The 198263-nt window shown below is 73.9% G+C and carries 189 protein-coding genes (1 of these 189 running past the window's edge); 116 read left to right on the top strand and 73 right to left on the bottom strand.

Annotated elements, in window-relative coordinates:
- On the bottom strand, positions 1-1246 hold the 5' portion of the coding sequence (locus ACIA6B_RS17140) for a glycosyltransferase (RefSeq protein ID WP_396774315.1). The gene continues 443 nt to the left of window position 1, outside the view; the window shows 1246 of its 1689 coding nt (coding positions 1-1246); its start codon is at positions 1244-1246; its stop codon lies off the left edge, out of view.
- A gap of 170 nt (positions 1247-1416) precedes the next feature.
- Positions 1417-2073 carry a C39 family peptidase gene (locus ACIA6B_RS17145; protein WP_396774316.1) on the bottom strand — a complete coding sequence of 219 codons (657 nt, stop codon included), beginning with the start codon at positions 2071-2073 and terminating at the stop codon, positions 1417-1419.
- Positions 2074-2422: 349 nt separating this feature from the next.
- Here ACIA6B_RS17145 and ACIA6B_RS17150 point away from each other — a divergent pair, with 349 nt between their 5' ends.
- Entirely contained in the window at positions 2423-2950 is a 528-nt protein-coding gene (locus ACIA6B_RS17150; protein WP_396774318.1) for a GNAT family N-acetyltransferase, read from the top strand.
- A gap of 13 nt (positions 2951-2963) precedes the next feature.
- Here ACIA6B_RS17150 and ACIA6B_RS17155 read toward each other — a convergent pair whose 3' ends face one another.
- Positions 2964-4409: a M20/M25/M40 family metallo-hydrolase gene (locus ACIA6B_RS17155; RefSeq protein WP_396774320.1), complete on the bottom strand. Its 1446-nt coding sequence runs from the start codon at positions 4407-4409 to the stop codon at positions 2964-2966.
- Between the two features lie 100 nt (positions 4410-4509).
- Here ACIA6B_RS17155 and ACIA6B_RS17160 point away from each other — a divergent pair, with 100 nt between their 5' ends.
- Entirely contained in the window at positions 4510-5808 is a 1299-nt protein-coding gene (locus tag ACIA6B_RS17160) for an NAD(P)/FAD-dependent oxidoreductase (protein ID WP_396774321.1), read from the top strand.
- A 39-nt stretch (positions 5809-5847) separates the two neighbouring features.
- Here the strand turns inward: ACIA6B_RS17160 and ACIA6B_RS17165 are convergent, their stop codons facing one another.
- The 3 genes from ACIA6B_RS17165 to ACIA6B_RS17175 form a co-directional block, all read right to left on the bottom strand.
- Positions 5848-7074: an AI-2E family transporter gene (locus tag ACIA6B_RS17165; RefSeq protein ID WP_396774323.1), complete on the bottom strand. Its 1227-nt coding sequence runs from the start codon at positions 7072-7074 to the stop codon at positions 5848-5850.
- A 102-nt stretch (positions 7075-7176) separates the two neighbouring features.
- Positions 7177-7962, bottom strand: a complete 786-nt coding sequence (locus ACIA6B_RS17170) for a spermidine synthase (protein ID WP_396774324.1) — start codon at positions 7960-7962, stop codon at positions 7177-7179.
- An 86-nt stretch (positions 7963-8048) separates the two neighbouring features.
- On the bottom strand, positions 8049-9020 hold the full coding sequence (locus ACIA6B_RS17175; RefSeq protein ID WP_396774325.1) for a DUF2267 domain-containing protein: 972 nt from the start codon (positions 9018-9020) through the stop codon (positions 8049-8051).
- 184 nt (positions 9021-9204) lie between these two features.
- On the opposite strand from ACIA6B_RS17175, the gene ACIA6B_RS17180 reads away from it, so the two are divergent.
- Positions 9205-9519, top strand: a complete 315-nt coding sequence (locus ACIA6B_RS17180) for a hypothetical protein (RefSeq protein WP_396774326.1) — start codon at positions 9205-9207, stop codon at positions 9517-9519.
- Between the two features lie 74 nt (positions 9520-9593).
- Here the strand turns inward: ACIA6B_RS17180 and ACIA6B_RS17185 are convergent, their stop codons facing one another.
- Entirely contained in the window at positions 9594-9941 is a 348-nt protein-coding gene (locus ACIA6B_RS17185; RefSeq protein WP_396774328.1) for an STAS domain-containing protein, read from the bottom strand.
- Positions 9942-9984: 43 nt separating this feature from the next.
- Complete coding sequence (locus tag ACIA6B_RS17190) at positions 9985-10317, bottom strand: STAS domain-containing protein (protein ID WP_396774329.1); 333 nt, start codon at positions 10315-10317, stop codon at positions 9985-9987.
- A gap of 257 nt (positions 10318-10574) precedes the next feature.
- On the opposite strand from ACIA6B_RS17190, the gene ACIA6B_RS17195 reads away from it, so the two are divergent.
- From ACIA6B_RS17195 to ACIA6B_RS17215, 5 genes are all read left to right on the top strand, one after another.
- The gene (locus ACIA6B_RS17195) at positions 10575-12338 is read left to right on the top strand and encodes a PP2C family protein-serine/threonine phosphatase (protein WP_396774331.1); all 1764 of its coding nucleotides are present in this window, start codon (positions 10575-10577) and stop codon (positions 12336-12338) included.
- Complete coding sequence (locus tag ACIA6B_RS17200; protein WP_396774333.1) at positions 12335-13387, top strand: B12-binding domain-containing protein; 1053 nt, start codon at positions 12335-12337, stop codon at positions 13385-13387. Before ACIA6B_RS17195 ends, ACIA6B_RS17200 begins: the two co-directional genes overlap by 4 nt.
- A gap of 76 nt (positions 13388-13463) precedes the next feature.
- Complete coding sequence (locus ACIA6B_RS17205; protein WP_396774334.1) at positions 13464-13811, top strand: STAS domain-containing protein; 348 nt, start codon at positions 13464-13466, stop codon at positions 13809-13811.
- Positions 13812-13881: 70 nt separating this feature from the next.
- Entirely contained in the window at positions 13882-14328 is a 447-nt protein-coding gene (locus ACIA6B_RS17210; protein WP_396774336.1) for a response regulator, read from the top strand.
- 121 nt (positions 14329-14449) lie between these two features.
- On the top strand, positions 14450-14923 hold the full coding sequence (locus tag ACIA6B_RS17215) for an ATPase (protein ID WP_396774338.1): 474 nt from the start codon (positions 14450-14452) through the stop codon (positions 14921-14923).
- Positions 14924-14939: 16 nt separating this feature from the next.
- Here the strand turns inward: ACIA6B_RS17215 and ACIA6B_RS17220 are convergent, their stop codons facing one another.
- Positions 14940-15776 carry a hypothetical protein gene (locus tag ACIA6B_RS17220; protein WP_396774340.1) on the bottom strand — a complete coding sequence of 279 codons (837 nt, stop codon included), beginning with the start codon at positions 15774-15776 and terminating at the stop codon, positions 14940-14942.
- 351 nt (positions 15777-16127) lie between these two features.
- On the opposite strand from ACIA6B_RS17220, the gene ACIA6B_RS17225 reads away from it, so the two are divergent.
- Entirely contained in the window at positions 16128-17078 is a 951-nt protein-coding gene (locus ACIA6B_RS17225) for an endonuclease/exonuclease/phosphatase family protein (protein WP_396774342.1), read from the top strand.
- 9 nt (positions 17079-17087) lie between these two features.
- Here ACIA6B_RS17225 and ACIA6B_RS17230 read toward each other — a convergent pair whose 3' ends face one another.
- Entirely contained in the window at positions 17088-17516 is a 429-nt protein-coding gene (locus ACIA6B_RS17230) for an OsmC family protein (protein ID WP_107155495.1), read from the bottom strand.
- 64 nt (positions 17517-17580) lie between these two features.
- Entirely contained in the window at positions 17581-18528 is a 948-nt protein-coding gene (locus ACIA6B_RS17235) for a serine/threonine-protein kinase (RefSeq protein WP_396774344.1), read from the bottom strand.
- Between the two features lie 134 nt (positions 18529-18662).
- On the opposite strand from ACIA6B_RS17235, the gene ACIA6B_RS17240 reads away from it, so the two are divergent.
- Positions 18663-18887 carry a hypothetical protein gene (locus ACIA6B_RS17240; protein WP_396774346.1) on the top strand — a complete coding sequence of 75 codons (225 nt, stop codon included), beginning with the start codon at positions 18663-18665 and terminating at the stop codon, positions 18885-18887.
- Positions 18888-18946: 59 nt separating this feature from the next.
- Here ACIA6B_RS17240 and ACIA6B_RS17245 read toward each other — a convergent pair whose 3' ends face one another.
- Positions 18947-19759 (bottom strand): alpha/beta fold hydrolase, encoded by an 813-nt coding sequence (locus ACIA6B_RS17245; protein WP_396774348.1) that lies wholly within the window; start codon positions 19757-19759, stop codon positions 18947-18949.
- 225 nt (positions 19760-19984) lie between these two features.
- On the opposite strand from ACIA6B_RS17245, the gene ACIA6B_RS17250 reads away from it, so the two are divergent.
- The 5 genes from ACIA6B_RS17250 to ACIA6B_RS17270 all read left to right on the top strand — a co-directional run bounded on the left by ACIA6B_RS17250 (position 19985) and on the right by ACIA6B_RS17270 (position 26670).
- Positions 19985-20731, top strand: coding sequence for a response regulator transcription factor (locus ACIA6B_RS17250; RefSeq protein ID WP_396774600.1), 747 nt, complete (start codon positions 19985-19987; stop codon positions 20729-20731).
- On the top strand, positions 20709-22202 hold the full coding sequence (locus ACIA6B_RS17255) for a sensor histidine kinase (protein WP_396774350.1): 1494 nt from the start codon (positions 20709-20711) through the stop codon (positions 22200-22202). Before ACIA6B_RS17250 ends, ACIA6B_RS17255 begins: the two co-directional genes overlap by 23 nt.
- 45 nt (positions 22203-22247) lie before the next feature.
- A complete protein-coding gene (locus tag ACIA6B_RS17260) occupies positions 22248-24614 on the top strand; it encodes an ArnT family glycosyltransferase (protein WP_396774352.1) in 2367 nt (788 codons plus the stop codon).
- A gap of 3 nt (positions 24615-24617) precedes the next feature.
- A complete protein-coding gene (locus ACIA6B_RS17265; protein WP_396774354.1) occupies positions 24618-25841 on the top strand; it encodes a dolichyl-phosphate beta-glucosyltransferase in 1224 nt (407 codons plus the stop codon).
- A gap of 91 nt (positions 25842-25932) precedes the next feature.
- On the top strand, positions 25933-26670 hold the full coding sequence (locus ACIA6B_RS17270) for a helix-turn-helix domain-containing protein (RefSeq protein WP_396774356.1): 738 nt from the start codon (positions 25933-25935) through the stop codon (positions 26668-26670).
- A 48-nt stretch (positions 26671-26718) separates the two neighbouring features.
- On the opposite strand, the gene ACIA6B_RS17275 is transcribed toward ACIA6B_RS17270, so the two are convergent.
- Positions 26719-27117, bottom strand: coding sequence for a VOC family protein (locus ACIA6B_RS17275; protein ID WP_396774358.1), 399 nt, complete (start codon positions 27115-27117; stop codon positions 26719-26721).
- A gap of 180 nt (positions 27118-27297) precedes the next feature.
- Here ACIA6B_RS17275 and ACIA6B_RS17280 point away from each other — a divergent pair, with 180 nt between their 5' ends.
- From ACIA6B_RS17280 to ACIA6B_RS17295, 4 genes are all read left to right on the top strand, one after another.
- Positions 27298-27447, top strand: a complete 150-nt coding sequence (locus ACIA6B_RS17280) for a hypothetical protein (RefSeq protein ID WP_343441732.1) — start codon at positions 27298-27300, stop codon at positions 27445-27447.
- A gap of 4 nt (positions 27448-27451) precedes the next feature.
- On the top strand, positions 27452-28867 hold the full coding sequence (locus ACIA6B_RS17285) for a class I SAM-dependent methyltransferase (protein WP_396774360.1): 1416 nt from the start codon (positions 27452-27454) through the stop codon (positions 28865-28867).
- Positions 28860-30902 (top strand): sulfatase-like hydrolase/transferase, encoded by a 2043-nt coding sequence (locus ACIA6B_RS17290; RefSeq protein ID WP_396774362.1) that lies wholly within the window; start codon positions 28860-28862, stop codon positions 30900-30902. Before ACIA6B_RS17285 ends, ACIA6B_RS17290 begins: the two co-directional genes overlap by 8 nt.
- Positions 30903-31055: 153 nt before the next feature.
- Positions 31056-32339: a citrate synthase gene (locus ACIA6B_RS17295; RefSeq protein WP_281940622.1), complete on the top strand. Its 1284-nt coding sequence runs from the start codon at positions 31056-31058 to the stop codon at positions 32337-32339.
- A gap of 178 nt (positions 32340-32517) precedes the next feature.
- Here the strand turns inward: ACIA6B_RS17295 and ACIA6B_RS17300 are convergent, their stop codons facing one another.
- Positions 32518-33915, bottom strand: a complete 1398-nt coding sequence (locus ACIA6B_RS17300; RefSeq protein ID WP_396774364.1) for a glycosyltransferase family 4 protein — start codon at positions 33913-33915, stop codon at positions 32518-32520.
- Between the two features lie 294 nt (positions 33916-34209).
- On the opposite strand from ACIA6B_RS17300, the gene glgX reads away from it, so the two are divergent.
- The 8 genes from glgX (at position 34210) to ACIA6B_RS17340 (ending at position 46271) form a co-directional block, all read left to right on the top strand.
- Positions 34210-36330, top strand: coding sequence for a glycogen debranching protein GlgX (gene glgX / locus ACIA6B_RS17305; protein WP_396774602.1), 2121 nt, complete (start codon positions 34210-34212; stop codon positions 36328-36330).
- A gap of 2 nt (positions 36331-36332) precedes the next feature.
- Complete coding sequence (treY, locus tag ACIA6B_RS17310) at positions 36333-38633, top strand: malto-oligosyltrehalose synthase (protein ID WP_396774366.1); 2301 nt, start codon at positions 36333-36335, stop codon at positions 38631-38633.
- Positions 38630-40363 carry a malto-oligosyltrehalose trehalohydrolase gene (gene treZ, locus ACIA6B_RS17315; RefSeq protein WP_396774368.1) on the top strand — a complete coding sequence of 578 codons (1734 nt, stop codon included), beginning with the start codon at positions 38630-38632 and terminating at the stop codon, positions 40361-40363. Before treY ends, treZ begins: the two co-directional genes overlap by 4 nt.
- Before the next feature lie 248 nt (positions 40364-40611).
- Positions 40612-41934 carry a helix-turn-helix domain-containing protein gene (locus tag ACIA6B_RS17320; RefSeq protein WP_396774370.1) on the top strand — a complete coding sequence of 441 codons (1323 nt, stop codon included), beginning with the start codon at positions 40612-40614 and terminating at the stop codon, positions 41932-41934.
- Positions 41935-42252: 318 nt separating this feature from the next.
- Positions 42253-43371, top strand: a complete 1119-nt coding sequence (locus tag ACIA6B_RS17325) for a helix-turn-helix domain-containing protein (protein ID WP_396774372.1) — start codon at positions 42253-42255, stop codon at positions 43369-43371.
- A 170-nt stretch (positions 43372-43541) separates the two neighbouring features.
- Entirely contained in the window at positions 43542-44189 is a 648-nt protein-coding gene (locus ACIA6B_RS17330; RefSeq protein ID WP_396774373.1) for a maleylpyruvate isomerase family mycothiol-dependent enzyme, read from the top strand.
- A gap of 284 nt (positions 44190-44473) precedes the next feature.
- Positions 44474-45085: a DUF6518 family protein gene (locus tag ACIA6B_RS17335; protein WP_396774375.1), complete on the top strand. Its 612-nt coding sequence runs from the start codon at positions 44474-44476 to the stop codon at positions 45083-45085.
- 76 nt (positions 45086-45161) lie between these two features.
- Complete coding sequence (locus ACIA6B_RS17340; RefSeq protein WP_396774377.1) at positions 45162-46271, top strand: FAD-dependent oxidoreductase; 1110 nt, start codon at positions 45162-45164, stop codon at positions 46269-46271.
- A 119-nt stretch (positions 46272-46390) separates the two neighbouring features.
- Here ACIA6B_RS17340 and ACIA6B_RS17345 read toward each other — a convergent pair whose 3' ends face one another.
- Positions 46391-47869 carry a glutamate--cysteine ligase gene (locus ACIA6B_RS17345; RefSeq protein ID WP_396774378.1) on the bottom strand — a complete coding sequence of 493 codons (1479 nt, stop codon included), beginning with the start codon at positions 47867-47869 and terminating at the stop codon, positions 46391-46393.
- A 222-nt stretch (positions 47870-48091) separates the two neighbouring features.
- On the opposite strand from ACIA6B_RS17345, the gene ACIA6B_RS17350 reads away from it, so the two are divergent.
- On the top strand, positions 48092-48439 hold the full coding sequence (locus ACIA6B_RS17350; protein ID WP_396774380.1) for a DUF3817 domain-containing protein: 348 nt from the start codon (positions 48092-48094) through the stop codon (positions 48437-48439).
- A 47-nt stretch (positions 48440-48486) separates the two neighbouring features.
- Here the strand turns inward: ACIA6B_RS17350 and ACIA6B_RS17355 are convergent, their stop codons facing one another.
- Positions 48487-49035, bottom strand: coding sequence for a hypothetical protein (locus tag ACIA6B_RS17355; protein WP_396774382.1), 549 nt, complete (start codon positions 49033-49035; stop codon positions 48487-48489).
- Positions 49036-49178: 143 nt separating this feature from the next.
- Between ACIA6B_RS17355 and ACIA6B_RS17360 the strand changes: the two genes are divergently transcribed.
- Genes ACIA6B_RS17360 through ACIA6B_RS17370 form a run of 3 tightly spaced genes read left to right on the top strand, consistent with a single transcriptional unit; the run spans position 49179 to position 53145 of the window.
- Positions 49179-50303: a Vms1/Ankzf1 family peptidyl-tRNA hydrolase gene (locus ACIA6B_RS17360; RefSeq protein ID WP_396774384.1), complete on the top strand. Its 1125-nt coding sequence runs from the start codon at positions 49179-49181 to the stop codon at positions 50301-50303.
- Positions 50296-52044 carry a thiamine pyrophosphate-binding protein gene (locus ACIA6B_RS17365; protein WP_396774386.1) on the top strand — a complete coding sequence of 583 codons (1749 nt, stop codon included), beginning with the start codon at positions 50296-50298 and terminating at the stop codon, positions 52042-52044. The genes ACIA6B_RS17360 and ACIA6B_RS17365 overlap by 8 nt, the downstream gene beginning before the upstream one ends.
- A gap of 54 nt (positions 52045-52098) precedes the next feature.
- Positions 52099-53145, top strand: a complete 1047-nt coding sequence (locus tag ACIA6B_RS17370; protein ID WP_396774388.1) for an iron-containing redox enzyme family protein — start codon at positions 52099-52101, stop codon at positions 53143-53145.
- Between the two features lie 29 nt (positions 53146-53174).
- Here ACIA6B_RS17370 and ACIA6B_RS17375 read toward each other — a convergent pair whose 3' ends face one another.
- The gene (locus tag ACIA6B_RS17375; RefSeq protein WP_107155522.1) at positions 53175-53384 is read right to left on the bottom strand and encodes a CDGSH iron-sulfur domain-containing protein; all 210 of its coding nucleotides are present in this window, start codon (positions 53382-53384) and stop codon (positions 53175-53177) included.
- 161 nt (positions 53385-53545) lie between these two features.
- Between ACIA6B_RS17375 and ACIA6B_RS17380 the strand changes: the two genes are divergently transcribed.
- Both ACIA6B_RS17380 and ACIA6B_RS17385 read left to right on the top strand, forming a co-directional pair.
- Positions 53546-54961, top strand: a complete 1416-nt coding sequence (locus tag ACIA6B_RS17380) for a hypothetical protein (protein WP_396774390.1) — start codon at positions 53546-53548, stop codon at positions 54959-54961.
- Between the two features lie 255 nt (positions 54962-55216).
- Positions 55217-56350: a SigB/SigF/SigG family RNA polymerase sigma factor gene (locus ACIA6B_RS17385; RefSeq protein WP_281940650.1), complete on the top strand. Its 1134-nt coding sequence runs from the start codon at positions 55217-55219 to the stop codon at positions 56348-56350.
- 263 nt (positions 56351-56613) lie between these two features.
- On the opposite strand, the gene ctaD is transcribed toward ACIA6B_RS17385, so the two are convergent.
- The 5 genes from ctaD to ACIA6B_RS17410 form a co-directional block, all read right to left on the bottom strand.
- Positions 56614-58617, bottom strand: a complete 2004-nt coding sequence (gene ctaD, locus ACIA6B_RS17390) for a cytochrome c oxidase subunit I (RefSeq protein WP_396774392.1) — start codon at positions 58615-58617, stop codon at positions 56614-56616.
- A gap of 88 nt (positions 58618-58705) precedes the next feature.
- Positions 58706-59437 (bottom strand): ATP-binding protein, encoded by a 732-nt coding sequence (locus ACIA6B_RS17395; protein ID WP_396774394.1) that lies wholly within the window; start codon positions 59435-59437, stop codon positions 58706-58708.
- Between the two features lie 239 nt (positions 59438-59676).
- Positions 59677-60135, bottom strand: a complete 459-nt coding sequence (locus tag ACIA6B_RS17400; protein ID WP_396774604.1) for a DUF4383 domain-containing protein — start codon at positions 60133-60135, stop codon at positions 59677-59679.
- A 248-nt stretch (positions 60136-60383) separates the two neighbouring features.
- Positions 60384-61538 (bottom strand): glycosyltransferase, encoded by a 1155-nt coding sequence (locus tag ACIA6B_RS17405; protein WP_396774396.1) that lies wholly within the window; start codon positions 61536-61538, stop codon positions 60384-60386.
- Positions 61539-61566: 28 nt separating this feature from the next.
- Positions 61567-62547 (bottom strand): glucosyl-3-phosphoglycerate synthase, encoded by a 981-nt coding sequence (locus ACIA6B_RS17410; protein WP_396774606.1) that lies wholly within the window; start codon positions 62545-62547, stop codon positions 61567-61569.
- 220 nt (positions 62548-62767) lie between these two features.
- On the opposite strand from ACIA6B_RS17410, the gene ACIA6B_RS17415 reads away from it, so the two are divergent.
- From ACIA6B_RS17415 to ACIA6B_RS17445, 7 genes are all read left to right on the top strand, one after another.
- Entirely contained in the window at positions 62768-63781 is a 1014-nt protein-coding gene (locus ACIA6B_RS17415) for a Gfo/Idh/MocA family protein (protein WP_396774398.1), read from the top strand.
- Positions 63774-64862, top strand: a complete 1089-nt coding sequence (locus tag ACIA6B_RS17420; protein ID WP_396774400.1) for a zinc-binding dehydrogenase — start codon at positions 63774-63776, stop codon at positions 64860-64862. The genes ACIA6B_RS17415 and ACIA6B_RS17420 overlap by 8 nt, the downstream gene beginning before the upstream one ends.
- A gap of 52 nt (positions 64863-64914) precedes the next feature.
- On the top strand, positions 64915-66660 hold the full coding sequence (locus ACIA6B_RS17425) for an ABC transporter ATP-binding protein (protein ID WP_396774403.1): 1746 nt from the start codon (positions 64915-64917) through the stop codon (positions 66658-66660).
- Between the two features lie 109 nt (positions 66661-66769).
- On the top strand, positions 66770-69064 hold the full coding sequence (secA2, locus tag ACIA6B_RS17430; RefSeq protein ID WP_396774405.1) for an accessory Sec system translocase SecA2: 2295 nt from the start codon (positions 66770-66772) through the stop codon (positions 69062-69064).
- 184 nt (positions 69065-69248) lie between these two features.
- The gene (locus ACIA6B_RS17435) at positions 69249-69989 is read left to right on the top strand and encodes a GAF and ANTAR domain-containing protein (RefSeq protein ID WP_396774406.1); all 741 of its coding nucleotides are present in this window, start codon (positions 69249-69251) and stop codon (positions 69987-69989) included.
- Positions 69990-70065: 76 nt separating this feature from the next.
- Positions 70066-70563: a DUF2231 domain-containing protein gene (locus ACIA6B_RS17440; protein WP_396774407.1), complete on the top strand. Its 498-nt coding sequence runs from the start codon at positions 70066-70068 to the stop codon at positions 70561-70563.
- 339 nt (positions 70564-70902) lie between these two features.
- Positions 70903-71664 (top strand): class I SAM-dependent methyltransferase, encoded by a 762-nt coding sequence (locus tag ACIA6B_RS17445; protein WP_396774408.1) that lies wholly within the window; start codon positions 70903-70905, stop codon positions 71662-71664.
- On the opposite strand, the gene ACIA6B_RS17450 is transcribed toward ACIA6B_RS17445, so the two are convergent.
- Together ACIA6B_RS17450 and ACIA6B_RS17455 are read right to left on the bottom strand one after the other, a co-directional pair.
- On the bottom strand, positions 71642-72616 hold the full coding sequence (locus tag ACIA6B_RS17450; RefSeq protein WP_396774410.1) for a DUF3500 domain-containing protein: 975 nt from the start codon (positions 72614-72616) through the stop codon (positions 71642-71644). The genes ACIA6B_RS17445 and ACIA6B_RS17450 overlap by 23 nt on opposite strands.
- 37 nt (positions 72617-72653) lie before the next feature.
- Positions 72654-73046, bottom strand: coding sequence for an ankyrin repeat domain-containing protein (locus ACIA6B_RS17455; RefSeq protein ID WP_107155535.1), 393 nt, complete (start codon positions 73044-73046; stop codon positions 72654-72656).
- A 209-nt stretch (positions 73047-73255) separates the two neighbouring features.
- On the opposite strand from ACIA6B_RS17455, the gene ACIA6B_RS17460 reads away from it, so the two are divergent.
- From ACIA6B_RS17460 to ACIA6B_RS17495, 8 genes are all read left to right on the top strand, one after another.
- The gene (locus ACIA6B_RS17460) at positions 73256-73708 is read left to right on the top strand and encodes a cysteine dioxygenase (protein ID WP_396774412.1); all 453 of its coding nucleotides are present in this window, start codon (positions 73256-73258) and stop codon (positions 73706-73708) included.
- A 47-nt stretch (positions 73709-73755) separates the two neighbouring features.
- The gene (locus tag ACIA6B_RS17465) at positions 73756-74247 is read left to right on the top strand and encodes a rhodanese-like domain-containing protein (protein WP_396774414.1); all 492 of its coding nucleotides are present in this window, start codon (positions 73756-73758) and stop codon (positions 74245-74247) included.
- Between the two features lie 52 nt (positions 74248-74299).
- Positions 74300-74890 carry a winged helix-turn-helix domain-containing protein gene (locus tag ACIA6B_RS17470; protein WP_396774416.1) on the top strand — a complete coding sequence of 197 codons (591 nt, stop codon included), beginning with the start codon at positions 74300-74302 and terminating at the stop codon, positions 74888-74890.
- Between the two features lie 290 nt (positions 74891-75180).
- Positions 75181-75786, top strand: a complete 606-nt coding sequence (locus tag ACIA6B_RS17475) for a winged helix-turn-helix domain-containing protein (protein WP_396774418.1) — start codon at positions 75181-75183, stop codon at positions 75784-75786.
- A 101-nt stretch (positions 75787-75887) separates the two neighbouring features.
- Positions 75888-76517, top strand: coding sequence for a uridine kinase (locus ACIA6B_RS17480; RefSeq protein ID WP_396774420.1), 630 nt, complete (start codon positions 75888-75890; stop codon positions 76515-76517).
- A gap of 176 nt (positions 76518-76693) precedes the next feature.
- Positions 76694-77092, top strand: a complete 399-nt coding sequence (locus ACIA6B_RS17485) for a TraR/DksA family transcriptional regulator (RefSeq protein WP_396774422.1) — start codon at positions 76694-76696, stop codon at positions 77090-77092.
- 110 nt (positions 77093-77202) lie between these two features.
- Entirely contained in the window at positions 77203-77388 is a 186-nt protein-coding gene (locus tag ACIA6B_RS17490; RefSeq protein ID WP_396774424.1) for a hypothetical protein, read from the top strand.
- Between the two features lie 5 nt (positions 77389-77393).
- Positions 77394-77822: a DUF2267 domain-containing protein gene (locus ACIA6B_RS17495; protein ID WP_396774426.1), complete on the top strand. Its 429-nt coding sequence runs from the start codon at positions 77394-77396 to the stop codon at positions 77820-77822.
- On the opposite strand, the gene ACIA6B_RS17500 is transcribed toward ACIA6B_RS17495, so the two are convergent.
- On the bottom strand, positions 77807-78661 hold the full coding sequence (locus ACIA6B_RS17500) for a DUF72 domain-containing protein (protein WP_396774428.1): 855 nt from the start codon (positions 78659-78661) through the stop codon (positions 77807-77809). The genes ACIA6B_RS17495 and ACIA6B_RS17500 overlap by 16 nt on opposite strands.
- Positions 78662-78809: 148 nt before the next feature.
- On the opposite strand from ACIA6B_RS17500, the gene ACIA6B_RS17505 reads away from it, so the two are divergent.
- Entirely contained in the window at positions 78810-79112 is a 303-nt protein-coding gene (locus ACIA6B_RS17505; RefSeq protein WP_396774430.1) for a hypothetical protein, read from the top strand.
- A 3-nt stretch (positions 79113-79115) separates the two neighbouring features.
- Positions 79116-80393, top strand: coding sequence for a cupin domain-containing protein (locus ACIA6B_RS17510; RefSeq protein WP_396774432.1), 1278 nt, complete (start codon positions 79116-79118; stop codon positions 80391-80393).
- A gap of 9 nt (positions 80394-80402) precedes the next feature.
- Here the strand turns inward: ACIA6B_RS17510 and ACIA6B_RS17515 are convergent, their stop codons facing one another.
- The 5 genes from ACIA6B_RS17515 to ACIA6B_RS17535 form a co-directional block, all read right to left on the bottom strand.
- Positions 80403-81074 (bottom strand): hypothetical protein, encoded by a 672-nt coding sequence (locus tag ACIA6B_RS17515; protein WP_396774434.1) that lies wholly within the window; start codon positions 81072-81074, stop codon positions 80403-80405.
- On the bottom strand, positions 81071-83743 hold the full coding sequence (locus ACIA6B_RS17520) for an FtsK/SpoIIIE domain-containing protein (RefSeq protein WP_396774436.1): 2673 nt from the start codon (positions 83741-83743) through the stop codon (positions 81071-81073). The genes ACIA6B_RS17515 and ACIA6B_RS17520 overlap by 4 nt, the downstream gene beginning before the upstream one ends.
- Positions 83736-84614, bottom strand: coding sequence for a hypothetical protein (locus tag ACIA6B_RS17525; RefSeq protein WP_396774437.1), 879 nt, complete (start codon positions 84612-84614; stop codon positions 83736-83738). The genes ACIA6B_RS17520 and ACIA6B_RS17525 overlap by 8 nt, the downstream gene beginning before the upstream one ends.
- 10 nt (positions 84615-84624) lie before the next feature.
- A complete protein-coding gene (locus tag ACIA6B_RS17530) occupies positions 84625-84885 on the bottom strand; it encodes a hypothetical protein (RefSeq protein WP_030504016.1) in 261 nt (86 codons plus the stop codon).
- Positions 84886-85071: 186 nt separating this feature from the next.
- On the bottom strand, positions 85072-85449 hold the full coding sequence (locus ACIA6B_RS17535; protein ID WP_396774438.1) for a hypothetical protein: 378 nt from the start codon (positions 85447-85449) through the stop codon (positions 85072-85074).
- A gap of 113 nt (positions 85450-85562) precedes the next feature.
- Between ACIA6B_RS17535 and ACIA6B_RS17540 the strand changes: the two genes are divergently transcribed.
- Genes ACIA6B_RS17540 through ACIA6B_RS17550 form a run of 3 tightly spaced genes read left to right on the top strand, consistent with a single transcriptional unit; the run spans position 85563 to position 88669 of the window.
- Complete coding sequence (locus ACIA6B_RS17540; RefSeq protein WP_281940695.1) at positions 85563-88115, top strand: ATP-dependent Clp protease ATP-binding subunit; 2553 nt, start codon at positions 85563-85565, stop codon at positions 88113-88115.
- A 30-nt stretch (positions 88116-88145) separates the two neighbouring features.
- Positions 88146-88319 carry a hypothetical protein gene (locus ACIA6B_RS17545; protein ID WP_396774439.1) on the top strand — a complete coding sequence of 58 codons (174 nt, stop codon included), beginning with the start codon at positions 88146-88148 and terminating at the stop codon, positions 88317-88319.
- Positions 88319-88669: a DUF3140 domain-containing protein gene (locus tag ACIA6B_RS17550; protein ID WP_396774440.1), complete on the top strand. Its 351-nt coding sequence runs from the start codon at positions 88319-88321 to the stop codon at positions 88667-88669. Before ACIA6B_RS17545 ends, ACIA6B_RS17550 begins: the two co-directional genes overlap by 1 nt.
- Positions 88670-88882: 213 nt before the next feature.
- Here the strand turns inward: ACIA6B_RS17550 and ACIA6B_RS17555 are convergent, their stop codons facing one another.
- The 3 genes from ACIA6B_RS17555 to ACIA6B_RS17565 are packed head-to-tail and all read right to left on the bottom strand — an operon-like array spanning position 88883 to position 90793.
- Positions 88883-89119, bottom strand: coding sequence for a hypothetical protein (locus ACIA6B_RS17555; protein ID WP_396774441.1), 237 nt, complete (start codon positions 89117-89119; stop codon positions 88883-88885).
- A gap of 20 nt (positions 89120-89139) precedes the next feature.
- Positions 89140-90126 (bottom strand): LysR family transcriptional regulator, encoded by a 987-nt coding sequence (locus tag ACIA6B_RS17560; protein WP_107155552.1) that lies wholly within the window; start codon positions 90124-90126, stop codon positions 89140-89142.
- 49 nt (positions 90127-90175) lie between these two features.
- Entirely contained in the window at positions 90176-90793 is a 618-nt protein-coding gene (locus ACIA6B_RS17565; RefSeq protein ID WP_396774443.1) for a hemerythrin domain-containing protein, read from the bottom strand.
- A gap of 132 nt (positions 90794-90925) precedes the next feature.
- Here ACIA6B_RS17565 and ACIA6B_RS17570 point away from each other — a divergent pair, with 132 nt between their 5' ends.
- Positions 90926-92245 carry a M20/M25/M40 family metallo-hydrolase gene (locus ACIA6B_RS17570; protein ID WP_396774445.1) on the top strand — a complete coding sequence of 440 codons (1320 nt, stop codon included), beginning with the start codon at positions 90926-90928 and terminating at the stop codon, positions 92243-92245.
- A gap of 61 nt (positions 92246-92306) precedes the next feature.
- The gene (locus ACIA6B_RS17575) at positions 92307-92960 is read left to right on the top strand and encodes a hypothetical protein (protein WP_107155555.1); all 654 of its coding nucleotides are present in this window, start codon (positions 92307-92309) and stop codon (positions 92958-92960) included.
- Between the two features lie 54 nt (positions 92961-93014).
- Here ACIA6B_RS17575 and ACIA6B_RS17580 read toward each other — a convergent pair whose 3' ends face one another.
- Together ACIA6B_RS17580 and ACIA6B_RS17585 are read right to left on the bottom strand one after the other, a co-directional pair.
- A complete protein-coding gene (locus tag ACIA6B_RS17580; RefSeq protein WP_107155556.1) occupies positions 93015-93206 on the bottom strand; it encodes a DUF5703 family protein in 192 nt (63 codons plus the stop codon).
- Between the two features lie 81 nt (positions 93207-93287).
- Positions 93288-94259, bottom strand: coding sequence for an aldo/keto reductase (locus ACIA6B_RS17585; RefSeq protein WP_107155557.1), 972 nt, complete (start codon positions 94257-94259; stop codon positions 93288-93290).
- Between the two features lie 162 nt (positions 94260-94421).
- Here ACIA6B_RS17585 and ACIA6B_RS17590 point away from each other — a divergent pair, with 162 nt between their 5' ends.
- Together ACIA6B_RS17590 and ACIA6B_RS17595 are read left to right on the top strand one after the other, a co-directional pair.
- The gene (locus tag ACIA6B_RS17590) at positions 94422-95474 is read left to right on the top strand and encodes an LLM class F420-dependent oxidoreductase (protein ID WP_396774447.1); all 1053 of its coding nucleotides are present in this window, start codon (positions 94422-94424) and stop codon (positions 95472-95474) included.
- On the top strand, positions 95471-96307 hold the full coding sequence (locus ACIA6B_RS17595; protein WP_396774448.1) for an undecaprenyl-diphosphate phosphatase: 837 nt from the start codon (positions 95471-95473) through the stop codon (positions 96305-96307). Before ACIA6B_RS17590 ends, ACIA6B_RS17595 begins: the two co-directional genes overlap by 4 nt.
- 53 nt (positions 96308-96360) lie before the next feature.
- Here the strand turns inward: ACIA6B_RS17595 and ACIA6B_RS17600 are convergent, their stop codons facing one another.
- Positions 96361-96942, bottom strand: a complete 582-nt coding sequence (locus ACIA6B_RS17600; protein WP_396774450.1) for a hypothetical protein — start codon at positions 96940-96942, stop codon at positions 96361-96363.
- Positions 96943-97422: 480 nt separating this feature from the next.
- Here ACIA6B_RS17600 and ACIA6B_RS17605 point away from each other — a divergent pair, with 480 nt between their 5' ends.
- The 4 genes from ACIA6B_RS17605 (at position 97423) to mshC (ending at position 100944) form a co-directional block, all read left to right on the top strand.
- A complete protein-coding gene (locus tag ACIA6B_RS17605; RefSeq protein WP_396774607.1) occupies positions 97423-98136 on the top strand; it encodes a histidine phosphatase family protein in 714 nt (237 codons plus the stop codon).
- A gap of 96 nt (positions 98137-98232) precedes the next feature.
- Positions 98233-98823, top strand: a complete 591-nt coding sequence (locus tag ACIA6B_RS17610) for a DUF3090 domain-containing protein (protein ID WP_281940717.1) — start codon at positions 98233-98235, stop codon at positions 98821-98823.
- Positions 98820-99638: an SCO1664 family protein gene (locus ACIA6B_RS17615; RefSeq protein WP_396774452.1), complete on the top strand. Its 819-nt coding sequence runs from the start codon at positions 98820-98822 to the stop codon at positions 99636-99638. Before ACIA6B_RS17610 ends, ACIA6B_RS17615 begins: the two co-directional genes overlap by 4 nt.
- A gap of 67 nt (positions 99639-99705) precedes the next feature.
- Positions 99706-100944 carry a cysteine--1-D-myo-inosityl 2-amino-2-deoxy-alpha-D-glucopyranoside ligase gene (gene mshC, locus ACIA6B_RS17620; RefSeq protein ID WP_396774453.1) on the top strand — a complete coding sequence of 413 codons (1239 nt, stop codon included), beginning with the start codon at positions 99706-99708 and terminating at the stop codon, positions 100942-100944.
- A 64-nt stretch (positions 100945-101008) separates the two neighbouring features.
- On the opposite strand, the gene ACIA6B_RS17625 is transcribed toward mshC, so the two are convergent.
- Positions 101009-101800: a GntR family transcriptional regulator gene (locus ACIA6B_RS17625; protein ID WP_396774455.1), complete on the bottom strand. Its 792-nt coding sequence runs from the start codon at positions 101798-101800 to the stop codon at positions 101009-101011.
- A 114-nt stretch (positions 101801-101914) separates the two neighbouring features.
- A complete protein-coding gene (locus ACIA6B_RS17630; protein WP_030504102.1) occupies positions 101915-102784 on the bottom strand; it encodes a PAC2 family protein in 870 nt (289 codons plus the stop codon).
- Between the two features lie 252 nt (positions 102785-103036).
- Here ACIA6B_RS17630 and metH point away from each other — a divergent pair, with 252 nt between their 5' ends.
- The 3 genes from metH to ACIA6B_RS17645 all read left to right on the top strand — a co-directional run bounded on the left by metH (position 103037) and on the right by ACIA6B_RS17645 (position 108739).
- A complete protein-coding gene (metH, locus tag ACIA6B_RS17635; protein WP_396774609.1) occupies positions 103037-106540 on the top strand; it encodes a methionine synthase in 3504 nt (1167 codons plus the stop codon).
- Between the two features lie 104 nt (positions 106541-106644).
- Positions 106645-107115: a hypothetical protein gene (locus tag ACIA6B_RS17640; protein ID WP_396774457.1), complete on the top strand. Its 471-nt coding sequence runs from the start codon at positions 106645-106647 to the stop codon at positions 107113-107115.
- 121 nt (positions 107116-107236) lie between these two features.
- A complete protein-coding gene (locus tag ACIA6B_RS17645) occupies positions 107237-108739 on the top strand; it encodes an FAD-binding oxidoreductase (RefSeq protein ID WP_396774459.1) in 1503 nt (500 codons plus the stop codon).
- Positions 108740-108830: 91 nt separating this feature from the next.
- On the opposite strand, the gene ACIA6B_RS17650 is transcribed toward ACIA6B_RS17645, so the two are convergent.
- The 3 genes from ACIA6B_RS17650 to ACIA6B_RS17660 all read right to left on the bottom strand — a co-directional run bounded on the left by ACIA6B_RS17650 (position 108831) and on the right by ACIA6B_RS17660 (position 110578).
- On the bottom strand, positions 108831-109463 hold the full coding sequence (locus ACIA6B_RS17650) for an alpha/beta hydrolase family protein (RefSeq protein WP_396774461.1): 633 nt from the start codon (positions 109461-109463) through the stop codon (positions 108831-108833).
- Between the two features lie 2 nt (positions 109464-109465).
- On the bottom strand, positions 109466-109801 hold the full coding sequence (locus ACIA6B_RS17655) for a YnfA family protein (protein WP_396774463.1): 336 nt from the start codon (positions 109799-109801) through the stop codon (positions 109466-109468).
- Positions 109802-109918: 117 nt separating this feature from the next.
- Complete coding sequence (locus ACIA6B_RS17660) at positions 109919-110578, bottom strand: HNH endonuclease family protein (protein ID WP_396774464.1); 660 nt, start codon at positions 110576-110578, stop codon at positions 109919-109921.
- A 52-nt stretch (positions 110579-110630) separates the two neighbouring features.
- On the opposite strand from ACIA6B_RS17660, the gene ACIA6B_RS17665 reads away from it, so the two are divergent.
- The 3 genes from ACIA6B_RS17665 to ACIA6B_RS17675 are packed head-to-tail and all read left to right on the top strand — an operon-like array spanning position 110631 to position 111283.
- On the top strand, positions 110631-110786 hold the full coding sequence (locus ACIA6B_RS17665; protein ID WP_396774465.1) for a hypothetical protein: 156 nt from the start codon (positions 110631-110633) through the stop codon (positions 110784-110786).
- A 52-nt stretch (positions 110787-110838) separates the two neighbouring features.
- Positions 110839-111018, top strand: coding sequence for a hypothetical protein (locus ACIA6B_RS17670; RefSeq protein ID WP_396774467.1), 180 nt, complete (start codon positions 110839-110841; stop codon positions 111016-111018).
- Between the two features lie 58 nt (positions 111019-111076).
- Positions 111077-111283, top strand: coding sequence for a hypothetical protein (locus ACIA6B_RS17675; RefSeq protein ID WP_396774469.1), 207 nt, complete (start codon positions 111077-111079; stop codon positions 111281-111283).
- Between the two features lie 39 nt (positions 111284-111322).
- Here the strand turns inward: ACIA6B_RS17675 and ACIA6B_RS17680 are convergent, their stop codons facing one another.
- The gene (locus ACIA6B_RS17680; RefSeq protein ID WP_396774470.1) at positions 111323-111739 is read right to left on the bottom strand and encodes a hypothetical protein; all 417 of its coding nucleotides are present in this window, start codon (positions 111737-111739) and stop codon (positions 111323-111325) included.
- A 56-nt stretch (positions 111740-111795) separates the two neighbouring features.
- Between ACIA6B_RS17680 and ACIA6B_RS17685 the strand changes: the two genes are divergently transcribed.
- From ACIA6B_RS17685 to ACIA6B_RS17695, 3 genes are all read left to right on the top strand, one after another.
- Positions 111796-112293: a hypothetical protein gene (locus ACIA6B_RS17685; protein ID WP_396774472.1), complete on the top strand. Its 498-nt coding sequence runs from the start codon at positions 111796-111798 to the stop codon at positions 112291-112293.
- 85 nt (positions 112294-112378) lie between these two features.
- Positions 112379-113128, top strand: coding sequence for a neutral zinc metallopeptidase (locus tag ACIA6B_RS17690; RefSeq protein ID WP_396774474.1), 750 nt, complete (start codon positions 112379-112381; stop codon positions 113126-113128).
- Positions 113129-113243: 115 nt separating this feature from the next.
- Positions 113244-113882, top strand: coding sequence for an HAD family hydrolase (locus tag ACIA6B_RS17695; protein WP_396774476.1), 639 nt, complete (start codon positions 113244-113246; stop codon positions 113880-113882).
- Positions 113883-113924: 42 nt separating this feature from the next.
- Here the strand turns inward: ACIA6B_RS17695 and ACIA6B_RS17700 are convergent, their stop codons facing one another.
- From ACIA6B_RS17700 to ACIA6B_RS17715, 4 genes are all read right to left on the bottom strand, one after another.
- Positions 113925-116471, bottom strand: coding sequence for an ABC transporter permease (locus ACIA6B_RS17700; RefSeq protein ID WP_396774478.1), 2547 nt, complete (start codon positions 116469-116471; stop codon positions 113925-113927).
- The gene (locus tag ACIA6B_RS17705) at positions 116471-117238 is read right to left on the bottom strand and encodes an ABC transporter ATP-binding protein (RefSeq protein ID WP_107155580.1); all 768 of its coding nucleotides are present in this window, start codon (positions 117236-117238) and stop codon (positions 116471-116473) included. Before ACIA6B_RS17705 ends, ACIA6B_RS17700 begins: the two co-directional genes overlap by 1 nt.
- A gap of 257 nt (positions 117239-117495) precedes the next feature.
- Positions 117496-118179 (bottom strand): response regulator, encoded by a 684-nt coding sequence (locus ACIA6B_RS17710; protein WP_396774481.1) that lies wholly within the window; start codon positions 118177-118179, stop codon positions 117496-117498.
- Between the two features lie 1047 nt (positions 118180-119226).
- On the bottom strand, positions 119227-120144 hold the full coding sequence (locus ACIA6B_RS17715) for a RecB family exonuclease (RefSeq protein ID WP_396774483.1): 918 nt from the start codon (positions 120142-120144) through the stop codon (positions 119227-119229).
- A gap of 82 nt (positions 120145-120226) precedes the next feature.
- Here ACIA6B_RS17715 and ACIA6B_RS17720 point away from each other — a divergent pair, with 82 nt between their 5' ends.
- From ACIA6B_RS17720 to ACIA6B_RS17730, 3 genes are all read left to right on the top strand, one after another.
- On the top strand, positions 120227-121369 hold the full coding sequence (locus tag ACIA6B_RS17720; protein WP_396774484.1) for a M50 family metallopeptidase: 1143 nt from the start codon (positions 120227-120229) through the stop codon (positions 121367-121369).
- Positions 121366-122310: a tRNA (adenine-N1)-methyltransferase gene (locus ACIA6B_RS17725; protein ID WP_396774486.1), complete on the top strand. Its 945-nt coding sequence runs from the start codon at positions 121366-121368 to the stop codon at positions 122308-122310. The genes ACIA6B_RS17720 and ACIA6B_RS17725 overlap by 4 nt, the downstream gene beginning before the upstream one ends.
- 149 nt (positions 122311-122459) lie before the next feature.
- A complete protein-coding gene (locus tag ACIA6B_RS17730; protein ID WP_281940757.1) occupies positions 122460-123032 on the top strand; it encodes a hypothetical protein in 573 nt (190 codons plus the stop codon).
- 94 nt (positions 123033-123126) lie between these two features.
- Here the strand turns inward: ACIA6B_RS17730 and ACIA6B_RS17735 are convergent, their stop codons facing one another.
- Positions 123127-123420 (bottom strand): ferredoxin, encoded by a 294-nt coding sequence (locus ACIA6B_RS17735; protein ID WP_107155586.1) that lies wholly within the window; start codon positions 123418-123420, stop codon positions 123127-123129.
- Between the two features lie 176 nt (positions 123421-123596).
- Between ACIA6B_RS17735 and arc the strand changes: the two genes are divergently transcribed.
- The 8 genes from arc (at position 123597) to ACIA6B_RS17775 (ending at position 131446) form a co-directional block, all read left to right on the top strand.
- Positions 123597-125378 (top strand): proteasome ATPase, encoded by a 1782-nt coding sequence (arc, locus tag ACIA6B_RS17740; RefSeq protein WP_396774489.1) that lies wholly within the window; start codon positions 123597-123599, stop codon positions 125376-125378.
- Between the two features lie 141 nt (positions 125379-125519).
- Complete coding sequence (dop, locus tag ACIA6B_RS17745) at positions 125520-127037, top strand: depupylase/deamidase Dop (protein ID WP_396774491.1); 1518 nt, start codon at positions 125520-125522, stop codon at positions 127035-127037.
- A gap of 106 nt (positions 127038-127143) precedes the next feature.
- On the top strand, positions 127144-127350 hold the full coding sequence (locus ACIA6B_RS17750) for a ubiquitin-like protein Pup (RefSeq protein ID WP_073836803.1): 207 nt from the start codon (positions 127144-127146) through the stop codon (positions 127348-127350).
- 5 nt (positions 127351-127355) lie between these two features.
- The gene (locus ACIA6B_RS17755; protein ID WP_396774493.1) at positions 127356-128024 is read left to right on the top strand and encodes an endonuclease VII domain-containing protein; all 669 of its coding nucleotides are present in this window, start codon (positions 127356-127358) and stop codon (positions 128022-128024) included.
- Complete coding sequence (gene prcB, locus ACIA6B_RS17760) at positions 127943-128782, top strand: proteasome subunit beta (protein ID WP_396774495.1); 840 nt, start codon at positions 127943-127945, stop codon at positions 128780-128782. Before ACIA6B_RS17755 ends, prcB begins: the two co-directional genes overlap by 82 nt.
- A 63-nt stretch (positions 128783-128845) precedes the next feature.
- Entirely contained in the window at positions 128846-129679 is an 834-nt protein-coding gene (prcA, locus tag ACIA6B_RS17765; RefSeq protein ID WP_396774497.1) for a proteasome subunit alpha, read from the top strand.
- A 123-nt stretch (positions 129680-129802) separates the two neighbouring features.
- A complete protein-coding gene (gene pafA / locus ACIA6B_RS17770) occupies positions 129803-131161 on the top strand; it encodes a Pup--protein ligase (protein ID WP_107155591.1) in 1359 nt (452 codons plus the stop codon).
- 60 nt (positions 131162-131221) lie between these two features.
- A complete protein-coding gene (locus ACIA6B_RS17775; protein WP_107155592.1) occupies positions 131222-131446 on the top strand; it encodes a hypothetical protein in 225 nt (74 codons plus the stop codon).
- 21 nt (positions 131447-131467) lie between these two features.
- Here ACIA6B_RS17775 and ACIA6B_RS17780 read toward each other — a convergent pair whose 3' ends face one another.
- Entirely contained in the window at positions 131468-132553 is a 1086-nt protein-coding gene (locus ACIA6B_RS17780) for a DUF3866 family protein (protein WP_396774500.1), read from the bottom strand.
- A 44-nt stretch (positions 132554-132597) separates the two neighbouring features.
- On the bottom strand, positions 132598-133587 hold the full coding sequence (locus tag ACIA6B_RS17785; protein WP_396774502.1) for a cation diffusion facilitator family transporter: 990 nt from the start codon (positions 133585-133587) through the stop codon (positions 132598-132600).
- A 126-nt stretch (positions 133588-133713) separates the two neighbouring features.
- Here ACIA6B_RS17785 and ACIA6B_RS17790 point away from each other — a divergent pair, with 126 nt between their 5' ends.
- The 5 genes from ACIA6B_RS17790 to tatC all read left to right on the top strand — a co-directional run bounded on the left by ACIA6B_RS17790 (position 133714) and on the right by tatC (position 137484).
- Positions 133714-134712, top strand: coding sequence for a YafY family protein (locus tag ACIA6B_RS17790; protein ID WP_281940772.1), 999 nt, complete (start codon positions 133714-133716; stop codon positions 134710-134712).
- Entirely contained in the window at positions 134709-135719 is a 1011-nt protein-coding gene (locus tag ACIA6B_RS17795; RefSeq protein ID WP_396774504.1) for a helix-turn-helix transcriptional regulator, read from the top strand. Before ACIA6B_RS17790 ends, ACIA6B_RS17795 begins: the two co-directional genes overlap by 4 nt.
- Before the next feature lie 9 nt (positions 135720-135728).
- The gene (locus ACIA6B_RS17800; RefSeq protein ID WP_396774506.1) at positions 135729-135977 is read left to right on the top strand and encodes a hypothetical protein; all 249 of its coding nucleotides are present in this window, start codon (positions 135729-135731) and stop codon (positions 135975-135977) included.
- 188 nt (positions 135978-136165) lie between these two features.
- Positions 136166-136510 (top strand): Sec-independent protein translocase subunit TatA, encoded by a 345-nt coding sequence (gene tatA, locus ACIA6B_RS17805; protein ID WP_396774507.1) that lies wholly within the window; start codon positions 136166-136168, stop codon positions 136508-136510.
- Positions 136511-136530: 20 nt separating this feature from the next.
- Positions 136531-137484, top strand: a complete 954-nt coding sequence (gene tatC, locus ACIA6B_RS17810; protein WP_396774509.1) for a twin-arginine translocase subunit TatC — start codon at positions 136531-136533, stop codon at positions 137482-137484.
- 77 nt (positions 137485-137561) lie between these two features.
- Here tatC and ACIA6B_RS17815 read toward each other — a convergent pair whose 3' ends face one another.
- Complete coding sequence (locus ACIA6B_RS17815; RefSeq protein WP_396774510.1) at positions 137562-138446, bottom strand: ABC transporter substrate-binding protein; 885 nt, start codon at positions 138444-138446, stop codon at positions 137562-137564.
- Between the two features lie 151 nt (positions 138447-138597).
- On the opposite strand from ACIA6B_RS17815, the gene ACIA6B_RS17820 reads away from it, so the two are divergent.
- Together ACIA6B_RS17820 and ACIA6B_RS17825 are read left to right on the top strand one after the other, a co-directional pair.
- Entirely contained in the window at positions 138598-139296 is a 699-nt protein-coding gene (locus ACIA6B_RS17820) for a hypothetical protein (RefSeq protein WP_396774512.1), read from the top strand.
- A gap of 103 nt (positions 139297-139399) precedes the next feature.
- Entirely contained in the window at positions 139400-140050 is a 651-nt protein-coding gene (locus ACIA6B_RS17825; RefSeq protein WP_396774611.1) for a fasciclin domain-containing protein, read from the top strand.
- 58 nt (positions 140051-140108) lie between these two features.
- On the opposite strand, the gene ACIA6B_RS17830 is transcribed toward ACIA6B_RS17825, so the two are convergent.
- Positions 140109-140855, bottom strand: coding sequence for a hypothetical protein (locus ACIA6B_RS17830; protein WP_396774513.1), 747 nt, complete (start codon positions 140853-140855; stop codon positions 140109-140111).
- 95 nt (positions 140856-140950) lie between these two features.
- On the opposite strand from ACIA6B_RS17830, the gene ACIA6B_RS17835 reads away from it, so the two are divergent.
- Positions 140951-141877, top strand: a complete 927-nt coding sequence (locus tag ACIA6B_RS17835) for a diacylglycerol kinase (RefSeq protein WP_396774515.1) — start codon at positions 140951-140953, stop codon at positions 141875-141877.
- On the opposite strand, the gene ACIA6B_RS17840 is transcribed toward ACIA6B_RS17835, so the two are convergent.
- On the bottom strand, positions 141840-142766 hold the full coding sequence (locus ACIA6B_RS17840; RefSeq protein ID WP_396774517.1) for an EamA family transporter: 927 nt from the start codon (positions 142764-142766) through the stop codon (positions 141840-141842). The two genes, ACIA6B_RS17835 and ACIA6B_RS17840, sit on opposite strands and share 38 nt — an antisense overlap.
- 123 nt (positions 142767-142889) lie before the next feature.
- The gene (locus ACIA6B_RS17845; protein ID WP_396774519.1) at positions 142890-143654 is read right to left on the bottom strand and encodes an HAD family hydrolase; all 765 of its coding nucleotides are present in this window, start codon (positions 143652-143654) and stop codon (positions 142890-142892) included.
- Between the two features lie 86 nt (positions 143655-143740).
- Here ACIA6B_RS17845 and ACIA6B_RS17850 point away from each other — a divergent pair, with 86 nt between their 5' ends.
- Together ACIA6B_RS17850 and ACIA6B_RS17855 are read left to right on the top strand one after the other, a co-directional pair.
- A complete protein-coding gene (locus ACIA6B_RS17850) occupies positions 143741-146521 on the top strand; it encodes a DEAD/DEAH box helicase (RefSeq protein WP_396774521.1) in 2781 nt (926 codons plus the stop codon).
- 166 nt (positions 146522-146687) lie between these two features.
- Positions 146688-147641 (top strand): MHYT domain-containing protein, encoded by a 954-nt coding sequence (locus ACIA6B_RS17855; RefSeq protein WP_396774522.1) that lies wholly within the window; start codon positions 146688-146690, stop codon positions 147639-147641.
- Between the two features lie 454 nt (positions 147642-148095).
- Here the strand turns inward: ACIA6B_RS17855 and ACIA6B_RS17860 are convergent, their stop codons facing one another.
- A complete protein-coding gene (locus tag ACIA6B_RS17860; RefSeq protein ID WP_396774523.1) occupies positions 148096-149019 on the bottom strand; it encodes a 5'-3' exonuclease H3TH domain-containing protein in 924 nt (307 codons plus the stop codon).
- Between the two features lie 99 nt (positions 149020-149118).
- Here ACIA6B_RS17860 and ACIA6B_RS17865 point away from each other — a divergent pair, with 99 nt between their 5' ends.
- Together ACIA6B_RS17865 and ACIA6B_RS17870 are read left to right on the top strand one after the other, a co-directional pair.
- Positions 149119-150195, top strand: coding sequence for a DUF4037 domain-containing protein (locus ACIA6B_RS17865; RefSeq protein WP_396774525.1), 1077 nt, complete (start codon positions 149119-149121; stop codon positions 150193-150195).
- A gap of 171 nt (positions 150196-150366) precedes the next feature.
- Positions 150367-152943 (top strand): discoidin domain-containing protein, encoded by a 2577-nt coding sequence (locus ACIA6B_RS17870; RefSeq protein ID WP_396774527.1) that lies wholly within the window; start codon positions 150367-150369, stop codon positions 152941-152943.
- Positions 152944-153009: 66 nt separating this feature from the next.
- On the opposite strand, the gene ACIA6B_RS17875 is transcribed toward ACIA6B_RS17870, so the two are convergent.
- The 7 genes from ACIA6B_RS17875 to ACIA6B_RS17905 all read right to left on the bottom strand — a co-directional run bounded on the left by ACIA6B_RS17875 (position 153010) and on the right by ACIA6B_RS17905 (position 157713).
- Positions 153010-153771: a glycosyltransferase family 2 protein gene (locus ACIA6B_RS17875; RefSeq protein WP_396774529.1), complete on the bottom strand. Its 762-nt coding sequence runs from the start codon at positions 153769-153771 to the stop codon at positions 153010-153012.
- Positions 153772-153833: 62 nt separating this feature from the next.
- A complete protein-coding gene (locus ACIA6B_RS17880; protein ID WP_396774531.1) occupies positions 153834-154496 on the bottom strand; it encodes a YdcF family protein in 663 nt (220 codons plus the stop codon).
- 102 nt (positions 154497-154598) lie between these two features.
- Positions 154599-156035: a cellulase family glycosylhydrolase gene (locus ACIA6B_RS17885; protein WP_396774613.1), complete on the bottom strand. Its 1437-nt coding sequence runs from the start codon at positions 156033-156035 to the stop codon at positions 154599-154601.
- 135 nt (positions 156036-156170) lie between these two features.
- On the bottom strand, positions 156171-156461 hold the full coding sequence (locus tag ACIA6B_RS17890) for a BON domain-containing protein (RefSeq protein WP_281942650.1): 291 nt from the start codon (positions 156459-156461) through the stop codon (positions 156171-156173).
- A 23-nt stretch (positions 156462-156484) separates the two neighbouring features.
- Positions 156485-157021 (bottom strand): STAS domain-containing protein, encoded by a 537-nt coding sequence (locus ACIA6B_RS17895; RefSeq protein ID WP_396774532.1) that lies wholly within the window; start codon positions 157019-157021, stop codon positions 156485-156487.
- Positions 157018-157332, bottom strand: coding sequence for a hypothetical protein (locus tag ACIA6B_RS17900; RefSeq protein WP_396774533.1), 315 nt, complete (start codon positions 157330-157332; stop codon positions 157018-157020). Before ACIA6B_RS17900 ends, ACIA6B_RS17895 begins: the two co-directional genes overlap by 4 nt.
- A gap of 9 nt (positions 157333-157341) precedes the next feature.
- Entirely contained in the window at positions 157342-157713 is a 372-nt protein-coding gene (locus ACIA6B_RS17905; RefSeq protein ID WP_396774534.1) for an STAS domain-containing protein, read from the bottom strand.
- 149 nt (positions 157714-157862) lie between these two features.
- On the opposite strand from ACIA6B_RS17905, the gene ACIA6B_RS17910 reads away from it, so the two are divergent.
- The 4 genes from ACIA6B_RS17910 to ACIA6B_RS17925 all read left to right on the top strand — a co-directional run bounded on the left by ACIA6B_RS17910 (position 157863) and on the right by ACIA6B_RS17925 (position 161423).
- Positions 157863-158537, top strand: a complete 675-nt coding sequence (locus ACIA6B_RS17910) for a response regulator transcription factor (protein ID WP_396774536.1) — start codon at positions 157863-157865, stop codon at positions 158535-158537.
- On the top strand, positions 158534-159883 hold the full coding sequence (locus ACIA6B_RS17915) for an ATP-binding protein (protein ID WP_396774538.1): 1350 nt from the start codon (positions 158534-158536) through the stop codon (positions 159881-159883). Before ACIA6B_RS17910 ends, ACIA6B_RS17915 begins: the two co-directional genes overlap by 4 nt.
- On the top strand, positions 159880-160485 hold the full coding sequence (locus ACIA6B_RS17920) for a GerMN domain-containing protein (RefSeq protein ID WP_396774540.1): 606 nt from the start codon (positions 159880-159882) through the stop codon (positions 160483-160485). Before ACIA6B_RS17915 ends, ACIA6B_RS17920 begins: the two co-directional genes overlap by 4 nt.
- A 128-nt stretch (positions 160486-160613) precedes the next feature.
- Positions 160614-161423, top strand: coding sequence for a SigB/SigF/SigG family RNA polymerase sigma factor (locus ACIA6B_RS17925; protein ID WP_107155617.1), 810 nt, complete (start codon positions 160614-160616; stop codon positions 161421-161423).
- A gap of 60 nt (positions 161424-161483) precedes the next feature.
- Here the strand turns inward: ACIA6B_RS17925 and ACIA6B_RS17930 are convergent, their stop codons facing one another.
- Positions 161484-163511 (bottom strand): glycosyl hydrolase family 28-related protein, encoded by a 2028-nt coding sequence (locus ACIA6B_RS17930; RefSeq protein WP_396774542.1) that lies wholly within the window; start codon positions 163509-163511, stop codon positions 161484-161486.
- A gap of 206 nt (positions 163512-163717) precedes the next feature.
- Between ACIA6B_RS17930 and ACIA6B_RS17935 the strand changes: the two genes are divergently transcribed.
- Positions 163718-164737 (top strand): LacI family DNA-binding transcriptional regulator, encoded by a 1020-nt coding sequence (locus tag ACIA6B_RS17935; RefSeq protein WP_396774544.1) that lies wholly within the window; start codon positions 163718-163720, stop codon positions 164735-164737.
- 6 nt (positions 164738-164743) lie between these two features.
- On the opposite strand, the gene ACIA6B_RS17940 is transcribed toward ACIA6B_RS17935, so the two are convergent.
- Both ACIA6B_RS17940 and ACIA6B_RS17945 read right to left on the bottom strand, forming a co-directional pair.
- Complete coding sequence (locus ACIA6B_RS17940) at positions 164744-165052, bottom strand: winged helix-turn-helix transcriptional regulator (protein ID WP_396774546.1); 309 nt, start codon at positions 165050-165052, stop codon at positions 164744-164746.
- On the bottom strand, positions 165049-165453 hold the full coding sequence (locus ACIA6B_RS17945) for a VOC family protein (protein WP_396774548.1): 405 nt from the start codon (positions 165451-165453) through the stop codon (positions 165049-165051). The genes ACIA6B_RS17940 and ACIA6B_RS17945 overlap by 4 nt, the downstream gene beginning before the upstream one ends.
- 229 nt (positions 165454-165682) lie before the next feature.
- Here ACIA6B_RS17945 and ACIA6B_RS17950 point away from each other — a divergent pair, with 229 nt between their 5' ends.
- The 7 genes from ACIA6B_RS17950 (at position 165683) to ACIA6B_RS17980 (ending at position 178683) form a co-directional block, all read left to right on the top strand.
- On the top strand, positions 165683-167059 hold the full coding sequence (locus ACIA6B_RS17950; RefSeq protein ID WP_396763122.1) for an ABC transporter substrate-binding protein: 1377 nt from the start codon (positions 165683-165685) through the stop codon (positions 167057-167059).
- 57 nt (positions 167060-167116) lie between these two features.
- Positions 167117-168076, top strand: coding sequence for a carbohydrate ABC transporter permease (locus tag ACIA6B_RS17955; RefSeq protein WP_396774549.1), 960 nt, complete (start codon positions 167117-167119; stop codon positions 168074-168076).
- Between the two features lie 3 nt (positions 168077-168079).
- Positions 168080-168967 (top strand): carbohydrate ABC transporter permease, encoded by an 888-nt coding sequence (locus ACIA6B_RS17960; protein WP_396774551.1) that lies wholly within the window; start codon positions 168080-168082, stop codon positions 168965-168967.
- A 58-nt stretch (positions 168968-169025) separates the two neighbouring features.
- On the top strand, positions 169026-170651 hold the full coding sequence (locus tag ACIA6B_RS17965) for an alpha-amylase family glycosyl hydrolase (RefSeq protein ID WP_396774553.1): 1626 nt from the start codon (positions 169026-169028) through the stop codon (positions 170649-170651).
- A gap of 155 nt (positions 170652-170806) precedes the next feature.
- Entirely contained in the window at positions 170807-173692 is a 2886-nt protein-coding gene (locus tag ACIA6B_RS17970; protein ID WP_396774555.1) for a discoidin domain-containing protein, read from the top strand.
- A gap of 191 nt (positions 173693-173883) precedes the next feature.
- On the top strand, positions 173884-178170 hold the full coding sequence (locus ACIA6B_RS17975) for a discoidin domain-containing protein (protein WP_396774557.1): 4287 nt from the start codon (positions 173884-173886) through the stop codon (positions 178168-178170).
- Positions 178171-178245: 75 nt separating this feature from the next.
- A complete protein-coding gene (locus ACIA6B_RS17980) occupies positions 178246-178683 on the top strand; it encodes a VOC family protein (RefSeq protein ID WP_396774559.1) in 438 nt (145 codons plus the stop codon).
- A gap of 33 nt (positions 178684-178716) precedes the next feature.
- On the opposite strand, the gene ACIA6B_RS17985 is transcribed toward ACIA6B_RS17980, so the two are convergent.
- Positions 178717-179259: a hypothetical protein gene (locus tag ACIA6B_RS17985; RefSeq protein WP_396774561.1), complete on the bottom strand. Its 543-nt coding sequence runs from the start codon at positions 179257-179259 to the stop codon at positions 178717-178719.
- Between the two features lie 593 nt (positions 179260-179852).
- On the opposite strand from ACIA6B_RS17985, the gene ACIA6B_RS17990 reads away from it, so the two are divergent.
- From ACIA6B_RS17990 to ACIA6B_RS18000, 3 genes are all read left to right on the top strand, one after another.
- The gene (locus ACIA6B_RS17990) at positions 179853-181001 is read left to right on the top strand and encodes a helix-turn-helix domain-containing protein (protein WP_396774614.1); all 1149 of its coding nucleotides are present in this window, start codon (positions 179853-179855) and stop codon (positions 180999-181001) included.
- A 135-nt stretch (positions 181002-181136) separates the two neighbouring features.
- On the top strand, positions 181137-181301 hold the full coding sequence (locus tag ACIA6B_RS17995; RefSeq protein WP_396774563.1) for a hypothetical protein: 165 nt from the start codon (positions 181137-181139) through the stop codon (positions 181299-181301).
- Positions 181291-182442, top strand: coding sequence for a helix-turn-helix domain-containing protein (locus ACIA6B_RS18000; RefSeq protein WP_396774565.1), 1152 nt, complete (start codon positions 181291-181293; stop codon positions 182440-182442). Before ACIA6B_RS17995 ends, ACIA6B_RS18000 begins: the two co-directional genes overlap by 11 nt.
- Before the next feature lie 64 nt (positions 182443-182506).
- Here ACIA6B_RS18000 and ACIA6B_RS18005 read toward each other — a convergent pair whose 3' ends face one another.
- A complete protein-coding gene (locus ACIA6B_RS18005) occupies positions 182507-182944 on the bottom strand; it encodes a DUF6069 family protein (protein ID WP_396774567.1) in 438 nt (145 codons plus the stop codon).
- A complete protein-coding gene (locus ACIA6B_RS18010) occupies positions 182941-183933 on the bottom strand; it encodes an RNA polymerase subunit sigma-70 (RefSeq protein ID WP_396774569.1) in 993 nt (330 codons plus the stop codon). The genes ACIA6B_RS18005 and ACIA6B_RS18010 overlap by 4 nt, the downstream gene beginning before the upstream one ends.
- A gap of 234 nt (positions 183934-184167) precedes the next feature.
- On the opposite strand from ACIA6B_RS18010, the gene lanKC reads away from it, so the two are divergent.
- The 5 genes from lanKC to ACIA6B_RS18035 all read left to right on the top strand — a co-directional run bounded on the left by lanKC (position 184168) and on the right by ACIA6B_RS18035 (position 190624).
- On the top strand, positions 184168-186729 hold the full coding sequence (gene lanKC, locus ACIA6B_RS18015) for a class III lanthionine synthetase LanKC (protein WP_396774571.1): 2562 nt from the start codon (positions 184168-184170) through the stop codon (positions 186727-186729).
- 63 nt (positions 186730-186792) lie between these two features.
- Positions 186793-186918, top strand: coding sequence for a SapB/AmfS family lanthipeptide (locus ACIA6B_RS18020; RefSeq protein ID WP_233219502.1), 126 nt, complete (start codon positions 186793-186795; stop codon positions 186916-186918).
- A gap of 46 nt (positions 186919-186964) precedes the next feature.
- Positions 186965-187084, top strand: a complete 120-nt coding sequence (locus tag ACIA6B_RS18025; protein ID WP_107155631.1) for a SapB/AmfS family lanthipeptide — start codon at positions 186965-186967, stop codon at positions 187082-187084.
- Between the two features lie 64 nt (positions 187085-187148).
- Positions 187149-188816 carry an ABC transporter ATP-binding protein gene (locus ACIA6B_RS18030; RefSeq protein ID WP_396774574.1) on the top strand — a complete coding sequence of 556 codons (1668 nt, stop codon included), beginning with the start codon at positions 187149-187151 and terminating at the stop codon, positions 188814-188816.
- Positions 188813-190624, top strand: a complete 1812-nt coding sequence (locus ACIA6B_RS18035; RefSeq protein WP_396774576.1) for an ATP-binding cassette domain-containing protein — start codon at positions 188813-188815, stop codon at positions 190622-190624. Before ACIA6B_RS18030 ends, ACIA6B_RS18035 begins: the two co-directional genes overlap by 4 nt.
- Here the strand turns inward: ACIA6B_RS18035 and ACIA6B_RS18040 are convergent.
- The 3 genes from ACIA6B_RS18040 to ACIA6B_RS18050 form a co-directional block, all read right to left on the bottom strand.
- A complete protein-coding gene (locus tag ACIA6B_RS18040; protein ID WP_396774578.1) occupies positions 190520-191131 on the bottom strand; it encodes a LuxR C-terminal-related transcriptional regulator in 612 nt (203 codons plus the stop codon). The genes ACIA6B_RS18035 and ACIA6B_RS18040 overlap by 105 nt on opposite strands.
- A gap of 121 nt (positions 191132-191252) precedes the next feature.
- Positions 191253-191795: a LuxR C-terminal-related transcriptional regulator gene (locus ACIA6B_RS18045; RefSeq protein WP_396774580.1), complete on the bottom strand. Its 543-nt coding sequence runs from the start codon at positions 191793-191795 to the stop codon at positions 191253-191255.
- A 193-nt stretch (positions 191796-191988) separates the two neighbouring features.
- On the bottom strand, positions 191989-193380 hold the full coding sequence (locus tag ACIA6B_RS18050) for a PLP-dependent aminotransferase family protein (RefSeq protein WP_396774582.1): 1392 nt from the start codon (positions 193378-193380) through the stop codon (positions 191989-191991).
- A gap of 28 nt (positions 193381-193408) precedes the next feature.
- Here ACIA6B_RS18050 and ACIA6B_RS18055 point away from each other — a divergent pair, with 28 nt between their 5' ends.
- A complete protein-coding gene (locus ACIA6B_RS18055; RefSeq protein WP_396774584.1) occupies positions 193409-194341 on the top strand; it encodes a DMT family transporter in 933 nt (310 codons plus the stop codon).
- A 23-nt stretch (positions 194342-194364) separates the two neighbouring features.
- Here ACIA6B_RS18055 and ACIA6B_RS18060 read toward each other — a convergent pair whose 3' ends face one another.
- From ACIA6B_RS18060 to ACIA6B_RS18070, 3 genes are read right to left on the bottom strand one after another with little or no spacing between them, the layout of a single operon-like run.
- Positions 194365-194778, bottom strand: a complete 414-nt coding sequence (locus ACIA6B_RS18060; protein WP_396774586.1) for an arsenate reductase ArsC — start codon at positions 194776-194778, stop codon at positions 194365-194367.
- Entirely contained in the window at positions 194775-195512 is a 738-nt protein-coding gene (locus tag ACIA6B_RS18065) for an aquaporin (protein ID WP_396774588.1), read from the bottom strand. Before ACIA6B_RS18065 ends, ACIA6B_RS18060 begins: the two co-directional genes overlap by 4 nt.
- Positions 195509-195871 carry an ArsR/SmtB family transcription factor gene (locus tag ACIA6B_RS18070; RefSeq protein WP_396774590.1) on the bottom strand — a complete coding sequence of 121 codons (363 nt, stop codon included), beginning with the start codon at positions 195869-195871 and terminating at the stop codon, positions 195509-195511. Before ACIA6B_RS18070 ends, ACIA6B_RS18065 begins: the two co-directional genes overlap by 4 nt.
- 80 nt (positions 195872-195951) lie before the next feature.
- On the opposite strand from ACIA6B_RS18070, the gene ACIA6B_RS18075 reads away from it, so the two are divergent.
- Together ACIA6B_RS18075 and ACIA6B_RS18080 are read left to right on the top strand one after the other, a co-directional pair.
- Positions 195952-196368, top strand: coding sequence for an ArsI/CadI family heavy metal resistance metalloenzyme (locus tag ACIA6B_RS18075; protein ID WP_396774592.1), 417 nt, complete (start codon positions 195952-195954; stop codon positions 196366-196368).
- Positions 196369-196580: 212 nt separating this feature from the next.
- Positions 196581-198143 carry a polysaccharide lyase family 1 protein gene (locus ACIA6B_RS18080; protein WP_396774593.1) on the top strand — a complete coding sequence of 521 codons (1563 nt, stop codon included), beginning with the start codon at positions 196581-196583 and terminating at the stop codon, positions 198141-198143.
- Positions 198144-198263 lie beyond the last annotated feature (120 nt).

Here is a 198263-nt window from a genome sequence, read left to right on the forward strand (position 1 = left end):
TCCCGGCGACCGGGCCGGCCACCAGCCGGACCGGCCCGGCCTCCGCGGCGAAGCGGGGGTACGGGCTGCGCGCGGTCACCGTCACGGTTCGCCCGTCGACCCAGCTCACCTCGACGGTGTCCAGCCGGGCCAGCCAGTCGGCGCGGACGTCGGTGACGTCGGTCCACGCCGCCGGGGCGCCCGGGTAGCCGGCGTGCCACCGCCCGGCCGCCACCACCGTCGCCGGTACGCCCCGGTCGGCGTCCTGCGCGATGACGGCCAGCAACTCGTCGACGCCGCCGCCGGTCACCGCGCCCAGGCGCAGCCGGGCCTCGATGTCGAGCCGGTCGCGGACCCCGTCGGTGACATGCTGGTCGACCAGCCGACGGACCGTCGCGTGGACCCGTTCCTGGGTGGCCCGGTCCAGCCGGCGGAAGTCGTCGCCGACCAGGTTGGCCAGCTCCAGCCCGACGTGCCGGCTCAGCACGGCGTCCCGACGCTCGCCGGCCGGGATCAGGTCGGCGACGAACGCGAACAGCCGTTCCACGCTCACCAGCCGCTGGTCGACCCGGCTGTGGTAGGTGATGTTGCGGGCGTCCAGCCGGCGTACCGCGTGGTAGTAGTCGTAGTCGGCGAGCACCGAGATCCGGCGGGCGTGGTAGCAGGCCGCCAGCGTGAACGGCTGGTCGCTGAGGACCGGCATGTCCTCGGGGAACCGCAGCCCGAGCCGGTCGACGAGGTCGCGGCGGAACAGCTTGGTGTTCGCCAGCGACCAGGGCAGCGCCGAGTCGAACAGGCTCACGTCGACCGCGTTGCCGGCGGCGAACACGTCGGCGAAGACGTGCCGGCCGTTGACGCCGACGACCTTGCCGAGCACCACGTCGGAGCCGTACCGGTCGGCGGCGGCGACCAGTCGTTCCAGCGCCTCGGGGCCGAGCCGGTCGTCCGAGCCGAGGAAGAAGACGTACCGGCCGGTGGCCAGCTCCAGTCCTCGGTTGCAGGGCGCGGCCGGGCCGCCCGAGTTGGCCTGGTGGACCACCCGCAGCGTGCCGGGGTGCCGGGCGGCGAGCCGGTCCAGCAGGCGACCGCTGCCGTCGGTGGACCCGTCGTCCACCGCCACGATCTCCATCCGGTCGGGCCCGATGGTCTGCCGCAGCAGCGAGTCGAGGCAGGGCCGCAGGTAGCGGAGCGTGTTGTAGACCGGCACGACCACGCTCACGTCGGGTCGGGTGGTCGGTGGGCGGTCCGTCGCCTCCTCGGCTGCCACAGCTGATCCTCCGTTGGTCGCGCGGCTTGTCCGACGCGACCGAGCGTGGTGGAGCGACCGGTCCGGGTGACGACACCGACGTGACGGTCAGGTGACCGGCAGGCAGCCGTTGGATACGCGAAACGGGCCCGACCCCCGGTGCTGGGGGTCGGGCCCGTTTCGGGTGTTCCTCAGTTGGTGCTGTAGCCGCGGGTGGCGATCCAGTCGGCGAGGTTGTCGATGCTCATCCGGTAGGAGGCCATGTTCGGGTCGGCGCTGTCGGCGATGGTGACGGTCCTGCCGTCGTCGCGGTAGCCGATGACGCTGATGTAGTGGCCGCCCTCGAAGGAGTGGGTGTTGCCGTCGGTGTCGGTGGCGGTGCCGGCGATGTTCGCGACCACGGCCCGACCGGCGTCGACGGTGCGGACGACGTCGGCGCGCAGCTTGTCGGTCTGCTTGTCGTCGGCCCTGGGCGTGCTGATCTCGACCGACTTGTAGGCGTCCTTGGCGCCGGTCTCCTTGTTCAGCACGGGGGTGATGTCGTTGATGCTGTTGGTGCCGGCCTCGGTGGTGCCCATCTCCTTGGCCATGGTGTGCACGTCGATGTCCTTGCCCTGCACGGACAGCGCGTTGCGGGCGGCGGCGGGGCCGCAGAAGTAGAAGTTGGGCTGGGCTTCGTAGCGCACGTCCAGTTCCCGCTCGCCGTGACCCTTGCGGTCGGCCACCACGGCGCTGGTCGGGCCGGTGGGGGCGGCGTGGGCGGCGATGGCGGGGCCGGCGACGCCGCCGGCGGTCGCGGCGATGCCGGCAGCGGTCAGCACGGTCTTGCGCAGCAGGGTGGTAGCCATGATGGTTGCCTCCCAGGGGGAAGACGCGGCGGATACCGCGTGCGGGGGAAATTTCGGGACAGGCCCGGCCGGCGGACGAGGGTGCCTGCACGGGCCCGGATGCCGGCACGGGCGGGGCCACGGGGTGGCCGGGCTCGGCGGCTGGGGGGTGCAACGACGGCCGGTGGCCACACATTCCGGCCGGGGTTCGCCCCGGCCAGGGGTGGCCGGGTGGCCCGCGGTCTGCCCGGTACAACGCCCGCCTCCCGGCCCCGATTCCGCCGCACCGGTGACCCCCGTCACCCCATATACCCGCAAATCAGACATGGGGGTGGGGGCATGGGTGGCGGATGGGTGAGAGTGGTGCCTCGTGAGATACCTGCGTAGTGACGGCCGCGTCGCGATCCGCCGCCCCCGGGCCGACGACGAGGCGGAGTTCGTGGCCGCCGCCCGGCGCAGCCGCGACCTGCACCACCCGTGGCTGACCGCACCCGACGACGCCGAACGGTACGCGGTGTACCTGCGCCGGATCCGCCGGCAGGACACCTCCGGCTTCCTGTTCTGCGACCGGGCCAGCGGCGAGATCGCCGGGTACGCGAACATCGGCGGCATCGTGCTGGGCGCGCTGCGCGGCGGCTACCTCGGATACGCCGCGTTCCACCCGTACGCGGGCACCGGGCACGCCTCGGCCGGGGTGCGGCTGGTGATCGCGCACGCGTTCGGCACGCTCGGGCTGCACCGGTTGGAGGCGAACATCCAGCCCGGCAACGCGCCGTCGAAGCGACTGGCCCGCCGCCTCGGGTTCCGGCTGGAGGGGTTCTCCCCGGACTACCTGTTCGTGGACGGCGCGTGGCGGGACCACGAGCGCTGGGCGATCACCGCCCCGCCGGCGCCCTGACCGGTGGCCCGCCTCAGCTTCCCGGCTTCGGGAACGCGACCGGGCTGCGGTGCCCGGCCCGGTCCACCGCGCGCACCCCGAAGAACACGTTGTCCTTGGACAGGTCGATCGTCACCTCGGTGACGTCACCGACCGCCAGCACCTTCTGCCACTCGGCGGCCGTGGTGTCCCGCCACACCACCTCGTATCCGGTCAGGTCCGGCTCGGGGCCGCGCTGCCAGCGCAGCGTGGTGTCGTTGGTCAGGTTCGTGGTGACCACGGTGACGCCCTTCGGCGTGCCCGGGGCCTGGGCGAGCGACCACAGCGTCGCGCCGTTCACCCGGGCGACCCGGGTGATGTAGTCGAAGTCGCAGAACTCCGGCAGGTCGCCGTACTGCACGCCGTCGACCACCCGGACGTCCTGGTGCTGGTGGGCGAAGTCCTCGGCGGGCTCGGTGAACCGGCCGGCCGGCCAGCCCTCGCGCAGGAACGAGATGTGGTCGCTGCCGCGCAGGTAGCGGTCCCGCCGGTAGATCACCCGGACGTCCATTCCGGTCACGCCGTGGGCCGCCACGTCGGTGACGAACCGGGCGAGCTGCCGGGACGGGGAGTCGTTCTCGCCGCCCACGGACTGCCGCACGCTCGCCTCGGCCGGCGTCTCGGCGGTCGGCACGCCCTCGGCGAACAGCCGCACGGTCCGCGGGTCGCGGGCGCCGTCGTCGGCGGTGCTGCTGCCGACGATGTCGTTGCTGAACATGCCCTGCACGTCCACGCCGGCCGCCTTCAACCGGCCGGCCAGGTACGCCGAGCCGTACAGGCCCTGCTCCTCGCCGGCGACGGCGGCGAGCACGATCGTCGCCCCGGTGCGCCGGCTCGCCAGCACCCGGGCCAGCTCCAGCACCACGGCCACGCCGGACGCGTCGTCGTCGGCGCCCGGCGCGTCGCTGACCGCGTCCATCACGTCGGTGGCGCGGGAGTCGTAGTGGCCGGTGATCACGTACACCCGCTCGGGCGTGACGTCGCCGCGCAGCGTGGCCACCACGTTGGTGATGGTGGTGGCGGTCGGGATCCGGGAGGCGGGCTCCTGCACGTACGACTGGAGTTCCACGGTCATCCGGCCGCCGGAGGCGGCGGCGTACCCGGTCAGTTGGGCGTGGATCCAGTCGCGGGCGGCGCCGATGCCGCGTACCGGATCGGTCTGGCTGGAGAGCGTGTGCCGGGTGCCGAACGCGGCCAGGCGGCGGACGGTGGCCTCGATCCGGGCCCGGTCGATCTCGCGCAGCAGCACGGTCAGCTCGCGGTCCGGCGGCTGCGGCCGGGCCGGCCGCCCGGGACCGCGCGGCGCGTCGGTCGCCGCCGCCGCCGGGCCGGCGGCGAGCGGCGTCGCGACGGCGGCGGCGGTGGCCGCGGCCGAGGCGGTGAGGAAGGTACGCCGGCTCGACCTCGTGGGTCGGCCCTCGGCGGTCTCGTGGTTTCCCATCCCGGCATCCTCGCGTTGATCAGGAGGAATGTCCATATCGTTCAGCATGGATGGGTGGTCACGACGTTTGTCGGAGGTCTGCCCGGGAACGGCAGCAGACATGACGAAACCACGTGTGGTGATCGTGGGGGCCGGGTTCGCCGGGTACCACGCGGCCAAGACGTTGCGCCGGCTGGCCCGCGACCGGGCCGAGATCGTCCTGCTGAACACGACCGACTACTTCCTCTACCTGCCGCTGCTGCCCGAGGTCGCGGCCGGTGTGGTCGAGCCGACCCGGATCTCGGTGCCGCTCGCCGGCACGCTCGACGGCGTCCGGGTGGTGGTCGGCGAGGCCGACCGGGTGGATCTCCAGAACCGCTGGGTCGGCTACCGCTCCGCCGAGGGCGAGCACGGCCAGCTCGCGTACGACCGGCTGATCCTCTCCGTCGGCAGCGTCAACAAGCTGCTGCCCATCCCCGGGGTCACCGAGTACGCGCACGGCTTCCGCGGCCTGCCCGAGGCGCTCTACCTGCACGACCACGTGGTCCGGCAGGTCGAGCTGGCCGAGCTGACCGACGACCCGGCCGAGCAGCGGGCCCGCACCACGTTCGTGGTGGTCGGCGCCGGCTACACCGGCACCGAGGTCGCCGCGCACGGCCAGTTGTTCACCGACCGGCTGGTGGCCCAGCGCCCGCACCTGACCGTCCGGCCCCGCTGGATGCTGCTCGACGTCGCCCCACGCGTGCTGCCCGAACTGGACCGGCGGATGTCCGTCACCGCCGACCGGGTGCTGCGCCGCCGTGGCGTGGACGTGCGGATGGGCACCTCGGTCGGCGAGGCCACCCCGGACGGCGTGATGCTCACCGACGGCGAGTACGTGCCCACGTGCAGCCTCATCTGGTGCGTCGGGGTACGCCCCGACCCCTTCGTGGCCGAACTGGGCCTGCGCACCGAGAAGGGGCGGTTGGTGGTGGACGAGTTCCTCAACGTCCCCGGGTACCCGGAGGTGTTCGCCTGCGGCGACGCCGCCGCCGTCCCGGACCCGACCCGCCCGGGGCAGGTGTGCGCGATGACCGCGCAGCACGCCCAGCGGCAGGGCAAGCTGGCCGCGCACAACATCGCCGCCTCGTACGGGCAGGGCGCCCGCAAGTCCTACAAGCACCACGATCTGGGCTGGGTGGTGGACCTGGGCGGCCGGGACGCGGCGGCCAACCCGCTGCACGTGCCGCTGTCCGGCCTGCCGGCCAAGGCGGTCACCCGCGGCTACCACCTGCTGGCGATGCCCGGCAACCGGCCCCGCGTCGCCGCGGACTGGGCGCTCGACGCGGCCCTGCCCCGGCCGGCCGTGCAGCTCGGCCTCGTGCCGGCCAACGCGGTGCCGCTGGAGAGCGAGTCGCCGGAGCTGGTCCGCCGGCCCTGACGTCCGGAAGCTCATCCGCCGGCCCTGACGTCCGGAAGCTCATCCGCCGGCCGGCGGCCGGTCCCGCGCCACGGGATCCGGCCCGCCGGCCGGACCGTTGTCGTCGATCGGGCCCGTGCTGTCGGCCGGACCCGTGTCGTCGGTCCGACCCGTGTCGTCGGTCCGACCCGTGTCGTCGGCCGGCGCGGTGTGGGCCGGCGCGGTGTGGGCCGGCGTGTCGTCGGCCGGCGTGCCCAGCGCCAGCCGCCCGGCCGGGACGAACTCGCGCAGCAGCACCTGCACCACGCCGGCCGCCGGGATCGCCAGCAGCGCACCGACCAGACCGGCCAGCTCGGCCGCCAGCAGCACGCTGACCAGCACCGTCAACGGGTTCAGCCGGACCGCGCGGGCCATGATCACCGGTTGCAGGAGATGGTTCTCCACCTGCTGGTAGACCACGAAGAAGACCAGCACCACGAGGCCGGCGGTGGGGGAGTTCGCGAAGCCCGCGCCGGCCGCGACGATCGCGCCCAACGTGGCGCCGACCAGCGGGATCAGGTCGCACACGGCGACCACCAGCGCGATCACCGCGGCGTACGGCACCCCGAGCAGGAGCAGCACCACGAAGGTCAGGCCGCCGCAGATCAGGCTGATCACCAGGTTCCCGCTCAGGTAGCCGGTGACGATCCGGGAGGAGTCCCGCCCGATGCGTCGCAACCGCTCGGCCGGGCCGTCCCCGACCAGCCGCAGGGTCGTCGCCACGATCCGGGGCGCCTCCAGCACCATCAGGTACGCCAGCACCACCACCGTGACCAACGCGGCGACGGCCTGCGCCACGCCCCGGACCAGCCCGACGGTCGGCTCGCCGAGCCGTGAGCCGTAGCGGCGCAACTGTCCGGGTTCGGCGTACCGGAGCAGGTGCAGGCGGTCCAGCAGCCGGCCGACCGGTCCCCGTCCGGCCTGGGCGTCGTGCACCAGCTCCGGCACCCGGTCGGCGAGCCGGCCCAGCTCGTCCACAAGCGGCAGGACGATCATCGTGCCCAACGCCGCGAGCAGCACGAACGTGGCCAGGAAGACCAGCAGGGTGGCCAGCGCCCGCCGGCGCACCCGACGCTCCAGCCGGTCGACGAGCGGCTTGAGCGCGACCGCGAGGAACGCCGCGACCAGGCCCCAGACGAGCACCCGCCGGGTCGCCCAGACCAGCGCCAACCCGACCACGGTGGCCAGCACCAGTCCGATCACGATCACCGTCCGGCGCGCGGTGGACCGGTCGTCGGCGACGCTCATCCGGCGCGGCTACCCGCCCTGCCGGTGGAGAAACCCGGGCTCACCCCGGTCGGCGTCGGTCAGCCGGCGCGGCTTCGCCCCACCGGCGCGGAGGCCCGGGGCTCACCCCAGATCGGCGTCGGTGACCGGCCAGGCGTCCGCGGCGAACGTGTCGAGTGCCGCCCCGTGCAGCACGGTGCCGGGCACCGGGTCACCGGCGACCCGGGCGGCGAGCCGGCGTACCGGCAGTCGCCCCGGCCGGAGCACGCCGGCGAGCACCACGTTGCCGTAGCGCCGGCCGCGCAGCATCCGCCGGTCGGTGAGCAGGCACACCTCGGCGAAGACGGCACGCAGCGTGGCCACCTGCGCTCTGGTGTGCGCCAGCGGCGGCAGGTCGGTCAGGTTCACCAGGTAGACGCCGTCCGGGCGGAGCACCCGGGCCACCTCGGCGGCGAACTCGAGGGCCGCCACGTGCGCGGGCATCCGGGCCGCCCGGTAGACGTCGCCCACCACCACGTCGTACGCGGCGTCCGGCGCCCCGGCGACCGCGTCGCGGGCGTCGCCCAGCGTGACCACCACCTCGGGCGGCAGTGGCGGCAGCTTCCGGCGGACCAGCTCGACCACGCCGGGATCGCGTTCGACCACCCGCTGCGCCGAACCGGGCCGGGTGACGGCCAGCCAGCGGGGCACCGTGAGCGCGCCGCCGCCCAGGTGCAGGGCGGTTACCGGCTGCCCGGGCGGGGCGCTCAGGTCGATCACCGTGGCGATCCGCCGCACGTACTCGAAGTGCAGGTGACGGGCGTCGGCGACGTCCACGTAGGACTGCTCGACCCCGTCGGCGAGCAGCGTCCGCCCGGTGGGGCGGGCCGGGTCGACGACGATCTCCAACACCTCGGTGTCGCTCTCCACCTTCGGCACGCTACCGGCGCGCGTGCGGTGTCGGGCGGGGCCCCCGCCTCTGCCGGAGGCGTCGGGCGGGGGCCCCTCCGTGCGCGTCAGCCGGCGGCCATGCCGGCGCCGGCCTCGTCGATGGCGTCGTCGACCCGGTGGGCCAGGGCCACGTCCGCCGCGGTGACGCCGTCGGTCTGCTGGGTCCGGACGGTGAGCACCGCGTTGTCCGGGTCCGGCCGGCCGATCTGCGGGCCGCGCCCGCCCTCGGCCCGGAGCCGGTCCAGCCGGTCCAGCACCCGGTCCAGGTTGCCGCCGGGCAACTCGATGGTGCGCACCAGCGAGCGCCGGTCACTGGACCAGTACGGCAGCGTGGCGAGCGCGTCGCGCAGCTCCGAGTCGGTCAGCGGCGCGGTGGCGGAGCTGGCGCCCACCAGACCGCCGCCGTAGTCGGCCGGTCCGAGCAGGTCCCGCAGCCCGTCGGGTACGCGCAACGACCCGACCAGGTCGGCGTCCGCGTCCGCGAGCGCGGCCAGGGTCGCCTCCGCCTGGTAGCGCGCCTGTTCCGGGGTGAGCCGGCTGCGCCGCCCGACCTCGGCCAGGAAGCCCGGCAGGTCCTGCCGCCGGTCGACGCCGTCCACCGGGACCACGTCGTGCAGCTTCATCGGCACGGCCGCCAGCAGCCGTTCCCGCTCCGCCTCGTCGAGCGCCCAGGCCAGGGCCAGCACGGTGGCCTCCGCCGCGACCTTCGCCTCGGCGAAGTCGACGCCGGCGCGCCGGCTCACGTCGTCGACGAGGTCCCGGTAGCCCAGCGTGACACCCCGGCCGGGCGGCGGGTCCGGCAGCGGTCGCGGTCGCTCCGCGACCCCGACCGCGGGCGGCGCCGGCCCACCCCGCGTGCTGTCCGGCTTGTGTCGACCGGCCGGCGGCGGGCCGGACCGCTCGTGCTGGTCCAGCGAGGTGACCTGCTTGGACGCGCTCAGGCTGGCGCCGGTCTGGCTGGGCCGCCGCCCCTGTTCCCGGGCCTGGCGGGCGAGGGCCCGGCGGCGCTGGTTGTCGCCCTCCATCTGCTTGCGCATCGTCGCACCTCGTTCCTGGTCGGTTGCGCTTGCGCCGGTCGCCTTCCCGGCGCTGCCGGGAAGCTAACGACGTCCGGCGGGGCGAGAAGCTTCATTCGCTGCGGGTGAGGGGCGGTCACCCGATGGCGTCGCACGATCGGGGCGGACCGGACAACTTCCGACGCACGCGGAAGGGCAGGTCGTCATGAAACGGATCGTGGAGATCGTCCCCGCTCGTCCCGGTTGGTACGCTCGCTGGCGCGTCGGCCCGGAGGTCACCCGCTGCTATCCGGTGACCCTCTGGGCGCTGCTGGAGGGCGCGGACGGCGGCGGACGCGAGGTGGTCGGCGTCGACTGCGTCGGGCAGTGGCCCGGCGCGGACGACGACGGGGCCGGAGATTTCGTCCGTTACCTGTTCCAGACGCCTGATTCCGGTGTGCCGGAGGACGCCGACTCGTCGGCGGTGGGGGAGCCGCGCGACGGTGCTTCCCGCCGGCCGGCGGTGGCGCCCGTCGTCTGAGCCCTCCTCCAGGCCCCCGGCCCCTGGTCCCAGGGTCGGGGGCCGCCCCCTGCCCGGGGCGGGACGCGGGTCGGTCAGCCCACCTCGCGGGCGTCGCCGGTCGCCGTGCCCGGCGGGACGGTGAGCAGCTCGGCCAGCCCGGTGCGGTCCAGCAGTTGTCGGATCTGCGCGTTCACGCCGCGCAGGTGGATCGCGCCGGTCCCGGCGCGGTGGATCAGCACCAGGGCGCTCAGGCCGGAGGAGTCGCAGAGCGTCACGTCGGTGAAGTCGAGCCACAGCTCCTGGTGGCCGTCACGGCGCAGCCCGGCGGCGGCCTCGACGAGTTCCGGCGCGGTGTCGAAGTCCAGCTCGCCGGCCAGCCGGAGCCGGGCGGAGCCGGCGTCGGGCCGGTCCACCTCGATGGTCAACAGCGGGGAGAGCACAGCTCCATGTTCCCAGCCGCCGGTGGCGGGGAAACCTCCGGGGTCAGACGGACGCGGAGGAGCCGGATGCCCGGCCCTCGGCCGGCCGGCGGGCCAGCAGACCCGTCACGCCGGTCATGTCGAGGATGGTCTCCAGGAAGCGCGGGACCGCCCGGAGTTCGATGCCGGTGCCGGCCTGCTGCCCCTCGCGCCAGGCGTGCACGATCACCGACAGGCCGGTGCTGTCCAGGAAGATCAGGTCGCCGAAGTCCAGCACCAGCCGGGCGGGACGCGCGGCGAGCAGGCGGTCGATCTCGGCGCGCAGCGGCGTCGCGGTGGCGTAGGCCAGGTCACCGCCGACGCGGACGACCGGGGCGTCCGGATCGGAACGGTCCACGGAGATGCTCAGCGGCGTCGCTTCGGGCTTTCTCCGTTGAGGAACCACCATCACGCCTTTCCGCAGGCTGCCGGTCTGGCAGGGACGCCCGGATCGTAACAACCCCACCGCCGGGGCGCGCGGCGTGCGTACGCGGGCCGGGGACCGTCGTCGGGTGGCGCCTCGGGCATACCGGCGTAGGGTGGGGAGCGGAGAGATGACCACCCGCGCCACTTCCGGCGCTCCGCCGATTCGACGAGGAGAGTGGGGCTCAGCTGGTGACTGCTGCCGACGTCAGGGGTTCCGACCCGGGCGACGGACGGATCTCCACGCCGAGTGCCGACCGGGCTCGGGTGTGGTCCGCCGACGCTCCCACGACGTCTGCCCTCCCACCGCTGGCCCCCGACCACGACGCGTCGACCGTCCCCGACTGGTCCGAGGTCGTGGAGCACTTCCGCGAGGGTCTGATCGTCTGCGACGCCGACGGCGTGGTGCGGCACGTGAGCCCGGTCGCGGAGCGGCTCGTCCCCGAGGTCGTGCCGGGCGAGGTGCTCGCCGCCTCCGGCGTGGCGGCGCTGGGCGGCGACGGTCGGTTCGAGTTCACCCACCACGGCCGCCGGCTGCGGCTGCGCCCGGTGGCGCTCTCCCACGCCCGGCGCTGCTGGTACGTCGAGGACGTCACCGAGAGCGTCAGCCGGGCCGACGCCCTGCTCGCCGAGCGGGCCCGCTCGTTGTTCCTCGCCGTGGTCGGCGAGAAGCTCGGCAACCCGTTGCACCCCGACCGGGCCGCCGCCGCGGTGGCGCGGCTGGCGGTGCCCACGGCGGCCGACGTGGCGGTGCTGGTGCTGGCGCCGCGTTCCGGCCGGGCCCGCTGGTGGCGGGCGGTACGCGCCGAGGACGAGGTGCCCGCCGTGGACAGCGGTGTGCTGCCCGCCGCCGCGTTGCCCGCGGCCATCGAGGCCGGTCTCGCCGGGACCGAGCCGCACGCGCTGGACTGGCTCGTCGAGCAGGCCGTCGAGGCGGGCTGGCTGCCCGGCCTGGACGTGACCGGCGCCACCGCCCGGGTGGTGCCGCTGCCGGGCCGGGACGCCGCGGTCGGCGTGCTGCTGGTGGCCCGCCGGGCCGGCCGCTGGTACGACGAGGCCGACCTCGACCTGGTGCGCGCGTTCGCGGCCCGGGCCGGCGCCGCGCTGACCACCGCCATGCTCTACCGCGACCAGGCCGAGGTCGCCGACACGTTGCAGGCCAGTCTGGTGCCGGTCGAGCCGGCGCCGGCCTCGGGTGTGCAGTGGGGCACGGCGTACCGGCCGGCGCAGGCCGGGCTGCGCATCGGCGGTGACTTCTACGGCTCGCACCGGCTGCCCGACGGCGGCTCGGTCTTCTTCCTCGGCGACGTGTCGGGCAAGGGCGTGGAGGCGGCCGTCTTCACCGGCCAGCTCCGCCAGTGCCTGCACGCGTTGCACCGGGTGGAGACGCACCCGGGGCGGTTGCTGAAGCTGCTCAACGACGCGTTGCTGGAGACCACCCAGGCCCACGGGCAGGGCCGGTTCGCCACCATGGTGCTCGGGGTGGCCCGGCCGCACCGCGACGGCGGGCTGACGCTGACGCTGGCCGGGGGCGGTCACCTGCCACCGCTGGTGTTGCGCGCCTCCGGCGAGGTCGAGGTGGTGCCGTTGAGCGGCATGCTGATCGGCGTGGTGCCGGACCCGCGGATCGGCGAGGCCACCGTGCACCTGGCACCGGGCGAGACCTGCCTGCTCTACAGCGACGGCGTGACCGAGGCGCGGGGCGGGTGGCGCGGCGACGAGCAGTTCGGCGCGGACCGGCTGCTCACCGCCGTGACCGGCTGCCACCGGATGCCCGCCCCGGCGCTGGCCGAGCGGGTCGAGCAGGTGACCTGCGACTGGCTCGCCCACGGCGACCACGACGACATCGCGGTGCTGGCGTTGCGGGCGACCGGTACGGCCGGCCGCACGTCCCGCCACCTGCACGCGGTGCCCGGCCCGACGGGCGCCGAACCGACGAGGGAGCTGCCCGAGTGACCGCGACGACCTCCGCAGCCGGCCCGGCGCACGCGTTCGCCGGCTATCTGGAGTGCCTGGCCGAGGCCGACGAGCAGGGTGCGGTGGCGGTCGCCCGAGGGCTGCTGGAGGCGGGCGTGCCGGCCGAGCGGGTGCTGCTCGACCTGGTCGCCCCGGCGCAGGCCGAGGTGGGCGAGCGGTGGGCGCGCAACGAGTGGAGCGTGGCCCAGGAGCACGCCGCCACCCACATCAGCGAGCGGGTGGTGGCGGCCGTGGCCGCGTACGCCGATCCGCGGGTGACCCGGGGCCGGATCGTGATGGCCTGCATGGACGGTGAGTGGCACGCGTTGCCGGCCCGGCTGGTCGCCGAGGTGCTGCGACTGCGCGGCTGGCAGGTGGTCTTCCTCGGGGCCAGCGTGCCGGCCGCGCACCTGGTGTCCTACCTGCACCGGTACGACGCCGACGCGGTGGCCCTGGCCTGCGCGCTGCCGATGCGACTGCCGCACGCCCACCGGATGATCGAGGCGTGCCGCCGGTCCGACGTGCCGGTGGTGGTGGGCGGGCGCGGGTTCGGCGCGGACGGCCGCTGGGCGCGGGTGCTCGGTGTGGCGTGGGCGCCGGACGCGCCGGCCGCGGCCGACCTGGTCGCCGACGACCGGGCGCTGCGCGCGACGCCGCCCGCACGGCTGGACCACCTCGCCGACGACGAGTACGCCAGCCTGGTCAAGCGGCGGGGCGAGCTGATCGACAGCGCGCTCGCCGACCTGCGCGAGCGGGTGCCGGCGGTGGTCGACTACACGCCGGCGCAGCTCGACTCGACCGTGGGCGACCTGGGCTACATCGTCGACTTCCTGGCCGCCGCGCTCTACGTGGACGACGGGACGCTGTTCGCCGAGTTCGTCGAGTGGTTGGTGGAGATCCTGGTCAGCCGCGGTGTGCCGGCGGGCGCGGTCGGGCTCACGCTCGACCACTATGGACAGCAGCTACGGGACTTCCCCAGGGCGGCCGGGTTCCTGGAGCGGGGACGGGCCGTGGTGGGCGGCCGGGTGGCGGCGACGGCGGGCCGCTGATCCGGATCGGGCCGGACGCCCCCTATACTTGCTGCACTGCAAGGGTTCGCCTGCGGTGGGAGCGAGAGGGGCCACGGTGACGTTCACCGTCACGTCCGCCCGGCGGGACCAGGGCGTCACCTGCCTCCGACTCGCCGGTGAACTGGACCTGAGCACGGCCGGGGAGCTGACCGCCGAGATCGACCGGCTGGTCGCCGACGGCCGCCGCGAGTTGCTGCTCGACCTCACCGAGCTGACGTTCTGCGACTCGACGGGCATCGCCGCCTTCGTCCGGGGGGACAATCTCGTCGCCGCCGACGGTGGCTGGCTACGGCTCATCGGGGCGACCGGCCGGGTGGCCCGGGTGCTTCAGGTGACCGGGCTGGCCGAGGTGCTGCGTCACGACCGCGACACGGCCGACCCGACGAGGTCGGCCGGCTCCTGATCGGATAGATTTCCCGCCCAGCGTCCGGCCGCGCGGCCGGTGCCCTCCCCGAGACGAAGCAGGTAGCCCCATGGGTCAGACCACTCCGAGCCCCGTTCGCATCCTGGTGGTGGACGACGATCCGGGCGACGTCCTGATGATCGAGGAGGCGCTCGAGGAGTCGGACGTCGAGAAGGTCATCGACGTGGTCGCCGACGGCGAGGAGGCGATGGAGTTCCTCCGTCGCGAGGGCCGGCACACCGAGGCGCAGCGACCGGACGTCATCCTGCTCGACCTCAACATGCCGCGGATGGACGGGCGGCAGGTGCTCGGCGAGGTCAAGCGGGACGAGAACCTCCGGAGCATCCCGATCGTGGTGCTGACCACCTCCAACGCCGACACGGACGTGGTGAGCAGCTACACGCTCCAGGCCAACGCGTACGTGACCAAGCCGATCGACCTGGACGACTTCAACGACGTGGTGCGCCGAATCGACGAGTTCTTCGGCCGGGTGGTCGTGCTCCCCAAGCGCTCCTGACGACCCGCGCGTCCCGGTGTCCGGATGCTGAACATTTCCGGTGAACGGCCGCCGGCGGTCCGGCCCGCCCCGCAGGATCGTCAGGTGGGGGACGCACGCCGGCTGCCTGGGGGGCGACAGCATGAGGTTCTCGGTGGTGGAGGCCGGTTACGACCGGCGTCAGGTGGATGCCTGCCTGGACGAGCTGGATCTCCGGCTGCGCCGGCTGGCGGCGCGTGCGGAGGGCGTCGCGGGGACAGGGCGGGAGTGGGACCGGATCCGGCTGGACGCCGGGCACCTCTGCGACTACCTGCGCCGCCGCGCCGCGCCGGCCGACCCGTCGGACGCCGACGTCCCGGCCGGCCCGTCGACCGCTGAGCGGGAGGCCGCCGAACGGGAGGCCGCCGACCTGGTGGCCCGGGCGCGCGCCGAGCTGGACGCCGCGCGGGAGGAGGCCCGCCTGGTGCGGGAGGAGGCGTACGCGGAGGCGCTGCGGGCGCGCCGCGAGTTCGAGGCCGCGCTGCTGGCCCGCCGCCGCCGCGAGGCCCGGGTCGACGAGATCCTCTCCGGCGCCCGCGTGCCCGCCGACACCCCCACCGCCGCCGCCGGCCGGTGAGACGACGCTCCGGGCCTCAGGACAGCGCCGCCACCACCGTGGTGGCCCGCTTCTCGTGCTTCGCGTACGCGTCCGGGAACGCGGAGATCTGCACCGCCTGGGCCGCGCCGGTGACGCTCATGTCCGCCCAGCCCGGCACGTCGGCCAGCGCGGTGTAGAACGCCCGGGCCGCGTACGCCGGTCGCATGAGTTCGGCGACCGTGCCCCACCCACTGCTCGGGCGCTGCTGGAACAGCCCGACCGAGTCGTGGTCGGAGCCGCTGCCCTGGTGCGGCTGGTCGAACGACTCGGGCAGCACGTCGCTGGCCAGGTTGTACAGGTCGCTCTCCTGCATGGCGGTGGCCACCGCCACCACCATCGCCCGGCGCGGCAGGCGCATGTCCCGGCCGACGTCGACGATGGCCTTCGCGTTGTCCATCTGCCGCTGGTCCAGGCCGGCGACAGGGCGCGGGTGCTTCGGGCGGACCACCTTCCGCGGTGGCTTCGTGCGGGCCGGCGTCGGGCTCGGCGTGGCGACCGGGACGGGCGACGCCGGGGCGACGGTGGGCGGCGCCGCCCGGGTGAAGTCGCGGGAGGCGCGCTGCTCGACGACGGCCCGGTCGGCGAGCGCCTCGCGGACCTCGACGGTCGGCGGGGCGGCCTCGCCGACGCCGGCCACGCCGATCAGGCCCAGGCAGCAGGTGACGCCGGTGGCCACCGCGATCCGGCCGGGGACGGAGCGAGCCGGGCCGCGCCGGGGTGGCTCCGGGGCGCGGTGCCGTCCCACCCGCCGTTCGGCCGAGGCCGGGTCGATCGTTCGGCCAACCGGGCGGTTCGCGGGCGATGACTGGGGGAGGCGGTGGTCGGGATGCACCCGCCGAGGCTAGAGAGCTTCTTCGCGCTTGCCATCGGGGTGGTTGGTGGCATGCGTCACAGTTTGCCGGAATCCGCGCCGGCATAACCGTCAGTGAATCACCAAACTGTCGAACCTCTTGTCTCCGTCAAGTCGGTCGTGACGGATTCGCTGTGATGATCCGGGCGCGCTACCGTCAGCGCGTTGTGTCGAGGCGACCTCCTCCGATCGGGGGAGGAACCGCCGGTCGCCCGGCCACGTGATCCACTCCGACCCGCCGAGGCCGGCCGTCCCCACCCGCCGCCGTCCGGGACCGGTGCGGGTACCGGATCCGGCGCACCGGGCACCCGGGCGCTCGATACGATGCGGACGGTGACGGAGCAGATGGTCGACGACCGGGCCGCCGGTGAGCCCGCCGGTCGGCGGGGGCGGCGGGGCCTGCTCATCGTTTCCTGCGCCGTGCTGCTCACCGTGCTCCTCATCGGGCACCGGGCGGTGCCCAACGTGCACGGCCTGGGCAGCCTGGTGGACAGCGCCACCCCGCTGCTCGGTCTCGGCGTACCCCTGCTCGGGCTCGCCGCGCTGCTGCGCCGCTCCCGCCGCGCGCTGCTCGCCGTGCTGGTGCCGGCGCTGGTCTGGGCCGGGCTCTTCGGCCGGGCCTGGCTGCCCCCGGCGGCCGGCGCCGACGGGACCGCGGTGCGGGTGGCCAGCCAGAACCTGCGGGCCGGCAACCCCGACCCGGCCGCCACCGTCGGCGCGCTGGCCGCCGACGCCCCGGACCTGATCGGGTTGCAGGAGGTCGACGACGGGGAGCGGATCGCGCCCGCGCTGGCCGGCCGCTACCCGCACCGGACGGCCGTCTCCACGGTGGCGCTGTGGAGCCGCTGGCCGATCCGCGAGACGCGCGGCGTGGACACCGGCCTGGGCTGGGACCGCGCGCTGCGCGCCGTGGTGGCCGCCCCGCAGGGCGACCTGACCGTGTACGTCGTGCACCTCGGCTCCGCCCGCGCCGGCCACACCACCACCCGCGACGAGACGGTGGCGGCGCTGGCCCGCGCCGTTCGCGCCGACCCGGCCGACCGGCTGGTGGTGCTCGGCGACCTGAACACGGCCACCACCGACCGGGTCTTCGACCCGCTGACCCGACTGCTCGGCGACGCGCAGGCCGAGGCCGGGCAGGGCTTCGGCTTCACCTGGCCGGCGGAGGTGCCGGTGACCCGCCCGGACCACGTGCTCTACCGGGGGCTCACCCCGACCGCCGCCGGCGTGGTGCACACGCCGGACACCGACCACCGTGCGGTGACCGCCGGCTTCCGGTGGTGAGCCGGGCGCTCAGTGGCGGCCGTTCTCGGCCGGGGTGACCGTGAGCCGGTGCCGGCTCGGGTCCCCGCTGGAGAACGGCCAGAGCCGGTCGGCGTACGCGACCAACTCGGCGAGCTGGTCCCGGCTGAGCCCGGCCGAGGAGATCTCGGCGTGCACGTCGGCCCGGTAGCGGCCGTCGTCGTCTCGACCCAGCTTCGCCTCGGCGGTCACCTGCACGGTGTGCGCCTCGTCGGTGATCTCACCGGCCGCCTCCACCGCGGCGTGGTGCAGGCAGGAGGCGAACGCGGCGGCCAACAACTGCTCCGGCGTCAGGCCGGAGCAGTGCGGCGCCAGCGGGGACGCCAGGGCGGAGGAGAGACCGCCGTCGTCGGTGCGTACGTGACCGCCCGCCGCGGTCGCCGTGGCCGTCTCGGCCAGCCAGGAACTCGGATCCGGCATCGCGTTCCTCCCGTCACTCACCGGCCCGCGTTCCCGGCCGCCGACGGGCGAAACCGCAGTACGCTCAGCGGATCCGCCCGCTCGTGGCGGCGTCCACGGCCATCGCCTCGGTCGCCTCGGCGGCGGCCCGCCCGGTCCACGGCGAGGTCTCGCCGATCCGCTGCCGGGGCAGCACCACGGTCATCGGCACGTAGATGCGGGCGTCGACCGCCTCGGCCAGCAGCAGCGCGGCCATCGGGCTGGTCGGCCGCGCGGCGGGGTCGGAGTCCAGGCAGCGCTCGCACAGCTCGGCCACCTCGGCCGGCAGCCCGGGGACCTCCGGCAGCGGCCGGGGCGGCAGGCGGCGGCGCGCGCCGAGCAGTTGGGTGGTGCTGGCGGCGTCGTATGGCAGCCGGCCGCTCAGGCAGTAGTAGAGCAGCACGCCGAGCGCGTACATGTCGGCGGCCGGGGTGGCCGGCTGCCGGTCGAGCTGCTCCGGGGCGAGGTACGCCGGGGTGCCCACCACGATCCCCTCCGGGGTGTGGTCGGGAGCGCCGGCCGGGGTGGCGATGCCGAAGTCGAGCACCTTCACACCGGACGGGGTCAGGATCACGTTCGCCGGCTTCACGTCCCGGTGCACGATGCCGTGCCCGTGCGCGGCGGCCAGCGCGGCGCACACCTCGGCGCAGACCCGCACCGCGATGCGCCAGTCCAGCGGGCCGGCGCGCAGGTGGGCGGCGAGCGTCTCGCCCTCGGCCAACTCCATCACGATGTAGGGCACCGGCCGGCCGTCCGGCAGCGTGGCGGTGCCGAAGTCGTGCACGCTTGCCACGTTCGGGTGGACCAGTCGCGCCGCCGAGCGGGCCTCGGCCCGGATCCGTTCCACCGAACCGGCGTCGCCGTCCAGCCCCGGCGAGATCAGCTTGATCGCGACGGTCCGGTCCAGCACCCGGTCGTGTGCCCGCCACACCTCCGACATGCCGCCCACGGCCGCGCGCTGTTCGAGCTCGTACCGCCCGCCCAGCGTCCTCATCGACCACTCCCTGTCTCGTCCGGTCCCCCCGGACCCGCTACCCGGGCTCCGAGCTGTGCAAACCGCCGGGAGCGGGCCGGCCGGCGGGGTAGCTTCGCGAGCGGGAGTGTCGACGTCGGAACGGAGAGTGAGCGGTGGCGCTGGTGCGCGTACGGTTCGTCGGCGGTCCGGCCGACGACGTGGCCCGGGACCTGCCGGCGGATCCGGACGGCGCGCCGCCGCGCCGGTGGATCCTGCGCCACCCCGAGCAGCCGCCCACCGACGTGGCGGACCATCTCTACGAGCGGGGTGACCGGGCCGGCCCGGACGGCTGGACGATGCGCTACGTGCGCACCGACCCGTTCGGCGCCACCGAGTAGCCCCGGCCGCGCCCGGCGCGGGCGCGGCGTGGCCCCGGCGCGGGCGCGGCGTGGACGGCTCAGGCCGGCCGGGCACCGGTGGTGCCGAGGATGACGGCGGCGACCAGCTCCGGGTCGTCGTGCATCGGCACGTGCCCGCAGCCGGGCAGGTCGAGGTGCCGGGCGGTGGGCAGCCGGGCGCGGGCCAGCGCGGCCTGCCGGTAGGGGAGGATGCGGTCCCGGGTGCCCCAGGCGACCGTCACCGGGACGGTGGGCCGCCCGGCGAACGCGTACCCCCGGCCGGCCCGGGCGACGGCGCGGAACGCCCGCGCCCGGCGCAGCGCGCGGGCGTCCGCGAGCGCCACGTCCGGCGTCAACCGGTCCGGCCGGGCCAGGATCATGCCCATCGCCAGGGCCCGCAGCGCCGGCGCGGCGAACAGGTGACGCAGCACCGGCTCGGGCAGCCGAGCCGCGCTGCGGTGCAGGCTGAGCACGGTGAGCGCCCAGCGCAGCTCGCGGGCCGTGCAGAAGCCGGCCGGCGACAGCGCGGTGGCCGAGGCGACCGCGCCGGTGGCGGCCAGCTCCAGCGCGATCGCCCCACCGAGGCTGTTGCCGGCCACGTGCGGCCGGTCCAGCCCGAGCGCGGCGAAGAGTTCCACCATGCCGGCCACCAGCCCGGACATGTCGGCGGGCAGGCCGGCGGCGGGCACCGGGGAGCGGCCGAAGCCGGGCAGGTCGACGGCGATCACGTCGTGCGTCGCGGCGAGCCGGTCCAGCACCGGCAGCCAGGCGCCGCCGTGGTGACCGATGCCGTGCAGCAGCACCAGCGCCGGTCCGGCGCCGCGCCGCTCGAAGACCACCTCCACGTCGGGGCCGGGAGCCGGCGTGGTCACGGCCCGGCCGGCGACGTGCGGGCGCCGGAGCCCCGGGCCGCGCCGGTCGCCCGCGCCGGTCCGCCGGCGGGGCGGCCATCGATGGACATGCCCGGCAAGTTACCACCGGGTAGCCCGGCCGGGGAAGACCGGATCGCTCCCGCCGGATGGCCACGCGCCGCCGGCACAGCTGGTACACAGGAACGGGACAGCGCCGGTACAGTCGGCGCGCCCACGATGGGGAGCATGGTCATGAACGGGCAGGCCGCGCAGGGCCGGATCGAGCTGCGCCGACCGGACGGCGAGCCGGTGCGCGTGCTGGTGGTGGACGACGAGCCGACGCTCACCGACCTGCTCTCGATGGCCCTGCGCTACGAGGGCTGGCAGGTCACCACCGCCGGCAGCGGGATGGCGGCGATCAGCGCGGCCCGCCAGTTCCGGCCGGACGCCGTGGTGCTCGACGTGATGCTGCCCGACCTGGACGGCTTCCAGGTGCTGCGTCGCCTGCGCGAGCAGTCGCCGAGCGTGCCGGTGCTGTTCCTGACCGCCCGGGACGCGGTGGAGGAGCGCGTCGCCGGGCTCACCGTCGGTGGCGACGACTACGTCACCAAGCCGTTCAGCCTGGAGGAGGTGATCGCCCGGCTGCGCGCCCTGCTGCGCCGCTCCGGGTTCGCGGTCGCCGCCCGGGAGGAGGCGGTGCTGACCGTCGGCGACCTCAGCCTCGACGAGGACAGTCACGAGGTGCGCCGCGGCGACGCCCTGATCACGCTCACCGCCACCGAGTTCGAGCTGCTGCGCTACCTGATGCGCAACCCGCGCCGGGTGCTCAGCAAGGCGCAGATCCTCGACCGGGTCTGGAACTACGACTTCGGCGGCCAGGCCAACGTGGTCGAGCTGTACATCTCGTACCTGCGCAAGAAGATCGACGCGGGCCGCGCGCCCATGATCCACACGCTGCGCGGCGCCGGCTATGTCCTCAAGCCCGCCGAGTGAGCGCGGCGGGCGGCTGCGTCGCCGGCTGGCCGGCTGGTCGCTGCGCCGCCGCCTGGTGCTCTCCGTGGTGGCGCTGCTGGCGCTGGTCAGCGTCGGCATCGGCGGCCTGACCACGGTCGCGCTGCGGCACTTCCTGGTCGGGCGGATCGACGAGCAGCTCACCGGCGGCGAGTCCCGCCGGCACGTGCGGCAGCCCTCACCGTTCGAGCTGCCGCAGGACCGACCGAGCACCTTCCGTCCGGGGTTCCCACCCGGCTATCCGGCCGACTCCGTGGCGGCGCGGGTCGTCGACGGGAAGGTCGACCTGGCGTTCCGCCAGGCGGCCACGCAGCCGGCCGCGGTGCCGGTGGGGGAGGTGGCGCCCCTGGCCCGGCTCCGCCCCGACGACGCGCCGCGCACGGTCGCGCTCGCCGGGCGCGGTGACTACCGGGCGGTGGCCCGGCAGATGCCCGACGGCGACGTCCTCGTCTTCGCCATCCCGCTGTCCGAGGTCGACGAGACGGTCATGTGGATGGCCGTCGCCCAGGCCGGGGTGATCGGCGCCGGCCTGGTCATCGCCGGCGGCCTCGGCGCGCTGATCGTCCGGGGCACGTTGCGGCCACTGAACCGGGTCGCCGCCACCGCGGCCCGGGTCGCCGAGCTGCCGCTGGACCGGGGCGAGGTGGCGCTGTCGGTCCGGGTGCCGGCCGCCGACACCGACCCGCGCACCGAGGTCGGGCAGGTCGGGGGCGCGCTCAACCGGATGCTCGGCCACGTCGCCGCCGCGCTCGCCGCCCGGCAGGCCAGCGAGACCCGGGTACGCCAGTTCGTCGCCGACGCCAGCCACGAGCTGCGGACGCCGCTGGCCGCCATCCGGGGGTACGCGGAGGTGGCCCGGCGCGGCCGGCAGGAGGTGCCACCGGACGTGGCGCACGCGTTGCGCCGGGTCGAGTCGGAGAGCACCCGGATGACCAGCCTCGTGGACGACCTGCTGCTGCTCGCCCGGCTGGACTCCGGCCGACCGCTGGCCGCCGAGCCGGTCGACCTGACCGCCATGGCGGTGAACGCGGTCAGCGACGCGCACGTGGCCGGCCCGGAGCACCACTGGCAGCTCGACCTGCCGGACGAGCCGCTCACCGTCACCGGCGACGGCCACCGGCTGCACCAGGTGCTGACGAACCTGCTCGCCAACGCGCGGGTGCACACCCCGGCCGGCACCACCGTCACCACCCGGCTGTCCCCCGCCCCGGACGGCGTGGAGCTGCGCGTCACCGACGACGGGCCGGGCGTCCCCGCCGAGCTGCAACCGGAGGTGTTCGAGCGGTTCGCCCGCGGCGACAGCTCCCGCTCCCGCGCGCACGGCAGCACCGGCCTGGGGCTGGCCATCGTCGCCGCCGTGGTGGAGGCCCACCACGGCCGGGTGGAGGTGGCCAGCCGCCCCGGCCACACCGCGTTCACCGTCTGGCTGCCGGGATCCACAGCGGACGCATAGGTCGTTCACGGGGGTGGGTCAGCGGGCCCTCCGAGGCTTGCCGGCATGGACAGAACCGAGAGCCTGCTGACCGCGCCGACGGGTGGACCGTCCGCGACCGGGTCGGCCCCCACGCCCGTACCGGAGTCGGCCCCCACCACGGCGGAGCCGCCCGGCCGCGACCCGCGCTGGGCGCGTCCGGCCCTGGTCGGCCTGCTGGTCGCCACCGGCCTGCTCTACCTGTGGGGACTGGGCGCCTCCGGCTGGGGCAACGCGTTCTACTCGGCCGCCGCGCAGGCCGGCTCGGAGAGCTGGCAGGCGTTCTTCTACGGCTCCTCGGACGCGGCCAACTCGATCACCGTGGACAAGACGCCGGCCTCGCTCTGGCTGATGGCGCTGTCGATCCGCGTCTTCGGGCTGAGCAGCTGGTCGATCCTGGTGCCGCAGGCGCTGCTCGGCGTCGCCTCGGTCGCCGTGCTCCACGCCACCGTCCGCCGCTGGTACGGCCCGACGGCCGGCCTGCTCGCCGGCGCGGTGCTGGCGCTCACCCCGGTGGCCACGCTGATGTACCGGTTCAACAACCCCGACGCGTTGCTGGTGTTCCTGCTGCTGGCCGCCGCGTACGCCACGGTCCGGGCGGTCGAGACCGCGAGCACCAGGTGGCTCGCGCTGGCCGGCGTGCTGGTCGGCCTCGGCTTCCTCACCAAGATGCTCCAGGCGTTCCTGGTGATCCCGGTGTTCGCCGCCGTCTACCTGCTGGCCGCGCCGACCGGACTCGGCCGGCGGATCCGGCAACTGCTGCTGGCCGGGTTGGCGGTGCTGGTCTCCGCCGGCTGGTGGGTGGCGGTCGTGGAGCTGGTGCCGGCGAGCGCCCGCCCGTACATCGGCGGCTCGCAGCACAACAGCATCCTGGAGCTGACGCTCGGGTACAACGGCCTGGGCCGGATCACCGGCGACGAGGTGGGCAGCGTCGGCGGGGGCGGTCGGCCGGGCGGTGGCGGCGGCGGACCGTTCTCCGGCCGCACGGGTCTGCTGCGGATGTTCGACACCGAGGTCGGCGGGCAGATCTCCTGGCTGCTGCCGGCCGCGCTGATCCTGCTGGTGGCCGGCGTGTGGCTGGCCGGGCGGGCGGCGCGTACCGACCGGCGGCGGGCCGGCCTGCTGCTCTGGGGTGGCTGGTTGCTGGTCACCGGGTTGATCTTCAGCTTCATGTCCGGCATCTTCCACGCCTACTACACGGTCGCGCTGGCGCCCGCCGTCGGCGCCCTGGTCGGCATCGGGGTCACCCAGCTCTGGCGGGCCCGCACGGCGCCCACCCGACCCGCCGCCGGCCACCCCCCGGCGACCACGCCCGCCGGGCGCGTCCCGGCGCGGAACCGCTGGCGCGGATACGCCGCCACGCTGGTGCTGGCCGGCGTGCTGGCGGTCACCGCCTGGTGGTCCTGGCGCCTGCTCGGCCGCAGCCCCGACTGGCAGCCCTGGCTGCGCCCGGCCGTGCTGGCGACCGGCCTGACCGCCGCCGTCATCCTGGCGCTTCTCGACCTCCCGGTGGTCAAGGGCTTCGGGTCGGCCAGGGCGCCGCACGGTGACGCGAACTCCTCGGTCAGCTCGGGCCGGGCGGGCCGGTGGTGGACGCGCGGGGTGGTGACCGGGGTGGCGGCGCTGGGGATGGCGGCGGGAGTGGCCGGGCCGGCGGCGTACGCGGTGCAGACCGCGGCGACCCCGCACACCGGCTCGATCCCGAGCGCCGGTCCGGACGTGGTGGGTGGCTTCGGGCCGGGCGGCCGGGGCGGCTTCCCCGGTGGGCGGATGCCGGGCGGCGGGGAGTTCCCCGGCGGCGCGTTCCCCGGCTTCCCGGGCGGCGGGAACGGTCGGTTCCCGGGCTTCCCGGGCGGCCAGAACGGCGCGTTCCCGGGTTTCCCCGACGGCGGCCAGGCCCCCGGCACTCCCGGCGGTCAGGACGGCGGGACCGGTCAGGACGGCGGGACCGGTCAGGACGGCGGCACCGGACCGAACGGCGGGACCGGTCAGGACGGCGGGCGCGGGCAACGCGGCGGCGGCATGGGCGGACTGCTCGACGCGCGTGAGCCGAGCGCCGAGATGACGGCGCTGCTCAAGGCCGACGCCGAGGACTACACCTGGGTCGCGGCCACGATCGGCTCGAACAACGCCTCCGGCTACCAGCTCGCCACCGGCGAGCCGGTGATGCCGATCGGCGGCTTCAACGGCAGCGACCCGTCGCCGACGCTCGCCGAGTTCCAGCGGTACGTGGCCGACGGCCGGATCCACTGGTTCCTCGGCGGCGGCGGGTTCCGGGCCAACGGCGGCAGCAGCGCGTCGACCGAGATCGCCGCCTGGGTCGCCGAGAACTTCACCGCGACCACCGTCGACGGGGTGACCGTGTACGACCTGAGCAGCGGAAAGCAGGGCTGATCCATGATCCTCATGCCGGAGCCCCGGGCCGCCGTGCAGGCCCGGCCCACCGCCGAGGGCGCGGTGCTGGACGTGGTGGTCCCGGTCTACAACGAGGAGGTCGACCTCGGCCCCTGCGTCCGGCGGCTGCACGCGTACCTGACCGCCCAGTTCCCGTACCCGTTCCGGATCACGGTGGCCGACAACGCCAGCTCCGACGGCACCCTGGCGGTGGCCGAGGCGCTCGCCGCCGAGCTGCCCGAGGTCGGTGTGCTGCACCTGGCGGAGAAGGGCCGGGGCCGGGCGCTGCGGGCCGCCTGGTCGGTGTCACCGGCGCCGGTGCTGGCGTACCTGGACGTGGACCTCTCGACCGACCTGGCCGCGCTGCCGCCGCTCGTCGCGCCGCTGCTGTCCGGCCACTCCGACCTGGCCATCGGCACCCGGCTGGCCCGCACCAGCCGGGTGGTCCGGGGCGCCAAGCGGGAGGTGATCTCCCGCGGCTACAACCTGCTGCTGCGCGGCACGCTGGCGGTGCGTTTCTCCGACGCGCAGTGCGGGTTCAAGGCGATCCGCGCCGACGTGGCGGCCGAGCTGCTGCCGCTGGTCCAGGACACCGGCTGGTTCTTCGACACCGAGCTGCTGGTGCTCGCCCAGCGGGCCGGGCTGCGGATCCACGAGGTGCCGGTGGACTGGGTGGACGACCCGGACAGCCGGGTCGACATCGTCGCCACCGCCCTGGCCGACCTGCGCGGCATCGGGCGGCTGGTCCGGGCGCTGGTCACCGGCGCGTTGCCGCTGGCCCGGCTGCGCGCCCAACTCGGCCGGGCGCCGCTGCCGGCGCCCCCGGCGCAGGTGCCGGTCGGGCTGCCCGGCCAGCTCGTCCGCTTCGCCGCGGTGGGGGTGGCCAGCACGCTCGCGTACCTGCTGCTCTTCCTGCTGGCCCGCGGCCCGCTCGGCGCGCAACCGGCGAACCTGCTGGCGCTGCTGCTGACCGCGGTGGCGAACACGGCGGCCAACCGCCGGCTCACGTTCGGCGTCACCGGTCGCCGCCACGCCGGCCGGCACCACCTCCAGGGACTGCTCGCGTTCGCGCTCGGCCTGGCCCTGACCAGCGGCTCGCTGGCCGTGCTGCACGCCGTCACGACCCCGGCCCGCGCGGTCGAGCTGACCGTCCTGGTGGCGGCCAACCTGGCCGCCACCGCGCTGCGGTTCCTCCTGCTCCGCCTGGCCCTGCACCACCGCCCCTGACCTGCCTCGTCGATCATGAGGTTGGCGGTCGCGACACGCCGCGACGCCTGCCGCCAACCTCATGATCGACGGTGGGTGGCAGGGTGGACGGATGTACCGGGAACGGGCGGCGGTGGGGATTCCGGCGGCGGTGCGCTGGGCGAGCGTCTCGTCCGGCGCGGGGCCGGTCCGCGTGCTGCCGGACGGGTGCCTGGACCTGCTCTGGTCCAGTCGGGCCGGGCTGCTGGTGGCCGGGCCGGACCGGGTGGCCCAGGTGTCGTGGTCGGCGTCGGGGGAGCGGTGGATCGGGCTGCGCCTGCCGCCGGGCGTCGGCCCGGCCGTGTTCGGGGTGCCCGCCGAGGAGTTGCGGGACCGCCGCGTCCCGCTCGCCGACCTGTGGGGCCGCGCCGCCGTGGAGCCGGCCGACCGGATCCGGGCGGCCGTCGACCCGGGCGGCGCGCGGTGCGCGGCCGACTGGTGCGACGCCGGCGCCACGATCCTGGAGGAGGTGGCGCGGGCGCGGCTGCGGGCCGCCGGTGGGCCCGACCCGCTCGGCGCGCACGTGGCCGCCCGGCTGGCCGCCGGCGCCACGGTCGCGGCGACCGCCGCCGAGGTCGGCCTCGGCGCTCGGGCGCTGCACCGGCGCAGCCGGGCTCTCTTCGGGTACGGCCCGAAGACGCTGGCCCGTATCCTGCGCATGCGCCGCGCGCTGGACCTGGCGCGACGCGGCGTGCCGCTCGCCGAGGTCGCCGCGCGATCCGGGTACGCCGACCAGGCCCACCTCACCCGTGACGTGCGCGAGCTGGCCGGCGTCCCACCGACCCGCCTGCTCACCCCGCCCGCCGACTGACCGGCGAGCCGGAGCGCGCGGACTGACCGGCGGGCCGGAGCGTGCCGGTCAGCCGGCCGGCAGCGGCGCGAACAGGTCCACACCGTTGCCGTCCGGATCGTGCAGGACCGCGTACCGCTGGCCCCAGACCGCGTCCCACGGCGGCAGTTCCCCGTGGTGGCCGGCGGCGGTCAGCTCGGCGTACCAGCGGTCCACCTCGGCCGGGTCGGCGCAGCGGAAGGCCAGGCTCATCCGCGGGCTGCCGGCGGGCGGCGTGAAGCCGGGATGGAAGCCGCGGATGGTCTCGACGGTGTCCCAGGCCAGTCGTACCCCGTTGGGGAGGGCGACCTCCACGTGCGGTTCCGTCTCGGCGTCGGCCGGGATCGGCAGCCCCAGCCGGCGGTAGAAGTCGAGGGTGCGGGCCATGTCGGTGACGACGGTCCCGACGAGATCGAACTGCGGTGTCATGCCGCCACGGTAGGCGGCCCCGGGCCGGTGCGTCTTGAACGGATCGGACGGGGGAGGAGTGCCCGGTGTGGCCGCGCGTGTCCGGTCAGGCGCGTACCGTAGGGGACAAGCCCGGCGTTGAGGAGTAAAGCTCGCGTTCCGGGCGGTGCTCCGATGACCGGCGAGGGAAGGAAAGCAGCCGTGACGCACCTGGCCTACCTGGACGCGGGATCCGGCAGTCTCATCGTGCAGGCGGTGGTCGGCGGGGTGGCCGGAGTGGCCGTGGCCGCCAAGCTCTACTGGCGGCGCCTGGTGACCCGGTTCCGCCGCCAGCCCACCGACCAGGGCTGACGGCATGACGGTTCCCGACACCGGCGTCCGCGTCGAACCCGGCTCCTTCCGCGACCCCGGCAACCGGGTCTTCCACCGGGCCGGGGAGGTGCTGCGTGGCCTCGACGAGCGGTCCGCCCGGGACTGGCGGGCGCTGTCCGCCAGCGACCTCTTCCGCGACCTCACCGCCGCCGGCCACCTGGTCGGCACCGAGGAACTCGTCCCGACCCCGGTCGACCTGCCCTGGGCCGCGGTGCTGCGGCACGAGCGCATCCCGTTCGTCTCCCACCCCTACGAGTGGTCGTACGCGATGCTGCGCGACGCGGCGCTGCTGCACCTGGACGTGCTGCGCGCCGCGCTGGAGGCCGGCTTCACCACCAAGGACGGGTCGGCCTACAACGTGCAGTGGCGCGGCGCCCGGCCGGTGTTCATCGACGTCGGCTCGTTCGAGGCGCTGCGCGACGGCGAACCCTGGGCCGGCTACCGGCAGTTCTGCCAGACGCTGCTCTACCCGCTGCTCATCCAGGCCCACCTCGGGCTGGACTTCCAGCCGTTCCTGCGGGCCCGGATCGACGGCGTCGAGCCGGACCAGATGCGCCGCCTGTTCGCCGGCGCCCGCCGCTGGCGGGCCGGGGTGCCCACCCACGTGCACCTGCACGGCGCGATGCAGGCCCGCCACGCGGACGCCAGCAGCAGCGACGTCCGCGCCCAGCTCCGCGCCGCCGGGTTCTCCCGCGAGCTGGCCCTGTCCACCGTACGCGGGCTGACCCGGCTGGTCCGCCGGCTCGACCACCGGCCCGCCGACAGCCACTGGGCGGACTACCAGCGCACCTGCGCGTACTCGGTGCCGGACCGGCGGGCCAAGGAGGACTTCGTCGACCGGGCGGTGGCCGCCACCGCCCCGCACTCGGCGGTGGACCTGGGCGCCAACGACGGCCGGTACGCCCGCATCGCGGCCCGGCACGCCGCGTACGTGGTCGCCGTCGAGCAGGACCCGGGCGTGGTCGACGCGCTCTACCGCGCGCTGTGCGACGAGGGCGAGGGGCGGATCCTGCCGCTGGTGATGGACCTGGCCGACCCGTCGCCGGGCGGCGGCTGGCGCGGCGTCGAGCGGGCCGCGTTCGTCGACCGGGCGCGCGCCGACCTGGTGCTCGCCCTGGCCCTGGTGCACCACCTGGCGATCGGCCGGAACGTGCCGCTGCCCGACGTGCTCGACCAGCTCGCCGCGCTCACCGAGCCCGGCGGCAGCCTGGTGGTGGAGTTCGTCCACCCGGACGACCCGATGGCCCGCCGGCTGCTGGCCAACAAGCCGGACGGCCTCTTCCCCGACTACCGGCGGGACGCGTTCGAGGCGCTGCTGGCCCGGCGCGGGCGGGTGGTGGCGCGTGCCGAGCTGCCCTCCGGCACCCGCACGCTCTACCAGGTGGTGGTGGGTGGCTGAGGACACTCTCGCCCCACCGAGGGACCGGCCGGCCGGCACCGACGCGCCCCGCCGGCGGGGCCGGTGGCGGGCCGAGGCGGCGCGGCTGGCCGAGGTGTCGGCGCTGGTCGGCCTCGTGGTCACCCAGCCGCTGCTGGACGTGCTCGGTCGCAGCCCCGACTTCTTCCTGTTCCACCGCGCCTCCCGGGTCGACGTGCTGCTCCTGGTCGCGCTGGTCGCGTTGGCGCCCACGCTGCCGTTCGCGGCGCTCGGCGCACTGGCGCTGCTCGGCGGCCGGGTGACCCGGGCGGCGGTGCACACCGTGCTGGTCGGGTTGCTGCTCGCCGCGCTCGCGGTCCAGGTGGGCCGCCACCTGACGCCGCTCCGGGGCGTACCGCTGCTGGTGGTGGCCGGCGGGGCCGGCGCGCTCGCGGCGGTCGCGCACCGGCGGTGGCGGGCGCTGCGCCGGGTGCTGCGGGTGGCCGCGGCCGGCCCGGTGGTCTTCGTCGGGCTGTTCCTGTTCGCATCGCCGGCCTCGGCGGTGGTGCTGCCCCGCGGCGACGGCGGCGCCGCCGGCACGGCCGGCGCGGGCAGCCACCCGCCGGTGGTCATGATCGTGCTGGACGAGCTGCCGCTGGTGTCGCTGCTCGGCCCGGACGGGCGGATCGACGCCGCCCGCTACCCGAACTTCGCCGCGCTGGCCGCCGGCTCGACGTGGTACCGCAACGCGACCGGCGTCAGCGGTTGGACGCCCTACGCGCTGCCGGCCATGCTCACCGGCCGCTACCCGGAGCGGGCCGTGGCGCCGCACTACTCGCAGTACCCGGACAACCTGTTCACCGCGCTCGGCGGCCTCTACCGGATCAGGGCGCAGGAGAGCATCACCCGGCTCTGCCCGCCCAGCCGCTGCGAGCAGCCGGCCAGCCCGCAGCGGGGGATCGGCGTGCTGGCCCGGGAGAGCGGCAAGCTGCTGCGCCAGCTCACCGCGCCGGTGGACAGCCGGGTCGACCCGGAGGACTCGTACCGGGAGCAGACCGCGGCCGAGGCCGGGCTGGACGCCGCCGAACCGGTGCCGGACGACCCGAAGTTCCGCTGGGACACGCTCGACGACAACCAGCCGGCCCGGTTCACCTCGTTCCTCGCCGGGCTGCGCCCCGTCGACCGCCCGACGCTGCACTTCCTGCACCTGCTGATGCCGCACTCGCCGTGGGCGTACCTGCCGTCCGGGGCGCACTACGACGCGCCGGAAGACCTGCCCAACGACGGCGCCGGCTGGGTGGACCTGGCCCGTGCCCGGCACCTGGCGCAGCTCGGCTACACCGACCGGCTGATCGGCGAGACGCTGCGGACGCTGCGCGCCACCGGCCTCTACGACCAGGCGCTGGTGCTGGTCACCGCGGACCACGGGGTGAGCTTCCGCCGGGACTGGCAGGGCCGGGGGATGGACGCCATCAACCACGCCGCGAACGAGGTGGCCTGGGTGCCGATGTTCGTCAAGGAGCCCGGCCAGCGGGCCGGCCGGGTCGACGACCGCAACTGGGAACACGTGGACCTGCTGCCCACCATCGCCGACGAGACCCACGTGCGGGTGCCCTGGCGGATGGACGGCGTCCCGGCGAGGGCGGCCCCGCGCGGGCGGGCCGACAAACGCTTCTACGACCGGCCCGGCCAGCCGGTGACGATCACCGGCGGAGTGCCCGCGCCGGTGCCGCTGCCGGCCGTCGACCCGTTGGTCGGCACCCGGCTCTCCGACGTGCCCCCCGGCGGCACGGCCACGGTCGCGAACCGGGCCGCGTTCGCCGCGGTCGATCCGGCGCGGGGGCTGCCGGCGCTGGTCTGGGGCACCGTGCCCGACACCGTGCCGGACGGCACCCGGCTCGCGGTCGCGGTCAACGGCACGGTCGGCGCGGTGGTGCCGGTGGTGCCGCCGGACGCCGGCGGTCGGCGGTTCGCCGCGTTCCTCCCCGACGACCGGCTCTTCGCCGCCGGCGCCAACCGCCTCGACCTGTACCGCCTCGACGCCGGCGGGACGCCGCGGCGGCTCGATCTGTCCTGACCCGGCCCCGCGGCCGGTTTCCGTCCCGGCAACTCGGGAATCAGTGACGCATACCTCACCTGCGAAACCATGCCGAGCGTTGTCCCCCATACCGTGATTACGGTAGAAGCGAAGGCAATTCAACGAAGATCTTGCCGGCGAAGCGAGGAACAGATGACGGAAGTCAAGCTCGACCACCCCGGTGGGCAGCTGTCGATGCCGGTGCAGTCCGCGGTCGAGGGCCCCGCCGGGATCGGGGTGAGCAAGCTGCTCAAGGAAACCGGGATGACCACGTACGACCCCGGTTTCGTCAACACCGCGTCCTGCTCGTCCGCGATCACGTACATCGACGGTGACGCGGGCATCCTGCGGTACCGCGGCTACCCGATCGACCAGCTGGCCGAGAAGTCCTCCTTCCTGGAGGTCTCCTACCTGCTGATCTACGGCGAGCTGCCGTCCCAGACGGAGCTCACCGAGTTCAGCGAGCGGATCCGGCGGCACTCGCTGCTGCACGAGGAGATGCGTCGTTTCTTCGACGGCTTCCCCCGCGACGCGCACCCGATGGCGGTGCTCTCCTCGGCCGTCAGCGCCATCTCGACTTTCTACCAGGACAGCCTGGACCCGTTCGACTCCGAGCACGTCGAGATGTCCATGGTGCGGCTGATGGCGAAGGTCCCGACCATCGCCTCGTACGCCTACAAGAAGTCGATCGGCCAGCCGCTGCTGTACCCGGACAACTCGCTCGGCTACGTCGAGAACTTCCTCCGGATGACGTTCGGCGTGCCGGCCGAGCAGTACGAGGTCGACCCGGTCGTCGCCCGCGTGCTGGACATGCTGTTCGTCCTGCACGCCGACCACGAGCAGAACTGCTCCACCTCGACGGTGCGGCTGGTCGGCTCCAGCAACGCCAACCTGTTCGCCTCCGTCTCGGCCGGCGTGAACGCGCTGTTCGGCCCGCTGCACGGCGGCGCCAACCAGGCCGTGCTGGAGATGCTCCAGAAGATCCAGGCCGACGGCGGCGACGTCCGCACCTTCGTGCAGAAGGTGAAGGACAAGCAGGACGGCGTGAAGCTGATGGGCTTCGGCCACCGGGTCTACAAGAACTACGACCCGCGGGCCGCGATCGTGAAGAAGGCCGCCCAGGACGTGCTCGGCCGGATGGCCAAGCCGGACCCGCTGCTGGACCTCGCGATGCAGTTGGAGGAGATCGCGCTCGCCGACGACTTCTTCGTCTCCCGGCGCCTCTACCCGAACGTGGACTTCTACACCGGCCTGATCTACAAGGCCATGGGCTTCCCGACGAAGATGTTCACGGTGCTGTTCGCGCTGGGCCGGCTGCCCGGCTGGATCGCCCAGTGGCGCGAGATGATCAACGACCCGGAGACCAAGATCGGTCGCCCGCGGCAGATCTACACCGGCGCCCCGGAGCGGGACTACGTCCCCGCCGCCAACCGCTGACGTGCAAGGAGGGGCCCCTTTCAACGCCTGGGGTATGGGCGGGGCCCCTTCTTGAGACGGCCCGATGCGAAGGCCGCCGACCCGTGCGGGGTCGGCGGCCTTTCGCGTGCTCGGGTGGGTGCGGCTGTTGAGCGGGGCCCCCGCCTCCACCAAAAGCGTTAGGCGGGGCCCCCTCCTTTCACCGCAGGCCGGCGGCGGTGAGGAGGTTGCCGGTGGGGAGGGCGGGCAGGGCGCGGCCGGCGGCCATCCGCTGCTCGGTGCGGGCGGCGGTGAACGCCGGGTCGCCGGCGATCGCGGCGGCGTACGCGGCGGCCGTGCGCGACGCGATGGCCGACCAGCCGTACTGCTCGTGCACCATGGCGCGGGCCCGGCGGGCCAGCGCGCGGGCCCGGTCGGTGTCGGAGAGCAGCGCGTGCACCGCCTCGGCCAGCCCGTCGGGGTCCTGCGGGGCGAACGTCATCCCGGTGACGCCCGGCTCGACGATCTCGGCCAGCCCACCGGTACGCGACACCGCCAGCGGCGCGCCCGCGGCGGCGCCCTCCAGCGCGACCATGCCGAACGGCTCGTAGATGCTGGGCACCGCGAAGCAGTCCGAGGCGGCCATCACCGCGGGCAGGTCGGTGCCGCCGAGGAACCCGGGCATGCTGACCGTGTCGCCCAGCCCGAGCCGGTGCACCTCGGCCTCCAGCTCCGCCTTGTACGGCCCGTCGCCGACGATCACCGCGCGCAGCCCGGGGTGCCGGTCCCGCAGCCGGGGCAGCCCGGCCAGCAGGTGCTGCACGCCCTTCTCGTAGACCAGCCGGCCGGCGAACGTGACGAGCGGCCCGCCGGCGGCGAAGCGGGTCCGGGCGGCGGCGACCGCCGAGGCGGGCACCCGCCAGCGGTGCGGCTCGACGCCGTTGGGGACGACGTCGACCCGGGCCGCGTCCACGCCGAACAGCGCGCCGACCTCGTCGCGCATGTAGCCGGAGCAGACGATCACCCGGCCGGACTCGCTGGCCAGCCACTGCTCGACGCCGTGGATGGTGCGGTTCATCTCCTCGGGCAGCCAGCCCTGGTGCCGGCCCGCCTCGGTGGCGTGGATGGTGGTCACCAGCGGCACGTCCAGGTGCTCGCGCAGCGTCATGGCGGTGTGCGCGACGAGCCAGTCGTGGGCGTGGATCACGTCGTACGCGCCGGACTCGGTGGCGCGCAGCGCGGCCCGGGTGAGCGTGTGGTTGAACGCCATGGTCCAGGCCAGCAGCGACCCGGTGGCGAGCGGGAAGGTGACCGGGTCCTCGGCGGCGCGGACGACGCGCACGCCGTCGGCGTACTCCTCCAGGGGCGCGCCCTCGGCGTGCCGGGTGACCACGGTGACCTCGTGCCCGGCGGCGGCCAGGGCGACGGAGAGCGCGTGCACGTGGCGGCCGAGGCCACCGACGAGCACCGGCGGGTACTCCCACGACAGCATCAGGATGCGCCGCTTCCGGGACGCGGCGCCGGCCTGCGGCGGCACGGTCGGGCGGGAGGTGAGGGTGGGCCGGTGGAGCCGGTCCGTCGCGGTGGCGGTAGGCGCGCCGACCCGCAGAGTGGTCACGTGTCGTTCTCCGTCCATGCAGGGTGGGACACGCCGGCATCGGTGGCGGCGGTGGGGCGGATGGTGGGGATTGGCCGAGCGGCCGGGTGGACACGCGCGGGCGCGCGTCCGCGGTCCAGGAAAGTCCATCCGGCGCGAACCCGCACCTCGAAACGGTCGATCGTGACGGACGACACCCGAACGTTTCGGTTACCGTCCGAACGGGTGGATTGGCGGCGGGTACGGCGGGGCATCAACGGCGTGCGCGTCGGCCGCCCGTCCGGCGCGCTCACGATCATGGGCCGAAGGAGCGACATGCAGGTCTGGCCGGGCGACAGCTACCCCCTCGGCGCCACCTACGACGGGATGGGCACCAACTTCGCGATCTTCTCCGAGGTGGCGGAGCGGGTCGAGCTCTGTCTGTTCGACGAGTGGGACATCGGCACCGAACGCCGGGTCGAGCTGCGCGAGGTCGACGCGTACGTCTGGCACGCCTACATTCCCGGCGTCGAGCCCGGCCAGCGCTACGGTTTCCGGGTGCACGGCCGGTGGGACCCGGCCAACGGGGTGCGGTGCAACCCGCACAAGCTGCTGCTCGACCCGTACGCGAAGGCGGTCGACGGCGAGGTCTCCTGGGACCCGGCGGTCTACGACTACGAGGTGGGCGGCGACCCGGACCGGATGAACACCACCGACTCGGCGCCCTTCATGCCGAAGTCGGTGGTGGTGAACCCGTACTTCGACTGGGGCAACGACAAGCCGCCGCGCACCCCGTACCACCACTCGGTCATCTACGAGGCGCACGTGCGGGGGCTGACCATGCGCCACCCGGACATCCCGGAGGAGCTGCGCGGCACGTACGCGGCGATCGCCTCGCCGGTGATGATCGAGCACTTCCAGCGGCTCGGGGTGACCGCGGTCGAGCTGATGCCGGTGCACGAGTTCGTGCACGACCACCGCCTGGCCGACCTGGGGCTGCGCAACTACTGGGGTTACAACACCATCGGCTTCTTCGCCCCGCACCACGGCTACTCCGCGCTGGGCCGGCTCGGCCAGCAGGTGCAGGAGTTCCGCGGCATGGTCAAGGCGCTGCACGCCGCCGGCATCGAGGTCATCCTCGACGTGGTCTACAACCACACCGCCGAGGGCAACCACCTCGGGCCGTCGCTGAGCTTCAAGGGCATCGACACGCCGAGCTACTACCGGCTCTCCGAGGAGGACCGGCGCTACTTCGTCGACTACACCGGCACCGGCAACAGCCTGAACGTGCGCAGCCCGCACTCGCTCCAACTGATCATGGATTCGCTGCGCTACTGGGTCACCGAGATGCACGTCGACGGCTTCCGGTTCGACCTGGCCGCCACGCTGGCCCGCGAGTTCTACGAGGTGGACCGTCTCTCCACGTTCTTCGAGGTGGTGCAGCAGGACCCGGTGGTCGGCCGGGTCAAGCTGATCGCCGAGCCGTGGGACATCGGCCCCGGCGGCTACCAGGTGGGCAACTTCCCGCCGCAGTGGACCGAGTGGAACGGAAAGTACCGTGACACGGTCCGCGACTTCTGGCGCGGCGAGCCGGCCACGCTCGCCGAGTTCGCGTCCCGCATCTCCGGCTCCGCCGACCTCTACCAGGACGACGGCCGCCGCCCGTTCCACAGCATCAACTTCGTCACCTGCCACGACGGGTTCACGCTCACCGACCTGGTGTCGTACAACGACAAGCACAACGAGGCCAACGGCGAGGAGAACCGGGACGGGGAGAGCCACAACCGCTCCTGGAACTGCGGCGTCGAGGGCGACACCGACGACCCGGGCGTACGCGCGCTGCGGGAGCGGCAGCGGCGCAACTTCCTGGCCACGCTGATCCTGTCCCAGGGCGTGCCGATGCTCGGCCACGGCGACGAGCTGGGCCGCACCCAGCACGGCAACAACAACGCCTACTGCCAGGACAGCGAGCTGGCCTGGGTGGACTGGGACCGGGCCGACGAGGAGCTGCTCACGTTCGTGCGGCGGCTCACCGAGTTCCGCAACCGCCACCAGGTGTTCCGCCGTCGACGGTTCTTCACCGGGCTGCCGGTCGGCGGTCGGGCCGCCGGCTCCGGCCTGCCGGACCTGGCCTGGTACACCCCGGACGGCCGGGAGATGACCGGCGAGGACTGGGGCAACGACTTCGGCCGCTCGGTGGCCCTGTTCGTCAACGGCGACGGCATCCCGGAGCGCGGCCAGTACGGCCAGCGCCACCGGGACAGCTCCTTCCTGCTGCTGTTCAACGCGCACGACGCGGCGTTGGACTTCACGTTGCCCGGGGAGGAGTTCGGGCCCCGGTGGGAGCTGGTGATCAGCACCGCGGAACCGGATCCGGAGAAGACGACAGTGGTCGAGGCGGGTGGCACGGTGTGCGTGCCGGACCGCTCGCTGCTGGTCCTGGAGAGGACGCCCTGACCATGCCCGACACCCCTCGTTCGACCTACCGCGTCCAGGTGCGGCCCGGCTTCGACCTGGACGCCACCGCCGAGCTGACCGACTACCTGGCCGCGCTCGGCGTCACCCACCTCTACACCGCGCCGCTGCTCACCGCCACCCCCGGCTCGCAGCACGGCTACGACGTGGTCGACCACCGGGCGGTCAACCCGGAGCTGGGCGGCGAGGCCGGCCGGCAACGCCTGGTCCGGGCGCTGCGCGCGGCCGGGCTGGGCCTGGTCGTGGACATCGTGCCGAACCACGCCGGGGTGGCCCGGCCGGCGGCCAACCCGGCCTGGTGGGACGTGCTGCGGGCCGGGCGGGACTCGGCGTACGCGGACTGGTTCGACATCGACTGGGACCGCGGCCGGCTGCTGCTGCCGGTGCTCGCCGACGCCCCGGACGCGCTGGACGACCTGAAGCTGGTCGACGGGGAGCTGCGCTACCACGAGCACCGCTTCCCGGTCGCGGACGGCACCGGCGACGGCACGCCCCGCGAGGTGCACGACCGGCAGCACTACGAGCTGGTGGACTGGCGGCGTGGCGACACCGAGCTGACGTACCGCCGGTTCTTCGCCGTCTCCGACCTGGCCGGCCTGCGGGTGGAGGACCCGGCGGTCTTCGACGCCACCCACGCGGAGATCCTGCGCTGGTCCGACGCCGGGGACGTCGACGGCATCCGGGTGGACCACCCGGACGGGCTGCGCGACCCGGCCGGCTACCTGGCCCGGTTGCGCGCCGCCGCGCCGGACCGCTGGCTGGTGGTGGAGAAGATCCTGGAGTACGGCGAGGACCTGCCGGACTGGCCGGTCGACGGCACCACCGGCTACGACGCGCTGGCCGCCGTGTCCGGCCTCTTCGTCGACCCGGCAGCCGAGCCGGACTTCACCGCGCTCGACGGACGGCTCACCGGCCGGCACACCTCCTGGGAGGACCTGACCCACGGCACCAAGCTGGAGGCCGCCACCCGACTGCTCGCCGCCGAGCTGACCCGCCTCGCCGCGCTCGTGCCCGAGCTGCCCCGCGAGCAGGTCCGCGACGCCCTCGCGGAGCTGGCCGCCTGCTTCCCGGTCTACCGCGGCTATCCGCCCGAGGGGGCCCGGCACCTGGCCGCCGCCCGCAGCGAGGCCGGCCGCCGCCGGCCCGACCTGACCGCGGTGCTGGACCAGGTCACCGCCCGGCTCCGGGACCCCGGTCACGAGCTGGCCGCCCGGTTCCCGCAGTTGACCGGCGCGGTGATGGCCAAGGGTGTGGAGGACACCGCCTACTACCGGTGGAGCCGGTTCGTCGCGCTGAACGAGGTGGGCGGCAGCCCGGCCCACTTCGGGGTGCCGCCGGCCGAGCTGCACCGGTTCGCCGCCGCCCGCCAGGTGCGCTGGCCGGCGAGCATGACCGCGCTCTCCACCCACGACACCAAGCGCGGCGAGGACGTCCGCGCCCGGCTCGCGGTGCTGAGCGAGCTGCCCGGCCGGTGGGCCGACCGGGTCACCGACTGGATGTCCCGGGCGCCGCTGGCCGACCCGGCGCTGGCCCACCTGCTCTGGCAGACCGCCGTCGGGGCCTGGCCGCTCGACCGGGACCGGCTACACGGGTACGCGGAGAAGGCCGCCCGGGAGGCGTCGGTCAGCACGAGCTGGGCCGACCCCGACCCGGCCTTCGAGCACGAGATGCACGCCCTGGTCGACCGGATGTACGACGACCCGGAGCTGCACGCCCAGATCACCGCGTTCGTCGACGAGATCACGCCGGCCGGCTGGTCCAACGCGCTCGGCCAGAAGCTGGTGCAGCTCGCCATGCCCGGCGTGCCGGACACCTACCAGGGCACCGAGCTGTGGGAGAACTCCCTGGTCGACCCGGACAACCGCCGCCCGGTCGACTTCGCCGTACGCCGGGAGCTGCTGGCCCGGCTCGACGCCGGCTGGCAGCCGACGGTGGCCGCGGACGGCGGGGTCAAGCTGCTCGTGGTCTCCCGCACGCTGCGGTTGCGCCGCGACCGGCCGGAGCTGTTCACCGGCTACCGGCCGGTGCCGGCGCGCGGCCCGGCCGCCGCGCACGCGGTGGCGTTCGACCGGGGCGGCGCGATCGCGGTGGCCACCCGGCTGCCGGTGCGGCTGGCCCGCGACGGCGGCTGGCGGGGCACGACGTTGTCACTTCCCGTTCATCCGGTGACCGACGTGTTCACCGGTCGGGTCTACAGTGGTGGGGAGGTGCTCCTGGACGATCTGTTGAGCACCTGTCCCGTCGCCCTCCTCGCACCCACCGACCCAGCGGAGGCCGCCGCATGACCGAGTTCACGGTGTGGGCGCCCGAGGCCGCCCGGGTGCGGTTGCGCCTGCCCGGGGTGGCCGACCACGACATGCGGCCCGGTCCGGACGGCTGGTGGCGGGTCGAGGCGCCCGACGCCGGGCCGGGCGCCGACTACGCGTTCCTGCTCGACGACGACGAGCAGGCGCTGCCCGACCCCCGGTCGGCCTGGCAGCCGGCCGGCGTGCACGGCCCCAGCCGGGTGTACGACCACGCGGCGTTCGCCTGGACCGACACCGCGTGGACCGGCCGGCAGTTGCCCGGCAGCGTGCTGTACGAGCTGCACATCGGCACGTTCACGCCGGAGGGCACGTTCGACGGCGCCATCGCCCGGCTCGACCACCTGGTGGAGCTCGGCGTCGACCTGGTCGAGCTGCTGCCGGTCAACGCGTTCAACGGCGAGCACAACTGGGGTTACGACGGCGTCTGCTGGTACGCCCCGCACGAGCCCTACGGCGGGCCGGACGGCCTGAAACGCTTCGTCGACGCGGCGCACGCCCGAGGGCTGGGGGTGATCCTCGACGTCGTCTACAACCATTTCGGGCCCTCCGGGGCCTACGCGCCGCGCTTCGCGCCGTACCTCACCGAGCAGAGCAACACCTGGGGCCGCACGGTCAACCTGGACGGCCCGCACTCCGACGGGGTGCGCCGCTACATCGTCGACAGCGTGCTGATGTGGCTGCGCGACTACCACGTCGACGGGCTGCGGCTGGACGCCGTGCACGCGATGCCCGACGGTCGCGCCACCCACTGGCTGGCGGAGGTGGCGACCGAGGTCGAGTCGCTGTCGACAGCGCTGGGCCGGCCGCTGTCGTTGATCGCCGAGTCCGACCTGAACGACCCGACGCTGATCACGCCGCGCGAGGCTGGCGGCTACGGCCTGCACGCCCAGTGGAACGACGACGCCCACCACGCGCTGCACACGCTGCTCACCGGCGAGCGGCAGGGCTACTACGGCGACTTCGGCTCGCTGGAGTGCCTCACCGACGTGCTGACCGGCGCGTTCTTCCACGCCGGCACCTGGTCCAGCTTCCGTAACCGCAGCCACGGCCGCCCGGTCGACCGGCAGCGCACGCCCGGCCACCGGTTCGTCGCCTACCTGCAGAACCACGACCAGATCGGCAACCGGGCCACCGGCGACCGGATCTCCGCCACGCTCTCGGCCGGGATGCTGCGGGTCGGCGCCACGCTGCTGATGACCGCGCCGTTCACCCCGATGCTGTTCATGGGGGAGGAGTGGGCCGCGACCACGCCGTGGCAGTTCTTCACCAGCCATCCCGAGCCGGAGCTGGCGGTCGCGGTCGCCACCGGCCGCCGGCGCGAGTTCGCCGACCACGGGTGGGCCACCGAGGACGTGCCCGACCCGCAGGACCCGCAGACGTTCCTGCGGTCCCGGCTGGACTGGGCCGAGCTGGACAAGCCCGACCACCGCGAGATGTACGAGTTCCACCGGCGGCTGATCGCGCTGCGCAAGTCGTGCCCGGACCTGTCCGACCCGCGGCTGCACCGGGTCGAGGTGCGCCACGGCGACCAGTTCCTGGTGGTGCGACGCGGCGACACGCTGGTGGTGGCCAATCTGGCGGAGCGACCGCAGCGGGTGAACCTGCCCGGGGCGGTGCGCCGGGTGCTGCTCGCCTCCGCCGAGGGCGCCACGGTGATGCGCGGCGGCATCGAGCTGCCGGCGGAGAGCGCGGCGATCGTCGCGCTCTGAGTTCCGCGCGTCGGCGTCGTGCCCGTTATCGGTCGCGCGCCCGAGCGTGGTCCGGCCCGGCTCACGTCGGGGCTTGACGAGCAGAACCCGGTCAGCCGGGTCGGTGATGAGGGCGGCTGCGGTGGCATGGAACGCGGGCAGAGCGGCGTACCAGGTGGCGGGGTCCATCCAGGTCACATCGAGAACGCTAACGCTTCGGGTACTGTGCGTAGCGGCAACCTTCCGGTCGGTCCTCCCTGGGAGTCGCGATGCCCGCGAGCCTTTCGCCCTTCGCCGTTCGTCTCCGGGCCCTGCTGAAGGAACGCGGACTCAGCTACCGCACGCTCGCGACGCGCACCTACTACAGCAAGAGCTACCTGCACGACATCGCCTGCGGACGTAAGGCTCCGAGTCCGGAAGTGGCTCAACGGCTGGACGGCGCACTGGGTGCGGGCGGTGCCCTGGTGGCAGTCGCCGCCATCTCGGGCCCGGACGAACAGTGCCCGACGGTCGTCTCCGGTAGCTTTTGGCAGCGGTCCGACATCGAACGGCTGGCCGACCTGCTCGTTACGGAGACGCCCACCTCGGAGAACGCCGTCGAACTGGCACACCAATGGTTGATCGCCGACCCACCGCAGCGCCTCGAACTCGAAGCCGGCCGTCGCGTCGGTGACAGCACCGTGGAGCGGGTGCGACGACGGGTTCTTCAGCTCCGCCGGTTGGACGATCACCTTGGCGGAAGCGAGACGTACACGTTGGTCACCGACGAACTGGCCGAGACCCTAGCGTTGCTGCGGGAGAGCAGTCACTCCGAGTCGGTGGGCCGGGACCTGCTGGTCGTCATCGCGGACCTGTGCCAACTGGCGGGCTTCGTCGCCGAGGACTCGGGCCGGATGGCGGAAGCCCGTCGTTACCACCTGGCCGGGATGCGCGCGGCTCACGCCGGTGGTGACACCGCCTGTGCCGCGAACTGCCTCAGCAGCCTCTCCTACCTTGAGGCCAATGTCGGTGACCAGCATGCGGCCGTCACGCTGGCCCGGTCGGCGCATGCCGGTGGCCGGCACGCCGCCGAGGCCACCGGGCGTGCGCTGTTCCTGGAACGGGTCGCCTGGGCGTACGCCCGTGTCGGGGAGGTGGGCCTCGCCGAGCGGGCACTCGGATCGGTCGAGGACATCTATCCGGAACACGGACCCGTGCAGGCACCATCCTGGGCGTACTGGCTGACTCGGGACGAGGTCGAGATCATGGCGGGCCGGGTCTGGACGGAACTGGGCCGTCCGCTGCGGGCGGTACCGATCCTGGAACGGGTGATTGTCCGCTACGGGGACGATTCTCCGCGAGAGACGGCGCTGTACACGACGTGGCTGGCCAAGGCATTGCTTCAGGCCGGCGAGGCAGAGCAGGCGGCGATCACCGCCGGACGGGCACTGAGCTTTGCGCTCCGGGCGCGGTCGCAACGGGCCGCCGAGCGAGTGGCAGACCTGCGCGAGGCGCTGGTCTCGGTTGCCGGTGGTTCACGGGCGGTCGACGAGTTCCTGGAATTGTCCGCCCACCTGTCCGCCACGGCTGGCGGACAACCCGGCGGACAGTAATCGGGCCTGTCTGCGGGGACCACGTCGATCCTCCGTCACACGCTGTCACAGGAGCGTTCGCGACCGTGCTGCGGTCGCGGATGCCGTGAGCCGGGTGCGGACCCTGCCTTCCTCCAACTCATGCCGCACCCCGATCTCCGGAGGTGGCAATGGGCAGCAGGCAGTCGGGCAGTGGCAGAAAGCCGCAGCCGGGCAGGGGTGAGCAGATTCAGGCGGCCGAATGGGAGGCCGCAAAGCGGCGGCTGCTGGCACAGGCCGAGGCGGAGCGTGTATCCGTGGAGGACACCACGCGGGCAGTGCCGGACCGGCGGTGGCGGCGTGACCGGTGAGCCGATCGGTCGGCGGGTCGCCGGGTGGCGGACGCGCCGTCGGTTGACCCAGCAGATGCTCGCCGATCGACTCGGCAAGTCGAAGAGCTGGGTGGACAAGGTCGAGCGGGGGGTGCGCCGACTGGACCGGTACTCGGTGATCCAGGAGATCGCCGACGTGCTCCGGGTCGACCCGTCGGTTCTGCTCGGCACGCCGGGGCCGGCGCTGACGGGTGCGCCGGTCGGGGTGGACGCGGTCCGCGCGGCGCTCGCCAACTACCACGGCGGTCCGCCCGCACTGGCGCCTTCGGAGCTGCGGCGGCACGTGACGTACGCCTGGTTGACCTACCAGCATGCCCACTACGCACGGACGCTGCGGCTGCTGCCGGGACTGTTGGATGTCGCCCGCGGGCTGCACCGGGCCGCTCCGGAGCTGCTCGTGCAGGCGTACCGGATCGCCTCGTCCGTACTGGTCAAGCTGGGGGAGGCGGACCTGGCGTGGCTGGCCGCCGACCGGGCGGTGGCCGGGGCGGGTGATGATCCGGCGCTGTCAGTCCGGGCTGTCGCGTGCGTGGGGGAGGCGCTCCGGGCGTTGGGCCGGAACCAACTGGCCCTCACCGTGACGATCTCTGCCGAGCCGGTGAGCGACTTGCACGGGCCCTTGCTGATTCAGGCCGGCCTCGCCGCCGCCGGCTGCGGCGAGGTCCGCCGCTCGGACGAGTTGCTGGGCCGGGCCGCCGAGCTGGCCGCGCGACACCCGTCCGGGGACGAGTTGCAGCGGTGCGGGTTCGGGCCGGCTGCCGTCGAGGCGGCCCGGGTGGTGGCGGCGTTGGAGTCGGGTGACGCCGGGGAAGCGGTGTGCCGGCACGAGCGGGTGCATCGGCGGGAGGCGTGGCGATGTCTGCCGACCGAGTTCCGGGCCGCCTACCTGGTGGATGCCGCGCGGGCGTACGTCCGGGTGGGCGACATGCGCGGAGCCGGCCGGGCGCTGGTGGAGGCGGACGGCATCGCGCCGGCCGAGATTCGGCTGCGGCCGGTGGCGCGTACCGTCGTCGCGGAGATCGCCCGCGCCCACCCGGCGCCACCCGGCGTGGCCCGCCTGGCGACCCTGGTCGGCCTGACCCGGTGAACGGGTTCGCGCCCGATCTTGGAGTTGTGGTGGTTCGCAAAGCCGACATGCGACGCTTTTCCTGGCACCACAACTCCAAGATCGACGAGAGGGCGAGGCGGCGGAGCGATGAGTTCGCCGGACGGGGGCGGTCCGAGTGGGAGGACGGGGGCCGACACTGGAGGTTGCTCATGCCCGAGACGCTCACCCGAAGCGAGTTGTGGGCGCTCGCGCACGCGGAGCGGGCCGCCCTCGCCGACGACCTGGCCGGGCTCGACGCGGCGCGGTGGGCGCACCGTTCGCTGTGCGGCCGGTGGACGGTGGAGCAGGTGGTCGCGCACCTGACTGCGGCGGCGAGCGTCGGCCGGGCCCGCTGGGTGGTCAGCGTGGTGGGCGCGCGCTTCGACTTCGACAAGCACAACGACCGTCGCCTGGCCGAGCACCGGGGCGCCGACCCGGCGGAGACGCTCGACCGGTTCCGTCGGATCATCCACAGCACCACGTCCACGTTCGGCCCGACCGAGGCGTGGCTCGGTGAGGTGGTCCTGCACGCTCAGGACATCCGGCGACCGCTCGGGCTCGGCCGTACGCCGCCGGTCGAGGCCGTGACACCGGTCGCCCGCTTCTTCGCCGGTCGGGACTTCACCGTGAGCGGACGCAGCGCCATCCGAGGGCTGCGGGTGGCGGCCACCGACGGACCGTTCGCCGCCGGAGCCGGCCCCCTGGTCAGCGGCACCACGCTGGCACTGACCATGGCGATGGCCGGCCGGGCGGCATACTGCGACGACCTGACCGGGCCCGGGGTGCCCACGCTGCGTCAGCGGTGCGTCCCCGCCTGAGGACGGTCGACGCCGACCCGGACCCGGTGGTGCGCTACCGGCGTGGGCCTGGTCCGGACCGGCGGGCCGGCCGGCCGGCGAGTGGCGGACAAGAGCGGCACCGGCGGGTACGGCACCCGAAACGACATCGCCGTGGTGTGGCCGCCGGACGCCGCGCCGATCGTGCCGGCGGCGCTCACCACCCGGGCCGACCGGAACGCGACGCCGAGCGACGCTGGTGGCCGGTGCCGCGGCGGCGACCCTGGCAGCGACGCGGTGATTGCATACCGAGTATGCTCTCCGGCATGCCGCCCACCCGTCGCGTCCTGGCGCTCGTCGCCCCCCTCGCCGGTCTCCTGCTCGGCTTCCTCGACTTCGTCTGGATCACGCGGGTGCCGTACCCGCTGGCCGAACTCGGCAACTCCACCGCCACCTGGGCAATCGCCGCGTTCGCGCTCGGCTGGTGGGTCCGGGTGGGCGCGCTGCGGGCGGCGGTGGCGGGCGTGGTCCTGCTGGTCGTCGCCGTGCCCAGCTACTACCTGGCCGCGACACTGCTCCAGGGTGACGATCTGGCCGTGATCACCGCGCCCACCTCGTTGCTGTGGATGGCGTTTGGGGTGCTCGCGGGCGTGGTGTTCGGCGTCGCCGGGGTCTGGGCCCGGTCGTCCGGGTGGCGGCGGGTGGTGGCGACCGCGCTGCCGGCGGCCGTGTTCGTCGAGGAGGCGCTGCGCTTCGCGGAACGGGGGCGCACCGGCTACTACCCCGGCGCCTGGTGGAACGTGGCCATCGACCTCGGGCTCGCCGCGCTGGTGATCCTGCTCGTCGCCCGCGCCGCCCGGACCCGGTTGCTCGCGTCGGCGGTGGCGCTGCCGCTTGCCGCGCTCGGCGCGCTGGTCTTCGTCGCCGTCCCCGGTTGAGGCGGCCTCCATATGGACCGCTCAATCGATTGACATTCGATAGCTAGCTAGCGAAACTCGATCCATGGTTGATCGAGTGAGCGCGGACGTCCTGGTCGTCGGCGCCGGGCTGGCCGGGCTGCACACCGCCACGTTGCTCGCCGCAGGCGGGCACGACGTGCTGCTGATCGACCGCCGGCCCGCCCTGAGCGGCGCGATCCGGACGACCGGGATCTTCGTCCGGCGCACGCTCGACGACTTCCCGCTGCCCGCCGGGCGCCTGGGGCCGCCCATCCGGCGGGTGGTGCTCTACCCGCCCGGCCTGCGTCGCCCGGTGACCCTGGTCAGCGCGCGCGACGAATACCGGGTGGGCGACATGGCGGGCCTCTACACGGACGCCGCTCGCGCCGCCGGCGACGCCGGGGTGCGGATCGCGCTCGGCACCCGCTACGCCGGTCGCCGGGGGGACGCCTACGTGCTGACCGCTCCGGGTGGCCCGGTCGAGGTCCGGGCCCGGTTCGTCGTCGGCGCCGACGGCGCCCGGTCCCGGGTGGCCCGGGATCTGCGCCTGGACCGCAACCGGCACCTTCTGGTCGGCGCCGAGGAGGTCTTCTCCGTCGCCCCGGGCGACGGGCCGCCCACGTTCCACTGCGTGCTCGACCCGACGCTCGCGCCCGGCTACCTGGCCTGGGTGGTCAACGACGGCCGGCACGCCCACGTCGGCGTCGCCGGTTACGCCGACCGCTTCCCCGGCGGCCTGCGGCACGCGCTGCGGCGGTTCGCCGCCTCGGCTCCCGGGTTGCCCGCCGGGGACCGGCCCGACGAGGTGGAACGGCGGGGCGGGCCGATCCCGGTCGGCGGGGTGCTGCGCCGCATCGGCTGCCCGGACGGACTGTTGGTGGGCGATGCGGCGGGCGCGGTCAGCCCGCTCACCGCCGGCGGCCTCGATCCGTGCCTGCGGTTGTCGGCGTACGCGGCGGTCGTGCTCGACGAGGCGCTGCGCACGGGCCGCCGCGACGTGGTGAGCCGCTACGACGGCGCGAGCCTGCGGAGCCGGTTCCGGGGCAGGTTGACGCTGCGGCACGGGCTGGCCCAGGTGCGTACCCCGGCCGTCGCGTCGGCGGCGTTCACGCTCCTGCGTACGCCGTTCGGACGAGCGGCGGCCCGAGGTGTCCTCTTCGGCGACCGGTCGTTCCCCGCGCCGTGACCGGTGCCCGAGTTCCGGTGCCCGCGCCTGGCCGGTAGGGAACAGGCGTCACCGGAGGGCGTGGTGGACGACTTCCCGCCCGCGGGCCGCCCCCGGTGACCGGGGACGGTCCGGCCCGGTCAGGGAATCGGCCACTCGTGCACCGGGCGGTTGCTGTGCATCAGGTCGACGTAGTGGCGGACCACCTCGCGCAGCGCGGCCGGCCGGTCCAGGTGGTCGGCGGACTCCAACCGGTGCAGCGTCTCCACCTGCCAGGTCGCGCCGTTGCGGCCGGTCAGGCAGCGCTGCTCGACGATGCCGAGCAGCCGGTCCCGCTCGGCCGGGTCGAGACCCCACCGGTCCAGGCCCTGATGGGCCATCGGCAGCAGCCTCCGTAGCACCAGCTCGGTCACCGGCAGGTAGCCCAGGCCCGGCCAGAACACCTGGGCGTCGATGCCGTGCCGGGCGCACGCGTTGAAGTTCTCCTCGGCGGCGCTGAACGACATCTGCGACCAGAGCGGACGGTCCGACTCGGCCAGCGCCCGGACCAGTCCGAAGTAGAAGGCGCCGTTGGCAACCGTGTCCAGCACGGTCGGGCCGGCCGGCAGCACCCGGTTCTCCACCCGCAGGTGCGGACGCCCGCGCGACACGTCGTAGACCGGCCGGTTCCAGCGGTAGATGGTGCCGTTGTGCAGGCGCAACTCGGCGAGTTTCGGCACGCCGCCGCTGGCCAGCGTCGCCGCCGGGTCCTCCGGGTCGCACACCGGCAGCAGCGCCGGGAAGTAGCGGACGTTCTCCTCGAACAGGTCGAACACCGAGGTGATCCAGCGTTCTCCGAACCACACCCGCGGGCGTACCCCCTGGGCTTTGATCTCTTCCGCCCGGGTGTCGGTGGCCTGCTGGAACAGCGGGATGCGGGTCTCCCGCCACAGCTCCCGGCCGAAGAACAGCGGGGAGTTCGCGCCGAGCGCCACCTGGATGCCGGCGATCGCCTGGGCGGCGTTCCAGTAGTCGGCGAACTGCGCCGGGCTGACCTGGAGGTGGAACTGGGTGCTGGTGCAGGCCGCCTCCGGCGTGATGGTGTCGGCGGTGGTGGCCAGCCGCTCCACCCCGCTGATCGCGATCGGCAGGTCCTCCCCGCGGGCGGCGAAGATCTGCTCGTTGAGCAGCGCGTACCGGGGGTTGGCGGAGAGCGAGTCGGCGGTCAGGTGCTCCGGGCGCAGCGTCGGCAGGACCCCGATCATCACCATGTGCGCGCCGACCGTACGGGCCTTATCCTCGGCAGCGTTGAGGCTGGCCCGCACGTGCTCCTCGAACTGGGCGGTGCCGGTGCCGGTGAGCCGGCGCGGCGCCACGTTGATCTCCACGTTGAACTGGCCCAGCTCGGTCTGGAACGCCTCGTCGGCGATCGCCGCCAGCACGTCGGCGTTGCGCATCGCCGGGTCGAAGCGCTCGTCGACCAGGTTCAGCTCGATCTCCAGGCCGGTCATCGGCCGCTCCACGTCGAACCGGGACTCCCGCAGCATCTCGGCGAAGACGTCCAGACAGCGCCGGACCTTCTCCCGGTAGCGGGCCCGATCCTCCCGGCTGAAGGTGCGCGCGCCGACGTCTTCGCCCATGGTCACCACCTTGTCACCGTTGGTCTTCCCAACCTCGCACGCAGTGACGGGTCAGGAAAAGGTCTAAGGGATCTTTTCTGTACCCCGAACCGCCCCCACTCATCCGGGCCGCGTCAGGGAGGGCCCCCTCTTGACGCCTCCTGCATGGGCGGGGCCCCGCTTAACAGTTGGCCGCCAGGCGGGCCGGCTACCATGGCCGCCGCGACGGAGAAGGAGTGACTGATGCGCGACGGGTGGATCCGGGCGTTCGTGTGGGCGGCGATCGCCGAGGCGTGCTCCTGGGCGGCGCTGCTGGCCGGCATGGTTGTCAAGTACGGGCCGCCGCGCAACGAACTCGGCGTGCAGGTGTTCGGCCCGATCCACGGCGCGCTCTTCGTCGCGTACGGGCTGCTGGTCCTCGTGGTGGCCCGACGCCGCCGCTGGACGTTGACGCGGACGGGGCTGGCGCTGGCCAGCGCGGTGCCGCCGTTCGCCACCGTGCTGTTCGAGCGCTGGGCGCGCCGACGCGGGCTGCTCGACGCCCCCGCTCCCGCGCCCGCCGAGCGTCCGCTCGCGGGTGTCGGTGGCTAGGAGGGGGCCTCGCCTCTACCGCAGACGTTAGAAAGGGGGCCCTCCTTTCACGTCAGGGCGGAGCAGGCGGCCACGCCGAGCACCAGGACGAGGCCGAGCGTCGCCTGGAGCAGCAGCGCCGGGCCCAGGTGCGACCAGAGCGTCGCGGTACGCGGGGTGAGCAGCTGGCCGGTGGTCAGGTTGACGATCCGCTCGATCCGGGGCGGCAGGTCCGCGTCGCGCTGTGGGCGCAGCGTGAGCTGCACGTGGTCGCCGGGGTGCAGTGCGCTCTGCGGCAGGTGGCCGTGCAGTTCGACCTCGACCAGCCGGTCCGCGGCGTCGCGCACCCGGACCGGGGTGACCAGGAACTCGGGCCCCTTCTTCAGGTCCTTGAAGCTGCGCTTCGCGCCGCCACCGCCGCTGCTGAGCAACGCGCGGACCACCCGTAGCAGCAGCCCCACCACCCCCGCCGCGGTCAGGACCGTGACCAGCACCGGCTGGCCCACGCGCACCTCGCGGGCGTACCCCTCCATCAGCCGGACCAGCCGCCCCGTGACGATGCGCTCCGTCGGGCGGACGACGCGTCGGGTGTGTAGCTCCGTGTCCATGTTCACCACCGAGAGTTCCGTTGCGTGCACAGATGGTATCGGCCCTTCAGGTTGAACGACGTGAATGAACGAACGGTCACGCGCGACGGACCGGAAGGTGACATCGGCCGGGGCGCGGGTATGCGTGCGGCCGAGCTGGAAAGGGGTCGAGCATGCAGCTGTCCTTCCTGCGCCCGCTCTACGACCGTCCCGGGCCCTGGTGTTCGGTGTACCTGGACGCCTCCCGGGACACCCACGACTCGCGCCCGCAGGTCGACCTGCGCTGGCGGGCCCTGAAGGGGGACCTGCTGGCCCAGGGCGCCGATCAGGTCACCGTCGAGGCGGTGGAGGAGGTGGTTCGCCGGCACCAGCCGATGCCCGGCGACTACGGCATCGCGGTCTTCGCCAGCCGGGGCCGGGTGGTGCTCACCGAGTACCTCTCCGCGCCGCCGCTGCGGGACCTGGCCACCTGGGCCGCGCTGCCGCACACCATGCCGCTCGTCGCCCAGCGCGGCGAGCAGGTCGCCTGGGTGCGGGTGCTGGCCGACCGTACCGGCGCCGACGCGATGGCGGTCAGCGCCGGCGGGGTGCCCCGGCGGGCCCAGGTGACGGGCCGGCAGAGCCGCCAGGTACGCCGGGTGCAGCCCGGCGGCTGGTCGCAGTCCCGCTACCAGCGGGCCGCCATGGAGGCGTGGCACCACAACGCCGGTGACGCCGCCGCGGCCACCGCCGAGCTGGCCGACCGCGTCGGGGCCGACGTGGTCGTGGTGGCCGGCGACATCCGGGCCACCGGCATGCTCGCCGCCCAGCTCCCCGAACGCTGGCAGGACGTGCTGGTCCGCACCGACGCCGGCTCCCGGGCCGGCGGCGCCGAGGACACGCTGATGGACGACCTCACCGTGCAGACCGTCGCCGAGGTCGCCGACCGGCGGATCGCCGCCGCGCTGGACCGGTTCGGCGTGCAGGAGGACGTCGGCGCCGGGCTCGACGCGGTGGTCGCCGCGCTGCAACGCAACCAGGTCGACACCATGCTGATCGTCGACGACGCGTCCGCCGACGGCGAGCTGTGGGTCGGCCCCGAGCCGACCGAGATCGCCACCGACCCGGCGCAGCTGGCCGACATGTCGGTGGCCGACCCGCAGAAGGTACGCGCCGACGCCGCGCTGCTGCGCGCACTGATCGGCACCGACGCGGAGCTGACCGTGCTCGCGCCGGAGGAGGCGCCGGAGTTGACCGACGGGGTCGGCGCGGTGCTGCGGTACGTCGACGCCGGCACGCCCGGGCGCGACGATGGCTGACCGTACCGTCGCCGACCTGGTGGTCGAGCGGCTACGGGCCTGGCGGGTGCCGCGCGTCTTCGGCTATTCCGGCGCGGCGCTCGACCCGCTGCTGGCCGCGCTCGACGACGCCGGCGGCGATCCGGCGTTCGTGCCGGCCCGGCACGAGGAGACCGCCGCGTTCATGGCCACCGGCCACGCCAAGTTCACCGGCGGGATCGGCGTGTGCCTGGCCACCCAGGGGCCCAGCGCGGTGCACCTGCTCAACGGCCTCTACGACGCGAAGCTGGACAGTAAGCCGGTGGTGGCGATCATCGGCGAGGACGTCAGCGGCCCGCTCGGCGGGGCGCACGAGGAGATCGGGCTGAGCCGCCTCTTCGGCGACGTGTGCAACCAGTTCGTCCGCTACGGCCGCACGCCCGACCAGGTGCCGGCGCTGCTGGACCAGGCGTTCCGGACCGCGGCGGCGACCCGCAGCCCGACCTGCGTGGTGCTGCCCCGGGCGTTGCAGGTGACGCCCGTGCCGGAGCTGGTGCCACAGGCCGCCGGCGTCATCACCGCGACGCCCGGCGAGCCGCTGGCCCGGGTGCTGCCGCACGACGCCGACCTGGCCGCCGCCGCCTCGCTGCTCAGCACCGGCCAGCGGGTGGCCGTGCTGGTCGGCCAGGGGGCGCACGGCGCGGCCGGCGAGGTCGTCGCGCTCGCCGACCGGCTCGGCGCGGGCGTGGCCACGTCGCTGCTCGGCAAGCCGGTGCTGGACGAGCGGCTGCCGTTCCACACCGGCGTGCTCGGCGAGGTCGGCACCACCGCCGCCGCCCAGCTCATGGGCGGCTGCGACACGCTGCTGCTGATCGGCACGAACGATCCGTGGACCGACTGGTTCCCGCTGCCCGGCCAGGTGCGCACCATCCAGATCGACATCGACGGCCGGCGGATCGGCGCCCGCTACCCGGTCGACGTGCCCCTGGTCGGCGACGCCGCCGAGACGCTGCGGGCGCTGCTGGCCCGGGTGCCGGAACGGCGCCACACGCAGTGGCGCGGCGTGGTGGAGAGCGCGGTGGACCGCTGGCGGACAGTCGCCGCCGACCGCGCCGCCGCCCCGGCCGAGCCGCTCAACCCGCAGCTCGTGCTCCGGGAGCTGTCCGCCCGGCTGCCGCAGCGCGCGGCGGTCGCCGTCGACGTCGGCTCGGTCATCTACTGGTACGCCCGCCACCTGGACCTGCCGCCGGGGGTGCAGGCCCGGCTCTGCGGCACGCTCGGCTCGATGGGGTGCGGGCTGCCGTACGCGGTGGCGGCCAAGCTGGCCTGGCCGGACCAGCCGGTGCTGGCGCTGCTCGGCGACGGCGCGATGCAGCTCAACGGCCTGGCCGAGCTGATCACCGTGGCGCACCACTGGACGGAGTGGCCCGACCCCCGGCTGGTCGTGCTGGTGCTGAACAACCGCGACCAGTCCGGCGTGGGCGGCGGGCGTACGCCGGGCGACCGGCGACCCGACGTGCCGTACGCCGGCTGGGCCCGGCTGCTCGGCCTGCACGGCGTCCGGGTGGACCGGCCGGACCTGATCGGGCCGGCCTGGGACGAGGTGCTCGCCGCGGACCGGCCCAGCGTGCTGGAGGCGGTGGTGGACCCGGCCGTGCCGCTGGACGTGCCCGAACCGGCGCTGGCCGACCTGCGCGGCCTGATGACGGACGGCGACGCGGCCCGGCGGGTGCGGGACCGGGTGATCCAGACCGAGGCCATCGCCGCCGAGGACCTCGTTTAGCCGGACCCGGGTGGGGCACTGCGACCAGGCATTCGTCGGTCCCGGGAGGTCCGCTTGTCCACCACCACCGATCGTCGCTACGGTCCCGCCCCGCTGCCGACGGCCCGCGGGCCGGTCTCGGCCGCGCTGCTCACCGCGCTGCGCGCAGCGCCCGCCGCGCTGCCGGCCGGGTTGGGCGACCGGTTCGGCGAGGTGGCGGCGCCGCTGACCGACGAGGATCTCCAGCTCACCCTCTTCCTCTGCTACGAGCTGCACTACCGCGGGTGGCGGGACGTGACCGACGAGTGGGAGTGGGAGCCGTCCCTGCTGGCGCTGCGGGCCCGGGCCGAGCGGCCGTTCACCGCGGCGCTGCGGAAGCTGGCCGGGCCACTGCCGGCGGTGCTGCCGGCCGCCCTGCCGGCGACGCTGATCGACGTGGTGGCCGCGGACGACGGTCCCGCGCTCGCCGCCACCCTGCAACGCCGCGCCGACCTGACGCAGTTCCGCGAGTTCGTCACGCACCGCTCGATCTACCACCTCCGGGAGGCCGACCCGCACAGTTGGGCGCTGCCCCGGCTCGGCGGCCCGGCGAAGGCGGCGCTCGTCGAGATCCAGATGGACGAGTACGGCAACGGCCGGCTGGACCGGATGCACGCGGAGTTGTTCCGCGCCACCATGGACCGGCTCGGCCTGGACACCGGCTACGCCGCCCACCTGGACCGGGTGCCGGCGGTGACCCTGGCGCTGAACAACCTGATGTCGCTGTTCGGGCTGCACCGGCGGCTGCGCGGGGCGTTGCTCGGCCACCTGGCCGCGTACGAGATGACCTCGTCGCTGCCGAACCGCCGGTACGGCAACGGGTTGCGCCGGCTGGGCTTCGACGCGGTCGCCACCCGCTTCTACGACGAGCACGTCGAGGCGGACGCGGTGCACGAGCAGATCGCGGCGTACGACCTGTGCAGCGGGCTGGTCCGCGCGGAGCCGGCGCTCGCCGGGGACGTGCTGTTCGGGGCCGCCGCCGCGCTGGCGCTGGACCGTCTCTTCGCCACCCACCTGCTGTCCGCCTGGTCGGCGGGACGATCGTCGCTGCGGCCGGTCACCGGCGCCCTGGCCGCCGCCTGACGCCCCGCTGGCCCCGTCGGTCCGCGCGGTCAGGGCGCGCGGAAGCCGGCGACCTTGTGGGTGCCGTCGCAGAACGGCTTGATCGCGCTCTTGCCGCAGCGGCACAGCGCCACCGTGCCCCGACGCGTCTCGATCGGCTCGCCCTCCGGCGTGACAAGCGCGAAGTCGCCGCGCACCAGCAGCGGTCCGTCCCGGTACGGGGTGATGGTCGCCGCCGGGGCGCTCTGGTCGTCGGGCATGCGCGGTGCAGTGCCCGTCCCGCCGCGACCCAAACCCGCACCCGGCGTGCCGTTGCGCCCGTGGCGGCGGGGGAGCGGCGCGACGGCACCCGACCGGGGGTTGGTCCGGCGCGTGGGGAGATGACCCGTTTAGACCCCAGACGGACGGGAAGCCGGCCCGCGTGGTGAGCGAACGAGTCGAACGCGGCCCGGCGGCCGGCACCGCGTTGCCCGGTGACCGGGTGGTCGCGGTGGGCAGCGCGGCCCGGATCCTGGTCGCCGCGACGGCCCGGGCGCTGCGCGGCGACGACTGCGGCGACCTCGGTCACGCCGGCTCGCTGTCCCGGCTCGGCGGGGCCCCGGCGGCGGTGCGGCGCGTCGCCGCCGGCCGCGCGGCCGGTCGGGCGGCGCTCACCGCCGCCCAGATCGCCCGCGTCGACGCCGAGCGGGTGGCCGACTGGTTCGTCGCCCAGTACCCGGGCCGGCGCTGGCCCGGGGCGGTGCTCGGCTCGCCGCACGGTGCCGCGGCCCACCTCGCGGTGGCGCTCGGCCTGCCCTGGCTGCCCGCCGGCTTCGAACTCGCCGGGCAGTGGGGCCGGGGTGCGGTGGACCGCCCGGACGCAGCGCTCGACCACGGCGCCGCGCTGGCCGGCCGGCTGCTCGCCGGCAACCCCCGGGTGCACGTGCGGCAGGTGCACTGCCCGGCCAGCCGGGGCGTGGCGGTCGGTGCCGCGGTCACGCTGGCGGTCCGCTGGCGGACCCTGCCCGAGGCGTACGCGCGGTTCCTGGCCGACCGGCTGGAGCCGGCCGCGCCGGTGCTGCTGTTGCACGACGCGCGTACGTGGCCGGTGCGGGACGACGGCGGCGGCCACAGCTTCCAGGCCGGCTGCCCGGCCAGCGGCCTCGACCCGGTCGACTTCCACCCGGACGCCCCGGCGCTGCGCCACGTGCTGCGCGCGGCCGGCGGCGACGAGACGCGCTGGCGCGCCCCGGAGGTCACCGCGTCGGCGGCGTTCGCCGAACAGGGCGTGGAGTCCGGTTTCGAGCACGGCGCCCGGGAGTGGGGCGACACCCGGGGCCACCCGCTGCACCGGGTGGTCGTGCCGCAGCCGGACGCGCTGAGCGCGGCCACCGCGGACCTCTACCGACGCTGGCTGCGCCGGGCCGGCAAGACCGGGGACCGGCTGGTGGTGGAGTGCGGCCGGCTGCTCGACCCGGGACAGGTGCTGCGCGCCGGCCTGGTGCCCTACTGGTGCGAGAACGCCACCCGGCGCCGGGTGCAGGGCGCCGAGTGGTGGCTCGCCGGCAGTGAGCCGTTCAGCTCGGTGGACGTGCTGCCGGAGCCACCCGGCCTGCGGTCGCCGGCGTTCGCCGGCCTGTCCCAGTGGCTGGCGGTGGCCGGCTTCGGACGCCGGCGGCGCGCCCTGGACCGGGGCGCGGCCCGCGGATACCCGGTCACCTCGGTACCGACCCGACGTGCCACGGAGGTGTTGCGCAACCAGCCCGGCGACCTGCCCGCGCCGCCGCCGATGCCGATGGCGGAGGCGCTCGCCGCGCTCCGGGACGCGGGCGCCCACCAGGGCCTGCTGGTCTGCTGAGCGCGGGTCACCACGCCGACGGGCACGGCCCGCCGGCCAACCTGGCGAAACATCCTCGCGAACCGACGGTCCGTGATTGAGTACCTACGGAGCGGGAAGACCGCTCGCCGCGAACCGGCCCACGACGCCGCGCGGCGGGCAGCCACCGCTTCCGACGTATCCGTCACGTAACCAACGTCCTCACCCGGGGCGTGGCCCGACCACGCGCGCAACCGGTTCCGGCCGGGCGGGGGATCTTCGGCGAGGGAGGCGCGGATGTTCGGACAGACCACCACACCCACCCCACCGACCACCGAGCGGGGCCTGGAGGACCTCGACGCGGCGGCGCTCGCGTACGCGGCCCGGATCGAGGGGCTGCCACCCGAGCGGCGGCAGGAGGCACGGGACGACCTGGTCCGCTTCGCGTTGCCGTTCGCCGGGCGGCTGGCCCGCCGGTACCGGGGTCGCGGGGAGCCGTTGGAGGACCTGGAACAGGTCGCCCGCCTCGGCCTGGTCAACGCCGTCGACCGGTACGACCCGGAGCGCGGCTCGTTCACCGCGTACGCGGCGATCACCATCGTCGGTGAGATCAAGCGGCACTTCCGCGACCGCACCTGGGGCGTGCACGTGCCACGCCGGCTGCGCGACCTGATCCTCGAGGTGGGGCAGGCGACCGCGACGCTGACCAGCGAGTTGTCCCGGGCCCCGTCGGTCGCCGAGTTGGCCGAGCGGCTGGAGACGCCGGAGGAGGAGATCCTCGCCGCGCTGGAGTCGGCCGCCGGCTACAGCCCGGCCTCGCTCAATGCGCCGGTCGGCGGCGAGAGCTCGGCCGAGTTCGGCGACCTGGTCGGCGAGTCCGACAACGCGCTGGAGTCGGTCGACGACCGGGTCACGGTCAGCGGCCTGCTGCACCGCCTGCCCTGGCGGGAGCGGCGGATCCTGGCCATGCGCTTCTACGGCAACCAGACCCAGGCCGAGATCGCGGCCCGGTTCGGCATCTCCCAGATGCACGTGTCCCGGCTGCTGTCCCGGGCGCTGACCTGGCTGCGCCAGGCGATGCTCGCCGACGCCCCGCCGCCCTGGCAGAACGGCACGGCCGAGGCGGAGCCGGCCAGGTCCCGGATCTCGGTGCGGCAGAACGGCGACCGGGTGGTCGTCGAGGTCGGCGGCGAGGTGGACCGGGCCGGCGCGGACCAGTTGCGCCGGGCGGTGCTGGAGGCGGTCACCGGGCAGCCCCGCGAGGTGGTGGTCGACCTGGTGGGCGCGGGCGGCTTCGACGCCGGCGGGATCGCCGCGCTGATGGCCGGCCGGGACGCCGCCGCCCGGACCGGGGTGCCGTTGCGGCTGACCCGGGTGCAGCCCGCGGTACGCCGCTCGCTCACCGCCGCCGGCCTGCCCGCCGCCGACTGAGTCACGCCACGGCCGTGCGCCGGCCCGCCACCGCGGCGGGCCGGCACACGTGCCCGGCGTGCGCGTGCCCGGCGTGCGCGGCGTGCGCGTGCCCGGCGTGCACGGCCCGCGTGCACGCGCGCGGCGTGCACGTGCCCGCGTGCACGTGCGCGGCGTGCGGGTGCCCGGCGTGCCGGCGCGTGCGGCGTGCGGGTCCGCGGCGTGCCCGAGTGTTAACCGGGGCCCCCGCCTCTACCGGAGGCGTTGAGCGGGGGCCCCTCCTTTCAGTTGTCCGGGGTGTCGCCGTGGCCGCGCGGGTGCCGCCACCTGTCGTTCGGCTGGTCCTCGCGCTGGGCGCCGAGGATCGTCTCCTCCGGCTCGTCGGTCTCCTCGAAGCTGGGGCGGCGCACGTCCTCGGGCTCCGGCACGTCCACCGGCCGGGCGCCGGACTGCGGCGCGGGCTGGTACTCGACGGCCTCCCGGGCGCCGTGCGCGCCCTCGGCGGCCGGTGACTCCGGCGTCCGGGCGACGTGGTGCAGCTCCTCGGCCAGACTCTGCGGCGGCCTGGTCGTCCGCTGCGGCAGGTCGCGGCCCAGGTCGGAGACGAGCGGGCCGTACTTGGCGTCGAACGCCGGCCGCTCCGAGCGGATCCGGGGCATCCGGTCGAAGTTGCGCAGCGGCGGCGGGCAGGTGGTGGCCCACTCCAGCGAGTTGCCGAACCCCCACGGGTCGTCCACGGTGACCATCGCGCCGTACCGCCAGGACTTCCAGACGTTGTAGACGAAGAACAGCGTGGACGCGCCGAGCACGAACGACCCGACGGTGGAGATCTCGTTGAGCCCGGTGAAGCCGTCGCCGGGCAGGTAGTCGGCGTACCGGCGGGGCATGCCCTCGTTGCCGAGCCAGTGCTGCACCAGGAACGTGGCGTGGAAGCCGAGGAACATGGTCCAGAAGTGCATCTTGCCCAGCCGCTCGTCGAGCAGCCGGCCGGTCATCTTCGGGAACCAGAAGTAGATGCCGCCGAACGCGGCGAACACGATGGTGCCGAAGAGCACGTAGTGGAAGTGCGCCACCACGAAGTACGAGTCGGTGACGTGGAAGTCGACCGGCGGGCTGGCCAGCAGCACGCCGGTCAGGCCGCCGAGCAGGAACGTGACCAGGAAACCGACGGCGAACAGCATCGGTGTCTCGAACGTGAGCTGTCCCTTCCACATGGTGCCGATCCAGTTGAAGAACTTCACCCCGGTCGGCACCGCGATCAGGTAGCTCAGGATGCTGAAGAACGGCAGCAGCACCTGGCCGGTGGCGAACATGTGGTGCGCCCAGACCGTCATCGACAGCACCGTGATGGCGAGCGTGGCGAGCACCAGCCCGGTGTAGCCGAAGATCGGCTTGCGGGAGAAGACCGGGATGATCTCGGTGATGATGCCGAAGAACGGCAGCGCGATGATGTAGACCTCGGGGTGCCCGAAGAACCAGAACAGGTGCTGCCACAGCATCGGCCCGCCGGTGGTCGGATCGTAGACGTGCGAGTGCAGGATCCGGTCCGAGGCGAGCGCGAACAGCGCTGCCGCCAGCAGCGGGAACACGAAGATCACCAGGACGCTGGTGAGCAGCAGGTTCCAGGTGAAGATCGGCATCCGGAACATGGTCATGCCGGGCGCGCGCAGCGTCAGGATCGTGGTGATCATGTTGACCGCGCCGAGGATCGTGCCCAGACCGGAGACGGCCAGCCCGACCACCCACATGTTCGCGCCCACGCCCGGCGAGTGCTGCGCGGTGCTCAGCGGCGTGTACGCGGTCCAGCCGAAGTCCGCCGAGCCCTGCGGCGTGAAGAATCCGCCCACCGTGATGGCCGCGCCGAAGAAGTAGAGCCAGTAGGCGAACGCGTTGAGCCGGGGGAACGCCACGTCCGGCGCGCCGATCTGCAACGGCACCAGGTAGTTGCCGAACCCGAACACCATCGGCGTCGCGAACAGCAGCAGCATGATCGTGCCGTGCATGGTGAACATCTGGTTGTACTGCTCGGGGGAGAGCAGTTGCATCCCCGGCCGGGCCAGCTCCGCGCGGATCAGCATCGCCATGAAGCCGCCGATGATGAAGTACGCGAACGACGTGCCCAGGTAGAGCAGGCCGATCAACTTGGCGTCGGTGGAGCGCAGCAACCGCCACAGCGAGTTGCCCCTCACCGCCTCCCGGACCGGGCCGGGAAATCCGCCGAACCGGGCCGGCGCGAGGATCGCCGGCCCCCGGTCGTGTGCCGGATCCGTGACTACTCGCTTGGGCATGGCATCTCACCCCAGGTGACGACAGACAGGACGGGCGCGCGTACCCGTCCCCTCTGCCCATGAAACCAGGCGAGAGCGGAGAATTCGGTCAGTTCGCCGGGAGCATGGCCCAGACGACCTTGCCGGCGCCGACCGGCGTGCTGCCCCAACGCTGGGTCAGCTCCCGCACCAGCATCAGCCCCCGGCCGCCCTCCGCGCGGGGATCACGGTCGGCCGCCGCGTACGCCTCGGCGGGGCTGCCGTCCATCACCGCCACCCGCAGGTACGGTCGGCGCAGCGTCAGCGTGACGTGCATCGGCGTGCCGGCGTGCCGGACCACGTTGCCGACCAGCTCGCTGAGCACCAGCGAGGCCGGGCCGGCCAGCTCCGGCACGTTCCACCTGCCGCACGCCTCGGTGACCAGTTCCCGGGCCCGCCGGCAGGCCCCGGCGACCGGCTCCAGCCGGGCCCGCAGCCGGGGCGCCGCGGCGGTGCCGGCCAGCGCCGTCGCCTCCGCGCAGTCCCGGCGCACCGGCACCACCCGGCAGGCGGTGGTCTCGCTCAGCCAGGCGGCGGTCTCCCGGGGCGGGGCGGAGAGCACCATCGGCACCGCCGGCCAGTCGGCCGCCCGCCGGGCCGCCGCCGCAAACACGGACAGCGCCAGCGGGTCGGCGACGTCGATCTCCTCCAGGTCGACCACGAGCGCGTCCGGTTGCGCGGCGAGGCAGCGGTCCAGCACCTCGTGCACGGCACGCATCGTGCCCAGGTCGAGCAGCCCGGCCAGCCGTACGACGGTGACCGGGGACTGGTCGCGGACCTCGCACCTGATCCGGGTCGACATCGGGCCCTCGTTTCCAACTCGTCGGGAGGCTACCGACGTACCCGCCGTCCGAACCACCGAAACCGGCCATCCGGCGCGTCCCGTAGCAGGTCACACTGGCGGCCCGCCGTGTCAGCGAGCTGCAGATTCACGGAAGGAGTGCCTATCCGACGCCGGACAGCCACGCTTTCCGTGAATGTGCGTGGGGGCGTTGGGGTGGGGGTGGGTGGGGATCGCAGCCGCGCCGGGACGGGCGCGGGTCAGCGGCGGTGGTGGTGGTCGCGGCGGCGGGCGAGCAGGCCCAGCGTCAGCATGGCGGCCCCCAGCAGCAGGTGCAGCCAAGTGTCGGCGCCGTTCACCGCCAGCACGTTCGCCTCGGTCCGCCGGTCGACGGCCAGGCCGAACAGCCAGAGCACCAGGTAGACCGCGCCGCCGCCGAGCAGGAACGCGCGGGCGCCGGGGACCGTCCGGGACAGCAGCAGGCCGGCGACGCCGAACGCCAGGTGGACGACGTTCTGCACCACCGACACCTGGAACAGCCCGAGCAGCCGGGCGCCGGACCCCGGCCCGGCGAACCGCAGGTCGGCGAAGGAACTGGTGATCCCCGGCACGAAGCCCAGCACGCCGAGCAGCAGCAGGAGCACCGCGAAACCGGAGGCGGCACGGCGTACCGGCGCCCGGCCGTCGGCCGGGTTGCGCCGCGCCCGGGAGTGCGCCATCGAGTTCGTCACGCCGGCCTCCTCGCCACCGCGGGGAGCCGACGGTTTCCCCGGCCCACCGGCGGCAAACGCCGACCCACCCGCGCCGAACGCCGAGCCACACCGGGCCACGCGGCCCACCGCGGGCCGTAGTGACGGGCCCACGCGACCCACCCGCGCCGAACGCCGGGCCGGATCACGCCGGCCCGTCGGCGGCAGACGCCGGCCCGGCCACGGGAGGGCGGCCGGGCCGGTGGTGGTGCCGTGGATCAGGCGGGCTGCAACGGTCGTGCGGCGCCCTGGCGGACCCGGTCGTAGAGCGCGACGTAACGCTCCGCCATCCGGGCCGGGGTGAACCGGTCGGCCGCCTCGCGCCGGCACTCGTCGGCGTCCAGCCGGCCGGCGGCGAGCACCAGGCCGCCCAGCTCGTCCTCGTCGGCGGTGAGCAGACCGGTGCGACCGTGCTCGATCAGCTCCGGCAGGCAGCCCCGCGAGGTGGCCACCACCGGCGTGCCCAGCGCCAGGGACTCGACCACCGCCGTGCCGCCCGGCTCCTCCCAGCGCAGCGGGAACAACGACGCGCGCGCGGAGGCGACCAGGTCGTCGCGCTCCTGCCCGGCCACCGTGCCGACCCAGCGCACGCGGTCACCGTCGACGTACGGGGCGACGTGGTCGTGGAAGAACCGCACGTCCGGGTTCTGCCGCGCCTCGTCGCCGGCCGCGGCCAGGTCCTCCGGGCGGTGGTACGGCCCGACCGGGCCGGCCAGCACCAGCCGGAAGCCGGCCTCCCGGGCCAGTCGGGCGCCCAGGTCCTGCCCCTTCCCCGGGTTGATCCGACCGAGGATCACCACGTGGTCGCCCTTGGGCGTCGCCGGCCGGCGGTCCGCGTCGACCGCCAGCGGGGTGGACAGGTGCACGTGGCCGACCGAGTGCTCCCGCAGCGCGCGGGGAGCGCGGGCGAGCTGCGAGGCCGACACCCCGTTGACCCGCACCCGGTCGCCGCCGTCGAGGTTGCCGTACAGCTCCGGATGCTTGGCCAGGTCCCAGTGCAGGGTGTGCAGCACCGGCGGCGCGTCCGGGCCCATCGCGGCCAGCGTGGCCAGCCCGACCGCCTCCACGTGGTCGTGCACCAGGTCGATGTCGTCACGGGCGTGCACCGCCCGCACCACGTGCGCCAGGTGCGCCTGGGACACACCGCAGACCTGGTTGTACGGCCGTTGCAACGCGTGGAACTGCCCGTCCGGGAAGACCGCGATCTTCTCGTCGACCGGCAGCGTGCTGCTCTCCACCGAGGCGAGCACCACCCGTACGCCGAGGCGGCGCAGCTCCGGCACCAGCGTGGCCACCACGTTCTCGATCCCGCCGTACCCGGGCGGTGGCACGGACAGCCACGGCCCGGCGTTCATCAGCACGGTGAGCGTCATGCGCTGCCTCTTCTCTCGGCTGTCGGGTTCACGCGGCGACCCGGCGGCGCGGGACGCGGTGCCGCAACTGGGCCAGCGGCGGGCGTTCCTCGACCGAGACGTCGTTGACCACGATCTCCCGGTCCAGGTTGGGCAGGGCCTCCGAGCCGCCCCGGCGGAACTGGGTGAGCAGCGGGGTCGGCATCGTCCCCGGCGTCGCCCAGCCGCGTCGCTGGAGCCGGGACCAGGCGGTCAGCATGATCTGCGCCGACATCCGGCCCAGCGCGGCGGTGTCCTGGTGCCGGTGTTTGCGCTCGCCCAGGTCGACCTGGGCCAGCGCGTCCAGCCCGACCAGCTCCAGCAGGTCGATGAGCATGGCGGTCTCGACGCCGTAGCCGGTGACGAACGGCACCCGCTCCAGCACGGTGCGGCGACCCGCGTACTCGCCGGCCAACGGCTGCACGAAGCCGGCCAGTTCCGGCCAGAACAGGTTGAGCAGCGGCCGGGCCATCAGCTCCGTCACCCGGCCGCCGCCGTCGGGCTCGACGCCTGCCGCGCCGACCAGCGGCCGGTGGTAAAAACCCTTGACGAACTCCACGCTCGGGTCGGTGAGCAGCGGCCCGAGCAGCCCGGTGACGAAGTGCGGTCGGAACTCGCGCAGGTCGGCGTCGACGAACGCGACCACGTCCCCCTCGGCCGCGGCCAGCCCGGCCCACAGCGCGTCGCCCTTGCCGGTGAGCTGCGGCAGCCCGCGCGTCATCGCGTCCTGCCCCACCACCTCGGCGCCGGCCGCGCGGGCCACCTGGGCGGTCCGGTCGGTGGACCGGGAGTCCACCACGATCAGCTCGTCGACGAGCGGCACGCGGTCCATCAGGTGCTCGCGGACGGTCGACACGATCGCGCCGACCGTTGCCTCCTCGTTACGCGCCGGCAGCACCACGCTGACCCGGCTGGTTCCCTTGGCCCGCACCAGCCGGTCGGCCGGCCAGTCGTCGGCCGCACTGGTGCGGTACGTGGCCCACGCCTCCACCACAGGTGAGACGATCGAATCTGATTCCCGCACGGGCACCCCCCATTGATTGCGGAATCGCAAGTATGTGTTTCCCAGTTCCGGACCCGCGCTAACCGATCCTGCCCAACGCTGTGATCACGGGGATGAACGTCACGTTGCGCGCGAGGTCGCGTTTGCCGCGTCAGCACCGGGGGGAGTGCTGTCCGCAGTCTTTCAGTCACGTCGAGAGGGCGGCAGCATGCGGGTGGGACTGGTCGGGGCCGGCGGGGTGGCGCAACGCCACGCCCGGGTGCTCACGAGCTTCGAGGACGTGGAACTACTCGGCGTGACGGACGTCGCGCCGGAGGCGGCGCAGGCGCTCGCCGGCACGTACGGCGGCCGGGTCTTCGCCGACGTGGCCGAGCTGCTCGCCGCCGGCCCGGACGCGGTGTACGTCTGCGTGCCGCCGTTCGCGCACGGCCCGGCCGAGGAGGCGGTGATCGCCGCCGGCGTGCCGATGTTCGTGGAGAAGCCGGTCGCCGTCGACCTGGAGACGGCCGAGCGGGTCGCCGCGCTGGTGGAGCAGCGCGGGCTGCGTACCGGCGTCGGCCACCACTGGCGCTACCTGCGCGTGGTGGAGGAGGCCCGGCGGCTGCTCGCCGACCGTCCGGTGCGGATGGTCAACGGGGCCTGGCTGGACAAGGTGCCGCCGGTGGCCTGGTGGGCACGGCGGGACCGGTCCGGTGGTCCGGTGGTGGAGCAGGCCGCGCACGTGCTCGACCTGATCCGGGTGCTGGTCGGCGAGGTCACCGAGGTGACCGCGTACGGCGACGGCACCCCGCCGCCGGTCGACGGCGCCGACATCGACTCGGTGACCGCGGCCACGCTGCGGTTCGCCTCCGGAGCGGTCGGCACGCTCGCCGCGGCCTGCGTGCTCACCTGGAAGCACCGGGCCGGCCTGGAGATCCTCGCCGACGGGCTGGCGCTGTCGCTGGCCGAGGACGGCCTGACGATCGCCGACGCCGACGGCGAGCGGCACGTGCCCGCCGACCCGGACGACGCGCGGGTCGCCGTCGACCGGGCGTTCGTCGACGCGGTCCGCGGCGTCGGCGACGACGTGCGCGTCCCGTACGCCGAGGCGCTGCGCACCCAACGGCTGGCGCTCGCGGTGGCCGAGTCGGCGCGGACCGGCCGGCCGGTGGCGCTGCCGACCGGCCCGGCGGCGCGGCCCACCGCCGCGGTGGCCGACACGGGGGTGACCGTCGATGCGTGACCGGGTGGTGGTGGTCAGCGGCCCGGGCCGGGTCGAGCTGGTCGAGCAGGACGCGCCCGAGCTGCGCGAGGGCACGTTCCGGGTGGAGACGCTCTACAGCGGCGTCTCCGCCGGCACCGAGCTGAGCTACGTCAAGGGCACCAACCCGTACCTGCACGTCACCTGGAACGCTGGTCTCGGCCTGTTCCAGCCGGGCGAGGCGAGCACCCCGTACCCGGTGACCCGGCTCGGCTACATGCAGGTCGGCCGCGTGGTGGAGAGCCGCACCCCGGCGGTCGCGGTGGGCACGGTCGGCGCGATGACGTACGGGCACCGCAGCGGCTGGGTGGCCGACCCGGTCGCCGAACGGTTCGTGCCGCTGCCCGACGACCTCGATCCGCTGCTCGGCGTCTACGTGGCGCACATGGGACCGATCTGCGCCAACGGTCTGCTGCACGCCGCCGCCGACCTGTGCGGCGCCGACGTCCGGACGCTTGGCGACGGGGTCCGGGGCCGCCGGGTGGCGGTGGTCGGCAGCGGTGTGGTCGCGCTGCTCACCGCGCTGTTCGCGCGCCGCCACGGGGCCGCCTCGGTGGTCGTGGTGGACCCCACCCCGGCCCGTCGGCAGGTGGCCGAGGCGCTCGGCCTGGAGACGCTCGACCCGGAGGCGGACGACCCGGCCATGGTGCTCAAGACTCGGTGGAACCACGCCGCCGGGGACCGCGGCGCGGACGTGGTCTTCCAGTGCCGCGGCCAGGACTGGGCGTTGCAGCTCGCGCTGCGGCTGCTGCGGCCCCAGGGCACGGTGATCGACCTGGCGTTCTACCAGGGCGGCGCGGACGCGGTGCGGCTCGGCGAGGAGTTCCACCACAACGGACTGTCGCTGCGCTGCGCGCAGATCGGCCGGGTGCCGCGCGGGCTGGCCCCGACCTGGGACCGGGAGCGGCTCTCCGCGGAGACGGTGGAGCTGCTGCGCCAGTACGGCGACCAGATCCGCAAGCATCTCGTCTCCGCGGTGGTGCCGCTGGACGAGGCGCCGGCGCTGCTCACCGACCTGGCCGAACGTCGCCGCTCGGAACTCCAGGTGGTGCTGACCGGCTGACCGGGGCCCGACCCCGGCCGAACCCGGTGCGGTGCCCGGCTACCGTTCGGTCATGACCGCCGACGCCGGCCCGACGCCGGGACTCGCCGCTCTGCTGCCCTACCTGCGCGCCCACCGCGGCACCCTCGTCGTGGTGGGCGCGCTGTCGCTCACCGGGGCCGCCGCCGCGCTGGCCCAACCGCTGCTCACCCGCACCGTGCTGGACCGGATCACCGCCGACCGCCCGGCCGCCGCACTGGTGGTGGCGCTGGTCGCGTTGGTGCTGGTCGGCGCGCTGCTCGGTGGGCTCCGCGACTACCTGCTGCAACGCACCGCCGAAGGGCTGGTGCTGGGCCTCCGGCGGCGGCTCGCCGGCCACCTGCTGCGCCTGCCGATCGCCGAGTACGACCGGCGCCGCACCGGCGACCTGCTGTCACGGGTGGGCGCCGACACCACGTTGCTGCGGGCGGTGGTCACGTCCGGCCTCTTCGAGACCGTCACCGGGGCGGTGATGGTCCTCGGCGCCGGCACCGCCATGGTGCTGCTGGACCCGCTGCTGTTCGGTGTGACGCTGGCGTCGGTCGCGGTCGGCGTGGGCTTCGCCGTCACGGTCGCCCGCCGGGTGCGCGGGCTGTCCCGCCGCGCCCAGGAACGCGTCGGTGAGATGACCTCGGCCGTCGAGCGGGCCATCTCGGCGGCGCGGACCATCCGGGCCAGCCGCGCCGAGGAACGGGAGACCGGCACGGTGGTGGCCAGCGCGACGGCGGCGTACGACGCCGGGCAGCGGGTGGCCCGCGCCCAGGCGGTGGTGGGACCGGTGAGCGCGGTCACCGTGCAGGGCGCGTTCCTGCTGGTGCTGGCCGTGGGCGGGGCCCGGGTGGCGGCCGGGGCGATCAGCGTGGGTGACCTGGTCGCGTTCGTGATGTTCCTGTTCTTCCTGGTGCTGCCGCTGGGCCAGGCGGTGCACGCGTACACCCAGTTGCAGAGCGGGCTGGGCGCGCTGGCCCGGATCGAGGAGATCCTCACCGTGCCGGGCGAGAGCGCCGGCGACCGGCCCGGACGGGTGGACGTGCCGGCCGCCACCGCGCCGGCCCGGGTGGAGTTCGACCGGGTCGGCTTCGGTTATCCCGGTGGCCCGCCCGTGCTGCACGAGGTGAGCTTCACGGTGCCGGCCGGCACCCGCACCGCCCTGGTGGGCCCGTCCGGCGCCGGCAAGTCCACCCTGCTGGCGCTCGTCGAGCGCTTCTACGAGGCGGGCGAGGGCGCGGTCCGCCTGGACGGCGTGGACGTGCGGGAGCTGCCCCGGGACGCGCTGCGGGCCCGGCTCGGCTACGTGGAGCAGGAGGCGCCGGTGCTCGCCGGCACGCTGCGGGACAACCTGCTGATCTCCACGCCCGACGCCACCGACGACCGGCTGCGCGCGGTGCTCGACGAGGTCAACCTGGGTCACCTCGCCGACCGGACCGCGGACGGGCTGGACGTGCAGGTGGGGGAGGGTGGCGTGCTGCTCTCCGGCGGGGAGCGGCAGCGGCTGGCCATCGCCCGGGCGCTGCTGGCCGGGCCGCCGGTGCTGCTGCTCGACGAGCCGACCAGCAACCTCGACGCCCGCAACGAGGCGGCGCTGCGGCGGGCGATCGACGCGGTGGCGGTGCGCCGCACCCTGCTGATCGTGGCGCACCGGCTCTCCACGGTGGTGGACGCCGACCAGATCGTGGTGCTCGACGGCGGCCGGGTGGTGGCGGTCGGCACCCACGACGAGTTGACCACCACCAGCCCGCTCTACCGGGAGTTGGCCGCCCACCAACTGCTCGTGGCCTGATCCGCCCGGACGGTCGGGAACCGGTCGGACCGGTGATTTCCGGACACGGTCCGGCTCCGACGGTGGGCGGGGGTCACAATCGGCTGCGGTTCGCGTACCGTTGCGGCTCATGGGTGTGTCGCAACGGTTCAAGACCAGGTTCCGCCGGTTCCTCCAGCGCCCGGGGACGACGGTCGACCTGGCCCCGCTGGAGAAGCTGCTGCCGGCGATCGAGTCCCGCGAGGCCGAGCTGGAGCAGCTCTCCGACGCCGAGCTGACCGAGGCCGCCGGCCGGGCCGAGAAGTACGAGGAGATCTGCGCGATCGGCCGCGAGGCGGCCCGCCGCGGGCTCGACCAGCGCCCCTACGACGTGCAGTTGCTCGGCGCCATGGCCCTGCTCTCCGGCAAGGTCGCCGAGATGGCCACCGGTGAGGGCAAGACGCTCACCGCGACCGTCGCCGCGTACGGGCACGTCCGGCTCGGCAACGGCCCGGTGCACGTGCTCACCGTCAACGACTACCTGGCCCGCCGCGACGCCGAGTGGATGCAGCCGGTCTACACGCTGCTCGGGCTCACCGTCGGGTGGGTCAACGAGGCGTCCACCCCGGAGGAGCGCCGCGCCGCGTACCGCTGCGACGTCACCTACGTGTCGGTCAGCGAGGCCGGCTTCGACTACCTGCGCGACCAGCTCGTCACCGACGTGGCCGAGCGGGTGCAGCCGCCGCTGAAGACCGCGATCGTGGACGAGGCCGACTCGATCCTGATCGACGAGGCGCGGGTGCCGATGGTGCTCGCCGGCGCGGTCCCCGGCGAGCAGGACCCGGTGCACGCCGCCGCCGCGCTGGTGCGCGGCCTGCGCAAGGGCAAGCACTACACGGTGGCCGAGGACGGCCGCAGCGTCGCCTTCACCTCGGTCGGTCTGGCCACTGTCGAGGCGAAGCTCGGCGGCATCGACCTGTACGACGAGGAGCACGTCGGGCAGCTCTCCGCGGTGAACGTGGCGCTGCACGCGCACGCGCTGCTGCACCGCGACGTCGACTACATCGTGCGGGACGACTCGGTCGAGCTGATCGACGAGATGCGCGGCCGGGTCGCGCAGCGCCGCCGCTGGCCGGACGGGCTCCAGGCCGCGGTCGAGGCGAAGGAGGGGCTGGACGCCAGCGCCGAGGGCGAGGTGCTGGGCACCGTCACCGTGCAGGCGTACATCGCGCTCTACCCGACCGTCTGCGGGATGACCGCGACCGCGGTGCTCGTCGGCGACCAGCTCCGGGAGTTCTTCGGCCTCGAGGTGGCGGTGATCCCGCCGAACACCCCGTGCGTCCGGGAGGACGAGCCGGACCGGATCTACGCCACCCGCGCCGAGAAGGAGGAGGCGCTGGTCGACGAGATCACGCGCTGCCACCGGGCGGGACGCCCGGTGCTGGTCGGCACGCTCGACGTGAAGGAGTCCGAGGGGCTGGCCGCCGCGCTGCGCGCCGCCGACGTGCCGTGTGTGGTGCTCAACGCCAAGAACGACGACGAGGAGGCCGGCATCATCGCCGAGGCCGGCGCGCACGGCGCGGTGACGGTCTCCACCCAGATGGCCGGCCGGGGTGTCGACATCCGGCTCGGCGGCAGCGACCAGTCCGACCAGGAGCGGGTCGCCGAGCTGGGCGGCCTCTACGTGATCGGCAGCGGCCGGCACGACAGCCGCCGGGTCGACGACCAGCTCCGTGGCCGGGCCGGCCGGCAGGGCGACCCGGGCGGGTCGGTCTTCTTCGTCAGCCTGGAGGACGACCTGGTCGTCCGGCACGCCGGCGACACCGTGCCGGCGTCGCCCCGGATGAACGCCGACGGCCTGGTCACCGACCCGCAGGTGGACTACGCGGTCGAGCACGCCCAGCGGGTCGCCGAGGGCGTCAACCACGAGATCCACCGCAACACCTGGCGCTACAGCCACGTGATCGAGCAGCAGCGCAAGGCGCTCGCCGAGCGGCGGGAGCGGCTGCTGACCACCGACATCGCCGCGCTGATGCTGTTGGAGCGGGTGCCGGAGAAGGCCGGCGAGATGGACGAGGACCTGCTCGCCGAGGTGTCCCGTTCGATCGCGCTCTACCACCTGGACCGGCTCTGGGCCGAGCACCTGGCCGAGCTGTCCGAGGTGCGGGAGGGCGTGCACCTGCGGGCGCTGGGCCGGCTCGACCCGCTCGACGAGTTCCACCGCAGCGCGGTGCCGGCGTTCAACGCGTTGATGCCGGAGATCGAGACGCGCACCATCGCCACGTTCGAGGAGACCGAGTTCGACGAGGGATGGGAGCCGGACGCGTCGAAGCTGGTGCGGCCGAGCGCCACCTGGACGTACCTGGTGCACGACAACCCGTTCGGCTCGGAGCTGGACCGGCTGATCGCCTCGGTGGGCCGGCGGCTCATCTCCGGGTCCCGCTGACCCGGCGCGCAGGGCCCCTCCGGTCGAGTACGGCCGGAAGGGGCCCTTTTGCGCGGTTTCGAGGTCGGTCGGCGGGGGTAGTAGGCCGAGGCTCGGTCGAAGAGAGGACGAACATGGCACAGGCAACGGCGCCGGACGGGAACACCGCGCGGACGGACGCGGGGGCGGTGGGGGCCGTGGTGCGGTGAACCTCGACACCCGTCTACCCATGACCGACGACCTGGGCGTGCTGGAGACCGCCGCGCTGCTGCGCGAGCTGACCGCCGGCCTGATCGGTGTCGCGGAGTTCGACGAGGCGCTGGACCGCCTGGTCCGGATCGCCCGGGACGCGGTGCCCGGCGTGGACTGCTGCGGCTTCACCGCGCTGCGCGGCGGCGAGCCCGCCGGGGTGGCCGCCTCCGACCCGCGGTGCGCCGAGCTGGACGACCTGCGGCACGGCCCGGACACACCGGCCCTGACCGCGATCCGCCGCCGCGAGATGATCATCGCGGGCGGGCTGGCGGAGGAGTCGCGCTGGCCGGCCTGGAGCCTCCGCGCCCGCGCGCTCGGCGTGCACGGCGTGATCTCCGCGCCGGTCGACGTGGACGAGCAGGTCATCGGCGCGATCAACCTGTACGCGTCGGCGCCCGGCGCGCTCACGCCGAGTCACCAGCTCACCGCGATGCTGCTCGCCGAGCACGCCGGCCTGCTGCTCGCCGCGGTCCGCGACCGCGAGCGGGCGGCCGCCCGGGCCGGCCAGCTCGACGGCGCGTTGCTGGCCGAGGGCGTGATCGGGCAGGCCGTCGGCGTGATCATGACGCAGCGCGGCTGTCCCGCGGCGGAGGCGCTGGACGTGCTCCGCAGCGCCGCCTCCTCGTTGGACATCCCGCTGCGCGAGGTGGCGGAGCGGCTGGTGCTCACCGTCTCCCGTCCCCGGGACAACTGACCGACAGTCGTTTCGCCCCACCGGGGGTCGGGTAGCACCCTGGACTGGTGAGCCGCGCCGACGTGGGGAGGACGCGATGGAGAGTCGACTTCGGGTGCAGGGGCACCCCATCCAACCGATGCTGGTGACGTTCCCGTTCGGGCTCTTCGTCAGCGCCGCGGTGTTCGACCTGGCCGACGTGGCGGGCGGTCCGGCCTTCCTCGGCGAGGTGGGCTACTGGACGGCGGTCGCCGCGCTGGTCGCCGCCGGGCTCGCCACGGTCGCCGGGCTGGTCGACCTGTGGGACGTGCGGATCGGCCGCGCCAACCGGACCGCCGTCACGTTCAACCTGGTCAACGCCGTGATGGCGGCGATGTTCCTGCTCACCTGCCTGATTCGGGCGCACGCGCCGCAGCGCGGCGCGACCGGCGGCCAGCTCGCCACCGAGCTGGTGGCGCTGGCGGTGGGCGCGGTCGGGGTGGGCCTGGGCGCGCGGCTTATGCAGCAGTCCGACCGGGGCCGAGCCGTCGAGCCGACCGGCCTGGAGACGATCCCCGGCGCCACCGTCGAGATCGTCCGGCCGCGCCCCTTCTGACCACCGCCGAGCCCTCGTCTCCATGGTTTCGGTGGGGCGCGCCCGGGCGTGTCGCGGCGGGAAGAGTGGACGAGGCGAAACCGACATGCCTCCTGGTCATAATTATGACCAGGAGGCATACCGTGTTTGAGGTCACGCCTCTCCCAGGCTGTGACGCTGTGTAACCGCACCGCCGGCAGTGCCGTCACGATTGCGGGCGTCGGGCGTCGGGCGTCGGGCGTCGGGCGTCGGACGGCGGACGGCGGGCGGCGCGAGTCCGGAAAGGCGGGCCCTCGGAGATCGGAGCCGGCACGGAAATCGCGTTGCCGACCGTCGTCGACCGGCGGCAGGCTCGGGCTCATGGTCACCGAACGCGGGTTCGACGAACTGGTCGCCGAGGCCGACGCGGCACCGGTCGAGGGATGGGGCTTCTCCTGGCTGGCCGGGCGGGCCACCGAGGAGCGCCCGCCGTGGGGCTACGCCCGTCTCGTCGGGGCCCGGCTGGCGACCGTCGATGCCGCCCTGGACATCGACACCGGCGGCGGCGAGGTGCTGGCCGAGGCGGCGTCCGCGCCGCCACCGCTGCTGGTCGCCACCGAGGCCTGGCCGCCGAACGTGCCGGTGGCCCGGCGCACCCTGAGCCGCGTCGGTGGGCACGTCGTCCGGGTCGGCGACCGGTCGCCGCTGCCGTTCCGCGACGCGGCGTTCGACCTGGTGGTCAGCCGGCACCCGGTGGACACCCGGTGGGACGAGGTGGCCCGAGTGCTGCGCCCCGGCGGCAGCTTCCTCTCCCAACAGATCGGCCCCGGCACGGTCCGGGAACTCAGCGAGGCGATCCTCGGGCCGCTGCCACCACCGGAGCACCGTCACCCGGAGCACGCGGTCGCTGCCGCCGAAGCCGCCGGACTGACCGTGGTGGACCTGCGGGCCGCCACCCTGCGTACCGTCTTCCAGGACATCGGCGCGGTGGTCTGGTTCCTGCGCAAGGTGGTCTGGACCGTGCCCGGCTTCACCGTCGACCGGCACCGGGCCGCGCTGCGCCGGCTGGACGAGCGCATCCGGGCCGAGGGGCCGTTCGTGGCCCACGCCCGGCGGTTCCTCATCGAGGCGCGTCGCCGGTGACCGGGCGGTGCGCGGCGGCGTGGTGCGCGGCCAGCACGTCGGCGCCGAAGTCGCCGGCCGGGCGGCGCAGCACGGTGTGCGCGTGGTTGCCGTCGTCGGTGGTGTTGTCGTACTCGATCAGCAGGTCGTCGCCCTGCACCCGGTAGTAGTGCCGCCGGCCCGGCTCCACCGGCCCGGCCCAGGCGAAGTGCAGCTCGCCGCCGTCGAGCCGGGCCGCCTCGCGGGCGGCCAGGTCGGCCGGGAGCCGGTCGAGGTAGAGCGCGACCAGGCGGTCGAGCAGCGCGCGCCCGGTCGGCCCGAGCCGGCCCCGGGGCACGCCGAGCGGGTCGAGCCGGCCGGGCGCGGTGGCCCGGGTGGCGCTGATGATGTCGGCCGGAGCCTCCTCGGCGATCACCGCGGCGGCCCGCCCGCCGGGGCCGAGCGCGTCCAGCAGCTCGCGGGCCAGGTCCTCCTCCGGGCCCAGCGGCCGGGAGACCGGGCGGCCGGCGTGCCGCACGGTGGCCGGGTTCGCGCCGAGGAAGATCGGGGCGGGGGAGACCCGGTCGTCGGCGACCGTCATGCTCACCGACAGGTGGTGCCCCTCGAACCGCCACGCCCAGCGGTCGTCGCGGGCCGGGTCGCCGAAGATCGCCACCCAGTAGTCACCGCTGTGCCGGCCGCGCCGCCAGCCCTCCGCCCGGTCCAGCACCTCCTCGAGCGCCACCACGGCCATGGCCTGCGCGTACGCGGCGGGGCTGAGCGCGGTGGCGAGCAGCCGGTGGGCGGCCTTGCGGGCGGCGACGTCCAGGTCGGCGACCGGGATGCCGGGCCGTGGCCGGGGCCGGTACTCCAGCCAGCGGCGGGCCGGCTCGTCGTCGAACTCGTGCCGGGCGCGTCGGCGGGCCGGCTCGTCCAGCGCCGCCAGCAGCGCCGTGGCCGCGGTGCGCATCTGCTCGGGTACGGGATCCTCCACCGCACCTGTATACGCCCCGCGCGGCGGGCCCGGGTGCTCAGTCGCGCCCGAGCTGCGTCAGCATCTCCGGCAGCGTGAAGAACCGGGCGGTCTCCACCGCCGAGGGGGCGCCGTGGTCCGGGTCGGCGCCGGCGTCGAGCAGCGCCCGGACCGCTGCCGCGTTCTGCCGGAACACGGCCGCGGCCAGCGCGGTCTGCCCCCGGTCGTTGACCCGGTCCGGGTCGGCGCCACGGTCGAGCAACGCGGCCACGGTCTCCGGCCGGGCATGGTAGGCGGCCAGGATCAGCAGCGTGTCGCCCTTGGCGTTGGTCAGGTTGACCGGCAGTCCCGCGTCCACGTTGGCCGCCAGTTCGGCGGTCTCGCCGGCGCGGGCCAGGTCGAACATCCGGTGGGCGAAGGCGACGGTCTCGGCGTCCAGTTCGTCGGGCACCCGCCCAGGTTAGGGCGTCGCGGCCGGCGCCGCCTGGCAGCTTGCGCAGCCGGCACGGGAGGCGAGATGCGCGATCGGGTGTACGTGGGCAACGCGGCGGCGCTCCGCCGACCGCGTCCCGCCATGTGGTATTACCTACTAAACCTATAGGGTTTGCCGTCTAAAGTGTGTGGGCACGCTCCGCTTCGCACCGTGAGGACGCTCCGCCGATGACCAGCTCCGACCCGACCGATCTGCTCACCGTCGCCACCCGTTGGGTCGACCCGGCCGGCTGGCCGGTGCCGCTGTGCTTCGACCGGTCCGAACGGTGGTACGCGCGGCTGCACGCCGACGCCGCGTACGAGGTGTGGGCGCTGAGCTGGCTGCCCGGACAGGGCACCGACCTGCACGACCACGGTGGCTCGTCCGGCGCCTTCCTGGTCGTCGCCGGCGTGCTCGTCGAGGAGACGGTCAGCGGTGGCCGGCTGCGTCCGCACCGCCTCGCCGCCGGCGCCGGCCGGCGCTTCGGCGCCCGGCACGTGCACCAGGTCACCAACCGCTCCGCCGAGCCGGCGGTCAGCGTGCACGTCTACCGGCCGGCGCTGCGCCGGATGACCCGCTACCACCTCGACGCCGGCCGGCTCCGGGTCGCCGAGGTGGCCGAGGCCGGCGTCGCCTGGTGAGCCCGGTGACCCCGCCCCCGACTCCCGCCGCACGGAAGGACGCCACCATGGCGCAGAACCCCGCCCCCGCCGAGAGCTGTCCGGTACCGCCGTCCGGCTCGCGCGGCATCGACGAGATCCTCGCCGCCGCCCGCGCCCGGCTGCGTCGCCTCGACCCCGAACAGGCGCACCTCGCCCACCGGGGCGGCGCGCTGCTCGTCGACATCCGCCCGGCCGGCCAGCGGGCCGCGCACGGCACCGTGCCCGGCGCGCTCACCGTCGAGCGCAACGTCCTGGAGTGGCGCTTCGACCCGCGGTGCGCGGCCCGCCTGCCGCAGGCGGTCGACTACGACGTACCGGTGGTCGTCCTCTGCCAGGAGGGCTACACCTCGTCGTTGGCCGCCGCCGCCCTCCAGGACCTCGGCCTGCACCGCGCCACCGACGTGGCCGGTGGCTTCGCGGCCTGGCGCATCGCCGGCCTGCCCACCCTCGGCCCCACCCCGCCACCCCGACCCTCGTTCACCGCGCCCCCGGTCACCGCCGGCCGGGCGCTCCGCTGACCGTCCCGCCGCACCCGGCGGGGCGGGGCGACCGCCCGCACAGGAGGCTCCCATGTCCGTCGTCGCCCTCAACACCCGTCCGGCCCGCGCCGGCCGCCCCGACCGGGCGCCGGCGCCCCGGCCGCGTACCGCACCGACCCTGACCATCACGCTCGACCTGAGCGCCGGGCCGCTCACGCCCGGCCTGGCCCGGCTGGCCGACCTGCTGGACGAGCTGGCCGCCTCCGGGGAGGGGTTGGTCCGCCCGGACGAGCACCGGGCCGCCCGGGCCGTGCTCGACCTGCGCCGCGTCCCCACGCCACCGGCCGGGCCGGCGCCGGCGTCACCGGCCACCGGGTCGGGCGGGATACGCCTGCTCACCGGCACCCGGCGGGTCCGGCACGGCGGCGTCGAGGTCGGCCTGACCCGGATCGAGTTCGACCTGCTGCTCTTTCTCGCCGAGCACCCACGCCGGGTCTTCACCCGGCTGCAACTGCTCAGCAACGTCTGGGGCTACGAGCACGCGGTGGCCCGCACCGTGGACGTCCACATCCGGCGGCTGCGTGCCAAGTTCGGCCCGGACACGCCGCTGGTGACCACCGTCTACGGCGTCGGGTACCGGCTCGCCGACGACGCTCCGATCGAGGTGGACCGCGACGCCTGAGCCGGCCCGGACCGACCCGCGGCGCACCCGGATTCCGGGTGCGCCGCGTTCACGTCGCCGTCGCACCCGCCATTGTGAACGGGCCGGGGACCCCCCGTACCGGCGCGTGTCGTCGCTCTGCTGTAATCAACGGACCTCGTACGCAGAGCGAGCACTCGGCTCCGATGTGTTCGTCAATTGTCACATTCATGCAACGCAGTGGCCCCTTGACCCTCGCACAGGCGCCGGGAAGCATCGATGAAGCGGCGTCCCGGGCCGTGGGGAGATACCCGGACCAGCCAAGGAGGACCATGTCGGTCAGCCCCGCCTCGTCGCGCGCCGGATGGCATACGTCCCAACCCGCGGTCCCCGGCCGTCCGCCCGGCGGCCAGCGTCGCCCCGCCAACGCCGCCACCCCCGTGCTCACCGTCACCCTCAACATCCCGCTGGCCGCCGAGGAGTCGCTCACCCCGGCCGCCCGCCGGCTCCTCGACGCGGCCCGCGAGCTGCTCGAAGGTGGCGACGCGGTGGTCAGCACCGGCCCCGCCGGCGCGGACCGCCGACCCGACGTGCCGGCCGGGCGCAGTCCGGCCCGTCCGCTGGCCCCGACCATTCCGACGCTGCACATCCTGGCGTCCTCCCGGTCGGTGCTGCGCGACGGCGAGCCGCTGCCGCTGACCCGCCTGGAGTTCGACCTGCTGCTGCACCTGGTCGCCCATCCGCGCCGGGTCTTCACCCGGCTGCAACTGCTCAACGCGGTCTGGGGGTACGAGCACGCCGGCGTCCGCACCGTCGACGTGCACGTACGCCGGCTGCGCGGCAAGGTCGGGGTGGACGTCCCACTTGTCACCACCGTCTACGGCGTCGGCTACCGGCTCGCCGACGACGCCCGGGTGACCATCGACCGCACCGGCTGACCACCGCGGCCGCCACCGTCGACCGCGCACCGGACGGAGCCCCGACCGCCCGGACGCGAACCGGTGGTGGGCCGACGCCGCCGGCCGGGCAGGATGGACGGATGCGCGTCCGCCCGATCAGCCCCGACCGGCTCGTCGCCGAGCTGACCGGCCGCCTCGCCCGCACCGAGACGTCCGGCCGGTTACGGGTCGCCGTCGACGGGCCGCCCGCCGCCGGGCCGGACGCGCTCGCCGCCGCGCTCGTCGACCCGCTGCGCGCCGCCGGCCGGCCGGCCCTGCACGTCCGCGCCGCCGACTTCCTCCGTCCCGCCTCGGTCCGTCTGGAGCAGGGCCGCACCAACCCGGACGCGTACTACGAGGGGTGGCTCGACGAGCCGGGCCTGCGCCGCGAGGTGCTCGACCCGGCCGGCCCGGACGGCACCGGCCGGGTGCTGCCGTCGCTCTGGGACGCCGACGCGGACCGGGCCAGCCGGGCCGCGTACCAGGATCTGCCGGCCGGCGGGGTGGTCCTGGTCAGCGGCGCGTTGCTGCTCGGCGGCACGCTGGCGTTCGACGTCGCCGTGCACCTGGTGCTCTCCCCGGCGGCGCTGGCCCGGCGCACGGACCCGGCGTGGCGCTGGACGCTGCCGGCGTTCGCCCGCTACGCCGACGAGGTCGACCCGGCGTCCTTCGCCGACGTGGTGGTCCGGGCCGACGACCCGCGCCATCCGGCGCTCGTGGAACGGGCCTGACCAGGCGGTCCGAACTCACGGGAAAGTGGCAGGAAATCTCCGGTTTGGCCCGCCGGGGGCAGGGGTAATCGCCCGGCTCACAGAGCACGGGCGATCTCGCCCGTGCGTTCCCGTTCGGACCGGGCCGTCGCGCGTCGCCGCAGGGCCGGGTCGAGCCGCAGGAAAGGCAGGCAGCGATGCTCGTCCACGACACGACAGCCACGGGCCGCTCCCAGGCGGAGGTCGACCAGATCCGGCAGTCCCTGCGGTCCCGGTACGACGAGCTGACCGCGGAGTACGACCAGGCCGTGATGCAGAGTCAGGTGCTGCGGCTGGTCGAGGTCGGCGACACCGCCGGCGACGACCAGGCCGACAGCGGCACCAAGACCGCCGAGCGGGACACCGCCCAGTCCCTGCTGCGCACCATCCTGGACCGGCGGGCCCAGTTCGAGCGCGCGTTGACCCGACTCGACGAGGGCACGTACGGCTTCTGCGAGGGCTGCGCCGCGCCGATCCCGGTGGAGCGGCTGGAGATCTTCCCGTCGGCCACCTCCTGCGTGGCCTGCAAGCAGACCCGCGAGCGGCGCGCCGCCTGAGGTTCCGCGCGCTCACCCGCTCCGGGTGAGGCCGGCTCACCCGGCCGCCGCGCAGCATGGACGGTGCGCGCGGACGCACCGGCCCGCGCGCCCGACGAGGAGGTGGGGTCATGACGGTACGGGTGGTGGCGGATCGACGCCGTGGCGGCGTCCTGCACGTGGTCGGCAACGCCGACGTGCCGCCGGAGCGGGGCGGGCGGCCCGGCCGGTTCAGCCCGACCCGGCTGTGGCGGGGGCCCAGCGGCCCACCGCGACGCGCCGACGACCGACGCTGGGAGACCGACACCCGGGGGTGAGCCGGATGGCTGAACAGCTGATGTCCGCGTTCGAGTCCTCGCTGGACAAGACGAACGTGATCCTGAAGGAGATAGAGTCGGCGTACGGCTGGCCGCCGGAGCGCCGCAACCAGTCGTACGCGGCGCTGCGCACCGTGCTGCACCTGCTGCGCGACCGGTTGCCGGTGCCGGAGAGCGCCGAGTTCGCCCAGCAGTTGCCGGTGCTGCTGCGCGGCATCTACTTCGACGGTTGGCAGCCGGAGGACGTGCCGATCAAACTCAACCGCGACGACTTCCTCTACGAGGTCCGGCAGGGCTTCCCGTACGACGTCTCGGGCGGCCCGCAGCGGGTGGTGCAGGTGGTGCTGGACACGCTGCGCCGGCACGTCACGCAGGGCGAGTGGCAGGACGTGAAGTCCGCCATGCCGCGGGACCTGGCTCAGCTCATGCCCTGAGCCGGCGCCACCCCGGTCCGTCCCGCCCCCTCGGCGGGGCGGGCCGTCGGCGTCCGGGAGACCGGCAGCCCGGCCCGCCGGGCCGAGCCGGCGAACGCGACCGCGTCGACGATCGCCGCGCCGCCCGGGTCGTTGTTGAAGTAGACGTACGCCGGTTCGCCGTCGCCGAACGCGGCGGCCAGCCGGCCCACCCAGCCGGCCAGCGCGGCCCGGCCGTAGCGGGGCCAGGGCCGGGCCCGGCCCTCGTGCAGCCGCAGGTAGCCGAAGTCCGTGGTACGCCACAGCGGCGTGACCGGCCGGCTGCCCCGGTCGGCCCAGGCCAGCGCCGCCCGGTGCCGCTCCAGCACCCGCCGGGTGTCGTCGGTCCACCACGAGGGGTGCCGCGGCTCCACCGCCACCCGCACCTCGGCCGGGAAGTGCCGCAGCACGGTGGCCAGCGCCTCCGGGTCGGCCCGCAGCGTCGGCGGAAGCTGCACCAGCACCGGCCCCAGCCGGTCACCGAGCCCGGCCGCCCGGTCGAGGAACCGGGCCACCGGCTCGGCCGGCTCGCGCAGCCGCCTCACGTGGGTGAGGTAGCGGCTCATCTTCACCGCCACGCAGAAGTCGTCGGGCGTCCGCGCCCGCCAGGCGGCGAACGTGTCCCGTTCCGGCAGCCGGTAGAACGCGTTGTTCACCTCGACCGTGGCGAACCGTTCGGCGAAGTGTTCCAGCCAGCGCCGCTGCGGCACACCGGCCGGGTAGAACCGCTCCCGCCAGTCCCGGTACTGCCAGCCCGACGTGCCGACCACGATCAACCCGCGTACCTCCTCGCGCGTCTGCCCGTGTGGCCATCCTGGCACCGACCGGGCCCGGCCGCCCGTCGGCGCGAACCGTCCGTGCGTCCAGGTCCGGGCGTCTACGGTGTGGTTAGAGATGATCGGACGGGGGGTACCACCCGCTGCACACGGACCCCGGGAACACGCGGGGCGGCACACCGAGGGAGCACCCATGGCTTTGAACGACGACGACATCCAGACCAGCGGCGGCAGCGGCCTGGAGGGCCCGGCCGACGGCGGTGCGACCCCCGGTCAGCACGACGGTGGCGCGGACGGTGGCGCGGAGGGTCCGGCCGACGGCGGCGCCACTCCGGGTCAGCAGGACGGTGGCGCGGACGGTGGCGCGGAGGGTCCGGCCGACGGCGGCGCGACCCCGGGTCAGCAGGACGGTGGCGCGGACGGTGGCGCGGAGGGTCCGGCCGACGGCGGCGCGACCCCGGGTCAGCACGACGGTGGCGCCGACGGCAGCGCCTGACCGATGAGCCGCACGCACGTCGACCCGCCGGGTGGCCACGGCCACCCGGCGGGTTCGTCCTCCGCCGCCGCGGCGTTGGCCCGCTGCGTGGCGGTCGAGCCGGCCAAGTTCGCCGCCGATCACTGGGGGCGCAGCCCGCTGCTGTCCCGGGCCGCCGAACTGCCCAACCCGGACGGCTTCACCGACCTGCTCAGCCCCGCCGACGCCGACGAGCTGCTCAGCCGCCGCGGTCTGCGTACCCCGTTCCTGCGGGTGGCCAAGGACGGCCAGCTCGTGCCGGCGGCGCGGTACACCGGCGGCGGTGGCGCCGGCGCCGAGATCGGCGACCAGGTGCTGGACGAGAAGGTGCTGGCGCTGTACGCCGACGGCGCCACGCTGGTGCTCCAGGGCCTGCACCGCACCTGGCCGGCGATCGTCGACCTGGCCCGCGACCTGGGCGCGGCGCTGGCCCAGCCGTTGCAGGTCAACGCCTACCTGACCCCGGCCGGCAGCCAGGGCTTCGCCACCCACTACGACACCCACGACGTGTTCGTGCTCCAGGTCGACGGCCGCAAGCACTGGCGCATCCACCCGCCGGTGCTCGCCGACCCGCTGGAGCGCCAGCCGTGGGGCGGCCGGGCCGACGAGGTCGCCGCCACCGCCGACGGCCGACCCGCGCTGGACGTGGTGCTGGAGCCGGGCGACGCGCTCTACCTGCCGCGCGGCTGGCTGCACAGCGCCCAGGCGCAGGAGTCCAGCTCGCTGCACCTGACCGTGGGCATCCGGGCGCTGACCCGGTACGCCATGGTGGAGGAGCTGCTGGCCCTGGCCGCCGAGGACGCCCGGCTGCGCGCCGGCCTGCCGTTCGGGCTCGACCTGGCCGACCCGGACGCGATCGAGCCGGAACTCACCGAGACCGTCGAGGCGCTGCGCGACTGGCTGCTGCGGGCCGACCCGGAGGCGGTGGCCGCGCGGCTGCGCTCGCGGGTGTGGCCGGCCGCCCGACCGGCCCCGATCCGCCCCCTCGCGCAGGCCGACGCGCTGGCCCGGCTCGGCCCGGACAGCCGGGTCGCGCTCCGGGACGGCCTGCGCTGGCAGCTCACCCGGACCGACGCCGGCACGGTCGCGCTGCGTCTGACCGACCGCACGCTCACGCTGCCCGGCACCTGCGAGCCGGCGCTGCGCGCGCTGCTCACCGGCGCGGCCACCCGCGTCGGCGACCTGCCCGGCCTGGACGACGACGCCGACCGCCTGGTCCTCATTCGCCGCCTGCTCAAGGAGGCGGTCCTGACCCCCGCCTGACGGCGGGGGTCAGCGGGTGTAGGTGACCGCCAGCAGGAGCAGCGTGGTGGCCAGGCCGCTGGCGGCCACCAGGATCATCGGGCGGGGGGTCAGCACCGCGTGCCGGCGGTCGGCCAGCAGGCGGGCCGGCGCCAGGCCGACCAGCGGGCCGAGCAGCGTCACCACCAGCCCCAGCACCGGCAGGCCGACCGCCAGGTCACCGCCCGAGCCGGCGCCCAGCGCCCGCGCCCCGGTCCCCAGCAGGAACGCCACCAGCGCACCGCCGACCCCGCACGCGATCAGCAGCGGGTTCACCGAGCCCGGCAGCTCGCCCGGCGTCCCGGTGCGGTCCAGCAGCTCGCGTACGCCGCGCAGCAGCGGCACCGGGTCACCGGCGGCGTCCCGGACCGGCCCGGGCGGGTCGCCCAGCCGCCGGGTGCCGCCGCCGAGCCGGGCCCGCAGCTGTGCCCACAGGTGGGTGACCTCGCCGTCCACCCGGTCCACCATCCGCTGGGCGTCGGCCAGCTCCGCCTCGGCGAGCCGGACCTGCTCGGTCGCCTCGGCCACCGCCCGGTCGGCGGCGGCGACCTGTTGGGCGTACCAGGTGTGCGCCTCGGCCCGCTGGGCGGCCACCCGGGCGGTCAACTCGGCGAGTCGGCGGATCTGGGCGGGGTACGTCTCACTGGAGACCGGCTCGTTCATCGGGAGGGACCATAAGGGATGATCACCTGTCCGGTGCGGTGCACCGCGCGGTCGAAGTAGAGACCGCGCCACGGTCGGGGATACCAGTCCGGCCCGCCGCTGCCCGGGTAGAGCGACGAGCCCAGCTCACCGCCCTGCACGTCGAGCGCCACCCAGGCGCCGATCTGGTCCGTGCGTGCGCCGGCGCCGCCCAGGTCGGCCCGCATCCGGGCCACGCCGCGCCACCAGGCCAGCACGTGGGTCCGCCGCTCCGGCCCGTCGTGCAGGATGCGGCGCAGCTGCTCCAGCCCGCTTCGGGTGCCGGCCCGGCCGGCCAGCGCGCCGGCCGCCGCGTCCACCGCGTACAACAGCAGGAAGTGCGGGGTACGCGGGGTGCCCGGCGCGCCGAGCCCGTCGCCCACCTCGGCCATCAGCTCGGCGACCGTCTCCTCGTCGTACCAGGAGGCGTCGCCGCCCAGGTCCTCGTAGAGCGCGCGGGCGGCCGGGTCGGCGTCCGGGTCGAGACAGGCGATGGAGAACCGGGCCGCGCCGGGCGGGTACTGCCGGGCCAACGAGCGGGCGGCGGCGTCGAGCACCGCGCACGCCTCGTCCACCCGGGTGCCCAGCACGGCCAGGTTGCGGCCCGGCGCGCGGGGCAGCCGCAGCGCCGCCGAGCGCGACTGCACGTCGATGATCTCGCCGAGCAGCGCCACCGGACTGCGCGGCGCGCCCTGCTCCGGCGCGCTCAGGGCACGGAAGTCCGGCGCCTCGGCCAGCCGGGGGATCGCGTCGCCGTCGAAGAGCCGGGCCGGCGCGGCGTCCTGCGGGCGCATCCGCCACAGCCGGTGTTGCAGCTCGCTCCAGGTCTCCCAGTCGCTCGCCGACGGGATGCGGGCCACCTCGTTGCCCTCGGTCATGCCGGACTCGGCGTTGACCACGGCGTGGTGGCGGGGCAGCGACTGCGCGGCGTCGTTGCGTTCGGCCAGGATGCGCAGCGCCTTCGGCAGCGCGATCCGCAGGGTGAACTGGGCGACCAGCGCGGGCCGGCCCCACAGCGCCTCGATGCCGCGGACGTCCTGGGAGGCGAGCACCAGGTGGATGCCCTGCGAGCGACCCCGCCGGGCCAGGTCCTCCAGCAGGTCGGCGGCCTCCCGGGCGACCACGTCCCGGCCGGCGAGCAGCGCCTGGAACTCGTCGACCACCGCGACGATCCGTGGCCAGTGCCCGGTCGGGTCCACCGCCCGCAGCTCGGCAAGCTTGGTGACCTCGTGCTTCTTCGCCGCGTCGGCCCGCCGGCGCAGCTCCTCGGCGAGGAACCGCAGCAGCGCCAGGCCGAACTCCCGGTCGGTGTTGACGTTGATGCCCACCAGCCGCATGTGCGGCAGCCAGCTCGGGTCGCGCCGGCCCTGGGCGAACCGGGCGAAGGACACCCCCTCCTTGAAGTCGAGCAGATAGAACTCCAGCTCGGCGGGGGAGTAGCGGGCGGCGAGCGCGCCGATCCACGCGAAGATCAGGTTCGTCTTGCCGGTGCCGGACGGGCCGCCGATCAACGCGTGCGGCGGGTAGTCGCCGAGCGTCAGCAGCACCGGCCGCCCGTGCGGGCCCTCGCCGATCGGCGCGGTGAGCCCGTGCGCCGAGTCCTCCCGCCAGTAGTCGTCCGGTGGGGGCAGCAGATCGGTGAACGGGGTCGGCGGTGGTCCGGCGGCGACCCGGGAGGCGACCGTCCGGCAGGTCTCGGTGACCAGGGTGGGCGGTGGTGGGGCGTCGAGCACCACCGGCAGACCGGCGATGCGGGCGTCGTCCGGGTCCACCACGATCCGGGTGACGGTCGGGTCGTCGGGCAGGTCGATGCCGCGGACCACCAGGTGCACCCCGCACGCGGCCCCGGTGCGGACCACCCGGTCGAGCTGGCCGCGCTCGTGCCGGGACAGCTCGTCGCCGCCGAGCAGCACCGCCACCCGCCACGGCTCCGGGCGCCGGCCGGTGGCGGCGGCCAGCTCCCGCAGGGACGCGTACTCGCCGGCCAGCACCGTGGCGTTGATCCGGCGGATCTGCTCCACCAGGTCGTCCAGCAGCCGGCCCAGCCCACCCGGGCCGACGAAGGTGAGCAGGCCGGCGGTGCCCAGCGGCGCGAACCCGGCCAGGCCGCCGCCCAGGTGCTCCGGGTCGTAGCCGTGCAGCCGGACCGCGCCCGGGTCGGCCCGGCCCACGGAGCGCAGCAGCAGCGCGGGCACCACCGCGGCGAGGCCGTCCCGGTCGCCGCCGGCCAGGTGCGCGTGCCCGGCGTCGAGCAGCGGGACCAGCGCCGGCACCGGTTCGGCGCCGGTGATGCGTACCGTGCCGATCCGGACCGCGCCCGGCGGCTCGCCCCGGCCGGCGGGGGTGACCGTCCACCGGTCCCAGGGCGCGGACGCCGCGCCCGGCGCCTCCCGCTGGGCCGCCGCGGCGGCACGGCGCGCCAGCTCGGCCAGGCGGGCGGTGTGCCGGGCGTCGATCTCGGCGAGCCGCCGGTCGCGGGCCGCGCCGACCCGGCCGGGCACCGCCGCGGCGGCGCGCCGGGTGCGCTTCAGTCGCTCCCGGCCGGCGGCCAGCTCCGCCTCGGCGGCGGTGAGCCGGTTCCGGGTGGCGCCCAGGGCCTCGGAGAGCATCCCCCGGACCCGCGTCACCAGTTGGGCGCGGACGTCAGCCACGCGACGGCTCCCGTTCCTCGGTGTCCTTCGGCAGGTCCCGGCCGAGCCGGTCGAGCAGTACGCCGGTGAGCACCCCGGCGGTGACCGCCGGGTCGGCCGCATGCGGCTGCTCCTGCCCGTCGTCGCGGCGCGGCGGGGGCATCCGGCAGATCCGGGTGAGCAGCGTGTCCAGCACCGGCGGCGGCAGCCCGGGCAGCAGGTCGCGGACCCGCCCGTCCAGCTCGCGGCGCAGCCGGGCCAGGTCGTCCGCGCGGGGCGGGTGGCCGAGCAGCTCGCCGGCCAGGTCGCGCAGCATCGGCGGGGCGATCGCGGCCAGCCCCAGCCCGACGTCGGCGTGGGCCCGCCGCAGTTCGGCGTGCAGCCGGTCCCGGTCACCGGAGCGGATGCCGACCACCACCCGGCGCAGCAGCTCGTGGGCGTTCTCGACGCGCTCGTCCGGCTCGTCCGGCGCGCCCTCCCGCCCGCCGGTCAGCTCCGCCACCCGGACCGCCCACCAGCGGCGTACCGCCGGCTGCTCGCCCGGGTCGGGCGCCGGGCCGGGCGCGGGCGTCGCCTCGCCGCGTGGCGCGTCGTGCCGGGGCCGCCGCTCGCCCGACGCCGCGGCCGGCGCGCCGTCGGCGGCCAGCCCGATCGCGGTCAGGTACGCGCTGAGCTGCTCCTGGGCCACGCGCAGCGCGTAGCCGGCGGTCTCGGCGTGCTCGGTGGCGGCGGTCAGCTCCGGCACGCCCATCGGGTCGGCCGACTCCTGGCGCACCCAGCGCAGCCGTTCCTGCGCCTGGCCGAGCTTCTCCAGGGCGGCGGCGAGCTGCGCCAGCGGCAGCTCCTCGGCGGCGGCGCGGACCTGCGCGCCGATGTCCTCGACGATGGACACGGCCGGCCCTTCAGAGCGTCGCGACGTAGAGCTGTGCCTGCTCCACCGCCACCAGCGTCGCGGCGAGGCACTCCTCCAGCTCCTGGCTGGCCTGGGTCAGCGAGGCCTGGGCCGCCTCGACCGTCTCGTGGCCGCTGCCCTCCAGCGCGCCGGCCAGGGTCTGCTGCGCCTCGGCCAGCTTCTCGCCGGCCGCCTGCACCGCTGTCTGGCCGTCACCGATCTGCTGGAGAGCGACATCGATGGCGGCCTTCAGCTCGGCGACGCTCGCCACAAGGACCTCCTGGGGGCAGGGGAGATCTCCATTACAACCCATCCCACCGGGTGGGCGAACATCCACCCTCGTGCCGTTCCTGCCCGGGTGTCCGATTGCGCCTCTGACGTGCGGGAAGGCCGGGCAGCGGCCGGGCCGGCGGTCCCGCCGGTGGTCGGGCTGGTCCCGTTGACGGGACTCAGCGCGTCAGCGGCCCAGCCACCGCGGGCCGCGTACCTCCGCGCCCAGCGCGCTGACCCGGGCCCGCAGCTCCCGGTCCGCGGTGACCACCACCCGCCGGCGCTCCGGCGCGGCGGCCACCAGCTCGACCACGGTGTCGTCGCCGGACCCGGCCGCGGACACCACGTCGACCCCGGGCGTCGGCGCCACGTGCCGGGCCGCGCCCTCCACCACCAGCACCACCTGCACCGGCGGCGGCAGCTCCGGTGGCACGCCGGCGCCGGCCAGCGGGGCCAGCGCGTCGCGCAGCCGCACCGCCGCGCCGGCCCGGTCACGCCACCAGCCGTCCGGCCGGGAGCCCACCACGTTCGCGCCGTCCACCACCAACAGCGGTCTGCTCTCCATCCGCCCAGCCTGCCATCCGCGGGCGTTTGTCGCGCACACCGCCGGGTAGCCACCGCCGACCGTGCCGCGCGTGCCGCGTCCCGGTCGTGCCGACCGACTGCGGAGGACGAAACATGATGGGACCCGGCGACTTCGGCAACGACCCGTGGGACGAGTTCCTGGCCCGGTACTTCGGTCGGGGCGAGGGCGGTCGCCGGCCGGCCCACCGGGTGGACATCACCCGCCTGATGACCGCCGACGCCCGGGAGATGCTGGCCGACGCGGCCCGGCGGGCCGCCCAGAAGCACAGCAACGACCTGGACACCGACCACCTGCTCTGGGCCGCGTTGCAGCGTGAGCCGCTGCGGGACCTGGTCCGCCGCGCCGGCGCCGACCCGGACGCCCTGGTCAACGCGCTGGGCGGACGCGCCGAGGGGGGCGCGCCCGGCGGCGAGGTGCCGCCGAACCTGTCGCTCACCCCGGCCGCGAAACGGGCGCTGCTCGACGCCCACCAGCTCTCCCGCGCCATGGGCGCCAACTACATCGGCCCCGAGCACATCCTGATGGCGCTGCCGCTCAACCCGGAGTCGCCGGCCGGCCGGATGCTGGCCGCCGGGCGGATCCAGCCGGAGTCGTTGCAGGCGGCCAGCGCCGAGCGCGGCGCCGCGAACGGCCCGCGTCCGGACCGTGGCACGCCCACCCTCGACCAGTACGGGCAGGATCTCACCGAGCTGGCCCGGCTGGACCAGATCGACCCGGTGATCGGCCGCGCCGACGAGATCGAGCAGGCGGTGGAGATCCTGTCCCGGCGCACCAAGAACAACCCGGTGCTGATCGGTGAGGCCGGCGTCGGCAAGACCGCCATCGTGGAGGGGCTCGCGGAGCGGATCTGCGACGGCGACGTGCCGCAGACCCTGATCGGCAAGCGGGTCATCCAGCTCGACCTCTCCGGCCTGGTCGCCGGCACCCGCTACCGGGGTGACTTCGAGGAACGCCTGAAGAAGGTGATCGACGAGATCCGGGCCCACCGCGAGGAACTGATCATCTTCCTGGACGAGATCCACACGCTGGTCGGGGCCGGCGGCGCCGGCAGCGAGGGCGGGATGGACGCGTCCAACATGCTCAAACCGGCGCTGGCCCGCGGCGAGCTGCGGGTGATCGGCGCGACCACGCTCGACGAGTACCGGCGCACCATCGAGAAGGACGCCGCCCTGGCCCGCCGGTTCCAGCCGGTGCTGGTGCCCGAGCCGGGCGTCGAGGACACCGTCGCCATCCTGCGCGGCCTGCGCGACCGCTACGAGGCGCACCACCAGGTCCGCTTCACCGACGAGGCGCTGGTCGCCGCCGCCGAACTCTCCGACCGGTACGTCACCGACCGGTTCCTGCCGGACAAGGCGATCGACCTGATCGACCAGGCCGGCGCCCGGGTCCGGCTGCGCACCCGGACCCCGGCCTCCGACGTCCGCGACCTGGAACAACAGCTCGACGAGGTACGCCGGGACAAGGAACAGGCCGTCTCCGACGAGCAGTACGAACGCGCCTCCTCGCTGCGCGACAGGCTCGCCGAGCTAGAGGACCAGATCCGCCGCGCCCGCGGCGACGAGGGACCCAACCACGTGCCGGAGGTCGGTCCGAAGGAGATCGCCGAGGTGGTGTCCCGGGCCACCGGCATCCCGGTCACCCAGCTCACCGAGGAGGAACGCGACCGGCTGCTGCGCCTGGAGGGCCACCTGCACCAGAAGGTGATCGGGCAGGACGACGCGGTCGGCGCGGTGGCCGAGGCGGTCCGGCGCTCGCGTACCGGGCTGGCCGACCCGAACCGGCCGATGGGCAGCTTCCTGTTCCTCGGCCCCACCGGCGTCGGCAAGACGGAGCTGGCCCGCGCGCTCGCCGAGGCGCTGTTCGGCGAGGCGGACCGGATGGTCCGGGTGGACATGAGCGAGTTCCAGGAGCGGCACACCGTCAGCCGGCTGGTCGGCGCCCCGCCCGGCTACGTCGGCTACGAGGAGGCCGGCCAGCTCACCGAGGCGGTCCGCCGCCGCCCGTACGCGGTGGTGCTGCTCGACGAGATCGAGAAGGCGCACCCCGACGTCTTCAACATCCTGCTCCAGGTGCTGGACGACGGCCGGCTCACCGACAGTCAGGGCCGGACCGTGAACTTCAAGAACACCGTCCTGATCATGACCAGCAACCTCGGCTCCGAGCTGATCACCGGCACCCAGCGCACGGTCGGGTTCGCCACCGGCGAGCCGGGCGAGCAGGAGTCCACCGAGCTGCGGGAACGGCTGATGCGCCGGCTCCAGGAGAACTTCCGCCCGGAGTTCCTCAACCGGATCGACGAGGTGATCATCTTCCAGCGGCTGGAGGCCGAGCAGCTCCGGGAGATCACCGGCCTGCTGCTGGAGGAGACCCGCCGCCGGCTGCACGCCCAGGACATCCAGGTCGAGATCAGCACCGCCGGGGTCGACTGGCTCGCCGAGCACGGCTACCAGCCGGAGTTCGGGGCCCGCCCGCTGCGCCGGGTGATCCAGCGCGAACTCGACAACCGGCTGTCCCGGATGCTGCTGGAGAACGAGATCTCGCCGGGGCAGAAGGTCACCGTCGACGCCCGCGACGACCAGCTCGTCCTCGACGTGTCCGCCGGTGAGCGCGGCTACTCGGCCGCCACCACCTCCCATCCCCGGTGAGGGGACGGGCGCAAGGATCGGAGGGCGGACATGACCGAACCCGAGGAGAGCCGGGAGGACGCCGCGGCCGGTGAACCGATCGAGGCGCCGCCGACGGCGAACCCGTCCCGGGTCCGGGTGCCACCGGAGGGACTGACCCCGCAGACACCGAGCGGCGAGGGCGAGCCGGAACCGGCCGGGCCGCCGCCGGGAGAGGAGGCGTGATGGTACGCGAGGCGCGACTCGACCCCGAGGTCGAGATCATCTGGGACGACTTCCACGCCGAGGTGAACGTTCCCTCCGAACAGCTACGGCAGTGGCTGCTGACCCGCGGGTCGGGGGAGGAGGCGTTCGGCCCGGACCCCGACCTGGACCTGCCCGAACCCGGCCGGCGGATCCTCGCCGTGCTGCGCAAGCGCAAGGTGGACCTGACTCCGGAGGACATCGAGGTGATGCGCGAGGCGATCACCCGGATCCGGGAACTCGCCGCCGACCGACCGGACCGGGGCGCCGCCGACGACGAGTGGCGGCACGCGCTGCTCGACCTCGGTCACGACGTGCTGGTCGAACGCTGACTCCGCGCGTCTGCAACCGCCGCCCCTCGTCACGGAGAGTGACGACGCCGGGAGATGGATGCGGTCGGGAGCGGTATACCTCTCAGGCATAATTATGCCTCTGCGGTATACCGCTCCCGACCGAACTCTCTGTCCGGACGCGACACGCCCGGAGCCGGTCCCGGCCCGGCCGCACGGCCCGCGCCTCGCTCGGGGCGTTCGCCCAGGCCGGAGCTACTCGGACTCCATGCTGGGCAGCTCCAGGCCGGCGGCGTCGGCCGCGGCCTGCCGGTCCGCCCGCGCCCGCTCCTCCCGGCTGAGCAGGGTGGCGTACTCGGTGACGTCCGCCGGGCCCGGCACCTCGGGCAGCCGGCGCAGGAACGCCTCGACGTCGGCGGCGGCGGCGGTGTGCGCGGCAGCCGCCTGACGCAGCAGCTCCCGCTGGTCGGCGGCCGGATACAGGTCAGTCATGCCGCCGGTGATACCCGCGTTCAGGCGGTTCGCACCCCACCGGTGCCGGTGGGCTGCACACCGAAGTCCGGATGGGCCAACAGCCAACCCAGATAGTCCGGATGATTGGCCAGCGCGTCGGTGTACGCCGCCACCGCCTGCTCCAGCACCGGCTCGGCCACCACCGCGGCCGGCGCCTCCGGATGCCAGCCGAACAGCAACCGCCAGCGCAGCGGCACCCCGGCCAGCCGGCGGGTCACCAGCCCCGCCACCGGACGGAAGGTGGCCTGGCACAGCGCCACCGCGGTGCCCGCGTCCACCAGGTCCAGCGCGGCGCGCACGTCCGCCTCGTACACCTTGCGGGGGGTGAAGCCGGCCCGCGCGCACGCGGCGGCGAAGCAGTCGCCGAAGCAGCCGTCGCCCGGCGCGGCCACCCACTGCTCGCGGCGCAGGTCGAGCAGGTCGATCTCGTCGCGGGCGGCCAGCGGGTGGGTCTGCGGCAGCAGCACGAAGACCGGGTCGACGGCCACCTCCCGCCAGCTCAACCCGAACACCGGCGACGGCGTGGCGTCCCCGCACACCCCGGCCAGGGCGAAGTCGAGCCGACCGCCGGCCACCAACTGGGCCAGCTCGTCCACCGACCACGACGCGTACGTGGAGATCTGCGCGTCGGCGCGCTCGGCGGCGAGCCGGTGCACCAGCCGGCCCAGGATCGGGCTGTTCACCCCGCCGAACCGGTAGCGGCGCAGCGGGTCGCCCGCGCCGGCCAGCCGGGCCGCCTCGTCCTGGAGGCCCTTCATCGCCGGCAGCAGCACCCGGGCCCGGTCCAGCACCAGCTCACCCAGTGCGGTGGGCCGGGCGCCCCGGCGGTCCCGTTCGAACAGCGGCCCGCCGAGGACCCGCTCGATCCGCTGGAGCTGGGCGGTCAGCGCCGGCTGGGCCAACCCGAGCAGGGACGCCGCCTTGGTGACGCTCCCCGTCTCGGCGATCGCGCAGACCACCCGCAGGTGTCGCAGCTCCAGATTCATAGGGTGACGGTAGGACCACGAACGGGTGTCCGGGAAGGGGTAAATCGGCTCATGCCTCCCGGCGGGGCTCCAGGTCGGCCAGGCGGGTCCGCCGCCCGCTGACCGCGTCGCGCACCTTGTCCAGCACCCCCACCGCCGGCTCGACGATCTTGTTCCACGGCGGCGTGGCCGGGGTGCCCGGGTGCGGCCGGGTGGGCGCCGCCTCCTCCGCGATCTCCCACCGGTTGCCCAGCCGGATCAACTCGGCGTCGCTTGCCACCTCGCGCAGCGGCGTGACCAGCGCGGCCACCCGGCTGACGTGCCGGCGCACCCGCTCCGCCACGTCGGCCAGCGCCGCGTCGTCCGGACCGGCCAGCCCCTTCAACGCGGTCAGCAGCGCGGCGTCCGCCTCGATCTCCCGGGTGACCAGCTCGGCGCTCTCCGGCACCGCGGCCCGGGCGGCGGGGAAGAGGTACTGCTCCTCGGCGGAGAGGTGCCGCGACACCGCGGCGGTCAGCACGTCCAGCACCCGGGCGCGGTCGGCCGGGTCCTGCCCGGCGTCGGTCAACCGGTCGGCCAGGTCGAGCAGCGCGCGGTGCTCGGCGTCCACGAGGTCGGCCAGGCTCCGCCCACCCGGCCGGTACCGGTCGTCGGCGGCGGGTGGGAGCGGCGGCAGGGGGACGGTCATGGTGCCCTCCTCGTGGCTGGCCGGAATCGTGGTGGCCGGAATCGATGTTCGGCGTTACCCTGCCGCGCGTCGGGCGAAACCGGGCCGCACCGCGCCGGCCGCCGCGCCCGGTCCGACTGGTATAAGGAAGCGATGACGACCTCCGCCTCACCCGAGCCCACCGACGAGGTCGTGGACCTCTGCCGGGACCTGCTGCGCATCGACACCACCAACACCGGGGACAACGACACCAGCGTGGGGGAGCGGCGCGCGGCGGAGTACGTCGCGGAGAAGCTTGCCGAGGTCGGTGTGGCCGCCGAGATCCACGAGTCGGCGCCCGGGCGGGCCAACCTGGTCGCCCGCATTCCCGGCACCGAGCCCGACCGGGACGCGCTGCTGGTGCACGGCCACCTCGACGTGGTGCCCGCCGACCCCGACGAGTGGTCGGTGCACCCGTTCTCCGGCGAGATCCGCGACGGCTACCTGTGGGGCCGCGGCGCGATCGACATGAAGGACTTCGACGCCATGGTGTTGGCCGTGGTGCGCGACTGGCAGCGCGCCGGCGTCCGACCCCGCCGCGACATAGTGCTCGCTCTCACCGCCGACGAGGAGGCCGGCAGCGACTACGGCGCGCACTTCCTGGCCCAGCGCCACCGGGGCCTGTTCGACGGCTGCACCGAGGCGATCGGCGAGGTGGGCGGCTTCTCCTACACCGTCGACGAGCAGCGCCGGCTCTACCTGATCGAGACCGCCGAGAAGGGCATCGACTGGCTGCGCCTGCACGCCCGGGGGCGGCCCGGCCACGGCTCGATGATGCACGACGACAACGCGGTGACCGCGCTCGCCGAGGCGGTCGCCCGGATCGGCCGGCACCGCTTCCCGGTGGTGATGACCGACACCGTACGGGCGTTCCTGGCCGAGGTCTCCGACGTGCTCGGCGTCGAGATCGACCCGGACGACCCGGAGACCGCGATCGCCAAGCTCGGCCCGATCGCGAACATCATCGGCGCGACGATCCGCAACACCGCCAACCCGACCCGGCTGGCCGCCGGCTACAAGGACAACGTCATCCCCGGCCGGGCCACCGCCACCATCGACTGCCGCAGCCTGCCCGGGCAGAGCGAGGAGCTGGAACGGCAGTTGCGGGAGCTGGTCGGGCCGGACATCGCGATCGAGTACGTGCAGCGCCAGCCGGCCCTGGAGACCACGTTCGACGGGGACCTGGTGGCGCAGATGTCCGCCGCGCTGCGCGAAGAGGACCCGGGCGCGCACCCGGTGCCGTACATGCTCTCCGGCGGCACCGACGCCAAGGCGTTCTCGCAGCTCGGCATCCGCTGCTTCGGGTTCGCGCCGCTACGGCTGCCGGCCGACCTCAATTTCTCCGGCCTGTTCCACGGCATCGACGAGCGGGTTCCACTGGACGGACTACAGTTCGGCGTGCGGGTTCTCGACCGCTTCCTCCGCAACTGCTGACCGCGCCCGCCGCGGCGCCGTCGGCGCGGAACCTGCCCCCATCGCGAAGGGACTGCCTCACATGACCGACCAGCACGGTGAGCTGGACGCCGCCCTCGAGCGGGTGATCGACGCGGCCCGCGCCCACCTGGCCGCCGTCCGGGCCGCCCAGGGCCGGATCGACGACGACGCCGTCTGGCAGGCGTACGTCGCGTTGAACAACGCCTCGTTCGCCTACGACGAGCAGTTGCTCGACGCGTTCGGCGAGGTGACGCCCTGGGACGTCGAGTCGATCGACCCGGACGAGGCCGACGAGCGCTTCGGCGCGGTCGAGGGCGGCGAGCCCACCGACCCGCACCCCCGGGTGATCTCGGTGCGGCAGCGCCGCGACTACCGGGTCCCCAGCGTCGCCGCGCTGCTCCGGGTCGCCGAGGCGGCCCGCCGGGAGGGCACCCCGGAGGAGGACGAGCCGGCGCCGGTCGAGGGCGTCGGCGAGGCGGTGCTGGAGCTGTTGCAGAGCGGCGACGGCTCGCTGTCCGCGCTGGACGTGCCGGAACTGGAGCCGCTCGACGGCGTGGTCATGGTCAGCGAGGTCGGCACCCCGGTCGACCTGGAGTCGTTCGACGACGACGACCCGGTCGGCCCGTTCCAGCCGGCCGTCGACGACCGGCTGGTCGGCCGGCTCGACGAGCACCCGTTCCTTGAGGTCGACGAGGAGCACGATCACGCCCACTAGGCCGTGCTCGCCCCGGGGCCGCACCGCACGGCGCGGCCCCGGGGGCGGCCCGGCTCAGTACGACAGGCCGGGCTGCGGCTTGTTCACCACCCGGCGTCGCAGCATCACCTGCCGGGTGCCGTCCCGGTAGAGCCGTACCCGGGCCAACTCCCAACCGGAGAACTCCGCCTGGATCGCCAGTTGCGCCGCGGCGGTCAACCGATCGACATTCGAAGGCAACCGCAGCGGCGCGTACTCGTAGTCCATGACATCCATGCTGCCCAGCCCGGCGGCGCTCCGCCACCCCCGGACGGTGACCCCGGTCGCCCCGCCTCCGCCGGCGACTGGTCAGCCGTCCCGCTCCGGGTACCCGATCGGCACCGCGGAGACGTCGTCCAACGCCGTGACGATCTCGTCCGGCAGCGTCATCCGTTCCACCTGGAGCGCGCCGAGGAGCTGCCCCACCGTGCGGGCGCCGAGGATCGGCGCGGTCACGCCCGGCCGGTCCCGGATCCAGGCCAGCGCCACCTCCAGCGGCGACACGCCGAGCCCGCCGGCGGCGATCGCCACCGCCTCCACGATGCTGGAGCAGCGGGGCTCCAGGTACCTGCCGACGAACCGGTCGAAGTGCGGCGACACCGCCCGCGAGTCCGCCGGGCGGCCGTTGCGGTACTTGCCGGTGAGCACCCCCCGGCCCAGCGGCGACCAGGGCAGCACACCGAGGCCCATCTCGGCGCAGGCCGGCAGCACCTCGCGTTCGATGCCGCGCTCCAGGAGCGAATACTCCACCTGGGCGGCGACCACCGGGGCGCGCCCCGGCCAGGCGGCCTGCCAGGCGGCGGCCCGGGCGGTCTGCCAGCCGGAGAAGTTCGACACGCCGACGTACCGGGCCCGGCCGCTGGAGACCGCGTGATCCAGCGCGGCGAGCGTCTCCTCCAGCGGCGTGTCCGGGTCGTACCCGTGCGCCTGCCACAGGTCCACGTGGTCGGTGCCGAGCCGGCGCAGCGACGCGTCGAGCGTGCGCAGCAGGTGCCCGCGCGAGCCGTCCCGGCGTCGGCCGCTGCCCGGCCGCAGCCCCGCCTTGGTGGCGATGAGCAGCTCGTCGCGGTCCACCAGGCTGCCCAGCAGGGAGCCGATCACCGACTCGGCGTCGCCGTCGGCGAACACGTCGGCGGTGTCGACGAGGTTGCCGCCCGCGTCGAGGTAACTCTTCAGCTGGGCGGCCGCGTCGTCCGCGTCGGTGTCCCGTCCCCAGGTCATGGTGCCGAGCGCGAGCCGCGAAACCGCCAGCCCGCTTCGGCCGAGCGGTCGCTGTTGCATGCGTGAACCTTATTTCGAAGCCGGCGTCACGGATATCCTCGCCGCAGTCAACTTCCCGCGCGACCGCAACCGGGTGTGACGTGTTCGGGCGAGCCGGTCGTCGGTGGGCCCACCGGCATTGCGTAACCTGATGCGACCTGTGGTGCGGACGGTGGGAGGATCATGCGACTCGGGCTCAGCCTCGGATACCAGACGGCGTGGAGCACGCCCGCCGACCACCTGGCGCTCGCCCAGGAGGCGGACCGCCTCGGCTACTCGGTGGTGTGGGCCGCGGAGGCGTACGGCTCCGACTCGCCGAGCATGCTGGCCTGGATGGCCGGGCAGACGGAGCGGATCGACCTCGGCTCCGCGGTCATGCAGATCCCGGCCCGCACCCCGGCGATGACCGCGATGACCGCGACCACCATCGACGCGCTCTCCGGCGGCCGGTTCCGGCTCGGCCTGGGCGTCTCCGGCCCGCAGGTCTCCGAGGGCTGGCACGGTGTGCGGTTCGCCAAGCCGTTGGCCCGCACCCGGGAGTACGTCGACATCGTCAAGCTCGCGGTGGCCCGCAAGGAGGTCGCCTACGACGGCGAGCACTACACGCTGCCGCTGCCGGACGGCCCGGGCAAGGCGCTGCGGCTGGGCTTCCATCCGCCGCGCGCGCACATCCCGATCTACCTGGCCGCGGTCGGCCCGAAGAACCTGGAGCTGGCCGGCGAGATCGCCGACGGCTGGCTGGCCGTCTTCTACGCCCCGGAGTTCGCCGAGGAGCAGCTCGCCTCGGTCCGGGCCGGGCGGGCCGCCGCCGGCAAGGAGCTGGCCGGCTTCGACGTGGTGCCGTCCGTGCCGGTGGTGGTCGGCGACGACGTCGCCACCTGCGCCGAGCTGGTCCGCTGGTACGCCGCGCTCTACGTGGGCGGGATGGGCAGCCGGAAGCAGAACTTCTACAACCAGCTCGCCACCCGGATGGGCTACGGCGACGCGGCCCGCGAGGTGCAGGATCTCTACCTGGCCAAGCGCCAGCGGGACGCCGCCGCCGCGGTGCCGATGGAGTTCATCGACCGGACGTCGCTGCTCGGCCCGAAGGAGCGCATCGCCGAGCGGATGCGGGAGTACGCCGCCGCCGGCGTGACCACGCTGTCGGTGACGCTGTTCGTGGCCGACCGGGACAGCGGCGTGCAGACGCTGCGTACCGTCGCCGAGGCCCTCGACCTGTCCGGGGTCGGCGAGTGACCTGGGTCGAGGCCATCGTCCTGGGCGTCGTCCAGGGGCTGACGGAGTTCCTGCCGGTGTCGTCCTCCGGCCACCTGCGGATCACCTCGGCGATCTTCTTCGGCCGCGACGCGGGCGCGTCGTTCACCGCGGTGACCCAGCTCGGCACCGAGGCCGCGGTGCTGATCTACTTCTTCAAGGACATCTGGCGGATCGTCCGGACCTGGTGCCTGGGCCTGGTGGACCGTTCGGTGCGCTCCAGCCTCGACTACCGGATGGGCTGGTACGTCATCGTCGGCACGATCCCGATCGGGATCCTGGGGCTGCTCTTCAAGGACCAGATCCGCACCGCCGGCCGGAACCTCTACCTCATCTCCTTCACGTTGATCTTCTTCGCCCTGGTGCTCGCGTTCGCCGAGTACTGGGGGCGGCAGACCCGCACGCTGGAGAACTTCCGGATGCGGGACGGCGTGGCGATGGGGCTGGGGCAGGCGATGGCGCTCATTCCCGGCGTCTCCCGGTCCGGTGGCACGCTGACCGTCGGCCTGTTCCTCAACCTCACCCGGGAGACCGCGGCCCGCTACTCGTTCCTGCTGGCCATTCCCGCCGTGGTGATCTCCGGCGTGTTCAGCCTGCCGGACGTCTTCGAGCCGTCCGCGCCGGGCACCGCCGCGCCGAGCGTGGCCCAGATGGCGGTGGCCACGCTGATCGCGTTCGCCATCGGGTACGCGGCCATCGCCTGGCTGCTGCGCTACGTCGCGCACCACACGCTCTACCTCTTCGTGATCTACCGGGTGGCGCTCGGCACGCTGGTGCTCTGCCTGCTGCTCACCGGCACGATCAGCGCCACCTGATCCCGACGGACGCCGAAGGCCGGCACCCCGCCCGGGGTGCCGGCCTTCGCGGGTCAGCTGTTCCAGTGCTCGGCGACGAGGTCGGCGGCCTGCTGCTCCCACTGCGCGTAGTGGTCCGGGTAGGCGCTCACCTGGACGGTCTGCGCGGCCCGGGTCAGCGGCATGTCCTGCCAGCCGTCGACCTGCTTGAGGCCCTTGAGGAAGGCCAGGGTGGCGTACTCGGGGTCGGTGATCTGCTCGACCGTGCCCCACCCGGAGGACGGGCGCTGCTGGAACAGGCCCTGCGAGTCGTGGTCGTTGCGGTCGCCGAGGTGGCCGAGGTTCTCCAGCTTCGACTCCTGGAGGGCGGTGGCGATGGAGACGACCGCGGCGCGCTCGTCCATGCCGGCCTTCTTGGTGGCGGCGATGATCGCCTTGACGTTGGCGGTCTGCTCGTCGTCGAGGTCGATGCGGGACTGGGCGCCCTGCACGCCGTGCGGGACCAGCGCGGCGGTGTCGAGCTTCGTCTGCACGGCCACGGCGCTCTCGCGCGGGGTGGGCGTGGTGTCCTGGTGGTTCAGCGGGCCGGCGGCCAGGCCACCGGCGACGGTCAGACCGGCGATACCGAGGATGCTCTTGCGCAGCATGGTGTTCATGGGGGCTCCGTTCGGGGGTCGACGCACCGGGGTGGGCGCGTGGCACCGTCAGGCGCTCGTCTCGGGGGATCCGGCCGGCCACGGGGCGGGGGCCTCGTCGTGGCGGCGGAACCCTGTGCAACGACCGGCGACCCGCCGGCATTCCGGCGATCCGCATCCCGGGTCGGCGGGATGTTTTCGCTGCTCGGCCGTGCACCGGGTACAACGCCCGCGGCCCACCGCCGATTCCGTCGGACGGGTGTCCCCGACCACCACGAAACCGGACGTCCCGCTCAGGTGTCTCGTCCGGGCGGTTCCCGCCCGGGGCGGACGACGACGGTACGTACCACGCCCCCCGGAGGTCCCGAGCGCCTGTCGAGCGGAGAGCAGGGTCGACTCAGCCGCCCGTCGCGCTCGGCCCGGCGGAGAAGGCCCGCGTGGTGGGGCCGCCCCCACGTGATCACCCGAGCGGGGGCGGCCGTCACCGTGGCACCGCCTAGGGTGGTGGTCGTGGCGACCCTTCTGCTCTTGCGACACGGCCGGACGACCGCGAACGCCGACGGCGGCCTGGCCGGCCGGCAACCGGTCGAGCTGGACGACACCGGCCGCGCCCAGGCCGCGGCCGTCGGCGGGCGCCTCGCCGGGCTGCCGCTCGCGGCGGTGGTGAGCAGCCCGCTGATCCGCTGCCGGCAGACCCTCGACCTGGCGTTGCCCGGCGTCGAGCCGGTGGTCGAGGAGGGCCTGATCGAGTGCGGCTACGGCGCCTGGGAGGGGCAGGCGCTGAAGAAGCTGGCGAAGGAGCCGCTCTGGCCGGTGGTGCAGCAGCATCCCAGCGCCGCCGCCTTCCCGGAGGGCGAGTCGATGGCGGCGATGTCCGCGCGGGCGGTCGCGGCGGTGCGGGCGTGGGACGCCCGCGTCACGGCGGAGCACGGGCCCGAGGCGGTCTGGCTGGCGTGCAGCCACGGCGACGTGATCAAGGCGATCGTGGCCGACGCGCTCGGCGTACATTTGGATCTCTTCCAACGGATCGTGGCCGATCCGGCGTCGGTCACGGCGATCCGCTACACGCCGCTGCGACCCTTCCTGGTGCGGCTCAACGACACCGGCGGCGACCTGTCGACGCTGGTCGCGCCGCCGCGCAAGCGGCGCCGGCGGGCGGTGCGGGCGACCGGGTCGGACGCGGCGGTGGGCGGCGGCGCGGGGGCGGCGCGGTGAGCCGGCCGGCCGCGGCGGCCCGGCGTGTTGCGCTCTGGGCGGATTCGGCGTCGGTGGGCTGCGCGGTGCTTCCGCGCTCCGGATAGGGTCGTGGGTATGACGCACCAGGTGCACGCGTTCGAGCCGCCGGAGCGGTTCGTCGCCGGAACGGTCGGCCCGCCGGGGGAGCGCACCTTCTTCCTCCAGGCGCGCGGCGGCGGCCGGCTGGTCAGCGTCGCGCTGGAGAAGGTCCAGGTGTCGCTGCTCGCCGAGAAGCTGGAGGAGTTGCTCTCCGAGGCGCAACGCCGGTTCGGGGTGAAGCTGCCGGAGGCCGCTCCGGTGGTGCTGGGCGACAACGAACCGCTCGACACCCCGGTCGACGAGGAGTTCCGGGTCGGCACGCTCGGTCTGGCGTTCGACGTGGACACCGCCACCGTGGTGATCGAGGCGATCGCCGTGGGCGAGGCGGAGACCGAGGTCGAGCTGGGCGACGCGGAGACCGACGAGGTCGAGATCGACGAGGAGCCGGACGAGCCCGACGACGACCTCGACCGGCTCCGGGTGCGGCTGACCCCCGAGGCGACCCGCGAGTTCATCGAGCGCGCCAAGCGGGTGGTCAACGCCGGCCGGCCGCCCTGCCCGCTCTGCGGCCAGCCGCTCGACCCGGCCGGTCACCTCTGCCCCCGGCACAACGGCTATCACCGGTGACCTCGTCGGAACTGCAACCCCGACAGGACGCCGCGCAGGCGCTGCGGCTGCTGGCCGACGGCGAGCTGACCCTGGAGGGGCGGCTGGTCGACGCCTCCAACGCCACGCTGCGCGGCGCGGTCGCGCTCGGCGAGATCACCGCGCACTGTGTCTACAAGCCGGTCCGCGGCGAGCGCCCGCTCTGGGACTTCCCGGACGGCACGCTCGCCGGCCGGGAGGTGGCCGCCTACCTGGTCTCCCGCGCCACCGGGTGGGACCTGGTGCCGCCGACCGTGCTGCGCGACGGCCCGTTCGGCCCCGGCTCCTGTCAGCTCTGGATCGACGAGCCGGCGGACGCCGAGCCGCTCGTCGGCTTCGTCCCGGCCGGGTCGGTCCCGCCGCGCTGGTTCCCGATCGCCGCGGCCCGTGACGACGACGGGGCGGCGTACGCGCTGGCGCACGCCGACGACCCGCGGCTGGCCCGGCTGGCCGTGCTCGACGCGGTGATCAACAACGCCGACCGCAAGGGCGGGCACGTGCTCGTCGGCGCCGACGACCGCATCTACGGCGTGGATCACGGCGTCAGCTTCCACGTCGAGGAGAAACTGCGCACGGTGCTCTGGGGCTGGGCGGGTCGCCTGCTCCCACCGGACGCGGTGGAGATGCTCGACGCGCTGGCCGGCCGGCTCGACGGTGCGCTCGGCGAGGAGTTGGCCGAGCACCTCACGCTCGGCGAGGTCGCGGCGGTCGCGGCCCGGGTGGAGCGCCTGCGGGCCGACGGCCGGTTCCCGCTGCCGCCGGAGGAGTGGCCGGCCATGCCCTGGCCGCCGATGTGAACCGGTGTCGCGTTGATCACCCGAGGGGTGGCACCCGAGCGCCTGACGGATCGTTAGGCTGGCGGTCATGGAGTCTTGGACGGGACACGAGGTGCCACGGCTGCCCGGTGAAGGCGTGCCGCTGAGGTTGTACGACTCGGCGCGGCAGGGCGTCCACCCCTCCCGGCCCGACGGCGTCGCCACCCTGTATGTCTGTGGCATCACCCCGTACGACGCCACCCACCTCGGGCACGCCGCCACGATGATCACGTTCGATCTGGTGCAGCGGATGTGGCGCGACGCCGGCCTGACCGTGCGGTACGTGCAGAACGTCACCGACATCGACGACCCGCTGCTGGAGCGCGCCGAGCGCGACGGCGAGGACTGGAAGGTCCTGGCCATGCGGGAGACGGCGTTGTTCCGCGAGGACATGGAGTCGCTGCGCATCATCCCGCCGGCGCACTACGTCGGCGCGGTCGAGTCGATCCCGGACATCGCCGACCGGGTGCTCGTGCTGCTCAAGGACGGCGCGGCCTACCGGCTCGACGACGGCACCGGCGACGTCTACTTCGACATCTCCGCCACCGGCACGTTCGGCTACGAGTCCAACCTGTCCCGCGCGCAGATGCGGGAGATCTTCCCGGAGCGCGGCGGCGACCCGGACCGCGCCGGCAAGCGGGACCCGCTCGACCCGCTGCTGTGGCGCGGCGCCCGCGAGGGCGAGCCGTCCTGGCCCGGCGGCGACCTCGGCCCCGGCCGTCCCGGCTGGCACATCGAGTGCGCGGTCATCGCGCTGAACCTGCTCGGCGACCGGATCTGCGTGCAGGGCGGCGGCAACGACCTGATCTTCCCGCACCACGAGTGCTCCGCGGCGCACGCCGAGCGGCTGACCGGCGCGGCGCCGTTCGCCGACCACTACGTGCACGCCGGCATGATCGGCCTGGACGGCGAGAAGATGTCGAAGTCCAAGGGCAACCTGGTCTTCGTGTCCCGGCTGCGCGCCGACCGGGTCGACCCGATGGCGGTGCGGCTGGCCCTGCTCGCCGGCCACTACCGCACCGACCGGTCCTGGACCGACGAGCTGCTCGTCGAGGCGCACGAGCGGCTGGACCGCTGGCGGCGGGCCGCCGCCGCGCCGTCCGGCCCGTCGGGCGAGGCGTTCCTGACCGAGCTACGCGCCCGCCTCGCCGACGACCTCGACACGCCGGGCGCGCTGGCCGCGGCCGACGCCTGGGCCGCCCGGACGCTGGCCGGCGCCGCCGACGACCCGTCCGCTCCCGCCCTGTTCGCCGACGCGCTGGACGCCCTCCTCGGCATCCGCGTGTAAGGAAGGGCCCCCGGTTAACGCCTCCGGTATAGACCGGGCCCCTTCTCACCACCCATCGGGCGGATCAGCCGAGGACGAGGCCCGGGTCGGGGCTGGGGTCGGGGGCCGGGGCGGGGATCTTGTACTCCTCGGTGAGCGTGGTCATCGGGCCCGGCCAGGTGGCCTGGGCGACCTCGATCGGTTTGCGCCGCTCGTCGTACGCGACGTGCAGCAGGTGCAGCACCGGCGTGTCCGGGCGGATCTGGAGGATCTCCGCCTCCTCCCGGCTGGGCTGGCGGGCGCTGATGGTGTCCGTCGCCGTCACGTAGCGGCGGCCGGTGGCCTCCTCGGCCTCCTGGTAGAGCGGCCGGCCGAACGCCTCGGCCCGTTCCAGTGAGCTGCCGGCGGTGTCGGCGGGCAGGAACCAGGACGCGCCGACCTCGACCGGGGAGTCCTCGGTGCGGACCAGGTGCCGCCGGCAGAGCAGCTCGGTGCCGTCGGCGACGCCGAACGCGTCGGCGACCTCCGGCGGGGCGGCGGCGCGACCGACGGAGACGAGCTGCTGGCGGTACCGGGCGGCCAGGTCGGTGTGGTAGCCGCGGAAGCCGCCGTACCGGCCGCGGGCCAGGCGGTTGAGCCGGCGGCGGGTGCCCCGGACGTACGTGCCGGAGCCCGGTTTGGTGATCAGGACGCCCTCGACCCGGAGCTGGTCGACGGCGCGCTGGACGGTCTGCTTGGCCACGCCGAACAGCTCGGCGATGGCCGGGATGGACGGCAGTCGCTCGCCGGGCGCCCAGTCGCCGCGGCGCACCCGGTCCTTGAGCTGCGCGGCGATCTGCCGGTGCGGGAACTCGGCCGCGCCGGGGTTGATCTGCATGTCCGCCTCCTCAGAACAGCTAGGTTCCTAGGATGCCCTAGCGGGCGTGACGCCGCCACCCCGAACACGCGAAAAGGCCGGGCCCACGGGGGACCCGGCCTTCGAACGAACCAGCTACCAGGAACCCGCGGTGGGCCCGGCGGAACCGCCCCGACGGCGCAGGTACTTCTCGAACTCCTGCGCGATCTCGTCCCCGGTCAACGGCGTTATGCCCGCGTCACCGACGCGTTCCTCCAGCTCACGCACGTACTCGCCGAGTTCGGCGTCCTGCTCGGCGGCGCTGCGCACCCGCTGCTCCCACTCGGCGGCCTCCTCGGCCAGGTCGGCCATCGGCACCGGCAGGTCGAGCACCTCCTCGACGCGGTGCAACAGCGCCAGCGTCGCCTTCGGGCAGGGCGGGTTGTTGGCGTAGTGCGGCACGTGCACCCAGAACGACACCGCGTCGACCTCGGCGCGGGTGCACGCGTCGTGCAGCACCCCGACGATGCCGGTCGGCCCGTCGTAGCGGGTGGGGGTGAGTTGGTATCGCTTGGCCGCGTCGGCGTCGGACGCGCTGCCGCTGATCGGCAGCGGCCGGGTGTATGGCACGTCGGCCAGCAACGCGCCGAGCAGCACCACCCGCTCGACCTCCAGGCTGTGGCAGATCTCCAGCACCTGTTCGCAGAACGTGCGCCAGCGCATGCTCGGCTCGATGCCGCGGATCAGCACCACATCCCGCTCGGTGCCCTCCGGGCTGGCCACCATGAACCGGGTGGTGGGCCACTCGACCCGGCGGGTCTCCCCGTCGGCCATGGTGATGGTCGGCCGGCTCACCTGGAAGTCGTAGAAGTCCTCCGGGTCCAACTCGGTCACCTGCCGGGCCTGCCAGACCTGTTCGAGGTGCTCCACGGCGGCGGTGGAGGCGTCCGCGGCGTCGTTCCAGCCCTCGAAGGCCGCGATCGCGACCGGTGAGCGCAGTACCGGCAGCCCGTCGAACTCGGTCACGCCCTCACCTCACCCTGCTCGTCGGGAGCCGTGCCGCCCCGTCGCACGGTCGCGTCCCTGATGTCCTTCACGTCCGCCAGCCTACGTGTCGCCCCCGGAGCCGGCCCGTCGGCCGCGCCGGTCACCCGGCCGGACCACCCGGCCGAACCGGATGAAAGGTACGCGGTGATCCGGCCGACATTATGTGGGATGGCGTGATGGGAGTGACCGTGGCGTCGCTCGGCGCACTAACCTGACCGGGTGGCTACTTCGTTGCGCGACCTGCTGGCGGACCGGATCCTCATCGCCGACGGGGCCATGGGGACGATGCTCCAGGCCGCCGACCTCACCATCGACGACTTCGACGGCCTCGAGGGCTGCAACGAGATCCTCAACGTCACCCGGCCGGACGTGGTCCGTGGCGTGCACGAGGCGTACCTGGCGGCCGGCGCGGACTGCGTGGAGACCAACACGTTCGGCGCGAACCTGCCCAACCTCGCCGAGTACGGCATCGCCGAGCGCATCCGGGAGCTGTCCGAGGCCGCCGCGCGGATCGCCCGCGAGGCCGCCGACGCGTACTCGACGCCGGAGCGGCCCCGGTTCGTGCTCGGCTCGATGGGCCCCGGCACCAAACTGCCCACGCTGGGGCACGCGCCGTACGCCTCGCTGCGCGACGCGTACCAGGAGAACGCCGCCGGCCTGATCGCCGGCGGGGCCGACGCGCTGATCATCGAGACCTGTCAGGACCTGCTCCAGGTCAAGGCCGCGGTGGTCGGCTCGAAGCGGGCCCGCGACGCCGCCGGCCGGGACGTGCCGATCATCTGCCAGGTGGCCGTGGAGACCACCGGCACCATGCTGCTGGGCAGCGAGATCGGCGCGGCGCTCACCGCGATCGAGCCGCTCGGCGTCGACCTGATCGGCCTCAACTGCTCCACCGGCCCGGCCGAGATGGGTGAGCACCTGCGCTACCTGTCCCGGCACTCGCGCATCCCGGTGTCCGTGATGCCGAACGCCGGCCTGCCGGTGTTGACCGCCGACGGCGCGTACTTCCCGCTCGGCCCGGAGGAGATGGCCGACGCGCTGGAGCAGTTCGTCGACGACTACGGCGTGGGCCTGATCGGCGGCTGCTGCGGCACCACGCCGGAGCACATCCGGGTGCTGGTGGAGCGGCTCGGCGGGCGGCGCCCCACGGCCCGCGCGCCGGAGCCGGAGGCGGGCGTCTCCTCGATCTACCACCACGTGCCGTTCGCCCAGGACGCCAGCGTCCTGATGGTGGGGGAGCGGACCAACGCCAACGGCTCGAAGGCGTTCCGCGAGGCGATGCTCGCCGCCGACTGGCAGACCTGTGTGGAGATCGCCCGCAACCAGGCCCGCGACGGTTCCCACCTGCTCGACCTCTGCGTCGACTACGTCGGCCGGGACGGCACACAGGACATGCGCGAGCTGGCCGGCCGGTTCGCCACCGCGTCCACGCTGCCGATCGTGCTGGACTCCACCGAGCCGGCGGTGATCGAGGCGGGGCTGGAGATGCTCGGCGGCCGATGCGTGGTCAACTCCGTCAACTTCGAGGACGGCGACGGCCCCGACTCCCGCTACGCGCGGGTCATGCCGGTGGTGAAGGAGCACGGCGCCGCCGTGGTGGCGCTGCTCATCGACGAGGAGGGCCAGGCGCGGACCCGGGAGTGGAAGGTCCGGGTGGCCAGCCGGCTGATCGACGACCTGACCGGCCGCTGGGGGATGCGCCGGGAGGACATCCTCATCGACGCGCTGACGTTCCCGATCGCCACCGGGCAGGAGGAGACGCGCCGCGACGGCATCGAGACGATCGAGGCGATCCGGGAGATCGTCGCCCGGTACCCGGGGGTGAACTTCACCGCCGGCATCTCGAACGTCTCGTTCGGCCTCAACCCGGCGGCCCGGCAGGTGCTCAACTCGGTGTTCCTGCACGAGTGCGTCCAGGCCGGTCTGAGTTCGGCCATCGTGCACGCCAGCAAGATCCTGCCGATGTCGCGGATCCCGGACGAGCAGCGCGAGGTGGCGCTCGACCTGGTCTACGACCGCCGGCGCGAGGGCTACGACCCGGTGCAGCGGTTCATCGAGGTGTTCGAGGGCGTCGACGCCGCGTCGGCGCGCGCCACCCGGGCCGAGGAGTTGGCCGCGCTGCCGTTGGAGGAGCGGCTCAAGCGGCGGATCATCGACGGCGAGCGCAACGGCCTGGAGGCCGACCTGGACACCGCGATGGCCGAGGGGCGCACGCCGCTGTCCATCATCAACGACCTGCTGCTGGACGGCATGAAGGTGGTCGGCGAGCTGTTCGGCTCGGGCCAGATGCAGTTGCCGTTCGTGCTCCAGTCCGCCGAGGTGATGAAGACCGCGGTGGCGTACCTGGAGCCGCACATGGAGAAGGCCGACGACGACGGCAAGGGCCGGATCGTGCTCGCCACCGTGAAGGGCGACGTGCACGACATCGGCAAGAACCTGGTCGACATCATCCTGTCCAACAACGGCTACGACGTGGTCAACATCGGCATCAAGCAGCCGATCAACGCGATCCTCGACGCGGCCGAGGAGCACCGGGCCGACGCCATCGGCATGTCCGGGCTGCTGGTCAAGAGCACGGTCATCATGAAGGAGAACCTGGCCGAGATGGCGTCGCGCGGCGTCGCCGAGCGCTGGCCGGTGCTGCTCGGCGGCGCGGCGCTGACCCGGGCGTACGTCGAGGACGACCTGCGGTCGATCTACCCGGGGCAGGTGCACTACGCCCGGGACGCGTTCGAGGGTCTGTCGCTGATGGACCGGGTGATGACGGCCAAGCGGGGCGGCGCGCCGGTGGTGGATCCGGAGCGGGAGGCCGCGCTGGCGGCCCGCCGGGAGCGCCGGGAGCGGCAGCGCGCCCAGGTGCGCGAGGCGCTGCCCGAGCTGGACGACGCCTCGGTGCGCTCGGACGTGGCGGTGCAGGAGTCGGTGCCCACGCCGCCGTTCTTCGGCACCCGGGTGGTCAAGGGCGTGCCGCTTGCCGACTACGCGGCGCTGCTCGACGAGCGGGCCACGTTCCTGGGGCAGTGGGGGCTGCGCGGCGCCCGGGGCGGCACGGGTCCGACGTACGAGGAGCTGGTGGAGACCGAGGGTCGGCCCCGTTTGCGCTACTGGTTGGATCGGCTGATCGCCGACCAGGTGTTGGAGGCGGCCGTGGTGTACGGCTACTTCCCGGCGTACTCCGAGGGCAACGACCTGGTGGTGCTGGACGAGAACGGGCACAGCGAGCGGGCCCGGTTCTCGTTCCCCCGGCAGCGGCAGGAGCGTCGGCTGTGCCTGGCGGACTTCTTCCGCCCGAAGGGCGACCAGTTGGACGTGGTGGCGTTGCAGTTGGTCACCGTGGGGCAGCCGATCAGCGAGTACACGGCGAAGATGTTCGCCGCGAACGAGTACCGCGACTACCTGGAGGTGCACGGCCTGTCGGTGCAGCTCACCGAGGCGCTGGCGGAGTACTGGCACCGGCGTGTCCGGTCGGAGCTGGTGCTGCCGGGCGGCGGCACGGTCGCCGACGACGACCCGGCCGACCTGGCGGGCCTGCTGCGCAACGACTACCGCGGCTGCCGGTACGCGTTCGGCTATCCGGCCTGCCCGGACCTGGAGGACCGGGCGAAGGTGGTGCAGTTGCTCGACGCGGAGCGGATCGGCGTGCAGTTGTCGGAGGAGTTCCAGCTCGTGCCGGAGCAGGCCACCGACGCGATCGTGGTGCACCACCCGGAGGCGAACTACTTCAACGCCAAGTAGCCCGTGCTCGGCGGTGGCCCACCCCACGGCGTCGGGGTGGGCCAAGACCATCCTGTCGCTGTCCTGAGTGGACATGATCGGCCGGGGGTGGGCACCATGCGTGCGTGGCGGTGGAGGTGTGGACTGCGGTGACGTCGTTGGGCGGTGTGGCCATCGGCGGCGGACTCTCCTATCTGGTGCAGCATTCGACCCAGCGGATGGCGGCCCGGACCGAGGAGCGTAAACAGGATCTCGCCCGGGCGGAGGCCCGGCGGGCCGAGCGGCTGGCGCTGGTGGAGCGGTTCGTCACGGTGGGGGCCGACGCCGAACGCTGCGCGTTCACCCGCCCCGACCGGTGGGAGGACGGCGAGGAGTGGCCGACGCGGACGCAGTCGGTGATGAACCAGTTCTGGGTCGCGGAGCGGATGATCCGCCTGCTGTTCCCGATCCCGGTGCACGACGCCGCCCGGGCGTACTTCCTGGTGCTCAACGGCGCCGTGTGGGAGGGGGTGCCGGACGGGCAGGACGCGCGGGACATGTTCGAGCAGCCGCGTCTGGTCTTCCTGGACGCGGTGCGCGAGGCGCTCGGCACCTGACGACAAATTCTGTCCCGTATCGGTATCACTCGGAAGGGTTCTCACATCCTCTTCCGGTTATATGGGCAACTGTCCGGTCCTAACGTGAGGGCGCAACCGACCCGATCGAAGGGCCACGACCATGCATGACATCTCGCGTCGCACGCTGCTCCAGGCGACGGCCGCCGTGGGCGCCGGGGCGGTCGTCGCGCCGGCCGTGCTCGGCGGGCCCGCCCAGGCGGTCACCGGCACCGACGGCTCCGGGGCGCCCGTCTGGGCCGAGTGCCCGCCGGCGCAGTTGACCGGCCGCATCGTGCGGTTCGGTGACCCCGACTATCCGACCGCGAGCCTCGGCTGGGACGAGTTGTTCGTCCGCAACCCGCTGGTCATCGTGTTCGCGCAGAACACCCAGGACGTGGTGAACGCGCTCGCCTGGTCGCGGCAGAACGACGTCGCGCTGCGGGTACGCAGCGGCCGGCACAGCCTTGAGGGCTGGTCGAACGTGGACAACGGCATCGTGATCGACGTCAGTGAGCTGAAGTCGGCCGACATCAACCCGGCCACGCTCACCGCACGCGTCGGCGCCGGGCTCAACCAGTTGGAGGCGGTCACCGCGCTCGCCCAGCGAGGGCTCGCGGTGACGACCGGCACGGAGGGCAGCGTGGGCCTGTCCGGGGCGACTCTGGGCGGGGGTTTCGGCTTCCTGACCCGCTGGCTCGGCATGGCCTGCGACAACCTGATCGGGGCGGAGATCGTCGTCGCGTCCGGGGCGAACGGCGCGAAGGCGATCGAGGTGGACCTGCGGAACCGCCGGGACCTGCTCTGGGCCCTACGCGGGGCGGGTAACGGCAACTTCGGCATCGTGACCTCGCTGACCTACCGGGTGGCCCCGCTGCGCGGCGTCGCCTACCTCCAGGCGACCTGGTCCGGCCTCGACGACCTGCCGGGCGTCTTCGACAGGTGGCAACGCACCGCGCCGTTCACCGACGTGCGCCTCGGCTCCCAACTGGAGATCCACCGGTCGCAGATCCTACTGTTCGGCGTGCTCGCCGAGGGCACCGAGGCGGAGGTGCGCAGGCTGCTGGAGCCCGTCCTGTCGGTCGGCGCCCCGCAGGTCACGGTGCAGATCGGTGGCTGGGGCGACATCTACGCCGGGTTCCAGGTCCCGACCCGGGACGAGCCCGCGAACTGGAAGTTCTTCTCCCAGTTCACCCGCCGGCTGTTCCCGCCCGAGGCGATCGAGATCGTCCGCTCCTTCATCGCGGTCGCGCCCACCGACGACAGCAACTTCTTCACCCAGGCGTTCGGTGTCGGCGCGCAGGCGAAGCAGCCGGTCGGCGGTTCGGCGTTCCCGCACCGCGACGCGATCTTCTACTCCGAGCCCGGGGCCGGTTGGGGGACCCGCGGCGTGCCGGACAGCGGCGACGCCCTCACGCCGGCGGCCCAGGCGTGGATCGCCGAGTTCAGCCAGGCGCTGCGCCCCTACGTGGACGGTGCCTACGTCAACGTGCCGAACATCGGCATGCAGGAGTGGGAGACCGCGTACTGGGGGCCGAACGTGGAGCGACTCCGCCGGCTCAAGGCGGTCTACGACCCGCACAACGTCTTCCAGTACGAGCAGAGCATCCCGCCGGCGTCGTGCTGACGGCGGCGGATCGGGGCTGCCTCTGCGGCGCCGGGTCAGGCGTGCGGCAGGACGGACTCCGGCGCGGCGGGTAGCCGCTGGCGGAGCCAGGTCACGACCAGTTCGTCGAAGCCGGGCGCCCGCACGCCCCGGACCCGGATGTGGTGGTCGGCGTCGGGGAACACCACGACCGTGGGGTCGGCGCGGATCCGGTCCAGGGCGCGCACGCTGGCGTCGACCGGGACCTGCACGTCGCCCGCGCCGAAGATCGCCAGCAACGGGCAACGCAGGGCGGCGAGCGCCGGCTGCGGGTCGTGGTCGGCGATGCCGGCGAGGAAGCGGATCGACGCGGGCGAGGTGCCGGCGAGCAGCGGGACGCGGCCAGCGGCGCCACCCAGCCGCCCTGACTGTGTCCGATCAACGCGACCGGACCCGACCCGATGTCCGGCCTCGCGCGCAGGGCGGCCACCGCGGCCAGGGTCTCGTCGGCCCGGTCAACCAGGCTCTGCCGGGTCCAGTCGCCGGTGGACGCGCCGGAGCCGGGTTTGTCGTGGGCGAGGCTGGCGAAGCCGGCGGCGGCCAGCCGGGTCTGCCACTCCCGCTGGTCGCGACCGCCCGGGCCGGAGCCCTCGACGAAGACCACCGCCGGGTACGGTCCCGGCCAGGGCGGCCGGACCAGGTCGCCGACCAGCACGTCGTCGCCGTGGCGGAAGGACAGTTCCGTCGTCTCTGGGGCGAACAGCACGGTCAGCTCGCACGCGGCGCGTACATGATGATCGCGACGCCGACCAGGCAGATGGCCGCGCCGGCGAGGTCGTAGCGGTCGGGCCGGAACTTGTCGACGAGCATGCCCCAGGCGAGCGACCCGGCGACGAAGACGCCGCCGTAGGCGGCGAGGATGCGCCCGAAGTTCGGGTCGGGCTGGAACGTGGCCACGAAGCCGTACACGCCGAGCGCGATGATCCCGCCCGCGATCCAGAGCAGGCCGCGGTTCTCCCGCCAGCCCTGCCAGACCAGCCACGCGCCGCCGATCTCGGCCAGCGCGGCGACCAGGAACAGCAGGATGGATCGCGCGACGGTCATGGGTCCGACCGTACCGCGGCGATCTTGCCGGGGTCAGCCGCGCGGTGGTCAACTCCTCGTGCTCCGCCCTCATCCCGGCGGCTCCGGGCCGTCGCCGGCCCGGAGCGCCGGAGGCGGTCAGTACGCGTAGGTGACCGAGATGGTGGCGGCCGGGCAGTTGTTCGCCCAACTGGTCAGCGCGCTCTTCTCCGCGCTGTCCACGGTGAGCCGCCAGCGGATCTTGACGGCCACCCACTCGCCGACGTAGCGGCAGCGGGCCGAGGCGTACGGCGGCAGCCAGGTGGCCGGGTCCTGGTCGCCCTTGGCCTGGTTGACGTTGTCGGTCACCGCGGCCAGGGCGCGTGCGTCACCCAGGTCGTTCGCGTACGCCTGGCGGCGGCTGGTGGTCCAGTTCCGGGCGCCGGAGTCCCAGGCCTCGGCGAGCGGGACCATGTGGTCGATGTCCAGGTCGGCGGTGGCCGTCCAGGTGGCGTTGTCGTAGTAGGAGTACCACCGGCCGCCGGAGAGCGTGCAGGTGCCGCTGATGGTGGGCTTCGTGGTGGCCTCGGCGTAGAGCACCTCGTTGCGGGTGTGGCAGCCGTCGCTGTCGGCGTCGATCCAGTGCGGGAACAGGTCACGGCTGTAGCCGGTGCGGACCTCGGTGGCGACGGAGAGGCCGGCGACCGCGCTGGTGAGCGACGCGGAGTAGCCGGCGGCGGGGGCGGGCTGGGCGAGGCCGAGGGTGGTGGCCAGGATCGCGGCGAGGCTGATGGCCGTGGCGCGCAGGTTGCGGGACATGGGACTCCATCCGTACGGGAACGGCGCGACTGTCCCCCTCATATAGACAGATGTGGACGTCACGGTCCAGGTCGATCTCGGTGAACATCGCCTGACCATCGACACCGCGCCCGAGGACGACACGAATTCGACTGTGCCGGCCGGCCCGGCGGGCTACTTTCGCAGAAGAGGCGGCAGCGCCGCGTCCACGCCCGCGCCGTCCGATTGACGCGGTCGAGACGGCCGGTGACGAGCCTGGGGTACGACGAAAGGGGCACCAGATGACCGACGAGGTGACGTCGAAGGTGCCGCCCGACCAGGGCCCCGTCCTGGCCGCGCCGGTCCGCTCGACGCCGGCCGGGCCGCCCAGCAGCCTGGACCTGTGGGCCCGCGCCCAGATCCTGCACCGCTGCTTCGGCGACGACGACGGCGAGCCGCACATCATGCGCGGCCTCGACTGAGCACCCGGAGCGGGTCGGCGGCCCCCTACGGTGGCCGACGTCGCCTACCGTGGCGGTCATGACGGCGGTACTGGTGGCGGCGGGTCTGCTGCTGCTCGCGCTGGGCGTGGTCGGCCACGTCTCCTGGCGCGACCGGCGGCGCACCCTCGACGAGGACCCGACGGCGACCCGCGCGGCCCGCGTCGAACGGCACCGGCGGGCCGCCGAGCGGGCACGAGCCCAACACGACGGCTGGAACAGCGGCGGGCACGGCTTCACCGGTTGAACGCCGCCGCTCTTCGCGGCGCGGCGCGTCGGTCGACGCTCAGCGCACCGCCGCGCCCGCGCGGGCCAGCGCGTCGCGCCAGGACCGGGTGTGGAACGCCGCAGCCCCGTTGAACGCCAGGTCGAGGAAGCCCGGCCCGTCGCCGGAGGGCGGCGTCCGGTGCGCCCAGAACTCGTCCAGCCCGCGCCGCTGGTCGGGGCTGGGCGACGGCGAGATGTCCGACCCCCGCCCGACCACGTCGTACCGCCGGCCGTCGACGGTCAGCAGCAGCGTGCCCAGCCGGGTCAACCGCCCCCGCGCCTGGCCGACGGGCACCGCGAACACCTCCGCGCCGTGCCGGTCCCGGGCCCGCAGCCGGCCCTGGTCGAGCGTCATCAGCACCGGCACGCACCGCCGGCCGTTCCAGAGGCTGCGCCGCCAGTAGACGACGCTGGCGAGTGTCACGTCGGGCTCCACGGCCGGGACTGTACCGAGGGCGCTCCACGGTGGCCGGCGGCGGCTACCCTGCCGGCGTGACCCGACGATCATGGTTCCTCGTGCTCGCCGCCGCGCTCGGCGTCGCGCTGCTGGCCGCCTGCGGCGGCGTGACCTGGCTGGCCCGCACCGGCGACGGTGCGGAGCGGGACTGCGCGGCACGGGTCGCCGCCGAGGAGGCCAAGGTCCGCACCGACCGGCGGTGGACCGACGCCGACGTGCCGGGCATCGGCGCGTACCCGGAGATCCACTGGCAGGTCGACTATCCGAGCTTCGCCTGCTCCCGCGCGCCCGGCCCGACCGACCGGCGCTACCAGGCGGTGGTGCGGCTGACCCCGGCCGACGCCCGCGCGCTCGCCGCCGCGTACACCTGGACGCCGGTGACCGGCGCGCCGCCCGAGGTGTGGCCGGCGCTCGCCGGGTACGTGCCGGCCGGGGTGCGCTGGCAGCGCAGCGTCGACCACGACGCGGGCGCCGCCGAGGTGCGCCTCGACCCCGGCGCGGCGCTGCTGCTGATCACCGCCGTCGACACCTGATGAACGTTCGCCGCCGCCGATGCGTGAGAGCCGGTGGATACCGGGGTACTGCGCGGAACACAGGTCGGACAGCCGGGAGGTAGTCGTGGGGGACAGGACGGGACGTCGGCGGCTCGGGCCGCTCGCCGGGCTGGTGGTGGCCGTGGTGGTGGCCGCCGGCTGCATGGGCGGCGGGCTCGACCAGGGCGAGCCGCAGCAGCCCGCCCCCGAGCGCAGCGGGCGGGCGGCGTCCCCCGGCGCGGAGACCACCCGGGCCGACGGCACCACCAGCGTCGCCGAGTTCAAGCAGGACTTCTCCGACGCGGTGGCCGGCGCCGAGCAGTACTGGACCGCGCAGTTCCGCTCCTCCGGGGAACGCTTCCGGCCGATCCGGCGGGTGGTGGCGTACACCCGGGCCGGCGAGGTGTCCTGCGGCGGGCAGCCGCTGCCGCGCAACAACGCCGTCTACTGCTCGGCCGGCGACTTCATCGCCTACGACGTGAACTGGTCGGTGTCGGCGTTCCGGCAGATCGGCGACGCGTTCCTGTTCTACCTGCTCGGCCACGAGTACGCGCACGGCGTGCAGACCCGGCTCGGCATCCGCTACGAGTACACCATCCAGCAGGAGTTGCAGGCCGACTGCATGGCCGGGGCCTACCTGGGCGACAGCGTGCGCGCCGGGTCGCTGAAGCTGGCCGACGGCGACCTGGACGAGTTCCGGGAGGGGCTGCTGGCGGTCGGCGACGACCCCGACCAGCCGTGGTTCGCCGAGGGCGCGCACGGCACCGCCGAGCAGCGCAGCGAGAAGTTCTTTGCCGGCTACGAGAACTCGCTGAAGGCGTGCGACCTCGGCTGATGCCACAGGTCACCCCGGCCGGCGGCGACGCCGGCCGGGCCGGGTCCGGCTGGCAGGATCGGCGGCGTACGCCCACCGAAGGAGGCCCCCGCTGAGCAGCCCACACCCCGCCGCCGTGCTCTTCGACATGGACGGCACGCTCGTCGACAGCGAGAAGCTGTGGGACGTCGCGTTGCAGGAGTTGGCCGCCGTCTACGGCGGCACGCTCTCCGCCGAGGCCCGCCAGGCGATCATCGGCACCGCGATGGCCGACTCCATGCGGATCGTGCACGCCGACCTGGGCCAGCCGGAACGCGACCCGCAGGCCAGCGCCGACTGGATCAGCGCGCGGATCCTCGACCTGTTCCGCACCGGGCTGCGGTGGCGTCCCGGCGCGTTGGCGCTGCTGCGCGCCGTCCGGGCCGCCGGCATTCCGACCGCGCTGGTCACCTCCAGCGGCCGGTCCCTGGTCGAGGTCGCGCTGGAGACCCTCGGCCGGGACAGCTTCGACGCGGTGGTCTGCGGCGACGAGGTGGGCGAGGCCAAGCCGCACCCGGAGCCGTACCTGACCGCCGCGAAGCTGCTGGGCGTGCCGATCGAGCGGTGCGTGGCGATCGAGGACTCACCGACCGGCGTGGCGAGCGCGTTGGCCGCCGGCGCGGCAGTGCTGGCCGTACCGGCCGAGGTGCCGCTGCCGCCGACCGACGGCGTACACCAGCTGGAGAGCCTGACCGCGGCGGACCTGGAGCTGCTCGCCGCGCTGCTGAACCGGTAGGCCGACGGGCCCCTCCCGCCGGGAGGGGCCCCGCCGTGCGCCTCAGTCGTGGGCGATGGCGCCGAGCACGTTGATCCGCGCGGCCCGGATCGCCGGCAGCACCGCCGCGACCACACCGATGATCGCGGCCAGCACCAGGAACGTCACCATCTGGCCCCAGGGCAGGACCAGGTCGGTGATGCCCTCGTCCTTGAGCGCCCGGACCACCGCCGCGCCGAGACCGGTGCCGACCACCACGCCGAGCAGCGCGCCGAAGACCGAGATCACCACCGCCTCGACCGTGATCATCCGCATGGTCTGGGCCCGACGTAGGCCGATCGCCCGCAGCAGGCCCAGCTCCCGGGTGCGCTCCAACACCGACAACGCGAGCGTGTTGATGATGCCCAGCACCGCGATCACGATGGCCAGCGCCAACAGGATCTGGATCATCCGCAGCGGCGTGTCGAGCTGACTGGTCTGCTGCTTGATGAACGCCGCCCGGTCCGCCACCGACACCTCCGGACTGTCCGCCAGCAGCCGCTCGACCTGCGGCTGCACCGCGCCCACCGAGGTGCCCGGGGCGAGCTGCACGAAGCCCTGGATGGGCTGCGGGATGGCGAAGTCGGCGGTCGCCTGCGGCGGCAGCACCACCGGGTTGGTGAGCTGGGAACTTTCGTAGATGCCGCTGACCGTGTACGTGCGGGCCTCGCCGCGGGACAACTGCACCGGCACCGTCGAGCCGACCGACAGGTTGCGGGACTTCGCGGTGTCCGAGCTGAGCAGCATCTGGTCCGGGGCCAGCCGGCTGATGTCACCGGCGGTGGCCTTCGCCCCGAAGATCCGCTCCAGCGCCGCCACGTTGCTCGACGCCGCCACCCAGGTCCGCTCGCCGCCCACCGTGGCCATGTCGCCGTACTCGCCGTCGACCAACTGCACGCCCGGGATCGCGGCGGTCTTTTCCAGCACCGCCGCGTCGAAACTCGCCGGACGCGGCCCGGACGAGGCGCCGGAGATCACCAGCTCGGCCTTGATCCGGTCCTCGGCGAGCGCGCTGATGCTGCCCTTCGCCGAGTCCAGGATCACCGTCACGCCGGTCACCAGCGCGATGCCCACCATCAGCGCGGCGGCGGTGATGGCGGTCCGGCGCGGGTTGCGGCCCGAGTTCAGCCGGCCCAGCTTGCCCGGCACCGACCAGGAGAAGATCGCGCCGAGCAGCGACACCACCGGCCGGCTGATCACCGGCGTCAGCAGCGCCACCCCGATGAACGCGAACAGCACACCGCCGAGGATGGTCGCCAGCGTGTTGTCGCCGGCGTTGCCGCTGAGGCCCAGGAAGAGCAGCACCGCGCCGACCGTGGTGACCACCGCGCCGCCGACGGTCACCTTGGTCAGCGGCCGGTCCGGCGTGGCGACGTCCTGCATCGCGGCGATCGGCGGAATCCGCGCGGCGCGCAGCGCCGGCAGCAGCGCCGCGACCACCGTGATCAGCAGGCCGACCGCGAACGCGCCGATCACCGCCGCCGGCGGCACCCCCAGCCCGGCCAGCGTCAGACCACCGGCGAGCTTCCCGAACAGGTACGCCAGCAGCGCGCCCACCCCGATGCCGGCGGCCAGGCCGAGCACCGAGGCGATCAGGCCCACCGCGACCGCCTCCAGCACCACCGAGCCGATGACCTGCCGGCCACTGGCCCCGATGGCTCGCATCAGCGCCAGCTCACGGGTGCGCTGGGCCACGATGATCGAGAAGGTGTTGAGGATCAGGAACGTGCCGACCAGCAACGCCACCGCGGCGAACCCCAGGAGGATCTTGTTGAAGAACGACAACCCCTCCTTCAGCCCGGCCGAGGCGTCGTCGGCGAGCTGGTCGCCGGTCTTGACGTCGTAGGCGCCACCCAGCGCGCCGGACACCTCGTCGCGCAGCGCCTCCGGCGTGGTGCCGTCCGCCCGCGCGGTGATGTTGGAGAACACGTCCGGCTTGCCGAGCATCAACCGCTGCGCGACAGGCGTGGTGAAGGCGACCTCGTTCGCGCCGCCCACGGAGTCCCGGCCACCGCTGTAGCCGAACACGCCGACCAGCGTGAACTCCTTCTTCGGCGACAGGGTCAACACGCCGACCCGGTCACCGACCCGCACGCCGGCCGCCTTCGCCAGCGCGGCGTTGACCACGATCTCGTCGTCGGCCTGCGGGCCGCGCCCCTCGCGCAACGTCACCAGGTCGCTCTCGCCCAGCCAGTTCTCGCCGAGCTGCGGCGGCCCGAACGAGGTGACCACCTTGCCGTTGCCGCCGATCAGCCGCGCGCCGTCGGCCGCCACCACACCGCGCACGTCCGCCGCGCCCGGCACCGCCTTCACCCGGTCCACGAGCGACGCCGGGACCGGGCCGGCCACCTGCTCGCCCTCGGTCTCGGAGACCTCGACCTTCGGCTTCGCCGCCACGTTCACGTCCACGTCGGCGTAGGCGTCGGCGAAGACCGCGTCGAACGAGCGACCCAGCGTGTCGGTGAGCACGAACGCGCCGGAGACGAACATGACGCCGAGCACCACCGCCAGCCCGGACAGCAGCAGGCGAAGCTTGCGCGCCAGCAGGCTCTTCAGCGTTGCCCGGAACATCAGTTGCCCACCTCGACCGGCGCGTCCAGCTTCTTCATCGTGTCCAGCACCGTGTCGGCGGTCGGCTCGATCAGCTCCGAGACGATCTGCCCGTCGGCCAGGAAGACCACCCGGTCGGCGTACGCGGCGGCGGTCGGGTCGTGGGTCACCATGACGATCGTCTGGCCGTGCTCGCGTACCGAGCTGCGCAGGAAGTTCAGCACCTCGGCACCGGACCGGGAGTCCAGGTTGCCGGTCGGCTCGTCCGCGAAGATCACCTCGGGGCGGGCGACAAGCGCCCGCGCGCACGCCACCCGCTGCTGCTGGCCGCCGGAGAGCTGCGCCGGGCGGTGCCCGAGCCGCTCCCGCAGCCCGACCGTGTCGATCACCGTGTCGTACCAGGCCGGGTCGGCCTTGCGGCCGGCGATCGACAGCGGCAGCAGGATGTTCTCCTGCGCGGTGAGCGTGGGCAGCAGGTTGAACTGCTGGAAGATGAAACCGACCTTGTCCCGCCGCAGCTTCGTCAGGCCCGAGTCGTTGAGCCCGGTCACCGTCGTCTCACCGATCATCACGGTGCCCCGGGTCACCGAGTCCAGACCGGCGAGGCAGTGCATCAACGTCGACTTGCCCGAGCCCGACGGTCCCATGATCGCGGTGAACCGGCCGCGTTCGAACTCGGCGCTCACCCCCCGCAGCGCGATGACCTGCGCCTCGCCGCTGCCGTACACCTTCCACACGTCGTTCGCCCGGGCCGCGGCCTGCGCCTGCCGGCCTACCGTCGCGGTCACGTCATCTACCTCTTCCGTCTGGCTTGCTGATCCGCACCGCCCCCGCTGGTCGGTGCGGCAGTTCCATCCTCGGTGCCGCCGGCCCCGGATCCGTCCGACCCCGGGCGGAATCCGTGCCGAATTTCCGGTGAGGGTCGCCCCCCAGACCGGCTCAGGGTGATCCCTGACCGGCCGGCGACGCCGACGGTAGAACCTCACGCCGCGTCACGGTCAACCCCTCGCCGCCGCCGTTGGTCACGGTACGTGAGCACCGCCACCTAGTTCCCCGGTCGCACCAGCCCCGTCTCGTACGCCAGGACCACCGCCTGCACCCGGTCCCGCAGCTTCAACTTGGTCAGCACGTGCCCGACGTGCGTCTTGACCGTGGTCTCGCTGACCGACAGCGCCCGGGCGATCTCGGCGTTGGACAGCCCGCGCGCCACCTGCACCAGCACCTCCCGCTCCCGGTCGGTCAGCGGGTCCAGCACCCGTGGCCGGCTGGCCGCCGGATCCGGCAGCACGTCGGCGAAGCGGTCCAACAGCCGACGCAGGATCCGTGGCGCCACCACCGCCTCCCCGGCCGCCACCGTGCGGATCGCGGTCACCAGGTCCTCCGCCGGCACATCCTTGGCCAGGAAGCCGCTCGCCCCGGCGCGCAACGCGCCGACCACGTACTCGTCCAGCTCGAACGTGGTCAGCACCAGCACCCGTACCGGCAGTCGGGCGTCCACGATCGTCCGGGTCGCGGCCACCCCGTCCATCCGCGGCATCCGGATGTCCATCAGCACCACGTCGGGCAGCAGCCGCCGGGCCAGCTCCACCGCCTCCACGCCGTCGCCCGCCTCGCCCACGATGTCCAGGTCGTCCTCGACGCCCAGCACCATCCGGAACCCGGCACGCAGCAGCGGCTGGTCGTCGGCGAGCAGGACCCGAACCGGTCGGGGCGCGGCGGCGTCGGTCATCGTCTCCCTCGTCGTGCTGGACGGCGGTCAGCCCGGAACCGGGTCGGTCGGGCCGGCGGGCGCCGGGCGCACACCCGGAGACCACCGCCCCGGCGTCGAGCGGTCCGCAGGAACCCACCGTAGAGGGCGACCGGTTCCCGTACGCCGACGCACCGGATCCGATCCAATCGCCCCGCCCACCGCCCCCACCCACCCATCCATCCCCGTTCCGCACTCACCCGTCCCGCACTGCGTGCACCCGCCCCGCCCCCCACTCACCCGCCCCGCACTGCGTGCACCCGCCCCGCCCCCCACTCACCCGCCCCGCACTGCGTGCACCCCCCGTTGCGCACTCACCTGTCCCGCCCCGCCGCGCGTGCGCCCGCCCCGCCCGCTCCACCCACCGCTTTCCCGGAAAGCGTGCCCATGAGGGTTCCTGGGCGCCCGCTTTCCGGGAAAGCGGGCGTCAAGGGACCTTGATGAGGCCGCTTTCCGTGAAAGCGGCCTCATCGGGGTCCGCGTGACCCGCCGTCGGGAGAAGCGAGCCCGCCCCGGGGCGGGGGTGACACTTTCCGGGAAAGCGTGGGTATCAGCGCCGGCATGGCCCCACTTTCCGGGAAGCGGGGCCATGTTCGGGGGAAAGAGAGGCGGCGCGCGGCGTCGGGTGGGGCGGACATGGGTTGGGGAGGAGAAGGGATCGCACGTGATGGGTGGGCGCGCCGCCCGTGGTGGATCGGGGTGCACGGGCGGGGATGGGTGGGCGCGCTGCCCATGGTGGATCGAAGGCCCGGGCGGGATGAGGAGGCGCGCTGCTCGTGGCGGGTCGAAGGCTCGGGCGGGGATGGGCGCGCTGCCCTGGTGGCGCGCGGGACCCCGGGCGGGGGTGGGGTGGGGTGGGGCATGCTGCCCTGCTGGTTCGGGGGACTTCAGCGAGGGCGGGTGGGCGTGCTGCCCGGGTGGATCGGGAGGGCCCGGGCGGGGGGCGGGTTGGGGCTGTGCTGGCGCGGCGGGGACGACCCGCCCGTCGACGGATCCGGGCCTCAGGGGCTCACCCGGCGGGCACGGGCCTCACTCGTCGGCCCCGGGACTGGCCGGTCGGGAACGGGCGTCCACCAGCGGGTCGGGCGCGGCGGCGGCCACCGGGAACGGCGGCGGCGTGCCGCCGAAGGTGGGGCAGAGCGCCTGGTGGCTGCACCAGTCGCAGAGCCGGCTCGGCCGGGGCCGGAAATCCTGCCGCGCGGTGGCCTGCTCGATCGCCCGCCACAGCGCCACCACCGTGCGCTCGAAGCGCACCAGCTCGTCGGCGTCGGGCGCGTAGTCGCAGACCTCGGCGTCCTTGAGGTAGAGCAGGCGCAGCACCCGCGGCACCACGCCCCGGGTCCGCCACAGCACCAGCGCGTAGAACTTGAGCTGGAACAGCGCCCGCGCCTCGAACGCCTCGCGCGGCGCGCCGCCGGTCTTGTAGTCGACCACCCGCAGCGCGCCGTCCGGGGCCACGTCGAGCCGGTCGAGATAGCCGCGGATGAGCAGCTCGTCGTCGACCACCGCGGAGATCAACGCCTCGCGCTCGGCCGGCTCCAGCCGGCGCGGGTCCTCCACCGCGAAGTAGCCCTCCAGCAGCCCCGCCGCCGAGCGCAGGAACCCCTCCACGCCGGCCGGGTCGTCGTCGGCGAACAGCGTCGCCAGCTCCGGCTCCTCGGTGACCAGCCGGTCCCACTGCGGGGCGACCAGATCGCCGGCCGACTCCGGGGTGCGTGCCGGGGCCGGCAGGTCGAACAGCCGCTCCAGCACGGCGTGCACAAGCGTGCCCCGGGCCTGCTCGACCGTGGGGCGCTCCGGCAGCCGGTCGATGCTGCGGAACCGGTAGAGCAGCGGGCAGGTCTTGAAGTCGGCCGCCCGCGACGGCGACAACGACGCCCGCACCGTGACCGGCGTCGGTGCCGCCGTCGGGTCGCCCTGCGTGTCGATCACCGGTTCCGCCGTCATGCCCGGAAGGTTAGGCCACCGGTGTGACACCACCACCGTCGCCGTGCCGGACCATGATCTTCAAACGCGTAGCATCGCCGGGGTGGACCAGCGGACCCGACGGCCGCGCCGGCCCGGGCTGAGCCTCGGCCGGGTCTTCGGCGTGCCGCTGCGCGCCGACGCGTCGATGCTGCTGCTCACCGTCGTGGTCACCGTGCTCTACGCGGCGCTGGCCCGCCGCCAGCTCGACCTCGGCCCGCTCGGCGGGTACCTGGTCGGCTTCGGTTTCGTCGTCTCGCTGCTCGGCTCGGTGCTGCTGCACGAGCTGGGGCACGCGCTCACCGCCCGCCGGTTCGGTATCGGTGTGCGGGGAATCACGCTGGAGCTGCTCGGCGGCTACACCGAGATGGACTCCGACGCCCCCGACCCGCGGACCGAGCTGCTGATCTCCCTGGCCGGCCCGGCCGTGTCCGCGGTGCTCGGCGCCGGCGCGGTCGCCGCGACGCTCACGCTGCCCGCCGGCACCCTCGGCCACCAGCTCGCCTTCCAGCTCGCGGTCAGCAACGTGGTGGTGGCGATCTTCAACAGCCTGCCCGGGTTGCCGCTGGACGGCGGGCGGGCATTGCGCGCCGCGGTCTGGGCGCTCACCCGGGACCGGCACCGGGGCACCGAGGTGGCCGGCTGGGTCGGCCGGGCCGTGGCGCTGGGCACGTTGGCCCTGGTGGTGGCGCTCACGCTGCGCCGGGCGCTCGCCCCGCTGGCGTTGCCGCTGCTCCTGCTGGTCGCCTTGACGCTGTGGCGGGGCGCCGGGCAGTCCATCCGGCTGGCCCGCATCGGTCGCCGGCTGCACCTGGTCGACCTGACCCGGCTGGCCCGTCCGCTGCTGCCGGTGCCCACCGGCACCCCGCTGGCCGAGGCGCAGCGCCGCCGCGCCGAGGCGGGCACGCCGGACGCCGCGCTCGCCGTGGTCGACTCCGCCGGCCGGACCGTGGCGCTTGTCGACCCGGCGCGCGCTGCCGCCGTACCCCCGGAACGGCGGCCGTGGCTCGCGGTGGACGAGGTGGCCCGCGGCCTGGCGGCGCTGCCCGTCCTGCCGGTCGGCGCGGACGGCGAGCGGGTGCTGGAGACCGTCCGCACCCACCCGGGCGCGCAGTACCTGGTGACGGCAGGCGAAGATGTGGTCGGCGTGCTCCACGTCGCGGACCTCGCCCAGCTCCTCGAACCGAAACGGAAGACGAACACGTGACCGCAGAGAACTCCACCGTCCCGGCGCTGCCCCCGGTCCACCGCGGGCCGTTCCGGATCGGCGACCGGGTCCAGCTCACCGACCCGAAGGGCCGGATGCACACGGTGACGCTGGAGCCCGGCAAGGAGTTCCACACCCACCGCGGCATCCTCAAGCACGACACGCTCATCGGCCTGCCCGACGGCAGCGTGGTCACCACCGCCGGTGGCGGCACCGCCTTCCTGGCGCTGCGACCGCTGCTCTCCGACTACGTGCTCTCCATGCCCCGCGGCGCACAGGTGATCTACCCGAAGGACTCGGCGCAGATCGTCGCGATGGGGGACATCTTCCCCGGCGCGAAGGTGCTGGAGGCCGGCGCCGGCTCCGGCGCGTTGTCCTGCTCGCTGCTGCGCGCCGTCGGCACCGAGGGGGAGCTGCACTCCTTCGAGATGCGCGACGACTTCGCCCAGATCGCCAGGCGCAACGTCGAGGCGTTCTTCAACGGCCCGCACCCGGCCTGGCGGCTGCACGTCGGTGACGTCGCCGACTGCGCCGAGACCGGCTTCGACCGGATCATCCTCGACATGCTGACCCCGTGGGAGATGCTCGACATGGTCGAGCGGGCGCTGGTCCCCGGCGGCGTGCTGATCGGCTACGTGGCCACCACGCCGCAGCTCTCCGAGCTGGTCGAGGCGCTGCGTGAGCGCGGCGGCTGGACCGAGCCGCGCGCCTGGGAGTCGATGGTCCGCGACTGGCACGCCGAGGGTCTCGCGGTCCGGCCGGACCACCGCATGATCGCGCACACCGCGTTCCTGGTCTCCGCGCGCAAGCTCGCCCCGGGGGTCACCGCGCCGCCGCGCCGGCGCAAGCCCAGCAAGGGCGCCGAGGCGTACGCGCAGCGCCGCGACGCCCTGCGCGCCGCGGCGGCGGCCCGGCCGGCGGAGGAGCCCGACGGGTCCTGACCCCCGCCGCGCGAACCGCCACGGTCGGGCGGATCATGTGTGCCCGTGGGGACGACGACACCGGAGACGGTAAGCATGACAGAGCGGACCGGGACGCGCGGTGGGCGCGTCCGTCCCGGCCCCGGCGGTACCGGTCGACGGGAGGTGGCGTGAGCAGTCCCGGCTACGGCAACGGCGAGATGCCCGCCGTCTTTCCCGACTGGTCGCCCTACGCCGACCTGGAATCGGCCGCCCGGGCGTACCTGCGGGACCCCGACATCGCCCTGGAGGCGCTCGGCGGGGTGCTGCGCGGGGCCTCCGTGCTCGGCTTCACGCTGGAACGCTTCGTCAACGAGGTCAACGGGGTGTGGCAGGAGGTCGTCGTCTGCGACGGCAGCCGGCTGGTGCTCTGGCACGGCGAGGACGTGCCGCCGGGGGAGGGGCCGCCCGGCGCGATGACCTCGTCGCTGCGGGTGGTGCCGGTCTCCACGGTCACCGAGGTCGGCTGCCGGCGCCGGCTCACCCGGGCCGAGGACGGCACGGTCCGGGTCGACAGCATCGACGTGTACCTGCTGCTCAGCTCGCTTGACGAGGCGCCGCCGAGCGACGACGCGGCCGGCACCCCGCGGCACGACGCGCTGCGCTTCGGCAAGACGCTCGACGACGGCGGCGCGGGGCAGATCACCCGGCTGGAGGAGTTCGCCCGGCTGGTGGCCTCGGTGGTCGGCCGGCCCATGCTCTGAGCCGGCCCGTGCTTCCGAGCCGGACCGGGCCATGGGTTGGTGGCGGCACGACGCGGGCCGGGGACGCCCGTCCCCGGCCCGCGTCAGCCGTGCGTCAGTCCTCGGCCTCCGGGCCGGCCACCTCGACGCCGTCGCTGCCCCGCGTCACGTGGATGCACTCGCCCGGACACTCCTTCGCCGAGTCGATCACCTCGAGGCGCAGGTGCTCCGGCACGTCCACCCGGGCGCCCGGGGCCTGCCGCAGCTCGCCGTCCGGGCCCTTGACGTACGCCAGGCCGTCGACGTCGAACTCGAAGACCTCCGGGGCGTACTGCACACATAGCCCGTCACCCGTGCAGAGGTCCTGGTCGACCCAGACCTGCAACTGGTCGGTCGCGACGTCCGTCACAAGCACCCCCCATGTTCTCCCGTCCCGGACTCCGACGGTACCCGAACGCCCGTACCCGCCCGTCGACCAGCCCTTGGCGATCAAGCTTCGGTGACGAGCGCGTTGCGGAGGACCGAATCGGGCTCATAGCGGCTAGTGTTAGCTCAGAACGTTCAAGCCCCCCGGGGAGGTGGGACGTGGCACGCAGCGACGACGCGGACTCGCGCGCCGCACGGTGGGAAAAGGAAGCCCACGATCTCTCCACGCAGGTCGCGTTCCTGCAAGAGGAACTCGCTCTGGTGCGGCGCAAGTTGACCGAAAGCCCCCGACACGTCCGGCAGCTCGAAGAGCGGCTGGCGGCCACCCAGGCACAGTTGGCGCGGCTGACCGAGAACAACGAGCGGCTCGTGAGCACCCTCAAGGAGGCTCGCGCGCAGATCGTGACGCTCAAGGAGGAGATCGACCGGCTCGCCCAGCCACCCAGTGGCTACGGCGTCTTCCTGGCGAAGCACGACGACGGCACGGTGGACGTGTTCACCGGCGGGCGCAAGCTCCGCGTGGCCGTCTCGCCCTCGCTGGAGACCGACGAGCTGCGCCGTGGGCAGGAGGTGCTGCTCAACGACGCGCTCAACATCGTCGACGCGTTCGGCTTCGAGCGGGTCGGCGAGGTGGTGATGCTCAAGGAGATCCTGGTCGGTCCGGACGGCGCGCCGGGTGACCGGGCGCTGGTGGTCTCCCACTCGGACGAGGAGCGCATCGTGCACCTCGCCGAGACGCTGATCGGCAGCCCGATCCGGGCCGGCGACTCACTCATGATCGAGCCCCGCTCGGCGTACGCGTACGAGCGGATCCCGAAGAGTGAGGTCGAGGAGCTGGTCCTGGAGGAGGTGCCCGACGTCGACTACGAGGACATCGGTGGCCTCCAGGCGCAGATCGAGCAGATCCGCGACGCGGTGGAGCTGCCGTTCCTGCACGCCGACCTGTTCCGCGAGCACCAGCTCCGGCCGCCGAAGGGCATCCTGCTCTACGGTCCGCCCGGCTGTGGCAAGACGCTCATCGCCAAGGCGGTGGCCAACTCGCTCGCCAAGAAGATCGCCGAGCGGTTGGGCAAGGAGCGGCACACCAGCTTCTTCCTCAACATCAAGGGTCCCGAGCTGCTCAACAAGTACGTCGGCGAGACCGAGCGGCACATCCGGTTGATCTTCCAGCGCGCCCGGGAGAAGGCCGGCGAGGGCACCCCGGTGATCGTGTTCTTCGACGAGATGGACTCGATCTTCCGCACCCGCGGCTCCGGCGTCTCCTCTGACGTGGAGAACACCATCGTTCCCCAGCTGCTCAGCGAGATCGACGGCGTGGAGGGGCTGGAGAACGTCATCGTCATCGGCGCCTCCAACCGGGAAGACATGATCGACCCGGCGATCCTGCGGCCCGGTCGGCTCGACGTGAAGATCAAGATCGAGCGGCCGGACGCCGAGGCGGCCAAGGACATCTTTACGAAGTACGTCCTGGCCGACCTGCCGTTGCACGCCGACGACCTGGCCGAACACGGCAGCGACCCGCAGGCCACCGTGGCCGCGATGATCGACGCCGTCGTCCTGCGGATGTACTCCGAGACCGAGGAGAACCGCTTCCTCGAGGTCACGTACGCCAACGGCGACAAGGAAGTCCTCTACTTCAAGGACTTCAACTCCGGCGCGATGATCCAGAACATCGTCGACCGGGGCAAGAAGATGGCCATCAAGGAGTTCCTCACCTCCGGGCGCAAGGGGCTGCGGTTGCAGCACCTGCTCGACGCGTGCGTCGACGAGTTCCGGGAGAACGAGGACCTGCCCAACACCACCAACCCCGACGACTGGGCCCGCATCTCCGGCAAGAAGGGCGAGCGGATCGTCTACATCCGCACGCTCGTCTCCGGCGGCAAGGGCACCGAGGCCGGGCGGTCCATCGAGACCGCCAGCAACACCGGCCAGTACCTCTGAGACCGGCCCGACCGGGGCGGCGCCACACCGGCGCCGCCCCGGTCGGCCGTCTCCGAGCGGGACGGCGCGCCACCTACCGTCGATGTGCCGACTACGCTCGACGTGACGGGGACCGGGACGGCGAGCGGAGCGGGCAGGTCGATGAGCGTCAGACGGATCATGGGCACCGAGGTCGAGTACGGCATCTCCGTGCCCGGCCAGGCCGGAGCCAACCCGATGGTCACCTCCTCGCAGGTGGTCAACGCCTACGGGGCGCGACCGGAACTCAACCGGGGCGGACGGGCCCGCTGGGACTACGAGGAGGAGTCGCCACTGCGCGACGCCCGCGGGTTCACCTACTCCGGGGCGGCGTACGACCCGGCCGAGGCGCTCGCCGACGAGGACCTCGGCCTGGCCAACGTGATACTCACCAACGGCGCCCGGCTCTACGTCGACCACGCCCACCCCGAATACTCCACCCCGGAGGTGACCACCCCGCTCGACGTGGTCCGCTGGGACAAGGCGGGCGAGCGGGTGATGGCCGAGGCGGCCCGACGGGCCGCCACCATCCCGGGCACCCACCCGATCCACCTCTACAAGAACAACACCGACAACAAGGGCGCCAGCTACGGCGCCCACGAGAACTACCTGATGCGCCGGCAGACCCCGTTCGCCGACATCGTGGCGTACCTGACGCCGTTCTTCGTGACCCGGCAGATCGTCTGCGGCGCCGGCCGCGTGGGCATCGGCCAGGACGGCGGCCAGAGCGGCTTCCAGATCTCCCAACGTGCTGACTTCTTCGAAGTCGAGGTCGGGCTGGAGACCACGCTCAAGCGGCCCATCATCAACACCCGCGACGAGCCGCACGCGGACGCCGACAAGTACCGCCGGCTGCACGTCATCATCGGCGACGCCAATCTCTCCGAGATCTCCACGTTCCTCAAGGTCGGCACCACGTCGCTGATCCTCGCCATGATCGAGGAGAAGGCGCTCGGCGCCGACCTGGGCATCGCCGACCCGGTCGGTGAGCTGCGCGCGGTCAGCCACGACCCGTCCCTGAAGCACCTCATGCGGATGCGCGACGGTCGCCGGCTGACCGCGCTGGACGTGCAGTGGGCCTACCACGAGCGGGTCCGTTCCTTCGTGGACCAGCGGTACGGCCCCGACGTGGACGCGCAGACCGCCGACGTGCTGGACCGCTGGGAGAGCGTGCTGGACCGGCTCGGCCGCGACGCCTTCGAGTGCGCCGACGAGTTGGACTGGGTGGCCAAGCTGCGGGTGCTGGAGGGCTATCGGGAGCGGGAGAAGCTCGGCTGGGGCTCGCACAAGCTGCAACTGGTCGACCTGCAGTACTCCGACGTGCGGCCGGAGAAGGGCCTCTACCACCGGCTGGTCCAGCGCGGCTCGATGAAGACGCTGCTCACCGACGAGCAGACCCGCACCGCGATGACCGAGCCGCCAGAGGACACCCGGGCCTACTTCCGCGGCCGGTGCCTGGACCGGTACGCCTCCGAGGTGGTGGCCGCGAGCTGGGACTCGGTCATCTTCGACGTGGGCCGGGAGTCGCTGGTCCGGGTGCCGATGATGGAGCCCGAGCGGGGCACCCGCGCGCACGTCGGCCAGCTCTTCGACAGGTGCGAGAGCGCCAAGGATCTGCTGGAGCTGCTGACCGGCGGCTGAGCCGGTTGCCGGAAGGCCCGTTGCGTGCCGAACCCGGCGCGCGGCGGGCTTTTCGTCGCCCGCGCGAGGTAAGTTGATCGCAGGCGATCGTGGAGGAGGCACCACCATGGCGACGCAAGAGGGTGGTCAGACCCAGTCCGGCAAGTCCCACGAGGAGGTCGAGGAGGTCACCGCGCAGGCCAACCCCGAGGTGGCCGAGCGGCACGCCGAGATCACCGAGGACGTCGACGACCTGCTCGACGAGATCGACTCCGTCCTGGAGGAGAACGCAGAAGAGTTCGTGAGGGGATACGTACAAAAAGGGGGTCAATGAGGCTTATGTCCGATTTGCCGCAGGCTTCGGACAAGCCCTGCCCCCAGTGTGGTCGGTCGCTGCCGGCGTCGGCGTTTCACCGTAACCGGCGGCGGCCAGATGGCCTGGCCTTCTACTGCAAGACCTGCGCACTCGCGCGCTCGGAGGCGAGCCGCCGTAAGCGCGGGATCACCCCGCAGAAGAAGGCTGCAGTGCCGGTCGCGGACGGCCTGAAGTGGTGCCCCGACTGTGCGCAGATCAAGCCGGTCGAGGAGTTTCCTCGAACCACCAACGCGAGCGGTCGCCACAGCTACTGCAAGCCCTGCCACATCGCACGGGGCAACGAGAGCAAGCAGCGGCTCTACGGCGGCAGTCGCGAGTACCACCTGCGCCGCCGCTACGGAGTCGGGGAGAAGGAGTTCCAGGAGCTCCTGGCCGAGCAGGGCGGCGTGTGCGCGATCTGCCGGCGTCCCGATCCGGAACATCTGGACCACGATCATCGCACCGGATGGGTCCGCGGGATACTCTGCTTCAACTGCAACGGTGGCCTTGGTCAGTTCCGGGACAGTCCCGACAGTCTGGCCAGGGCGATCACGTACCTGAGAGGAACCACGTGGCAGCGGGTTTTGATCCATCCGGGCGTCTTCCAGATGTGTTCACCAACGCGGGGACGTCCTCCTTCACCACGTTCCTGAGCAAGGCGGCTCCCGAGATGCTGCCGGGTCGTCGGCCGCTGCCGCCCGGCATGGCCGCCGACCTGGCGCCGCACGCGACCACCATCGTGGCGATCGCGGCCGCGAACGGCGTGGTCATGGCCGGCGACCGCCGCGCCACCATGGGCAACCTGATCGCCCAGCGCGACATCGAGAAGGTGCACCCGGCCGACGCGTACTCGCTTGTCGGCATCGCGGGCACGGCGGGCATCGGCATCGAGCTGATGCGACTGTTCCAGGTGGAGCTGGAGCACTACGAGAAGATCGAGGGCGCGATGCTCTCGCTCGACGGCAAGGCGAACCGGCTGGCCTCGATGATCCGGGGCAACCTGGGCGCGGCCATGCAGGGCCTGGCCGTGATCCCGCTGTTCGCCGGCTTCGACCTGGCCGCGAGCGACCCGGCGCGGGCCGGCCGGATCTTCAGCTTCGACGTGACCGGCGGCCCCTACGAGGAGACCGGTTACGACGCGATCGGCTCCGGTTCGCTGTTCGCCAAGTCTGCGCTGAAGAAGCGCTTCCGGGCCGGCCTGTCGGTCGACGACGCGACGCGGCTGGCCGTCGAGGCGCTCTACGACGCCGCGGACGACGACACCGCCACCGGCGGCCCCGACCTGACCCGGCGGATCTACCCGGTCGTGATGACCGCGACGGCCGAGGGCACCCACCGGCTCACCGACGCCGAGACGGCGGCGATCGCGGAGAGCGTGGTGTCCGGCCGGATGGAGAACCCCGGCGGCTGACCCCGCTCGCACGTCCACCGAGTCAGCAGTCCCGCACCACAGGTACGAAGGAGAACCGCCGCCGTGGCCATGCAGTTCTACGCCTCGCCCGAGCAGATCATGCGCGACCGCTCCGAGCTGGCCCGTAAGGGCATCGCCCGGGGCCGCAGCGCGGTGGTCCTGAGCTACGCCGGCGGGGTGCTCTTCGTCGCCGAGAACCTGTCCAGCACGCTGCACAAGGTCAGCGAGATCTACGACCGGATCGGCTTCGCCGCGGTCGGCCGGTACAACGAGTTCGAGAACCTGCGGCGCGCCGGCGTGCGGATGGCCGACCTCAACGGCCTGAGCTACGACCGGCGCGACGTGACCGGGCTGGCGTTGGCGAACGCGTACGCGCAGACGCTGGGCGCCATCTTCACCGAGCAGTCGAAGCCGTTCGAGGTGGAGATCTGCGTGGCCGAGGTCGCTGCCTCACCGGACGACGACTCGCTCTACCGGGTGACCTACGACGGCTCGGTCAACGACGAGCCGGGCCGGATGGCGATGGGCGGCCAGTCCGAGGCGATCGCCGGTGTGCTGAAGAACGAGCACCGGCCGGAGATGTCGCTGTCGGAGGCGGTACGCGCCGCGATGAAGGCGCTGAGCAGCGTCGGCGGTGAGGGCGGGGCGGCCCGGACGATCGCGGCGAACCAGTTGGAGGTGGCGGTCCTGGACCGGCGCCGGGTGGGCCGGACGTTCCGGCGGATCACCGGCGCGGCGCTGACCGCGCTGCTCGACGGCGACGCGGAGGCGGACGTCGCGCCGGCGCCGGGCCGGGCGAAGACGCCGACGGCGCCGACCGAGGAGGCGAAGAAGCCGACCACGTCGGCGGGTTCGGCCGACCTGGAGGGCAACCGGGAGGACGCGCCCGGCGAGTGACGCCGGTTTCCGAACCCCGCCACCTCGCTGAGGTGGCGGGGTTCGTCGCTGTCCGGGGTCCCGGCGTACGTCGCTGACGGCGGGCGCTGCCCATCGGGGGCTCCGGGCGGCTAATGTCTCATCATGGAGCGGCGAATCTTCGGCCTCGAGACCGAGTACGGCGTCACCTGCACCTATCGCGGGCAGCGCCGGCTTTCCCCCGACGAGGTCGCGCGGTACCTGTTCCGGCGGGTGGTGTCGTGGGGCCGGTCGAGCAACGTTTTCCTGCGTAACGGAGCCCGCCTCTATCTGGACGTGGGCTCGCATCCGGAATATGCGACGCCGGAGTGCGACTCGGTGACCGATCTGGTGGCGCACGACCGCGCCGGTGAGCGGATCCTGGAGGGCCTGCTCGTCGACGCGGAGAAGCGGCTGCACGACGAGGGCATCGCGGGCGAGATCTACCTGTTCAAGAACAACACCGATTCGGCCGGCAACTCGTACGGCTGCCACGAGAACTACCTGGTGTCCCGGCACGGGGAGTTCGGCCGGCTGGCCGACGTGCTGATTCCGTTCCTGGTCACCCGGCAGTTGATCTGCGGCGCGGGCAAGGTGTTGCAGACGCCGCGCGGCGCGGTCTACTGCCTGTCGCAGCGGGCGGAGCACATCTGGGAGGGCGTCTCCTCGGCGACCACCCGGAGCCGGCCGATCATCAACACCCGGGACGAGCCGCACGCGGACGCGGAGCGCTACCGCCGGCTGCACGTCATCGTCGGCGACTCCAACATGAACGAGGTCACCACGCTGCTGAAGGTCGGCACCGCCGACATCGTGCTGCGGATGATCGAGGCCGGCGTGGTGATGCGGGACCTGACGCTGGAGAACCCGATCCGGGCCATCCGGGAGGTGTCGCACGACATCACCGGCCGGCGCAAGGTTCGGCTGTCCTCCGGCAAGGAGGTCTCGGCCCTGGAGATCCAGCAGGAATACCTCGCGAAGGCGACGGAGTTCGTGGAGCGCCGGGGCGGGGACCAGACCGCGAAGCGGGTGGTGGAACTGTGGGGGCGGGTGCTGCGGGCGGTGGAGACCGGTGACCTGGACCCGGTGGCACGCGAGATCGACTGGGTGAGCAAGCTCAAGCTGATCGAGCGTTACCAGCGCAAGCACGACCTGCCACTGTCGCATCCCCGCGTGGCGCAGATGGATCTGGCCTATCACGACCTGCGCCGTGGCCGGGGCCTGTACGGGTTGCTGGAGCGCCGGGGCGAGGTGGACCGGGTGGCGAACGACCCGGAGATCTTCGAGGCGAAGGAGACGCCGCCGCAGACCACCCGGGCGCGGCTGCGGGGTGAGTTCATCCGGCACGCGCAGGAGAAGCGGCGTGACTTCACCGTCGACTGGGTGCACCTGAAGCTGAACGACCAGGCGCAGCGCACGGTGCTCTGCAAGGACCCGTTCCGCGCGTACGACGAGCGGGTGGAGCGGCTGATCGCCAGCATGTGAGCGCGGCGGCGGCCGGTGCCTTGGTGCCGGCCGCCGCGGCCCCGGTAGGCTGGCCCCGCCATGGACACTTCCGAACCGCAGGGCCGCGAGCGCGGCCAGACCTCCGGCCGCGAGCGGGACGGCGGCGCTGAGAAGCTCAACTGGATCGACCGGCGACGGGAGAAGATCCGCGCCGAGATCGCGCGTAACCGTCGCGGCGACCACAAGGTGCCGACGTGGGCGATGGCGGTCGCGCTGGTGGTGATCGTGGCGGCCTGGGTCGGGCTGATCGTCTTCTTCGGCTGAGGCCGGGCCGGCGGGGGTGGCTCAGCCGAGCAGGGCGGCGGCGTACCGGCCGGCGGCGGCGGCGGCCAGGAAGTAGGCGTGGTCGGCGTCGAGGCCGCGGCCCATCGTCGAGAGCCCGACCGGGCTGGCGCGCAGCGCCGCGTCGAGGCCGTCGGTGGGCACGGTGACGACGCGGTGCCGGTCCGCGAGTGGCGCCAGTGCCGCCGTCACGTCCGCCGCCAGTTCCGGGTCGAGGCCGTCGGGCACGACCAGCTCCGCGGGGGCCAGCGCGACCCGGCCGTACGCGGTGAGGCTGTGGTGGGAGACGCCGCGGTGCCGGGGGCGGGGATCGGCGTCGGAGATCCGCAGGGAGCCGACCGGGCGTCCGCCCAGCGTGGCGACCGCGTTGACGGCTTCGCCGACGGCGACGCCGGAGAAGCCCCAGCGGGTGCCGGTGCCGAGGTTGCCCGGCCCCTGGGCGACGATCGCCAGGTCGGCGTGGAGCACGTGCCGGGCGGCGAGCAGGCCGCTGTGCAGCGTGCTGGCCTCCAGGTCGCCGCCGAACGCCTGGCCGACGCTGACCGTGCCGGCGAGGTGGTCGGCGAGGCCGGCGAGGGTGCGGGAGAACCAGGCGGGCAGCGCGCCGCCGTCGGTGAGCAGGTACGCGACCCGGGCGTGCGGGGCGTCGGCGTGCACGCCGGCCAGGATCGCCGGCAGGGCGGAGTGCAGGTCGGCGGTGACCACCGGCATCCCGTCGACCGACTCGGCGGTGGCCAGCCGGTCGTGGTGCGGGGACGCTTCCTCGTCGACGCCGAGCAGGATCGGTTGCAGCGGCGTGTAGCGGGCCTTGACGAGGTGCCCGGCGTCGCGGCTGTCGCCGGCCTGCGGCGGATCGGCGGGGAGCCGGTCGGGCAGCGCGACGACCAGGGCGTAACCGCCGGTGCCGAGGCCCATCAGCAGCGCGCCGGCGTTGAGCAGCACGCGGTCGCCGGGTTCCGGGTCGCCGACCAGCGCCGGGTAGGCCAGGGCCCGCATCCGAGCGCCGTCGGGCAGGTCGACGTCGAGTTCCACGGCGCCGGCCCACCGTCGTCGCACCGTCGTGACCGTGCCGGACCGCCATCGCACCATGACCGGCAACCTATCGGCCGGCGGCGGGGCGGGCGACGGGCGGGTCAGGCGTCCTGGTCGACGGGTCGACCCGGTTCGTCCTGGGTGGTCCGGGCGCGCCGGCCGGTGGCGCGGGACCGGGTGGGGTCGAGGAAGACGTACGCGATCTCCGGGAACCGCCCGGTGAGTCGGCGTTCCGCCTCGTCGGCGGCGGCCTCGATCTCGGCGCCGGTGGCGTCGTCGCGGAAGTCGACCTTGGCGGCGACCAGGATGTCCTCCGGGCCGAGGAACATGGTCATCAGCGTGTCGACCCGGTCGACCGTCGGCAGCGCGGTCAACTCCTGCTCGATCTGCCGGTGCGTGCGTTCGGACACGGCGCGGCCGACCAGCAGCGAGATGTTGCTGTGGGCGAGGATCGCGGCGACCACCAGCAGCAGCACGCCGATGAGGATGGAGGCGACGCCGTCGTAGAGTTCGTCGCCGGTGAGGTGGGACAGGGTGAGCCCGGCGGCGGCGATGAGCAGGCCGATCAGCGCGGCGCTGTCCTCCAGGAAGACGGCCTTGACCGTGGTGTCGGCGGTGAGCCGCAGGTAGCGGCGGGGAGTGGTGCGCCAGCGCCGGGACTCGCCGCGTACCTGCCGGACGGCCCGGGCCAGCGACACCGACTCGATGGCGAACGAGATCGCCAGCACCACGTAGGCGACCAGGTAGTCGCCGGTGTGTTCGTGCACGAGGATGGTGGTGACGCCGTGGGTGATGGCGAAACCGGCGCCGGCCACGAACGTGAACAGCGCGGCGAGGAACGCCCAGACGTAGCTCTCCTTGCCGTACCCGAACGGGTGCCGGGGGTCGGCGGGCCGCGCGCCGCGACGCAGCGCCAGGTAGAGCAGCACCTCGGTGGTGGTGTCGGCGACCGAGTGGGCGGCCTCGGAGAGCATCGCCGCGGAGCCGGAGAGCAGGCCCGCGACCAGCTTGGCGATCGCGATGGCGAGGTTCGCCGCGCCGGCCACCACGACGGTGCCGACGCTCTCGGTCTTGACTTCCGGTTCCGCCATGGGCTCACCCTATGGCCGGTCCGGACGGGCCGCGCGGTGAGGCGGGAGGGGCCGCTCGGGTGGTGACCGCGCGCCGCGCCCGCGTGGGTGCCCGCGTCGGACGCGCGGGCTGCTAGCGTTCGGTACGTGTCCCGGACCCGTACCGAACGCCTGGTCAACCTGGTGATCTGCCTGCTGTCGACGCGGCGTTTCCTGACCGCCGCCCAGATCGCCGCGACCGTGCCCGGCTACGAGCACGACCCGGACGACGCCAAGGACCACGAGGCGTTCCAGCGCAAGTTCGAGCGCGACAAGGCCGAGCTGCGGGAGCTGGGCGTGCCGCTGGAGACCGGGACGGCGAGCGTCTTCGACGCCGAGCCGGGCTACCGGATCGCCCACCGGGAGTACGCGCTGCCCGACATCCCGCTCGAACCGGACGAGGCCGCCGCGGTGGGCATCGCGGCCCGACTGTGGCAGCACGCCGGCCTGGCCGCCGCCGCCTCGTCGGGGCTGGCGAAGCTGCGTGCCGCCGGCATCGACGTGGACCCGCAGGCCACCCTGGGTCTGGAGCCGATGGTGACGGTCGACCCGGCGTTCGCGCCGCTGACCGCCGCCGCGCGGGACCGCCGGGAGGTCGCCTTCGACTACCGGGTGCCCGACCGGGACGCGCCGACCCGCCGCCGGGTGCAGCCGTGGGGCGTGGTGTGTTGGCGCGGCCGGTGGTATGTGGTCGGTCACGACCTGGACCGCGCGGCGACCCGCTGCTTCCGGCTCTCCCGGGTCGTCGGCGCGGTGCGGGCGACCGGCGAGCCGGGTGCCTACCAGCCGCCCGCCGGGGTGGACCTGATCAGTCACGTGGCCCGCTGGTCGGGGCCGGTGGAGCGCACCGGCCGGGCGACCGTGCTGGTCACGCCGGGCCGCGCCGCCGGGCTGCGCCGCTGGGCGGTGGAGAGCCACGCCGGGCCGGACGGGGACCGGCTGGTGCTGCCGTACGCCGACGCCGAGTTCCTGGCCGGCCAGATCGTCGGGTACGGCCCGGACGTGCGGGTGTTGGAGCCGCCGGAGGTCCGGGAGGCGGTCATCCAGCGGTTGAAGGAGGTCGCGGCCCGGCACGACGAGCTGGCGGTGGCCGGGGGTGCCCGGTGAGGCGGCCGACGGCGGCCCGCGCCGGTCGTGCCTCGGCCGACCGGCTGGCCCGGCTGCTGAACCTGGTGCCCTACCTGCTGGCCCGCCCCGGCATCGAGATCGCCGAGGCGGCGCACGACCTGGGCGTGACCGAGCGGCAGCTCCGGGAGGATCTGGAGCTGCTCTGGGTGTGCGGGCTGCCGGGTTACGGCCCCGGTGACCTGATCGACATGGCGTTCGACGGCGACCGGGTGACGATCACCTACGACGCCGGCATCGACCGGCCGCTGCGGCTCACCCCCGACGAGGCGTTGGCCCTGGTGGTGGCGCTGCGGATGCTCGCCGAGACGCCCGGGGTGGCCAACCGGGAGGCGGTGGAGCGGGCCCTGGCGAAGATCGAGAGCGCGGCCGGTGACCTGGGCGGCGCGCCGGTGGAGGTGCTGCTGCCCGGCGACACCGACCGGGTGCGGGAGCTGCGCGCCGCGGTCGAGCGGGGCCGGGCGCTGCGGATCACCTACTACACGCCGGCGCGGGACGAGTCCACCGAACGCACCATCGACCCGTTGCGGATGCTGTCGGTGGGCGGCCGGGCGTACGTGGAGGCGTGGTGCCGCCGCGCCGAGGCGGTCCGGCTGTTCCGGGCCGACCGGATCGACGCGGTCACCGAGCTGCCGGAGCGGGCCGTGGTGCCGCCGCAGGCCCGCCCGCACGACCTGCGCGACGGCGTGTTCCGGCCGTCGGCCGACCTGCCGTTGATCACGCTGCGGATCGGCCGGGGCGAGCGGTGGATCACCGAATACTATCCGTGCGAGCGGGTCGAGGCCGACGGCGAGCAGTGGCTGGTGTCGCTGCGGGTCACCGACCTCGGCTGGGCCCGCCGGTTCGTGCTCGGGCTGGGCCCGGACGCGACCGTGGTGGCCCCGGCCGAGCTGGCCGAGCAGGTCTGCGCGCAGGCGGTCGCCGCGCTGGACGCGTACGCGGTCCCGACCGGCACCGCCGATCCGGCGGCCACCGGCGTCACCCGATAGGCTGACCGCGTGGTGATGTGGATCGTGCTCGGGGTCGTGCTGTTCGCGCTGGTCGTGCTGGCCCTGGCGGTCCGCCCGGTGGTGGCCCGGCTGCCCCGGCTGCGCCGTTCGGCGGTGGCGTTGCAGCGCCGGGCCGTCGAGGCGGAATCCCTGCGCTCGGCCGCCGAGGAGTTGCAGGCGCGGGCCGAGGCGCTCCAGGCGCGGGCGACCGTCGCGCAGGAGCGGATCACGTTGATCAAGGCCAAGCGCGGGGAGTAGTGATTGACGCGTGCCGTTTTCCACCCGGATGCGCCGGGACGGGTGGTTGACGGGACACTTCGGGTTGGCCGAGACTTCACCGACCGGGTCGGCACCAGCGGGCCCGGCGGGGGTGGCAAGCCGCTGCGACGCACGTACGATGGGCGGCGACCCACCTCACCACCGACACAGAGCGACTGGAGCTTCCCATGGGTGCCCTCAAGCCGTGGCACATCGCCGTACTCGTGGTCGTGCTGATCCTGCTGTTCGGCGCGAAGCGGCTCCCGGACGCGGCCCGCTCGCTGGGCCGTTCGCTGCGGATCATCAAGGCCGAGACGAAGAGCCTGCACGACGACGACCGTGACCTGGCCGAGAAGGCCGACGCGCAGGCCGGCTACCAGCCTCTCCCGCCGCAGCAGCCGGTCCAGGGCCAGCCGCAGTACGCGCAGCCCCAGCAGCAGTACGCGCCGCAGCCGCAGCAGCAGTATGCGCAGCAGCCGCAGCAGCCGGTCGCCCCGCCGGTCGACCCGGTGCAGCGCGTCCGCGAGAACTGATCCGAAGGGGCCTCATCACCGTGGCCTTCGGGTTGAAGAAGCGCGGGCCGAGCACGTTCGCGCGCGCCGCCGACGGCTCGATGACGCTCATCGAGCACATTCGCGAGCTGCGTAACCGACTGTTCCGGGCCTCCCTGGCGATCCTGTTCGGCTTCGGCTTCGGCGTCTGGCTGTCCGGGCCGGTGATGCACCTGCTGCAGAAGCCCTACTGCGACCTGCCCAAGGCGCGACTGATCAACGGCGACTGCAACTTCGTGCAGCTCGGTCCCGCCGACCTGTTCCTGCTACAGATGAAGGTCTCCCTCTGGGTCGGCCTGATCATCGCGGCGCCGGTCTGGCTCTACCAACTCTGGGCGTTCATCGCGCCCGGCCTGCACCGGCACGAGCGGCGCTACGCCTACTTCTTCACCGCCCTGGCGGCGCCGCTGTTCGCGGCCGGTGCGGTGCTGGCGTTCTTCGTCACCTCCAAGGGCCTGGAGTTCCTGCTCGACGTCTCCGGCGGCGGTGACGTCACCACCACGCTCGACATCACCCGCTACATCGGGTTCGTCACCAACCTGATCCTGTTGTTCGGGGTGGCGTTCGAGTTCCCGCTGATCGTGCTGATGCTCAACTTCGTCGGCCTGGCCAGCGCGAAGCGGCTGCTGAGCTGGTGGCGGGTGGCGATCTTCGTGTTCTTCGCGTTCTCCGCGGTGGTCACGCCGACGCCGGACCCGTTCGGCATGACAGCGCTGGCGTTCTGCCTCTCCGCGCTCTACTTCGGCGCGGTGGGGTTGGCGTTCCTCAACGACAAACGGCGCGGGCGTGGGCGCGAGGTCTACGCGGGCATCGACGACGACGAGGTGTCGCCGCTGGACCTGTCGAACGAGCCGGTGCCGACCGGCGCCCGGATCGAGGCGTCCGCCCCGGTCGCGGCCCCCGAGCCGGTCGCCGCCCCGGCGCCGATCGAGCGCCGCTACGACGACATGACCTGACCGTTCCGCTCGTCCCGAACGCCGTCCCCGCTCCTCGGGGGCGGCGTTCGCCGTCCCGGGAGGTGGGGTGGACCGGGTCAGGCCACCCGGCGGGCGGCGGTGGGGGACAGCGGCGGCACGGCGTCGGGGTGCAGGATCGCGGCGATCGCCTCGGCGCCGTCGACCAGACGGGGACCGGCCCGCACGATGAGCGCGTCCGCGTCCACCGCCCAGACCTCCGCGCCCGGGAAGTGCCCGGCCACCGCGCCGGCCTGGTCGGCGGCCCCGTCCAGCCGGAAGCCGCACGGCGCGACCAGCACCACCTCCGGCTCGGCGGCACGCAGTTCCGCCCAGGTCGTCGGCGTGGACCGGGCGCCCGCACTGGTGGCCACCGGCTCGCCGCCGGCGACGTCCACCAGGTCCGGAATCCAGTGCCCGGCACCGAACGGCGGGTCCACCCACTCGACCACGGCGACCCGCCGCCGGGGCCGGCCGGCCACCGCCGACCGGATCGCCGCCAGCCGGGCACGCAGGCCGTCCACCAGGGCCTCGGCGCGGTCCGGCACCCGGGCCGCCACGCCCACCGCGCGGATCGTGCCCAGCACGTCGTCGAGCGTGTACGGGTCGAGCGACATCACCTCCGCCCGCGCGCCGAGATGGTCGACGGCGTCGGCCACCCGGCCGGACGGCAACGCGCAGACCCGGCACAGGTCCTGGGTGAGGATCAGGTCCGGGTCCAGACCGGCCAGCGCGCCGGCGTGCAACGTGTACAGGTCGTCGCCCGCGGCGACCCGCTCCCGCACGTACGCGTCGATCTCGCCGGGGCTCATGCCGCGGGTGTCCCGACCACCCACCACCACCGTGACGCCGGCCCGGTACGACGGCGGCACCTCGCACTCGAACGTCACCCCGACCAGGTCGTCGCCGAGGCCCAGCGCGTAGACGATCTCGGTGGCGGAGGGGAGCAGGGAGACCAGACGCATGCCGCCCATCATGCCGGGCCGGCGCGCGGCTGCACATTCGAGTCGCCCTCGGGCCTTGCCGCCACCGCCGGCCCGCTTAGACTCTGCTGACTCCGCCGAGTCCCACGCCCCGTCCCGGTCAGCGCGCTGACCTCCGCTCCGGAGAGCCCCGATGAAAAGCCGTACCGCCGCCGTCCTGACCGTCCTCTGTGCCGCCACCGCGCTCACCGCCTGCGGCGACGACGAGCCCGCGCCGAAGGGCGAGCAGGTCCCGGTGACCGCCACCGACACCAGCTGCGAGGTCACCACCACGCTGTTCACCCCCGGCGCGGTGACCTTCGCCGTGACCAACCGGGGGCAGCAGGCCACCGGCGTCTACGTCTACGGTCGGGAGGGCGACGGCTTCACCAAGGTGATCGCCGAGGTGGCCGACGTGCCGGCGGGCCGCACCGGCGACCTGCGCGCCACGCTCGCCACCGGCACCTACGAGGTGGCCTGCAAGCCGGGCCGGCAGGGCGACGGGGTGCGCACCCGGATCACCGTCTCCGACGACGGCAACGTGGCCAGCGCCGCGGCCGAGACCGCGTACGACCGGGCGGTCGCCATCGAACTGACCGGTGACGCGCTCACCGGCGCGGACGGGCTGATCGCCGAGCCCGGCGAGAAGCTCTCGCTGAAGGTGACCAACAAGACCGCCGGCGCCCGGACGCTGTACGTGCTCAATCCGGACGGCAAGCGGGTCGCCGAGCTGAAGGCGGAGCCGAACGGCACCGCCGAGACGGTGGTGGCCCTGGGCACGGCCGGGAACTGGACGCTCAAGGTCAAGGGCGACGGGGTGCCGTCGGTGAGCAAGCGGCTGGTGGTGCGCTGATCGGAAGAGTTGCGGCGCGGGTGCATCCATCGGGGACGGCGCGGGCGAAGCAAGGGTCGTGACGACAGTCACGGACCTGGTCGCCTCGACGAAAGGCTCCCCGATGAACATCGCTCGTCTCGCCGCCCGGCTGGCCGTGGGCGCCACGGCCGCGGCGGTGGCCACCGCCGTCGCCGCCGCGCCCGCCCAGGCCGGCGCGAAGCAGCCCGGCACGCGTTCGCTGGCCGCGGTGCTCACCGCCGACAAGAGCGGCTTCGACCGCAACGCGCGGGACTTCGACGTGCTCACCAAGGCGGTCCTGACCGTGTTGGAGGCGAAGCCGAACTCGCCGGTGAAGGTGCTCACCGACGGCACGGTCGCGCTGACCGCGTTCGTGCCGAACGACTACGCGTTCCGCGAGCTGGTCCGCGACATCACCCACGCGCGGACGCTGCCGAGCGAGAAGGCCGCGTTCGACGGGGTCGCCGGCCTGGGTGTGGACACCGTGGAGAACGTGCTGCTCTACCACGTGGTGCCGGGCGCCACGATCGACCGGAAGGCGGCGCTGAAGGCCGACGGCGCGGAGCTGTCGACCGCGCTCGGCGCCTCCGTCGAGGTCGACGTGCGGCACTGCTGGTACGGCAAGCAGGTGCGCCTGGTCGACGCGGACACCAGCGACCGGGACGCGCGGGTCGTCCGCTACGACATCAACAAGGGCAACAAGCAGATCGCCCACGCGGTGGACCGGGTGCTGCGCCCGGTCGACCTGCCCTGATCCACGTCCCCTCCGACGGCGTCCGGCTCCGTGCCGGGCGCCGTCGTCGTGTCGCCGGTCAGCGGACGGAGTGGCCGAACCGGCTGCTCAACGCCAGCCCGGCGGAACAGCTCAGCTCACCGGGGGCGAGCTGGACGCGGGAGGGCCGCCACGTCTCGGCGGCGCCCGTCGGGCCGACGCGGGCGAGCAGGCAGTCGTACTGGCTGGCGCGCAGCGCCACGCCGACCGTGCCGCCCCGCACGGCGATCTCCTGCCGCACGGCCGGGTCGAGTGCCAGGCCGGCCACGGCGGCACGGACCTCGGCCTCGTCGGGGCCGGACCGGGTGAGCGCCGCCCGGAGCCGGGCGTCGACGCCGGTGAGGGACGGGTCCCGGGGGACCGGCAGCGGGTCGCCGGTGGGGCAGTCGATGTCGTCGTCGCGGTCGTCCCGTTCCGGGCCGAGGTTCAGCCGGAAGCAGACCGGCTCGGTGCCCTCGACCCGTTCGCCCCAGTCGTTGACGCCGACGCCGTGCCCGGTCACCCGCAGCACCAACGTCACCCCGGTCTGCCAGTGCGTCTCGCCGCGCACCTGGAGCACCTCCACGGCCTCCTCCTGCCCGGCGGCGTGCACGAACTCGTCGGCCCGGTAGAGGTGGTCGGCGTCGAACCGGCTCTCCAGCCGGTCGACCGTCCCGGTCGCGTCGGCGACCGCGCTGTCGTGCCAGGGCGTCTCGCCCGGCCGGTGCGCCCACCACAGCCCGGCGGCCAGCACGAACGGGGCGAGCGTGAACGGGGCGAGGACGGCGATCAGCGTGCGGGAACGCATGGCGCGGAGTATGCCGTACGGTCGTCCGCGCCGCGGCCCCGTCGATCACCGACGTCGGTGTCTCCCCTGGTGGGCGGAGCGCCCGGTGTCGTACCGTGCTCGCCGTGACCGCGCCCGATCATGTTCCGCCCGGCCCGGTGGCCGTGCTCGCCAACCCGACCGCCGCCCGGGGCCGGCACCGGGGCCTGCTGCCGGAGGTCCTGGCGCGACTCGGCGCCGCCGGCCGCCCGGTAGAGCTGCTGCGCGCGCGTACCGCCGGGGAGGCGGAGGCGGCGTGCCACGCCGCGGTGGCCGGCGGCGCCGGGGCGCTGGTCTCGGTCGGCGGCGACGGCACCGTGCACCGTGCGGTGCAGGCGGTCGCCGGCACGGCGGTGCCGTTCGGGCCGGTCCCGGCCGGCACCGGCAACGACTTCGCGGTGGACACCGGCTACCCGGCCGACCCGCTCGCCGCCGTCGACGTGATCGCCGCCGCGCTGACCGCCGGCCGGACCCGCCCGGTGGACCTGGCCCGGCTGTCCCGGCCCGGCGACGAGGACCGTTGGTTCGGCGCGGTGCTCGCGGCCGGCTTCGACGCGATCGTCAACGAGCGGGCCAACCGGATGCGCTGGCCGCGCGGTCGGCGCCGCTACGACCTGGCGATCCTGGTCGAGCTGGCCCGGCTGCGTCCCCGCCGCTACCGGCTCACCCTCGACGGCGTGCCGCACGAGGTGGACGCGGTGCTGGTCGCGGTCGGCAACGCGGCCAGCTACGGCGGCGGCATGCGGATCTGCCCGGACGCCGACCCGACCGACGGGCTGCTGGACGTGGTGGTGGGCGGTCGCTTCGACAGGCGCACGCTGATGCGGGTCAAGCCCCGCATCTACCGGGGCACCCACGTCACGCACCCGCTGGTGCGGACCTACCGGGCGCGGACGGTGGAGTTGGTCGCCGACGGCATCACCACGTACGTGGACGGCGAGCGGGCGTTCCCGTTGCCGGTGACCATCACCGCCGTGCCGGCGGCGCTGCGGCTGCTGCGCTGACCACGGCCGGTGGTGGGGCGGCGGCGCGGACCGCGCCCGCGCTCGCGGCCACCACCAGCGCGATGGCGAGCACCTCGACCGGGTGCAGCGCCTGACCGAGGACCAGCCAGCCGGCCAGCGCGGCGATCGCCGGTCCGAGGCTCATCAGCACCGCGAACGTGGCGGTGGGCAGCCGTCGCAGCGCCGCCAGTTCCAGGCTGTAGGGCAGCACGGAGGCGAGCAGCGCGAGCCCGGCGCCGAGCCCCAGCACCGCCGGGTCGGTCAGCCGACCGCCCGCGTCGACCAGCCCGATCGGCAGGGTGACCAGCGCCGCCACGGTGAGGGCCAGGGCCAGCCCGTCGGCCCGGGGGAACCGCGCGCCGACCCGGGCCGAGCAGACGATGTACGCCGCCCACATCGTGCCCGCCGCCAGCGCCAGCGCCGCGCCGACGGGGTCCAGCCGGTCGAAGCCGCCCTGCCCGAGCAGCGCGACCCCGGCGAGCGCCAGCCCGGCCCAGCACCACGCGGCGACCCGGCGCGCCCCGACCACGGAGAGCGCCAACGGGCCGAGCACCTCCAGCGTCACGGCCGGCCCGAGCGGGATCCGTTCGATCGCCTGGTAGAAGATCGAGTTCATGCCGGCCAGGGCCAGTCCGAACGCGATCACGGCGGCCCAGTCGCCGCGCCGGTGCCCGCGCAGCCGGGGCCGGCACACGACGAGCATCAGCAGCGCGCCGAGAGTGAGCCGCAGCGTGACCGCCCCGGCCACCCCGGTACGCGGGAACAACGACGCGGCCAGCGCGGAGCCGAACTGCACGGACAACGCCCCACCGAGCACCAGCGCCACCCCACCGAGCCGGCCCGGTGGCAGGGGGTGCCGGGCGGTGCCGCCGCTGACCTCAGCCGGCATGCCGGACATCGGGCCGGGCGTGCCGGCCCCGGCGCTCCGCCGCGCGGCCGGCCCGACGCTCCGCCGCGTGGCCGGCCCGGCGCTCCGCCGTGCGGTCAGGCTGACGACCCGACGCGCGGCCGGTCACCGGACGCCGGCCAGGTCGAGCACCGCGCCCAGCCCGTTCGGCCGGCCGGGGTCGGCGCACGGCAGCACCAGCACGCCGCAGCCGGCCGCCACCGCGCCGGCGTCGGCCGGGGTGTCGCCCACCATCAGCGTGTGCTCCGGGTCGACGCCGAGCAGCCCGCAGGCCCGCAGGAAGATGCCCGGGTCCGGCTTGCAGCGCCCCACCTCGTACGACAGCGCGTACGCGTCGACAAGCGCGTCCAGGCCCCAGGCGGTGAAGAGCGGTCGCAGGTCGAAGCCGATGTTGCTGACGACCGCCACCTTGACCCCGGCGGCCCGCAGCGCGCCGAGCACCGGCTCGGTGTCCGGGTACGGCAACCAGCCCTCGGGGACCAGCACCCGCTCGTAGAGCGCGTCGGCGAGCCCGTCGATGCCGGCGTCGACGGTCTCGGCCAGCCCGGTGTAGGCCCCCCGGTGGGCGTGCGGGTAGAGGTCGCGGTCGGCCCACAGCTCGGCCAGCCGGGGCGGCACCCGGGCCGGCAGCGGACCGCCGGCCCGGCCGGCGGTGAGCAGCCGGTCGGCGAGCGAGGTGGCCTTGATCCGGTCCAGTTCGACCCCGCAGGCGGACGCCGCGGCGCGCACCCAGGCCAACGGCTCCTCGACCTGGGCGAGGGTGCCGTGGAAGTCGAAGAGCACCGCCTCCACGGGCCGGCGGGACGGGCTCGGGCGGACGGCGTCGTCGGCGCCGCGCGAGGCGTGGGGCAGTTCGGTACGGTCCGGCACGTCGTGCACCCTACCGACCCGCTCCGACGGCCCTGCCGGACGGCCTTGACCGGTGGTCGTCGGTGGTACCGATTAATCTTGGATGCATGTCGAGCCCCGCCGAGCGGTACGCCGCGGCGCGCCGCCGGGCCGCGCAGGCCTCCGCCTTCCCGGCCCTGGACGAATTCTCCCGCGATCTCGGGTTCGACCTCGACGACTTCCAGCGGGAGGCGTGCGAGGCCCTGGAGCGGGGCAGCGGCGTGCTGGTCTGCGCGCCCACCGGCGCCGGCAAGACGGTGGTGGGCGAGTTCGCCGTGCACCTGGCGCTGCGCGGCACGCCGGGTGACGACGGGCCGGCCGTGCGGCGCAAGTGCTTCTACACCACGCCGATCAAGGCGCTGTCCAACCAGAAGTACCACGACCTGGTGGACCGCTACGGCGTCGCGCAGGTCGGCCTGCTCACCGGCGACAACGCGATCAACGGGGACGCGCCCGTGGTGGTGATGACCACCGAGGTGCTGCGCAACATGCTCTACGCCGGCTCGGCCACGCTCGAGGGCCTGGCCTACGTGGTGATGGACGAGGTGCACTACCTGGCCGACCGGTTCCGGGGCGGCGTGTGGGAAGAGGTGATCATCCACCTGCCGGAGTCGGTAACGCTGGTCTCGCTGTCGGCCACCGTCTCCAACGCCGAGGAGTTCGCCGACTGGCTGGTCACCGTGCGCGGCGAGACCGCGGTGGTGGTCTCCGAGCACCGGCCGGTGCCGCTCTGGCAGCACATGCTGGTCGGCAAGCGCATGTTCGACCTGTTCCACGACGCCGACGCGGCCCGCAAGCACGACGTCCATCCCGAGCTGCTGCGTCACACCCGGGACACGGTGCGCCGGCTGGAACTGGGCGAGGGGCGCAGCGCCGGCCCCGGCGGCGGCCGGCGGGGCCCCCGCTGGCGGGGCCCGATGCGCCCGGACATCGTCGACCGGCTCGACCGGGAGGGGCTGCTCCCGGCCATCCTGTTCATCTTCAGCCGGGCCGGCTGCGACGCCGCCGTGCAGCAGTGCCTCGCCGCCGGGCTGCGGCTGACCTCGCCCGACGAGCGCGCCGAGATCCGCCGCGTGGTCGAGTCCAAGGTCACCGCGATCCCGGGTGAGGACCTGTCCGTGCTGGGCTACTGGGAGTGGCTCGACGGGCTGGAGCGTGGGCTCGCCGCCCACCACGCCGGCATGCTGCCCGCGTTCAAGGAGGTCGTCGAGGAGCTGTTCGTCCGCGGCCTGGTCAAGGCCGTCTTCGCCACCGAGACGCTCGCGCTGGGCATCAACATGCCGGCCCGCTGCGTGGTGCTGGAGCGCCTGGTCAAGTTCAACGGTGAGGCCCACGTCGACCTCACCCCGGGGGAGTACACCCAGCTCACCGGCCGGGCCGGCCGGCGGGGCATCGACGTGGAGGGGCACGCGGTGGTGGTCTGGTCGCCGGAGACCGACCCCCGGCACGTGGCCGGCCTCGCCTCCACCCGCACCTATCCGCTGCGGTCCAGCTTCCGGCCGTCCTACAACATGGCCGTCAACCTGGTCGGCAGCGTCGGCGCGGTGCTGGCCCGGGAACTGCTGGAGTCCTCGTTCGCCCAGTTCCAGGCGGACCGCTCGGTGGTCGGCCTGGCGCGGCAGGTGCAGCGCAACACCGAGACGATCGAGGCGTACGGCGCGGAGGCCACCTGCCACCAGGGCGACTTCGACGCGTACTTCGCGCTGAGGGTGGCGATCGCCGACCGGGAGCGGGCCATCGCCCGGCAGGGGCAGACCCAGCGCAAGGCGGCGGCCGTCGCGTCGCTGGAGCGGCTGCGGGTCGGTGACGTGATCCGGGTGCCGTCCGGGCGGCGGGCCGGCCTGGCCGTGGTCCTCGACCCGGCGACCGGTGGGTTCGGGGAGCCGCGCCCGCTGGTGCTCACCCAGGACCGCTGGGCCGGCCGGGTCAGCCCCGGCGACTTCACCACCCCGGCCGAGGTGCTCACCCGGATCCGGGTCCCGAAGCACTTCAACCACCGGTCCCCGGCCGCCCGACGCGACCTGGCCGCCGCGGTCAGCGGCACCGGGCTGGACCGGCACGGGGGCCGGCGCGGCGGGCGGTCCCGCCAGGCGGTGGGGGAGGACCACCGGCTCAGCCAGCTCCGCGTCGAGCTGCGCGGGCATCCCTGCCACGCCTGCCCCGACCGGGAGGAGCACGCCCGCTGGGCGGAGCGCCGTCGCCGGTTGGAGCGCGACACCGAGGAGCTGCGGCAGCGGGTCAGCGGGCGCACGGGCTCCCTGGCCCGTACGTTCGACCGGATCGTGGCGCTGCTGACCGCACGCGGCTACCTGGCCCCCGACGGGGAGGTCACCGACGCCGGCCGGATGCTGGCCCGGATCTGGACCGAGGCCGACCTGCTGGTCGCCGAGTGTCTGCGCCGCCGGGTGTGGGACGGGCTGTCCCCGGCCGAGCTGGCCGCCGCCGTGTCGGTGGTGGTTTTCGAGGCCCGGCGGGACGTCGACGAGCGGGCGTCGCTGCCACGTGGCGCGGTCGGCGACGCGGTCGACGAGACGCTGAAGCTGTGGGGCGACATCGAGGCGGACGAGGCGGCCCGCGGCCTGGCCGTCACCCGCGAGCCGGATCTCGGCTTCGCCTGGCCGATCTACCGGTGGGCGCGTGGGGAGGCGTTGGCCAAGGTGCTCGCCAGCGGGCACCAGATCGACGGCGAGATGCCGGCCGGCGACTTCGTCCGGTGGGCCCGGCAGGTGGTCGACCTGCTCGGCCAGCTCGCCGACTCGGGCGGCGCGTCGACCGAGCTGCGCTCCACCGCGCGGCAGGCGATCTCGGCCGTGAACCGGGGCGTCCTGGCCTATCACGCCTCCGCCTGACGATCACTTTCGGTCACCGCCGACGGGAAATCGACGCATCGCTGCGTCATCGCGACGGCACCCCCCGAACATGAGGGGGGCCGCCGTCATGCCTGGTCAGACCCTGCCGGATCATTGCCGGAGCGCGTCGGGTCACGCGCCGGCAGCGGATCGGGGGAAGGTCACCGTGGGCGAGATCAATCATTTCGAGTACGGGTGGATCACACCCGCGCTCAGCTACGCGCTGTCCGTGCTCGGCTCGGCGCTCGGCCTGGTCTGCGCGGGGCGGATCCGGACCGCCACCGGCGCCGGCCAGCGGGCCTGGTGGGGTCTGCTCGCGGCCTGGGCGCTGGGCGGCACCGCCATCTGGGCGATGCACTTCATGGCCATGCTCGGCTTCGCGGTCACCGGCACCCGGATCCGCTACGACGTGCCGCTGACCGCCGCCAGCACGGTGATCGCGATGGGCGCGGTCGGCATCGGCCTGGCCATCGTGGGCACCGGTCGGCTCACCGCGACCCGGCTGCTCGCCGGCGGCTTCTTCACCGGCGCCGGGGTGGCCGCCATGCACTACACCGGCATGGCGGCGATGCGGCTTGACGGCACGCTCGGCTACGACCCGCTGCGGGTGACGCTCTCCGTGGTGATCGCGCTGGTGGCCGCCACGGTGGCGCTCTGGCTGGCGATGACCGTCCGGCGCGGCGTCGCCATCATCGCCTCCGCGTTGGTCATGGGCATCGCCGTGAACGGCATGCACTTCACCGGCATGAGCGCGCTGTCGGTGCACCTGCACGAGGGCCGGGGCGCGGCCAACGGCGGCACCGAGGTCAGCGGCCTGCTCGTGCCGATCGTGCTCGCGGTGGTCTTCGGCGTGGTCGGGCTGGTCTACGCGTTGCTCGCCGCGCCGTCCGACGACGACCGGGCCGGCGCCGCGTACGTGGCGGCACGGCTGGACGGCGCGTCGCCGGTGGCCGAGGCCGAACCGGCGCCGGACCCGGTGGGCCTGCGCGCCCGGTCGGCGTCAACCTCCTCGACACCGCCCCCCGCGACGCCGGACCCGGTCGGCCTGCGGGCCCGGTCGACGCTGGCCCAGCCAGGCGCGCAGTTCCCCTCCCGCCGCACCACCGACCGACGCCCCTGACCCGCCCCGCCCCGCCCCCGCCCCGTCCCGCCCCCGTCCCACCCCTCCCGCCCCGCCCCCTCCCGCACCCTCCCGCCCGGCCCGCGCCACGCCGCCGCCCACGGCCCCACGGCCACTAATTCACGGAAAGAGTGGCCATTCCGCGCGGAATGGCCACTCTTTCCGTGAAACAGCGCGGGGGCGGAGCGCGGCGCGGCGGGGGCGGCGCGGGGTTACGGGGTGCGGGGGCGGTGCGGGGGCGGCACGCCGGGTGGAGTGCGGGACGGCGGGGAGGCGTGGCGGTACGGCGCGCGGGGTGCGGCGCGGCGGGGGCGGCGCGGGGCGGGGCGGCGCGCCGGGGTGCGGCGCGCGGGCGGCGTGGGACGACGGGGTGCGGGGCGGGGCGGGGCGCCGGGGTGCGGCGTGGGACGACGGGGTGCGGGGCGGCGGGGCGTGGCGGGGCGGGAGGGGTGGGTCAGGGGCGGGGGGTGGCGAGCGCGTCGACCAGGCGTCGGCAGGAGCCGGTGAGGTTCCAGCGCTGCGCCAGGTCGAGCAGCCGGTCCGGGTCGGCCGGGGATGTCGGCAGCGTCGGGTCCAGCTCGGGCAGCGGCACGTCGGTGGCGACGCGGACCACCTTGGGTGCCACGGCCAGGTAGTCGCGGGCGGCGTCGAGTTTGCCGCGTAGGCCGGGCGCGAAGCCGGAAGCGGGGTCGTCGAGCGCGGCCAGGATGCCGTCGAGGCCGCCGTAGCGGTCGATCAACCGGGCGGCGGTCTTCTCACCCACCCCGGGAACGCCCGGCAGACCGTCGCTCGGGTCGCCGCGCAGCGCGGCGAAGTCGGCGTACCGGTCGGCGGGCACGCCGTAGCGGGCCCGCACCGCGGCGTCGTCGCAGTCGTCCAGCTTGGCCACGCCCCGCCCGACGTAGAGCAGACGCGTCGGGTGGTCGTCGTCGACGAGCTGGAACAGGTCGCGGTCGCCGGAGACCACCTCGACCGGCCCCGGCTGGGTCACCGAGAGCGTGCCCAACACGTCGTCGGCCTCGTAGCCGGTCGCGCCGACCGCCGGTACGCCGAGCGCGTCGAGCACCTCGAGGATCATCGGCACCTGCGGGGAGAGCGTGTCCGGCACGACCTCGCCGCCCTGCGGCGCGACCCGGTGCGCCTTGTACGACGGCAGCAGCTCCACCCGCCAGGCCGGCCGCCAGTCGTGGTCCAGTGTGCAGATCATCCGGTCCGGCCGGCGGGTGCGCACCAGTTGGGCGAGCATGTCGAGGAAGCCGCGCACGGCGTTGACCGGCTGGCCGTCGCCCGTCTTCGCCGCCGACTCGGGAATGCCGAAGTAGGCGCGGAAGTAGAGGCTGGGGGAGTCGATCAGCAGGATCGGGGGTCGGTGTGCCACGCCGACCAGGGTGGCACAGCCCACCGACGAGGTGGGGGAGGCACCCGTGCGCCTGGAAACGGGCGGCCCGGGGAGCGCCGGTGCGCGCAGACTGGCCCGGTGAGCTTCGTACCCGGTCTGGTCCTGGCCCGTCGGTTCCACGACGAGGTGGTGGCCCCGCTGCTGGCCCGCCGGCTGCCCGGCCTGCGGTACGCCGCCGGCCTGCTCGACGGCGGCTCCGAGCTGTTCGGCCTCGACACGCCCCGCTCCACCGACCACGACTGGGGTCCGCGTACCCAGGTGTTCGTGGCGGACGCGGCGCGGGTGCCCGAGGTGCGGGCGGTGCTCGACGCGGAGCTGCCGGGGGAGTTCCTCGGTTGGCCCGCCCGGTTCGCCGGTGGCCCGACGACCCGGCTCGGGGTGGTCCGGGCGGACGGTGACCGGCACGGGGTGAGCGTCGACGAACTCGGGGCGTGGTTGCGGGACCGGCTGGGTGTCGATCCGCGGGCCGGCCTGACGGCGGCGGACTGGCTGGCCACGCCGACGCAGCGGCTCGCCGAGCTGACCGGGGGCGCGGTGTTCCACGACGGGCTGGACGGGGCGCTCACCGCGGTCCGCACGCGGTTGGCGTGGTACCCGGACGACGTGTGGCGGCACGTGCTGCTGGCCGGCTGGCAGCGGGTGGCCCAGGCCGAGCACCTGGCCGGCCGGTGCGCCGAGGTCGGCGACGACCTCGGCAGCCGGATCGTCGTCGCCGGGGTGGCCCGCGACCTGATGCGCCTCGGCCTGGTGCTGCACCGCCGCTGGCCGCCGTACCCGAAGTGGCTCGGCACGGTCTTCGCCGGCCTGCCGGCGGCGGCGCCGGTCCGGGACGCGCTGGCCGTCGCGCTCGGGCCCGGCGACTGGCCGGCCCGACAGGCCGGTCTGGTACGGGCCCTGGAGACGGTGGCGGCCTGGACCAACGACGCCGGGCTGGCCGCGCCCGTGGACCCGACCGCCCGTCCGTTCCACGACCGACCGTTCCTGGTGCTGCACGCGGGTCGGTTCGTCGAGGCGCTGCGCGCGGCGATCGACGACCCGGAGCTGCGCGAGCGGCCCCCGGTCGGCGCGGTGGACCAGTACGTCGACAACGTCGACGTGCTCACCCACCCGGACCGGGTCCGGCCGGTCGCGGCGGCGGTGACCGCGACCGGTTGACGACGCGACCGCTGCTTTGTTCCGGACTTTTCACAAGGTGCGAAAAAAGCAGGGGAAGTCGCTTCCGGGAATTGACATGCGCCACTGCGTGCGGGGATGGTCCACCGCACGGGCGGCCACCCTGGCACGCCCGTGCCCGTTTCCCGCACTCCACCCGTCCCGGAGCTGCCCATGTCACCCCTTCCGCCCGTCCGCCGCCGGCCGGTCCGCCGGCTGCTCGCCGCGCTGGCCGCGCTGCTCGCCGCCGCAGCGCTGACCGCCCCGGCGGGGCCGGCCCGCGCCGCCGACCCGCTGCTGTCCCAGGGTCGGCCCACCACCGCCTCCTCGACCGAGAACGCCGGCAGTCCGGCGTCCAACGCCACCGACGGCAACACCGGCACCCGCTGGTCCAGCGCGTTCGCCGATCCCCAGTGGATCCAGGTCGACCTCGGCGCGACCGCCACCGTCTCCCGGGTCAGCCTGACCTGGGAAGGGGCGTACGCGCGGGCCTACCAGGTGCAGACCTCCACCGACGGCGCCACCTGGACCACCGTGTTCAGCACCACGACCGGCGACGGCGGCACCGACGACCTGACGGTCAACGGCACCGGCCGCTACGTGCGGATGTACGGCACCGCGCGGGCCACCGCCTACGGCTACTCGCTCTGGGAGTTCCAGGTCTACGGCACCACCGGCGGCGGCAGCGGCTGCGACACCGCGACGAACGCGGCCCAGGGCCGGCCGGCCACCGCCTCGTCGACCGAGAACGCCGGCACCCCCGCCTCGGCGGCGGTCGACGGCAACCCGGGCACCCGCTGGGCCAGTGCCGCCGCCGACCCGCAGTGGCTCCGGATCGACCTGGGCAGCGTCCGCACCCTCTGCCGGGTGGTGCTGACCTGGGAGGCCGCGTACGCGCGGGCGTACCAGATCCAGACCTCGACCGACGGCACCACCTGGACCTCGGTCTACAGCACCACCAGCGGCGACGGCGGCACCGACGCGGTGACCGTCAGCGGATCCGGCCGTTACCTGCGGGTGTACGGCACCGCGCGGGCCACCGGCTACGGCTACTCGCTCTGGGAACTCGCCGTCAACACCACCGGAGGCGGCACCGTGCCGGGCGGCGGGCCGCTCGGACCCAACGTGCTCACGTTCGACCCGTCGATGTCCGCCGCCACCATCCAGACCCAGCTCGACACCGTCTTCCGCACTCAGGAGTCGAACCAGTTCGGGACCCAGCGGTACGCGCTGATGTTCAAGCCGGGCGACTACTCCGGCATCAACGCGCAGATCGGCTTCTACACGTCGATCATGGGGCTCGGCCGGAACCCCGGGGATGTGCGCATCCACGGCGACGTCACGGTGGACGCCGGTTGGTTCGGCGGCAACGCCACCCAGAACTTCTGGCGCTCGGCGTCGAACATGCAGGTCTTCCCGTCCGCCGGGTTCACCCGCTGGGCGGTGTCGCAGGCCGCGCCGTTCCGCCGGATGGACATCCAGGGCGACCTGAACCTGGCCCCGAACGGCTACGGCTGGGCCAGCGGTGGCTACATCGCGGACAGCCGGGTGACCGGCGTGGTCCAGCCGTACTCCCAGCAGCAGTGGTACACCCGGGACAGCAACGTGGGCGGGTACCTCAACGCGGTCTGGAACGTGACCAACTCCGGCGTGGTCGGCGCGCCCGCGACCAGCTTCCCGAACCCGCCGTACACCACGCTGGCCCAGACCCCGGTCAGCCGCGACGTGCCCTACCTCTACCTCGACGGCGGCGGCGCCTACCAGGTGTTCGTGCCGTCCACCCGGACCAACGCGGTCGGCGCGTCCTGGCTGGGCGGCGCCACGCCCGGCACGTCGATCCCGCTGAGCCAGTTCTACGTGGCGAAGCCCGGCGACTCGGCGGCCACCATCAACACCGCGCTGGCCCAGGGGCTGAACCTGCTGTTCACGCCCGGCGTCTACGCCGTCGACCAGACCATCGCGGTCAACCGGCCCGGCACGGTCGTGCTCGGCATCGGCTACCCGACGCTGGTGCCGCAGAACGGCGTGGTGCCGATGACGGTCGCCGACGTCGACGGGGTCCGGCTCGCCGGGCTGCTGTTCGACGCCGGCGCGGTGAACTCGCCGGTGCTGTTGCAGGTCGGCCCCGCCGGCTCGGCGGCCCGGCACGCCACCGACCCCACCTCCGTGCAGGACGTGTTCTTCCGCATCGGCGGCGCGCACGCCGGCAAGGCGACCACCAGCCTGGTGGTCAACCAGGACGACGCGCTGATCGACCACATCTGGGCCTGGCGGGGCGACCACGGCACCGGCATCGGCTGGACCGTGAACACCGCCGACACCGGCCTGATCGTCAACGGCGACAACGTCACCGCGCTCGGGCTCTTCGTCGAGCACTACCAGAAGCACGAGGTGATCTGGAACGGCGAGAACGGACGCACCATCTTCTTCCAGAACGAGCTGCCGTACGACCCGCCGAACGCCGCCGCCTGGATGAACGGTTCCCGGGTCGGGTACGCGGCGTTCAAGGTCGCCGACTCGGTCACCTCGTTCGAGGGCTGGGGGATGGGCAGCTACTGCTACTTCAACGTGGACCCGACCATCGCCGCCTACCACGCCTTCGAGGCCCCGACCCGGGCCGGCGTGCGGTTCCACGACCTGCTCACCGTCTCGCTGGGCGGCAACGGGTCGATCACCCACGTCATCAACGACACCGGTGGGCCGGCACAGGGCACGAACACCGTGCCGGTCAACGTGGTCAGCTATCCCTGACCGGGCCTGGGGCGGCCGGCACGCGCCGGCCGCCCCGCCGGCTCGGGATCGCCGGCCGCCGCCGGCTCAGGAGATCCGGGCGGGGGACGGATCGGGCGTCGCCGCGCGCTCGCCGGGCGCCTCCACCCCGACCGGGGCGAGCGAGAGCGCCCGCGCCGCGGCGAAGCCGACCAGCGGGCGGTAGATCCGGACCGAGTCGGCGAGCGCGGAGAAGTGCGATCCGGAGTTGCCGGCGTGGTAGCGGGTGGCGATGTCGACCTGTTCGATCGGCAGCCCGGCCCGGACGGCGTCCAGCAACACGTTCATCTCGTACTCGAAGCGGTCGCCGGGGACCGTGGTGAGCCGGTGCAGCAGCCCGGCCGGGTAGGCGCGCAGCCCGGTCTGGGTGTCCCGCACGTCCCGGCCGGTGGCCAGCCGGAACGCCGCCCGGGTCGCGGCGTTGCCGAACCGGCTGCGGGCCGGGACCTCGCCGTCGAACCGGCGCACCCCCAGCGTCTGGGCGTCGGTGTCACGCATCCGGTCGACCACGCGGACCACATCGGAGACCAGGTGCTGGCCGTCGGCGTCCACACAGACCACGTCATCGCCCGGGCGGTGCGTCAGGGCGTACCGGAAACCGGTGCGCAGCACCACGCCCTTGCCCCGGTTGACCCGGCGGCGCAGCACGGTCGCGCCCCGGGCGCGGGCGTCGGCGAGCACCGCGGCGGCGTCCGGGCCGCTGCCGTCGTCGACGACCAGCACGGACGCCCCGGGCAACGCGGCGGTCAGGTCGGTGACGAGCGGCGGCAGCCGGTCACCCGGCCGGTACACCGGCACCAGCACGATCACGGAACCTCCCGGGGTGGCGTCGTCCGCCGGCGCGGCCCGCCGGGTGGATCGACGAGCGCGTTCTACCCCGCGCGTCGGGCCGCGAATCCCCGCGTGCCGAGCAGCCGTTCCACCCGGTGGGCGGCGCGGGTCAGCCCACGTTCGCGGCGCAACAGCGCCTCCGGGGTACGCAGGCCCAGATAGCCGATCCGGCAGGCCACCCGGGCCGCCCGTTCACGTCCGGCCGGCACCGCGTCCGGGCCGGTCACCGGCACGTCCAGCAACTGCGCGCCGCGCAGCCCGAGCGCCCGTGCGGCGAGCAGCCGGATCCGGGGCAGGTGCCACGGATGGGAGACCAGCCCGAGCGGACGGGCGGGCGTGAACCCGGCCGCGCCGAGCAGTCCGTCCTGGACGGTGAGCGCGAGGTTCTGCAACGTGGTGCGGGAGCGCGTCTCGGCGTCCAGTCGGGCGTACGCGTCGAGGCCGGCGTCGCGGGCGAGCGCCCGCATCAGCTCACCCTCCCGGCAGCCCGCCGGCGGGTCCGGCGCCCCGACCGGCCCGTGCGGCCAGCCACCGGTGAACACCACCCGCGCGTCGGGCGCGGCCCGGAACTCGGCCGCGTGGGCACGGACGTACGCGACGGCGGCCCGGGTGCGGGCGACCCCCTCGGCGGTGAGCCGGTAACCGCGCTCGTCGGCCACCACCCCCCGCCCGAAGACCAGCAGCACGGTCGCGGTCGGCGTCATGTGCCCACGCTACGGCGCGGGCGGGGGGGGGGGGGGGGGGGGGGGGGGGGGGGGGGGGGGGGGGGGGGGGGGGGGGGGGCCCCCCCCCCCCCCCCCGCCCGGTCAGGAGGTGGGGAAGTTGTCCGGGGTACGGATCCGGTTGCGCAGGTACGCGCCGGACTCGGTCAGCACCGACGTGCCGGTGAAGTTCCCCGCCGCGCAGGTGCCCGGCCGCAGCGCCGCGCTGCCCTCGGGCGCGTCCGAGAACGTCCAGTTGGCGTAGCTGATCTTCAGCCGGTCGAGCAGGTCGAGCCAGGCGTTGCTGCTGGCCGTGTCGACCGCGCCGTCACCGGTGTAGGTCACCGTGCCGAACTCGGTGACGAACAGCGGCAGCCGGGCGGCGGCCCGCTGCACCTCGTTGCGGTAGTTGTCCTTGTGCGACGCGGCGTAGAAGTGGAACGTGTACATGATGTTGTCCGCCCGGACCGGGTTGTTGACGATCTCGTCGGAGTTGCTGCCGTCGGACACGCCGAGCGAGGACCAGCCCCGGGTGCCGACGATGATCACGGCGTCCGGGTCGTTCGCCCGGATCACCGGGATGACCTGCTCGGCGTAGTTGCGGATGGTCGACCAGCTCACCCCGTTGGGCTCGTTGGTGATCTCGTAGATGACGTTCTTCTTGGCCGCGTTGCGCGCCGACACGGTGGCGAAGAACGTCTTGGCCCGGTCCAGGTTGTAGGTCGGGTCACCGGGGGTCAGCGTGTGGAAGTCGATAAGCGCGTACATGCCCCGGGCCTCGGCCTTGTCGACGAGCGTGTTCACCTGGTTGGTGAAGGCGGCCGGGTTGGTCTCGTAGCCCTGTTCCTGCACGTACATCGCGATGCGCAGCAGGTCGGCCTGCCAGTCGTCGGCGAGCGCGTTGAGCGAGGTGTCGGTGTAGCAGTTGGCGAACCACTGCAACCCGTGCGTGCTCATGCCGCGCAGTTGGATCGGGCGGCCGTACTGGTTGCAGAGGTTGACCCCGCAGACCCGCAACTGCCCGTTGATCGCGACCGGCGTGGTGCCGGTGGGCGGTGGCGGGGTGGTCGGCGGGGGAGTGGTCGGCGGCGGCGTGGTGGGCGGCGGGGTGCTCGTGCCGCCGGTGCAGACCGTGCCGTTGAGCGTGAACGCGGTCGGGTTCGGGTTCGACCCGGTCCACGAGCCGTTGAAGCCGACGGTGGTGCTGGCGCCGGTGCCGAGCGCGCCGTTGTAGTCCAGGCTGCGCGCGGTCACCGCGGCACCGCTCTGCTGCCAGGTGGCCGACCAGCCCTGCACCACCCGCTGGCCGCCGTCGGGGAAGCTGAAGCCCAGCGTCCAGTTGCTCACCGGGTCGCCCAGGTTCTTCACGGTCACGTTGGCGGTGAAGCCGCCCTGCCAGGAGTTGGTGGTGTAGGTGACGGCGCAGCCGGTCGCCGCCATCGCGTCCGTCGTCGGCATGACGGCGGTCGCCGCCAGGGCGAGCGCGCCGACCGCGCCGCCGACGAGCAGATGCCGCCGGGACGGGCGGGAATTCGAGAACATACGGGAAGGTCCCATCTGGTGGGTGGTGATCGGACGATGCCCGTCGTCAACCTGCCCGGAAAGCCCGACGTGGCGGCCTGGGGAGCGCTCCCACGCCGAGGGTAGAGGCGTACGCCGATACGTGCAACCGGCGGATCAGCGCCGGGAGCGTCGCCCGCCGTAGAGCCGCAGCGCGTTGCAGACGTCGAACACGCCGGGCACGTCCCAGGCCAGCTCGGCGGCGACCCGGCGGGTCTCCGGATCGGCGACCAGGCCGGCGAGGATGACCACCCGGTTCTGCACGGTGACCGTGATCTGCTGCCGCCGGGTGGTCCAGTCGGCACTGAGCCGCTGGGCGACCAGGGAGGCCAGCCGCACGTCCGCGCCGTCGGGCTCCGGCCCGTCGCCGGCGAACGGGAAATCGGGGTACGGCCAGGGCATCATCACTGCGGGAGGCTCCTTCTGCTCGCTCATGACCTCGGGTCGGGTGCGGCACCCGACGCCGGGACGCGGTCGTCGACGACGGAGAACACGCCGTCGAGCCGCATGGTGTGCAACACGGTCAGTACGAACCGCGACGGCGCCACCAGGCACAGCCGCCGGCCGTTCCGCCGGGCCTCCTGGTGCGCGCGGACCAGCAGGCCGAGGCCGACGGAGTCGATCACCTCCAGGCCGGCGAGGTCGACAAGCACCCGCTCGCCCCGGACGTGCCGGTCGGTCAGCGCCCGGCGTACCGCCTCGGCGGAGTCCGTCTCCGGCGCGGCCGGCTGCCCCCCGACCTGTTCCAGGTCGTCCAGGCCCAGCCCGTCGTCGGCGACCACCGCCCGGGCGCTGCACCGGGGACAGTGGTGCGGTCCGGAGGCGAACGGGGAACCGACCCAGTCGTGCTCGAAGACCAGCGTCCACACCACCTCGGCGTCCGGCAGCGTGGCGCCCGTGCCGGTCACGCTGTCGCCGCAGGCGTCGCAGATCAGCATCATCAGGTGTTCCGCCGGTACGACCGTCACACCTCCTCCTTCCGCCGGGCCCCCGGGTCGGGCGGCGCCGACCGTTCCGCCCCGGGCCGGCCGGCGGCCAGCACCGCCAGGATGACGGCCACGGCGGCGAAGCCGCACTGCACCAGCAGAGACACCAGTACGGTGCCGTCCGGCCGTCGGTCGACCAACCCGGTCACGATCGCGCCGAGCAGCGCGGCGGCCACCCCGAGCGCGAGGGTCAACCAGACCGGTACGGCCTTCCGACCCGGGACGGCCAACCGCCCCAACCCGCCCACCGCGAGTCCCACCACGAGCGCCCCGACGAGCGTGCTGACGGTCACCACTCCTCCTCAGCGCGGCGCGGACGAGACCCGGGCCCGGCCGCGCGTGGCCGGGCGGGGCGTGTCGACGATGGGGACGGTCGCGCCGAGCCCGGCGGTGGCCAGGATGCGCCGGATCCGGGGATGCGGGTTGCTCAGCGTGAGAGTTCCGTCACGCCGGGCGAGTTGGCGGTGCACGTCCAGTAGCAGCGCGATGGCGGCGGCGTCCACGTGCCGGCACTCGGCCAGGTCGATCGTCACCGCGCGGGGGCGCAGCGCCAGGATCTGATCGAGCACGTGGGTGACCTCGGGCAGTCCGGCCAGGCCCAGTTCCTCGGTGATCTCCACCCGGACGTGCGGCACGGTGGACTCCGGCGGGGAGGGCGGCAGGCTGGTGGTCATCAGATCGCTTCCGTGACGGGTTCCGGTCCGCTCCCACTCTGGGTGGTGACCGTGGAGGTCACCGGACGGTTGGATGACGGTTCGATGACAAAAGCCACGAACGGCCGGCGCGATTGGGCGAGCCGTGCTGGGCCGGTCATGATGCGCATATGACGGCCGTACTGGTGATCGAGGACGACGACCGTATCCGGCTCGCGCTCCAGCTCGCGCTGGAGGAGGAGGGCTACCAGGCCGACGGGGCGGCGACCGCGGAGGAGGGACTGCGGCGGCAGCGGGAGAACCCGGCCGACTACGTGCTGGTCGACCTGATGCTGCCCGGCATCGACGGCTTCGACTGCATCCGTCAGTTGCGCCGCGACGACGACGTCCCGGTCGTGGTGATCAGCGCCCGCGACGACACCCACGACATCGTCGCCGCGCTGGAGGCCGGCGCCGACGACTACGTGGTCAAGCCGGTCGCGATCAAGGAGCTGTCGGCCCGGCTGCGGGCGCTGCGCCGGCGGGTCCGGACCGTGGCCGGCCCCGCACCCGCCCAGTTCTTCGGCGACCTGGAGATCAGTGCGGAGGCCGGCGAGGTGCGCCGCTCGGGCCACCCGGTGCCGGTGACCCGCACCGAGTTCCGGCTGCTCTGTGAACTGGCCGAACACGCCGGTCGGGTGCTGTCCCGGCAGCAGCTGCTGAGCCGCGTCTGGGGGTACGAGACCGGTGACGAGCGGCTGGTCGACGTGCACGTGGGCCGGCTGCGGCAGAAGATCGAACCGGATCCGGCCAACCCCCGCCACCTGGTCACGCTCCGGGGCCTCGGCTACAAGCTGCAACGATGAGTCGACCCGGACTGCGCGCCCGGGTCACCGCCGCGTTCGCCGTCGGCGCCCTGCTGCTGGCCGCGCTGATGGCGCTCTTCTCGTACGACCTGACCCGTCGTTCGCTGCTCGACGAGCGTGAGCGCACCGCGGTCCGGGCCGCGTACTACGACGCCGCGGTGGTGCGGTCGGGGCTGGACACCGGTGCGCCGGACGTGGTGGCGGTGCTGCGCTCGCTGGACACCGGCAGCGCCCGGCGTCCGCTGCTGCACCTGCGCACCGGCTGGTACGCCCGTACCGCCGACGTGGGCGCCAGCTCGGTGCCGGCGGAACTGCAACGCGTGGTCGCCGACGGGCAGCCCGCCGTGCAGCGCATCCGCCTCGACGGGCAGCCGACGCTGCTGGTCGGCGTGCCGCTCCCGGGCGAGCTGGGTTACTACGAGCTGACCTCGCTGCGGGAGGTGGAGGACACGTTCCAGGTGGTCGGGCTGGCGCTGACCGCGGTGGCCATCATGATCGCCGGGGCCGGCGCGGCGCTGGGCTGGTACGCCACCCGCAACAGCCTCCGCCCGCTCACCGCGGTCGCCGACGCCGCCGAGCGGATCGCGGCCGGTGACTTCGCCACCCGACTGGACCCGACCACCGACCCGGATCTCACCCGCCTGTCCAGCTCGTTCAACGAGATGGTCGACAAGCTGGTGCAGCGGATCGACCGGGACCGGCGGTTCGCCGCCGACGTCAGCCACGAGCTGCGCTCCCCGCTCCAGACGCTGGCCGCGGCGGCGAGCGTGCTGAACCGTCGCAAGGAGCACCAGGACGAGCGCACCGCCACCGCGGCCGGCCTGGTCGCCGACGAGGTGGCCCGGTTCCAGCGGCTGGTCGACGATCTCATCCAGCTCGCCCGCACCGAGCAGCCCGCGCACCGGCAGACCGTCGACGTGGCCGAGCTGGCGCGGGCCGCCTGCCGGGAACGGTCCCTGCCGGAGAGCCTGGTGGAGGTGGCCGACGGGGTGCCGCGCCAGTGGTGGATCGACCGCCGCCGCTTCGCCCAGGTCCTGCTGAACCTGCTGGAGAACGCCGAGCGGTACGGCGGCGGCCCGGTCGCGGTCCGCCTCGGCGCGGCGGACGGGGTGGGCGTCCTGGAGGTCGACGACGAGGGGCCGGGGGTGCCACCGGCGGACCGGGAGGCCATCTTCGACCGGTTCGTCCGGGGGCGGGCCGCGCACGCCCGGGCCGGCACCGACGGCACCGGCCTCGGGTTGGCCCTGGTGGCCCAGCACGCCGCCGCGCACGGCGGCACGGCCACCGTGCGGGACCGGGATCGGGGCGCCCGGTTCCGGGTCGAGCTGCCGGGAGCGGTCCGATGACGCGGCGCGCGGTTGCGGGTCGCGCCGCCGTCGGGCGTCCGACCGTTCGACGGCTGGTTCCGGCGCTGCTCGCGATCGTGCTGCTGGCCGGCTGCGGCGTGCCGGTCGACGACGAGCCCCGGCTGGTGCAGCCGCCGCCCGGTCGGTTCCCGACGCCGGCGGGCAGCACGACGGCCGACCCGGACGGGCGGGTGGACGAGCCGTTCTGCTTCGTACGCGACGACGGGCTGGCAGTGGTGACCCGCCGGGTGGACGGCCTGCCCGGGGTGGACGCCCACCTCCAGCACCTGCTGGCCGGGCCGGACCAGACCGAGCGTGGGCGAGGACTGGCCACCGCGTTGCCGGGGACGGTGGCGGTGGCCGGCGCGGCGCTGGCCGGCACCGTCGCCACGGTCGACGTGCGGCAGGCCGGCGAGGAGACCGGCCGTAACGACGAGGTGCTCGCGTTCGGGCAGATCGTGTGCAGCCTGACCCAGCGACCGGACGTCGACAGCGTCGCGTTCCGCCAGGACGGCGAGCCGCTGGAGGTGCCACGTGCCGACGGAAGCGTCTCGGCACTGCCGCTGACCGCCGCTGATTACCGTCCGCTGCTGCTGCGCTGAATTTTTGTCCGCTTATGCGGCAAACATCCATCGTCCGTTCGGTTGATTTGCTGGTGAACTTTGGTCTAGTGTTGCTCCCACGACCGGTGTGGGGGTCCCACCCGTTCTTCGAGGACAGGAAGGGCAGCATGACCACGATGACCATGGCACCGTCCGCCACCGAGGTGCACCGCGCGCCGCAGACCGGTGAGGAGTCCCGTGCCAGCGAGCTGATCGCGGCGCTCGCCGAACTGCCGGCGGACCACCCGAAGCGGGCCGCCCTGCGTAACCAGGTCATCGAGGCGTGGCTGCCGCTGGCCAACCACCTGGCCGCCCGCTACAGCGGTCGCGGCGAGCCGGCCGGTGACCTCGCGCAGACGGCCGCGCTGGGCCTGATCAAGGCGGTGGACCGGTTCGACGCCTCCCGCGGTGTCGACTTCGCCGGCTTCGCCATCCCGACCATCCTCGGCGAGATCAAGCGGCACTTCCGCGACCGCACCTGGAACATCCGGGTGCCGCGCCGCCTCCAGGAACTGCGGCTGCGCATCTCCGAGGCGAACAGCTCGCTGACCCAGACGCTCAACCGGGCGCCGACCGTCGCCGACATCGCCACGCACCTCGGCGTCACCGAGGAAGAGGTCCTGGAGGGCCTGGAGGGCGCCCGCGCCTACAACGCGGTCTCGCTCTCGACCCCGATCGGCGACGGCGACAGCGCCACCGAGCTGGGCGACACGCTCGGCATCGACGACAACGAGTACGAGCTGGCCGACCTGCGCGCCTCGCTCGGCCCGGCGCTGGCCACGCTCGACGAGCGGGAGCAGAAGATCCTCACGCTCCGCTTCTACGGCAACCTGACCCAGAGCGAGATCGCCGCCAAGGTCGGTGTCTCCCAGATGCACGTGTCGCGCCTGCTCGCCCGCGCCCTGACCAAGCTGCGGGGCCAGCTCACCGAGGCCTGATCCACCGCGCTGATGCCGCCACCTCACCGAGGTGGCGGCATCACGCGTGTCAGCGGCCGATCACCAGGTCGACGGCGGGGGCGGCGGCACCACCGGGGGGCGGTCGTCGCAGGTGATGGTGTTGGGCAGCAGCCACGGGGCGAGCCATCCGCCGTTGCCGCCGAGGTCGGTCACGGTGAACTCCGACCCGGCCGGGGTGAAGTGGAACGAGCCGCAGTTGTTCACCCCGACCGCGCCCACGTTGCGCGCGTCCACGCCGGCGAAGCTCGCGCCGCCGGCGGTCCGGGCGCTCACCACCGACGTGCCGGTGCCGTCGACCCGGACGTCGCGGAACACGACGCCGTCGATGCGGACCTGGTCCTTCACCGGCCAGTCGCTGACCAGCATGATCGCGTTGTAGGTGCTGTCCAGGTAGGCGTCACCGGTCACCTGGATGTCGGCGTCGATGCTGCGGTCCAGCGCGTAGAACCAGATCGCGCCGAGGCCGATGTTCCAGTTCAGGTCGTAGGTGCCGGCCCGGACCGTGGTGTTGCCGGTGATCCGGACGCGGCCGGCGAACGGCTCGGCCCCGAACCGGGCGCCCACGTGGATCGCGCTGCCCTCGCGTACCGGGTCAGCGATGAGGTTGTGCGCCACGGTCAGGTCGGCGCCGCCGTACAGCGCGATGCCGTTGGCCAGCACGGGGGACTGCACCGTGTTGTACGCGAACGTGTTGCCCGCGTTCGCGGTCCCTTCCGACCACATGGCCAGCGCGTCGTCGCCGCTGTTGCGGACCACCGAGTTGGTCACCGAGGAGCGCGTGACGCCGGTGTGGAAGTTGAGGCCGTCGGCGATCTGGTCGGCGATGACGGTGTTCGTGACCCGCAGCCCGGTCATCGGCCCGTCGAACCACATGCCGACCTTGGTGTGGTGCAGGTAGAGGCCGTCGATCGTGCTGTGGTTGAGCGCGCCGCCGAGCGCGTTGACCTGGTCGGTGTCGATCCGCTCGCGGACGTCGCCCTCGATGGCGAAGCCGGCGAGGTGGACGTCGCGGCTGCCGCCGTCGGCGGCGTCGCGTCCGTAGAAGCCGACGCCGGTGTGCCGGGAGCCGTCCGGCGCAGGCGGGTCCAGGGCGACCTCGCGTCCCGTCACGACGGTGTACCAGCTTCCGGCGCCCACGATCGTCACGTCGTCGACGATCACGTGCCGGTTGACCTGGAACCGGCCCGGCGGCAGGTAGAGCGGACGGTCCACCCGCCGGGCGTACGCGACGGCCCGGTCGAACGCGTCGGCGGACTCCCGCCGCCCGGTCGGGTCGGCGCCGAAGGCGAGCACGTTGACCGCGCGGGGCACCACCCGGGGCGGGGCGATCAGGTGTGCGTCCAGCAGGTCGATCACCGTCCAGGCGGCGGCCGTCCCGGTCGGCGCGGTCAGTCGGACCACCTCGCCGGCCCGGTGGGTGCGCCCGAGCAGCAGCCGCTGCTCGTCGTAGAAGTGGTGCGGCCGGAACGGCTTGGCGATCACCGGGGCGGGTGTGGTGGCGGCCGGCACGCAGGAGCACTCGGTGATCCACCAGTCCGGGTGCAGCAGGTCGGCGTCGGGGTCGTTGGTGAACGGGTACTGGTTGTAGAGCCAGGCGTACGCCGAGGTGAGCCGCATCGTGCGGGCGGGCGCGCGCCCGACGTCGACCCGCAGCGGCGCGGTGATGCCGCCCCCGCCCGGCGCGTCCGGGATGCTGTACCGCACGGTCAACGCGTTGGTGGCCCGGGGCAGCGTGAACTCGACGTGCTGACCGGGGAGCAGGCGCACGGCGCGGCGGCCGGACGCCTCGCCGGCGAGCGTGTAGGCGGAGCGGTCGGGGCCGATCACCGTGCCGGTGGTCCGCGCGTTCTCCGCCTCCTGCTCGACGTAGTCGACGGTGGCGCCGCGACCGGCGGTCAGCGCCGGGTCGAGGGCCGCCCGCGTCACCACCGGGGCGGGGCCGGGCGACCCGGTCGCGGCGGTGGCGGCACCCGGCGGTACGACGAGGGCGGCGGCGGTGACCGCCACCGCGAGAATTCTCGGCAGGGACGGGCGACGGCCCGACCTGCTCTCCACGCTCCGCTGCATCGGAGCACCCACTTTCGCGAGGAGGGACGGGGCCTCGACGGAGGCGAGGGGTGCCCGCCGACAAGGTGCCTCATGTTATTCCTGGCACTTGTCGGCTTTCAAGCATGGAACTGCTCGAATCTTTCGGGCTGACAACCGTGGCGGATGACCGGCAGGATGCCGAGTCGCTGTTCATTTCTTGCAAGAATCTGACGTACGATGCCGCGGTGACGAAGCGCTTGACGGAAGTGGCCCGCAAGGCGGGCGTCAGCGAGGCGACCGTGAGCCGGGTGCTCAACGGTCGGGGTGGCGTGTCCGAGGCGACCCGGACGGCCGTGCTGACCGCCCTCGACGTGCTCGGCTACGAGCGCCCGACGAAGCTGCGCGGGGAGCGGGCCCGACTGGTCGGGCTGGTCCTGCCGGAACTCCAGAACCCGATCTTCCCGGCGCTGGCCGAGGTGGTCACCGGCTCCCTCGCCCAACGGGGCTTCACGCCGGCGCTCTGCGCCCGCACCATCGGTGGCGTGCCGGAGTCCGGCTACGTGGAGATGCTCCTCGACCACCAGGTCAGCGGCGTCATCTTCGCCGGCGGCTCGTACGCGCTCGCCGACGCCTCGCACGAGCACTACCGGCGGCTGACCGACCGGGGCCTGCCCGTGGTCCTGGTCAACGCCGGCGTCGAGGAGCTGGGCTTCCCCCGCGTGTCCACCGACGACGCGGTCGCGGTCGAGCAGGCGTACGGGCACCTGCGCTCGCTCGGGCACGAGCGGATCGGGCTGGTGCTGGGCCCGGAGGACCACGTGCCCTCGCGGCGCAAGCTGGACGCCATGGTCCGGGCCGCCGACTGGGGCACGGAGCGCCGCTTCGTCGAGCGTTCCAGCTTCTCCATGGAGGGGGCGCGGGTCGCCGCCACCAAGCTCATCGAGCGCGGGGTGACCGGCATCGTCTGCGCCAGCGACGTGCTGGCGCTCGGCACCATCCGGGCGGCCCGCCGGCTCGGCCGCGCGGTGCCGGCCGACGTGTCGGTGGTCGGCTTCGACGACTCCGCGTTCATGACCTGCACCGATCCGCCGCTGACCACGGTCCGGCAGCCGATCGAGACGATGGGGCAGGCCGCGGTGGACCTGCTGGTCACCCAGATCGAGGGCGCCGGCGTCCTGCACGACGAGCTGCTCTTCGAGCCCGAGCTGGTGGTACGCGGCTCCACCGCGCCCGCCCCCCGCTCCCCGGGAGCGTCTCTCGGGTAGCGATGCCTACTCCCGGTTCCGGGGAGGCGCTGCCCGGGCGTCGTTCCGGCCCCAGTCGCCGAGCGCGACGATCGCCCCGCGCAGGGCCGACCCGCGCTCGGTCAGCGCGTACGCCCGGGTGTTGTGTCGAAGGGGCAGGCGGCGCAGCACGCCGGCCGCTTCGAGTTCGCGCAGGCGGGTCGCGAGGATGTTCGTCGGCACGCCGAGGTCGCGCTGGAGATCGCCGTAGCGTTGTGGCCCGTCGAGCAGCCGTTCCACGATGAGCAGGGCCCACCGTGCTCCGACGACGTCGAGGGCGGCGGCGAGGTCGCTCACGCGGCGGGATCGGCGTCCGTCTTCATCCAGAACGGCGAGTAGTGGTAGCCGTCGGGGTCGTCGAACTGGCGCTGGTACATGAAGGGGTAGTCGTCGGTGTCACCGATCCGCCCGCCCGCGGCGCCGGCGCGGGCGACGAGCTCGTCGACCGCCTCGCGGCTGCCCAGGTCGAACGAGACCGTGACCTTCGAGGGCGTCTGCGCCCCGCCGACCAGCTCCTCGACTCCGCCGACGCTCGCGTACATCTCGCGGCTGCCGAGCATGACGTACTGCTCGGGCGCGATCGCGAAGCACGACACGTTGTGGTCGGACATCTCGGCGTTGAGGCTCCAGCCGAGCGCGGTGTAGAAGGCGGTCGCGCGCTCGACGCTCTCGACCGGGCAGGTGATGAAGAGGCTCATGGGAACCATGCTTGCAAAATGCAAGTAGTCCGTCAAGGAGCACGCGCCCCGCGTGGGAGCGACCTGCCTCGGGCCGTCGTCTCGATCATCCGTCATCAAGTCGTGTTCTTTCGTCATCACGTTGAAACCTTGCCGTTAAGAGTCGGCGTCGCTACATTGACTCCACTCACCGGGGGTCACCCACACCAGTGCAGGTCATCGATATAACCGTTCCCGAAGGGATGGACAGATGTCCGTACCGCAATATCGGAAGGTCGCGGCGGCGGCGCTCGCGGCCGGCCTCGGGCTCAGCCTCGCGGCGTGCTCCACCAAGAGCGACGACTCCGCCGACGCCGGCGGCAAGGTCACCATCACGGTCGACTGCCAGCCGGTCGGCGCGCAGAAGGAACTGCTGAAGAACTGGAACGACGACGTCGCCGAGTTCCAGCGGCAGAACCCGAACATCGTGGTCAAGAGCGTCAGCGTCGGCGAACAGTGCAACAACCCGCCGGACTTCACCGCCCGCCTCGCCGGCGGCACCGTCACCGACGTCTTCTACGGCTACATGACCGACCTCCAGCAGGTGCTGGACTCCGGCCAGGCAATGGACATCACCGAGTACGCCACCAAGGACACCATCCCCACCTGGGACAGCGTGGACCCGGCGCTCAAGGAGGTCTTCACCGACGGCGGCAAGCTCTACGGCGTCCCGGTGAAGAACTACTCGATGGGCCTGATCTACAACAAGGCGCTGTTCCAGCGAGCCGGGCTCGACGCGGCCAACCCGCCGAAGACGTGGCCGGAGGTGCGGACCGCGGCCAAGAAGATCTCCGCGCTCGGCGGCGGCGTCGCCGGATACTCCGAGTACAGCGCCGGCAACACCGGCGGCTGGCACTTCACCTCGCTGCTCTACTCCCAGGGCGGCCAGGTGCTGTCCGCCGACGGCAAGAAGGCCGACTTCAACAACCCGACGGGCAAGCAGGTCCTCCAGAACCTCAAGGACATGCGTTACGGCGACAACAGCATGGGCAGCCGCCAGCTTCTCCAGTGGGGGGACCTGCTCACCAACGCCGGAGCCGGCAAGGTCGGCATGTTCATCGGCGCGCCGGACGCCACCCAGGCGATCGTCAGCCAGTTCCAGGGCAAGTACCAGGACTGGGCGATGGGCCCGCTGCCCGGCCAGGACGGGCCGGCCAAGGCGACGCTCGGCGGCGGCGAGGGTTACTTCTTCAAGAAGGGCCTGAGCCCGGAGCAGGTCAAGGCCGGTCTGAAGTGGATCGCCTACCAGAAGCTCACGCCCGGCAAGGGCCAGTTCGACTACGTCCGGGCCAAGCCGCAGAACTACCCGGTGGGCCTGCCCCAGCCGCTGCTGTTCACCAACGGCAGCGACGCGCAGAAGCAGGAACTGGAACTCCGCAAGGCCAACGCCAACGTGGACACCACCAACTTCACGGCCTTCGAGGCGAACCCGGTGCCGATCAAGGGGGAGCCGCGCAACGCCCAGGCCATCTACGCGGTGCTCGACGCCGCGATGTCCGGGGTGCTGACCAACCCGAACGCGAACATCGACACCCTGCTCAAGACCGCCGAGGACAAGGTCAACCAGCTCCTCGCCGCCGGTAGCTGACCCGACCGGGGTGGGGGCCGGCCGCACCGGCCCCCACCCACTACCGCAGGAGTTGCCTTGGCGCTCACCACCGCCCCGGGTGCCACCCGCCGACCCGGCCGTCCCGCACCGCCGCCGCGGCAGACCGCCGCGCGCCGCGCCGGGCTCGGCCGGAAGGTACGGGACAACCTGACCGGGCACACGTTCCTCATCGGCGCGGTCGCCTGCTTCGCCGTCTTCTCCTGGTACCCGATGGTCCGCGGCGTGGTGATGAGCTTCCAGCGCACCCGGCGCGGCGAGACCACCTGGGTCGGCTGGGACAACTACACCCGGATCATCGCCGACCCGAGCTTCTGGACCGCCTGGAAGAACACGTTCGTCTTCACCGGCCTCGCGCTCGTGCTCGGCTACGCGGTGCCGTTCTTCGTGGCGATCCTGCTCAACGAGCTGCGCCACGCGAAGGGCTACCTGCGGGCGCTGGTCTACCTGCCGGTGATGCTGCCGCCGGCGTCCGCGCTGTTCCTGTTCAAGTTCTACGCGTACGACCCGAGTGAGGCGGGACTGTTCAACGCGGTCCTCACCGCGCTGGGGCTGCCCACCTCGGAGTGGATGCAGTCGCCGACGATGACGATGCCGGCCATGGTGCTGGCGTCGACCTGGATGAACATGGGCGGCGCGGTGCTGATCTACCTGGCCGCGTTGCAGAACATCCCCGGCGAGCTGTACGAGGCCGCCGAGATCGACGGGGCCGGAGTGTGGCGGCGGATCGCGCACGTGACGGTCCCGCAGACCCGGCTGATCCTGGCGCTGCTGGCGATGCTCCAGATCGTCGCCACCATGCAGCTCTTCATCGAGCCGCTGATCCTCGCCAACGGCGCCGGCACCGAGGACTCGGCGACGTCGGTGGCGTACCTGATCTATCAGCACGGCTTCTTCCAGAACGACCTCAACGGCGCCGCCGCGCTCGGCGTGATCATGCTGGTGGTGCTGGCCGGGTTCTCCGCCGTCTACGTGCGACTAACCGCGAGACAGGACTAGGACATGGCCGTCGACTCCGCCACCCGTACCCTCATCTCCCCGGCCCAACTGCGGCGCGGACGCGGCCGGGTCCTCTACTGGGCCGTGCTCGCCGTCGTGGTGGTGGCGTTCACGCTCGTCTTCCTCGGCCCGCTCTACTGGATGGTCACCGGCGCGCTCAAGAGCGGCCAGGAGATCGCGCAGACGCCGCCGTCGCTGTTCCCGCGCGACCCGCAGCCGCAGAACTACGTCGACGCGTGGACCAACCTCGACCTGGCGAAACTGCTGTTCAACACGTTCTACTACGCCACCGGCGCGGTGCTGTTCCAGCTCGTGTTCGACACCGCCGCCGCGTACGCGTTGTCGAAGCTGCGTCCGGTGCTGGGCGGGCTGATCCTCGGCCTGATGCTGGCGACGTTGATGATCCCGGCGATGGTGCTGATCGTCCCGCAGTACGTGACCGTGATCGACCTGCCGATCGTGCACGTCAACCTGCTCGACTCGCCGTTCGCGATCTGGCTGCCCCTGGTCGCCAACGCGTTCAACATCTTCCTGCTCAAGCGGTTCTTCGACTCGATCCCGGAGGACCTGATGTCGGCCGCCGTGATGGACGGCGCGTCGCCGCTGCGCACACTCTGGTCGATCGTGCTGCCGATGTCCCGTCCGATCCTCGGCGTGGTGGCGATCTTCGCGGTGACCGCGGTGTGGAAGGACTTCCTCTGGCCGAAGCTGGTCATGCCGTCACCCGAGACGCGCACGGTCAGCGTCGGCATCTACGCCTTCGCCGGCGGCACCCCGATGAACGTGGTGATCGCCGCGTCGGTGATCGCCGCGATCCCCACCGTCGTGCTGTTCCTGATCTTCCAACGGAACATCATGTCCGGCCTGACCACCGGCGGACTCAAGGGCTGACCGGGCACCGCCGCCCGTCGCATCAGAACCGACCCGCAGAAAGCAGGTGACCGTGTCCATGGTCGACACTAGCCCGTGGTGGCGCTCCGCGGTGATCTACCAGGTCTATCCGCGCAGCTTCGCCGACGGCAACGGCGACGGGATCGGTGACGTCGCCGGCATCCGGTCCCGCCTGGACCACCTCGCCGCGCTCGGCGTCGACGCGATCTGGTTCAGCCCCTGGTACCCGTCGCCGATGGCCGACGCCGGCTACGACGTGGCCGACTACCGCGACATCGACCCGGTGTTCGGCACGCTCGCCGAGGTCGAGGCGCTGATCAGCGAGGCGCACGCGCTCGGCATCCGGACCATCGTCGACGTGGTGCCGAACCACTGCTCGGACGCGCACCCGTGGTTCCAGGCGGCGCTGGCCGGCGGTCCGGACGCGCCGGAACGGGACCTGTTCTGGTTCCGGGCCGGTCGGGGCCCGGACGGCTCCCGGCCGCCGACCGACTGGACCGGCGAGTTCGGCGGCCCGACCTGGACCCGCACCACCGATCCGGACGGCTCGCCCGGCGACTGGTACCTGCACCTGTTCGCGCCGCAGCAACCGGACTTCAACTGGGACCACCCCCGGGTGCGCGCCGAGTTCGAGGACGTCCTGCGGTTCTGGTTCGACCGGGGCGTGGACGGCATCCGCATCGACTCGGCCGGCCTGCTGGTCAAGGACGGCACCCTGCCCGAGGTCCACCCGGACCGGCCGCACCCGTTCCGCGACCAGGACGGCGTGCACGACGTCTACCGGGCCTGGCGACGGATCGCCGACAGCTACCCGGGCGAGCGGGCGCTGGTCGGTGAGGTGTGGCTGCCGGACCGGCAGCGGTTCGCGAACTACCTGCGCCCGGACGAGCTGCACACCGCGTTCAACTTCGACTTCCTCGGCTGCGCCTGGGACGCCGCCGCGATGCGGGACAGCATCGACGGCACGCTGGCCGCGCACGCGCCGGTCGGCGCGCCGGCCACCTGGGTGCTCTCCAACCACGACGTCACCCGGCACGTCACCCGCTACGGCCGGGCCGACACCACGTTCAGCTTCGCCGCCAAGCGTGAGGGCATCCCCACCGACCTGGAGCTGGGCACCCGCCGGGCCCGTGCCGCCGCGCTGCTCAGTCTCGCGCTGCCCGGCGCCGCCTACGTCTACCAGGGCGAGGAGCTGGGGCTCTGGGAGGTCGAGGACATCCCGTACGAGCTGCGGCAGGACCCGATGTGGGAACGCTCCGGACGGGTCGACCCGGGCCGGGACGGCTGCCGGGTGCCGCTGCCCTGGCAGGGCGACACGCCGCCGTTCGGGTTCAGCCCCGACGACGCCACCGCCGCGCCGTGGCTGCCGCAGCCGGCGGACTGGAAGGACCGTACCGCCCGCGCCCAGACCGGCGACCCGCACTCGATGCTGGAGCTGTACCGGGCGGCGCTGGCCGCGCGCCGGGCCGAACCGGCGCTCGGCGACGGCGCGTTGCGCTGGCTGCCCGCACCGGACGGGGTGCTCGCGTTCGCCCGCGAACCCGGGTTCACCTGCCTGGTCAACCTGGGCCGCGAGGCCGTGCCGCTGCCCGCGCACGACCGGCTGCTGCTGGCCAGCGGCCCACTCGACGACGACCGGCTGCCACCGGACACCGCGGTCTGGCTGCGTACCGGATCGCGCTGAACCGCGGTGGCGCCGGCGGCTCCGTCCCGCCGTCGGCGTCACCGCGCCGCACCACACCGGCGGCCCGTCCCGGCCGCCGCGGAACACCTGGGGAGGAAGGAACCGCACCGCCGCAACGGGGGATCTGGCCACCGACGAAAGGGAGCACACCCCGCATGGCCGAGCACCGCACCGCGCACCGCCACCGCACCACCGGGCTGGCGGCCCTGGCCGCCGCCGCGCTCGCCGCCTCGACACTCACCGTCGTGGCGTTGACCTCCACCGCCACCCCGGCGCAGGCCGCCGGACTGTCCCCGTTCGACATCACCGGCCGCGGCGCCACCGTCCCGTTCCGGGAGCAGGAGGCGGAGCAGGCCGCGCACAACGGCACGAAGATCGGCCCCGACCGACGCTACGGCACGCTGCCGTCCGAGGCGTCCGGCCGGGAGGCGGTCACCCTCGACGCGGTCGGGGAGTACGTCGAGTTCACGCTCGCCGCTCCCGCGAACGCGGTCACGTTCCGGTACAGCCTGCCGGACAGCGCCGCCGGCACCGGCCGGGACGCCAGCATCGACCTGCGCGCGAACGGCACGCTTGTCAAGGCCGTGCCGGTCACCTCCCGGTACGGCTGGTACTACGGCGGCTACCCGTTCAACAACAACCCGGGCGACACCAACCCGCACCACTTCTACGACGAGACCCGGGCGATGTTCGGCACCACCTACCCGGCCGGCACGAAGATCCGCCTCCAGGTCTCCTCGACCGCGCAGTCACCCACGTTCACCATCGACCTGGCCGACTTCGAGCTGGTCGCCGCGCCGATCAGCAAGCCGTCCGGCGTGCTGGACGTGGTCACCGACTTCGGCGCGGACCCGACCGGCGCCACCGACTCGACCGCGAGGTTCCAGGCCGCGGTGGACGCCGGCAAGGCGCAGGGGAAAGCGGTGTGGATCCCGTCCGGCACGTTCACGCTCTGGGACCACGTGGTGGTCGACGGCGTGACGCTGCGCGGCGCCGGGCCGTGGTACTCGGTGCTCGGCGGCCGGCACCCCACCGACCGCAAGCGCGCCGCCGGCATCTACGGCAAGTACGTGCCCGGCGGCGGCTACTCCGGGGAGATCCGCTCGCACGAGGCCGGCGGGCCGAGCCGCAACGTCACGCTGCGGGACTTCGCCATCATCGGCGACATCCGGGAGCGGGTGGACGAGGACCAGGTCAACGCGCTCGGCGGCGCGATGTCGAACTCGGTGGTGGACAACCTGTGGTTGCAGCACACCAAGGTCGGCGCCTGGATGGACGGGCCGATGGACAACTTCACCATCCGCAACAGCCGCATCCTGGACCAGACCGCGGACGGGGTGAACTTCCACTGGGGCGTCACCAACTCCACGGTGACCAACACGTTCGTCCGCAACACCGGCGACGACGCGCTGGCGATGTGGGCGCAGAGCGTGCCGAACGTCGGCAACTCGTTCACCCACAACACGATCGGCGTGACGATCCTGGCGAACCACCTGGTCACCTACGGCGGGCGCGACATCACCATCGCCGACAACGTGACCGCCGACTCGGTGACCAACGGCGGCGGTATCCACGTCGCGAACCGCTATCCCGGGGTGACCGGGTCGACGGCGGTGGCCGGCACCATCACGGTCGCCCGTAACACGCTGATCCGCAACGGCAACTCCGACTACAACTGGAACTTCGGGGTGGGGGCGATCTGGTTCTCCGCGCTCAACGAGCCGATCCAGGGCGCGGCCATCAACGTCACCGACACCGACATCCTGGACAGCTCGTACGCGGCGCTGCACTGGATCGAGGGGCAGACCAGCGGCATCTCGTTCACCAACGTCCGGATCGACGGCGCGGGCACGTACGCGCTCCAGGTGCAGGCGCCCAGCCAGGTCAGCTTCACCAACGTGCGGGCCACCAACATCGCCCAGGCCAACCCGATGCACAACTGCGTGGGCAGCGGCTTCCAGATCACCCAGGGCACCGGTAACTCCGGCTGGTACACGGCCACCCCGTACTGCGGGCCGTGGCCGCAGCCACAGTGGGGCAACGGCCCGTCCAGCCCGCCGTCCACCAGCGTGCCCCCGACCACCGCGCCTCCGACCACGGCCCCGCCGACCACCGCGCCGCCGACCACCCCGCCGCCGACCGGCGGGAACCTGGCCCTGGGCCGGCCGGCGACCGCGACCAGCGTCAACCAGACGTACGCGGCCGGCAACGCGGTCGACGGCAACGCGGCCAGCTACTGGGAGAGCGCCAACAACGCGTTCCCGCAGTCGCTGACGGTCGACCTCGGCGCGTCGCGCACGGTCGACCGGGTGGTGCTCAAGCTGCCGGCCGGCTGGGAGCGTCGCACCGAGACGCTGTCCGTGCTCGGCTCCACCGACGGCTCCTCGTTCAGCACGCTCGCCTCGTCGGCGGGCCGGGTCTTCGACCCGGCGGCCGGCAACAGCGTCTCGATCGCGCTGCCGTCCGGCGCCCGCCGGTACGTCCGGGTCACCGTCACCGGCAACACCGGCTGGCCGGCGGCCCAGCTCTCCGAGCTGGAGGTGTACGGCGGCGGCACGACCACCCCGCCGCCCACCACCACCCCGCCGCCGTCGACCCCGCCGCCGACCACCGCGCCGCCGACCGGCAACCTGGCCGCCGGCCGGCCGGTCGCGGAGACCAGCCACGCCGACGTCTACGGCGCCGGCAACACCGTCGACGGCAACGCCAACACCTACTGGGAGAGCGCCAACAACGCGTTCCCGCAGTCGGTGACCGTCGACCTGGGCAGCGCCCGGCCGGTGGCCCGGGTGGTGCTCAAGCTGCCGCCGTCGGCGGCCTGGCAGACCCGCACCCAGACGGTGGCCGTGCTCGGCTCCACCGACGGCTCGTCGTTCACCACGCTCAAGTCGGCGGCCGGTTACACGTTCGACCCGGCGTCCGGCAACAGCGTGTCGATCGCGCTGCCCTCCGGTGACCGCCGCTTCGTGCGGCTGACGTTCACCGGCAACACCGGCTGGCCGGCCGGCCAGCTCTCCGAGTTCGAGGTCTACGCCTCCTGACCCGGGGGGGGGGGGGGGGGGGGGGGGGGGGGGCCGGCCCGCCCCCCCCCCCCCCCCCCCCCCCCCGCCCCCCCCGCCCCCCCCCCCCCCCCGCCGCCCCCCCCCCCCCCCCCCCCCCCCCCCCCCACCACATCCCCTCCACCCCCGTCAACGCCTCTCCACCTCCCCCGGGAAGAAGGTGTCCGTCCACCATGTCCAGACTCCGTACCAGAGTGGTCGCGGTGCTCGCCGCGGTCGGCCTGGCCGTCACCGCGGCGCCGGCCCCACCGGCCCTGGCCGCCGGCGGCCCGAACCTCGCCGCCGGCCGACCCGCCAGCGCCAGCAGCGTCAACGGCTCGTTCGTGGCCGCCAACCTCACCGACGGCAACCAGGGCAGCTACTGGGAGAGCAGCGGCGCGCTGCCCCAGTGGGCCCAGGTCGACCTCGGCACCAGCCGCGCCGTCGACCAGGTGGTGCTCAAGCTCCCCGCCGCCTGGGAGGCCCGCAACCAGACGCTGTCCGTGCAGGCCAGCGCCGACGGCAGCGGCTTCACCACGGTCGTCGCGTCCGCCGCCCGCTCGTTCAGCCCGGCCGCCGGCAACGCGGTGTCGCTGGGCTTCAGCGCCACCAACGCCCGCTACCTGCGCGTCGTCATCACCGCGAACACCGGCTGGGCCGCCGCCCAGCTCGCCGAGCTGGAGGTCTACGGCACCGCCAGTTCCTCGACCAACCTGGCGCTCGGCAAGACGATGGCCGAGAGCGGCCACTCCGACGTGTACGGGGCCGGCAACGCCAACGACGGCAACGCGGGCACCTACTGGGAGAGCCCGAACAACGCGTTCCCGCAGTGGATCCAGGCCGACCTGGGCGCCACCACCAGCGTCAACCGGCTGGTGCTGCGGCTGCCCACCGGCTGGGGCGCGCGCACCCAGACGCTGACCGTGCAGGGCAGCACCAACGGCTCCACGTTCGGCACGCTCGTCGCGTCCGCGTCGTACGCGTTCGACCCGGCCGGCGGCAACACGGTCACCGTCACCGTGCCCACCGCGTCCACCCGCTACCTGCGGCTGCTGTTCACCGCGAACAGCGCCTGGCCCGCCGGGCAGCTCTCCGAGCTGGAGATCTACGGCGCGGCGACCGGAGACACCCAGGCGCCCAGCGCGCCCGGCAGCCTGGCGTTCACCGAGCCGGCCACCGACCAGGTCCGGCTGACCTGGACCGCGTCCACCGACAACGTCGGCGTCACCGGCTACGACATCTACGCCAACGGCGTGCTGCGCACCAGCGTCGGCGGCACCACGCTCACCTACACCGACACCCAGCCCGCCGGCAGCACCGTGTCGTACTACGTGCGGGCCCGCGACGCCGCCGGCAACGTGTCCGCCAACAGCAACACGGTGACCCGCACCGGCAACACCGGGGACACCACCGCGCCGACCGCGCCCGGCAACCTCGCCTACACCCAGCCGGCGAGCGGGCAGATCCGGCTGACCTGGACCGCGTCCACCGACAACGTCGGCGTCACCGGCTACGAGGTGTGGGCCAACGGCACGCTGCGCACCACCGTCGGCGGCTCCACGCTGACGTACACCGACAGCCAGCCGGACAGCGCCACCGTCTCCTACCAGGTGCGGGCCCGCGACGCCGCCGGCAACGTGTCCGCCAACAGCAACACGGTCACCCGCACCGGCAGCACCACCGGCGGCACCAACCTGGCCGTCGGCAAGCCGGCCACCGCCTCCTCCGTGGTGCACGTGTTCAACGCCGCCAACGCGGTCGACAACGACGTCACCACCTACTGGGAGGGCGCGCCGGGCGCGTACCCGAGCACGCTGACCGTGGCGCTGGGCGCGAACGCCAGCATCAGCGCGGTGGTGGTGAAGCTCAACCCGGACCCGGCGTGGGGCGCGCGCACCCAGACGTTCCAGGTGCTCGGGCGGGAGCAGTCCGCGTCCGGGTTCACCAGCCTGGTCGGCTCCGCGACGTACTCCTTCAACCCGAACACCAGCAACACGGTGACCGTCCCGGTCTCGGCGACCGCCGCGGACGTCCGGTTGCAGTTCACCGCGAACTCCGGCTCGTCCAACGGCCAGGTCGCGGAGCTCCAGGTCATCGGCGTGCCGGCGGCCAACCCGGACCTCACCGTCACCGCCCTGACCGCCTCGCCCACCGCGCCGGTCGAGACCGACGCGATCACGCTGTCCGCCACCGTGCGCAACGCCGGCACCGCGGCGTCCGCCGCCACGAACGTCAACCTCTACCTGGGTACGACGAAGGTCGGCACCGCCGCCGTCGGCGCGCTCGCGGCCGGCGCGTCCACCACCGTCTCGGCGAGCATCGGCGTGCGCGACGCCGGCAGCTACCAGCTCACCGCCAAGGTCGACGAGTCGAACACGGTGATCGAGCAGAACGAGGCGAACAACTCCTACACCAACCCGACCGCGTTGACGGTCAGCCCGGTGGCCAGCTCCGACCTGGTGGCCTCCGCGGTGACCTGGTCGCCCGGCACGCCGGCCGCCGGCGCCACGGTCAGCTTCGCGGTGACGTTGCGCAACCAGGGCACGATCGCGTCGGCGAGCGGCGCGCACGGCATCACGCTCACCGTGCTCAACGACTCCGGTTCCGTGGTCCGCACGCTGACCGGCTCGTACTCCGGCACGATCGCCGCCGGGGCCACCGCCGGCCCGGTGTCGCTCGGCACCTGGACGGCCGCCAACGGCCGCTACACGGTCCGGGTGGTGCTCGCCGACGACGCCAACGAGTTGCCGGTGAAGCGGCAGAACAACACCAGTGACCGGGCGTTGTTCGTCGGCCGGGGCGCGAACCTGGCGTACGACATGTACGAGGCCGAGGACGGCTCGGTCGGCGGCGGCGCGCAGGTGATCGGCCCGAACCGGACCATCGGCGACCTGGCCGGCGAGGCGTCCGGCCGGCGCGCGGTCACGCTCAACACCACCGGCGCGTACGTCGAGTGGACCACCAAGTCGGCCGCGAACGCGCTCGTCACCCGCTTCTCCATCCCGGACGCGCCGGGTGGCGGCGGGATCGATTCGACGCTCAACGTCTACGTCAACGGGGTGCTGCACAAGCCGATCAGCCTCACCTCGAAGCACATCTGGCTCTACGGCGCGGAGGCCGGCCCCAGCGACTCGCCCAGCGCGGGCGCGCCCCGGCACCTCTACGACGAGGCGAACGTGCTGCTGAACTCCACCGTCCCGGCGGGCAGCCGGATCCGGCTCCAGAAGGATCCGGCGAACAGCACCACGTACGCGATCGACTTCGTCAACACCGAGCTGGTGTCACCGCGCGCCAACCCGGACCCGACCCGGTACAAGGTGCCCACCGGCTTCAGCCACCAGGACGTGCAGAACGCGCTGGACGCGGTGCGGATGGACACCACCGGCACGCTTGTCGGCGTCTACCTGCCCGCCGGCACCTACGAGACGGCGCAGAAGCTCCAGGTGTACGGCAAGGCGGTGAAGGTCGTCGGCGCGGGCATGTGGTACACCCGCTTCCAGACGCCGACGAACCAGCAGAACACCGACGCCGGGTTCCGGGTCGAGTCCTCGGCAAGCGGGTCGACCTTCGCCCACCTGGCGTTCTTCGGCAACTACACCAACCGGATCGACGGACCCGGCAAGGTGTGGGGCGAGCTGAAGGACGTCGACAACCTGACGTTGGACAGCGTCTGGGTGGAGCACACCGTCTGCGCGTACTGGGGGGTGAGCGTGGACGGGCTGACCATCCGGGACAGCCGGTTCCGCAACACGTTCGCCGACGGGGTCAACATGACAAACGGCAGCACCAACGCGCTTGTCACCAACACGGAGGGCCGGTCCAACGGCGACGACGCGTTCGCGTTGTTCTCCGCCACCGACCAGGGCGGCTCCGGCGGCAACCACGGCAACGTGTTCGAGAACCTGACCGCCACGCTGACCTGGCGGGCCGCCGGCCTCGCCGTGTACGGCGGCTACGACAACATCTTCCGCAACCTCTACATCGCCGACCAGTTGACGTACTCGGGCGTCACCATCAGCTCGCTGGACTTCGGCTACCCGTTCGTCGGGTTCGGCGCGAGCCCGCCCACCCGGTTCGAGAACATCTCGCTGATCCGCTCCGGCGGCCACTTCTGGGGCGCGCAGACGTTCCCGGCGATGTGGTTGTTCTCCGCGTCCAAGGAGTTCCGGGGCATCCGGGTCAGCGACGTGGACATCGTGGACCCGACGTACTCCGGGATCATGTTCCAGACGAAGTACACCGGCGGTCAGCCGGAGAACCCGATCACCGACACGGTGCTCACCAACGTCTCCATCTCGGGGGCGCGGCGCAGCGGTGACGCGTTCGACGCGAAGTCCGGCTTCGGCATCTGGGTCAACGAGATGCCCGAGGCGGGACAGGGCCCGGCGGTCGGCTCGGCCACCTTCACCAACCTCCGCCTGACCGACAACTACCAGGACATCAAGAACACCACGAGCACGTTCACCATCACCCGCAACTGAGGTAAGGCGGGGCCCCTTCTTTACGCTTCCGGTAGAGAAGGGGCCCCGTCTCGCATCGCTGGCTATCCTGGGGCGATGTCCGAGCAGTGGTCGCTGACCGTCGACTGCGCCCGCCCGCGCGAACTGGCCGCGTTCTGGTGCCTGGCACTGGGCTACGTCCCGGCGGCACCGCCCAGGGGGTTCGCCACCTGGGAGCAGTGGCAGCGCCATCACCAGGTGCCCGAGGACGAGTGGGACGACGGCGCCTTCATCGAGGACCCGGACGGCATCCGGCCCGCTGTGTCGTTCCTGAAGGTGCCGGAGCCGAAGACGGTCAAGAACCGCATGCACTTCGACATCCAGGTCGGCGGTGGTCGGCAGGAGCCGGCCGAGGTGCGCTGGCCGCGGGTCCAGGCAGTGGTCGACAAGCTCGTGGCGGCGGGCGGGACCGTGCTCCGGGCGGACGATGCGCTCGGCGTGCCCGACCACGTGACCATGGCCGACCCGGAGGGCAACGAGTTCGATGTCCTCTAGGGTGGCCCGGCCCAACCGGGCCACCCCGCAGGATCACTCGGAAATGACGAACTGGGCGGTGCTGGTGGTGTCGTAGGTGACGCCGTTCTTCTCGGCGTGGTGGGTGCAGTTCACCGTGACCGTCCGGGACTGCGCCGGGACGCCACTGACCGGGACGGTCGGCGACCAGAAGGTCACATCGACGAGCGCGCCGTTGTTCTCCGAGTCGTAGTCGTTGGTGGAGTAGGCGAGCACGGTGGCCGAGCACCGGACGTTGATGTAGTTGGCGTCCACCCGGTCGTTGCTCCAGGTGGCGAGCCGCGAGTAGCCACGGACCTTGATGCCGCCGACGCGGAACGGCCAGGCACCCTCGTGGCCGACGCTCTCCAACTGGATGACGCCCTGGAGGTTGTACGCCGGCGTCGACGGCGGCGGCGTGCCCGGGTCGCCGGTCCCACCGCCGCCGCCATCCCCGCCCCCGCCGTCGCAGTTGAGAGAACAGTCGGGTTCCGAGGCGTGCGCCGGCATTGCCACCGCGCCGGTGGCCGTGAGGCAGGCCAGCAGGCCGATTCCGACGGTTGCAAAGCGTTTGAGCACGTCATCTCCTGTCGGTGGACGCCCGAGAAAAATCAACCCCGTGGCGCGTGATCGGAGACGTAGGCTATCGCCGCTATTTTCGAAAAGGCAATAGATACTGATCGGTACGGCCATAGCGAAAATGCCGCCCTACCCGGCTCGCCGGTGATCGGTGCATATATTTGCTGGTCCAAAGCCAGCTATAGAATTTTGACCGTTTTTCAGTCGGCCAGAACAAGCCATTCGGCCGAGTTCTTTTTGGTCTCATAGTGTTGGTTGCATCGGCGTGCGGCGGAGAACGATGATTGTCGCGGCTGGCGGGATAATTCGGATTAAGTGACCTGCTGTTCCACGCCGTAACCTTCCTCCACGACGCTCCGAAAACCTGATCGCGACCGCCGTCGCCTCGACGAAGGCGTCAGCTTCACCCCGCGACGACATCGGCACCAGCCACGGGCGCAGACCCGCGGCTCCACACCACTGCGTGGATGTGACCCATGTCGGCGCATTCGGTGTACCGTCCACCATTGGCAGCCGGCCACCAAGTTGGCATGGACGCTTGTCGTATGGGAGCGCCGCTGATGCCTCGTCGTCCGATCCCCGCCGATCCGTCGATCGGTGACCGCATTCGTGCCCGCCGCGAGCTGCGCGGGTGGAGCATCCGTCACGCGGCCAGCCGCGCCGGCATCTCGCACACCTCCTGGTCCCGCATCGAGCGGGGTCAGCAGCGCACCGATCGATACATGATCGTGGACCTGGCCGCCGCGCTCGAATGTTCGGCGGTCGACCTGACCGGGCAGGCGTACACCCCGGCGGATCGGCAGCTCGACGCCGCTCGCATCGACGCCGAGCGCCTGTGGCGGGCCATGATGGACAACCCCATGGGCGTACGCTCCGACACCACGGCCGTGGCCGAGCAGGTGCGCCGTGAGGCAGCCCTTGTGCGCGACCTGTACGGGCGGTGCGACTACGCTGGCGCGCTGCGGCGGCTCGTCGATCTGGTGCCGGCCATGCACGGTCTGGTCGATCGCCGAGCCGCGTTGACGGAGATGGTCCCGGTGTACGGCGTCGCGATGGGCGCACTGCTCAACGTGAGCTATCCCGCCCACGCCTGGCTGGCGGCGGAGCGCTGTGCCGAGGCGGCCGGGCTGCTCGACGACCCGGTCGCGGTCGGCGTGGCGGCGGCCAACCGAGCGCGGGTGTCCGCCTACTCGGGGGCGTACCGACCGGCGCGGGAGTGGTGCGACGCGGCGGCGGCCGACCTCGCGGGCAGTGCGGCGCAGGGGGCGTTGGATGTGCTGGGCTTCCTGCACCTCGCGCGGGCACTGCATCTCGCCGGCCTACGTGACTTCGCCGGCGCGCAGGACCATCTTGTCGAGGCGGGGCTGATCGCCGCGCACACCGGGGAGACGGACAGTTGGGACCTCGCCTGGGGGCCACGGAACGTGGCGCTGTGGCGAATGGCGTTCCTGCTCGACACGGGCCGCCCGGAGGCGGCCATGGCGACGGCTGCCGGAGTGGACCTGACCGGCCTGCCGGCGGTAAGGCAGGTGTACTTCTGGCTCGACATGGGACGTGCTGCCGAGGCGGTCGGCCGGGATCGTGAGGCGGTGCGGATGCTGCTCGCAGCCGAGCGCGTCGGCCCGCAGCACGCTCGCTCGTCGGTCGCGGCCCGCGAGACGGCGCGGTCGTTGCTGCGCGGGGGAGCGGCATCACCGGAGCTACGGGGCCTCTGTGAACGAATGAGCCTCACGACGCAGTAGTGGTGCGTAGGCGTTCCAGTCGATCCGCACACACTCCGTAGTGTCCCGATCACCGGGACGCGGTGATCCGATCGCGTCTCCTTCCAGCGCGACGGTGGCGAGCCCATCGCCGTGCCCTCGTCGAAGGGATCACCGATGGGAAACCGCCGTGACCAGGAAGACCACCAAGGCGCGCAGGCGGAGGCCGCCGAGCAGGAGGCGGCGCGACAGCGGATCATCGCGCAGGCCGAGGCGGATCGAACACCCGTCGACGACACCACCCGGGCGGTGCCGGACCGGCGGTGGCGTCGTGACCGGTGACCGGGTGCCGATCGGTCGCCGCGTCGCCTACCTGCGGGTGCGCCGCAAGCTGTCCCAGCAGACGTTCGCCGACCGGCTGGGCAAGTCGAAGAGCTGGGTCGACAAGGTGGAGCGCGGCGTACGTTCGCTGGAACGGCTGTCCACGATCCGCGAGGTCGCGGCGGTGCTGCGGGTCGACGCGGCGACGTTGCTCGGCCAGGACGCCCGGCCGGCCGAGGTGGCCGAGCGCGGCGAGGGCGTGGCGCGCATCCGGGCGGCCCTGTCCACGTACGGGATGACGTCCGGTCGGGACGCGTCGCCGGACCGGCTGGGTCAGACCGTGGCGCACGCCTGGGACACCTACCGGCACGCCCGCTATCCGCAGCTCATGGAGCAGCTCCCGGCGTTGCTGACCGACGTCCAGCGCGGGCAGGCGCGGAATCCGCCGGCGGGGCGGGCGGTGGTGGTGGACGCGTACCGGGTGGCGGCGGCGCTGCTGACCAAGGTGGACGAGGCCAGTCTCGCGTGGCTGGCCGCCGACCGGGCGATGGCGGCAGCGGCGGGGGACCGGGTCCTGTCGGCCTGCGCGGCGGTGCAGCTCGGGCCGGTGCTGCGGGCGTCGGCTCGGGCCCGCTCGGTGCTGTTGGCCGCCGCGTACCGGGTCGCGCCGCGCGACAGCGATTCGGGTACGCCGCAGGAGCTGTCGCTGTGCGGGACGCTGCTGGCGCAGGCGGCGTTGACGGCGGCGCGGGCCGGCGACGGGCGTGCCGCCGGTGAGCTGTTGGACGAGGCGGCGGAGATGGCCGCTCGGGTGGGTGACGGGCACGACCATTGTCGGACCGCGTTCGGGCCGGCTGCGGTGGACGTGGCGCGGGTGGTCGCCGCCGTGGAACGGGGCGACGGTGCGGAGGCGGTGGCCCGGCACGAGGCGGCGATCGCGGGGCAGGGGTGGCGGTGGCTGCCGCTGGAGCATCGCGCCGCGCATCTGGTGGACGCCGCGCGGGCGTACCTCATGGTGGGTGACGCCGAGCGCGCGGCGAAGGCCCTGGTCCGGGCGGAGCACCTCGCGCCGGCCGAGGTCCGCCACCGCCCCGCGGCGCGCGCCCTGGCCACCCAGCTCTCGACCGAAGCGCCGATCGTGGAGTTGTGGCACCTCCGATAAGGAGCGAAACCGGCATACCGTGGCACCACAAGTCCACGATCGACGAGATGTGCGGCGGAACGAGTCAGTCCGGGTGGGAGGGCAGGGAACGGGTCAGGGTCGGGATCATCACGGCGGCGGGGACCAGGTGCAGGACGAGCAGGGTCAGCACGGTGGTGGGGGCGGCGCCGACCAGGAACGGCGGGACGAGCGAGATCGCGGTCAGCGTCACCGCCGTCCAGCGGAACCGCCGGGCGGGGTGGACGCTCCACCGCAGCAGGGCGGCGGCGAGGACGACGCCCACGAGCGAGAAGAAGCCGGTCACCACGGCGAACCCGACCAGCGGGATCGTCTCACCGCCGTCGGGGATCGCGAAGTCGACGCCGGCGGCGCGGGCGAGCGCGGCGGCGGTCGTGGTGACCACCGCCGCGACGAGCGTGGCGAGCAGGCCGGTGCCGGTGAGCCGGCGGAACCGGCCGGTAGGGCCCGATGCCGGGCCGGCAAGGTCGGTCGTGCTGGTCATGCCATGCCCTCCTGGGGTGAGGATGCGTGCAGCCGCTCCGGCAGCCCGAGCCGGGCGAACCGGTCGGCGTGGAAGGTGACGATCTCGGTGATCGCCCCGCCGGTGACGCGCAGGACGTCGAGCGTCAACGGAAGGTACGCGCCCTCGCGCTCCCGCCAGTGGTAGAAGGCGACGGCCGGCTGGCGGTTCACTGTCGTCGGTATGCCGCGCAGGCCGGTCATGCCCGCGAAGCCGTCGTCGATCCAGTCCTCCACCACCGCGTCACGGCCCACGTGCAGGCCCGGCGTGGGCGGCATCGCGCACCGGACGTCGTCGCGCAGCAGCGCGGTGAGCCCGGCGATGTCAGTGGCCACGCTGGCGTCGGTGAACCGGCGGACCAGCTCGCGGGTCGCGTCGTCGCCGCCGCCGGTCCAGTCCTGGCGCTCGGCGGGCAGGTGTTCGCGCATTCCGGCGCGGGCCCGTTGCAACGCGCTGTTGACCGAGTTGACGGAGTCGCCGAGCAGTTCCGCGACGTCCCGGGCCGGCCAGCCGAGCACGTCGCGAAGGATCAGCACGGCCCGCGGGCGCGGCGCGAGGTGCTGCACCGCCACCACGTACGCCAGCTCGATCGTCTCCCGCGCCACGGCGAGCGTCTCCGGCTCGTCCGCGCCGGCCGCCGGCAGCTCGTCGAGCAGCCGGTCCGGGTACGGCTGGAGCCACCGCACCTCCCCGCCGGTCGCCGGTTCGGGGCGGCGCCGGGCGAGCAGGTCCAGGCAGGCGTTCGTGGCGATGCGGTAGAGCCAGGCCCGGAACGTGGACCGACCCTGGAAGGTCTCCCGCCGTCGCCACGCCCGCAGGAACGTCTCCTGCACCGTGTCCTCGGCGTCCTCGAACGAGCCGAGCATCCGGTAGCAGTGCACGTGCAGCTCCCGCCGGTGCCGCTCGGCCAGCCCCGTGAACGCCGACTCGTCGACCTCGGCCAGCTCCGCCGGCCGCGCTTGGGTAGTCATCCCGTCATCCTTCCGCCCCGTCGTGTCCCGTCGGAGGTATGACGGTCGCGGGCCCGAGAACTCATCACCGGCTGCTCCGGGACTGGTCACGCGGTATTCGTGAGTTCAAACTCCGCTGTTGTCACGACTTCGGAGGGTGAAACTCATCGGTCGGTCGTGACTTGTCGCACTGGGCCCGCGCCTCCGCCATCCGCAGGATTGACGTCAACCGATCAGCCGGTGGAGGCAACCGAAATGGACGAACGGTACGACTCGTACTGCGCGGTCGATCCGCTCTTCTACGACTCGCTGGCCGGCACCACGGCCGACGCGGACGCCTACCCGACCGGCCCGGTGCCGGACGGCTGGGAGTGCGAGGTCAAGGACGACTGGCTGATCCACGGCCCGGTCGGTGGGACCCTCCCCGCGCAGGGCTGGAAGATCCACGTGTCGGCGCGGCTCGACAACGCGGAGCGCGTGCTGGCCCGGGTGGCGGACTACTGCCGGCCCCGTGGCATCGCGTTCAAGCACCTGCGCGGCCCGCGGCTGCTGCTCATGCGCAACAGCAAGTACGCCCGGCGCGGCGCCAGCGGGAAGTTCGTCACCGTCTACCCGCGTGACGACGCCGAGCTGGAGCTGACCGCCAAGGAACTCGCCGACCTGCTCGACGGCGAGACCGGGCCGTACATCCTCAGCGACCTGCGCTACGGCGACGGCCCGGTGTACCTGCGCTACGGCGGTTTCGCCGCCCGCTACTGCGTCTCCAGCGACGGGCAGACGGTGCCGGCGATCGAGGACGCGGACGGCGTCCTGGTGCCCGACCGGCGGGACCCGGTGTTCCATGTGCCGGAGTGGGTGACGCTGCCCGACTTCCTCGCCCCGCACCTGGCCGCCCGCAACGCGGCGACGACGACGGATCTGCCGTACCGGATCGAGAAGGTGATCCACTTCTCCAACGGCGGCGGCCTGTACGAGGCCCGCGACACGCGGACCGACCAGCGGGTGGTGCTCAAGGAGGCCCGGCCGCACGCCGGGTTGGACGCCACCGGCGCCGACGCGGTCACCCGGCTGCGCCGCGAGGCGCAGACGTTGCGCCGGCTGGCCGACGTGCCGCACCTGGTGCGGGTGCACGACGAGTTCGAGTTCGGCGGGCACGAGTTCCTGGCCCTGGCGTTCGTCGAGGGCCGCCCGCTCAACCAGGTGGTGGTGCAGCGGTATCCGCTGGTCAACGCCGAGACCGAGGCCGACGCCGACCGGGCCGACTACACCCGGTGGGCCCTGGACGTGCACCGTCAGGTCGCCGAGGCCGTCGCCGCCATCCACGCGCACGGCATCGTCTACGGCGACCTGCACATGTTCAACATCATGGTGGGCGACGACGGCGCGGTGACGCTCATCGACTTCGAGGTCGCCGCCGACGTCGCCGAAGCGACCCGCCCCGCGCTGCGCAACCAGGCGTTCGCCGCGCCGCGCGACCGCACCGGCGTCGACGTCGACAGGTACGCGCTGGCCTGCCTGCGCCTGGCCCTGTTCCTGCCGCTGACCGCGATGCTGCGGTTGGCTCCGGCCAAGGCGGCGCACCTGGCCGACGTGGTCGCGGAGAACTTCCCGGTGCCGCGCGAGCTGCTGGACGAGTCGGTCGAGGTGATCGGGGGCGGCCGACCGGCGGACCTGCGACGCGCGGTCACGATCGACCCGGACGACTGGCCGGGCCTGCGCGACCGGCTCGCCGAGGCGATCGCCGCGAGCGCCACACCGGAGCGCGACGACCGGCTCTTCCCCGGCGACATCCGCCAGTTCGCCGGCGGCGACGGCGGCCTCAACCTCGCGTACGGCGCGGCCGGGGTGCTCTGGGCGCTGCACGTCAGCGGCGCCGGCACCGACCCCGCACACGAGCGGTGGCTGATCGACCGGGTACGCGAACCGGCCTCCGGCAGCCGTCTCGGGTTCTGGGACGGGCTGCACGGCATCGCGTACGTGCTGGAGCTGCTCGGCCACCGGGACGAGGCGCTGCGCCTGCTCGACCTCTGCCTCGACCAGCCCTGGACCGAGGTGCGCGACGACCTGACCGGGGGACTACCTGGGATCGCGTTGAACCTGGCCCACTTCGCCGCGCTCACCGGCGAGCACCGGTACGCCGACGCCGCCCGGCGGGCCGTCGACGTGGTGGTCGGCCGGCTCGGCGACGTCGAATCGGTCGCCGAGATCAGCGGCGGGCAACATCCGTACGCCGGGTTGGCCCGGGGCGGCGCCGGCGTGGCGCTGATGCTGATGCGGATGTACGAGCGGTCCGGCGACGCCGACCTGCTCGACCACGCGCGTACCGCGCTGCGTCAGGACCTGCGTCGCTGCGTCCGCCGCGACGCCGGGCACCTGGAGGTCAACGAGGGCTGGCGGACCATGCCCTACCTGGCCGAGGGGAGCGTCGGCATCGGGCTGGTGCTCGACCAGTACCTGCGCCACCGGCCCGACGACGCGCTGCGCGACGAGGCGACAGCGATCCGCCGTGCCGCCGACTCCCCGTTCTACGCCCAGTCCGGCCTCTTCGCCGGCCGCGGGGGGATCGTCGCGTACCTCGCCGAGCGTGGCGACCGGGACGCGGCCCGGCAGCAGGCCCGACTGCTCGGCTGGCACGCCCTGCCGTACCGGGATCGCCCTGCCTTCCCGGGCGACCAGCTCCTGCGCCTCTCCATGGACCTGGCCACCGGCACCGCCGGGGTGCTCGCCGCGCTCGCCGCGACCCGGCCGGACAACCCGCTCCACCTGCCGTTCCTGACCCCGCTGCCGGACGCGACGCGCGTCGCGGGCATGGACTGAACGGCTCACCGACCCCCCGGTTTCCCCGGGGCGACCCGTACCGACGTGACCGGAAGGAGGTGAATGGACATGGCCCTGCTCGACCTCCAGGGGATGGAGCTGCCGGCCGCCGAGCGTACCGGCGGTGGCAGCCGCGCCAGCCTGCTGCTCTGCGGCGACAGCTCGCTGAGCGTCACCACCTGCAACTGACCCACCCCACCATCCACCACGTCAGACGAGAGAAAGAGGACGCGACATGGCTCTGCTCGACCTCCAGGCGATGGAACTCCCGGCCACCGAGCGCACCGGCGGCGGTAGCGGCGCCAGCCTGCTGCTCTGCGGCGACAGCTCGCTGAGCGTCACCACCTGCAACTGACGATCAGTCGCTTGGCCCCGGGCCGGCTCGCGCCGGTCCGGGGCCCGCGCCCGTGGGAGGCCCGATGACCCCCGCCGACCGGCTCGCGTTGCGCGCCGTGGCGTTCGCCGGCTGGTGGACGCCGGTGCTGGCGGTGCTCGCCGTGACGGAGGCGGCGGCCCAGCTCGCGCTTCCCGCCGTGCTGGGCCGGGCGGTGGACGCCGCCGTCGGCACCGCGCCGCAGTCGTCGTCCGGTCGGTGGCTCGCGGTGGTCGTCGCCCTGGTGCTGGTGCTGATCGGCACGCGGGCGGCCCACGACTACGGCACCGGCGCGGCCGGCGCCCGTTCGGTCGCCGCGCTGCGGCACGCCCTGATCCGTCACCTGTTCGCGCTCGATCCGCGCACCGTGGGCCGCCGGCCGGTGGGTGACCTGGTCGGCCGGCTGGTGGGGCAGGTCGCCGACGCCGGGCAGGCCGCCCCGACGGCCGTGCTGGCCGGCAGCGTGCTGCTGCCACCGCTGGGCAGCCTGGTCGCGCTCACCCTGCTCGATCCCTGGCTCGGCCTCACGTTCGTGGTCGGGCTGGTGCTCCTGGCCGTGCTGCTGCGGCGGTTCGTCAGCGAGGCGTCCGGCGCGGTCGCCGGCTACCAGCGGGCCCAGGGCGACCTGGCCGGACGACTCGTCGAGGCGCTCGCCGGAGCGCGGACGATCACCGCCGCCGGCACCGCCGGGCACGAGGTCGAGCGGGTGCTCGCGCCGCTGCCCGAGCTGCGCCGCCACGGCCTGCGTACCTGGCGGGTGCTCGCCGGCGCGGCGGCCCGGGGCGCCCTGCTGAACCCGCTGCTGCAACTGGCGGTCGTCGCCGTCGGCGGTTGGTCCCTGTCCGCCGGTCGGCTGACGCCCGGGGAACTGCTGGCCGCCCTCCAGTACGCCACGATCGGCGCCGGGCTGGGTGCCGCGATCGCCGCCGTCAACACCGCCGTACGGGTCCGCGCCGGCTGCGGCCGGGCCGCCGAGATCCTCGACGAGCCGCCCCGCCGGCCCGGCGACCGGGACCTGCCGCCCGGGTCGGGCCGGCTGGAGCTGAGCGGCGTGGAGGTCCGCGACGACGCCGGGCGCCCGCTGCTCGACCGGGTCGACCTGCGGGTGCCCGGCGGCACGCTCCTCGCCGTCGTCGGGCCGTCCGGCGCCGGCAAGTCGCTGCTCGCGGCCGTCGCGGGCCGGCTGCGGGACCCGGACGCCGGCGAGGTACGCCTGGACGGCGTGCCGCTGCCGGAGCTGACACCGACGGCGCTGGGCCGGGCGGTCGGCTACGGTTTCGAGCGGCCGGTGCTGGTCGGTGACACGGTCGGCGCGGCGGTCGGCTGCGGCGGCGACCCGGTGCCGCTGGCCCGCGCCGCCGAGGTGGACGACGTGGTGCAGCGGCTGCCCGAGCGGTACCGCACCCCGCTGGCCGGGCTCGCCCTCTCCGGCGGCGAGCGGCAGCGCCTCGGGTTGGCTCGCGCGCTGCGCGCCGAACGGCTGCTGATCCTCGACGACGCCACGTCCAGCCTGGACACGGTGACCGAGCACCGGGTGGTGGACACGCTCACCGGCCGCGACGACAGGCGTACCCGGGTGGTGGTGAGCCACCGGGTCGGCACCGCGGCCTGCGCCGACCTGGTGGCCTGGGTGGACGGTGGCCGGGTCCGCGCGGTCGCCCCGCACCGGGAGTTGTGGGACGACCCGGCGTACCGGGCGGTGTTCCGGTCGTGACCACCGTCGGCGCGGTGGTCCGCGCGGAGCTGTCCACGCGACGCCGTCCGCTGCTGCGGCTGGCCGGTTGGTCGTTGGCCGAGGCGCTGCCGGCGGCGTTGAGCGGCCTGCTGACCGCCCGGGCGGTGGACGGTGGCTTCCTGGCCGGCCGGCCCGGTGTCGGGCTGCTCTGGCTGGGCCTGCTGGCGCTCGCGGTGCTGGTCGGCGCGCTCGGCACCCGGCAGGCGTACGGGCTGCTGGGCGACGTGGTGGAGCCGTTCCGCGACGACCTGCTGCGGCGGGTCGTCGCGGGCACGCTGGCCGGCGCGAGCGACGGGCGGGTCGACGACGCGGCGGTGACCCGGCTGACCCACCAGGTGGAGATGGTCCGGGACACCTGGGCCGGCCTGTTGATGGTGGTCCGGGGCTTCGTGTTCGCCGCCGGCGCGGCCGTGGTCGGCCTCTGTTCCCTGGCGGTCCCGGTCGCGCTGCTGGTGACCGTGCCGGTCCTCGCCGGCCTGCTGCTCTTCGTCGCGGCGTTGCCGGCGATGGTGGCCCGGCAGCGCGACTACGTCCGGGCCGGTGAGCGGCTCGGCCGGGACGCGGTGGTCGCCGTGAGCGGCCATCGTGACGTCCTGGTCAGCGGCACCGGGGATCGGGTCGTCAGCTGGCTCGGTGGTCACGTCGACGCGCAGGCGCGGGTGGAGCGGCGGCTGGCGACCATGGCCGCCGCGCGCAGCCTGAGTCTGGCCGTCGGCGGGTGGCTGCCGGTGCCGGTGCTGCTGCTGGCCGCGCCGTGGCTGCTCGGGCGCGGCCTCGGGGCGGGCGCGCTGCTCGGCGCGCTGGTCTACGTCGTGCACGGCATCCAGCCGGCGCTGCACACGCTGTTCCAGGGGGTGGCGGCCGGCGGCCTGCGCTTCGTGGTCACCCTCGACCGGCTGCTGCGCACCTGCGTACCTCCGGAGGAGAGCGGCGGGGCGACGGCGGCGCCGCCGCCCGATCCGGCCGCGCCCGCGCTGTCGCTGCGGGCGGTGACGTTCCGGTACGGGCCGCACGCCGCGCCGGTGCTCGACGGCTTCGACCTGACCGTGCCGGCCGGGGACCACCTGGCGATCGTCGGCGCGTCCGGGATCGGCAAGTCCACCCTGGCGGGGCTGATGGCCGGCGTGCTGCGCCCCGACTCGGGCACGGTCCGGGTCGCGGGCACGCCGACCGGCGCGGCGACGCCGGCCGAGCTGGCCGCCCGCCGGGTGCTGATCCCGCAGGAGGCGTACGTGTTCACCGGCACGGTCCGGGACAACGTCCGCTACCTGCGGCCCGACCTGGACGACGCGACGATCCGCCGGGCGGCGGACCGGCTGGGCCTGGCCGAGCTGGTGGCCCGGCTCGGTGGCCTCGACGCGACGCTGCGGCCGGCCGGGCTGTCCGCCGGTGAGCGCCAGCAGGTGGCGCTGCTGCGGGCCTGGCTGTCGCCGGCGCCGTTGCTCATCCTCGACGAGGCGACTTGCCACCTGGACCCGGCCACCGAGGCACGCCTGGAGCTGGCGTTCGCCGCCCGGCCCGGCACCCTCGTGGTGATCGCGCACCGGATCAGCTCGGCGGTGCGGGCCCGGCGCGTGCTGTTGCTCGACGGCGGTCAGGCCCACCTGGACAGCCACCACGGGCTGCTGGCCGGTTCGGCGGCGTACCGGGAGATGGTGGGTTACTGGGAGGGCGGCGACCGGTCAGATCCAGCAGGACTCCCGAGCGGTCCGCACCGCTTCCCAGCGGGTCCGGGCGCCCGTCTTGGCCATGATGTGGGAGAGGTGGTTGCGGACCGTGCCCGGTGAGACGCCCAGCTTCTGGGCGATCTCGCGGACCGGCAGGCCCTCGGCGACCACGTCCAGCACCTCCCGCTCCCGCGGGGTCAACGGATTGTCGGCCACCTCGAGCGCGGCGACGACCAGGTCCGGGTCGAGCACGACCTGACCGTCGGCGATCTGCCGGACCCCCTCGGCGATCCGGTCGGGTGGCACGTCGTGGTTGAGGAACCCGATCAACCCGCGATGCTCGGCGAGCATCGTGCGCAGTCGCCCGGCCCGCCGCTGGTCCACCAGCACCAGCAGCCGGCCGCCGTGGCTGCCGTCGGCCGCGGCGGCGAGCCGGGCGAGCTGGTTCACCGGCACCACGTCGACGTCGACCACCGTGACGTCGGGGCGTTTGCCGAGCAGCGCGGCCCGGACGGCGTGGGGAGTGTCCGCCTCAGCGACCACGTCGATGTCGCCCTGGGCGGTCAGCAGATGGGCGAGCGCGCCCCGGACCAGCCGTCCCTTGAGCGCGAGCAGCGTGCGGACCATGTCGACTCCCTGCCATGACCCCCGTCTTCCTGACCTCTCGTGAACAACTGATAACCAGCCGTCAGGAATCTTATTTATGTCGCTGTGCCGACGACACCCGGTGTCGGCCTGTTGTCAGTTGTCAGATCCAGCCGGCCTCCTGGGCGCGTTGCACCGCCTCCCAGCGGTTCCGGCCGCCGGTCTTGCGCAGCAGGCTGGACAGATGGTTGCGGACCGTCCCGGGCGCGAGGTGCAGCACCGCGGCGATCTCCCGACTGGGCAGACCCTTCGCGGCGGTGGCAGCCACCTCCCGCTCCCGCTCGCTCAGCGGGTTGACCACGGTGTCCAACGCGGCGACGGCGGTCAGCGGGTCGATCGCGCGGCGCCCCTGGGCGACGGTCCGCAACTGGGCGAGCATCTCGTCCGGCGGCACGTCCTTGGCGACCACTCCCCGCACGCACAGGTTCAGCACCAGTCGCAGCACCCGGGCGCTCGGCCGGTTCGTCAGCACCACGACCGCGCAGTCCGGCGCGGCGGCGCGCAGCGCCGCGACCACCGTCGCCGGCTCGTCCTCCGGGTTGAGGTCGAGCAACGCCAGGTCAGCGCGGCGGCACAGGCCACCGGCGTCCGTGCCGCCCTCGGCCACCACCTCGAAGTCGGCCGCCGCCGCGACCACCCTGGCCACGAGTGTCCGACACAGGCTGGGTGCGCCGAGCACGGCGACCCGGATCGCTGGTGTCGGACCGGTTACCGGTTCGCTACGAGTATCGTTCACGGGACTACTGTGCCCGACGCACCGTAACCGGTCACCCCCTGTGCCGTGCGTTTCCGGCGCGATCCCGCCATGTGGTTGCCGCCGGGCCGGGCGGGCCGGGCCCTCAGCGTCCGAGTGCGACGGCCAGCCGGCGGACCGCCTCGTCCATCATCTCCGGTCGGGCGGCGGCGTAGGTGAGGCGCAGGTACGGCGCGGGCGGTTCGGCGGCGTACCAGGGTCGCCCGGGAAACACGGTGACCCCCTCGGCGGCGGCCCGTGCGGTCACCGCGACGTCGTCGGCGCCGTCCGGCAGCCGGACCCACAGGTGCAGGCCGCCGCGGGGGACGTCGGGCGGGGTCAGCGCCGGCAGGTGGCGGTCCAGCGCCGCGAGCAGCGCGTCCCGGCGGGCCCGCAGCTGCGTGCGCAGCGTACGGCGGTGCCGGTCCCAGGCCGGCGCGGCGAGGAACTCCAACGCGGCCTGTTGCAGCGGCCCGGCCACGAAGAAGTCGTCGAGCAGCCGGGCGGCGCGCAGGCGTTCCCCGGCCGGCCCGCGCGCGCCCAGCGCGGCGATCCGCAGGCCGGGCGCGGCCGGCTTGGTCAGCGAGCGCAGGTAGACCACGTGCCCGTCCGGGTCGTCGGCGGCCAACGGTGGCGGCGCTTCGCCGTCGATGGTCAGGTCCCGGGCGTAGTCGTCCTCGACCAGGAACGCGCCGGCCTCCCGGATCGCGGTCGCCACCTCGACCCGCCGGGCGGTGCTGAGCGTCGCGCCGTTCGGGTTGGCGTGCAACGGCTGGCAGTAGAACAACCGGGCGCCGGTGCGGGCGAACGCGGCGGCGAGCTGGTCGGGGCGGACCCCGTCGGCGTCGGCGGGCACCGGCACCACCCGCAGCCCGGCGGCGTGCGCGGTGGCCAGCGCGCCCAGGTAGGTGGGGGACTCGACGAGCACCGTGTCGCCGGGCACGGTGAGCGCCCGCAGGGTGGACGCGAGCGCGGCCTGCCCGCCCGGGCAGATCACCACGTCCTCGGCGCGCAGGCCGCCACCGGTCTCGCGGGCGAACCAGGCCCGCAGGTCGGCTCGCCCCTCCACCGGGCCGCGCTGCCACGCCGCCGGCTGGCGGGCCGCGCGGGCGAGCGCCGCGCCGAGCGCGGCGGCCGGCTGGAGTTCCGCGTCCAGGTAGCCGCCGGTCAGCGGGATGGCCCCGGCCGGCGGCAACGCCAGGAGCGCCTGCATCTCCTCGCCGCCGGAGCGCCGGGAGCCCAGCGCGACGGTCTGCCAGGACAGGTCCGGGCGGGGCGGGTCGACGCGCCGGGCCGCCACGAACGCGCCCCGACCCGACCGCGTCTCGACCAGCCCCTCCGCGACGAGCCGCCGGGTGGCCTCGGCGACCGTCACCGGGGAGGCGTGGTGGCGGGCGGTCAGCTCCCGCACCGACGGCAGCCGCGTCCCGGGTGCGGCGGCCCGCACCAGCGTACGCAGGTGGTGGACGATGCGGTCGGTAGCGCTACTATCATCCATGACGGAACAGAGTAGCGCTACTGCACCCATGGCGGTAACGGCCCGGCCGGGCGCCGGTGTCGCGCTCGGCGCGCTGGGTGTGCTGGCGTTCAGCATGTCGCTCCCGGCCACCCGCGTCGCCGTGCACACGCTCGACCCGTGGTTCGTCGCGTTCGGCCGGGCCGTCGGCGCGGCGCTGCTCGCGGCGGCGTACCTCCCGCTGACCCGGGCCCCGCGCCCCACCCCGGGCCAGTGGCGGCGACTGGCTGTCGTCGCGCTCGGCGTGGTCGTCGGCTTCCCGCTGTTCACGTCGCTCGCGCTCACCACGCAGACCTCCGCGCACGGCGCGGTCGTCGTCACCGTGCTGCCCGCCATGACGGCGGTCTTCGCGGTGCTTCGGGCCGGCGAACGACCGCCACCGCTGTTCTGGCTCGCCAGCGCCGCCGGGCTGGCGCTGGTGCTCGCATTCCTCGCCACCGGCGGTGCGATGCGCGGCACGCTCTCCCTGGCGGACCTGTTCCTGCTCGCCGCCGTGGTGCTGTGTGGCCTCGGGTACGCCGAGGGCGGCGTGCTGGCCCGTCAGCTCGGTGGCGCGCGGACGATCTGCTGGGCGTTGCTGCTCTCGCTGCCGGTCACGATCCCGGTCACGGCGGTGGCCGCCGCCGCCCACCACCCGCGGGCCGGCACTGCCGGCTGGACCGCGTTCGGCTACCTCACGCTGGTCTCGATGTTCCTCGGCTTCTTCGCCTGGTACGCCGGGCTGGCCCGGGGCGGCATCGCCAAGGTCGGGCAGATCCAGCTCGTCCAGCCGGTGCTCACGCTGGTCTGGTCGGCGCTGCTGCTCGGCGAGGCAATCACCCCGGCCACCGTCGTCGTGGCCGGGGCGGTGCTGGCCTGTGTGGTGCTCATCCAACGCACCCGGGGCGCTGCCCGCCCCCGCGACCACACCCCGCCCCACCCCGAACAGGCCGTCCAGCGGTAGTGCTCGCGCCGTCCTCGTGATGATCAGCTCTGCGCCGGAGTGTCGAGCGTGCTGATGAGGTGTGCCACCCGCTGCCGGATCTCGTCGCGGACCTGACGGACGACGTCCAGCGACCGGCCGGCCGGATCGGTGAGCTGCCAGTCCTCGTAGCGCTTGCCGGGGAACACCGGGCAGGCGTCGCCGCACCCCATGGTGATGATGACGTCGCTGGCCTCGGCGGTGTCCCAGGTGAGCCGGGCCGGCGTCCGGTCGGTGATGTCGATGCCGACCTCGCGCATGGCCTCGACGGCGACCGGGTTGATCCGGTCGGCGGGTTCGCTGCCGGCGGAGCGCACCTCGACGGCGTCTCCGGCGAGGTGGCGCAGCCAGCCGGCGGCCATCTGGGAGCGGCCGGCGTTGTGGACGCAGACGAAGAGGACGGTGGGTTTGCGACTCATCGGGCTTCGGTCTCCGGGGTGAGGTGGGGCACGACCACGGCGTCGGCGGCGTCGCCGGCGTGGGGATACCAGAGGGCGAGCGCGGCGACGGCGACCAGGCCGCCGACGACCTGGGCGACCAGGAAGCCGGGCACCGAGGCCGGGGCGATGCCGGCGAACGTGTCCGAGAACGCCCGGCCGACCGTGACGGCCGGGTTGGCGAACGAGGTCGACGACGTGAACCAGTAGGCCGCGCCGATGTAGGCCCCGACCGCGGCCGGCGCGGCGGCGGTGCGACCGGAGCGGGCCAGCGCGAAGATCAGCAGGACCAGGCCGGCGGTGGCGACCACCTCGGCCAGCCACAGGTGTCCGCCGCCCCGGTCGGTGCGGGACCAGGCCACCGCCGGCAGGTCGAACATCAGGTGGGCGAGGACGGCGCCGGCTGTCGCGCCGGCGGTCTGGGCGATCGCGTACGCGGCGAGGTCGCGCCCGGTCAGGCCGGTGCCGGCGCGGCGGCCGAGCCACCAGTCGACGGCGGAGACGACCGGGTTGAGGTGCGCGCCGGAGACCGGGCCGAACGTCAGGATGAGCGCGCCCAGGGCGAGGGCGGTGGCGATCGCGTTCTCCAGCAGTTGCAGCCCGGTGTCGGTGGGGGAGAGCCGGGTGGCGGCGATGCCCGAGCCGATGACGGCGGTGACCAGCAGCGCGGTGCCGGTGAACTCCGCCGATGCCCGCCGGGACAGGGGAAGGCTCACGCCGGGTGCCCGTCGCCGGCGGCGGCCGTGATCTCCAACAGCGCGCCGAGCTGCCGGAGCGCCTCGGGCCGGACGCGGTACCAGACCCAGGTCCCGCGCCGGTCGGCGTCGACCAGGCCGGCCTCGCGAAGGACCTTGAGGTGGTGCGAGATGGTCGGTCCGGACAGGTCGAAGGCCGGGGTGAGGTCGCAGACGCAGACCTCCGGCACCGAGGCGATCATCGACATCAGCCGCAGCCGGATCGGGTCACCCAGTGCCTTGAACAGGGGCGCGATCACCGCGGCCTGGTCGGGCCCCAGCGGACGGGCCGCGATCGGGGCGCAGCAGGCGACCGCGTCCCGGGCCGCTTGTTTTGACATGGGTCTAGCTTGACAGATCTCGAAACAGCCGGCAACCTGGAAGCTGCTTCGACAGTCATCTAGACAAGGAGAAAGTCGCCATGTCCCGAGTCCAGCTCGCCCTGCGCGTGTCCGACCTCGAAGGCTCTGTCGCGTTCTACGCCAAGCTGTTCGGCGTCGAGCCGGCCAAGCGTCGCCCCGGTTACGCCAACTTCGCCATCGAGAACCCGCCCCTGAAGCTCGTCCTCATCGAGGGGGAGGCCGAGCGGCCCACCGCTCTGGACCACCTGGGCGTCGAGGTGCCCGGCACCGACGAGGTCGACGCCGCCACCCGTCGTCTGACCGACTCCGGCCTCGTCACGCTGGCCGAGAACGACACCGAGTGCTGCTACGCGTTGCAGGACAAGGTGTGGGTGCGCGGCCCCGGCGGCGAGCGCTGGGAGGTCTACACCGTCAAGGCCGACTCGCCGCGGCTGGAGAAGCCCGCCGAGAACGCCTGCTGCGCCCCCGCCGCCTAGGAGCGGTGCAAAAAACCTGCAAACGCCAGCTCTTGCCCTCAGCGAAAGCGCTTTCTTACGATTGCGTCACATCGATGTTTCATTCGCGGGCCGGGCGCCGCGAATGGATGGAAATCGCTGGTGACGCGGTCGATCGTGTCGCCGCAACTCACCTTTTCCTGTTCGGCGGCAGCCGGTCGATCCGGCATGCGCGAAAACGAATCGAGGCGTCCATGGAACGACCAGTCACACGGCGAATTCAGGCGATGTTGGCCACGGCGGCGGTGGGAATCGCGGTCGCCGTGGCCATGCCGAGCCCGCAGGCGTCGGCGGCGGCCGGGACCGCCACCGGCTTCGCGACCCAGAACGGCGGGACCACCGGCGGCGCGGGCGGGCAGACGGTGCGGGCCACCACCGGGACCGCGATCCACGCCGCGCTCTGCAACCGGGCCAGCAGCAGCACCCCGATCATCATCGAGGTCTCCGGGACCATCAACCACGGCAACACCACCAAGGTCTCGGGTTCGAGCTGCAACACCGCGGCCGGCGTGATCGAGCTGAAGCAGATCAGCAACGTCACCATCATCGGGGTGGGCGGCGGCGCGGTCTTCGACCAGCTCGGCATCCACATCCGCGACTCCCGCAACATCATCATCCAGAACGTCACGGTGCGGAACGTCAAGAAGTCGGGCTCGCCCACCTCCAACGGCGGCGACGCCATCGGCATGGAGAGCACGGTCCGCAACATCTGGGTCGACCACGTCACGCTGGAGGCGTCCGGCGGGGAGGCGGAGGGCTTCGACGGCCTCTTCGACATGAAGGACGACACCCAGTACGTGACGCTGTCCTACAGCATCCTGCGCAACTCCGGCCGTGGCGGGCTCATCGGCTCCAGCGAGACCGACCGGTCGAACAGCTTCATCACGTTCGACCACAACCTCTACGAGAACATCGACTCCCGCACGCCGCTGCTGCGCGGCGGTGTCGCGCACATGTACAACAACCACTACTCGGGGCTGCACGAGTCCGGCATCAACTCCCGCGCCGGCGCCCGGGCCAAGGTGGAGAACAACTACTTCCGCAACTCCAAGGACGTGCTCGGCACGTTCTACACCAACGAGCGCGGCACCTGGCAGGTCGGCGGCAACATCTTCGACAACGTGACCTGGTCGGCCCCGGGCGACGAGAACTACCCGGCCGGGCCGAACCCGACGTCCACCACCACGGTCGCCATCCCCTACCCGTACCGTCTCGACGGGGCGAGCTGCGTGCCGGACATCGTCCGGCTGACCGCGGGCGCCAACACCGGCCTGCGGACGTCGGACGGCAACTGCACGCCGCAGTCCCCGCCGCCCACCACGCCGACGCCGACCACGCCCGCCCCGACCACGCCGCCGCCGACCACCACTCCGCCGCCGACCGGCGGGACCAACCTGAGCCTCGCCTCCGGCGCCGGCGCGGACGGTTCCAGCAAGGCCGACGGCACCAGCTACGGCAACGTGCGCGACGCCAACCTCGGCACCTGGTGGTCGCCGTCCGGTTCGACCGGCACCATCTCGATCAAGTGGGGCTCCGCCACCCGGGTGTCCCGGGTGATCATTCGGGAACCCTCCGGCACCCAGGGCTCGATCGGCTCCTGGCAGCTCGTCAACAACGACACCGGCGCGGTCCTCGCCTCGGGGAGCGGGGCGGGCGCGATCAGCTTCGCCGCCACGTCGCTCCAGAAGATCAACTTCAGGATCACCAGCTCGAACGGTACGCCGAGGGTCGGCGAGTTCGAGACGTACGCGAGCTGAAACCGGCGTGGGGGGGGGGGGGGGGGGGGGGGGGGGGGGCCCCCCCCCCCCCCCCCCCGCGGGGAGGCGCGCGCGGGGAGGGGTAGTGGCGCGGGGGGGGGCGAGCGAGGGTGGAGGGTT

This window comes from Micromonospora sp. NPDC051141 (assembly GCF_044455765.1).
Taxonomy (GTDB): Bacteria; Actinomycetota; Actinomycetes; order Mycobacteriales; family Micromonosporaceae; genus Micromonospora.

Excerpts from the sequence above, each read along its gene's own strand:
- ACIA6B_RS17145 (WP_396774316.1), bottom strand. The coding sequence starts at position 2,073 with ATGGCTACCACCCTGCTGCGCAAGACCGTGCTGACCGCTGCCGGCATC.
- ACIA6B_RS17155 (WP_396774320.1), bottom strand. The coding sequence starts at position 4,409 with ATGGGAAACCACGAGACCGCCGAGGGCCGACCCACGAGGTCGAGCCGG.
- ACIA6B_RS17160 (WP_396774321.1), top strand. The coding sequence starts at position 4,510 with ATGACGAAACCACGTGTGGTGATCGTGGGGGCCGGGTTCGCCGGGTAC.
- ACIA6B_RS17165 (WP_396774323.1), bottom strand. The coding sequence starts at position 7,074 with ATGAGCGTCGCCGACGACCGGTCCACCGCGCGCCGGACGGTGATCGTG.
- ACIA6B_RS17175 (WP_396774325.1), bottom strand. The coding sequence starts at position 9,020 with ATGCGCAAGCAGATGGAGGGCGACAACCAGCGCCGCCGGGCCCTCGCC.
- ACIA6B_RS17180 (WP_396774326.1), top strand. The coding sequence starts at position 9,205 with ATGAAACGGATCGTGGAGATCGTCCCCGCTCGTCCCGGTTGGTACGCT.
- ACIA6B_RS17210 (WP_396774336.1), top strand. The coding sequence starts at position 13,882 with ATGGGTCAGACCACTCCGAGCCCCGTTCGCATCCTGGTGGTGGACGAC.
- ACIA6B_RS17215 (WP_396774338.1), top strand. The coding sequence starts at position 14,450 with ATGAGGTTCTCGGTGGTGGAGGCCGGTTACGACCGGCGTCAGGTGGAT.
- ACIA6B_RS17230 (WP_107155495.1), bottom strand. The coding sequence starts at position 17,516 with ATGCCGGATCCGAGTTCCTGGCTGGCCGAGACGGCCACGGCGACCGCG.
- ACIA6B_RS17235 (WP_396774344.1), bottom strand. The coding sequence starts at position 18,528 with ATGAGGACGCTGGGCGGGCGGTACGAGCTCGAACAGCGCGCGGCCGTG.
- ACIA6B_RS17250 (WP_396774600.1), top strand. The coding sequence starts at position 19,985 with ATGGTCATGAACGGGCAGGCCGCGCAGGGCCGGATCGAGCTGCGCCGA.
- ACIA6B_RS17255 (WP_396774350.1), top strand. The coding sequence starts at position 20,709 with ATGTCCTCAAGCCCGCCGAGTGAGCGCGGCGGGCGGCTGCGTCGCCGG.
- ACIA6B_RS17260 (WP_396774352.1), top strand. The coding sequence starts at position 22,248 with ATGGACAGAACCGAGAGCCTGCTGACCGCGCCGACGGGTGGACCGTCC.
- ACIA6B_RS17265 (WP_396774354.1), top strand. The coding sequence starts at position 24,618 with ATGATCCTCATGCCGGAGCCCCGGGCCGCCGTGCAGGCCCGGCCCACC.
- ACIA6B_RS17270 (WP_396774356.1), top strand. The coding sequence starts at position 25,933 with ATGTACCGGGAACGGGCGGCGGTGGGGATTCCGGCGGCGGTGCGCTGG.
- ACIA6B_RS17275 (WP_396774358.1), bottom strand. The coding sequence starts at position 27,117 with ATGACACCGCAGTTCGATCTCGTCGGGACCGTCGTCACCGACATGGCC.
- ACIA6B_RS17285 (WP_396774360.1), top strand. The coding sequence starts at position 27,452 with ATGACGGTTCCCGACACCGGCGTCCGCGTCGAACCCGGCTCCTTCCGC.
- ACIA6B_RS17295 (WP_281940622.1), top strand. The coding sequence starts at position 31,056 with ATGACGGAAGTCAAGCTCGACCACCCCGGTGGGCAGCTGTCGATGCCG.
- glgX (WP_396774602.1), top strand. The coding sequence starts at position 34,210 with ATGCAGGTCTGGCCGGGCGACAGCTACCCCCTCGGCGCCACCTACGAC.
- treY (WP_396774366.1), top strand. The coding sequence starts at position 36,333 with ATGCCCGACACCCCTCGTTCGACCTACCGCGTCCAGGTGCGGCCCGGC.
- treZ (WP_396774368.1), top strand. The coding sequence starts at position 38,630 with ATGACCGAGTTCACGGTGTGGGCGCCCGAGGCCGCCCGGGTGCGGTTG.
- ACIA6B_RS17320 (WP_396774370.1), top strand. The coding sequence starts at position 40,612 with ATGCCCGCGAGCCTTTCGCCCTTCGCCGTTCGTCTCCGGGCCCTGCTG.
- ACIA6B_RS17330 (WP_396774373.1), top strand. The coding sequence starts at position 43,542 with ATGCCCGAGACGCTCACCCGAAGCGAGTTGTGGGCGCTCGCGCACGCG.
- ACIA6B_RS17335 (WP_396774375.1), top strand. The coding sequence starts at position 44,474 with ATGCCGCCCACCCGTCGCGTCCTGGCGCTCGTCGCCCCCCTCGCCGGT.
- ACIA6B_RS17345 (WP_396774378.1), bottom strand. The coding sequence starts at position 47,869 with ATGGGCGAAGACGTCGGCGCGCGCACCTTCAGCCGGGAGGATCGGGCC.
- ACIA6B_RS17350 (WP_396774380.1), top strand. The coding sequence starts at position 48,092 with ATGCGCGACGGGTGGATCCGGGCGTTCGTGTGGGCGGCGATCGCCGAG.
- ACIA6B_RS17360 (WP_396774384.1), top strand. The coding sequence starts at position 49,179 with ATGCAGCTGTCCTTCCTGCGCCCGCTCTACGACCGTCCCGGGCCCTGG.
- ACIA6B_RS17365 (WP_396774386.1), top strand. The coding sequence starts at position 50,296 with ATGGCTGACCGTACCGTCGCCGACCTGGTGGTCGAGCGGCTACGGGCC.
- ACIA6B_RS17375 (WP_107155522.1), bottom strand. The coding sequence starts at position 53,384 with ATGCCCGACGACCAGAGCGCCCCGGCGGCGACCATCACCCCGTACCGG.
- ACIA6B_RS17385 (WP_281940650.1), top strand. The coding sequence starts at position 55,217 with ATGTTCGGACAGACCACCACACCCACCCCACCGACCACCGAGCGGGGC.
- ctaD (WP_396774392.1), bottom strand. The coding sequence starts at position 58,617 with ATGCCCAAGCGAGTAGTCACGGATCCGGCACACGACCGGGGGCCGGCG.
- ACIA6B_RS17395 (WP_396774394.1), bottom strand. The coding sequence starts at position 59,437 with ATGTCGACCCGGATCAGGTGCGAGGTCCGCGACCAGTCCCCGGTCACC.
- ACIA6B_RS17400 (WP_396774604.1), bottom strand. The coding sequence starts at position 60,135 with ATGGCGCACTCCCGGGCGCGGCGCAACCCGGCCGACGGCCGGGCGCCG.
- ACIA6B_RS17405 (WP_396774396.1), bottom strand. The coding sequence starts at position 61,538 with ATGACGCTCACCGTGCTGATGAACGCCGGGCCGTGGCTGTCCGTGCCA.
- ACIA6B_RS17415 (WP_396774398.1), top strand. The coding sequence starts at position 62,768 with ATGCGGGTGGGACTGGTCGGGGCCGGCGGGGTGGCGCAACGCCACGCC.
- ACIA6B_RS17420 (WP_396774400.1), top strand. The coding sequence starts at position 63,774 with ATGCGTGACCGGGTGGTGGTGGTCAGCGGCCCGGGCCGGGTCGAGCTG.
- ACIA6B_RS17425 (WP_396774403.1), top strand. The coding sequence starts at position 64,915 with ATGACCGCCGACGCCGGCCCGACGCCGGGACTCGCCGCTCTGCTGCCC.
- secA2 (WP_396774405.1), top strand. The coding sequence starts at position 66,770 with ATGGGTGTGTCGCAACGGTTCAAGACCAGGTTCCGCCGGTTCCTCCAG.
- ACIA6B_RS17440 (WP_396774407.1), top strand. The coding sequence starts at position 70,066 with ATGGAGAGTCGACTTCGGGTGCAGGGGCACCCCATCCAACCGATGCTG.
- ACIA6B_RS17445 (WP_396774408.1), top strand. The coding sequence starts at position 70,903 with ATGGTCACCGAACGCGGGTTCGACGAACTGGTCGCCGAGGCCGACGCG.
- ACIA6B_RS17460 (WP_396774412.1), top strand. The coding sequence starts at position 73,256 with ATGACCAGCTCCGACCCGACCGATCTGCTCACCGTCGCCACCCGTTGG.
- ACIA6B_RS17465 (WP_396774414.1), top strand. The coding sequence starts at position 73,756 with ATGGCGCAGAACCCCGCCCCCGCCGAGAGCTGTCCGGTACCGCCGTCC.
- ACIA6B_RS17470 (WP_396774416.1), top strand. The coding sequence starts at position 74,300 with ATGTCCGTCGTCGCCCTCAACACCCGTCCGGCCCGCGCCGGCCGCCCC.
- ACIA6B_RS17475 (WP_396774418.1), top strand. The coding sequence starts at position 75,181 with ATGTCGGTCAGCCCCGCCTCGTCGCGCGCCGGATGGCATACGTCCCAA.
- ACIA6B_RS17480 (WP_396774420.1), top strand. The coding sequence starts at position 75,888 with ATGCGCGTCCGCCCGATCAGCCCCGACCGGCTCGTCGCCGAGCTGACC.
- ACIA6B_RS17485 (WP_396774422.1), top strand. The coding sequence starts at position 76,694 with ATGCTCGTCCACGACACGACAGCCACGGGCCGCTCCCAGGCGGAGGTC.
- ACIA6B_RS17490 (WP_396774424.1), top strand. The coding sequence starts at position 77,203 with ATGACGGTACGGGTGGTGGCGGATCGACGCCGTGGCGGCGTCCTGCAC.
- ACIA6B_RS17495 (WP_396774426.1), top strand. The coding sequence starts at position 77,394 with ATGGCTGAACAGCTGATGTCCGCGTTCGAGTCCTCGCTGGACAAGACG.
- ACIA6B_RS17505 (WP_396774430.1), top strand. The coding sequence starts at position 78,810 with ATGGCTTTGAACGACGACGACATCCAGACCAGCGGCGGCAGCGGCCTG.
- ACIA6B_RS17510 (WP_396774432.1), top strand. The coding sequence starts at position 79,116 with ATGAGCCGCACGCACGTCGACCCGCCGGGTGGCCACGGCCACCCGGCG.
- ACIA6B_RS17515 (WP_396774434.1), bottom strand. The coding sequence starts at position 81,074 with ATGAACGAGCCGGTCTCCAGTGAGACGTACCCCGCCCAGATCCGCCGA.
- ACIA6B_RS17535 (WP_396774438.1), bottom strand. The coding sequence starts at position 85,449 with ATGGAGAGCAGACCGCTGTTGGTGGTGGACGGCGCGAACGTGGTGGGC.
- ACIA6B_RS17540 (WP_281940695.1), top strand. The coding sequence starts at position 85,563 with ATGATGGGACCCGGCGACTTCGGCAACGACCCGTGGGACGAGTTCCTG.
- ACIA6B_RS17545 (WP_396774439.1), top strand. The coding sequence starts at position 88,146 with ATGACCGAACCCGAGGAGAGCCGGGAGGACGCCGCGGCCGGTGAACCG.
- ACIA6B_RS17550 (WP_396774440.1), top strand. The coding sequence starts at position 88,319 with ATGGTACGCGAGGCGCGACTCGACCCCGAGGTCGAGATCATCTGGGAC.
- ACIA6B_RS17555 (WP_396774441.1), bottom strand. The coding sequence starts at position 89,119 with ATGACTGACCTGTATCCGGCCGCCGACCAGCGGGAGCTGCTGCGTCAG.
- ACIA6B_RS17560 (WP_107155552.1), bottom strand. The coding sequence starts at position 90,126 with ATGAATCTGGAGCTGCGACACCTGCGGGTGGTCTGCGCGATCGCCGAG.
- ACIA6B_RS17565 (WP_396774443.1), bottom strand. The coding sequence starts at position 90,793 with ATGACCGTCCCCCTGCCGCCGCTCCCACCCGCCGCCGACGACCGGTAC.
- ACIA6B_RS17570 (WP_396774445.1), top strand. The coding sequence starts at position 90,926 with ATGACGACCTCCGCCTCACCCGAGCCCACCGACGAGGTCGTGGACCTC.
- ACIA6B_RS17575 (WP_107155555.1), top strand. The coding sequence starts at position 92,307 with ATGACCGACCAGCACGGTGAGCTGGACGCCGCCCTCGAGCGGGTGATC.
- ACIA6B_RS17580 (WP_107155556.1), bottom strand. The coding sequence starts at position 93,206 with ATGGACTACGAGTACGCGCCGCTGCGGTTGCCTTCGAATGTCGATCGG.
- ACIA6B_RS17585 (WP_107155557.1), bottom strand. The coding sequence starts at position 94,259 with ATGCAACAGCGACCGCTCGGCCGAAGCGGGCTGGCGGTTTCGCGGCTC.
- ACIA6B_RS17590 (WP_396774447.1), top strand. The coding sequence starts at position 94,422 with ATGCGACTCGGGCTCAGCCTCGGATACCAGACGGCGTGGAGCACGCCC.
- ACIA6B_RS17600 (WP_396774450.1), bottom strand. The coding sequence starts at position 96,942 with ATGAACACCATGCTGCGCAAGAGCATCCTCGGTATCGCCGGTCTGACC.
- ACIA6B_RS17610 (WP_281940717.1), top strand. The coding sequence starts at position 98,233 with ATGACGCACCAGGTGCACGCGTTCGAGCCGCCGGAGCGGTTCGTCGCC.
- mshC (WP_396774453.1), top strand. The coding sequence starts at position 99,706 with ATGGAGTCTTGGACGGGACACGAGGTGCCACGGCTGCCCGGTGAAGGC.
- ACIA6B_RS17625 (WP_396774455.1), bottom strand. The coding sequence starts at position 101,800 with ATGCAGATCAACCCCGGCGCGGCCGAGTTCCCGCACCGGCAGATCGCC.
- ACIA6B_RS17645 (WP_396774459.1), top strand. The coding sequence starts at position 107,237 with ATGCATGACATCTCGCGTCGCACGCTGCTCCAGGCGACGGCCGCCGTG.
- ACIA6B_RS17655 (WP_396774463.1), bottom strand. The coding sequence starts at position 109,801 with ATGACCGTCGCGCGATCCATCCTGCTGTTCCTGGTCGCCGCGCTGGCC.
- ACIA6B_RS17660 (WP_396774464.1), bottom strand. The coding sequence starts at position 110,578 with ATGTCCCGCAACCTGCGCGCCACGGCCATCAGCCTCGCCGCGATCCTG.
- ACIA6B_RS17670 (WP_396774467.1), top strand. The coding sequence starts at position 110,839 with ATGACCGACGAGGTGACGTCGAAGGTGCCGCCCGACCAGGGCCCCGTC.
- ACIA6B_RS17675 (WP_396774469.1), top strand. The coding sequence starts at position 111,077 with ATGACGGCGGTACTGGTGGCGGCGGGTCTGCTGCTGCTCGCGCTGGGC.
- ACIA6B_RS17700 (WP_396774478.1), bottom strand. The coding sequence starts at position 116,471 with ATGTTCCGGGCAACGCTGAAGAGCCTGCTGGCGCGCAAGCTTCGCCTG.
- ACIA6B_RS17710 (WP_396774481.1), bottom strand. The coding sequence starts at position 118,179 with ATGACCGACGCCGCCGCGCCCCGACCGGTTCGGGTCCTGCTCGCCGAC.
- ACIA6B_RS17715 (WP_396774483.1), bottom strand. The coding sequence starts at position 120,144 with ATGACGGCGGAACCGGTGATCGACACGCAGGGCGACCCGACGGCGGCA.
- dop (WP_396774491.1), top strand. The coding sequence starts at position 125,520 with ATGAGCGTCAGACGGATCATGGGCACCGAGGTCGAGTACGGCATCTCC.
- ACIA6B_RS17750 (WP_073836803.1), top strand. The coding sequence starts at position 127,144 with ATGGCGACGCAAGAGGGTGGTCAGACCCAGTCCGGCAAGTCCCACGAG.
- ACIA6B_RS17755 (WP_396774493.1), top strand. The coding sequence starts at position 127,356 with ATGTCCGATTTGCCGCAGGCTTCGGACAAGCCCTGCCCCCAGTGTGGT.
- pafA (WP_107155591.1), top strand. The coding sequence starts at position 129,803 with ATGGAGCGGCGAATCTTCGGCCTCGAGACCGAGTACGGCGTCACCTGC.
- ACIA6B_RS17775 (WP_107155592.1), top strand. The coding sequence starts at position 131,222 with ATGGACACTTCCGAACCGCAGGGCCGCGAGCGCGGCCAGACCTCCGGC.
- ACIA6B_RS17780 (WP_396774500.1), bottom strand. The coding sequence starts at position 132,553 with ATGGTGCGATGGCGGTCCGGCACGGTCACGACGGTGCGACGACGGTGG.
- ACIA6B_RS17785 (WP_396774502.1), bottom strand. The coding sequence starts at position 133,587 with ATGGCGGAACCGGAAGTCAAGACCGAGAGCGTCGGCACCGTCGTGGTG.
- tatA (WP_396774507.1), top strand. The coding sequence starts at position 136,166 with ATGGGTGCCCTCAAGCCGTGGCACATCGCCGTACTCGTGGTCGTGCTG.
- ACIA6B_RS17815 (WP_396774510.1), bottom strand. The coding sequence starts at position 138,446 with ATGCGTCTGGTCTCCCTGCTCCCCTCCGCCACCGAGATCGTCTACGCG.
- ACIA6B_RS17820 (WP_396774512.1), top strand. The coding sequence starts at position 138,598 with ATGAAAAGCCGTACCGCCGCCGTCCTGACCGTCCTCTGTGCCGCCACC.
- ACIA6B_RS17825 (WP_396774611.1), top strand. The coding sequence starts at position 139,400 with ATGAACATCGCTCGTCTCGCCGCCCGGCTGGCCGTGGGCGCCACGGCC.
- ACIA6B_RS17830 (WP_396774513.1), bottom strand. The coding sequence starts at position 140,855 with ATGCGTTCCCGCACGCTGATCGCCGTCCTCGCCCCGTTCACGCTCGCC.
- ACIA6B_RS17840 (WP_396774517.1), bottom strand. The coding sequence starts at position 142,766 with ATGCCGGCTGAGGTCAGCGGCGGCACCGCCCGGCACCCCCTGCCACCG.
- ACIA6B_RS17850 (WP_396774521.1), top strand. The coding sequence starts at position 143,741 with ATGTCGAGCCCCGCCGAGCGGTACGCCGCGGCGCGCCGCCGGGCCGCG.
- ACIA6B_RS17870 (WP_396774527.1), top strand. The coding sequence starts at position 150,367 with ATGTCACCCCTTCCGCCCGTCCGCCGCCGGCCGGTCCGCCGGCTGCTC.
- ACIA6B_RS17880 (WP_396774531.1), bottom strand. The coding sequence starts at position 154,496 with ATGACGCCGACCGCGACCGTGCTGCTGGTCTTCGGGCGGGGGGTGGTG.
- ACIA6B_RS17885 (WP_396774613.1), bottom strand. The coding sequence starts at position 156,035 with ATGTTCTCGAATTCCCGCCCGTCCCGGCGGCATCTGCTCGTCGGCGGC.
- ACIA6B_RS17905 (WP_396774534.1), bottom strand. The coding sequence starts at position 157,713 with ATGACCACCAGCCTGCCGCCCTCCCCGCCGGAGTCCACCGTGCCGCAC.
- ACIA6B_RS17910 (WP_396774536.1), top strand. The coding sequence starts at position 157,863 with ATGACGGCCGTACTGGTGATCGAGGACGACGACCGTATCCGGCTCGCG.
- ACIA6B_RS17915 (WP_396774538.1), top strand. The coding sequence starts at position 158,534 with ATGAGTCGACCCGGACTGCGCGCCCGGGTCACCGCCGCGTTCGCCGTC.
- ACIA6B_RS17920 (WP_396774540.1), top strand. The coding sequence starts at position 159,880 with ATGACGCGGCGCGCGGTTGCGGGTCGCGCCGCCGTCGGGCGTCCGACC.
- ACIA6B_RS17925 (WP_107155617.1), top strand. The coding sequence starts at position 160,614 with ATGACCACGATGACCATGGCACCGTCCGCCACCGAGGTGCACCGCGCG.
- ACIA6B_RS17930 (WP_396774542.1), bottom strand. The coding sequence starts at position 163,511 with ATGCAGCGGAGCGTGGAGAGCAGGTCGGGCCGTCGCCCGTCCCTGCCG.
- ACIA6B_RS17945 (WP_396774548.1), bottom strand. The coding sequence starts at position 165,453 with ATGAGCCTCTTCATCACCTGCCCGGTCGAGAGCGTCGAGCGCGCGACC.
- ACIA6B_RS17950 (WP_396763122.1), top strand. The coding sequence starts at position 165,683 with ATGTCCGTACCGCAATATCGGAAGGTCGCGGCGGCGGCGCTCGCGGCC.
- ACIA6B_RS17960 (WP_396774551.1), top strand. The coding sequence starts at position 168,080 with ATGGCCGTCGACTCCGCCACCCGTACCCTCATCTCCCCGGCCCAACTG.
- ACIA6B_RS17965 (WP_396774553.1), top strand. The coding sequence starts at position 169,026 with ATGGTCGACACTAGCCCGTGGTGGCGCTCCGCGGTGATCTACCAGGTC.
- ACIA6B_RS17970 (WP_396774555.1), top strand. The coding sequence starts at position 170,807 with ATGGCCGAGCACCGCACCGCGCACCGCCACCGCACCACCGGGCTGGCG.
- ACIA6B_RS17975 (WP_396774557.1), top strand. The coding sequence starts at position 173,884 with ATGTCCAGACTCCGTACCAGAGTGGTCGCGGTGCTCGCCGCGGTCGGC.
- ACIA6B_RS17980 (WP_396774559.1), top strand. The coding sequence starts at position 178,246 with ATGTCCGAGCAGTGGTCGCTGACCGTCGACTGCGCCCGCCCGCGCGAA.
- ACIA6B_RS17995 (WP_396774563.1), top strand. The coding sequence starts at position 181,137 with ATGGGAAACCGCCGTGACCAGGAAGACCACCAAGGCGCGCAGGCGGAG.
- ACIA6B_RS18005 (WP_396774567.1), bottom strand. The coding sequence starts at position 182,944 with ATGACCAGCACGACCGACCTTGCCGGCCCGGCATCGGGCCCTACCGGC.
- ACIA6B_RS18010 (WP_396774569.1), bottom strand. The coding sequence starts at position 183,933 with ATGACTACCCAAGCGCGGCCGGCGGAGCTGGCCGAGGTCGACGAGTCG.
- lanKC (WP_396774571.1), top strand. The coding sequence starts at position 184,168 with ATGGACGAACGGTACGACTCGTACTGCGCGGTCGATCCGCTCTTCTAC.
- ACIA6B_RS18020 (WP_233219502.1), top strand. The coding sequence starts at position 186,793 with ATGGACATGGCCCTGCTCGACCTCCAGGGGATGGAGCTGCCGGCCGCC.
- ACIA6B_RS18025 (WP_107155631.1), top strand. The coding sequence starts at position 186,965 with ATGGCTCTGCTCGACCTCCAGGCGATGGAACTCCCGGCCACCGAGCGC.
- ACIA6B_RS18030 (WP_396774574.1), top strand. The coding sequence starts at position 187,149 with ATGACCCCCGCCGACCGGCTCGCGTTGCGCGCCGTGGCGTTCGCCGGC.
- ACIA6B_RS18040 (WP_396774578.1), bottom strand. The coding sequence starts at position 191,131 with ATGGTCCGCACGCTGCTCGCGCTCAAGGGACGGCTGGTCCGGGGCGCG.
- ACIA6B_RS18050 (WP_396774582.1), bottom strand. The coding sequence starts at position 193,380 with ATGGATGATAGTAGCGCTACCGACCGCATCGTCCACCACCTGCGTACG.
- ACIA6B_RS18055 (WP_396774584.1), top strand. The coding sequence starts at position 193,409 with ATGGCGGTAACGGCCCGGCCGGGCGCCGGTGTCGCGCTCGGCGCGCTG.
- ACIA6B_RS18060 (WP_396774586.1), bottom strand. The coding sequence starts at position 194,778 with ATGAGTCGCAAACCCACCGTCCTCTTCGTCTGCGTCCACAACGCCGGC.
- ACIA6B_RS18070 (WP_396774590.1), bottom strand. The coding sequence starts at position 195,871 with ATGTCAAAACAAGCGGCCCGGGACGCGGTCGCCTGCTGCGCCCCGATC.
- ACIA6B_RS18075 (WP_396774592.1), top strand. The coding sequence starts at position 195,952 with ATGTCCCGAGTCCAGCTCGCCCTGCGCGTGTCCGACCTCGAAGGCTCT.
- ACIA6B_RS18080 (WP_396774593.1), top strand. The coding sequence starts at position 196,581 with ATGGAACGACCAGTCACACGGCGAATTCAGGCGATGTTGGCCACGGCG.